The 230,686-nt window shown below is 41.0% G+C and carries 168 protein-coding genes, 2 rRNA genes and 9 pseudogenes (2 of these 179 cut by a window edge); 106 read left to right on the top strand and 73 right to left on the bottom strand.

All coding sequences use genetic code 11. The annotated features are described in order from the left end of the window. The 7 genes from C3V44_RS11170 to C3V44_RS11135 all read right to left on the bottom strand — a co-directional run. On the bottom strand, window positions 1-2,072 hold the 5' portion of the coding sequence (locus C3V44_RS11170; RefSeq protein WP_106096507.1) for a tetratricopeptide repeat protein. Its footprint begins 364 nt before the window's first position; only the first 2,072 of its 2,436 coding nucleotides appear in the window; its start codon is at window positions 2,070-2,072; its stop codon lies beyond the left edge, outside the window. Window positions 2,073-2,148: 76 nt separating this feature from the next. Continuing rightward, complete coding sequence (locus C3V44_RS11165) at window positions 2,149-2,940, bottom strand: DUF3108 domain-containing protein (RefSeq protein WP_009410094.1); 792 nt, start codon at window positions 2,938-2,940, stop codon at window positions 2,149-2,151. A gap of 710 nt (window positions 2,941-3,650) precedes the next feature. Then, a complete protein-coding gene (locus tag C3V44_RS11155; protein ID WP_106096506.1) occupies window positions 3,651-5,051 on the bottom strand; it encodes a BT_3987 domain-containing protein in 1,401 nt (466 codons plus the stop codon). A gap of 1 nt (window position 5,052) precedes the next feature. Next, window positions 5,053-6,240, bottom strand: a complete 1,188-nt coding sequence (locus tag C3V44_RS11150; RefSeq protein WP_106096505.1) for a DUF1735 and LamG domain-containing protein — start codon at window positions 6,238-6,240, stop codon at window positions 5,053-5,055. 5 nt (window positions 6,241-6,245) lie between these two features. Continuing rightward, window positions 6,246-7,142 (bottom strand): glycoside hydrolase family 18, encoded by an 897-nt coding sequence (locus C3V44_RS11145; RefSeq protein WP_106096504.1) that lies wholly within the window; start codon window positions 7,140-7,142, stop codon window positions 6,246-6,248. A 23-nt stretch (window positions 7,143-7,165) separates the two neighbouring features. Next, complete coding sequence (locus C3V44_RS11140) at window positions 7,166-8,710, bottom strand: SusD/RagB family nutrient-binding outer membrane lipoprotein (protein ID WP_106096503.1); 1,545 nt, start codon at window positions 8,708-8,710, stop codon at window positions 7,166-7,168. Between the two features lie 13 nt (window positions 8,711-8,723). Continuing rightward, window positions 8,724-11,858, bottom strand: a complete 3,135-nt coding sequence (locus tag C3V44_RS11135; RefSeq protein WP_106096502.1) for a SusC/RagA family TonB-linked outer membrane protein — start codon at window positions 11,856-11,858, stop codon at window positions 8,724-8,726. A gap of 467 nt (window positions 11,859-12,325) precedes the next feature. Here C3V44_RS11135 and pbpC point away from each other — a divergent pair. The 10 genes and pseudogenes from pbpC to C3V44_RS11075 all read left to right on the top strand — a co-directional run bounded on the left by pbpC (window position 12,326) and on the right by C3V44_RS11075 (window position 22,823). Beyond that, window positions 12,326-14,691, top strand: a pseudogene (pbpC, locus tag C3V44_RS11130) (penicillin-binding protein 1C). 606 nt (window positions 14,692-15,297) lie between these two features. Further along, complete coding sequence (locus tag C3V44_RS11120) at window positions 15,298-15,882, top strand: Crp/Fnr family transcriptional regulator (protein WP_106096501.1); 585 nt, start codon at window positions 15,298-15,300, stop codon at window positions 15,880-15,882. 66 nt (window positions 15,883-15,948) lie between these two features. After that, window positions 15,949-16,644, top strand: coding sequence for a hypothetical protein (locus C3V44_RS11115; protein WP_106096500.1), 696 nt, complete (start codon window positions 15,949-15,951; stop codon window positions 16,642-16,644). Window positions 16,645-16,851: 207 nt separating this feature from the next. Then, complete coding sequence (ruvA, locus tag C3V44_RS11105; RefSeq protein WP_106096499.1) at window positions 16,852-17,436, top strand: Holliday junction branch migration protein RuvA; 585 nt, start codon at window positions 16,852-16,854, stop codon at window positions 17,434-17,436. A 70-nt stretch (window positions 17,437-17,506) separates the two neighbouring features. Next, window positions 17,507-17,998, top strand: coding sequence for an LptE family protein (locus C3V44_RS11100; protein WP_009421919.1), 492 nt, complete (start codon window positions 17,507-17,509; stop codon window positions 17,996-17,998). Window positions 17,999-18,024: 26 nt separating this feature from the next. Then, a complete protein-coding gene (locus tag C3V44_RS11095; RefSeq protein ID WP_106096498.1) occupies window positions 18,025-18,861 on the top strand; it encodes a hypothetical protein in 837 nt (278 codons plus the stop codon). Between the two features lie 11 nt (window positions 18,862-18,872). After that, on the top strand, window positions 18,873-19,250 hold the full coding sequence (gene secG, locus C3V44_RS11090) for a preprotein translocase subunit SecG (protein WP_002673422.1): 378 nt from the start codon (window positions 18,873-18,875) through the stop codon (window positions 19,248-19,250). 204 nt (window positions 19,251-19,454) lie between these two features. Beyond that, window positions 19,455-19,733 (top strand): co-chaperone GroES, encoded by a 279-nt coding sequence (gene groES, locus C3V44_RS11085; protein ID WP_009419018.1) that lies wholly within the window; start codon window positions 19,455-19,457, stop codon window positions 19,731-19,733. Between the two features lie 24 nt (window positions 19,734-19,757). Continuing rightward, window positions 19,758-21,392, top strand: a complete 1,635-nt coding sequence (gene groL / locus C3V44_RS11080; RefSeq protein ID WP_009410083.1) for a chaperonin GroEL — start codon at window positions 19,758-19,760, stop codon at window positions 21,390-21,392. Between the two features lie 267 nt (window positions 21,393-21,659). Continuing rightward, entirely contained in the window at window positions 21,660-22,823 is a 1,164-nt protein-coding gene (locus C3V44_RS11075; protein ID WP_106096497.1) for an OmpA family protein, read from the top strand. 715 nt (window positions 22,824-23,538) lie between these two features. Here the strand turns inward: C3V44_RS11075 and C3V44_RS11070 are convergent. The 9 genes and pseudogenes from C3V44_RS11070 to C3V44_RS11030 all read right to left on the bottom strand — a co-directional run bounded on the left by C3V44_RS11070 (window position 23,539) and on the right by C3V44_RS11030 (window position 34,144). Next, the gene (locus C3V44_RS11070; RefSeq protein WP_106096496.1) at window positions 23,539-26,697 is read right to left on the bottom strand and encodes an efflux RND transporter permease subunit; all 3,159 of its coding nucleotides are present in this window, start codon (window positions 26,695-26,697) and stop codon (window positions 23,539-23,541) included. Between the two features lie 21 nt (window positions 26,698-26,718). Beyond that, complete coding sequence (locus C3V44_RS11065; RefSeq protein ID WP_106096667.1) at window positions 26,719-27,468, bottom strand: SDR family oxidoreductase; 750 nt, start codon at window positions 27,466-27,468, stop codon at window positions 26,719-26,721. Window positions 27,469-27,649: 181 nt separating this feature from the next. After that, window positions 27,650-28,084, bottom strand: a complete 435-nt coding sequence (locus tag C3V44_RS11060) for a DUF4268 domain-containing protein (RefSeq protein WP_106096495.1) — start codon at window positions 28,082-28,084, stop codon at window positions 27,650-27,652. Window positions 28,085-28,088: 4 nt separating this feature from the next. Further along, window positions 28,089-28,835 (bottom strand): hypothetical protein, encoded by a 747-nt coding sequence (locus C3V44_RS11055; RefSeq protein ID WP_106096494.1) that lies wholly within the window; start codon window positions 28,833-28,835, stop codon window positions 28,089-28,091. A 13-nt stretch (window positions 28,836-28,848) separates the two neighbouring features. Further along, window positions 28,849-30,684 (bottom strand): GNAT family N-acyltransferase, encoded by a 1,836-nt coding sequence (locus tag C3V44_RS11050; RefSeq protein WP_009410077.1) that lies wholly within the window; start codon window positions 30,682-30,684, stop codon window positions 28,849-28,851. Window positions 30,685-30,698: 14 nt separating this feature from the next. Continuing rightward, window positions 30,699-32,003 carry a sodium:proton antiporter gene (locus C3V44_RS11045; protein ID WP_106096493.1) on the bottom strand — a complete coding sequence of 435 codons (1,305 nt, stop codon included), beginning with the start codon at window positions 32,001-32,003 and terminating at the stop codon, window positions 30,699-30,701. A gap of 55 nt (window positions 32,004-32,058) precedes the next feature. Continuing rightward, a complete protein-coding gene (locus C3V44_RS11040; RefSeq protein ID WP_106096492.1) occupies window positions 32,059-32,772 on the bottom strand; it encodes a DUF4294 domain-containing protein in 714 nt (237 codons plus the stop codon). 95 nt (window positions 32,773-32,867) lie between these two features. Next, entirely contained in the window at window positions 32,868-33,353 is a 486-nt protein-coding gene (gene ribH / locus C3V44_RS11035) for a 6,7-dimethyl-8-ribityllumazine synthase (protein WP_106096491.1), read from the bottom strand. 3 nt (window positions 33,354-33,356) lie between these two features. Then, window positions 33,357-34,144: pseudogene (locus C3V44_RS11030) on the bottom strand (tol-pal system YbgF family protein). Between the two features lie 823 nt (window positions 34,145-34,967). On the opposite strand from C3V44_RS11030, the gene topA reads away from it, so the two are divergent. Next, complete coding sequence (gene topA / locus C3V44_RS11025) at window positions 34,968-37,445, top strand: type I DNA topoisomerase (protein ID WP_106096490.1); 2,478 nt, start codon at window positions 34,968-34,970, stop codon at window positions 37,443-37,445. Window positions 37,446-37,651: 206 nt separating this feature from the next. On the opposite strand, the gene rpe is transcribed toward topA, so the two are convergent. The 7 genes from rpe to C3V44_RS10990 all read right to left on the bottom strand — a co-directional run bounded on the left by rpe (window position 37,652) and on the right by C3V44_RS10990 (window position 44,922). Beyond that, window positions 37,652-38,302, bottom strand: coding sequence for a ribulose-phosphate 3-epimerase (gene rpe, locus C3V44_RS11020; protein WP_106096489.1), 651 nt, complete (start codon window positions 38,300-38,302; stop codon window positions 37,652-37,654). Between the two features lie 75 nt (window positions 38,303-38,377). Next, on the bottom strand, window positions 38,378-39,850 hold the full coding sequence (sufB, locus tag C3V44_RS11015) for a Fe-S cluster assembly protein SufB (RefSeq protein WP_106096488.1): 1,473 nt from the start codon (window positions 39,848-39,850) through the stop codon (window positions 38,378-38,380). Window positions 39,851-40,010: 160 nt separating this feature from the next. After that, complete coding sequence (locus tag C3V44_RS11010; RefSeq protein ID WP_009417578.1) at window positions 40,011-40,565, bottom strand: redoxin domain-containing protein; 555 nt, start codon at window positions 40,563-40,565, stop codon at window positions 40,011-40,013. Window positions 40,566-40,684: 119 nt separating this feature from the next. Then, window positions 40,685-41,158 carry a DinB family protein gene (locus C3V44_RS11005; protein ID WP_106096487.1) on the bottom strand — a complete coding sequence of 158 codons (474 nt, stop codon included), beginning with the start codon at window positions 41,156-41,158 and terminating at the stop codon, window positions 40,685-40,687. 4 nt (window positions 41,159-41,162) lie between these two features. Then, the gene (locus tag C3V44_RS11000) at window positions 41,163-43,451 is read right to left on the bottom strand and encodes a DUF5682 family protein (protein WP_106096486.1); all 2,289 of its coding nucleotides are present in this window, start codon (window positions 43,449-43,451) and stop codon (window positions 41,163-41,165) included. Next, window positions 43,444-44,298 carry a hypothetical protein gene (locus tag C3V44_RS10995; protein WP_106096485.1) on the bottom strand — a complete coding sequence of 285 codons (855 nt, stop codon included), beginning with the start codon at window positions 44,296-44,298 and terminating at the stop codon, window positions 43,444-43,446. Before C3V44_RS10995 ends, C3V44_RS11000 begins: the two co-directional genes overlap by 8 nt. Before the next feature lie 144 nt (window positions 44,299-44,442). After that, window positions 44,443-44,922: a Dps family protein gene (locus C3V44_RS10990; protein ID WP_106096484.1), complete on the bottom strand. Its 480-nt coding sequence runs from the start codon at window positions 44,920-44,922 to the stop codon at window positions 44,443-44,445. 904 nt (window positions 44,923-45,826) lie between these two features. Here C3V44_RS10990 and C3V44_RS12445 point away from each other — a divergent pair. From C3V44_RS12445 to tpx, 16 genes are all read left to right on the top strand, one after another. Further along, window positions 45,827-46,099: a carboxypeptidase-like regulatory domain-containing protein gene (locus C3V44_RS12445; protein WP_254425437.1), complete on the top strand. Its 273-nt coding sequence runs from the start codon at window positions 45,827-45,829 to the stop codon at window positions 46,097-46,099. Next, entirely contained in the window at window positions 46,086-48,908 is a 2,823-nt protein-coding gene (locus C3V44_RS10980) for a SusC/RagA family TonB-linked outer membrane protein (RefSeq protein ID WP_254425436.1), read from the top strand. The genes C3V44_RS12445 and C3V44_RS10980 overlap by 14 nt, the downstream gene beginning before the upstream one ends. Window positions 48,909-48,920: 12 nt before the next feature. Beyond that, on the top strand, window positions 48,921-50,798 hold the full coding sequence (locus tag C3V44_RS10975; RefSeq protein ID WP_106096483.1) for a RagB/SusD family nutrient uptake outer membrane protein: 1,878 nt from the start codon (window positions 48,921-48,923) through the stop codon (window positions 50,796-50,798). Between the two features lie 21 nt (window positions 50,799-50,819). Continuing rightward, window positions 50,820-51,299 (top strand): hypothetical protein, encoded by a 480-nt coding sequence (locus C3V44_RS10970; RefSeq protein ID WP_106096482.1) that lies wholly within the window; start codon window positions 50,820-50,822, stop codon window positions 51,297-51,299. 229 nt (window positions 51,300-51,528) lie between these two features. After that, the gene (locus C3V44_RS10965) at window positions 51,529-53,295 is read left to right on the top strand and encodes an ABC transporter ATP-binding protein (protein ID WP_106096481.1); all 1,767 of its coding nucleotides are present in this window, start codon (window positions 51,529-51,531) and stop codon (window positions 53,293-53,295) included. Window positions 53,296-53,400: 105 nt separating this feature from the next. Continuing rightward, the gene (locus tag C3V44_RS10960) at window positions 53,401-55,806 is read left to right on the top strand and encodes a DNA translocase FtsK (RefSeq protein ID WP_009421908.1); all 2,406 of its coding nucleotides are present in this window, start codon (window positions 53,401-53,403) and stop codon (window positions 55,804-55,806) included. 30 nt (window positions 55,807-55,836) lie between these two features. Beyond that, entirely contained in the window at window positions 55,837-57,030 is a 1,194-nt protein-coding gene (locus C3V44_RS10955) for an aspartate aminotransferase family protein (protein WP_106096666.1), read from the top strand. A 201-nt stretch (window positions 57,031-57,231) separates the two neighbouring features. Beyond that, window positions 57,232-58,404 (top strand): nicotinate phosphoribosyltransferase, encoded by a 1,173-nt coding sequence (gene pncB, locus C3V44_RS10950; RefSeq protein WP_002673512.1) that lies wholly within the window; start codon window positions 57,232-57,234, stop codon window positions 58,402-58,404. A 32-nt stretch (window positions 58,405-58,436) separates the two neighbouring features. Then, window positions 58,437-58,637 carry a hypothetical protein gene (locus C3V44_RS10945; RefSeq protein WP_048746587.1) on the top strand — a complete coding sequence of 67 codons (201 nt, stop codon included), beginning with the start codon at window positions 58,437-58,439 and terminating at the stop codon, window positions 58,635-58,637. A gap of 81 nt (window positions 58,638-58,718) precedes the next feature. Further along, window positions 58,719-59,264, top strand: a complete 546-nt coding sequence (locus tag C3V44_RS10940; RefSeq protein WP_053580990.1) for a Smr/MutS family protein — start codon at window positions 58,719-58,721, stop codon at window positions 59,262-59,264. After that, window positions 59,265-59,945 (top strand): ABC transporter ATP-binding protein, encoded by a 681-nt coding sequence (locus C3V44_RS10935; RefSeq protein ID WP_106096480.1) that lies wholly within the window; start codon window positions 59,265-59,267, stop codon window positions 59,943-59,945. Window positions 59,946-59,986: 41 nt separating this feature from the next. Next, window positions 59,987-60,430: a PepSY-like domain-containing protein gene (locus C3V44_RS10930; RefSeq protein WP_106096479.1), complete on the top strand. Its 444-nt coding sequence runs from the start codon at window positions 59,987-59,989 to the stop codon at window positions 60,428-60,430. A gap of 76 nt (window positions 60,431-60,506) precedes the next feature. Next, window positions 60,507-60,953: a PepSY-like domain-containing protein gene (locus C3V44_RS10925; RefSeq protein WP_106096478.1), complete on the top strand. Its 447-nt coding sequence runs from the start codon at window positions 60,507-60,509 to the stop codon at window positions 60,951-60,953. A 1-nt stretch (window position 60,954) separates the two neighbouring features. Beyond that, complete coding sequence (locus tag C3V44_RS10920) at window positions 60,955-61,389, top strand: PepSY-like domain-containing protein (RefSeq protein ID WP_106096477.1); 435 nt, start codon at window positions 60,955-60,957, stop codon at window positions 61,387-61,389. Between the two features lie 2 nt (window positions 61,390-61,391). After that, a complete protein-coding gene (locus C3V44_RS10915) occupies window positions 61,392-62,621 on the top strand; it encodes an NAD(P)/FAD-dependent oxidoreductase (RefSeq protein WP_106096476.1) in 1,230 nt (409 codons plus the stop codon). Between the two features lie 73 nt (window positions 62,622-62,694). Beyond that, window positions 62,695-63,192 (top strand): thiol peroxidase, encoded by a 498-nt coding sequence (gene tpx / locus C3V44_RS10910; RefSeq protein ID WP_002673532.1) that lies wholly within the window; start codon window positions 62,695-62,697, stop codon window positions 63,190-63,192. Window positions 63,193-63,247: 55 nt separating this feature from the next. Here tpx and recJ read toward each other — a convergent pair whose 3' ends face one another. Both recJ and C3V44_RS10900 read right to left on the bottom strand, forming a co-directional pair. Next, complete coding sequence (gene recJ / locus C3V44_RS10905; protein WP_106096475.1) at window positions 63,248-64,942, bottom strand: single-stranded-DNA-specific exonuclease RecJ; 1,695 nt, start codon at window positions 64,940-64,942, stop codon at window positions 63,248-63,250. A 93-nt stretch (window positions 64,943-65,035) separates the two neighbouring features. Beyond that, on the bottom strand, window positions 65,036-65,899 hold the full coding sequence (locus C3V44_RS10900) for an RNA polymerase sigma factor RpoD/SigA (RefSeq protein ID WP_002673542.1): 864 nt from the start codon (window positions 65,897-65,899) through the stop codon (window positions 65,036-65,038). Window positions 65,900-66,000: 101 nt separating this feature from the next. On the opposite strand from C3V44_RS10900, the gene C3V44_RS10895 reads away from it, so the two are divergent. Beyond that, window positions 66,001-66,996: a glycosyltransferase family 2 protein gene (locus tag C3V44_RS10895; protein WP_106096474.1), complete on the top strand. Its 996-nt coding sequence runs from the start codon at window positions 66,001-66,003 to the stop codon at window positions 66,994-66,996. A 211-nt stretch (window positions 66,997-67,207) separates the two neighbouring features. On the opposite strand, the gene rsgA is transcribed toward C3V44_RS10895, so the two are convergent. The 6 genes and pseudogenes from rsgA to C3V44_RS10865 form a co-directional block, all read right to left on the bottom strand. Further along, window positions 67,208-68,146, bottom strand: coding sequence for a ribosome small subunit-dependent GTPase A (gene rsgA / locus C3V44_RS10890; protein ID WP_106096473.1), 939 nt, complete (start codon window positions 68,144-68,146; stop codon window positions 67,208-67,210). 3 nt (window positions 68,147-68,149) lie between these two features. Then, on the bottom strand, window positions 68,150-68,659 hold the full coding sequence (locus tag C3V44_RS10885) for a CvpA family protein (protein WP_106096472.1): 510 nt from the start codon (window positions 68,657-68,659) through the stop codon (window positions 68,150-68,152). A gap of 24 nt (window positions 68,660-68,683) precedes the next feature. Then, complete coding sequence (locus C3V44_RS10880; RefSeq protein WP_106096471.1) at window positions 68,684-71,668, bottom strand: reprolysin-like metallopeptidase; 2,985 nt, start codon at window positions 71,666-71,668, stop codon at window positions 68,684-68,686. A gap of 50 nt (window positions 71,669-71,718) precedes the next feature. Then, window positions 71,719-74,028, bottom strand: coding sequence for a reprolysin-like metallopeptidase (locus C3V44_RS10875; protein WP_106096470.1), 2,310 nt, complete (start codon window positions 74,026-74,028; stop codon window positions 71,719-71,721). Between the two features lie 68 nt (window positions 74,029-74,096). Further along, complete coding sequence (locus C3V44_RS10870) at window positions 74,097-77,123, bottom strand: reprolysin-like metallopeptidase (protein ID WP_106096469.1); 3,027 nt, start codon at window positions 77,121-77,123, stop codon at window positions 74,097-74,099. Between the two features lie 140 nt (window positions 77,124-77,263). Continuing rightward, window positions 77,264-79,134 (bottom strand): annotated as a pseudogene (locus C3V44_RS10865) (glycoside hydrolase family 13 protein). Between the two features lie 326 nt (window positions 79,135-79,460). Between C3V44_RS10865 and yaaA the strand changes: the two are divergent. Continuing rightward, complete coding sequence (gene yaaA, locus C3V44_RS10860) at window positions 79,461-80,219, top strand: peroxide stress protein YaaA (protein WP_106096468.1); 759 nt, start codon at window positions 79,461-79,463, stop codon at window positions 80,217-80,219. Between the two features lie 65 nt (window positions 80,220-80,284). Here yaaA and C3V44_RS10855 read toward each other — a convergent pair whose 3' ends face one another. Genes C3V44_RS10855 through C3V44_RS10845 form a run of 3 tightly spaced genes read right to left on the bottom strand, consistent with a single transcriptional unit; the run spans window position 80,285 to window position 81,662 of the window. Further along, a complete protein-coding gene (locus tag C3V44_RS10855; RefSeq protein ID WP_009421892.1) occupies window positions 80,285-80,611 on the bottom strand; it encodes a hypothetical protein in 327 nt (108 codons plus the stop codon). Beyond that, entirely contained in the window at window positions 80,601-80,828 is a 228-nt protein-coding gene (locus tag C3V44_RS10850) for a hypothetical protein (protein WP_009421903.1), read from the bottom strand. Before C3V44_RS10850 ends, C3V44_RS10855 begins: the two co-directional genes overlap by 11 nt. Before the next feature lie 42 nt (window positions 80,829-80,870). Next, window positions 80,871-81,662 (bottom strand): DUF2797 domain-containing protein, encoded by a 792-nt coding sequence (locus tag C3V44_RS10845; RefSeq protein WP_106096467.1) that lies wholly within the window; start codon window positions 81,660-81,662, stop codon window positions 80,871-80,873. Window positions 81,663-82,126: 464 nt separating this feature from the next. Between C3V44_RS10845 and C3V44_RS10840 the strand changes: the two genes are divergently transcribed. After that, window positions 82,127-90,334 carry a gliding motility-associated C-terminal domain-containing protein gene (locus C3V44_RS10840; protein WP_106096466.1) on the top strand — a complete coding sequence of 2,736 codons (8,208 nt, stop codon included), beginning with the start codon at window positions 82,127-82,129 and terminating at the stop codon, window positions 90,332-90,334. 334 nt (window positions 90,335-90,668) lie between these two features. On the opposite strand, the gene C3V44_RS12075 is transcribed toward C3V44_RS10840, so the two are convergent. Beyond that, on the bottom strand, window positions 90,669-90,932 hold the full coding sequence (locus C3V44_RS12075) for a hypothetical protein (RefSeq protein WP_164996589.1): 264 nt from the start codon (window positions 90,930-90,932) through the stop codon (window positions 90,669-90,671). Here C3V44_RS12075 and C3V44_RS10835 point away from each other — a divergent pair. Then, entirely contained in the window at window positions 90,932-91,849 is a 918-nt protein-coding gene (locus tag C3V44_RS10835; protein ID WP_106096465.1) for a hypothetical protein, read from the top strand. The two genes, C3V44_RS12075 and C3V44_RS10835, sit on opposite strands and share 1 nt — an antisense overlap. Window positions 91,850-91,864: 15 nt before the next feature. Beyond that, entirely contained in the window at window positions 91,865-92,731 is an 867-nt protein-coding gene (locus C3V44_RS10830) for a bile acid:sodium symporter family protein (RefSeq protein ID WP_106096464.1), read from the top strand. A 151-nt stretch (window positions 92,732-92,882) separates the two neighbouring features. Here C3V44_RS10830 and C3V44_RS10825 read toward each other — a convergent pair whose 3' ends face one another. Both C3V44_RS10825 and dnaE read right to left on the bottom strand, forming a co-directional pair. Then, entirely contained in the window at window positions 92,883-93,806 is a 924-nt protein-coding gene (locus C3V44_RS10825) for an aspartate carbamoyltransferase catalytic subunit (protein ID WP_009410853.1), read from the bottom strand. 117 nt (window positions 93,807-93,923) lie between these two features. Continuing rightward, a pseudogene (gene dnaE / locus C3V44_RS10820) lies at window positions 93,924-98,380 on the bottom strand (DNA polymerase III subunit alpha). A 457-nt stretch (window positions 98,381-98,837) separates the two neighbouring features. On the opposite strand from dnaE, the gene C3V44_RS10815 reads away from it, so the two are divergent. Next, window positions 98,838-99,206, top strand: a complete 369-nt coding sequence (locus C3V44_RS10815) for a DUF1573 domain-containing protein (RefSeq protein WP_002673576.1) — start codon at window positions 98,838-98,840, stop codon at window positions 99,204-99,206. Between the two features lie 90 nt (window positions 99,207-99,296). Next, window positions 99,297-99,907 (top strand): annotated as a pseudogene (locus C3V44_RS10810) (hypothetical protein). An 82-nt stretch (window positions 99,908-99,989) separates the two neighbouring features. Here C3V44_RS10810 and asnS read toward each other — a convergent pair. Further along, a complete protein-coding gene (asnS, locus tag C3V44_RS10805; protein WP_106096463.1) occupies window positions 99,990-101,420 on the bottom strand; it encodes an asparagine--tRNA ligase in 1,431 nt (476 codons plus the stop codon). 375 nt (window positions 101,421-101,795) lie between these two features. Between asnS and C3V44_RS10800 the strand changes: the two genes are divergently transcribed. After that, entirely contained in the window at window positions 101,796-102,107 is a 312-nt protein-coding gene (locus C3V44_RS10800) for a hypothetical protein (protein WP_106096462.1), read from the top strand. 42 nt (window positions 102,108-102,149) lie between these two features. On the opposite strand, the gene C3V44_RS10795 is transcribed toward C3V44_RS10800, so the two are convergent. Genes C3V44_RS10795 through C3V44_RS10785 form a run of 3 tightly spaced genes read right to left on the bottom strand, consistent with a single transcriptional unit; the run spans window position 102,150 to window position 107,176 of the window. Then, on the bottom strand, window positions 102,150-103,811 hold the full coding sequence (locus C3V44_RS10795; RefSeq protein ID WP_106096461.1) for an MBOAT family protein: 1,662 nt from the start codon (window positions 103,809-103,811) through the stop codon (window positions 102,150-102,152). Window positions 103,812-103,816: 5 nt separating this feature from the next. Continuing rightward, a complete protein-coding gene (locus tag C3V44_RS10790) occupies window positions 103,817-105,280 on the bottom strand; it encodes a lipase (protein WP_106096460.1) in 1,464 nt (487 codons plus the stop codon). 3 nt (window positions 105,281-105,283) lie between these two features. After that, window positions 105,284-107,176, bottom strand: a complete 1,893-nt coding sequence (locus C3V44_RS10785) for an ABC-F family ATP-binding cassette domain-containing protein (RefSeq protein WP_106096459.1) — start codon at window positions 107,174-107,176, stop codon at window positions 105,284-105,286. 811 nt (window positions 107,177-107,987) lie between these two features. On the opposite strand from C3V44_RS10785, the gene C3V44_RS10770 reads away from it, so the two are divergent. The 3 genes from C3V44_RS10770 to xerD all read left to right on the top strand — a co-directional run bounded on the left by C3V44_RS10770 (window position 107,988) and on the right by xerD (window position 110,609). Beyond that, complete coding sequence (locus C3V44_RS10770; RefSeq protein WP_106096457.1) at window positions 107,988-108,533, top strand: DUF1599 domain-containing protein; 546 nt, start codon at window positions 107,988-107,990, stop codon at window positions 108,531-108,533. Window positions 108,534-108,545: 12 nt separating this feature from the next. Beyond that, window positions 108,546-109,628 (top strand): BT_3928 family protein, encoded by a 1,083-nt coding sequence (locus tag C3V44_RS10765; RefSeq protein ID WP_002673587.1) that lies wholly within the window; start codon window positions 108,546-108,548, stop codon window positions 109,626-109,628. Window positions 109,629-109,697: 69 nt separating this feature from the next. After that, complete coding sequence (gene xerD / locus C3V44_RS10760; protein WP_106096456.1) at window positions 109,698-110,609, top strand: site-specific tyrosine recombinase XerD; 912 nt, start codon at window positions 109,698-109,700, stop codon at window positions 110,607-110,609. A gap of 62 nt (window positions 110,610-110,671) precedes the next feature. Here the strand turns inward: xerD and C3V44_RS10755 are convergent, their stop codons facing one another. Further along, entirely contained in the window at window positions 110,672-111,049 is a 378-nt protein-coding gene (locus tag C3V44_RS10755) for a PUR family DNA/RNA-binding protein (RefSeq protein ID WP_009410371.1), read from the bottom strand. A gap of 281 nt (window positions 111,050-111,330) precedes the next feature. Next, a complete protein-coding gene (locus C3V44_RS10750) occupies window positions 111,331-114,849 on the bottom strand; it encodes an efflux RND transporter permease subunit (RefSeq protein WP_106096455.1) in 3,519 nt (1,172 codons plus the stop codon). A 1,012-nt stretch (window positions 114,850-115,861) separates the two neighbouring features. Here C3V44_RS10750 and C3V44_RS10745 point away from each other — a divergent pair. From C3V44_RS10745 to C3V44_RS10695, 11 genes and pseudogenes are all read left to right on the top strand, one after another. Beyond that, a complete protein-coding gene (locus C3V44_RS10745; protein ID WP_106096454.1) occupies window positions 115,862-117,196 on the top strand; it encodes a TolC family protein in 1,335 nt (444 codons plus the stop codon). Window positions 117,197-117,259: 63 nt separating this feature from the next. Then, on the top strand, window positions 117,260-118,489 hold the full coding sequence (locus tag C3V44_RS10740) for an efflux RND transporter periplasmic adaptor subunit (RefSeq protein WP_106096453.1): 1,230 nt from the start codon (window positions 117,260-117,262) through the stop codon (window positions 118,487-118,489). Next, window positions 118,490-119,239 (top strand): ABC transporter ATP-binding protein, encoded by a 750-nt coding sequence (locus C3V44_RS10735; protein WP_009410377.1) that lies wholly within the window; start codon window positions 118,490-118,492, stop codon window positions 119,237-119,239. 93 nt (window positions 119,240-119,332) lie between these two features. After that, a complete protein-coding gene (locus C3V44_RS10730) occupies window positions 119,333-119,857 on the top strand; it encodes a TetR/AcrR family transcriptional regulator (protein WP_106096452.1) in 525 nt (174 codons plus the stop codon). 12 nt (window positions 119,858-119,869) lie between these two features. Further along, on the top strand, window positions 119,870-120,709 hold the full coding sequence (locus C3V44_RS10725; protein ID WP_106096451.1) for a type II CAAX prenyl endopeptidase Rce1 family protein: 840 nt from the start codon (window positions 119,870-119,872) through the stop codon (window positions 120,707-120,709). A 33-nt stretch (window positions 120,710-120,742) separates the two neighbouring features. Next, window positions 120,743-121,726: an alpha/beta hydrolase gene (locus tag C3V44_RS10720; RefSeq protein ID WP_106096450.1), complete on the top strand. Its 984-nt coding sequence runs from the start codon at window positions 120,743-120,745 to the stop codon at window positions 121,724-121,726. 219 nt (window positions 121,727-121,945) lie between these two features. After that, window positions 121,946-123,165: pseudogene (locus C3V44_RS10715) on the top strand (ABC transporter permease). A 37-nt stretch (window positions 123,166-123,202) separates the two neighbouring features. Next, window positions 123,203-123,433, top strand: a complete 231-nt coding sequence (locus C3V44_RS10710; protein ID WP_106096449.1) for a succinylglutamate-semialdehyde dehydrogenase — start codon at window positions 123,203-123,205, stop codon at window positions 123,431-123,433. Further along, window positions 123,430-124,425, top strand: a complete 996-nt coding sequence (locus C3V44_RS10705) for a sensor histidine kinase (RefSeq protein WP_106096448.1) — start codon at window positions 123,430-123,432, stop codon at window positions 124,423-124,425. The genes C3V44_RS10710 and C3V44_RS10705 overlap by 4 nt, the downstream gene beginning before the upstream one ends. A 592-nt stretch (window positions 124,426-125,017) precedes the next feature. Further along, complete coding sequence (locus C3V44_RS10700) at window positions 125,018-126,013, top strand: NAD(P)H-dependent glycerol-3-phosphate dehydrogenase (protein ID WP_009419227.1); 996 nt, start codon at window positions 125,018-125,020, stop codon at window positions 126,011-126,013. Window positions 126,014-126,065: 52 nt separating this feature from the next. Continuing rightward, window positions 126,066-126,650 (top strand): riboflavin synthase, encoded by a 585-nt coding sequence (locus tag C3V44_RS10695; RefSeq protein WP_106096447.1) that lies wholly within the window; start codon window positions 126,066-126,068, stop codon window positions 126,648-126,650. Here C3V44_RS10695 and C3V44_RS10690 read toward each other — a convergent pair. Beyond that, window positions 126,637-127,377, bottom strand: coding sequence for a 1-acyl-sn-glycerol-3-phosphate acyltransferase (locus C3V44_RS10690; protein ID WP_106096446.1), 741 nt, complete (start codon window positions 127,375-127,377; stop codon window positions 126,637-126,639). The genes C3V44_RS10695 and C3V44_RS10690 overlap by 14 nt on opposite strands. A 291-nt stretch (window positions 127,378-127,668) precedes the next feature. Beyond that, complete coding sequence (locus tag C3V44_RS10685; RefSeq protein WP_009419230.1) at window positions 127,669-128,112, bottom strand: hypothetical protein; 444 nt, start codon at window positions 128,110-128,112, stop codon at window positions 127,669-127,671. A gap of 822 nt (window positions 128,113-128,934) precedes the next feature. Here C3V44_RS10685 and C3V44_RS10680 point away from each other — a divergent pair. The 6 genes from C3V44_RS10680 to rpoN all read left to right on the top strand — a co-directional run bounded on the left by C3V44_RS10680 (window position 128,935) and on the right by rpoN (window position 135,671). Beyond that, a complete protein-coding gene (locus C3V44_RS10680; RefSeq protein ID WP_009422536.1) occupies window positions 128,935-129,399 on the top strand; it encodes a DinB family protein in 465 nt (154 codons plus the stop codon). Next, window positions 129,396-130,448: a thiamine-phosphate kinase gene (thiL, locus tag C3V44_RS10675; protein WP_106096445.1), complete on the top strand. Its 1,053-nt coding sequence runs from the start codon at window positions 129,396-129,398 to the stop codon at window positions 130,446-130,448. Before C3V44_RS10680 ends, thiL begins: the two co-directional genes overlap by 4 nt. A gap of 20 nt (window positions 130,449-130,468) precedes the next feature. Then, a complete protein-coding gene (locus C3V44_RS10670; RefSeq protein ID WP_106096444.1) occupies window positions 130,469-131,878 on the top strand; it encodes an alkaline phosphatase in 1,410 nt (469 codons plus the stop codon). Window positions 131,879-131,909: 31 nt separating this feature from the next. Then, window positions 131,910-132,893, top strand: coding sequence for a cation diffusion facilitator family transporter (locus C3V44_RS10665; protein WP_106096443.1), 984 nt, complete (start codon window positions 131,910-131,912; stop codon window positions 132,891-132,893). Window positions 132,894-133,032: 139 nt separating this feature from the next. Next, a complete protein-coding gene (locus C3V44_RS10660) occupies window positions 133,033-134,172 on the top strand; it encodes a glycosyltransferase family 4 protein (RefSeq protein WP_016479801.1) in 1,140 nt (379 codons plus the stop codon). Between the two features lie 32 nt (window positions 134,173-134,204). Beyond that, window positions 134,205-135,671, top strand: coding sequence for an RNA polymerase factor sigma-54 (rpoN, locus tag C3V44_RS10655; RefSeq protein WP_106096442.1), 1,467 nt, complete (start codon window positions 134,205-134,207; stop codon window positions 135,669-135,671). A 150-nt stretch (window positions 135,672-135,821) separates the two neighbouring features. Here the strand turns inward: rpoN and C3V44_RS12525 are convergent, their stop codons facing one another. The 8 genes and pseudogenes from C3V44_RS12525 to C3V44_RS12070 all read right to left on the bottom strand — a co-directional run bounded on the left by C3V44_RS12525 (window position 135,822) and on the right by C3V44_RS12070 (window position 142,321). Next, window positions 135,822-135,953, bottom strand: coding sequence for a hypothetical protein (locus C3V44_RS12525; RefSeq protein ID WP_009410396.1), 132 nt, complete (start codon window positions 135,951-135,953; stop codon window positions 135,822-135,824). Between the two features lie 56 nt (window positions 135,954-136,009). Then, on the bottom strand, window positions 136,010-138,154 hold the full coding sequence (locus C3V44_RS10650) for a S46 family peptidase (RefSeq protein ID WP_106096441.1): 2,145 nt from the start codon (window positions 138,152-138,154) through the stop codon (window positions 136,010-136,012). A gap of 41 nt (window positions 138,155-138,195) precedes the next feature. Then, window positions 138,196-138,882 (bottom strand): TIGR00730 family Rossman fold protein, encoded by a 687-nt coding sequence (locus C3V44_RS10645; protein WP_002673636.1) that lies wholly within the window; start codon window positions 138,880-138,882, stop codon window positions 138,196-138,198. A 25-nt stretch (window positions 138,883-138,907) separates the two neighbouring features. Beyond that, window positions 138,908-139,627 (bottom strand): hypothetical protein, encoded by a 720-nt coding sequence (locus C3V44_RS10640; protein WP_106096440.1) that lies wholly within the window; start codon window positions 139,625-139,627, stop codon window positions 138,908-138,910. Between the two features lie 138 nt (window positions 139,628-139,765). Next, complete coding sequence (locus C3V44_RS10635) at window positions 139,766-140,932, bottom strand: VWA domain-containing protein (RefSeq protein ID WP_106096439.1); 1,167 nt, start codon at window positions 140,930-140,932, stop codon at window positions 139,766-139,768. Further along, window positions 140,932-141,675, bottom strand: a complete 744-nt coding sequence (locus tag C3V44_RS10630; RefSeq protein WP_009410401.1) for an outer membrane beta-barrel protein — start codon at window positions 141,673-141,675, stop codon at window positions 140,932-140,934. The genes C3V44_RS10635 and C3V44_RS10630 overlap by 1 nt, the downstream gene beginning before the upstream one ends. A 133-nt stretch (window positions 141,676-141,808) precedes the next feature. After that, window positions 141,809-141,886 (bottom strand): annotated as a pseudogene (locus C3V44_RS12440) (phosphinothricin acetyltransferase); the annotation flags it as partial. 264 nt (window positions 141,887-142,150) lie between these two features. Beyond that, entirely contained in the window at window positions 142,151-142,321 is a 171-nt protein-coding gene (locus C3V44_RS12070) for a hypothetical protein (protein WP_164996615.1), read from the bottom strand. A 265-nt stretch (window positions 142,322-142,586) separates the two neighbouring features. Between C3V44_RS12070 and C3V44_RS10620 the strand changes: the two genes are divergently transcribed. The 4 genes from C3V44_RS10620 to metF all read left to right on the top strand — a co-directional run bounded on the left by C3V44_RS10620 (window position 142,587) and on the right by metF (window position 147,625). Further along, window positions 142,587-143,564, top strand: a complete 978-nt coding sequence (locus tag C3V44_RS10620) for an alpha/beta fold hydrolase (RefSeq protein WP_106096438.1) — start codon at window positions 142,587-142,589, stop codon at window positions 143,562-143,564. A gap of 113 nt (window positions 143,565-143,677) precedes the next feature. Further along, entirely contained in the window at window positions 143,678-146,089 is a 2,412-nt protein-coding gene (gene thrA / locus C3V44_RS10615) for a bifunctional aspartate kinase/homoserine dehydrogenase I (protein WP_106096437.1), read from the top strand. A gap of 11 nt (window positions 146,090-146,100) precedes the next feature. Further along, window positions 146,101-146,694 carry a GrpB family protein gene (locus tag C3V44_RS10610; RefSeq protein ID WP_106096436.1) on the top strand — a complete coding sequence of 198 codons (594 nt, stop codon included), beginning with the start codon at window positions 146,101-146,103 and terminating at the stop codon, window positions 146,692-146,694. Continuing rightward, window positions 146,672-147,625 (top strand): methylenetetrahydrofolate reductase [NAD(P)H], encoded by a 954-nt coding sequence (metF, locus tag C3V44_RS10605; protein ID WP_009422041.1) that lies wholly within the window; start codon window positions 146,672-146,674, stop codon window positions 147,623-147,625. Before C3V44_RS10610 ends, metF begins: the two co-directional genes overlap by 23 nt. A 17-nt stretch (window positions 147,626-147,642) precedes the next feature. Here metF and yihA read toward each other — a convergent pair whose 3' ends face one another. The 7 genes and pseudogenes from yihA to C3V44_RS10570 form a co-directional block, all read right to left on the bottom strand. After that, window positions 147,643-148,245 (bottom strand): ribosome biogenesis GTP-binding protein YihA/YsxC, encoded by a 603-nt coding sequence (yihA, locus tag C3V44_RS10600; RefSeq protein ID WP_106096435.1) that lies wholly within the window; start codon window positions 148,243-148,245, stop codon window positions 147,643-147,645. After that, window positions 148,242-149,006: an alpha/beta fold hydrolase gene (locus C3V44_RS10595; RefSeq protein ID WP_106096434.1), complete on the bottom strand. Its 765-nt coding sequence runs from the start codon at window positions 149,004-149,006 to the stop codon at window positions 148,242-148,244. The genes yihA and C3V44_RS10595 overlap by 4 nt, the downstream gene beginning before the upstream one ends. 214 nt (window positions 149,007-149,220) lie before the next feature. After that, window positions 149,221-149,576: pseudogene (locus tag C3V44_RS10590) on the bottom strand (hypothetical protein). 229 nt (window positions 149,577-149,805) lie between these two features. Further along, entirely contained in the window at window positions 149,806-150,447 is a 642-nt protein-coding gene (gene pdxH / locus C3V44_RS10585) for a pyridoxamine 5'-phosphate oxidase (protein ID WP_002673663.1), read from the bottom strand. Window positions 150,448-150,606: 159 nt separating this feature from the next. Continuing rightward, complete coding sequence (locus C3V44_RS10580) at window positions 150,607-151,056, bottom strand: PIN domain-containing protein (RefSeq protein ID WP_009422040.1); 450 nt, start codon at window positions 151,054-151,056, stop codon at window positions 150,607-150,609. Further along, entirely contained in the window at window positions 151,053-151,319 is a 267-nt protein-coding gene (locus C3V44_RS10575) for a hypothetical protein (protein WP_009417540.1), read from the bottom strand. The genes C3V44_RS10580 and C3V44_RS10575 overlap by 4 nt, the downstream gene beginning before the upstream one ends. Window positions 151,320-151,452: 133 nt before the next feature. Then, window positions 151,453-153,570, bottom strand: coding sequence for a peptidylprolyl isomerase (locus C3V44_RS10570; RefSeq protein ID WP_106096433.1), 2,118 nt, complete (start codon window positions 153,568-153,570; stop codon window positions 151,453-151,455). An 821-nt stretch (window positions 153,571-154,391) separates the two neighbouring features. Here C3V44_RS10570 and C3V44_RS12600 point away from each other — a divergent pair. The 9 genes from C3V44_RS12600 (at window position 154,392) to rpoB (ending at window position 163,369) form a co-directional block, all read left to right on the top strand. Further along, window positions 154,392-154,589, top strand: a complete 198-nt coding sequence (locus tag C3V44_RS12600; protein ID WP_106096432.1) for a phosphinothricin acetyltransferase — start codon at window positions 154,392-154,394, stop codon at window positions 154,587-154,589. A 114-nt stretch (window positions 154,590-154,703) separates the two neighbouring features. Beyond that, entirely contained in the window at window positions 154,704-156,086 is a 1,383-nt protein-coding gene (locus C3V44_RS10560) for a leucine-rich repeat domain-containing protein (protein WP_106096431.1), read from the top strand. 342 nt (window positions 156,087-156,428) lie between these two features. Then, window positions 156,429-156,614 (top strand): preprotein translocase subunit SecE, encoded by a 186-nt coding sequence (gene secE / locus C3V44_RS10555; RefSeq protein WP_002673667.1) that lies wholly within the window; start codon window positions 156,429-156,431, stop codon window positions 156,612-156,614. 11 nt (window positions 156,615-156,625) lie between these two features. Next, entirely contained in the window at window positions 156,626-157,177 is a 552-nt protein-coding gene (nusG, locus tag C3V44_RS10550) for a transcription termination/antitermination protein NusG (protein ID WP_002673668.1), read from the top strand. Window positions 157,178-157,225: 48 nt separating this feature from the next. After that, entirely contained in the window at window positions 157,226-157,663 is a 438-nt protein-coding gene (gene rplK / locus C3V44_RS10545; protein ID WP_002673669.1) for a 50S ribosomal protein L11, read from the top strand. Window positions 157,664-157,675: 12 nt separating this feature from the next. Beyond that, the gene (gene rplA / locus C3V44_RS10540; protein ID WP_002673670.1) at window positions 157,676-158,365 is read left to right on the top strand and encodes a 50S ribosomal protein L1; all 690 of its coding nucleotides are present in this window, start codon (window positions 157,676-157,678) and stop codon (window positions 158,363-158,365) included. A gap of 22 nt (window positions 158,366-158,387) precedes the next feature. After that, entirely contained in the window at window positions 158,388-158,903 is a 516-nt protein-coding gene (rplJ, locus tag C3V44_RS10535) for a 50S ribosomal protein L10 (protein ID WP_002673671.1), read from the top strand. A gap of 51 nt (window positions 158,904-158,954) precedes the next feature. Continuing rightward, a complete protein-coding gene (gene rplL / locus C3V44_RS10530) occupies window positions 158,955-159,338 on the top strand; it encodes a 50S ribosomal protein L7/L12 (RefSeq protein WP_002673673.1) in 384 nt (127 codons plus the stop codon). 221 nt (window positions 159,339-159,559) lie between these two features. Then, window positions 159,560-163,369 carry a DNA-directed RNA polymerase subunit beta gene (gene rpoB / locus C3V44_RS10525; RefSeq protein ID WP_009411590.1) on the top strand — a complete coding sequence of 1,270 codons (3,810 nt, stop codon included), beginning with the start codon at window positions 159,560-159,562 and terminating at the stop codon, window positions 163,367-163,369. 114 nt (window positions 163,370-163,483) lie between these two features. Here rpoB and C3V44_RS10520 read toward each other — a convergent pair whose 3' ends face one another. From C3V44_RS10520 to C3V44_RS10505, 4 genes are read right to left on the bottom strand one after another with little or no spacing between them, the layout of a single operon-like run. Beyond that, window positions 163,484-164,083 (bottom strand): PD-(D/E)XK nuclease family protein, encoded by a 600-nt coding sequence (locus C3V44_RS10520; RefSeq protein ID WP_106096430.1) that lies wholly within the window; start codon window positions 164,081-164,083, stop codon window positions 163,484-163,486. Window positions 164,084-164,095: 12 nt separating this feature from the next. Continuing rightward, window positions 164,096-165,340, bottom strand: coding sequence for a hypothetical protein (locus tag C3V44_RS10515; RefSeq protein ID WP_129588188.1), 1,245 nt, complete (start codon window positions 165,338-165,340; stop codon window positions 164,096-164,098). A gap of 16 nt (window positions 165,341-165,356) precedes the next feature. Beyond that, entirely contained in the window at window positions 165,357-166,250 is an 894-nt protein-coding gene (locus tag C3V44_RS10510; RefSeq protein ID WP_106096428.1) for a hypothetical protein, read from the bottom strand. Window positions 166,251-166,304: 54 nt separating this feature from the next. Next, window positions 166,305-166,997 (bottom strand): DUF805 domain-containing protein, encoded by a 693-nt coding sequence (locus tag C3V44_RS10505; RefSeq protein WP_106096427.1) that lies wholly within the window; start codon window positions 166,995-166,997, stop codon window positions 166,305-166,307. 829 nt (window positions 166,998-167,826) lie between these two features. Here C3V44_RS10505 and C3V44_RS10500 point away from each other — a divergent pair. From C3V44_RS10500 to C3V44_RS10445, 9 genes and pseudogenes are all read left to right on the top strand, one after another. Further along, a complete protein-coding gene (locus C3V44_RS10500; RefSeq protein WP_016479822.1) occupies window positions 167,827-168,270 on the top strand; it encodes a DUF2262 domain-containing protein in 444 nt (147 codons plus the stop codon). Window positions 168,271-168,309: 39 nt separating this feature from the next. After that, a pseudogene (locus C3V44_RS10495) lies at window positions 168,310-168,821 on the top strand (N-acetyltransferase family protein). A 29-nt stretch (window positions 168,822-168,850) separates the two neighbouring features. Further along, entirely contained in the window at window positions 168,851-169,180 is a 330-nt protein-coding gene (locus tag C3V44_RS10490) for a hypothetical protein (RefSeq protein WP_016479824.1), read from the top strand. A gap of 6 nt (window positions 169,181-169,186) precedes the next feature. Beyond that, the gene (locus C3V44_RS10485) at window positions 169,187-169,558 is read left to right on the top strand and encodes a hypothetical protein (RefSeq protein WP_016479825.1); all 372 of its coding nucleotides are present in this window, start codon (window positions 169,187-169,189) and stop codon (window positions 169,556-169,558) included. Between the two features lie 870 nt (window positions 169,559-170,428). Beyond that, window positions 170,429-174,715: a DNA-directed RNA polymerase subunit beta' gene (gene rpoC, locus C3V44_RS10475; RefSeq protein WP_009418470.1), complete on the top strand. Its 4,287-nt coding sequence runs from the start codon at window positions 170,429-170,431 to the stop codon at window positions 174,713-174,715. 3 nt (window positions 174,716-174,718) lie between these two features. Continuing rightward, a complete protein-coding gene (locus C3V44_RS10470; protein WP_106096426.1) occupies window positions 174,719-175,030 on the top strand; it encodes a DUF3467 domain-containing protein in 312 nt (103 codons plus the stop codon). Between the two features lie 437 nt (window positions 175,031-175,467). Beyond that, complete coding sequence (locus C3V44_RS10455; protein ID WP_002673691.1) at window positions 175,468-175,800, top strand: PadR family transcriptional regulator; 333 nt, start codon at window positions 175,468-175,470, stop codon at window positions 175,798-175,800. Between the two features lie 3 nt (window positions 175,801-175,803). Continuing rightward, window positions 175,804-177,267 carry a PspC domain-containing protein gene (locus tag C3V44_RS10450; RefSeq protein WP_106096424.1) on the top strand — a complete coding sequence of 488 codons (1,464 nt, stop codon included), beginning with the start codon at window positions 175,804-175,806 and terminating at the stop codon, window positions 177,265-177,267. Window positions 177,268-177,382: 115 nt separating this feature from the next. Then, window positions 177,383-179,017 carry a S8 family peptidase gene (locus tag C3V44_RS10445; protein ID WP_106096423.1) on the top strand — a complete coding sequence of 545 codons (1,635 nt, stop codon included), beginning with the start codon at window positions 177,383-177,385 and terminating at the stop codon, window positions 179,015-179,017. A gap of 122 nt (window positions 179,018-179,139) precedes the next feature. Here C3V44_RS10445 and C3V44_RS10440 read toward each other — a convergent pair whose 3' ends face one another. Next, window positions 179,140-179,745, bottom strand: a complete 606-nt coding sequence (locus tag C3V44_RS10440) for a superoxide dismutase (RefSeq protein WP_106096422.1) — start codon at window positions 179,743-179,745, stop codon at window positions 179,140-179,142. Between the two features lie 168 nt (window positions 179,746-179,913). Here C3V44_RS10440 and C3V44_RS10435 point away from each other — a divergent pair, with 168 nt between their 5' ends. The 13 genes from C3V44_RS10435 (at window position 179,914) to C3V44_RS10375 (ending at window position 202,646) form a co-directional block, all read left to right on the top strand. Next, on the top strand, window positions 179,914-181,422 hold the full coding sequence (locus C3V44_RS10435; RefSeq protein ID WP_106096421.1) for a sulfatase-like hydrolase/transferase: 1,509 nt from the start codon (window positions 179,914-179,916) through the stop codon (window positions 181,420-181,422). Between the two features lie 415 nt (window positions 181,423-181,837). Then, entirely contained in the window at window positions 181,838-184,432 is a 2,595-nt protein-coding gene (locus C3V44_RS10430) for a DNA gyrase/topoisomerase IV subunit A (protein WP_106096420.1), read from the top strand. A 128-nt stretch (window positions 184,433-184,560) separates the two neighbouring features. Further along, window positions 184,561-186,192, top strand: a complete 1,632-nt coding sequence (locus C3V44_RS10425; RefSeq protein WP_106096419.1) for a DUF6377 domain-containing protein — start codon at window positions 184,561-184,563, stop codon at window positions 186,190-186,192. 162 nt (window positions 186,193-186,354) lie between these two features. Further along, window positions 186,355-189,324 carry a TonB-dependent receptor gene (locus tag C3V44_RS10420; protein WP_106096418.1) on the top strand — a complete coding sequence of 990 codons (2,970 nt, stop codon included), beginning with the start codon at window positions 186,355-186,357 and terminating at the stop codon, window positions 189,322-189,324. Window positions 189,325-189,337: 13 nt separating this feature from the next. Next, window positions 189,338-190,834, top strand: a complete 1,497-nt coding sequence (locus C3V44_RS10415) for a RagB/SusD family nutrient uptake outer membrane protein (protein ID WP_106096663.1) — start codon at window positions 189,338-189,340, stop codon at window positions 190,832-190,834. Then, window positions 190,834-192,339 (top strand): glycoside hydrolase family 30 beta sandwich domain-containing protein, encoded by a 1,506-nt coding sequence (locus C3V44_RS10410; RefSeq protein WP_106096417.1) that lies wholly within the window; start codon window positions 190,834-190,836, stop codon window positions 192,337-192,339. The genes C3V44_RS10415 and C3V44_RS10410 overlap by 1 nt, the downstream gene beginning before the upstream one ends. 88 nt (window positions 192,340-192,427) lie before the next feature. Continuing rightward, a complete protein-coding gene (locus C3V44_RS10405) occupies window positions 192,428-193,159 on the top strand; it encodes a GDSL-type esterase/lipase family protein (protein WP_048746305.1) in 732 nt (243 codons plus the stop codon). Between the two features lie 453 nt (window positions 193,160-193,612). Further along, a complete protein-coding gene (locus tag C3V44_RS10400; protein WP_174683117.1) occupies window positions 193,613-195,817 on the top strand; it encodes a glycoside hydrolase family 3 C-terminal domain-containing protein in 2,205 nt (734 codons plus the stop codon). Window positions 195,818-195,990: 173 nt separating this feature from the next. Further along, complete coding sequence (gene lnt, locus C3V44_RS10395) at window positions 195,991-197,589, top strand: apolipoprotein N-acyltransferase (protein WP_106096416.1); 1,599 nt, start codon at window positions 195,991-195,993, stop codon at window positions 197,587-197,589. A gap of 88 nt (window positions 197,590-197,677) precedes the next feature. Continuing rightward, on the top strand, window positions 197,678-199,066 hold the full coding sequence (locus C3V44_RS10390) for an aromatic amino acid ammonia-lyase (protein WP_106096415.1): 1,389 nt from the start codon (window positions 197,678-197,680) through the stop codon (window positions 199,064-199,066). 58 nt (window positions 199,067-199,124) lie between these two features. After that, a complete protein-coding gene (locus tag C3V44_RS10385) occupies window positions 199,125-200,279 on the top strand; it encodes a lactonase family protein (RefSeq protein ID WP_106096414.1) in 1,155 nt (384 codons plus the stop codon). Between the two features lie 41 nt (window positions 200,280-200,320). Then, window positions 200,321-200,932, top strand: coding sequence for a hypothetical protein (locus C3V44_RS10380; RefSeq protein WP_053581841.1), 612 nt, complete (start codon window positions 200,321-200,323; stop codon window positions 200,930-200,932). Window positions 200,933-200,978: 46 nt separating this feature from the next. Next, window positions 200,979-202,646, top strand: a complete 1,668-nt coding sequence (locus C3V44_RS10375) for a formate--tetrahydrofolate ligase (RefSeq protein WP_106096413.1) — start codon at window positions 200,979-200,981, stop codon at window positions 202,644-202,646. Between the two features lie 69 nt (window positions 202,647-202,715). On the opposite strand, the gene C3V44_RS10370 is transcribed toward C3V44_RS10375, so the two are convergent. Then, entirely contained in the window at window positions 202,716-205,292 is a 2,577-nt protein-coding gene (locus C3V44_RS10370; RefSeq protein WP_106096412.1) for a BamA/TamA family outer membrane protein, read from the bottom strand. A 40-nt stretch (window positions 205,293-205,332) separates the two neighbouring features. On the opposite strand from C3V44_RS10370, the gene C3V44_RS10365 reads away from it, so the two are divergent. The 7 genes from C3V44_RS10365 to C3V44_RS10330 all read left to right on the top strand — a co-directional run bounded on the left by C3V44_RS10365 (window position 205,333) and on the right by C3V44_RS10330 (window position 212,436). Continuing rightward, entirely contained in the window at window positions 205,333-206,064 is a 732-nt protein-coding gene (locus C3V44_RS10365) for an RNA methyltransferase (RefSeq protein WP_106096411.1), read from the top strand. Window positions 206,065-206,644: 580 nt separating this feature from the next. Next, the gene (locus C3V44_RS10355) at window positions 206,645-207,205 is read left to right on the top strand and encodes a nucleotide exchange factor GrpE (RefSeq protein WP_009416985.1); all 561 of its coding nucleotides are present in this window, start codon (window positions 206,645-206,647) and stop codon (window positions 207,203-207,205) included. A 10-nt stretch (window positions 207,206-207,215) separates the two neighbouring features. After that, window positions 207,216-208,337, top strand: coding sequence for a molecular chaperone DnaJ (gene dnaJ, locus C3V44_RS10350; RefSeq protein WP_002673730.1), 1,122 nt, complete (start codon window positions 207,216-207,218; stop codon window positions 208,335-208,337). A 427-nt stretch (window positions 208,338-208,764) separates the two neighbouring features. Further along, window positions 208,765-209,487, top strand: coding sequence for a nitroreductase family protein (locus C3V44_RS10345; RefSeq protein ID WP_106096410.1), 723 nt, complete (start codon window positions 208,765-208,767; stop codon window positions 209,485-209,487). Between the two features lie 51 nt (window positions 209,488-209,538). Beyond that, a complete protein-coding gene (locus C3V44_RS10340; RefSeq protein WP_106096409.1) occupies window positions 209,539-210,363 on the top strand; it encodes an alpha/beta hydrolase in 825 nt (274 codons plus the stop codon). 80 nt (window positions 210,364-210,443) lie between these two features. Further along, complete coding sequence (locus C3V44_RS10335) at window positions 210,444-211,406, top strand: type I phosphomannose isomerase catalytic subunit (protein WP_106096408.1); 963 nt, start codon at window positions 210,444-210,446, stop codon at window positions 211,404-211,406. 19 nt (window positions 211,407-211,425) lie between these two features. Next, the gene (locus C3V44_RS10330; RefSeq protein ID WP_106096407.1) at window positions 211,426-212,436 is read left to right on the top strand and encodes a 3-oxoacyl-ACP synthase III family protein; all 1,011 of its coding nucleotides are present in this window, start codon (window positions 211,426-211,428) and stop codon (window positions 212,434-212,436) included. A 121-nt stretch (window positions 212,437-212,557) separates the two neighbouring features. Here the strand turns inward: C3V44_RS10330 and holA are convergent, their stop codons facing one another. Further along, window positions 212,558-213,574, bottom strand: coding sequence for a DNA polymerase III subunit delta (gene holA, locus C3V44_RS10325; protein WP_106096406.1), 1,017 nt, complete (start codon window positions 213,572-213,574; stop codon window positions 212,558-212,560). Window positions 213,575-213,610: 36 nt separating this feature from the next. Between holA and C3V44_RS10320 the strand changes: the two genes are divergently transcribed. The 9 genes from C3V44_RS10320 to C3V44_RS10275 all read left to right on the top strand — a co-directional run bounded on the left by C3V44_RS10320 (window position 213,611) and on the right by C3V44_RS10275 (window position 225,437). Further along, complete coding sequence (locus C3V44_RS10320; protein WP_106096405.1) at window positions 213,611-214,066, top strand: type I restriction enzyme HsdR N-terminal domain-containing protein; 456 nt, start codon at window positions 213,611-213,613, stop codon at window positions 214,064-214,066. Next, window positions 214,063-215,040: a glycosyltransferase family 2 protein gene (locus C3V44_RS10315; protein ID WP_106096404.1), complete on the top strand. Its 978-nt coding sequence runs from the start codon at window positions 214,063-214,065 to the stop codon at window positions 215,038-215,040. Before C3V44_RS10320 ends, C3V44_RS10315 begins: the two co-directional genes overlap by 4 nt. Before the next feature lie 771 nt (window positions 215,041-215,811). Beyond that, complete coding sequence (locus C3V44_RS10305; RefSeq protein WP_106096660.1) at window positions 215,812-217,056, top strand: efflux RND transporter periplasmic adaptor subunit; 1,245 nt, start codon at window positions 215,812-215,814, stop codon at window positions 217,054-217,056. Between the two features lie 82 nt (window positions 217,057-217,138). Next, the gene (locus C3V44_RS10300) at window positions 217,139-217,360 is read left to right on the top strand and encodes a DUF2795 domain-containing protein (protein WP_002673751.1); all 222 of its coding nucleotides are present in this window, start codon (window positions 217,139-217,141) and stop codon (window positions 217,358-217,360) included. A 261-nt stretch (window positions 217,361-217,621) separates the two neighbouring features. Beyond that, on the top strand, window positions 217,622-220,984 hold the full coding sequence (gene secA / locus C3V44_RS10295; RefSeq protein ID WP_106096403.1) for a preprotein translocase subunit SecA: 3,363 nt from the start codon (window positions 217,622-217,624) through the stop codon (window positions 220,982-220,984). Between the two features lie 12 nt (window positions 220,985-220,996). Then, complete coding sequence (locus tag C3V44_RS10290; RefSeq protein ID WP_106096402.1) at window positions 220,997-221,539, top strand: DUF3592 domain-containing protein; 543 nt, start codon at window positions 220,997-220,999, stop codon at window positions 221,537-221,539. A 191-nt stretch (window positions 221,540-221,730) separates the two neighbouring features. Beyond that, entirely contained in the window at window positions 221,731-223,485 is a 1,755-nt protein-coding gene (locus tag C3V44_RS10285; RefSeq protein ID WP_106096401.1) for a DEAD/DEAH box helicase, read from the top strand. Beyond that, entirely contained in the window at window positions 223,485-224,087 is a 603-nt protein-coding gene (locus C3V44_RS10280; RefSeq protein WP_106096400.1) for a phosphatase PAP2 family protein, read from the top strand. Before C3V44_RS10285 ends, C3V44_RS10280 begins: the two co-directional genes overlap by 1 nt. An 81-nt stretch (window positions 224,088-224,168) precedes the next feature. Beyond that, the gene (locus tag C3V44_RS10275) at window positions 224,169-225,437 is read left to right on the top strand and encodes a DUF2851 family protein (protein WP_106096399.1); all 1,269 of its coding nucleotides are present in this window, start codon (window positions 224,169-224,171) and stop codon (window positions 225,435-225,437) included. 42 nt (window positions 225,438-225,479) lie between these two features. Here the strand turns inward: C3V44_RS10275 and C3V44_RS10270 are convergent, their stop codons facing one another. The 6 genes from C3V44_RS10270 to C3V44_RS10245 all read right to left on the bottom strand — a co-directional run. Then, window positions 225,480-225,884, bottom strand: a complete 405-nt coding sequence (locus tag C3V44_RS10270; RefSeq protein WP_106096398.1) for a pyruvate carboxyltransferase — start codon at window positions 225,882-225,884, stop codon at window positions 225,480-225,482. After that, window positions 225,881-226,513 carry an HAD family phosphatase gene (locus C3V44_RS10265; RefSeq protein WP_106096397.1) on the bottom strand — a complete coding sequence of 211 codons (633 nt, stop codon included), beginning with the start codon at window positions 226,511-226,513 and terminating at the stop codon, window positions 225,881-225,883. The genes C3V44_RS10270 and C3V44_RS10265 overlap by 4 nt, the downstream gene beginning before the upstream one ends. Next, on the bottom strand, window positions 226,513-227,577 hold the full coding sequence (locus tag C3V44_RS10260) for a Wzz/FepE/Etk N-terminal domain-containing protein (RefSeq protein WP_106096396.1): 1,065 nt from the start codon (window positions 227,575-227,577) through the stop codon (window positions 226,513-226,515). The genes C3V44_RS10265 and C3V44_RS10260 overlap by 1 nt, the downstream gene beginning before the upstream one ends. A gap of 2 nt (window positions 227,578-227,579) precedes the next feature. Continuing rightward, the gene (locus C3V44_RS10255) at window positions 227,580-230,054 is read right to left on the bottom strand and encodes an SLBB domain-containing protein (RefSeq protein ID WP_106096395.1); all 2,475 of its coding nucleotides are present in this window, start codon (window positions 230,052-230,054) and stop codon (window positions 227,580-227,582) included. Window positions 230,055-230,241: 187 nt separating this feature from the next. After that, a 5S ribosomal RNA gene (gene rrf, locus C3V44_RS10250) occupies window positions 230,242-230,352 on the bottom strand. A 171-nt stretch (window positions 230,353-230,523) separates the two neighbouring features. Then, a 23S ribosomal RNA gene (locus tag C3V44_RS10245) occupies window positions 230,524-230,686 on the bottom strand; it runs 2,682 nt beyond the window's last position.

Raw genomic sequence — 230,686 nt, 5'->3', positions numbered from 1 at the left:
TGTTCAGCTGCTTTAGCAAGCCAATGTACCCCTTTGGTTTCATTGAGGTGTTTCATAGGTGTTTTCGGAGCGTTTTGTGCTACGGCAGGTCGTGTACTTGCTCTCACAGCATATTGTTGTTTAGCTGGGGTAACATTCTTGCCTCCTCTTTGTCTGCGAAGTAATTCAGCACGTGCTTCGGCTTCAGGACTATTAGGCTCTATACTACGTGATGAGGTAACAGCAACAGTAGGCGTAGCGGTAGCAGCTGGCTTTTTAGGGGTTAGTTTAGGAGCTGGAGTTGCCGGTTGTGGCTTCACATCGGGTACCATTGTCATATAGTATTTTCCTAAGCTGAATTGAGTAGAAGCATCTCCTTTCTTAGCCACTCTCTCTGCCCAATAAACTGCTTTCTCATCGTTCTTATCTGGATTCTTTACTTCAAAATAATACTCCATCAAACGTTTTTGTGCAGTGGTATTATCTTGTTGTTTGGCTAATTTTTCATAGAGAGGAAAGGCTTTATCATTTTGTTTTCTTGTTCCCTTAGCATAGAAATAACCATCAGCTACTGCCAATATCACTTCCGGACTCTCTTTTGGGTCATTCTTTTCAACTATTTTATTAAGCCAATCAAAAGCGTATTTATTAGAAAACCGAGCTGATTTTACTGCCCACTTTCCGGCTTCTCTCATCGATTTCTTCACTCCTTTACCTTCGGCATAGCATTGTGAAAGATTGTATAACACATCGGCATACGCTTCTTCTTGTCCTTGGTAGAAGTAGTCTAACATTTCCTTTTGTGGAGTAGGTGTTTGTTTAGAAGCCTTAGTATAATATTCAAAGGCTCGTTCAAACGATTGATTGGTGTATTTCCCGTTGAAGTATAAATCACCTAATTTCTTAAGTGCTAAAAGATGATTAGCCGCAGCTGCTTTCTCGAGGTAGTCAAAGCCTTTTTTAACGTCTAACTGTCCCTCTTGCAAAAGCATATTCCCTAAGTTGTATTGCGCCGTTACATCACCTGCTTCAGCAGCTTTTTGGAAAAACTCTAAGGCTTGCGCATTTGAGGGGTGTGCTCCTATCCCCACTGCATAACATACCCCTAAGTTATTTTGCGCTTTAGGAGTAGGATTGGTATTTACTGATTTGAGTATCCAACTGAAAGCATCTTTCGGGGAAGCATTGGTGCCTATGCCATTGTAGAAGCAAAGTGCCAACTGTGCTTGTGCTGCTGCATTGCCTTTGTTAGCGGCCTGGGTATAGTAATTAATCGCTTTCTTGTAGTATTTCCCTATAAGCGGACTGTTGCCATAGAAGTAAAAGTTTCCTAATTGGTACATTGCTTCAGCATCGCCTCCTTTGGCTGCTTTTTCAAGCATTTCAATAGCTTTAGCTTCCGATTTTTCTACGCCTTTACCTTCTAAGTAAGCATCGGCAAGCATTCTTTGCGCTTCGGTATTGCCTTTATTTGCCACTTGGGTTAAACGCTCTATAGCTTCTGGGTTTGATGCATTGATTTCATACGCCCAAGAAGCTAATAGCATCTCAGCTTCTGAATTGCCGTTTTTTGAAGCTTGTTCTGCCCAATATTTAGCCTTATTCACATCTTTAGTAACTCCTTCACCTGAGTGGTACGCCTTAGCAAGGTCTAACTGCACTTCAGGGTTCTCTTTCTCAGCGTGCTTCTCTATAAGTGCGTAATACTTCTCTTTCGATTGCTCTACGCCTTTACCATCGCGGTAGCATAGTGCCAACTCACGTTGTGCTTCAGGGTTCCCCGCATCGGCTACTTTGGTGAGCCATTCCACTCCTTTTTGTGGTGATTTTGGTACGCCTTTACCGTTAAAATAGCATTGTGCCAACTGGTATTGTGCATTTAAATCGCCTGTCTCGGCTACTTTTTCAAGCCATACTACGGCTTCCTGATAAGAGCGCCTTACGCCCTTCCCTCTAAAATAAGCATCAGCTAATTCAGTTTGTGCTTGTACATCTCCCTTCTCGGCAAGTTTGATGAGTTTTTTTACATTCGCATCTTGCCCATACGATAATGTTGCAAGAAAAATAGAGACTGCTAAAAACAAGTTTTTCATAGTATATTTGTTTATTTTTGATTACTTCCGCTTTGAGGCGACAAATATACGTAAAAAAAATAAACTAACTACACAATTATTTCTTTTTTTTCAAATTTGTGTCATTTTTAAGATTATTAAAGCCATCAAGCTCAGCTACCAACGAACCTACACGCAACGAAGCTTTTAGCTTCACAGGCACTTTATTCTTGTCGTCGGTAATCCACATCGTGATGCTTTCTTCTTCCTTAAACACGCGTCCATCTTGTACTAATGGACAGAACTTTAAGGTATTAACCGTACCAAAATGTGTCTTTACTTTTTCGCGACCTAATAGTTTTAGTTTGAACTTGTATACCTCGTCATCATCAAAAATCATATCCATAGATATCTGCCCCCCTACTTTCATATTTTCGATATTAGGGTGATGACGAAGTGCGTAGAACGCTGATATTACATCTTGTAAACCTGGCTGAAAGTTTATTTCGGTAATATTGCCGTTTTCTACATTGTTTATTTTTACCTTATTGCTGGTATGATTAAAATACATTTTGAGGTATTTAGTGTATCCTCCTTCGTAAATATTTCTTATAAAAAGTCGTGGTTTGCCATCTGTTATGCCAAAATAACTCTCATAAGTATCATCTACTCTGAAAAATATACGTGCCAAACCAGTAGTGGCACCTTTACCCACTGCGTGAAACACCTTTTCGCCGTTATACATCTCTTCATTAACTGCCATTGTAGCAATGCTGGCGTTAAATACACCATATTTTACTTTAAAACGCAACCATTCTCCTCCTTTGAAAGGTAGTTCAGCAGTTTGAGCCCCTACTATAGGGCTTACTAATAACGAAAAAAAGACAATAACAATACTTAAATGTTTCATATATTAACGTGTTAATCTGTCAATAAGACAATAAATTAATGTGCCAAAGAGCAATTAACGTGCCATTTTTCAACAGCCTTGTGACTTCCATCTCATTTTTTTAGAGTTATAGTACAATAGGGTTTATTAATTTGGAAATTTAGAAATTAGAAAATTAGCAGATTTGGAAATTAGCAAATGGAGTGCGAGTTACAAGCTTGGACTATAGGAGATTAACTTTGCCAAAGGTGCGAGCCGCACAGGCAAAAACTTTGGCAAAGTGTATACCGCAAAAGAGACACATCTGAGTTATCGGAAGGAAACGGAGAAGTTCGGAAGGGGAAAGGGAGGGTTTTTGATGAAAAAAGGCTATTAGATGGGTGAGGTTAGCTTATAGAGAGCTTATAGGAAGCTTATACGAATCTTGGAAGATTGGTATAGAAAGAGTGTATAAATAGTTGAATAATAGTATAATACAGCGATACAAAAAATGTTAAAAACAGGGTTTCGAGGCGAAAGAAAGAGAATCCTAACCCCGTCTCTCCTTGGGAGAGGGGGTGTAATGACGAGTGACGAGAGACGAATGACAAAGGTAAGAGGGATTGTGACAACGCAAAAGTAATTGAAAAATTGTATTTTGTTATATTGAAGTGACGTTACATTACATAAAAAAAAGAAGAGGCTACCCCCAATGCAAGGGCAGCCTCTTCTTTTTATAAAGTAATTAAGTATTACCTGTCTTTAGGACCTTTATGGTATTTACCAGAGAAAATACATTCCTCACCGTAAAGTTTTTTAGTAGCAGCACTTAAATCTTCTGTTGTTTGTCCATTTTCTATGTTATTTCCATTGATGTTGAATATCATTACCAATCCATAACAACCTTGTAAGTTATAATCAGCGGAATAAGTTGTAGAAGAGGTAGACCAGTTAGCTTCAATAGAATACTGCCCGTACTTTTCCTTAGGAAGTCCTGCGTGAGAACCGTGTTGTTCCCAATAGTTTGCCCAGCTATAATCTAAGTAATCTTTAGCTCCTTTTCCTTGATCGTCAACATCATTAGGAGTTAGATAATGGTTGTAGTCATATAGTGTAAGGAGTTTATCAGGCATTACTTCCTTCATAGCTCGCATAAACCACAAGATGGATTCATTGTCTTTTGTAGGTTTTTGAGGAAGTTTGTTATAATTAGCATATTCCTCATCGATATCGTAGCCATCAAAACCGTATTTATCGGCATATTGTTTACATTCGCGAGCAAACTCAAGGGCTTCTTCATAGTTTTGGAAGTTGTAGTAACCTACCCCTTGATGATTAGGCAAAATATCTACTACTACTTTAATTCCTCTATCTTTTAAAGGTTTGATATACTTATCGGGGTCTTTGAGGATAGGTTGCAACTTGTCATTGAAGAACAAATAGCGTTTGCCTTTTTTGGCATCGTAGTTCATATTGGCGGCAAAAAGCACAACAATATCAAACACTGGTTTTTTGCTATCTTTAAGTATAAACTGACCCATATTGCGGATATCCCAGTCGTTAGTCTCCACATAAGCGACCATTTTCATAGGTTCTTTGCGATTGGAACAGCTATAAGCTTTAGGAGGCATAGGTTTTTTAGAGGTTTCGCTAAGAGCAGAAAATTCTCCATCTTTATGCACTTTTACCAAATGGAATACTTGTTGTCCTGCCATCTCTACTTTCAAAGGGAGTAAATAGTCACCATAATCCAAAGAAGCAAAATTTTTGATGGTGAGTTTTACTTCAGCCTCAGTAGCACCTTTGGCATAAGTAGCGCCTTCAAAAGTATAATGGGCTGAAGGCAGTAGACTGTAATCTAATGCTCCTTTGAAAATGTTGTAATCTTTTACGATTTTCTCCATAGCGCTGGTAAGCAAAGTTACCACACCTGCATCGGGAGCAGCTTTTCCTACTTTGGTTACAAAAGTGTAAGCACCGTCGGCAGAGAGGGTTGTTACTTCCTCTTGAGGGGCTGCTTTGTAATACAAGGCACTGCCTTGGCTGTTCATAGTATTGTTCCCGGGTTGAGGCAATTCTATTTTGTCTTTGTCGCAAGCGTACAGCAATGCTGCACCTATCATTATATTGGCTATGATGTATTTTGCTTTCATATTATTCAGTTATTTTTACACCTTTCTCTTCTTCGTGTAGTTGGATAGTTTGTCTACCGTTTTTACTTGCCTGACCATATAGAATAAGGTCGCGGTTGTTGCCAGAAGCGTCAGGTATTTTATTGTCTTTCACTTCGTTCATTTTCCAATAAGCGTACAAGCCACTTTCAGAAGGATTTACTTCGTACATACCGTCTTTAATTTGTTCGGCAGTACGAGCTATTTTCCATAAGCGGAGTTCACTAAAGCGCGCTACAATACCACGACTTTCGCTATAGCTTTTTCCGATATAGAAAGTACGAAGACTTCCTGGACTGTCAAACTCAGTTATTTTTTTACCGTTTACATAAACGATAGTTTTACTGCCGTCTACTACCAAAGCGATATGATACCATTGATTGGTTTTGAATTTCATATCTATTTTTTGACCATTGGCTTGCAAATAGTCAGGCTCTACACCATTATCACCAAAGCGCAATAAGGTTTTTCCTTCAGTACCCATAAAGGTAGAAATACCAGCTTCGCCTGAATCATCAGGATTACTTCTAAATTTCTGTACATTGATGAGTCCTTCCATAGTGAAGGTATAACCGATATCACTAACATTGGAAAAACCATTATCTACTGCTAAAAACTCATCACGAGTAACCGCCAAGGTGTTTTTAATTTGGCCTTTCACTTTTTCGAAGCTCACCATTAGCAGTTGAGTGTTAGGGGTAACACTCGCTCCACTCACTGAGGAGAGTCGTAAGGCAAACATATAAGCGGTATTGTCTTTCAATTCATCGGAGACGGTTACTTTGGCAGTTCCTTCGTCTGATAGTATATTACCTGCTTTGATGTTCAAGGTTTTTGTATACGAAATGTATTTAGCGGGTAACACGGTGTATTGGGTGCCGTATAGACTGTTGTATTTGGCTACTTGGCTATCGTCTAAGATAACATAAGCAGCCAAATTACTATTGTTCTCTTTGAACAATTGCACTTGGTAGGTTACACTTTTTTGAGTACCTACTTCATTCGCTTGCGCCGAAAGGGCTATTGGAGAGGAAAATTCGGCAGTTTTATTACCTTCTTTTTGGAGCAGTACTGCCGATTGTCCTCCTGCTTTAGCTCCTCCTCCTACATCTTCTTTAGGAGCACAAGCCGCAAGGGCGAGGAACATTCCTATGATTAAATTGCGTTTCATTATTTCTATTTTTGTTGTTGTACTTTGTGAATGATGCCTCTCAAGGTTTTGAAAGTAGTTTTACCCGAAAGGTTGTAGTAATCTTTTTCGATGTGGTACAGGGCTACCCCAGCGCGGTTGGAGGCTTTCCAATTAACGATATCTACTGTACGCGGATAGCGACCATTTTTGCCATCGGGGTTGAAATTGGTAGAGTCGCTATAGCCATCGTCAAGACCTTCTTCGGTGAAATCGGTTGAAGGTAAATAGCGAAGCGTTTTCCACTTTTCAGCTTGCTCAGTAAAACTGCGGAATTGCTCATTGTCCTTTTTGCGGAATATTACCCAATTAGCTTTGTCAATTGGTTTTTCCTCACTTGTTAGTCCGTACTCACCATACATATTTTCAACGGCAAAAAGCAAATTGCCTTTGTTAGCAACGATAGCCGAAAGTACGGCATCAAAAGCTGCTTTAGAGAAGTAATCGCTACTTTCTTGCGGAAACTCTACACTCACACCGTTAAAACCATTGGCTTTGGCAATAGCGAGAGCATCGTTAGCTTGTTTGGTAAGCTTGGTAGTATCGGTAGTGGTAGCTGCCGAAAAGTCGATACCGAGCAATACTTTAGTCGCTTTCTTTTGTTGTACGTCTCTCAAATCGTTTTGGAGTATTTCATCGATAGCGTTGTAGTTGTTTTTCACAACAATCACATCTAAGCTATCGGGGGTATTCATCAGGATAGCCCCTGCTTCTTTTCCCCAATTGTAGAGCATTCCCATAGTAATCGGGCGTTTGTTCAGGTCGGCTTTGTATTGGGTAAGCGCCTGAGTGTTGATTTCACGTTTAGGAGCCTCTATATCTATCGGTTCAATATCGTTACAAGCAACAGCAAGTAACGAGGCTATGAATATTAATTTTTTCATTGCGATAACATTTAAAGGTTAAGTTATTTCTTCACCCACCAAAGGTCGGTAGCACCATTATCGGCACCGCCTAAATAACCTACAGCAGCGTTGCGATTGGTAGGGTTATTAGTAGTCTCTTTAGAAGAGAAAGGCAAACGGCGCATACCACCAGTGTCTTTGCCATTTACTTGGTTTACCGAAGTAATCACCCCATTGCTGCGGTTTTCTACGGGAGCCATTAGGTTAGGATAACCCGTTCTGCGCCATTCAGCCCACGCTTCCTGTGAGTTGTAAGGGTACATCGCAATCCATTTTTGAGTGATTATCTTTGATAATTTTACTTCATTGCTAGCACTGTCATCCCATTTCACGGTAATAGCCGAAGAGAAAGTAGGGTTGTTGTAAGCACTTTGTCGAGGGTCGGTATAAGCACCACGAACACTAGTGTTGCTCAAGTAATTTCCTATGGCAACATTGTGTTGAGCGAATGATAGTTCAATACCTTTTTTGTACAAGTTTTCGGCGGTATCGCCTACAAAACCCCATCCTTTGAGTGCCATTTCAGCTTTGATGAAAGCTACTTCTGATGCGGTAATCCACACCATAGGTGACTCTTTAGTGATTTTTGGAGCTGAAAAAAGGGCTGGGTTTACAGTGATACCAGTAAGTCCACTTCTTAGCCCGATGTACTTTTGAGTTAAGCCTGCAACTTCAGTGAAATAGGCCTCGCGACGGGGATCTGAAAAGGCATTCATATAGGCTACAATATCAGCACCTGCACGTGAGTCGCCCCAACTTACTGCTACTTTGAAAGCTGCATTATCTTTAGTTTCGAGTATAGCGTTATCGGCATTTTCGGTAATCACACCATTGTTAATGGCAAATTGAGCATACGCTTTAGCGTTAGTTTCGTCTACATCGCTCATACGTATAGCCATACGTAACAACAAAGAGTTAGCATATTTCACCCATTTGGTCATATCACCTTTGTATACAAGGTCAAAATCGGCATATTGGCGGTCGGAAGCATCTACTGCTTTCAAAGTGTTGATAGCTGTTTTCAAGTCTTCTGCCATATATTTGTACAAATCCGATTGTTTGTCGTAAGGTGTTTGGGTTTTACCAGCTTCCATTTGAGAGTAGGGTAATGGTCCATAGGTATCGGTAAGCCAGTGAGTAACGGCTACACGCAACACAGTTCCCCAAGCAAAATAGTATTTGCTTATATCGCCTTTAGAATAGCTCTTTAAAGCAAAATAAGCAGGGTATAAATGCTTGGTATAAGTGTCGTCAAACACATAGTCAGTCCAGCCTGTACGTGGGTTATACACAGGGTAATCGGCTTGGAACTTAGGTTGTGAGGCATAGCCTGCATACGGAGTAGCGGGCAGGTCAAAACACATTTGGTAAGAGTTTTCCTGCTGAGGTACTACCAATTTTTGCAAGGCAACGAGTTCATTTCCTCCTTGTGGGATTCTACTGAGCTGTTCATCGGTAGCTCCGTAGGGGTTTTTGTTGAAAGTTTCAAAATCTTTAGTACAGCCTACTGCAAGTAGGGCTAATACAGGGATAATATATTTTTTCATTCTTTGCGCTTATTTAAAAGTTTGCTTTGATACTAAAACCATAGCTTCTAAGGCTTGGCAACATAAAGTAGTCTAAACCTTGAGCATAATTACCAGTAGATGAAACCGCTTCGGGGTCGAAAGGCGCTTTGCAGTAAAGCATTGCTAAGTTTCTACCTACAACAGAAAGGGTAACATCTACCTTATCATTCACGAGTTTGCGTGGCAAATGATAAGAAACGTAAGCCTCTTGCAAGCGGAAGTTGGTAGCCGAATAGGTATAGTATTGAGCTACACGTCCTTTCCCGCGTTCTTCAAAGTAACTTTGGGCAGGTACTTTGTAACCGTTGATATTTACGCCTCCTGCATTGCGAGCCTCAGCCGATTCTTTAGAAACACCGTAATGGTCTAAGGCAGCTTGGGTCATAGAGATGGCTACACCTCCTATACGTCCAGCGAACATCGCACCAAAGCCTATATTGCCAATGTTGAAATCATTGCGCCAACCTAAGTTGTATTTAGGCAATACAGAACCTAATTTCACATAATTGTCACGATTGCTATACTCTTCTACATTCACTTTGCCATTGCTATCCACAAGTAGGTTGCCATCGGCATCGCGTTTGAAATCGTTAGTAGCGTACACATCGCCTAAGGTACCTCCTGTTTTAAGGATATAACGAGCACCGCCGATACCTCCTTTTTCTAAGTAACTACGACCTTCGCGTTTTCCAGTAACAGGGTTGATATAATCTTCTACAAGCGACATAATTTTGTTTTCGTTGTAACTCATAGTGAAATAACTGTTCCAGCTGAATTTATCTTTGATTTTCAAATCATAACCCAATCCTACTTCAAGTCCGCGGTTGCGTACATCACCAGTTTGCAAGTAGATACCATCGTAACCGGTAGAAGGAGAAATCTCTGCCTTAATTGTTTGGTTGTAAGTGTTGGTTTGATAAACGGTAGCATCTAAACTTAGCGTTCCTTTAAGCCATTTAGTTGCGATACCCACTTCGTAAGAATCGGTGCGTTCTGGACGCAATTCACCGATAGGAAAATACGAAACTGCTTTCCATACTTTAGTGTCTTCGTTGAAAGTGAAAGTAGGGGTAGTGAGTTCTCTATCAAAAGGAGAGGCTACCGAACTGAAAGCTACACGCATTTTAGCAAAAGATAAGGTGTTGTACCATTTAGCTTTCGTTTCAGGTGAAAGCAAATCGGTAAGTACTCCTGAAAGTCCCACTGAGGGATAGAAGAAAGAAGATTGTGGAGAGTTTGCTAACTGTGAAGCCCAATCATTACGACCAGTGAGGGTGAGGTAGAGCCAACTGTTGTAACCTACTTCCAAACTACCAAAAATAGATTGAGTTTGTTCGGTATAACCTGATTGGTAAGGGCGAGTTTTGGCAGCACCTTGGTCGATGTTGAAAGCGTTGAATACGTTAGGAATACCGTCTTTGCGCAAAGGTCCTTTATAGCCTAATTCGTCATAACGTGTGTCTTGCAAAGAAGCCCCGATATTGGCTACTAAAGAGAAACGACCTACACCTTCCCATTCAAAATTCTTGTTGAGGTTCGTTAGAACATCTAAGTAAGTTTGTTTTTCATAACCACGAGCAATGCCAAAATAACCTGTTTTGCTCATATCCAATAGCGACAAAGTAGAAGCATAACGTTTGTCGGTGCTGGTGAAGTTGGTGTTATCGGTGCGTACACGACCTGAAATATCCCATTTTTCAGTAGGGCTCCATTGTTTGAGGTCGAGAGTAACGCCCAAAGAGAGCATATTGCGTTCGCGTTTGCTTTCGCGCAAGTTGCGATAAGCTACCCAATATGGGTTTTGCAAGGTATAATCACCTGCAAAGCTACCGTTGAAAGTACCGTCGGAACCAGCTGCAAAATCCCCCCATACTTGTTCATAGATATGATTAGTAGGGTTGTAACGTTCAAACTGACGAGCGCGTTGCAAACCGTAACCACGAGGCATCAAATAAGCACCTACTAAGGGGTTCATATATTCCCCTTGGTTAATCATATTGAGGTGGTTTTGGAGAATGTAGCTCGCTGAAGCATCAATGCGCAAACGGTCGTTAAGCAAGTGGGTAGTGTTGCGCACTGTAAAGTTGTAACGGTTGTAATGGTTGTTAGGAACCAACCCTTCAGCATTGGTAGAAGCTGCTGAAAAATAAGTTTGGTTCTTTTCAGTACCTCCAGAAAGCGCTACCGAATTGGTAAGGGTAGTGGCAGTTCTAAAGAAGTCCTTCACATCGTAACGACTGGCATCGCTAGGCAATTTAGCTCCCCAAGAAGTTACTTTGCCATCACTGCCATAACTATTTTGGAATTCTGGCAAGACAAACGGATTGCCAAACTCTGTATTGGAGGATAATTGAATGTTCATTTTACCCTCTTTACCTTTTTTAGTAGTGATAAGGATTGCACCATTGGCAGCAGCCGAACCGTAGAGCGCAGCAGCCGAAGCTCCTGTAAGTACGGTCATACTTTCAATATCATCAGGGTTGATGTCGGCAATGCTTTCAGTAGACCCTTGTGAGTGGAACTTACCACTACCTTGAGTAGAAGTGGTGGAGAGCATAGGTACGCCGTCTACCACATAAAGCGCGTTGTTGCTCTTTTCAATAGATTTAGCACCACGCATTACCACTTTGGTAGCACCCCCCACACCAGAAGAACTGCGGTTGATAGTAACCCCAGCTACTTTACCAGTGAGTGAGTTGATGAAGTTTGCATCTTTCACTTTAGTAAGCTCTTCAGCGTTTACCTGTTGTACATTGTAACTCAAAGCCTTTTGTTCACGCTTGATGCCTAACGCAGTAACCACTACTTCGCCAAGCTGTTGCGCTTCTTCTTTAAGAACGATGTTTAAAGTAAACGTTCCTTTTTTCGTATCAACCTTTTTGAGCTGAGAAGCATACCCAATAGAGCTAAATTCAAGTACTTCATTAGGAGCAACTTGGATTTCGTACTTCCCATCAAAATCGGTTGAAACACCACGCGTTGTCCCTTTGACAACTACACTCACCCCAGGGAGGGGCAGTCCATCGTTACCTGTAACAGAACCTGTTACAGATACTCTCGTTTGTGCTATTGCTACAGTGCAGCATAGCAACAAAACGAATAGCAACATTGATTCTTTTACTTTCATTTACTAAAAATTTATTTTCGACAAAGGTAGAGAGTTCTTAATAAACTGCCAAATTTTAACTAACAAATTTATTAACAATCTTAAAATTTTAACATTTCTTGTTTTATAACCTATTAATTACCAATCGAAAATATTTTTGCTAAAAAACATACTTTTTTGCAAAAAACATAAATAAAACGAAAATACAGGTGTACCTCTAAGGAATTTCTTTAATCTTTTTTAAGAGAACAACACTCTTTCCTTTTAAAAGAGAATAGTTTCTGTTTATAAATAAATGTAAAAATAAAGAAGTAAAGAGTGTTAAAAGTTTAATAACTTAGGAAGTTAACCGTTAGTGATTAGCGATTAGATAGGAGAATATCATAAGAATCGGTTCTTTCTGCTCCTCTTGACTTTCCTGGTGATTGACAACTAAAAACTTTTTCTTATATTTGCGCGATTTTCTGAAAGTTTTTTTAGTAGTCTTTATGAACACCACACTTGTTACCCGTTACTTGTCACCTCTTATCTCTTATATCCGCCACCACCCTATCAAAACAGCGATAGCAGTGCTATGCCTTGTGTGGTATGCTTTCTGTCTGCCTCGTCAGCTCTTCCCACAACCTTATGCTACGGTGTTGGAAAGCAGCGAGGGTAAATTACTTGGGGCTAAGATTGCGGACGACGGACAATGGCGTTTCCCCGAAGTAGACAGTGTGCCCTACCGCTTTAAAATGTCGGTATTGCAGTTCGAAGATGCTCATTTTTATTACCATTGGGGGGTAAATCCCATATCGGTAGCCAAGGCTCTCTATCGCAATGTGAGCAGTGGTAAAGTACAGCGCGGGGGCAGTACGCTCACCCAGCAGGTGATACGCATCGCTCGTGAGCACCAACAGCGCACTTATTTCGAAAAACTCATCGAAATGATATGGGCTACCCGATTGGAGTTCCGCTATTCTAAGGAGAGTATTCTCAAACTCTACGCCTCTCACGCGCCCTTTGGTGGCAACGTTGTGGGACTCGATATGGCAGCCTGGCGTTACTTTGGTGTCGCTCCTCATCAGCTTTCGTGGGCACAATCGGCTACGCTGGCAGTTCTCCCTAATGCACCCAGCCTTATCTTTCCTGGTAAGAACCAAGAACGTCTCTTGCAGAAACGCAATGCGTTGCTTTACAAACTCCTCCTTAAAAATATCATCGATAAAGAAACATACGATTTGGCACTTCTCGAACCTCTTCCTGCTGAACCTCACCCTATTCCACAACTCGCGCCTCACCTACTTATTTTTGCTTCTAAAACCCAAGAAGGTGAGCGCATTAGCTCTACGGTGTCGCTAAACTTGCAAGAGAAAGTAAACAGCCTTGTAGCAGGGTATTACACCCACTACTCGCAATCCGAAATCTATAATATGGCAGTTTTGGTGGTAGAAGTGAAAACACGAAAAGTGCTCGCTTACGTAGGCAATACCCCTACCGATACCGACCATCAAAAAGATGTGGATATCGTGCACGCACCTCGCAGTACGGGCAGTGTGCTCAAACCTTTTCTCTATGCAGCGATGTTGCACGAGGGAGAACTCTTGCCCACCCAGTTAGTACCCGATGTTCCTACTCAAATAGGAGGCTATTCACCTCAGAATTTTAGCAATAGTTTTGAAGGTGCTGTCTCTGCCGATATGGCTTTAGCCAAATCGCTAAACATTCCGTTTGTATGGCTCTTAAAGCAGTTTACTACCTATCGTTTCTACGATGTCTTACAACACTTGCAACTGAAAAACATCAACCGCCACCCCGACCATTATGGTCTTTCCATTATCCTCGGAGGTGCCGAGAGCAATCTGTGGGATTTGGCACAGGCGTATACCAATCTGGCTTCGGAAACGGAAGTCTTTGCGCGCACTCAGCACTATCGTACTAAGGAATTTCAGCACTTGCGTTATACCGATACTGCCCCCTTAGATTTCGGAAAAAACACTCGCGAACTACCTACACTCAGGGCGGGAGCGCTCTACAAGATGTTTAGTGCAATGAAGGAAGTGAACCGCCCTACCGATGATATAGCGTGGCGCTACTACGAGTCGTCGCGCAAGATAGCGTGGAAAACGGGTACCAGCTTTGGCAATAAAGATGCCTGGGCGATTGGTGCTACGCCTCAATATGTGGTGGCTGTGTGGGTAGGCAATGCCACAGGCGAAGGACGTCCCACCCTCACAGGGGCTACCTATGCCGCTCCGGTAATGTTCAGTATCTTCAACGCCCTCCCTCCTACTTCGTGGTTTTCAGAACCCTTAGACGACCTGCGCGAGGTATCCGTCTGTGCCAATTCTGGTTTCCTTGCCAAACCCGAATGCCCTAAGCAAACAGTACTCAGCACTCTCGCTCCTAAGGAAGTGGGGCAATGTCCTTATCATAAGCTCGTACACCTCGACCGTGACGAGCAGTACCAAGTAAACACCTCGTGTGAGTCTCCACAAAACATTGTAAACAAAGCGTGGTTCGTGTTACCTCCCGTAATGGAATGGTATTACAAACAGCAACACATTCACTACAAGCCACTTCCCCCCTACGTCCCGATTGCACACAAGGCAATCTGCAAAGGGGCTTGGATTTCGTTTACCCCAAACACCAAAGCGTACTCTACACCACTAAAACTTTTGGAGGCGAGCAACAACCCTTTACAGCGAAGGCTGCCAATCGCGAAGGCAAGGTTTTTTGGTATTTAGACGATGCTTTTCTCGGCACCACCGAAACCTTTCACGAAATGAATATCTTTGCCCCAAAAGGTAATCACACCCTACGTATCATCAACGAAAAAGGCGAAGAAAGAGCCATTACCATTATATGCCGATAACCCAATTTATTTATTTGCTAATTTGTTAATTTATCAATTTACCAATTTATATCCGTCTTTCCCTAATTGCCTGTTGTCCTACGACCTTTGGCAAAGTTAAATACATTTAACCTTCCCGTCACTAATTTCCCCTTCGAAGATAACCAGCAACAACTGGGTATGTGCACTGCGAGAGCGAAGTATATGTAAAGAGAATGTTTATACAACAATAATGACCGTCGCTTCTCCCCTATTGCCTATGGCCTAAGGCCTATCACCTATTCCTTTTTCTTTCGCCTCGAAACCCGGTTTTTAATATTTTTAGCCTTGTTGTATTATATTATGAGTCAACTACTTATATACCCTTCCTATACCAATCGTCCAAGATTCGTATAAGCTTCCTATAAGCTCTCTATAAGCTACCCCCACCCTTCTTACACCCTTTTTTCATCAAAAATCCTACCTCCCCTCTTCCGAACTTCTCCGTTTCTTTCCGAAGATTCTGTCCCTCACTCGCTAATTTGCTAATTCTCTTATTTTTTAATTTGCTAATTTGCTAATTTTCTCCTACTTTTGTCGCTCCTAATAGTTAATTTAACATCAGTATTAAAGTAATAAGCCTTGTCAATGTACGATTCTTTAAAAAAACATTTTCAGCAAGCCCTTCCTTTTACCGACGAAGAACTCAGCGCGGTAGACAGTTTTTTTGAAGAGCGCATCTTTGCTAAAAAAGCAATGCTCTTAGAAGCTCCTCAGCCTTGTAAATATCTCTTTTTTATCGTCAAAGGCTGTGTGCGTCACTTTCATACCAAAGAGGACGGCACCGAAAAGACCTGTGATATTTCGCTTGAAAATCAATGGACGACCTCCTTTATGAGTTTTAATAACGGTACCCCCTCCAATCTGTCGTTGCAAGCCTTAGACGAGACCACTGTTTATAGTATCAGTAAAGAACAGCTCTTTGCCCTTTACGCCCTGCATCACAACTTTGAGACTTTCGGCAGGTTGATGGCGGAACAAATCTTACAGCGCGCCACCGATACCGCTATGTACCTTGCTGCCGATAAACCCGAAGAGCGCTTTCAACATCTGTTGCACTCACGCCCCGAACTCTTTCAGCGAGTACCGCAGAAGTACATTGCCAATCTACTGGGTATCAGTCCCGAAAGTTTAAGCCGATTGCAAAAACGTATGCACACTAAAAAATTTTAACTTAAGTCAACGAGTGAGAAGCTCATTGCGCCGTACCTTTGCCCCAAATTTAAAAAAGAACGCGTAATGAAAACACTCAACGATTATCAAATCGCCTTAGACGATGTAATGGAATTCATCGACAACGACCTTTTACAAGCCAAACTTCCTGAAGTAGAAGCTGATTACAAGGCAAACCCTTCCTTGCTGAACAAAGTGCGCTTAGGGATTATTTATCACGAAGTAGCCTTAAATTTAGGCTTTTTTAGCAAGCAGTACAAAGGCTATGCACAAAAGAGTCTCACGATTTTATCAGAATGCGAAGCCAACCCCGAAACACCTGAGGCGTTACAGCCTTTTATCCTTTCTTACGAGGCTTCGGCAATGGCTTTGGTAGCCGGCGAAACTTTTAAGCTCTCTCTTATCGGCAAGAGTTTTAAACTCTTTGAAACGGCTATTAAAAAGTACGGAGCGGTACACTATCTTCCTGAATTTATGCGCGGTAGCGTAGCCGAGAACCTACCTTGGTTTTATTTCAGCAAGCGTGCTTTAGCCAAAATCGACTTTGAAAATATCATCCGCAAGGAGGCTCAAAATCCCGAGTACGCTTCGTGGAAGATAATGAGTTTTGTGTATTGGGCGTGGGCAAAGCAACACCCTCAGCGCAAATACCGCCCGCAAGCCCTTGCCTATCTACAAAAAGCCATAGAGCTTGACCCTCATTATTTAGCGGGACGCAAACGCTCGGAAGAACTACTTTCTCAATTCACAATTGATAATTGAGAATGAACAATCACACACTTTGCCAAAGTTAATTGCCCGTCGTGCTACGACTGCCTGTGCGACTCGCACCTTTGGCAAAGTTAATCTCTTCTAGTTCAAGCTTGTAACTAGCACCCCATTTACTAATTTTCTAATTCTCTCATTTTCTAATTTGCTAATTCTCTAATTTTTTGTACCTTTGCACTACTCAATCTTCAAATTGAACTAATGATTACACAATTACAAGGAAAACTCGTAGAAAAGAACCCTACTCACGTAGTAATCGACTGCCACGGGGTGGGCTATTTCGTAAATATCAGCTTGAATACTTATTCAGCGCTACCCGAAGGCGAAGCTATTAAACTATACACCTATTTGCAAATAAAAGAAGATGCCCATACACTCTATGGCTTCCTCACCAAAGCCGAACGCGAAGTGTTTGTATTGCTTCTTTCAGTATCGGGAGTAGGTGCTAGTACTGCTCGTACGATGCTCTCAGCACTTACGGCTACACAAGTGCGCAGTGCTATCATCAATGGCGAGGTAGCTACCATTCAAGCAGTAAAAGGTATAGGTGCTAAAACAGCCCAACGGGTAATATTAGATTTAAAAGATAAAATGCTCAAGCTCCAAGACTTTGAAGAGGTGCCTATGAACGCTGTAAGCACCCACAAAGAAGAAGCTCTTGCTGCCTTAGAAGTATTGGGCTTTATGCGCAAACAAGCCGAAAAAGTAGTCAATATCATTATCAAATCAAGCAGCGAAGAGCTTTCAGTAGAAGAAATCATCAAGCAAGCCCTCAAGCGCTTGTAAAAAATTTCATCATTCGTAATTTGTCATTCGTAATTATTTTCGTATCTTTGCCCGCTAATTGATTGGTAAAATGAAATATATCTTATATATACTCTTGGCTTTCACTGCTATAAGTTGTGGTATCTACAACTTTACAGGAGGAAGTACAGGCGATGCAAAGACTTTTCAAGTAAACTTCTTTCGCAACGATGCTCCCTTGGTAGAACCTGGACTCGACCGCGATTTTACCATCGCCTTACAAGATTTGATTAACAACCAAACCAACCTCAGCCTTACCGACCGCAATGGCGACCTTGTGTACGAAGGCGAAATCGTAGAGTTTAACATTACCCCTATGACGGCTACCGCAGGACAAACCGCTGCCCAAAACCGTGTAACCATAGGCGTAAATGTGCGCTTTACTAATCATAAAGAAGATAAAAAAGACTTTGAAAAACGCTTTTCTTTTTACTATGATTATCCTGCAGCTGCACAATTCAACTCAGTAAAAGGCGAAGCTATCCCACAGATATTCGAGCGTATCACCCAAGATATTTTCAACGCCTCATTAGCAGATTGGTAACAATTAGGTAAAGATAAAAGGTAAGATTGACAGTAAAACAATTCATAGAGATTATTAGGCATCCCTACACTATTAACGATGATCAAGTATATGAACTCGACGAGATAGTGAAGGAATATCCTTATTTCCAAGCAGCAAGGGTGTTACAACTCAAAATATTGCATTCCGAAGAAAACTACAAGTACAACAAAGCCTTAAAACTCGCTGCGGTACACGTAACCGACCGCTCAGTATTGTTCGACTTTATCAATTCTAAAAGTATTATCCCTGATTTCTCAGCCCTACGTCGTGATTTTGAACGTATTCGCAAAGCCAGAGAACGCAAGGAAGCCGAAGAAACTGAGAATACACCTCCTAAGGTAAGTTACATCGACCACGAACCGCGCTTGTATCGCCCTAATGTACCCGAATCTATTTTCGAAGAACCTATTTTCCCCGAAGATTTGGTAAATCACCAAGAGTTAGCCGATGCTTTTGAACCAAAAACAGAGGAAAGACCTAAAACTGATACTGACAATATCTCTCAATGGTTAGAAAACATCTCCGATGACCATACCGAAGTATCTTATAAAGACGACAAGGTAGCCGAGAAGTTCAAACTCATTGATAAGTTTTTGGAAAACAATCCTAAGATTGAAGCCTCCAAAGACTATGTATCCAACGTAAATTTAGCCGATGATGTAAACTCAGACCCTAAACAATTAATGACCGAAACATTGGCACAAGTATATGTAAATCAGCGCAAATTTAAGCAAGCTATACAAGCGTATGAAATATTAATTTTGAAAAATCCAGAAAAAAGTGCTTACTTTGCAGCCCAAATAGAAAATATCAAAAAACTACAACAAAATAATTTATTTTAATTTATAGAGAAATGACTACATTCAACATCTTTTTAGTGCTTATCGTGGTAGTATGTTTGCTACTCGCTTTAGTAATTATGGTACAAAACCCTAAAGGAGGTGGACTCTCTTCTACTTTCGGTGGCAATACACAAGTAGTAGGTGGTGTGAAAAAAACAGGTGATTTCCTCGAACGCAGTACTTGGACGTTTGCTACTGCTTTAGGAGTGCTTATCCTTATCGCTAACACCTTACTACAAGGCAATACCGGTGTAAATGCCGATTCTAAACTGCTCGATGGCAATACCCCTACTGCCCCTGTAGAAAACCCTCTTAACCAACAAGCACCTGCCAACAATGCTACTCAAATGCCTGCTACTCCTGCCACATCTTCTAATACAGGTAACTAAACTGACAAAAAGTCAGTTTTTACAGATTGGCATACTTTCTGAAATATCCTCTTCGATTTTTTATAAAAGGAATTAAAATACTTGAATGAAAAGGTTAGATAACATCCCCACATCCCCCTTTCGAAGGGGGCGCGGGCGATGTAATTCCCTAACACCTAATTCCTATTTTCTAAACAAAAAAAATAACTAAAAACTAAACAAATAATGGCAAAATTGAATATTAAACCTTTAGCTGATAGAGTAGTGATTGAGCCCGCAGTGGCCGAAACTACTACCGCATCAGGTATTATCATCCCTGATACTGCAAAAGAAAAACCTCAAAAAGGTACGGTTGTAGCCGTTGGAGCAGGTACTAAAGATAACCCTGTAACCCTAAAAGTAGGCGATACAGTACTCTATGGCAAATATGCCGGTACTGAACTAAAATTAGAAGGTAGAGACTACCTTATTATGCGTGAAAACGACGTATTAGCAGTTATCTAAACATAAAAACTAAAAACTAAAGAAATGGCAAAAGATATTAAATTTGATATAGACGCTCGCGAAGGTTTAAAACGTGGCGTTGATGCATTAGCAAATGCAGTAAAAGTAACATTAGGTCCTCGTGGTCGTAATGTGATTATTAGCAAATCATTTGGTTCACCACAAGTAACCAAAGACGGGGTTACCGTTGCTAAAGAAATAGAACTAGAAGACGCTCTCGAAAATATGGGCGCTCAAATGGTAAAAGAAGTAGCTTCTAAAACCAATGACCTCGCAGGCGACGGTACTACTACCGCTACTGTATTAGCACAAGCTATCGTAAAAGAAGGTCTTAAAAACGTAGCTTCTGGTGCTAACCCAATGGATTTAAAACGCGGTATTGATAAAGCCGTAGCAAAAATCGTAGAACACTTGGCTAAACAAGCTAAAGAAGTAGGCTCTTCTTCTGAAAAAATAAAACAAGTAGCCTCTATCTCTGCTAACAACGACGATACTATTGGCGAACTTATCGCTCAAGCATTCGAGAAAGTAGGTAAAGAAGGGGTTATCACCGTAGAAGAAGCAAAAGGTACAGATACTTACGTAGACGTAGTAGAAGGAATGCAGTTCGACCGCGGTTACCTCTCTCCTTACTTCGTAACCGATTCTGAAAAGATGGTTGCAGAACTCGACCACCCTTATATCTTGTTGTACGACAAGAAAATCTCTACTATGAAGGACTTGCTTCCTGTATTAGAGCCTGTAGCTCAATCTGGTAAACCTCTTTTGATTATCGCTGAAGATATCGATGGTGAAGCATTAGCTACCTTAGTAGTAAACAAATTGCGCGGTACCCTTCGCATCGCTGCTGTAAAAGCTCCTGGTTTTGGTGACCGTCGTAAAGCAATGCTCGAAGACATCGCTATCCTAACTGGTGGTACTGTAATTGCCGAAGAAAGAGGCTTTACCCTTGAAAACGCTACTATCGATATGCTTGGTACTGCCGAAAGAGTAAGTATCGACAAAGATAACACCACTATTGTAAATGGTGCTGGAAAATCTGATGATATCAAAGCGCGTGTAGCACAAATCAAAGCACAAATCGAAAACACCTCTTCTGATTATGACCGTGAAAAACTACAAGAGCGTTTAGCTAAACTCTCTGGTGGGGTAGCCGTGCTTTACATAGGTGCAGCTTCGGAAGTGGAAATGAAAGAGAAAAAAGACCGTGTAGATGATGCTCTTCACGCTACTCGTGCAGCTGTTGAAGAAGGTATCGTAGCAGGAGGTGGTATAGCGCTTATTCGTGCTAAAAATGTTTTAGGAAAACTAAAACCTCTCAATGCCGACGAAGAAACAGGTATTAAAATTATCCTCAAAGCATTGGAAGCTCCTTTGCGCACTATCGTAGAAAACGCAGGGGTTGAAGGTTCTGTAATCGTAGCTCGTGTACTCGAGGCTTCAAGAGATGCTTACGGATACAATGCTAAAACAGGTACTTATACCGATATGTTTAAAGCAGGTATCATCGACCCTAAAAAGGTAACTCGTGTAGCCCTTGAAAACGCTGCCTCAGTAGCTGGTATGATTCTCACTACCGAATGTGCTTTGGTAGACATCAAAGACGATAAAGCAGCTGCAATGCCTCCAATGGGTGGTGGTATGCCAGGAATGATGTAATTGTAAATTCATAGCATTATTATCATATTTTATTAACACGAAAATCAGGGAGAGTTTACAATGAAACTCTCCCTGATTTTTACACCCAAAAACTATATTATCTCTTTGAAATGTGAAAGAAATGCAAACAGTTTGTAAATGAAACGTTAAAAAACAGGGCTAAAATGCAAAAAGCATATATTTTATTACTAAAAATGATTGTACAAATAAAAAAAGTCGTATATTTGCCCCGAATTTTAAAAACACAAGTAATAAACATTTTTTTATATGAAAAAAACCTTATTAAGTATTGCAACTGTCGTTGCAGTGATAACAAGTGCTAACGCACAAGATATGCTAAGTAAGAGCAAATTTTTTGACAACTGGCAAGTAGGTGTTAAAGGTGGTGGATTCTCTTACACACACCAAGAAGCTTTTATTAAAAACACCCGTGCCACTTTTGGAGCTGAGATTGGTAAACAAATCTCTCCTGCTTTCCGTTTAGGCGTTGAAGGTATGGCGTATGTACGTCCAGTAGACCTTGACAATGATGTAGATGCAGGTAACTTTATAGACAAAACTAATGTAAGTTTGGTAGGTACTGTAAACTTGAGTAACCTTATCGCTGGTTACAAAGGAACTCCTCGTTTCTTCGAAGTAGAAGGTTTTGCAGGAATTGGTTGGTTCCACAGATATGTACAAGATATCGCTCCTAATTACAGAGAAAACTACAGAAGCAATAGTATGTCTGCTCAGTTTGGTTCTAACTTATTATTCAATTTAGGCGAAAGCAAAGCGTGGGGAGTTAAATTAAGTCCTGCTATTGTGTATGGCGTAGACGTTCCTACTGAAAAAAGTTCTGTAAACAGCTTAAACAGTTTGAACTCTTTCATTCAAGCTACTGTTGGTGTGGTTTACCGTTTCAAAGGAAGTAATGGTGCTCACCACTTCACTACAGCTACTCAAAATCCTGACAATAGCGCAGAATTGGGTAGACTTCGTGATGAGTTGAACAGCAAAAACAAAGAATTGTCTGACTGCCAAAGACAAGTTAATAAATTGCAAGATGACTTAGAAGCAGCTCGCAACAAGAAACCAGAAGTAGTAGAAAAAGTAGTTACTAAAAACAAGAAAACTTTGGAATCAGTAGTTACTTTCCGTGTAGCTAAAAGTACTATCGATGCATCTCAATTGCCTAACGTAGAGCGTATCGCTTCTTACCTTAACAAATATAGGAATGCTAAAGTTAGTATCAAAGGTTATGCTTCACCAGAAGGAAACTTAGAAAAGAACAAACAATTAGCTACCGCTCGTGCTGAAGCTGTTAAAAACCTTTTAGTTAAACGTTACAAAATCTCAGCTGATAGAATCCAAGCTGAAGGTAATGGTATCGGTGATATGTTCAGTGAACCAGATTGGAACCGTGTAAGTATCGCTAATATCGTAGAGTAATCAAATACCCTACAAAATAAGAACTTACAAATAAAAATTAAGGAAAAGGCTATCCTAATTAGGATAGCCTTTTTTATTTTCTATTACGTGAGTTTGACTCGAATTAAAAGAGGCAAGGTCAATGCTGAAAAAATGTTAATCTCTTTTAAAACCCTGCAATTTTTTTAAAGTTTAGAAAGTAGAACACTTGATAGTATTTCGTGATGTCAAAAACATTAAAACATTATTTATCAGTAAAATATTAGAAAAACCTTTGTTATCTTTTAATTGAAGTTTAACCGAAGGTAGAGCGAAGCTAAGGCGAACCTAAGACGAATCTAAGACGAAGGGAAGGTGTTAGAATATTGGATATCAATAGGTAAAAAGCCCTTATAACTTTACTGAAGAAAAAGTGTTAAAATAGCGTTTTTGACAAATAAAAACAATATTACTACTTTCTGAGTTCAGAATAAGAAAAACATCAGATAATTAAAAAAATCCCACAGAATTACACAGATTCCACAAATCTGCGAGGTTTATAGGGTGAATTTAGTAACTAAGGAAGTAAGATTTGTACGGATTGCGACACAAAAGAGATATCAAATTTACTAAAGTTTCTAACTTTGGCAAAGTATTGAACGCAAAAACGACGCAAAAATAATATACTAGTAATAGAAAATAAAAAGGCTGTCTGCTAAAAAGCAGACAGCCTTTTTTGTCGTAGTACAACAGGCATTTAATATTCGCCCGTAGGCTCTACAAATATCTCTTCTTTTTCTTTATGACCACTAATACTCTCTTGTATCGCTTGGAAGAATACAAAGAATACCGGAATCACAACAAGTCCGAAAAAGGTACCAATAAGCTGACCGATAGCGGCTCCCGTAGCTACTGAGCGGTTACCCTCAGCACCTACTCCTGAGGCGAATACCAATGGCATCAAACCAACGATAAAGGCAAAGGAGGTCATCAAGATAGGGCGCAAACGCGCCATTGCAGCATTGATAGCTGCCTTAGATAGGCTTTCACCCATACGACGGCGTTGCACAGCAAATTCTACAATCAAAATCGCGTTTTTAGCTAAGAGTCCCATCAGCATAATAAGGGAAATTTGGAAATAGATATTATTTTCTAATCCAAAAAGCCATTGTCCTAAATACGCTCCAAAGATACCAAAAGGCAAAGAGAAGAGCACTGATAGTGGCAATAGGTAACTCTCATACTGTGCCGAGAGAATAAAATAGGTAAACACCAAACTGAGCAAGAAGATGAGAATAGTTTGTGAACCGGCATTCTGCTCTTCACGCGTTAAGCCCGTATAGTCGATTCCATAATTATTATTGAGGGTTTGGGCAGCCACCTCTTTTACCGCTTTCAGAGCATCACCTGTACTATAGGCAGGGTTGTTCTGAGCCGAAATAGACACCGAAGTAAAGAGGTTATAACGGCTGAGCGATTGCGGACCGAAAGTACGTGTAAGAGTTACAAACTCGGTAATAGGTGCCATTGTTCCACTACCTGTTTTCACGAATAAGCTATTAAGGCTATTGAGGTCTTTACGCGCTTCGGGCAACGATTGTACCATTACACGGTATTGCTTTCCGTAAAGGGTAAAGTCAGTTGCATAGAAGCCCCCTATATAATTCTGTAAGGTCGATAGAATAGTACTCACTGTAATACCCGACTGCATAGCGCGTTCTACATTAATATCCATTTGGTATTGTGGATAGTTCACATTGAAAGACGTTTGGGCAAACTGTATCTCGGGACGTTGCATCAGGGCACCCAAGAACTCTTGTGCATTCTTGTTCACCTCACTGATATCACTTCCGGATTTATCCAAAAGTACAAACGACACCCCACCTCCTACACCAAAACCAGGCACGGAAGGCGGTTGGAAGAAAATCACATTGGCATCTTTGATATTGGCTACTGCACGAAAGGCATTGTTGATAATCGACTGAATGTCTTGACCAGGAAGTTTAGAACGCTGCTCAAAAGGTTTCAGCTTGAAAAAACCCATACCATTATTACTACCTTCGCCTGAAATCATACCGCGACCAGTAACAAAGGTAACATTTTCGACACCTGGGATATTGGAAAGACTTTCGTTTACCTCACGCATAATATTAGCTACACGTTCCATAGAGGCACCAGGAATCATCGATACATCCATCATCACAAACCCTTGGTCTTCACTGGGCACAAACCCCGATTTCATACTTTTATTAGCAAAATAGATACCACCTCCTGCCATAAGTAAGAGCACTAAGGTTACCCATTTATGACGAAGGAAGAAGGTAAAGGTTTGCCCATATTTATGCGTAGCGGCATTGAAAGCTATATTAAACTTGTGGAAGAACTTGCCGAACCACGACTTTTCTTCATATTCTTTATTGCCGTGAGGTTTGAGGAAGAGCGAACAAAGCACCGGACTGAGAGTAAGTGCATTGATAGCTGAAATCACGATGGCTACAATCAGAGTTACCCCAAACTGTTTGTAGAAGACGCCCGTAGTACCACCCATAAAGGTTACCGGTACGAACACTGCTGCCATCACAAGGGTGATAGAGATAATCGCCCCTGTAATCTCGTTCATAGCTGAAATTGTAGCAGGTTTAGCTTTCTCGTGAGTTTGTTCCATCTTGGCGTGCACAGCCTCGACGACCACAATGGCATCGTCCACCACTATACCGATAGCTAACACCAAGGCGAAGAGGGTAAGCATATTGACAGAATAGCCAAAGAGATTCAAGAAGAAGAAAGTACCCACGATAGACACTGGCACCGCAATAGCAGGAATGAGTGTAGAACGGAAGTCTTGCAAGAAGATATACACCACCAAGAACACCAATAAGAAAGCCTCCAAGAGGGTAGACACCACCTTAGAAATGGCAGCATCTAAGAAAGTGTTGGCGTTGTAGTTGATAGTATAAGTAATCCCTTCGGGCAAAGAAGGTTTCAACTCGTCTAAGAGCTTTTCGATATTTTGGATAATCTCGTGAGCATTAGAGCCTGGCGTTTGTGAGATACCCATTGCCACAGCAGGACGACCTTTGCTTTCTGAAAACCCTGTATATCCGAGCGCGTCGAGTTCTACCTTAGCTACATCTTTAAGACGGAGAATACGACCCCCATCTAACGCTTTGAGTACTATATTTTCATATTCCGATACTTGGGTGTATTTTCCCTTGTACTTAATCACATATTCATAGCTACTACCGCTGTTTTGCCCCAAAGTACCCGCAGCCGCTTCTCTACTCTGAGCGGAAATTGCAGCAGTTACCTCAGTAGGATTGAGCCCATAGGCTTGGAGTTTTTGCGGATTCAACCAAATGCGCATAGAATAGGTTTTACCTCCAAAAGCACTGGCATCCCCTACCCCACTGATACGTTTGATTGCAGGAATCACATTGATGCTCAAGTAGTTTTGCAAGAACACATCGTCTAACTCTTTATTCTCTGAAAAGAAGCTGAGGAACATCAGGTTACCAGAACTCTGTTTGCGTACCGTTACCCCCGATTGGGTTACCTCCGATGGCAAAATAGAGTTGGCACGCGATACCGCATTTTGTACGTTTACCGCCGCGATATCACCATTGGTACCCTGTTTGAAATACACAGTAATATTTGCTGAACCACTATTAGAAGCCGATGAGGTAATATAATCCATATTTTCCACCCCATTGATTTGTTCTTCCAGCGGAATCACCACCGCTTTAAGCACTGTTTCGGCGTTGGCTCCTGCATAGTTAGCCGATACCTGTACCGTTACAGGGGCGATATCAGGATATTGAGAGATAGGCAAAGAGATAATCCCCAATACCCCTAAAATTACTATTAAGATAGAGACTACCGTTGATAGTACGGGTCTGTTAATAAAGTTTTTTATCATAAGTTAGATGTTATACTTGAATTAAAATTCTTGTTTAGTAGGACGCAAAGTAATCTCATTGATAGCTACGTCCTCTGGTTGTTCAATAGCATATGCAATAGCACGGGCAACTGAATCGGCAGGAATCTCATATTCCTTATAAAAAGCCTGAATACCTGCGCTAGCTTCGGGGTCGGAGCTACCATATTTAAGTTCACTCTCCACTGCGCCTGGGTAAAGAGTAGTCACGCGAATGTTATCTTTAGCGGTTTCCATACGTAAACCTTCACTAATAGCTTTTACAGCAAACTTAGTACCACTGTACACCGTGCCACGACCTGCCGCCACCTTCAAACCCGCTACTGAGGATAAGTTGATGATATGTCCACTATGTTGCTTCTGCATCGTTGGGAGTACTGCAGCAATACCGTAGAGTACCCCTTTGATATTGATATCAATCATTTTGTCCCATTCGTCTACTTTAAGCTTTTCGAGAGGAGCCTGTGCCATCAGTCCAGCATTGTTTACCAGCACATCTATACGACCGTAAGCTTTGAGCGTTTCTTGGGCAACACGTTCCAAGTCCTCACGTTTGGTAACATCACATACAATGGCAAGCGCCTTACCGCCTTGAGAGCCGATACGTTTCACTAGCGATTCCAAGCGATCTTTACGGCGCGCAACCGCTACGACTATAGCACCATACTGCGCCAAATAAAGAGCAGTAGCTTCGCCGAGCCCGCTACTGGCTCCTGTAATAATCACGACTTTATCTTTGATGTTTTCTTTCATAATTACCAATTTATTAGATATTAAATACAGAAAAGGAAGTGCTTTTATTGTAAAAAACACTTCCTCTTTGAGGGTGTTACCTTATTCTATGCAAAGGTAAGACAAAAAAGTTATGTGAGAATGAGGTTCGATGTTAATCTTTTCTTAAAGTTTCAAAGGATAATACAGAGGTAAGTAGTGCTTATTTTTCTTCTTGTATTATGTCTTTGTACTCTGCCCAAAAGGCTTCAAACTGCAACATCGATTGATAGAGGAACTCCATCGCTGATTGCCAAGTAGCTTTGTTGTGAATAGTTACGTTTGGCAGTTCTACATACACACAGCTGATTTCTTTACCGTTGTTCAAGAGAAAGTGCTCTTCGAAAACAACGTCAGGGAGGTATTGTTCTTGCAGAATGGTTTTCAGCGACAACAATTTGTTATAGTACAAACTACGTGTTGCCTCGTCAGGGTCTTCCACAGCGAGGAGCACCCGTGCTTTACGAGTGTCGAATGAAAACTTAAAGCTGAAATCCTTTATCTTGGTATTGTAAAGCGTCCATTTCCGAGGAAAGGATTTGCCAAAGGAAATCCAGAAGTCTTCGCGTAGTTTTTTTGCTTCAGCTTTGCTGTACAAGGGGTTAAGGTGTGAATTGGATATTTGCTAAAAATGTATGACCTCTATCATCTATTTTTTTAAACAAAGTAAATTTATAGAATGTGGAGCCGTCCTTTTCAAGCACTCCAAATTCATTATTTTTTAAATCATAAGCTACGAATGTATTCAGGGTAAGAGTCGGTTTGATTTTATAACGCAATTCATTAGTCTTCTTATCATACAATTCGTATGAAAAATCCACTTTTTTAGCATATAAAAATTCTATATAGGGGTCTTCTTCTATTATTTGAGTATTGCTTTTTGTTATGGTAGTAGGTTGTGCAGGAGTAAGCGTTGCCATTGCCGTTTGAGTAGTAACAAGTGCTTTGTATTCCGACTTAAAAGTTGCTAAAGCATTCCCTTCAAAGGCATTGCGCAAGGCTTCTTGATACGACTTCTTGAACTCCTTTTCACGACTTTTACCTATCTCGGAAGTGAAAACGGTTTTATTAGCACAATCGGTGAGGATAAATTGCACCTTAGAGGTCATCATATTCGATTGGTTTTTCACATCGGCTTTCAGAGCATCGCAGGGGTTTTGGAGGAGTTCAGCAGGGACTTCGCTCTCCATATATGCTTTAAAACCTTGTTTTTCTAGTAAAAACTTCGTAAGTGCATTCAGCTGGTACTGATTATCCTCCTTTTGGAAAGTATAACGGTTAGGCACAATCACAGTTTGTGCAACAAGAGTCAGTGGTAGTAATGCTACTAAAAATAATATCTTTTTCATTGGTTTCTAATATTTATTCATATTCATTATTCTTCATTCGAGCTTCGAGTTCGGCTTGAAACTCTTCTATCACGGGTTTCATAGTGCTTTCAGGGAGGTCGGAGATGCGAATGTACATCAATCCGTCTACAGAGTTGTTGAAAAGTGGGTCGACATTGAAGGCAATGACTTTGGCGTTTTGCTTAATGTACTTTTTAATGAGCACCGGCAAACGCAAGTTACCTGGTTCGAGTTCGTCGATGAGTTTGTCGAACTTATTGAGGTCGGCTTTGGTTTCGTCGAAAATAAAATCTTTATCCTCGTCTTTGAGTTTTACTTTGAACTCTTTTTTAGGGCGTACATACTGTGCAATATAAGGGTCATAGAAGTTTGACTTCATAAACTCTATCATCAGCGATTTAGAAAAGTCAGAGAACTGGTTACTAATACTCACACTACCCAACAAATATGAGTGTTCCGGATAACGCAAAGTGGTGTGAGCAATCCCTTTCCACAGCAAAAACAGTGGCATAGGTTTCTGCTGATATTCTGAGATGATAAAGGCACGCCCCATCTCGATGGTTTTACTCATCATATCGTATAATTCGGGCTCAAAACGGAACAAATCGTGGGTATAAAAGCCTTCGATACCGTATTTAGGGAATATTTCAGCCCCTAAGCCCATACGGTAAGCTCCTACTATCTTCTTAGCTTCGTTATCCCAAAGGAAAAGATGATGATAATAGAGGTCAAACTTATCTAAGTCAGACGAAGCGTTAGTCCCCTCCCCTACTTCGCGGAAAGTGATTTCACGCAAGCGTCCTATTTCCTTCATTATATTAGGAATCTCTTGATAAGGTGCTAAGAATACCTCGTAGTTGTTGTTTTTGAGCAGTCGGTAATCTTTTTTAGTGATGTTATCAACTTCCTTCTCTATGAGGTCTTGTTTGATAGGCGCTTCTATCTGTTGAGGATTGCTACCGCTCTTGCTTGATTTCAACACGTTAGTGAGTGGTAAAAACTTCTTATCTTGCTCTAAAGCATTAGCTAATATATATGTCTTCTTACGTAAAAATTCGGTAAAATCTTCCAAATCGGTATGCTCATCTTGCATAGCTACCGAAATAGGCTTACCTATGCGTATATAAATAGTGCGTTCTTTCTGTGTAAGCAGTTCTGAGGGCAATTTAGCCGTGCGCAACGTATCACTGATGCTCGCCAAGAAGTAAAACAACTTACTGTTTTTGGCGTGAAAATAGATAGGCACAATAGGCACTTTCACTTTCTTAGCAAGTTTCATAGCTGCCTCTTCCCAAGGCTTATCCACCATCAGTTGCCCCTCTTTGGTTACCGATACTTCCCCCGCAGGGAAAAGACCTAAGGGTTTGCCCTCTTTGAGGTGTGCAATGGTATGCTTAAAACCCACCACGCTAGATTTCGCATCTTTGCGGTCTTCAAAGGGGTTTACCGGCAATACATAAGGTGCTAAAGGCTCAATACGTTGCAAGAGAAAATTCGCCATAATCTTGAAATCAGGGCGTTTTTCTAAGAGTAATTTGAGCAGCAGAATGCCATCAATTCCCCCCAGCGGGTGGTTAGAAATGGTGATAAAAGCCCCTTCTTTGGGGATATTCTTAAAATCCTCTTCGGGTATTTCGAACTTTATTTCAAACTCATCTAACAGTTTGTTGAGGAAGTCTAACCCTTCAAAGTGTTTATTTCGGTTGTAAATAGCATTGAGCTTGGAGATACGGAGCAACTTCATCAGTGCCCATCCTCCAAAAGTACCCAAGAAGCCAAGTTTATCAATATTAATCGCTTTGGCTACTTCTTTGGCACTTACCAATCCTTTATCTTTTTGCTTTCTCATTCTTCTTTAAAGTCTTATGATTGTTTCCCTCTTTGCAGTTGTTTCATTCTTTTCAAGCGTGTCATCACCTCATCGCGATACAAGGCTCTGGTAGCCACTTTGCCTACGGTAAGACCTTGTACTAAAATGGAAAACAATACTACAATATAAGTAATTTGCAACAGTGTTTCTTTAAATCCTCCTTTATCAGCAGGGATAGAAAGTACCAAGGCAATGGATACTCCCCCGCGAATACCCCCCCACACCATTGTGATGAGCGAGCCTCGCGAATAGGTAGCTACCTTGCGTAATATCGTTTTGGCAGGAATATAAATCGCCAGTGCACGCCCCAAGAGGCATACGAGAATAGCTACCCCGCCTAAAAGGAACTGCTCTGTTAGATTGTCTATCAGTAGCATCTCAAATCCTATGAATAGGAACAAGATAGCATTCATAATTTCGTCTATGATTGCCCAAAACTTTTCAAGGTAATCTTTATTCTCTGCACTGCTGGCTTTCTTGCCTACATTACCTACAAAAAGTCCTGCAATTACCATTGCCAGAGGCGAAGAAACGTGAGAAGCTTTGGTGATAAGAAAACCACCCATTACCACTGCCAAAGTGACAAGTACACTCACGTGATAGTCATCGGCTTTTTTCATCATTTGAGAGGCTACCCATCCCAAGAGCACTCCTAGTAAAATACCTCCTCCTGCTTCCAAGAGAAAGAGCTTAGTAATAGTGAAGAACGAAGGCTCAAAAGTGCTATTAGTAGCCAATTTCAGCACTACGGCAAACATTACTACCGCTACCCCATCGTTAAAAAGCGATTCACCCGTAATCTTAGTTTCAATACGTTTAGGTACTTTCACTTGTTTGAGCACTCCCAACACTACAATAGGGTCGGTTGGAGAAATAAGCGCACCAAAAAGCAGACAATAAACGTAAGGAATATGGATTTCTACCAAAGGAGCAATGTAGTACAGCAAAACTGATATAAAGAAAGCCGAAAGTACTACACTGATAGTTGCATAAGTAAAAATGGAGATTTTGTAGTTTTTAAGGTCATTGATATTGATGTGGAGAGCTCCTGCAAAGAGAAGGAAGTTCAACATTGCTCCCATCAGTATTTCAGTGAAGTCAAAGCCTTGTAAAAGCGATTCAAGACGGTGTGCAAGCCCTGTAAATACTTCACCTCCGAAAAGACGTACGCCTACCGATATCATCATAGCAATCACCATAATACCTATGGTCATAGGCAGTTTTACGTAGCGAACATTCACGTACGAAAACAAAGCTGCTAAAACGATAATTACTGAAAAAGCGTAGTATAACTCCATTAGTACTATTTTATTTTCGGCAAAGGTACAAATAATTTGCTAATTTGCAAATCTGCTAATTTGCTAATTGCTTTTGAAGTCTTTTCTGTCGTTGTTCTACAAGGTCTGAGAAGTTATATAGTAAAGCTGGGGTTTGGTATTCTAATTCTCCACTATTGATAGCCCGCAAGATAATTTCCTCTATCCAATAGTCCTCTTCTACATTCATAGGGTCATAGCCTTTTTTGAGAGAAAGGTCGTACAGCCACGCGGTTTTGTTATACCAATAAGCATTCCAACCATTGCGCAGGTCTTTTACCAATTCGTAAGCCGTTTTTCCAGTTTGGCGGTGAATGAGTTTAATGAGAATACGCCCTTGCGAGCGGGAAAGTTTTTTGAGTTCGTCGGTGAAGTGGTCTTCAATATAGCGCTGGGTGCGTTTTACGTACACCTTCTTTTGTCGCTTATTTTGCATAGTATCCATCGTATGTTCCATTGTATAGAGCCGGTCGGCAGCCATTTTGGCATACGGATACACGCGTTTCACCCTACTGCGGAGAAGCAAATAGCGCTTTTGAGCTTCTGCATCACCAAAGTAATGCTCTTTACCAAAAACACTCACCTCAGCAAGCCGAATAGTATCTCCTGAATAAAATTGCTGGTCAAAAATATAAATAGTATCACGCTTCTGCGAGAAAGAAGTAAAAGGTAAAAAGTAAAAGACAAAAACAGTGATAGCTGGGTAAGAGAATAAAAGGTAATGTTGTATAGGTGCAATGATGTATTTCATTCTGATTTTCTTTATTTATTTTTAAAATCTAACGACTTTAACAACATTTGCATTGCAAAAATTGTTCCAACCTTTTACGTTTCACTTTTCTCTTTTCACTTCCCTAACACCGCCATTTTTATTGCAGTAATAGCCGCCTCCACGCCTTTATTACCCAGCTTACCACCACTGCGGTCAAGCGACTGCTGGAAGGTATTATCAGTGAGAACGCAGAAGATAATAGGCACTTCACTTTGTTCCGCATTAAGCTGGGCAATACCTTGGGTAACACCCTGGCACACGAAATCGAAATGACGAGTCTCTCCTTGTATCACACAGCCTATTACAATAATAGCGTCTACCTCGGTAGTATCGAGCATTCGCTTGGCAGCGTGCACTAATTCAAAGCTCCCTGGCACTTCCCATAAGAGTATATTGTCATCAATAGCACCACAATCTTTAAGGGTTTCGATGGCACCATTGCGCATTCCGTAAGTTATCTGCTCATTCCACTGAGAAGTAATAATCCCAAAGCGAAGAGATTCCGCATTTGGGATTATATTTTTATCGTATTGTGATAAGTTTTTGTTTTCTGTTGCCATTAATTATTGACTAATTTTCCCTATAAGGATATCGATAGTACGTGCTTCTTCTGAAGTAGGATACTCGTCTTTGATGCGCTCGTAATATTTCAAGGCATCGTCTTTTTTACCTTGCAAAGAAGCTACTATTCCTGCTTTTTTAGGTATAACGGAGTTACAAAGTCATTCTTGCTATGTTCAAAGGCTTTGATATAATATTTCAATGCCTCAGCGTTATTTTTCTGTTGAAGGTAAGCATCACCTATATTTCCATAAGCCAAAGCTCCGAAAATATCATCAGTAGAGTCGAACTCTTTGAGGTGATTTATTGCGTTGTTATAGTCACGCAAACGCATATAAGCCATACCCATACCGTATTCAGCCAGGTTAGCAGCTTTGGTACCGCTGTAGTTTTCAGCAATTTGCTTAAATCCATATTTTCCTTTTCCACCGTTGATAGCCACTTTAAAGAGGGAATCCTGCGCTCTAGCATCAGTAGCTTCCATCGCTTCATCAAAGAACTGTTGTGCAAAGAAAAGCTCATTAGCAGCATTCTTTTCCCTAGGGGCTTTCACAAACTGTTGGTAAAGCAAATAACCCAAGCCTATCACAGCTACGGCTATGAGAGTTCCAATAATAATCTTCTGATTGCGTTTTACCCAATCTTCGGTGCGAGTAGCGCCTGCATCGAGGGCATCAAACACCTCAGCAGTAGTACTTTCTTTGTGTAATTGAGCCTGTTTTGCTTCGTCTAAATGTTCGGTATCTTTTTGTCTATTAGGTCGGTTGTTGTTCTTTTTGTAAGTTGCCATATATAATTTTCATTAAAGTTCGGCAAAAGTACAACTTTTATTTTAATTAGAAAGCAAAACACAAAAAATTATTTACTCATCAGTCATTTTTCCCATTTTATCTATTAGTTAATATACGGCGAGTTTTCTCCACATCTCCTCCGTCATTCGTCCCTTGTCATTCCTCATTTCTTCCCTTTTCCATCGCTACACTCCCTCTTTAAAGGAGTATGTTTTCGTCCCTAATTTCTTCTTTTCCGTCATACTCCCCCTAGTGCCTATGCCCTAAGATCTCACACTTCCCCATTTACTAATTTTCTAATTTACTAATTTCCTAATTATCCCTTCTCCTTTTCCGTCATACTCCCCCTAGTGCCTATGGCCTAAGGCCTAGTGCCTTTTCCCTTTCTTTCGCCTCGAAACCCCGTTTTTAACATTTTTAGCACTGTTGTATTATACTATTAATCAACTTTTTACACACCCTTTCTATACCAATCGTCCAAGATTCGTATAAGCTTCCTATAAGCTCTCTATAAGCTAACCCCACCCATCTTACAGCTCATTTTTTACCTTTTCCCTGAATCACCACTTCCGAATCTCTCCGATATCTTTCTATCTCCTTAGCTCTTTCCAATAAATCCTTTAATCTCGTCTTACTTCTGTCCGACAAGTCTGAATCGTCCGAGAACTCCATTACTGCCCGTCGTGCTACGACTGCCTGTGCGGCTCGCACCTTTGGCAAAGTTGGTTACTAGCATTATTGGCATTATTGGCATTTCCCTCATTGCTATTTTGCAATTATTTTGTACTTTTGCACCCAATAACTCAAAAAACAAACAAGCGTATGGCTAAGAATGTAGTGATTGTAGAGTCGCCCGCCAAGGCTAAAACCATTGAAAAGTTCTTAGGTAAGGACTACAAAGTAGTATCCAGCTATGGGCATATTGTCGATTTGCCCTCCAATGAACTGGGCGTAGATATCCAGCACGGTTTTAAACCTAATTACCTCATCTCTAACGACAAAAAAAATCTTGTAAAAGAACTCAAAGCACTCACGTCCAAAGCCGAAGTAGTATGGCTCGCTTCCGATGAAGACCGTGAAGGAGAAGCTATTGCGTTTCATCTTTCCGAAACACTCAAACTAAAAAAGGAAAATACCAAGCGCATCGTTTTTAACTCCATTACCAAATCGGCTATTGAAAACGCTATTAAAAACCCTCGTGGCATCGATTATAATCTGGTGAATGCTCAGCAAGCACGCCGTGTGCTCGACCGCCTCGTGGGCTATGAACTCTCTCCCGTACTGTGGAAAAAAATTAAAAGCGGACTCTCAGCAGGACGCGTACAGTCGGTAGCAGTACGCCTTATCGTAGAACGCGAACGCGAAATACAAGACTTCAAAACGCAATCCTCTTACCGAATTACTGCCGAATTTATCACCTCAGAAGGCAAAGTTGTAAAAGCCTCTTTGCCTAAGAATTTCAACACACAAGCCGAAGCTGAAAACTTCTTGCAACAGAATATCGGAGCGCATTTCAAAGTGCAATCATTAGAAACCAAACCAGCCAAGAAAATGCCTGCGCCCCCCTTCACTACTTCCACCCTCCAACAAGAAGCCGCACGCAAACTGCACTTCTCAGTAAGCAAAACAATGACGGTAGCCCAACGCCTCTACGAATCTGGTTTTATCACCTATATGCGTACCGATAGCGTGAATCTTTCACAAGAAGCGCTCAACACTGCCAAAAACGCTATCGTGCAACTCTTCGGAGCTCAGTACAGTCAAGTGCGCAAGTTCTCCACTAAAAGCAAAGGCGCACAAGAGGCGCACGAAGCCATTCGTCCTACCGATATGAGTCGCTCCTCTATCGCTACTGAACCCGACCAGAATAAGCTATACGAACTGATATGGAAACGCACCCTTGCCTCACAAATGGCAGATGCTCAAATAGAGCGCACTACCGTAAAAATAGAAGCCGATAAGCACAAAGAACACTTCGTAGCCAATGGCGAAATGGTACAGTTCGATGGCTTTTTAAAAGTGTATTTAGAAAGTACCGACGACGAGGAAGAAGAACAAGAAGGAATGCTCCCCAATCTCAAAAAAGGAGAAGCTCTTACGCATCGTTATATTACTGCTAACGAGCGTTTCACTCGTCCACTACCTCGTTATACTGAGGCTTCGCTGGTGAAAAAGTTAGAGGAACTCGGTATCGGACGCCCATCTACTTATGCTCCTACCATTTCTACGATTCAAAACCGCGGATATGTGGAACGTAGCACACTCGAAGGTGAAGTGCGCCCCTATCAGCAACTCACCCTTACAGGTAATAGTATCAAAACGCAAACTCTTAGCGAACGAGTAGGTGCCGATAAAGGCAAGCTTGTCCCCACCGATATAGGTAGTGTAGTAAACGATTTTCTCGTCTCCCATTTCGATACGATAATGGACTATAATTTCACTGCCAAAGTAGAAAATAGCTTCGACGAAATAGCCGAAGGCACTGAGAATTGGACAAAGATGCTCACACAGTTTTATAATCATTTTCACCCCGTAGTAGAAAATGTTGAAAAGCATACAGGTCGTGAAACAGGTGAACGCGTGCTGGGTACCGACCCTAAATCAGGGCGCCCTCTTAGCGTACGCTTAGGTCGTTATGGAGCTATGGCGCAAATAGGGAATCCCGATGATGCCGAAAAGCCTATTTATGCAAGTCTATTGGCAGGTATGTCTATCGAAACGATTACTTTTGAAGAAGCCCTCAAACTCTTCGAGCTTCCTCGTCAGTTAGGCATTGTCGATGGTAAGAATGTAGAAGTGAATGTAGGGCGTTTCGGACCCTATGTGCGCTACGGCGATGCTTTTATATCACTTGATAAAGGTGAAGACGTTTTCAGTGTAACTCTCGAGCGGGCTAAGCAACTCATCGGCGAGAAGAAAAAAGCTGACGCTCCTATTGCCACCTATCAAGGAGTGGAAGTTACCAAAGGTGTAGGTCGTTTTGGTCCCTTTATTAAGTGGAACAACACCTATATAAACGTTACCAAAAAGTACAATTTCGACCATCTTAGTCAGCAAGATGTAGAAGAACTTATAGAAGATAAACTCAAAAAAGAATCGGAAAAGGTAGTGAAAGAATGGGACGAAGGAGCTATCCGTATAGAGAAAGCTCGCTGGGGACGTTTTACCCTCCTCAAAGGTAAAACCAAAGTAGAACTCCCCAAAGACACCGATATAGCAACTTTCACCAAAGAACAAGCTCTTGCCCTCCTTACCGAGAAAGAGCCTAAACCTAAAAAAGCCCCTTCTAAAAAGAAATAATACAATAATAATAGGCTATCAAAAAGATAAGATTTCTTTCTTGATAGCCTATTTTGTATCATAAAATAAGTATTCTTATAATGTAAATCTGAGAAATGATTATCTCTGATTTACAACTTCATAGTCTTTTTTGCGTCACATCTCCCCCTTTGGAGGGGGCTGGGGGAGGTTTATAATCAATAAGTTATTTAATCCTTGATTGATATTTATAATACTGATTTTTTTAATTCCGCAATCGTTTGGGTAGGGTTAGTAGCATTGAAGATAAAACTGCCTGCTACTAAGGCATCAGCACCTGCCTCTACAAGTGCTTTGGCATTCTTTAAACTCACTCCACCATCTATTTCTATAAGTGCGTGTGCCCCTACTTGTTCAATAAGTGCTTTAGCTTGACGCACTTTCTTATAAGTATTTTCAATAAATGACTGTCCACCGAATCCAGGGTTCACACTCATCAGCAAGAGTACGTCTATATCTTGAATAACATCTTCTAACAAAGCGACAGGTGTATGCGGATTGAGGGCTACCCCTGCTTTCATTCCTTCTGCCTTAATAGCTTGCAAAGTGCGGTGCAGGTGTGTACACGCCTCGTAATGCACAGTAAGAATATCACTACCGAGCTTAGCAAAAGTGCTAATATAGCGGTCGGGGTCAATAATCATCAAGTGAACATCTAACGGCTTAGTAGCGTGTTTGTGAATCACTGAAAGCACGGGCATACCATAAGAGATATTAGGCACAAAAACACCGTCCATAATATCGATATGAAACCAATCGGCTTCGCTGGTGTTTACCATTCCAATAGCTTGTTGCAGGTTGCCGAAATCGGCAGCTAATAATGAAGGAGCGAGAATCATATTTTTAATGTTTAATGATTAATGTTTAGTGATTTATTTTATGAAGCAAAAGCAATTTTTAGTATACCATCGTCATTAGCCAACACTGCCCTCTAGTGAAATCTCTAAGAGTTTTTGAGCTTCAACAGCAAACTCCATTGGCAATTTGTTAAGCACTTCCTTGCCAAAGCCATTTACGATAAGTGAAATCGCTTTCTCGGTATCAATACCCCGCTGATTGCAGTAGAAAATCTGGTCTTCACCAATCTTAGAGGTAGTAGCTTCGTGTTCTATTTGAGCAGTAGGGTTTTTAGCTTCTATATAAGGAAAAGTGTGCGCTCCACAGAGGTTACCCATCAACAGGGAGTCGCATTGAGAGAAATTGCGTGCATTTTTAGCATTAGGCACTACTTTCACCAATCCACGGTAGCTATTTTGTGATTTTCCTGCCGAAATACCCTTAGAGATAATTGTAGATTTGGTGTTATTGCCTAAGTGTATCATCTTAGTACCTGTATCGGCTTGTTGGAAGTGGTTAGTAACCGCAATTGAGTAAAATTCGCCTATAGAATTATCCCCTTTGAGCACTACTGAAGGGTATTTCCAAGTAATAGCAGAGCCTGTTTCTACTTGTGTCCACGATATTTTAGCATTTTTCTCAGCCAAAGCGCGCTTGGTAACGAAGTTATATACACCGCCTTTACCGTCTTTATCACCAGGAAACCAGTTTTGAACGGTAGAATATTTAATTTCGCCATTATCCATAGCTATAAGTTCTACCACAGCAGCGTGCAATTGATTTTCGTCACGTTTGGGCGCCGTACAACCTTCGAGGTAAGAGACGTAAGCGCCTTCATCAACAATGAGGAGGGTTCGCTCAAACTGTCCTGTTCCTGCTTGATTGATACGGAAATAAGTAGAAAGCTCCATAGGGCAACGCACCCCTTTGGGTACATAGCAAAAAGACCCATCAGAAAAGACCGCTGAGTTAAGAGCTGCGTAGAAATTATCGGTTTTAGGTACGACGGTACCAAGGTACTTACGCACCAAGTCAGGGTGTTTTTGTATCGCTTCGGAGATAGAACAGAAGATAATGCCTCGTTCTGCTAATGTTTTTTGAAAAGTAGTTGCTACTGAAACTGAGTCCATTACTACGTCCATTGCTACGGCAGGTTTTTCATCTTCTACTCCCGCAAGGCGTTTTTGTTCTTCAAGAGAGATACCGAGTTTTTGGAAAGTTTCCAATAGCTGAGGGTCTACCTCATCAAGGCTGTTAAGTTTAGGTTTCTGTTTAGGAGCAGAATAATAAGCAATATCTTGAAAGTCGGGAGTTTCAAACTTGAGGTTCGCCCAATGAGGAGGCTCTTCCATCGCTTGCCACGCACGGAAAGCTTCTAAACGCCAATCGGTCATCCACTGGGGTTCGTTTTTCTTTTTAGAAAGGGCTATTACCACTTCCTCGTTGAGCCCTTTAGGAAAAGTTTCTGATTCGATATCTGTATAAAAGCCGTATTTGTATTCGCTGTTTTCTAATTCTTCTTTAAGTTCTTCTTCTGTATATTTAGCCATAATTCCTTTTAGATAAGAGGTAAGAGATAAGAGGTAAAAACTCCTCTTATTTATACCGAGATGCGATTTTACAAAGCGCAAAGATAGTACTTTAAATTGAATCTAAAATACTATCTTTATAATTATTTTGTTTGAGAGATAGAGTTTGCCTATAGTTAAGCTATTGGGTAAGACTGTCTAACAACTGATGTACTGCATCACTATTCCAGCGTGCAATGCCGTCTTTCTGAGCGCGTACATAACCGTTTTTATCTACTATGTAACCTGCAGGAATCTTATCGGGGTCAAAAGGCTTTTTAGGAGCTTCGATAATGAGGTAGGTAACTTTGAAATGAAAATTGCGCTTTTGCATCATTTCATCTACTGGCTCAGGGAGCTCATTGGTGATGATGTAAAAATCCACTTTATCCTTATAAGCATCGTAGAGTTTTTCGACTGCATAAAGGTCGGCTACACTGATTTCACGCCAAGAAGAGAAGAAGTATACAAATGATGGTTTCTTACCTTCGGTTTGGGAGTAGTTAAACTGTACATTATTGCGGTCTTTTAGTTGCCAATCGAAGTCTATTTTACGAGCTTTATCAGCGGGAATAATATCTACCGAGCCGGCAAAGACACGCTGTAGTAATATCTTACTTTCGTACCCCAAAGGAGTTACAAAGAAAGAGAGCACAAAAAGAATAAGTAGTAGGTTGAGTATGGTACGTTTTTTCATAAACTAATTTTATTGATAGCGATTGCAAAGGTAATACTTTTTTTCTAATTGGGAAACTTACTTCAATATCAGAAATCAAATAGCTTTTCGTGTTACTCATCTATTTAATTTATAATCAATTACTTTTTACTTCCTGTAATTGCACATTTTAAAGCTAATACACTTCCCAAATGTACTCCCTCGTGTGAAATATTGAAGTAAATAGCTTCTTCAATAGTATTGAGTTCGTACTCTATGCCCGTTACATAATGATTATAGTGCTTAAAAATTCCTTTTTGATAATCAGTTTCGAGCCAATTTACAGTGCTGATGAGAAGGTCTTTTAGTTCCTCTATCTCGGCAGAAGTAGGGATATGCTCATCAGGAATGGTGCCTTTGCGATAACGCTCTACAAACTCAGGGGTGAGGTAGGTAGGCAGGTCGCTATTGGCATAGCAATAATTTTGCTGGGTAACCACGCAGTGAGCGAGATTCCACAAGATATTGTTTTTAAAGCCCGCAGGAATGATTGCCAATTCTTCGGGGGTAAAGCTATTGAGCAATTTGAGTTGTCGCTCACGCAATTTTCGGTATAAAGTAAATACTTCTTTCATATATTTAAAAATCAAAATCAAAGTCGTTGAGTTCGTCTAATTTAGTATTCTCTTCTTCCGTAAGCACTTCTTGCAAGAGTTCGGCAGTAGCTTCTTTACCAGTACCCCAAAGGTCTCCTAAAAGTTCAGCAATACTGTTCTTTTGGTTGGGCTCAAAATCGGAAAAAGCACGGCGCAAGAACACTACCGAGCGCATAAACTGCTCTTCATCTAATTGGCGTACATAGTTGTCTAACTCTTGCCATATAATCGTACGCGATAACAATGCGTATCTATTTCTTCCAGAAAAGCCTTCAAACCACGAGGCTCCTAAATCGGCGGGGACACCTGCTGAAAGACGACGAGACACTTCTTTTCCACATTGTTCTTCAGTAGCTAAATTGTGCTCTAACAATATAGCAAAGGCTACCCCCGAGAGCTTGGTGTTCACATCATCGCGCCACGCAAGGTGAGTGAGTTCTTTTTGCCACGTTTCGGTATCTACCAATTCGTATTGCTGTTCGGCTATGAACTCCATAGTATTGATAGCTTCTACAATTTGCTTAGAGGCTTTGTCATCACAAGATGAAGCATCTATCAGTAATAACGAAGCACGGAGGAAAAGCTGTTGCAAGATAGGTTTCAGCGGTTCGAGATTGAACTGACGCAGGTCGCCGTACTGTATAAGCACCGAGAGCTCGTGTGCAGCAAAGGCAGTTTCAGCAAAACTATTACTATCTACCAAAAGGCGTTGCAAGGTGCTGAGCGCATTGCTAAAAATATGCGTAAGCTGACATTCGCAAGCCTGCCTAATAATTTTAGCCACCACCGAAAGGTCAGTGCTTTCGTTGAGCTGTTCTTTGAGTACAAAAGCTGTGGCTATTTCAAGCGTTTCACCTTTAAGGTTAGCTTCTACAATTTCTATTTCGACCTCAGGACTCCACTGTAACACCCATTTCTCTGCCCACGAGGCTTTATCCTGCTGTACGTGCTGTTGGGTGGCAAAGTGAATGTCCAACACTTCCAAGCGATGAAGGAATGTAGAGCGATTCAGGTCTATAAAAGCAGCTTCTTTGGTCTTTACCTTTAAGTTCTCACGCAGGTCGAGGGTGAGGTCTTGCGCTACCGCCGATTTGTAGTTGGTGAGCTTTAAGCGTTTCAGCTCTTGGTTCATATCCTCTTGTACGGGCGTCTGGCTCACCCCTTCGGGTAATGCCCCAATAGCCGTACCGATATCTACCTTATTGATAGCTTCGGCTACCACAGCAAGGTCTCCCCCACCAAAACAAGTAACCACTGCATCGTGGAGGTCTTGCAACACAGGGTAAGTACCGCCTTTCATAGCCGAAAGCACATTGGCAAGACGCACCGCTTCAATTACGCTAGCAGAAGAGGCATTTTGCCCTTGAGCACGCAAGATTTTGGCTACTTTAGTAAGATAGACAGCTGAGAGCTGATTGAGGGTGTTTTCGTGCATCGCTTGCCACATCAGTTCAAAGTAATAAGGAGCTGTATTGCCCGCTCCGTACCCCGTACGACTGCTGAGACGCAAATAGGAATAAGGCATCAGGGTGAGTTGAGAGGTAGCTTTGGGGAGCTTTTTAAGCTCGTCATCAGTCATTGCAGGTAGGCTGTTTTGGATACCTGATAAGTGGTAAGCCCCTACAATTACTACTATTTCTTCGGGTTTGAACTCGGTGCAAGCCTTAGCAATCTCACGTTTCATATATGCCTCACGAATGAGATTATACGAGAAATCGAAAGGCGCGTCTTCATATTCTTTATCTATGACCATTTGGCGCATTTCACCCGATTGTAAGGCAAGTGTGGGTGCAAAAGCATCAGGATTGAGATTGTGTTCAAAATGGCGTTCCCAATAATCTTCATAGTCGGTTTCGCCCCCCTCTTCGGCTATTTGCTTGTAGAGGGTATTGTGGTAGAGATAAAAATCTTTGGCTTTTTCGGCTTCTTCCTCAGTGCGTTGCTCCTGCTTCAATTTCAGCATATTCTCCGAAGGCAAATCGATGAAACGAAGTGTTACCTTCTTCTTCACTCCCCAACATATTGCTTGATATTCGGGAGAATAAGACGCAAATGGATAGAGCACTGTTTCGATAGGCAATTCGGTAGTATAGCCCAGCATAGCAATAGGAGGTTTTACCCCTTTTTGCGCTATTTGAGACATCAGAGGGGTAGCATCGGCAGGACCTTCGATGAGAATACACTTGGGGTTGTTTTCCTCTAAGAAGGCAATTAAATGATAGGCTGCCGAAGGCGACAGATGCCTTACACCGAAAAAGTGAATGTTATTCATAATAACTGAGGGTGCGTTCTATAATTTGTCGGGGTTCACCGTTGATGAAAGTCGTTTTGGCAATCCAATTACCTCGATTATCGTATTTATACTCGTAAGTCGCTACATTCTTCTGTTTTTGAGGTAGTTTATTTTCTGCTTGTAGTTTGATACAATCTCCTTGACTATTGTACTTTTTGGTCGTAATATTCACCAACTTATTGTCTTTGTCGTAAGTGCGATTGCGTTCGGCTAAATGCTGTTTATTGAACTTGCTTTCTACCCTTTGCAACAGATTGCCCTGAGCATCGTAGTAGCGCATCTCGACAGGGTCGCCTTGTTTGTTGTAAGTATAAGCTATGGTAGACTCTAACTGATTGGCGTGATAAGTTTCCTCTTTTAGCACTTTCCCATTGGTATCTACTTGATAGTTATAATGTGTTTTTAAGAAGCCCCCAGGTGAGTAGGTCGCATCTTTGATAAGATAGCCTTCGGGGTTGTAGACATAAAGGGTTTTATCGGAATTGTAACGGGTTTCAAACAGTTGCCCTTGCGGATTATAATAGTATTCCATACGACTGTACAACTCACCGTTTTTGAAGAAAAAACGCATTTGAGTGAGATATCCATTGGGGTTGAAATCTTTTTGAATATTGTCGAGGTTACCTATCTTGACTACTGTATCCAAATCGCGGTCGATAGCTCCTTTTACGAATGTTTTTCCTTGGGTAACTACCTCATAAGGGATACTGCGCTGACTTTTCACTTTTCCTTTGAGTCCTGAGAGTTCCCAATCGGTAGGGGCTTTGTGTTGAGCGGTGAGGATAGTGGTTGCGATGAATAGGATAGATGTGATTAGATATTTCATTAGTTATGAGTTAAAAGTTATGAGTTATCAATTAAGAGTTATGAGTTGTGCAAAGGTAGGGATTAATTATGAATTGGCAAAAAAAGAAAGAGGAATTGATTATTTTTAGTCAATTCCTCTTCCTCGTTTAATCAAAATTCAGTATTAAATTACTTCATTGAGGTAGGCTTTGAGCATCCAAACGGTTTTCTCTTGTTCGGTTACAAAGTCGCTCATTAGATTATTAGTACCTTCATCGCCTATTTCGTCAGAGAAGTCTAACAATTCTCTTTCCAAAGGTAATAAAGTGCTAATGGTATTGATTATCAGGCGTACGGTTTTATCATCGTCGAAAATGTTTTCGCCTACGGGAACAGAAGTGTGCTTTACATAGCTTTCGAGAGTGTGAAAAGGCACGCCACCGAGGGTAAGAATACGCTCAGCTATTTCGTCGACTTGTTCTTGTGCGGTATTATAAAGTTCTTCGAACTTCACGTGTAGTTCAAAGAAGCGTTTTCCTTTTACGTTCCAGTGTACACCGCGCAAGTTTTGATAATACGTTTGATAATTGGCAAGCAGTACATTTAGCAAGCCGATTTCTTTTTCTACTTTGGCTTTATCAAGCCCTAAGATATTTAAACTCATAATTTGTTATTTTAAAAATTCTACGGTGCAAAGATAGCAGTTTTTTTGCAAAGAAGAGGTACTGGATTTATAGATTTTTTTAATTTTAAAATAATGGTAATTAATAGTGGAGAATTAGAAAATGAGAAAATGAGAGAATGAGGGAATGAGGGAATGAGAGAATGAGAGAATTAGAAAATGAGAAAATTAGCAGATTAGTAAATGGAGGCGGAGAAAAACGAAAGATATCAGAAGTGAGTTAAGAGGAATTTTGATGAAAAAAGACTATGAGAAGGGTGGGGGTAGCTTATAGAGAGCTTATAGAGAGCTTATAGGAAGCTTATACGAATCTTGGACGATTGGTATAGAAAGGGTGTATAAATAGTTGATTCATAATATAATACAACAAGGCTAAAAATGTTAAAAACGGGGTTTCGAGGCGAAAGAAAGAGGAAGAGGCAATAGGCCTTAGGCCATAGGCACTAGGGGGAGTATGACGGAAAAGGGAAGGAATGACGAGGAACGAATGACGAATGACGGAGGTAATGAGGTGAAAAATATCTCCCTTTACAAATATTCCGTTCTCGCGGGGCACATATCCAGCTGTGGCTGGCTACCTTCAAAGGGGGAATATAGCGACGGGAAAGTCGAGGGTAATGTGGTGAAAACCTCGTCGATGAGGTGATGGTAAGACGAATCTAAGATGGGGGTATAGCGGCGGGAAAAAGGATTTTTGGTAGTGGTTGTTTTTAGATAAATAAGAAGAAAAGCGTTCGTATAATTGCTTATAAATGAATAATAAAGAAAGAATAGAGAAAGTTTTCGTAAAAATATTTGGTAAAAAACTTGTACGTGTTAAAAAAGTGTTATACTTTTGTAGCGTTGAAATTTTCCTGATTTAGTTAACCAAAATTTTTCTTGTTATATGAACAAATGCATTTATTGTTTGTTACTGCTTGTGCTGGTCTTCTGTACACAAGTAGGTAGGGCTCAAATAAAGGTAACCGGTGTTGTTACCGATGAGCATAAAAGTCCACTGCCTGGAGTAAGTGTACTGATAAAAGGGACTACTCACGGGGTAGCAACGGACTTTGACGGTAATTACAGCATTGATGTACCTAATAATGCTGTATTGGAGTTTAGTTCAGTAGGTTACGAAACACAGACTAAGAAAGTAGCCGTAAATGGGGGGGGGTAAATCCCTTACAATCAACACTTTACTAAAATCTCAAGTACAAGAGTTGGGCGATGTGGTGGTGGTAGGTTATACCACATCTACTAAAAGATCTCTTGTTTCTGCAGTATCTTCTGTTAAGACAGAGGAGTTAAAAGAAATTCCTGTAACTAATATCACGCAAGGATTGGCAGGGCGTTCACCAGGGTTAATAGTGAAAGGCTCGGCTGGGCTTGACAACCGCAGTACGATTTCTATTCGCGGGGGAGGTACACCATTGGTAGTAATTGATGGCATTATACGCGATTACGACGATTTTGTAAATCTGCTTCCCGAGGACATCGCATCTATTTCGGTATTGAAAGACGCTTCGGCAACGGCGGTGTATGGAGCGCGTGCTGCTAATGGTATTTTGCAAGTGACCACTATGCGTGGTAAAGAGGGAATTACTACCATTGAGTACAATCACTCTGTAACCATTTCACAACCTTCGTTTCTTCCTAAACGCTTAGATGCCTATCAGTGGGCGGTGCAAAACAATATCGCTAAACAGAACGACAATTTGCCCATTACCTATACCGATGACAAATTGCAAAAGATTTTAGACGGTAGCGACCAGCTGAATTACCCCAATACCGATTGGCAAAAACTTATCTTAAAAGAATTTGCACAGCAATATCGGCACAATTTGCAAATAACAGGAGGTAAAGAACACAACAAGTATTTGGCTTCGTTAGGTTATTTGCATAAGGGTTCACTCTACCGCAGTGGTACGCACCATATGGAGACGATTAACTTCCGTGTGAACCAAGAGTTCGACATACCCGGTACGGGACTTTCGGGTAATACTTCTATCGACGGTTATTTAAAAGAAAACGAACACCCTTATTCATCGACTGCAAGTGGCTATTACCAAGTGTTTAGCCATACCTTGGTAAACCACAATCCGCTGACTCCTGCGGTGAATAAATACGGACTTCCTTATGTAAACACTACCGATAACCCTGTAGCCGAGACTTCGAGAGATGCAGGGTATTCACGCCAAAACTACAAACATATTAACGGACAGATAGGCTTGCAATGGGCATTGCCTTGGGTAAGCGGTTTGAAAGTGAGAGGTAACTTCAACTATCGTTATATGAGCTCAGAAGATAAGTCTTGGCGTAAAGATGCTAAACAGTACGACTGGGATAGCACTACGCCCGCAGCTGTAGCCAAACCGCAACTCAACAAATCGGTTGGCAATGCATATACGTATACTTATCAAGCTTTTGCTGAGTACGTTAAGGATTTTAATAAGCACGGCATTTCAGCACTTGCGGGTTATGAAGCCTCTTATGGTTTTAACAATAACCTATGGCATAAGCGAATTAACTACAATTTTCCTATCGACCAATTTAATCCAGGACCTAAAGAAGGTATGGACGGAGGCGGTGGAGAGAGCGAAAACGGTAGAGCTGGTGTTGTGGGACAAGTGAAATACAATTATGCCAAACGCTATTTTGTGGAAGGCAGTATGCGCCACGATGCGTCAGACCTCTTTCCTAAGGATAGGCGTTGGGGTACCTTCTTCTCAGGTTCATTCGGCTGGATACTCTCGGATGAGGTGTTTATGAAAACACTTAAAGAGCGCCATATTTTCGACTTGCTTAAACTACGCGGTTCTTATGGAGAAGTGGGTTTGGACAGTGGTGTAGGGCGTTTTGCTTATTTGCCCTCTTATAACCTGAATAATACAAGCTATGTGATTGACGGCAAGTTTTATCAAGGTTTTTCGGAAGGCGATATTCCTTCGTCCGATATTACGTGGTATACCACCAAACAAACCGACATAGGTTTTGATTTTGAGTCGCTCAGCAATCGCTTGTACGGTTCGTTTGACTACTTTTTCTACAAAACTACTGGTTATCTTACCGCACCAGACCCATTGGAAGTAGGGTATACCGCCCCTCTTGGAAAGTCGTTACCTAAAGTACTCTCTAACAAAGAACACCGCCGTGCGGGTTACGAAGTGCAATTGGGTTGGAAAGACAACATAGGCGAACTGAAATACAGTATTTCGGTGAACACTACTTTCTTTGACCAATTGTGGGCTAATAACCCTGATGAGAGCTTGGAAAACCGTAAAAACCCGTATTTGCGTACCACTCAACAAGTAGGTTACTACGGTACAGGTTATCGCACCTTGGGGTATTACCAAGACGCTAACGATGTGTACAACAATCCTAAGCGCGTGAACTCACATCACTTAACAGGAGGAGACATCAAATACGAAGACTTCAACGGAGACGGTAAGATTGATGGAGCTGATTTTGCACGTATCGGTAAAAACGGTTTCCCACGAGCTAACTATGGAATCAATTTAGGAGTGAGCTATAAAGCTTTTTCGTTTAATGTGCTTTTACAAGGGGCTACACGTTTTGATATTTATTTAGGTAGTACTATTTTGGGGCAAAGTGCCAATGCGGGTACTACGCCTTTCTACGAGTTCCAATTGGATTACTGGCGCCCCGACAATACAGGAGCTAAGTTTCCACGATTAGTATCCTCGCATTCAGTAAACGGCAATAATAACGTGGCAAGTAGTGACCATTGGCTCATCAATGGGGCTTATTTGCGATTGAAAGACTTTTCAATTTCTTATGATTTGAAGAAAGCCGCTTTGAAGGACTACAAGTGGATATACGCTATGAAGCTTACCCTTAGCGGACAAAATGTATTTACTATTTCGGAAGCCACTAAGTACGGTATGGATCCTGAAATAGTGAACAGTGATTTCTTTGGATATCCTAATGAGCGAATGTTTTCATTAGGTTTAAATGTCGCACTATAAAAACAAGAGTATATGAAAAAATATATCGAATATATCAGTATAGCGGTAGTTCTAACAGGGCTCACTGCTTGTAATGAACTTGATACCAAACCATTTGAGAGTTATGACGACGAGACGGTTTGGGGCAGTAAAGAGTCGGCTGAGTCGTTTGTAATCAACTCTTATAACGGCACTATTACCAACTTTACGGGTTATGCTTATTCAGAAAGTATTACGCCTAATGGTATCCACAGCGATTTAAACAACTTAGATGCGTTTCCTGTGGAGCGATTTGATAGATTTACAGGTTCGGCACAAGGACTTGATGACTTTTTTGCCAACTTGCGCGAGTGCAATATGATTATAGAGAAAGCTCCTACTGAAGCGTTAAAAGCCGAAGGTTATTTGCTAAGAGGGGTATTATTTTTCCACCAAACACGCTGGCAAGGACGTTTTGTACCCATTTTAAGGGTGCTCAACACCAAAGACAAAGAGGCTTTTAGGACACTCTACACCAAAAATCCTACCGAGAGCTACAAATATATAATGGACGATTTGACCAAAGCCACCCAAGGAATGCCAGAGACTTCGGCACCAGGGAGAGCCAACAAGTACGCAGCTCACGCTTTTAGAAGCCGTGCTGCCTTGCAAGCCTACGCTTATACCAAAGACGCTCATTATTTAGATATCGCTATTGAATCGGCAAAAGCAGTGATTAACTCAGGCAAATACGTCCTTACTTCGGCCGAAAACTTCGGCAATATGTTTGTAGAGGCAGGCAAGTATGACAAGGAGATTATCTTAGCTCATTATCGCTTGAGCCTTAATACAACGGTAGGTAATTTTAACGAGATGATAAGAGTTGTACCGAATATCAACAATAACGAAGTGAAATTTGTAGGCGGTAAAGAATTTGCCGATGCCAAAGGACGTTCGTTTGAAGGTTGGGCAAGTTACTTCCCTACACAAGATTTAATAGACCAATATTTGGTGGTAGACCAAGCAGACCACACGGCTAAACCTTGGTATGAAACTTCACAGTTCCTCAACAATGTGGAAAACGGAGATATTTCATCGCTTACTGAAGGCGCTTTAAACACCGTGCGCCACAATGTACCTGAGGCTGCCGATTTGGGAACCAATGCCAAAGGGAATATCATCACCCGTTACGGGAAGATAAAAAGTAGTGCCACAGAGACTAACATCAGCAAGCTAATGTATCAGCACCGCGATGCCCGTTTCTATCAAACCGTTGTATACGACCAAAGCAATTGGCTAAAAGAAGAGGTGGAAACCAATATTTGCGGTAACCTATGGGCAGGAGTGCGTGAAGGGCAATCGGACTCTTGGTATACTACCGCTTCGGGGTACTACTGGCGCAAAGCTGTGGTGCAAGTTGAACCCCGCGTGTACGTAAGCAATAATACAGATTACCATTTTGTAATAGCGCGATTGGGTGAAATGTATATGAACTTGGCAGAAGCCTATTTGCTAAAAGGAGATGTGGCACAAGCGGTTACCGCTCTTAACAGAACACGCGTAACCCACGGAAACTTACCTGCTTCGACAGCAGCCACCTTAGCCGATGCTTGGAAAGATTACATACGAGAACGCCGTGTGGAAATGGCTTACGAAGGTGACCTATACTGGAGTTTCTTGCGCTGGGGACAATACGGAGGCGATGCTAATGACGGAGCTGCAGCAGGAGCAGTGATAAACGCACTTAACACCCCTGTGCACAAAATACAAATCACCAAAGACCGCAAGCAGTTTATGGTAGCCCAAATTACCCGCAACGGGGCGTGGGAACGCACTTTTACTACTAAACGCTACTTGATGCCTATCCCACAAGGTACTTTAGACCAGCGCTCGGCAAGTGGTATAAACGACGCACAAAACCCAGGTTGGTAATAACTTAAAAACGAAAGAAAAATGAAAAGATATATATTATATGCACTCTTTGCTATCTTAGCGATAGGCTTTAACAGTTGTTTGAAAAGCAATTTGGAAGAGTTGCCTGCCTTTGAAGAAAATGATGTTACCAATGTAGACAGAGTGGAATATCGGTTTATCAGCGATGAAATATCGAAGGCAAGTAACCAAAAGATTGTGAAATTCATCAATTTAACAGTGAACAAGAAGGAGATTAACAAGACCGATAAAACTGTAAGAATAGAAGTAACAGTACCTGCTGCCAATAGCGATTTCCCGACTGTGGAAAGAGATAAAGTAAGCAAAGCTAATCTCACTGTTATTCTATCGGTTTCCACCGCTGCTCGTGTATTCCCGATAGGCGATGCACCGCGATTGGGTACCCCAGGAGACTGGACAAACCCACATAAATACAAGATTGAGGCAGCTAATGGCAATACCGCTGAGTGGACAGTAGAAGTAACAAACGTTACTAAGTAACTTGGTTATTAAATTTTTATAAGGAAAATCGCTACACAGGTTGTAGCGATTTTTTTATATAGTTGTAGCACGAAAGACAATTTAATTAGCAGATTTAGAAATTAGCAAATGAGAACTGGTGGGACGAGGTAGAACTGAGGTGAGATAGAAGAAACAGGGAATAAATGACGAGTGTTAAATTTGGGGATTTGGGAATTAGTTCGTAATTTTGCCACCTTAAAAGAAAACAATGTCAGAAAAAACATCTCGCACTAAACATACTTTTCGTCAGCTGTCGCACTTTGTAAAACCTTATCGTGGGGTATTTATAGCCGTAGCTCTCTTTGCGGTGCTATCGTCTATCTTTTCGACCGCACAACCTTACTTGATAAAAGTAGCGATTGACAATTATATCACTCCCAAGGATTATGAGGGTTTAGTGCGCATTGTGTACATACTCATAGCTTTGCTATGTGCGGAAGTAACGATGCAGTTTCTGTTTTCTTATTACTCTAACTGGCTGGGACAAACGGTAATACGCGATGTACGCGAAAAGCTTTTTGCCCACTTGTTGCGCTTTAAGATGCGGTATTTTGACAAATCGTCCATAGGGGTATTGGTAACGCGTGCGGTGAACGATATGGAACGGATAGGCGAAATTTTCAGTTCGGGGCTTTTTGAGATGGCAAGCGATATACTGAAAATGTTTGTTATCACGATTGTAATGTTTGTGATTGATTGGAAATTGGCGCTTATCAGCTATGCTACGATGCCTCTGATTTTGTACTTTACGCGTTGGTTTCAACGTTCAATGAACGCTGCTTTTGTGGAGGTACGTCACCAAGTGGCAAACCTAAACGCCTTTGTACAAGAGCGCATTTCGGGTATTAAAGTATTACAACTTTTTGCGCAAGAGCGTGAAGAATTGGAGAATTTCAAAAAGATAAACGAGAAACACAAACAGGCGTGGCTGAAAACGATATGGTACAACTCTATTTTCTTTCCGATTGGCGACTTGTGTGTATCGATTACCATTGCGCTGATTGTCTGGTTTGGCGGTCGGCAAATTATAGGAGATAACGTGTACGACTTAGGGAATATCTTTCTTTTTATACAGCTTTCACAACAGTTATTCCGACCTATTAGGCATATAGCCGATAAGTTCAACACTTTGCAGATGGGCATTATCGCTTCTGACCGCGTATTTGCTATTTTGGATACTGAAACGGATACTGAAACCGGAGGTGAGAGAGAGTTGAAGGAGGTGAAAGGTAATATTAAGTTTGAAGACGTCCGTTTTGAATACGTAGCAGGGGAAGAAATCTTGCACGGCATTAGTTTTGAAGTAAAAGAAGGCGAAACCATTGCTATTGTAGGGGCAACGGGTGCAGGGAAGACCACTATCACCAATTTGCTAAACCGTTTTTACGACTTGACTTCGGGGGCGATTTACATCGATGGGGTGAACATTGAGGAGTATACTCTCAGTTCGCTACGAGAGCACATTGCTACCGTGTTGCAAGACGTATTCCTATTTGCCGATAGTATTTACAACAATATCACCTTGAAAAATCCTGCTATCACTGAAGAAGAAGTGATTGCGGCTGCTAAGAGCATAGGAGTTCACAACTTTTTGATGAGTTTGCCAGAGGGATATCATTACAACGTGAAAGAGCGTGGGGTTATGCTTTCGGCAGGACAACGCCAGCTGATAGCTTTCTTGCGCGCCTATGTACACAAACCGCAAATTCTTATTTTGGACGAGGCAACGTCTTCAGTAGATTCGCATTCGGAAAAGCTCATACAAGAGGCTACCGATAAGATGACCGAAGGGCGCACGTCCATCATCATTGCACACCGCCTTACCACCGTAAAAAAAGCTGATAGAATAATAGTATTAGACAAAGGGAAGATAGTGGAAATAGGCAATCACGAGGAGTTGTTGCAAATAGAAAACGGCTATTACCGCAACTTGTATGAGGTGCAATTTTTGGAAGAAGTGAAATACAAGGAGTGAGACTACATCTCAGAAATTAGCATAAATGAGGTTCAGAATCAAATAGATAAAAGGCAATTGAACTGACGTTACATAAAATTTAATTGAAAAAACGCTTAACTATAAATGGCTAAAAAGAAACAACCACAAGAAACACAAAAGAAGAAGAAGGATACTAATAAACCTCAACAGCGCAAATTGGCTTTTGGCGTATTTTTAGTACTGCTATCGCTGTATTTGGTATTTACCTTTTCGTCATTCTTCTTCTCGTGGCAGACTGACCAAAGTGGATGGGCAGATTTGAGCAATCGGGAAGAAATTGCTGACAATATAGGCAGTAAGATAGGAGCCTATTTGGGGCAGTTATTTGTATATAAAGGTTTTGGATTGGCAGTTATCTTTCCTGTGTGGCTTCTATTTCTCTCAGGGATGAAACTTATCCTAAATATGAAAAAGCCATTGCTAAACCGCTGGTTCTGGGGGATTCTGTTAATGGTATTCACTTCAACCGCCTTAGGATTTTTGGGAGGGAAAGCTACCATATTAGCAGGTGTTTCGGGCTATGAACTAAACCATTTTCTACAAGACTATTTGGGCAAATTGGGCACTATACTCCTTTTGGTACTTATTGTGGTACTCTATGGCATTTTCAAACTAAATCTCACTACTGAAAAGGCTGTTGCTTTCTTCCAAAATACATTCTCTAAACTGAAACGCGAAGGAGAAGAAGAACAGGAGCAAGGCGATGAGGAGGAAAACAGCTTTGAAAGCATAGAAAAAGAACCTAATTCCATAGAATTTACTACTGATGAGGGCGATTTAGACTTTATCATTCCACAAGGTGAAAACGAAAAGTTAGACCCTTTTACTCATAAAAAGGAAATTCCGCGCCTTGATGGACAAGAGGGAGGTTTGGAAATCACTAATATTCCCGAAGAGGAACAACCTGATTTTACAGTAACGCCTACTCAGCCAACAGAGGCAATAGACCCCGAGGCTCTGGCTAAGCAATTGGTAGAGAACTATGGAGAGTATGACCCAACGTTAGAACTTAGCGATTACCGTTTTCCTACACTCGACCTCTTAGACGACCCCAAAGACAGTGGTATTGTTATTAACCAAGAAGAATTGGAGGAAAACAAGAATACAATCGTACAAACGCTGAACGATTACAAAATTAAAATAGAGAAGATAAAGGCGACCATAGGTCCTACCGTTACTCTTTACGAAATTGTACCCGAAGCGGGGACACGTATTGCAAAAATCAAGAACTTAGAAGACGACATAGCCCTTTCATTGGCAGCACTTGGTATTCGTATTATTGCACCTATTCCAGGGAAAGGTACGATAGGTATTGAAGTGCCAAACAAGAAGCCTACAATGGTGTATATGCGCACAATGATTACCGCACCGCGATTCCAACACGCCGAAATGGAACTGCCTATTGCCTTCGGAAAAACAATTAGCAACGAAACTTTTGTAGCCGACCTTACCAAGATGCCTCACCTACTAATGGCGGGTGCAACCGGACAAGGTAAGTCGGTAGGGATAAATGTAGTGCTCAGTTCGCTACTCTACAAGAAGCACCCAGCCGAAGTGAAGTTTGTGTTAGTAGACCCTAAAAAGGTAGAACTCTCGATATTTGAGCGTATAGAACGTCACTTCCTCGCTAAATTGCCCGATAGTGAAGAAGCAATTATTACCGATAACAAAAAGGTGGTGAACACGCTAAACTCCCTCTGTATAGAGATGGACAACCGCTACGAACTGCTGAAAAATGCCCAAGTGCGCAACATCAAAGAGTATAATGCTAAGTTTAAAGCGCGACAGCTAAACCCTAACGAGGGACACCGCTTCTTACCTTACATCGTATTGGTGGTAGATGAGTTTGCCGACTTGATAATGACAGCAGGCAAGGAGGTAGAACTTCCTATTGCACGATTGGCACAGCTTGCCCGAGCCATTGGTATTCACTTGATTATTGCTACTCAACGCCCATCGACCAATGTGATTACTGGTATTATTAAAGCCAACTTCCCTACGCGTATTGCCTTCAAGGTAAGCTCTAAAATAGACTCTAAAATCATCTTGGACGGCTCAGGAGCAGAACAGCTCATTGGACGAGGTGATATGCTTTACTCGCAAGGAAATGAACCCGTACGTATACAATGTGCTTTTGTAGATACCCCCGAAATAAAACACATTACCGACTTTATTGGGGCACAGCGTGCTTACCCCGATGCGTACTTGCTTCCTGAGTATGTAGGACCTGAGGGAGAGGGTGTAGATTTAGACTTCGACCCCTCGGAACGTGACCCTATGTTCCGCGAAGCTGCCGAAGTGGTAGTGAATGCGCAACAAGGTTCGGCTTCCCTCTTGCAACGCAAACTGAAATTAGGTTACAACCGCGCGGGTCGCCTCATCGACCAATTAGAACACGCAGGTGTAGTAGGTCCGTTTGAAGGCAGTAAGGCAAGACAAGTGCTCATTCAAGACATTGTAAGCTTGGATAGATTATTAGACGGGCAATAGTGAAAAATGAAAAAGTTAAGAATCAAAAGTATGAATCAACAACAAGATTTTTTAAAATATCAAGCCCCCACTTCACCTTATCCGCGATTGTTGGAGGTAGAACGCGCCGAAGGTAGTTATATCTATACTACCGATGGCAAGCGTTATTTAGATTTTGTGGCAGGCGTATCGGCTTGCACTTTGGGGCATTGTCACCCTGCGGTGGTGAAGGCTATACAAGAGCAGTGCGCTACCTATATGCACGTGATGGTATACGGCGAGTACGTACAAAAGCCCGCGGTAGACTTCTGCAAACTCCTTGCTGAGCAGTTACCACCAGAGCTCAATACTACCTATTTGGTAAACTCCGGTACGGAAGCTATTGAGGGCTCGGTGAAATTAGCCAAACGCGCTACGGGAAGAACTCAACTCATCGCTGCCAAAAACGCCTACCACGGCAATACACAAGGTTCGATGAGCCTAATGGGCTATGAAGAACGCAAACGCGCTTATCGCCCGCTCATTCCCGATGTAGATTTTATAGAGTTCAACAACGAAGCCGATATCCTCAAAATCACCGAACGTACCGCAGGGGTAGTCTTGGAAAGTATCCAAGGAGGAGCAGGATTTATCGAACCCCAAAACGACTATCTTATCAAGGTAAAACGCCGTTGTGAAGAAGTAGGTGCTCTCCTTATTATCGATGAAATACAACCTGGTTTCGGACGTACCGGCAAGCTTTTTGGTTTCCAAAACTATGGCTTTACCCCCGATATTATCGCAATAGGCAAGGGTATGGCAAGCGGTATGCCGGTAGGGGCATTCGTGTCGTCGTATGAGCGTATGCAACTGTTGGCAAACAGTCCTAAAATGGGGCATATCACTACCTTTGGAGGCAACCCCGTGATAGCAGCAGCCTCGTTGGCAACTCTCAATCAGTTACTCACTACTGACCTGATGGCTCAAACCTTAGAGAAAGAAAAACTCTTCCGCAAGTATTTGCAACACCCACTCATTGAAAGCGTGAACGGTAAAGGACTGATGTTAGCAGTTATCGTTAAGACTGCCGAAATCGCCGATTTTGTAGTGAATTACTGTCAGGATAGGGGACTCATTGTGTATTGGCTCTTGTTTGAACACCGCGCCGTACGACTTTCTCCTCCACTTACTCTTACAGAAGAAGAAATAAAAGAAGGCTGTGATATTATCTTAGATGCATTGAATCAAGTAGAGAAGACATTCTAAATAATTACTATCTATATTTAATTCCTTTTTAATCGAAGCTAAAGCGAACCTAAGGCGAATCTAAACCGAAGCTAAGACGAAAAATAGGTGGAATAGAATTAGGAAGCAATCGGTTATAATTGCAATTTATTTATTATCTTTGCCCAAAATAAGTTTTTTGAACTTACTAATTATCCATTGTAAATTGTTAATTGAAAATATATGTCTGCAATCCTAAACTCATTATTAGACAACGACTTTTACAAATTCACTATGCAATGTGGCGTAGTGCAGTTATTTCCTAAAAACAAGGCACGTTACACTTTTATCAACCGTGGCAAACACGAATTCCCCGATGGCTTTGCTGAGGCTTTGAGAGAAGAGGTGAACAATATGGCAAAACTGAAACTCACCAAAGCCGAAAAGCAGTTTTTGATAGATAACTGCCCCTATTTGAGTCCGCTGTATTTAGACTTTTTGGAAGGGTATCGCTATGACCCTTCGGAAGTACATATCGAACAAAACGGTAGCGACTTGCAGGTAACTGTTGAGGGCTACTGGTATCGCACGATACTTTGGGAAGTGCCCCTACTTTCTATAATTAGCGAGCTCTTCTATAAACTCACCAAAGCGACCGCTTGGACAGACGAGCAGGTGATAGCTAATACTCGTGAAAAAGAACTGTTATACAAAGAATTAGGAGTGGTATTTGCCGAGTTTGGTACCCGTCGTCGCCATTCGTATCACGTGCACGACATCGTGATGCACACTTTAATGGAAGGCTACAACCAAACCTTTATAGGTTCTAGCAACGTGCATTTTGCGATGAAATACAAGGTAAAACCCATAGGTACTCACGCTCACGAATGGTTTATGTTCCACGCAGCTGAGTACAGCTACAAAATGGCTAATGCACTCTCTCTCGAACACTGGGTAGATGTGTATCGTGGCGACCTTGGGGTAGCTCTATCCGATACGTATACTACCGATGTGTTTTTCAAGCAATTCGACAAGAAGTTCAGCAAGTTGTTCGACGGTGTGCGTCACGATAGTGGCGACCCTATAGTCTTTGCCGAAAAGACAATAGCACACTACAAGAAGATGGGTATAGACCCACTCTCTAAATACATTATCTTCTCTGACGGACTTAACCCTAAGAAAGTACAAGCAATCACCGAAGCTTGTAAAGGTAAAATAGGTATTTCATTTGGGATAGGTACCGACCTCACTAATGATGTAGGCTTACGTCCGATGAACATAGTGATGAAGCTCACTGGGGTACTTACCAGCGATAACGAGTGGGTACCTACTGTAAAACTTTCAGATGAGCCTAACAAACACACGGGCGACCCAAGAATGATTGAACTCGCAAAAGGAATATTGGCAATTAGCTAATTAACCAATGAGCAAATTGATAAATCGAATTTATGAATTATATATTAATGATTTTAGGGATATTGGTAGCACTGTCGCGTTATCTTTTCCCAAAATACGACCAAGCGTTACTCATCATAGGCATAAGCCTACTGATGATAGGTATCTATCGCATTTCGCGCAACCTACCCTCTAAAAATGAGGAAGATTTTCAAGACCCAGCGACGAAAATAAGAAACCCAGAAGACGAATGACGTTTCGTGTCTCTAAAATGGGACAATTTACAAATTTACAAACTAACAAATTAACTGCCCGTGCGGCTCACACCTCGCACTGTGAACATAGGAGATTACATAGAAGTATTAGACGATACCATTAAAGGACACATCGTGCGCCTTACGCCTCAGCAGGTAACAGTGCTTACTACTGAGGGGTTTGAATTAACTTACCGCCCTGAGGAAATAATAGTTATTGAAGAGGAAGCGCCTTTAAAAGGTGCTTTTACGAATATAGATGAAGAGAGTTTGCGCAAAGATGTGGTGAGCAAGCGCAAGAACAAATCGCCACTCACTAAAAAAGAGCGTAATATCCCTCCAATGGAAGTAGATTTGCACATTGAGCAACTAGTCAATTCTACTAGGAATATGACCAACTACGATATGCTTACCCTACAACTCGAAACCGCTCGTCGGCAGTTAGAGTTTGCCATTGCACAGCGTATCCAGCGGGTAGTGTTTATTCACGGAGTAGGCGAAGGCGTGTTGCGCACCGAATTAGAATTCCTGTTGGGACGTTATTCTAATGTTACTTTCTACGATGCCGAATATGCCAAATACGGCATAGGCGCTACCGAAGTATATATCTATCAAAATGCCAAATAAATGATTCAAGCTACCAATATTCATAAAACTTATAAAGATTTAGAAGTACTCAAAGGCGTATCGGTGAACGTTTCCAAAGGCGAAATTGTATCGATAGTAGGAGCTTCAGGAGCAGGAAAAACTACCCTGTTACACATCTTAGGTACTTTGGACAGTCCAGATACCAATAAACCATCGTCGTTGGTGATTAATGGTACGGATATATTGTCGTTATCCTCCAAAGCCTTGGCAAAATTCCGCAATGAACATATCGGATTTATCTTTCAATTTCACCAGTTGTTGCCCGAGTTCACTGCTTTGGAGAATATCTGTATTCCTGCACTCATCAAAGGGGTAGGCAGGAAAGAAGCCGAAAAGCGCGCGATGGAGCTCTTAGACTTTTTGCACCTCACCTCGCGTGCTGACCATAAGCCTAATGCCCTTTCAGGAGGCGAACAACAACGAGTGTCGGTAGCACGTGCCCTGATGAACCACCCTTCGGTAGTATTCGCTGATGAACCCAGTGGCAACCTCGATTCTGAAAGTGCTGAAAAACTACACCAACTCTTTTTCCAACTGCGTAATGAGTTCCAGCAGACATTTGTAATTGTCACCCATAACGAAGAATTGGCTACTATGGCAGATAGAAAGCTAGTGATGGTAGACGGAAGGATAATTATTCCCAATTCTTTCCAAAATTAGGTAGTATCTTTGCCCCGTTAAACTTAAAAACAGATTAAACGATGAAAAAATTATTATCAATTATCGCCACTTTTTTATTGACTGTAATAGCAGTGCAAAATGTATCAGCTAAAGACACTCCTATTACTTTTGAACAATTACCAGCTAAGGCGCAAACTTTCGTGAAACAACACTTTAAAGTAAATGATATCGCATCGGTATGGAAAGACGACGATTTCCACGACCAAGATTACAAAGTGTATTTTAACGATGGTACTCAAATTGAATTTTATGCCAATGGAGACTGGGAAGAAGTGAAAACTCGCACTCAGGCTGTACCTGCAAAACTTATTCCTAATGGTATCGCTCAGTACGTAAAGAAAACCTACCCTCAAACGGATATCTACAAAATCCAAAAGAAACGCTATGGCTATGAGGTAGAACTCGCTAACGGACTCGATTTGGAATTCAATGCTAAAGGACAATTTTTAAGAATAGACGACTAATAAAAAGTACCAAATGAATGGTACTTTTTTTATTTTTAGCTACCTTTGTCGCCTTAAACATATCAATTATAAAAAGATGAATACATTCAAAACATTATCAACAGTAGTCCTCTCTTTACTTGCTTTTGGAGTGGCTACCGCTCAAGACGAAGGTCTCGTACCTATAAGTACTTTGCCTGCCAGTGCACAAAGTTTTATTAAGCAACATTTTTCTGCTAATAGCATCGTTTCGGTATGGCAAGATACCGAGAAAGGCAAAGTAGAGGACTACACCGTGCTCTTTGCTGATGGCACAGAAATAGAGTTTCGTGCTGATGGCAATTGGAAAGAAGTGAAATCACGCAACGGACAAGTTTCGCCCAAGATTGTTCCTACAAAAATTACTAAGTATGTGTACAAAAACTACCCTAATGTAATCGTTAAAGAAATTAAAAAAGAACGTACTAAATACGAAGTAGACCTTTCCAACGGGGTAGAACTCATTTTTAACTTAAATGGTAAATTCTTAAAAATAGACGACTAAAATGAAACGATTTTTATTACTCATTGCTGCTACACTTACCTTCAGCGTAGCCTCAGCACAAGACAAAAAAGTAACTTTTAACGACCTCCCTGCTGATGCTATCAACTTTGTGCGCGAGCATTTCTTGGTAGACCACATCGCTTCGGTATGGAAAGACACCGATTACAACGACGAAGAGTACACCGTCATCTTTCGCGATGGACTTGAAATAGAGTTTAACGGCGATGGCGATTGGAAAGAGCTTAAAGCTCGTCACGGCAAAGTGCCTGATCACGTAGTGCCCGAAAAAATATTAGCACACGTACGTGCCACTTTCCCTTTTGAATCTATCAAAGAAGTATCACGCAACCTTAGTAAAAAGAAATATGAAGCAGAACTTACCGACGATCAAGAACTTAAATTCGACGATAAGTTCAATTTTATTGGGGTAAAATAACTATGTACGACCTTCTTATTATCGGTGGAGGAGCTACTGGCTTCTTCACCGCTATTAATACTGCTGAAAAACACCCTAACTTTAAGATTGCTATCCTCGAAAAAAGCAAAGAAGTACTCCACAAAGTGCGCATTTCGGGCGGAGGACGCTGTAACCTCACCAACGCTACTTTTACTCCCCAAGAACTCGTAAAGAACTATCCTCGTGGCAGTAAGGAACTCCTCAGTCCTTTCCTCCGTTTTATGTGTGGTGATACAATGGACTGGTTTGAAGCTCACGGTGTCCCTCTCAAAACTGAAGCTGATGGTCGTGTATTTCCTATTTCTAATACTTCGGAGAGCATTGTAAATTGCTTCCTCAACGAAATAAAAAGACACCATATAGAGCTCTTCGCTGAGCAGAATGTACAAGCCTTTTCTCCTACTCCCGAAGGTTGGCAAGTAAGTACGCCCAAGCAGACCTACATTGCTCGAAATGTAGTCATTACCACCGGCAGTAATCCTAAAATGTGGCAATTGTTAGCTAATTTGGGGCATACTATCATACCACCAGTCCCCTCGTTATTTACCTTTCATACTTCCACCCAATGGACGAAAGAACTATCGGGTATTGCTGTAAATGCTTCTGTACGTTTGCTTAGCAAAGAAGGAAAATCACTAAAAATAACTGAGACTGCTCCACTACTCTTCACCCATACGGGTTTTAGCGGACCTGCGGTATTGCGCACTTCGGCTTGGGGGGCTCGTGTGCTAGCTGAATGTAACTACCAATGCTTAATGGAAGTAAATTTCACCGCTAACCTCACAGAGGCGCTTTCTTATGACGAAACGCTCTCTGTTCTCCAAGAGTTTAAACAACACAACGGACGCAAAACAATGCAAAGCTTCTCACTTTTTGAACTCCCCAAACGCTTATGGTCTGCTCTTTTAGGAAATGCAGGAATCGCCCCTGAACAAGTGTGGGCAGAACTCAACAAACCACAATTGCGTCGGCTGGCTGAAGCTCTTACCCAATATCGTTTTCCCATAGAGGGCAAAGCTACCTTCAAAGAAGAATTTGTAACAGCAGGTGGTGTAAAACTCTCTGAAATCAACTTTAAGACTTATGAGAGCAAGCTATACCCTCAGCTCTATTTAGCAGGAGAAGTACTCGATATTGATGCTATTACTGGAGGTTTTAACTTCCAAAATGCGTGGACGGGTGGTTATATCATTGCAGAAAGTATTCAATAATAATCCTATTATAAACTTAATACTTGGCACTATTTTTGTTTTATTTCCATATTATTAATAATAACTATATTTTATGGCAAATATTACGTTTCACGAACAACCAGCTCATACTGTTGGAGAACTTCCCAAAGTGGGTACTATAGCTCCTAATTTTTCAGCTGTAAGGAATGATTTAGCTGAAGTAACACTCAAAGACTTTCAAGGGAAGAAAGTTGTACTAAATATTTTTCCGAGTGTAGATACGGGGGTATGTGCAGCTTCTGTGCGCAAATTTCACGTGGAAGCTTCTAAACTCAGTAATGTAGCTATCCTTTGTGTATCTAAAGACCTTCCTTTTGCTCTTACTCGCTTTTGTGCTGCTGAAGGAATAGATAATCTCACTATGCTTTCAGACTTTAGAGGTGATTTTGCAAAGCATTACCCTATTGTCTTTACTGATACTCCCTTAAAAGGGTTATTATCACGTTGTGTAATAGTTTTAGATGAGCAAGGGAAAGTGGTTTATACAGAACAAGTAGCTGAAACCACAGACGAGCCTAACTACGTTAAAGCGTTAGAGGCTTTGAAATAGGTAGGGGAACAAATAAAAAAGAGGTTATTAGAATACTATTCCAATAACCTCTTTTTTATTTTATATCTCTTATTTGTAACTGCAAACTTACTCTGCCATTCCACTGATTTTCTTCTATTGAATATACTATGCTGAAAGGTCTGCCAGAGGTTACTATGGGGAGTTTATGTGCTAAGCCAAAGCCTACTGCGTCGTAATACGAGGTAGTACCTACTTCTTTTAAGATGAGTTTTAAGTGTTCTTCATCTTTACCGATACGTTTGGCAAAGCCGGTATCTATTACGTTTTCGGCATAGAAAAGCGGAGGGAGATTTAGAGGACCGAAAGGCTCGAACTGTTTGAGTACGTTATACAACTTTTGGGTAAGTTTGCTCAATGGCAAAGCGGTATCTATAGAGAGTTTGGGAATACGAAGCGAAGAGTCTATAGTTTGCTTTACTACTTCTTCAAAGGCATTTTTGAAAAGCGGATACTGTTCAGGGCGCAAAGTGAGTCCGGCAGCGTATTTATGACCACCAAACTGCTCCAAATACTCACTGCATTGTTCCAAAGCTTCGTAAATATCAAATCCTTGTACCGAACGCGCTGAAGCAGCATACTTATTACCACTCTTAGTAAAGACTACCGTAGGACGATAATAATGCTCTATAAGGCGAGAGGCGACAATACCTATCACCCCTTTATGCCATTCTTCATTAAACACTACCGACGTATAGTGTTCTTGCTCGCCATTTGCCTCTATTTGGTTGAGAGCTTCGGCGGCGATACTGCTGTCCAGCTCTTTCCTATGTGTATTAAGTGCGTCTATCTCCTTAGCTTTAAGTACAGCTTGTTCTTCATCAGTTTCGGTGAGGAGAGCAACAGCGTATTTGCCGTGTTCTATACGTCCTGCTGCATTCACACGAGGTGCTGCTTTGAACACTACATCGGTTATGGTAATTTTACCTTGGTGCTCACCAAAAAGCGCTTTTACGCCTGCCGATGGATTATTATTGAGCACTTCCAAACCAAAGTACGTTAAGCAACGGTTTTCGCCGTCCATTGGTACGATATCGGCAGCAGTAGCAACGGCTACTAAGTCTAAAAGAGGGATGAGTTCGCTGAACGGGCGTTGTAAATACTCGTGATAAGCTTGGGCTAATTTAAAACCTAAGCCACAACCACAGAGTTCTTTATATGGGTAAGGACAATCAGCTTGCTGGGGGTCGAGCACGGCAATAGCATCGGGCACTTGTTCCGAAGGACGGTGGTGGTCGGCAATAATAAAATCAATGGCTTTTCCTTTGGCATATTCTACTTTATCAATGGCTTTGATACCGCAGTCGAGCGCAATGATGAGGGTACAACCTTGTGCCTCGGCATAGTCTATTCCTTGAAAAGAAATACCATAGCCTTCGGTATATCGGTCAGGGACGTAGGTGTGCAATTTAGAAGTGAAGTTGCTAAGATAGCGCTCCATTAAAGAAACGGCGCTAGTACCATCGACATCGTAATCACCATAGATAAGGATTGTTTCGTTACTTTTTAAGGCTCGATCTAAACGAGCAACGGCTTCTTTCATTCCTTTCATCAGGAAAGGATTATGTAATTGTGAGAGTGTAGGACGGAAGAAATCTTTTGCTTGCTGAAAGGTAGTCACACCTCGTTGTGCTAAAAGAATCGCCAAAGGCTCACTGATGTTGAGCTCTTGTTGCAAAGTAGCAACAATGGCTTGCGGTGGTAGTGGTTTAAAGTTCCAAGTGTAGTCCATTATTTAGGTAAGAGATAAGAGGTAAGAAAAAAACTTTGCCAAAGTGTGAAACTTTGGCAAAGTGTGTGATATTATTGCTTGTGTGGCTCGCACTTAGCCTAAGTATGTTTTTAGAATTTTACTACGGGAAGTGTGTTTAAGGCGACGTATTGCTTTTTCTTTGATTTGACGTACACGTTCGCGGGTGAGGTCGAAGGTTTCACCTATTTCTTCGAGGGTCATTGCGTGCTGGTCGGAAAGACCGAAATACAAACGAACTACATCGGCTTCGCGAGGGGTAAGCGTTTCGAGCGCACGCTCTATCTCGGTGCGCAAAGAATCTAATATTAAAGCTTTATCGGGGTTAGGTGACTCGTTACTGCGAATCACGTCGTAAAGGTTAGAGTCTTCTCCTTCTACCAAAGGCGCGTCCATAGAAATGTGGCGACCTGCATTCTTCATAGATTCCTTCACATCATTTACCGACATATCAAGTTCGCGTGCAATCTCTTCGGCTGAAGGTACGCGTTCATTGGCTTGCTCGAGGTAAGCATACATCTTGTTAATTTTGTTGATAGAACCTATTTTATTCAGCGGTAAGCGCACAATACGGGATTGTTCGGCTAAGGCTTGGAGAATAGATTGGCGAATCCACCATACGGCGTAGGAAATGAATTTGAATCCACGGGTTTCGTCGAAGCGTTGTGCTGCTTTAATGAGCCCTAAGTTTCCTTCGTTGATAAGGTCGGGCAGGGTAAGCCCTTGGTTTTGGTATTGTTTAGCTACTGATACCACGAAGCGCAAATTGGCTTTGGTGAGTTTTTCTAAGGCGGCTACATCGCCTGCCTTAATGCGTTGTGCCAATTCTACCTCTTCATCAGCAGTAATCAAATCTACACGACCAATCTCTTGCAAATACTTATCAAGAGACGCGGTTTCACGGTTGGTTACCTGTTTGGTAATTTTTAGTTGTCTCATTCAGAAAAAATCCTTAATTTTGTCGATTCTTATACGCATATTATACGTATGGTATTATAGAGATGTTACAAAATCTTTTAATTTTAACATTACTTTAACAGATGAAATATAGTTTTATTATCCCTATATACAATCGCCCTGAGGAACTTGACGAACTGCTAAACAGCCTTATATCACAAACTTACGAAGATGATTTTGAAGTAGTAGTGATAGAGGACGGCTCTACTATTACTTCAGAGCAGATATGTAAAAAATACCAAAACGATTTATCGATTACTTATCTTTCTAAGCCTAATACAGGTCCGGGCGACTCGCGCAATTACGGTATGCAACGCGCTCAGCACGATTATTTTCTCATTTTAGATTCCGATTGCATTTTGCCTTCTCATTATTTGGAAGCGGTAGATGACTTCTTGCAAGCCCATTATGTAGATTGTTTTGGGGGCTCGGATACTGCTACCGATGACTTTACCGATATTCAGAAAGCTATTAACTATACGATGACTTCTTTGCTGACTACGGGGGGCATTCGCGGTAGCCAAAAGCGTATTCAGCGGTTTGAACCTCGCAGTTTTAATATGGGTTTATCGCGTAAAGCTTTTGAGGCGACGGGAGGTTTTGGGAAAATACACCCTGGTGAAGACCCTGATTTGGTGATACGCCTTTGGGAAAAGGGTTTTGATTCGGCTTTTATTCCTACCGCTTTTGTGTTTCACAAACGGCGCATTTCGTGGGCGAAATTCCGTACCCAAGTGAGCAAATTTGGACAAACGCGGGCTATCCTTAACCATTGGCACCCGCAAACGCACAAGCTGACTTTTTGGTTGCCTACTTGCTTTGCCTTGGGACTTTGTGGTGCTATACTGTTAGCCTTTTTTGGACACATCGCTCCCTTGCTTGTATACGCTTCTTATTTTATATTGATAGGGTGGGACAGTGCCCGAGAGAACCGCAGTGTGAAGATAGGATTTTTATCGGTTTGGGCACTTCTGGTACAGTTTTTTAGTTATGGTTGGGGATTTCTCAGAGCAACATTAAAAATAGCTTTCGTTAAGAAACCAATCGAAACTCTTTTCCCGCATTTATTCTTTAAATAACCCCTTTTTTAGTAGTAGGGAGCTTATAGAAAGCTTATAGGAAGCTTATACGAATCTTGGACGATTGGTATAGGATAGCTATATAAAGATTTGATTTTCAAACTGCTATAAAGGGCATTTACACAGAAATAAAACGAAAGAAAACAGACCTCCTATTGGAGGTCTGTTGTTTGTAAGAAGGAGGTGTTTTATTTTAATATTGTTTTTTGCGCTACTCTCCTTCGCCTTCTCGGTATACGCTTTCTTCGCCTTTTAGGATTTGGAGATAGCTTTTGTAGCGCGACCAAGCGATTTCATCGCGGTCTAAGGCTGCTTTTACAGCGCATTGGGGTTCATCGGTGTGGAGACAATTATTGAACTTACATTGGTGTTTGAGAGCGAAAAACTCGGGAAAATAATCGGTGAGTTCTTCTTTTTCGATTTCTACCATACCAAAGCCTTTGATACCTGGAGTATCAATAATGCGTGCCCCAAAAGGCAAATCGAACATCTCGGCAAAAGTAGTAGTGTGCTGACCTTGCTGATGTTGCTGAGAAATTTCGGCAGTTTTGAGATGTAAATTGGGAGCTATGGCATTGATGAGGGTAGACTTGCCCGCACCAGAATGCCCTGATACCACGCAGGTTTTTCCTTCCATAGTAGCTTTTACCTTATCGATATTTTTGCCCGTAGTAGCCGAAATACCTATACATTCATAACCTGCCTTGCGGTATATTGAAGCGAGGTATTTCACTTCGGAGAGCTCGTCTTCTGTATAAGTATCTACTTTGTTGAAAAGCAATACGGTTTTGATGCCGTAGGCTTCGGCAGTTACCAAAAAACGGTCGATGAAAGTAGTAGAGGTAGGTGGATTGTTGAGGGTTATTACCAAGAAAGCGAGGTTGATATTGGAAGCGATGATATGAGTTTGCTTAGAGAGGTTTACCGATTTACGAATGATGTAGTTATCGCGTTCTTTTATCTCGGTAATGACGCCTCTGTTGCTCTCTTCCAAACGAAAGAGTACGCGGTCGCCCACGGCTATGGGATTTGTGTTCTTAATGCCTTTTAGGCGGAATTTGCCTTTGATGCGACACTCGTAGAACTGCTCCGTAGCGACGTCCTTCACTGTGTACCAGCTTCCTGTAGATTTATAGACTAACCCTTCCATTTATTATTCACTTTTCTCTTCTTTTTTCTCTTTCTCGGGAAATACATTGGCGTATACTACTTGACTGATACTCTTTACGGGGTTGTACAGAAGAGATTCACTCAAAGCCGAGGCTGAGAGCCACTTTTCGGTTTGAAAGGTACGCTCTAAAAACAAGAACATCGACCCTGCAATTACAGCCACTTTGAGTAAGCCAAACAAGGCTCCTGCTAAACGGTTCAGAAGACCGAGTTCGGCAATTTTGAGCATCTGGGTAAGGACTTTAGCTAAGAGCATTACCCCCAGCATTAATACAACGAGGGTAATACCAAATGCAAAAATCTCCAAGGTTTGCTTTTCGGCAGGTAGAATCTTGTCTAACAACGAGGCAGTAAAGAACGAAAAGTGTATCGCCCCATAGATACCTATCACAATAGCTAATAGTGATGCCATTTCGATGATAACCCCTCGCATAAAGCCACGTACAGCTCCGAAAGCCAGAATTACCAGTAATAAAATATCTATTTTATTCATTCATCAATTATATTTTTAGTAGTATCATTTTACGTATAAAATTCCTTTTTTGGTTTGTTGTTGTCCTTTAAAATAGTAGGTAACCACATAAAAATAAGTACCCGCTAAGCGTTTGCTACCTACCACTCCTTTTACGTTAGGGTAGCCTCTGAAATAGTCACCATTTTGCTGATAGTGGTTATTTTCGTACACTTTTAAGCCCATTTCATCAAAAATAAGTAATGAAATAGGGCGATCTTCATCGGCATTTTCTACCTTGAAATAGTTCTCGGGGTTAGTGGTTGAGACAGCATTATATATTATAAGTGCCGCAGAGGGTGATTTGGACGGGTCGGACGGATTAGGTTGCGGTTGTGGGTTGGGTTGAGGTTGTGGTTGAGGTTGGGGCTGGGGTTGGGGTTGAGGATTTTGAGCGTTAGGGTCAATAGTGATTACTTGTTCATAACGGTTTTCGTTATGAGCGCTATCTTCTACGAACCACACGTAGCGCACTATTTTTTTACCGTCTTTGTCTTCACTGCTTTGGCTAGATACTACTTGTAAAGCCCCATCACAATTATCGGTTGCAGTGAGGTTTTCTCTTACAGGTACATCGGCGTCGCTCTTTACGGTCATACTTGGGGGGTAAGACGAGAGTACTGGTTTTTGAGTGTCTTTGAGGAAAATTTGTTGGGTATAACGGATAGGCAAAGCTCCATCGGCATAGGCTATCCAAGAGCGAGTGAGTTTGTAGGACTTACGGTCACCTTCTCTAAACTCTTCTTCATAGTCTATGTGAATGTTATCGGCACCCTCTGCTTTTACTTCAGCTTTAGCAGGGATATCGCCTCTGCATTGTACGTGTTTATCCTCAGGAAGAGGAGCTACAAAACGCAAGGTTTTAGTAGGCGCTTCTTTTTCGTAATAGATAAATTGCTGTGCTGTAGCAGAATAGTTGCATTTATCTTTTGCTACCCATTTGCGCAATAAATAGGTAGTATGGTGTTCTTCTGAGAAAGTTACCTCAGCTTTTTTATTAGCACCACAATAATGAGATTCGGCGGTAACGTTAGGTTTTTCGGGAATAGCATTCTTTTTAACAGTTATCACAGGCTCAGGCAAATTTTTAAAGGTAATGTCAGGGCTGTGCATATCCAAAGTGCCTGGGGTGTCAGTGCTCACAGCATAGGCAATATGGTCTATTACTTCTATTTTAAAGAGTCCTTCTACAAAAAGATTATAATTTTTCCACCCTTTGGCTTGTGTAGGAAAAATGACCGTAGCTTGTCCGTTGTTAGGTATTCTATCAGCTAATACATATTTGTAGGTCTTGCCGTTATCCTCAGAGAAGAGTATACGCACTTTGCTATCGTTGCCAAAAATATTTTTATCTACACTCCAATTAATGGTAACTTCTTTACCACGTTTGTATTTTCCCGCACTACTCTTGCTTACAGAAGTAATCTTGAAAGGCGTTCCCTCTACTATATTTACTTTGGTTTCATAGACATCATAGAGCGCTACGTGAGGTTTTCCGTTTTTGTAAGCTCCTATTTTACCGTCGCATACGCCTAACCAAAAGGTAAAAACTCCGGTTTCTTTTTTATCTGTGAACTTATAAGGAACAGGTTCCCATTCATTGTATCCATTTTTTCTATAGGGTTGATAGAACTCTATATGGTTGCTCTCGGTAGGACGGTTAGAAGGGAAACGCGCTTTGCCAAATTGATTAAAATCGGCTTGATGTGCCATATAGAGAAGGGGGTCGCCATCGGGGTCGGTTGCTTCTATATTGAATTGAAAGTAAGTGTTAGGGGGCAGTTTGTATTCCTTCTTTAATGTAGAACGTTGGATCACGGGGGCACGGTTAGTAGAAACTTCACCGTAAGGGATATTGTCCTGTGGCAAGCCTACCAACTGAGTACGAGCTTTATCGCTATAATAAGCATCGTGCAAATTGGTACGGTTGCGGATGGTGTATATAGACGGAAGAGAGAAATAAGTGCCATTAGGGTCGTTGATGTAACTCATAATAGAGTTCCCTCTATCGGGCTCGGTATGAGAAGAAGCTGTTGCCCCTCCTATGGTAAAAGTGTGTGCGGAGCCTAATAAGTGTCCTAATTCGTGAAGGATGATATAAAACTCGTGATTGGCGATACAGCCTCCTTTTAGCTTTCCTGTAATTTCACCCAAATGCGCCAAACCACGGTTATCACTGTATATAGAAAAGACAATACCTGCATCGTAATTCTCTTCGCCTATAAGATTATTAAAATCTGAAGTCGCTCTATTCAATACCTCTCTCACCACAGGGTGATCGTATATTTCTTTGTCTTTAGTAGTGATGATAAGACGAGGGTCATTCACCAAAGCAAATTGACAGCCAATCTCTCTACCGCATACCTCGTTGAGCCCTGCCTCTACTTTTGTCATAAATTCTTTTACCTTATTTATATCACCATAACAACGTTCCTTGTAAAAACTGTAATCGATGAGCATTGCCAAACGATAGGTTCTGAGTACATTGGTATTGTAAAGCACTCTTTTGTCGTCTGACGGAAGTGCCTCTTCGCGCAAAATTGCTCCACGTGCAGTCATTGCATTAGTAGGTACTATTTGCATAGGTAGTCTTTGGGAAGTGGGCGTTGTAGCTTGAGAACATTGCCCATCGGCGCAAGTGCCACAAGTGAAGTGTTCTTTATCGGTAGTAACTTTCAGTATCCCGTTTTCAGTGTTGATGAAATAAGAATGACCATCGTGCCATACTTCACCTGATAGGGTATTTTTATTCATTGAGAGCGTTCCTGCAAAATTGCCATTGTGATAGGCAACGAAAGTGCGGAAACCTTCTTGAGCAAGGCTATTGGGGCGTGCTTGCCAGTTGAGCGATATAGATTTTCCTTCGATAGGAACATTCCATTGTACTGAGGTGTTTGTACCAAAAAGGCGTATCACCTCAGTAGCTTTTTGTTGTGCATTTATGGTTCCTGCTACGAAGAACCAGAGTAGTAAAAGTCGTGATATTTTCATTTGTTGTTAGTTATTAGTCGTTAGTATTAGTTAACAGGTAAGAATTCCTATTATCTTACATATAGGAATCCTTTCTTTTCTTCTAAGTTACCATCTTTATAATAAATAACTATATAGAAATAAGTACCTGCAAGAGGTTTGTTACTTATAGTTTTTAGATTAGAGTAGCCCCTAAACACTTCACCGTTTTTGCCGTAATAATTGTTCTCGTATACTTTGAGTCCCATTTCATCGAAGATGAGCACCGAGATAGGGCGATCTTCGTCAGCATTTTCTATTTTAAAATAGTTCTCGGGGTTAGTGGTTGAGACAGCATTGTATATAATTGCTGTTGCATTAGGTAATATTGATGAGTCAGAAGAGTCTGACGGACTGGGTTGTGGTTGAGGGTTGGGCTGAGGGTTGGGCTGAGGTTCTGGTTCTGGCGTAGTTTCAGGTTTTGTAGAGTCTTTTTGTATCATAAAACCTCCTACGTGATAAGGCTTTGTACAAGACAATGCATAAGCCAAGCCATCAATCACTTCTATTTTGATGATGCCTTGTCCTCTTTGTTTGCCAAAATGTCCGCGAGTAGTACCTACGGATATATTGGGAAGCTCTACTTGGCAAGTGCCATTATTAGCTACTTCTTTTTTCAATACATACTTATAGGTTTTACCAGAGTCGGTTGAAAGAAGGATACGTACCTTACTATCTTTGGTAAAAATAGCCTCGTCTACCTGCCAATGAAGCAAAATTGTCTGACCTCCTTTGTAGGTCTTGTTCTGCTCCCAACTACCATTGTCGAAATTTTGTATTTCAAAAGGTTTACCTTTGACTATTTTCACTTGTACCTCTTCTACATCGTATTTCACTACGTGGTTGCTATTGTCTTTGTTATGATCGGCGGCAGCTAACCAAAAGGTGAAAGTACCTTTTTTGTAAGAATCGGCAGCTCCTATAGGTACAAAGGTATTGCGCTCACTCTCAAACCAAGTGGTTTCAAAGCATATATTACCATCAGATTTTCCTTTGTAGGTCATAAAACGAGCGTTAGATTTGGTAGAGTGAAAACGCCTATCAGCGGGGTGAGCTATATAAGTAAGCGCATCGCCTTCGGGGTCGGTAGCGTTCAGGTAGAATTGGAAATATGTTTCTTCAGGGATAGTATAGGTTTTCTTAATGTGCGTTCTATCAAGCACTGGGGGGCGGTTGTTACTCTTTACTCCATAAACAAGATTAGAGCCTGTTCCCTCTACACGCTTGCCTGCCTCTTGGGTACGTGCTTCATCGGCGTAATAAGCCATAGAGTTACCCAAGAATTTGCGTATTTCTTGCAGACTTATAAGCGAAAAGAAATCGCGAGGGTGCTCGTGACCGTAACTCATAATCGATTGACCCGAGCCAGTTTCAGTTTTGCTAGAATACTGTCCTCCGTTAGAAAATGTATGGTCTGCACCAAACATATGTCCTATTTCGTGGGCAATGGTAGAAGGCTTTATGGGGCGTGCTGCCGCATTGGCTTTTTGGTGTTGTTCATAAGCCGCATAAACCGCTGCTAAACCGTTGTAGTTCTCGCGATAATCGGTGATAATCACCGCTATATCGTATTTGTTTTTATCGTAACGTTTGTTGAGAGTGATAGTACCGTCATTCACCACATCATTAGCAGGAGTTCCTCGGCGGAACATTTCTTTTTCGGGGGTAGTGATGATAAGCGCTTCATCGTCTACTAAGGTGAAATCTACACCTACATCATTCCGATATAACTCATTCAAAAAGGTAATAGTAGCATACCAAAACGTTTTGATTTTATTTATCTCTCTATTGAAACGCTTAGAGTTGTAATAACTATAATCTACTGGTATTGCCAAGCGGTAATGTCTAAACACCCCATCAGTGTGAATGAGCGCTTTAGGATAAAGTGAATTGTAAATCTCTGGTTGCTCGATAGGAGGGTCATTCTTATCTTCATCGCTTTCGGGAAAGAAATTGCGTGCACTGAGTGCTTGTTTTCCCAAAGAACTCGCACCACAATCGTGCTCATCGGTTACTGCCTCAACAGTAAGCATTCCTTGGGGGGAAGTACCCAACACATAGGAGTTTCCTCTGTAAAACACTTCACCGCTTAACTGCTGTTTGTCAAAGCTGATGACGCCCATAAAATGGTCTTGGTAGTAGCCTACAAACGAGCGAAATTCCTTAGAAGTAGTTCGCGCTTGCCATTGTACGAGCATAGAAGGTGAGTTAGGAATAGGGGGTGCCCATTCTACAGAAGGTTTTTCAGCAAAAAGAGCTATAACACTTTGGATATTAGTTTGTGCATTGGCTACCTCTATGCTTAGGCATAGCCAAAGTAAGTAGCGTAGTATATGTTTCATTAGTTTGGCTTAAAAAAACGGCGCAAAGGTACAAAACAATTAACAAATAGCAAGCAAAATTTAACAAGTTATCTTACATATAGGAATCCCTTTTTTGTTTCTTGCTGTCCTTTGAAATAGTAGGTAACCACATAGAAATAAGTACCTGCTAAGCGTTTGCTACCTATCACTCCTCTTACATTAGGATAGCCTCTAAAATATTCACCTTTTTGTTGATAATGGTTACTTTCATATACTTTTAAGCCCATTTCATCAAAAATAAGTAAGGTAATAGGTCGGTTTTCATCTGTATTTTCTATTCTGAAATAGTTATCAGAGCCTTTTTCAGTAGAAACGGCATTGTAAATCACTACTTCTTTAACAGAAGGTACTATTGGCGGTGTAGGTGGTTGTGGTATTACTGGGGTAATGATAATGGTTTGCGTATACACTCTTTCGTTGCCACACACATCACGCGCTACCCACTTATAAACGACTTTAGAGAGCTTTCCGTTAGTGAGGGTTTCTTCTTTTGGAGACATTGTAACGGTAGGTTGTCCTGCACAAGTATCTTCTGCTGAAATACTCTGTTGTTGAGGGACAGGTGTCCCTTCTTTAATCGTGAGGTCTTGAGGTAAAGTCCCTACAAAAGTAGGTGGAGTGGTATCGGCTACGGCAATGCGCTGGGTATGGGTAAGAGTTGTGCAACCATCGGAAGCGGTAAAAGTACGCTCTAACGTGAAGTTGTTGAGGCATCGCTTGTTGAGTTCTTTATCGGCGCGAGTAATCACTACCTTAGCACAGCCTCCTTGTGTTGTAGGGGTTTGCACAGCTGGAATAGCTTTGGCACAATCAACGGTTATATTGTTAGGAAGTGTTGCCCAAGTGAGAGGTATAGGAGTTGTTTTAGGTACAATGGTAATAATTTGCTGGTGGGTAGTAACATTGCCACAAGCATCTTTAGCTTCCCACATATAGATAAGCTGAGAGACTTTCCCATTAGTTTTTACTTCTTTATGAGAAGGCGTAACAGTAGCGGTGCCACAATTATCAGTAGCGGTGAGCGTTACTTGGGTAGGGATTGTTTCACCTTCTTTAATACTCATATTTTGGGGTAAAGCCTCTACAAAAGTGGGGCGAGTTTTATCTATTACGTTAATAGTTTGAGTATAAGTAAGCGTTTGGTTACAAGTGTCGGTAGCTATAAAAATGCGTTTGAGAGTATAAGTATAGTCACAATTACCTTTGATGCGTTCTTCTTTTCGAAGAGTAACCACAGGAGTACAACCACCTGTAACTGTAGGCAATACTACCGCTGGAATAGATTGTTCACAAGAAAGGGTAAGATGATTAGGAAGTGATGCCCAAAGGAGAGGTTCGGGAAGGGCTGAATTCTTTTCAATGGTAAAACCACCGCTTTTAGGGTTGTAGTTAGTAAGGTCAAAGGCTAAACCATCGATTACTTCTACTTTTAAGACGGCTTGAGTAGTGCTGATATTAGGCAAGGTAATTTCTTTACTGCCGTTGTTATCAGTTTCTGCTACTACCATATGTTTAAACGTCTTACCTAAATCATCTGAGAGCAGGATACGCACTTTGGTGTCTTTGAAAATAGTATTATCTACGTTCCAACTAAGGGTGAGTTGAGCGCCTCCTTTGTATTCGTTTTTTGGGGTAGTCGTAATTTTGAAGGGGATACCGTCTTTTACCGTTACTTTGGTTTCAGCCAAATCGTATTGTACTATATAGTCGGCTGACGGTTGGAGTGGGGCATCGCTCACTCCCAACCAAAAGGTAAAAGTACCCGTAGTTTGTTGTGCTAAGCCACTATTGGCTATTACACTACCTGAGTCTTTGTGATACTCTGTTTTAATAGTTACAGGGTTAGCTGGAGTAGGTTTGTAGATAATGTATTGCGTTATAGGGGATTCAGCACCATTGCGCACATCGTGTTGGTTTACGGCGTATAGCAGTTCTGCACTATCGGGGTCGATAGCAGGAATATAGAATTGAAAGAAAGTACCCTTGGGAATCGTATAATGACTTTTAATCTTGCTGTGGTCTATGCGAGGAGCTTGAGTAGTGAAAGTCTTGTCGTGAGCTTTCACGGGTACTTTCGTCAATAGTTCCCGTATGCGCTGAATGCTCGACAGCGAGAAGAAATCACGCGGACTGCCATAGCTCATCACCGAAGTACCTCTGTCATACTCTGTCTTTTCACTATCGTAGGCTTCTGAGCCCTTATAGCTACCAAAAGTATGTTTACCACCGAATAAGTGTCCGATTTCGTGAGCTATGACTTCTTTGGTAAGTACTGCTACTGCATCAGCTTTGGTATTAGCCTGATAAACACCTTTAAGATAAGCCAATCCTCTTACTCCTTTTTTTAAGGAAGCGGTATATGCAAGAGAGATACCCACGTCATAACTGTTTTCTCCTATAAGTCCGTTGATAACCTTTGTTGAATGATCCTTAACGTAATCGGCATTGCGAAAGCTTGCAAAAGTCTCTTTGTTTTCGTCTTTGATGATGAGACGCTCATCGTTTACTAATTCAAAACGCACTCCCAAATCGCGTATGTACACTTCATTTAGGAAGTTTTCAGTATCTGCCCAAAACGTTTTTACTTTTTGTATGTTTTTCTCTAAGTGTTCTGTGCTGAAGGTGCTATAAGGGATATGCATCGCCAAACGGTATATTCTTAGTGTTTGTGTGTTGGCAATGGTAGGAGTGGTTTCTTCGGCTAATATTGTAGGACGTGCTGTCGAAGGGCTTGGGTGCGAATGAGGCGTATCGGTAGTGCCACATCGGAAATCTTTATTAGGCGAAAAGACCAATTGTCCTTTTTGCACATTTATCTCAAACGATGCATCTCGGTAGTGAAAACTCCCCGACACGCTCTGTCCTCCTACCGAAAGGGTCGCTACAAAATTGTCTTGGTAGTAACCCACAAAAGAGCGAATTCCCTCTGAGGCAAGAGAGGTTTTGCGCTCCTGCCACTCAATGGCAATACCCTGTTGTGCCGATACTGCTTTTAGCCATTTATCTGCCTCGCTCTGTGCTTTCCCAAAGAACACACACCCTATTAGCAATCCTATTGTAATGATGTTCTTCATAAGTTTAAATTCAGTATTTTATCCATAGCATTAGTATCATCTTTGCATCACAAACTTTTGCCAAAATTTGAACTTTGGCAAAGTTGAAAAAGTCACAGGAGAGAGGTTACTTAAAGCAATCTTGGAGCAACTATTAACCATTAATGATTCATCATTATAATAAGACTTGTCTTACCTGCTACTTCCAAAGTATCCCCTAAAACAATCTCTTTCCCCGAGATGATATCTCTCCCCCTCAAAAATCCCGCCAAACTCTCGGCAAAGCGGTTTAGGTGGAGCGTTTGGCTCTTTTCGCTGTTGTTGAGCACTACCATTACAGTCTCGGTATCGTTGTAACGGAAATAAACATACACTTCATTTTCAGGTAAGTATTGCTTGGTCTTCCCGTAGTGAATTACGGCTTTGTCCTTACGCCAATTGAAGAGTTTAGCCGTAAAATCGTAATACTCTTTCTGAGTAGCCGTACGCCCCGAAGCGCTAAAAGCGTTCTGCGTATCGCCTGCCCAGCCTCCAGGGAAATCTTGTCGTATATCTCCATCGCCCTTACTCTTGTCGCCTGCCATTGCTATCTCACTACCGTAATACAATTGCGGAATACCACGTGCCGTTGCTAGCAAGGTAATAATCATCTTATAATCCTCTATCTTAGGATATACGTGATTGATACGTGCCGTATCGTGATTTTCTGCAAAGATGAGCAGATTGTTGATGTCTTTATACAGAAAGTCGTTCGCAAAGTTGTCGTAGAGTTGCATCATCCCTTTGTCCCACGAAGGTGTGGTACGGAAAGCCTCACCTATTGCACCGAAGAGCGGGAAGTCCATTACCGTAGGCAAGTAAGTGTTATAGCTTTGTATCGCACTAATAGGGCTATCCTTTTGCCAATACGACACTTGTGCGCTTTGAGTAAGCCATACCTCGCCCATAATGTTGAAATAAGGATATTCATCAGTAATAGCTTTCGTCCATTGGGCAATGCCTGCTTTGTCGTTATACGGATAAGTATCCACACGCAAACCGTCGAGGTCGGCGTATTCTATCCACCAAATCGCGTTCTGGGTGAGGTAGTTTAGTACCAATGGGTTCGCTTGATTGAGGTCAGACAAAGAGCGTGCAAACCAACCTTTTTCGCAGTACTTTTTGTCCCATTCCGAGGCATTGCTGTCCATCTGAGTAGTTATCCTAAAAGAGCTCTGTCCATAACCAGGAAATTGGTGTAACCAGTTGTAGCAAGGCAGGTCTTTCAGCATCCAATGCTGACTGCCCCAGTGGTTGGTTACATAATCTTTGATGAGCTTCATACCGCGCTTGTGCAAAGCCGCTGAGAGCTGTCGGTACTCTTCATTCGTACCATAACGCGGGTCTATTTTGTACACATCGGTTTGGGCATAAGTGTGATAAGAATGTTGTGGTTCGTTGTCCTCACATAAGGGCGTACTCCATATAGCCGTAGCTCCTAAGGATTGTATATAATCCAAATGGTCGATAATCCCCTGAATGTCCCCCCGTGACGACCGAAAGAATCTGAGCGGTTGAGCTTATCAGTAAGTGCGGGGTGCGAATCGTTGTCGGGTTTACCATTAGCAAAGCGGTCGGGCATAATCAGGTAAATCATATCACTGCTGTCGAAACTCTTGCGGTAAGCCGAGCCCTCACGACGCGCTTTTAATTCGTAGCGAACACTGCCCACTTTCTTTTTCTTTTGCAATAGCGAAATGGTATAGTTGCCCGCTTTTTTATCTTTGGTATCGACGGTTACAAACAGATAGTTAGGGTTTTCTGTTTTCAGTATGTTTACAATAGGCAACTCGCTCTCCACATTGTACTGAGCGATGTTTTTGCCATAGAGCAATACCTGCACTTGGCTGTAGTGCATTCCTTCCCACCAAAAAGGCGGTTCTACACGCTGAATCTGAGCGTGAGTCATTCCAAAAGTAAATAATCCCATAAGGGTAATAATGTATTTCATAGTGCAAGTTACACGGATGTTTATTCGCGCAAAGATAAGCATTTCTTTTTAAATAACAATGAAAAATAGTAGTTAATTATTTTAGGTCGGACAAGTTCGACCCCACAGAACGAGAGATACAGTTGATAGTAACAACATTGTAAGTTCTATTAGTATTCTATTAATCTTTGGTTAGTCTCCACTGTAGAGCCACTGTAGAGCCACTGTAGACCCACTGTAGACCCACTGTAGACCCACTGTAGACCCACTATAAAGCCATCATAGTTTCGTTTAAAGTCTATCAAACATCTCACCCCTATTCAATTGTCAATTATCAATTGTGAATTATTAATTGTTTTGTAACTTTGCCCCGTTAATTATATATCACTATGAAAATCGTTATCTCTCCCGCCAAAACCATTAACGAAACATCAGCCCTACCTACTACCGTACACTCTTCGGCTATTTTCCCAAAGGAAATTGGCGAGGTAAGCACTGCCCTTAAAGCACTCTCTCCAAAGCAACTTATAAACCTGATGCATATCTCCCAAAAGCTCGCCGACCTGAATTGGCAACGACACCAACAGCTCTCATTGCCTTTTACCCCACAAAATGCGCGTCCGGCGCTCTTTGCTTACAATGGCGATGTGTATGAGGGACTCGATGCTTATTCACTCTCCGAAACGCAAATTGACAAGTTACAAAGGTCTTTGCGTATTCTCTCGGGGTTGTACGGACTGCTTAAACCCTTAGACCTTATCGCGCCTTATCGGTTGGAAATGAGCATCAAACTACCGGTAGGGAAGGCTACAAATCTATATGCTTTTTGGAAAGACAAAATCACTCAGGCATTGAACGACGAATTGCAAGAAGGAGAATTGTTTATCAATCTTGCCAGTGAAGAATATTTTAAAGCAATTGATACCACAAAGCTAAAAGTGCTCGTGATTACACCTATCTTCAAAGATTATAAGGAAGATACGCTGAAAGTCGTTAGTTTTTATGCGAAGAAAGCACGGGGTCGTATGGTGCGTTTTTTAGCAGAAAACGAGATTCGCTCAGTAGAAGATTTGAAAGGGTTTAACACTGATGGATATGCGTTTTCAGAAAAGTTCTCGAAAGGAAATACACTTGTTTTTATTAGATAAAAAACTTTGCCAAAGGTTCTAATTGCACGTCGTGCTACAACCTTTGGCAAAGTGTATGATATCAATCATTTTTGGGGAATATTGATAATAGTAAGTCTTCTCAATAATTTATTAGGGTCTTCTTTAGCATTTATAGCTCCTATAATCCAAATTTTTGACAATTCTTCTACAATAAGAAAATAAATACCAAAGTGAAATCTTTTGGTAAAGCAAACCCGCACTTGTTCTATTTCTTTTCTAAAAGAAAAAGGGCGACTTTTTATTTCTTGTATATAGCTATAAATCTCCTCATATACTTCAAATCCTAAATTTTCTCTTATTTTATTGTAGTAAACTACAATTTCTTCCAAGTCTATTTCGGCTTGACGATGAATCATTAGCTCAAAATCCATATCTTGCTCTCATTTTTTTATCAAATTCATCAAAAGCCCTTCCTGCTTGTTCAGGATTTTCTGTAATTTCATTAGCTCGTTTCAAAAGCACTTGCAAATACTCATTAGAAGTCTCACTATCTGAAATATTATAGTCAAAATCTATATTTTTCTCTTCTAAAAACGAAGTTAGCACTGCTTTTTGGGTTTCATCTTTTGGATATACTAATACACACATAATTATTCTTTTTTTGCAAAGGTATAAAAATTAATTGAAAAATCAGCTAATTTGTAAATTAATCACCAGTCCTTCGTTACCTCGCACATTAAAGACGGTGTTGTCGCTAAAAATAAGGTATTGCCCTTTGATGCCCATTAGTTTACCACTATAAGTAGGGGTTTGCACCAGTTGCAGAGAGCGCACTTGGGTAGGGTATTTTTCTACGGGAAAATGAATGTGCAAAGGGGTGATATCTTCGGTGATGTAAGGTTGTACTTGGTCGGGTACAAAGTCGCGCACCTCTAATTTTACTCGCAATAAATCTACGGGAGTGATTTGGTTGGTGAGCATTTTGCGCCAATTAGTTTTATCGGCTATATGAGCTTTAAGAGCGACTTCGGCAATGCCTGCCAAATAGCGATTGGGTACTTCGGCAAGTATAAGGGCTTCGTGCGCCCCTTGGTCGATCCAGCGTGTTGGAGCTTGTGATTTGCGTGTTACCCCCACTTTTACGTCGCTGGAATTGGCAAGATACACATAATGCGGTTGCAACTGCATTTGTTGCTCATAACCCAAATCGCGCTCTTCGATGTTTAAATGCGCTTTGCTAAGTTCGGGGTGCATCACCCAATCGGCGGTTTGAGGGACTTCAAAAAAGCACTCTTTGCAATAACCCTGACGGAAAATAGGCTTGTTTTCCCCACAATTCATACACTGAAAGCGCACAAATTGGAGCGTTATCTCCTTTCCGATGAGTTGGTTCATCAGCACAAAATCGCCTTCCATTGGCAAGTAATATCGTATAGGGTCTGCCCATTCGGTAAGCATTTTCTGAAGTACTCCTTGAAACATAGTTTTAACAGTGAAATGAGGGGACAAAGATACAAAAAAAAGTCGTAACACAACAAGCAAAACGATTAGCAAATAGAGCAAACACACAAAATTAAGAGTTAATGTCCGTTCAATATATAATTCTGATTTACAGTTTCTTTTTACAGTATACTTCTGTAAAATCTGTGCGAGACTTTTTGTAGCGAAGCTACCTTTTTTCCTCTCCGCTGGTGCGTTTCTTATAGCTCGTACCTACCTTTGAAAGAGAAAACAGATTACAGCAGAAACAGAAGATATAACAGTGTTATTTTTTACACAAGTAAGGAAAAGTAAAGAGTAGAAAGTGTAAAGAAAAAGAGATTTAAAAAGGATTAAAAACAGTTGTTTTTAGCTCTAAGTTTGTTAAAACTGTGTTAATTATTGTCTTAGTGTAGAGAGATGTAAAAAATCTTTACTAATTTTGCGCCCAAAATAAATCACTAACGATGTTTTTTACAGAGAAGATGAATAATTTAATAGCGAAAATGGCTTATAGGATTATTTTTGTGGTAGCATTTTTATTTGCTGTAAACCACCTGAATGCGCAAAGTACTCCCAAAGTGGGAATTACTCAATTAATAGGCTGTGGTACAGGTAATAATGTTAATAAGGCAGAGGTAGCTGTAAGTGTAGACGAAAGTCTATCGGGTTACCAATATAATTTTGGAGGAGGCTGGGTAAATACCAATAAAGCTTGGCTTACAGCAGGGAATTATACTGTTCAAGTAAAAAAAGGAACTGAGTATTATCATACGTTATCTATTACAGTACCTACTAAGGCTACTGCACCTACCTATAATTCTAAAATTATTTATAACTGTAATGGAACAGGAAATGTAACCCTTACCAACGACCAGCCTACTTATCAGCATAGTTATACTTATAAAGGAGTTACGAAAACAGACCCACATTTTTCAAATCTTACCACTGGAGTTCATAGTATTTCAGTAACTTATACAGTACCTCCTACTACCAAAGCTATTATCTTCTATGATGATTTTGGAAAGAAAACAGGAAACGTTAAATCTGTAAAAAGTCCCTATGTAAACCAAAATATTTATTTTGACCCGATGAATGGGGCAAAACAAGTAAGACCAGATGGGGCTACACGTAATAAAACTGTAGCGGATTCTTACTATGCCATTGGTAATAGAAAAGATATGATGGATGATGGAACGTGGCCTTATAGTCATTTATGGGTACTACCTAATGATAAAGATGGAGATGCTAATGGTAGGTTTCTATGGTATAATGTAGACCTTACTCAAACATCACCTGGAGAAACAAAAACGGTTTATAAACGCAAAGTAAAAGTAACTCCTGGACTTCCTATAGAGTTTTCAGCTTATGTATACAATCCTATCAATAATGCAGAACTTCCCAATGGATATAAACCTGATGTACATTTAAAAATCTTTCGTTCAGAAGCTGATTTTAAATCAAATACTCCTATGTCTTCTGGTAAAAAAACTATAGAAAAAGAGAAAGGAGGAAATCTTAACAATTGGACACATATGAGAATAACTGCTAATGCAGGAGATTCTGATAGTGAACTTATTTTTGTTATATATATGGATGGTGGCGGAAATGACCTTTGTGTAGACAATATTTTAGTAACACAAACCTCTAAGAGTTGCCCTTTTACTCAGATAGTTCCTATAACTATAGAGGCAAATCCTAATCCCCCTACTATCACTACTCAACCGGTAGCTTCTGTCGTTTATTGTAAAAATACAACTATCGCCAACGCTCTTAATATAAATGCTACCACTACTACCGGTACTCTTTCTTATAGATGGTTTGAAAATACTACAAATAGTACTACGGGTGGCAATCAGGTAGCAACTACTCAAACCTATAAACCACAAACTACAGTGGCGGGTATCAAGTATTATTATGCAGTGGTAAGTAATGGTTGTAGTGTAGCTACAAGTACCGTAGCTAAAGTAGAAGTGCTTACTCCTCCCGAAGTTACTCAAATCATAGCAACTCCTCCGGCGTTCAAGCAAGGAGAAAGTGCTTCAGTAGTATTTACAATTAAAGGTACACCTAATGCGCAAGTAACCTACAATATCAATGGTACAGGTACACAGGTGGTAACGCTCAACTCAAGTGGTACCTATACGTTGCCTTCTCGCACCGTAAACCAAACAACCATTCTCAATGTTACCAAAGTAAAATTAGGCGCTTGCGAGCAAAACTATACCGACAAGAGTGGGGGTATATTAGCGACTACTGCTAAATGTACTACTAAACCTGCTCCTCAGTTCCCTACCACTCCTCCTAACGGACGAACAGCAGTAATGAATGGCGTTACGGTAACACGTACCTATTCAAACCCCTCAGCAAATACTTTAGTATATGGCAATACTGATATGGGAACCTATTGTAGTGGTAGTACTTATCATAATTATACGATTATACATACAAACTCTACCTTTAGTCCTAAAGTGATTTATACTTTTAGCCAACCTATTACTAATGCTGAAATATGGCTAATGATAATGGGTAGTCCTTCAACTGTGAATGATAAAGTAAAACTTTCAACTAACAATGGTACACCTACTTTTACTAAAGTGTACGACTGTGCCGAAGGGAAAGGACAAGCAGGAGCTACTTTAAGTAATGGAATAGTTACTTCGCAGGATCGTATTATAACTGATGTGGCAGTGCGCGTAACCTCTAATACTCCTTTTACTGAATTAATAGTAGAAGATATCAATGGTACTAACTCTTCAGGAGTATTAGTAGAACTTTGTCCTGCTTCTATCACTCCTGCCGAGACTATTAGTATCACTACACAACCGCAAAGCCAAACTATTTGTGCTGATAAGATGGCTACTTTCACCTCTAAAGCTCAATTGAAAGATGCTACAGGTAATATTCAGTACAAATGGCAACAAAAGTCTGATAACGGAACTAATTGGACAGATATAGCTTCTTCTGAGGGAATTATCGTAAGTGGAGGAACTGCCTCTTTAACAATAGCTGGAACTACTAACTATAAATATAGAGTAGTGTATAGTTACCAGTTTGCACAAGGCATCGTGGTTACAGCTACTTCTCAAGAAGCAACGCTTACCAAATTGCCTTCTGTAACCTTACCTAATCTCATTACCGGTAGCAAAACTCTCTGCCCAACAGCAACTAACAATACAGTATCGTTTGCTAACTATGTAACTGTCCCTACGGGTACTACCTTGCTTTGGTACACTGCCCCTACAGCTACTGTTTCAAGCACTACGGCACCTGTTATCAATACTCACGTAACCACTCGCACTACCCAAACGGCTTATGTACGCGCTCTTAGCACTGCGGGCTGTACTAGTGGTATCGTAACCGTTACCTTAACAGTAGACGATACTACTGCTCCTACTTTCACAGCACCTATTCCTTTAAATATAGTGTGCAACTCAACTACGGCTACTACGGCTATCAGCAATTGGCTCGGTACAGCTACCGCCACCGATACTTGTGGTGCGATAGCTACTATTACAAATAACTATAATGCTCCTGCTGACCTTTGTACAGTACCAGGCGGTATTATTACAGTTACCTTTGTAGCCAAAGACACTTTTGGTAACACAAAAACAGGTACTTCTACTATTCATTTAGGAGTAACTCCTTTAGTAGTACAAGACGATACCTTTAACATACCTGATGGTTTAACAACTCAAACCACAATCAGTGTACTTGACAACGATAGTTTAGGAGGTACTAAACCAACGGCTGGAAATGGTGGTACGGTAACTATTACCAATGTAGTGCCTGCTACTCCTATCAACGGTGGTAATGTTCCTGTCTTGAATCCTGAAAATGGAGTGGTAACAATCCCTGCTAAAACACCTGCAGGTACTTATACCATCACTTATAAAGAGTGCGAAGCGCTTAATCCAAATAGTAACTGTAAAACAGCTACTGCGGTAATTAAGGTGGGTACACCAACCATTACGGTAGTCCCTGATCCAATGACCGTAACACCAAGCACCACCACTCAAACTATTCCAAGTATCTTAAATAACGATAAGATAGGTGGTACTGTAACACCAACGGCTGGACCTGGTGGTAATGTAACTATGACGGTTAACAACCCAAGTAATCCTGGCAACAAACCTACACTCGACCCTAATACCGGTAAGGTAACCATTCCAGGTAATACCCCAGCAGGTAATTATACCATTACCTACAGCTATTGTGAGGTCTTGAACCCTACTAACTGTACCGGTACGCAAACCTTGGTAGTAACAGTAGGGGCTGCAACTCTTACAGTAGTCGACGATACCTTTAACATACCTAACGGTTTAGCTACTCAAACTACCACCAGCGTTTTGGCTAACGATAGCCTAAACGGTCATACACCAACAGCTGGAAATGGTGGTACAGTAACCATTACCAATGTAGTACCCGCTGCTCCTATCAACGGTGGTAATGTTCCTGTCTTGAATCCAGAAAACGGAGTGGTAACAATCCCTGCTAAAACACCTGCAGGTACTTATACCATTACTTATAAAGAGTGCGAAACGCTTAATCCAAATAGTAACTGTCAGACAGCTACTGCGGTAATTAAGGTGGGTACACCAACCATTACGGTAGTCCCTGACCCAATGACCGTAACACCAAGCACCACCACTCAAACTATTCCAAGTATCTTAAATAACGATAAGATAGGTGGTACAGTAACGCCAACTGCTGGACCTGGTGGTAATGTAACTATGACAGTTAACAACCCAAGCAATCCTGGCAACAAACCCACACTCGACCCCAACACCGGTAAGGTAACCATTCCAGGTAATACTCCAGCAGGTAACTATACCATTACTTACAGCTATTGTGAGGTCTTGAACCCTACTAACTGTACCGGTACGCAAACCTTGGTGGTAACAGTAGGGGCTGCAACTCTTACAGTAGTCGACGATACCTTTAACATACCTAACGGTTTAGCTACTCAAACTACCACCAGCGTTTTGGCTAACGATAGTTTAGGTGGCAATACACCAACGGCTGGAAATGGTGGTACGGTAACCATTACCAATGTAGTACCCGCTGCTCCTATCAACGGTGGTAATGTTCCTGTCTTGAATCCAGAAAACGGAGTGGTAACAATCCCTGCCAATACACCTGCAGGTACTTATACCATCACTTATAAAGAGTGCGAAGCGCTTAATCCAAATAGTAACTGTAAAACAGCTACTGCGGTAATTAAGGTGGGTACACCAACCATTACGGTAGTCCCTGACCCAATGACCGTAACACCAAGCACCACCACTCAAACCACCCCAAGTATCTTAAACAACGATAAGATAGGTGGTACAGTAACACCAACGGCTGGACCTGGTGGTAATGTAACTATGACAGTTAACAACCCAAGCAATCCTGGCAACAAACCTACTCTCGACCCTAATACCGGAGAGGTAACCATTCCAGGTAATACCCCAGCAGGTACTTATACCATTACTTACAGCTATTGTGAGGTCTTGAACCCTACTAACTGTACCGGTACGCAAACCTTGGTGGTAACAGTAGGCGCTGCAACTCTTACTGTACAAGACGATACCTTTACAGTACCTGATGGTTTAACTACTCAAACCACAATCAGTGTACTTGACAACGATAGTTTAGGAGGCACTAAACCAACAGCTGGAAATGGTGGCACGGTAACTATTACCAATGTAGTACCTGCTACTCCTATCAACGGTGGTAATGTTCCTGTCTTGAATCCAGAAAACGGAGTGGTAACAATCCCTGCCAATACACCTGCAGGTACTTATACCATTACTTATAAAGAGTGCGAAGCGCTTAATCCAAATAGTAACTGTCAAACAGCTACTGCGGTAATTAAGGTGGGTACACCAACCATTACAGTAGTCCCTGACCCAATGACCGTAACACCAAGCACCACCACTCAAACTATCCCAAGTATCTTAAATAACGATAAGATAGGTGGTACAGTAACACCAACGGCTGGACCTGGTGGTAATGTAACTATGACGGTTAACAACCCTAATACTCCTGGTAACAAACCTACTCTCGACCCCAACACCGGTAAGGTAACCATTCCAGGTAATACTCCAGCTGGTACTTATACCATTACTTACAGCTATTGTGAGGTCTTGAACCCTACTAACTGTACTGGTACCCAAACCTTGGTAGTAACAGTAGGTGCTGCAACTCTTACTGTACAAGACGATACCTTTAATATACCTAACGGTTTAGCTACTCAAACTACTACTAGCGTTCTAGCTAACGATAGTTTAGGTGGCAATACGCCAACGGCTGGAAATGGTGGTACGGTAACTATTACCAATGTAGTACCTGCTACTCCTATCAACGGTGGTAATGTTCCTGTCTTGAATCCAGAAAACGGAGTGGTAACAATCCCTGCCAATACACCTGCAGGTACTTATACCATTACTTATAAAGAGTGCGAAGCGCTTAATCCAAATAGTAACTGTCAAACAGCTACTGCGGTAATTAAGGTGGGTACACCAACCATTACAGTAGTCCCTGACCCAATGACCGTAACACCAAGCACCACCACTCAAACTATTCCAAGTATCTTAAATAACGATAAGATAGGTGGTACAGTAACACCAACGGCTGGACCTGGTGGTAATGTAACTATGACAGTTAACAACCCAAGTAATCCTGGCAACAAACCTACACTCGACCCTAATACCGGTAAGGTAACCATTCCAGGTAATACTCCAGCTGGTACTTATACCATTACTTACAGCTATTGTGAGGTCTTGAACCCTACTAACTGTACCGGTACGCAAACCTTGGTGGTAACAGTAGGTGCTGCAACTCTTACTGTACAAGACGATACCTTTAACATACCTAACGGATTAGCTACTCAAACTACTACTAGCGTTCTGGCTAACGATAGTTTAGGTGGCAATACACCAACAGCTGGGCCTGGTGGTACGGTAACTATTACCAATGTAGTACCTGCTACTCCTATCAACGGTGGTAATGTTCCTGTCTTGAATCCAGAAAACGGAGTGGTAACAATCCCTGCTAATACACCTGCAGGTACTTATACCATCACTTATAAAGAGTGCGAAGCGCTTAATCCAAATAGTAACTGTCAGACAGCTACTGCAGTGATAAAGGTAGGTACACCAACCATTACGGTAGTCCCTGACCCAATGACCGTAACACCAAGCACTACCACTCAAACTATTCCAAGTATCTTAAACAACGATAAGATAGGTGGTACAGTAACACCAACGGCTGGACCTGGTGGTAATGTAACTATGACAGTTAACAACCCAAGTAATCCTGGCAACAAACCTACACTCGACCCTAATACCGGTAAGGTAACCATTCCAGGTAATACTCCAGCTGGTACTTATACCATTACTTACAGCTATTGTGAGGTCTTGAACCCTACTAACTGTACTGGTACTCAAACCTTGGTAGTAACAGTAGGGGCTGCAACTCTTACAGTAGTCGACGATACCTTTAACATACCTAACGGTTTAGCTACTCAAACTACCACCAGCGTTTTGGCTAACGATAGCCTAAACGGTCATACACCAACAGCTGGAAATGGTGGTACAGTAACCATTACCAATGTAGTACCCGCTGCTCCTATCAACGGTGGTAATGTTCCTGTCTTGAATCCAGAAAACGGAGTGGTAACAATCCCTGCCAATACACCTGCAGGTACTTATACCATCACTTATAAAGAGTGCGAAGCGCTTAATCCAAATAGTAACTGTAAAACAGCTACTGCGGTAATTAAGGTGGGTACACCAACCATTACGGTAGTCCCTGACCCAATGACCGTAACACCAAGCACCACCACTCAAACCACCCCAAGTATCTTAAACAACGATAAGATAGGTGGTACAGTAACACCAACGGCTGGACCTGGTGGTAATGTAACTATGACAGTTAACAACCCAAGCAATCCTGGCAACAAACCCACACTCGACCCCAACACCGGTAAGGTAACCATTCCAGGTAATACTCCAGCAGGTAACTATACCATTACTTACAGCTATTGTGAGGTCTTGAACCCTACTAACTGTACCGGTACGCAAACCTTGGTAGTAACAGTAGTGGGAACAGCAACACCTACACCTACTCCGGTAGCGGTAGACGATAGGGTTTCTACAGCGTTAAATACTCCTGTAAATATTGCCGTGTTAGCGAACGATACCCTCAACGGAGCAACCACTCCTAATGTAGTAACCCAACCTGCAAACGGTACAGTAGTTGTAGATGCCGATAATACGGTAGAATACAGACCTCACACAGGCTTTGTAGGAACCGATACTTTTGTGTACGAAATCTGTAACTCGGCAGGCTGTAGCAGTGCTACTGTAACGGTTGATATAGTGAACAAGCTCATACCTTACAACGGTATGTCAGTAAATGGCGACGGTAAAAACGACCACTTCCATATTGGTGGTATAGAAAACTATCCGAACAATGTGGTACGTATCTACAACCGTTGGGGCGTAAAAGTATTTGAGGTAAGTGGCTACGACAACGTAACCCGCGTGTTTAGAGGTATCTCCGACGGTCGTGTGACAGTAGAAGCTGCCGATAAACTCCCACAAGGTACTTACTATTATGTGATTGAATACTACGATCAGAATAATAATAAACAATCTGAAGTAGGCTGGTTATATATCAAAAAATAGTACTTTTATAATAAACTAAAAAGGGCTGTCCAGAAACTCTCTGGCAGTCCTTTTTGTTTTTAAGCCTATTTCCTCATTTTCTTTACCTTTAACTCCCCAAACTTCTATTACTCTTCTTCTCCCTACCCGACCTTACTTTTTTCTTTCCTCTCTCTTTTCCGTCATATTCCCCCCTAGTGCCTATGGCCTAAGGCCTAGTGCCTTTTCCCTTTCTTTCGCCTCGAAACCCCGTTTTTAACATTTTTAGCGCTGTTGTATTATATTATGAATCAATTATTTATATACCCTTTCTATACCAATCTTCCAAGATTCGTATAAGCTTCCTATAAGCTCTCTATAAGCTAACCCCACCCTTCTCATAGCCTTTTTTCATCAAATTTCCTCTTGACCCTCTTCCGTTCTTCTCCGTTTCCTTCCGATAGCTCAAATGTATCACTTTTGCGGTATACACTTTGCCAAAGTTAATCGCCCGTCGTGCTACGACTGCCTGTGCGGCTCGCACCTCATTTGCTAATTTTCTACCTCCGTGTGCCTCACACTTCTTATTGCTAATTAAAAAATGTTTCGTACCTTTGTCGCCATAAAAGTATATAACCAATGAAAAAAACATTATTATTAGCCATAGGTCTTACACTTATCTTTCTTTCTTGTAAAAAAGACAACAATGATGAAACCACCCTCGGCGGTGCTTTTCCTAAAACAATAGTAGAGGAAACTATTGGTAGTATAGGCACTGTTAAAACCACTGAAACCTATACGTTAAGTGGTAATAAAATTACTGCTTTTCAAAGAAAAGTAGTCGATAACGGTACCCCCACTACTGATGAAGTCTATACCATCACTTATAACGGCGAGTTGATAACTGCTATCAGTATTAAAAGCAATTCTCAAAGCAACAGAAACTATACCTATAACTTTACTTATAACGGAAATCACTTACAATCTATCATTCGTAGTGATAATGTTCAAAAAATTACTTATGAATATCTTAATAACAAAGTAGCGAGTAAAACAACGGTTGATGGAACTGAAACAAAAAAATATAGTTATACTTATGATAAAAACAAAATAACAATGATAGCTCATAGCTCGTTCGCTGGTTTTAACGACTATTATATTTATTCCCTCAATCCTGATGGTACAGTAGCTTCTCTTGAAAAAGCAACTTATGTAGGTGCAGTTCCTGACCAAAATACCAAAGGCACTTGTACTTACCGATACGATAATAAACCGAATATCTATCAGCGAGACCTCTTTAAATATTTAGCTGAAATAGAGTTGATAAGTAACTACAACTACTATGGCGATTATTACAGAGACCCTCTTATAAGAACCGCCGCTCACAATGTAGTTTCTTATACTAAAAACCTCCATAATAACACCCAAGCTGACTATAAAGATTTAGAGAATGCCACTCGTACTTTTAGCTATCAATGGAATAGCAACAATACTCCTAAGTCCGCTGAATATAAGAAAAACAACGCTCATAAAGCTACCTATACCTATACTTATTAGAAAAGCTAATCGCTGATGTTTATAGATTACCTCCTCTCGGCAGTGCTTATGCTTATCACCTTTGCGATAGGCAGTTCGTTGCGCTTCACCGATTTCGAAAACATATTCAAAAAATCAAAGCCCTTGTACTTAGGGCTTTTCTTGCAGATGGTCTTCTTGCCTATCTGTGCTTTTATCATTGCCGAGTTTTCTAATTTACCCCCTGCCGAAAAAGTAGGGCTCATCATCGTATCAATATGTCCTGGGGGTACTACCTCCAATTTCATTAGTTATCTCATCAAAGCCGATACCGCTTTGGCAGTAGCCCTTACCGCTATCAATAGCTTGCTCATACTGTTTACCATTCCGGTGTTGTCTAATTGGGCAGTAGCTGTTTTTATGGGGGGTCATACCGAAGTGTCGCTCCCTATATTTAATATGGTATGGGAAGTAGCCAAAATCATTATAATACCAGCTTTGTTGGGCTTATTCTTCAACCGATTTTTCCCTAACACCTCGCTTAAAATGCGTTTTCTTTTAAAGGTAACCAATACCATATTGTTAGGAATTGTATTCTTTATCAAGTTTTTCGGCGATGAACAATCAGGAGGAAGTGGTATTTCAGTAGATGAAATAATCCGACTCTTGCCTGCTACGCTTCTAATGCACCTCAGCGCGATGACACTTAGTTATTTTATCGCTCTGAAATCTTTTAAATTACCGGGCGTACAAGCAACGACTATCAGTATAGAAGTAGGTCTACAAAACACTGCTTTGGCAATATTGGTAGCTGGTACGCTTATGGGCAATACCGATATGACCAAACCCGCCCTTGTGTATGCTATATTCTCCTTTTTCACCACTTTTATCTTTGCCCTTATCACCATCAGAATTAGAAGATAACAACAATTAATAATTGACATTAACAATTAAAAAGCGCGATGTTTACTATTTAAACATCGCGCTTTTTTATCTTTTATTCACATACCCAGCTGTGAGCCCTCGCTGGCTTTACCTTTTATCTTTTACCTTTTATCTTTTACCTTTTACCTTATTAAATCTTGCTCGCCAACAAATAAATCACTGCCATTCGTATAGCTACCCCATTTTCTACTTGTTGTAAAATAATCGATTGGGAGCTATCAGCAACTTCGCTGGTAATTTCTACCCCTCGATTGATAGGTCCTGGGTGCATAATCACTATTTCTTTGTCAAGGCTATCCAATAGCTCTTTGGTGAGTCCGTATTGTTGTACATATTCACGGGTAGAAGGAAAATAACTGATGTCGAGTCGCTCATTTTGTATACGCAACATATTAGCCACATCACACCAGTTCAAAGCCTTGCGCAAATTGGTTTCTACCTTCACGTCCAATTTATGAATGTATTTAGGAATAAGTGTTTGAGGTCCGCATAGCATCACTTCAGCTCCTTGCTTGTGGAGTGCAAAGATGTTCGAAAGTGCCACGCGCGAGTGTAGTATATCCCCCACTATCACTACTTTTTTACCTGCTACATCTCCCAAGCGTTCGCGTATAGAATATGAGTCTAAAAGAGCTTGTGTAGGGTGTTCGTGAGCTCCATCGCCAGCGTTTACAATGGAGGCTTTCACGTGTTGTGAGAGGAAGACTCCCGCACCTGGGTTCGGGTGACGCATCACTACCATATCCACTTTCATCGAGAGGATATTGTTCACGGTATCTACTAAGGTTTCCCCTTTGGCTACCGATGATTGAGAAGCCGAAAAGTTAATCACATCGGCAGAAAGACGTTTTTCTGCCAATTCAAAGGAAAGACGAGTGCGCGTACTATTCTCGAAGAAGAGGTTGGCAATAGTAATATCGCGCAACGAAGGCACTTTTTTAATAGGACGGTTAATAACCTCCTTGAAGTGGTCAGCTGTTTCAAATATTAACTGTATATCCTTTTCGGTGATATACTTAATGCCCAACAGGTGATTAACGCTCAATGCACTCATTTCTTTTTCTTTTAAGTGGTTGTGCAAAAGTACAAAATAATTGTAAACTACGAGTTACGATTGAAGATTTTTTTAGCTGTTAGGCGTTAGCAGTCAAAATAGAAATTAACTAATTGTCTACTCCGATAATCCCAAATCCTCCATTGCCATTTCCTCGTCGTCGTGAGTATCTTCTGTCTTTTTAGCAACTATTTTCTCCATTCTGCGGTCATTGAGATGATATTTTGCAAATAGAGCGTCTAAATCATCTAAAAAAGATTTAGTAATCGCCACCTTTAGATTACCATTTTCCATATTTAGGTGAATATTTTCATTGTGATGGTGCACAACAAAGTAAATAGACTGTTTTCCTTTGTGCTTTTGTAGTAAATCTTTGTATTTTGCAATCAAATCTTGGTTAATCTCCTCTATATTCATATGCAAAGTAAGTTTTTTAGAGAGGGTTTCCATCACATCTTGCAACTGCATCATCTGTAAAAACTGTATTCGAGGTTCGCCTCTTTGGTTGGTTTCCCTATTAAGAAATCCTTCTACCACCTTAAATTTGATATACAAAAACGCCCCTGGTACCATATATTTCTGATAGTTCAAATAATCATCTCCAAAGAGTTTAAACTCGTAAGAGCCGTCGTAATCCTCAAGAGTAAAAAAGCCGTAACCTTTTCCGTTCTTAGCCGTACGATGTTGCAGGTCAGCTACCATACCCGCTACTGTAAGTTCACGGTTAATAAAAGGTTGTAAGTCTTGCAATTCCGATAGATTGATATTGCAAAAGTTTTGTAACTCGTGCTTAAAATCGTCGAGCGGGTGCCCTGAGATATAGATACCTACCACCTCCTTCTCACGGCGCAACTGCTCGAGGTTACCCCACGTTTCACATTTAGGCACAGCAGGTTCAGGGATATCTACTTCACTCTCACCACCAAACAGACTCATTTGGGCGGAGTTCTTGCTCTCTTGGTATTTAGTACCAAAGCGAATAGCTTTTTCGAGAAAGGGAACGCCGTCAGCTTCAGCGTGGAAGTATTGTGCGCGGTGTACATTAGTGAACGAATCAAAACCTCCTGCCAAAGCGATACTTTCAAAAGCTTTCTTGTTGATACTCTTATAATCTACGCGTTTTGCCAAATCGAAAATAGAGGTATAAGGACGTTCTTGGCGTTGTTCTACAATGGTATCGACAGCTGCTTTTCCTACCCCTTTCACAGCCCCCATACCGAAACGTATATCACCGTTTTTATTTACGGTAAATTTATACAACGATTCATTCACATCAGGAGGTAACACCCTGATACCCATTCGGTGACACTCTTCTAAGAAGAAAGTAATCGTTTTGATATCATTCATATTGTTAGAGAGTACCGCTGCCATATACTCGGCGGGGTAATTGGCTTTGAGGTAAGCCGTTTGGTAACCCACCCAAGCATAGCAGGTGGAGTGCGATTTATTGAATGCATAAGCGGCAAACTTCTCCCAGTCTGCCCATATCTTTTCGAGTTTTTGGGTATCGTGACCTTTTTCAGAGGCTTGGGTAATGAACTTAGGCTTCATCTTGGCTAGTACGGCTATTTGTTTCTTACCCATCGCCTTACGGAGCACGTCGGCTTCACCTTTGGTAAAACCTGCCAATTTCTGCGATAGCAACATCACCTGCTCTTGATATACGGTAATCCCATAAGTCTCCTTGAGGTATTCCTCCATATCGGGGAGGTCATACTCAATAGGCTCAATACCGTGTTTCCGCTTGATAAAGCTAGGTATATATTCCAATGGGCCTGGACGATAAAGAGCATTCATCGCGATAAGGTCGGCAAAGACCGTAGGTTTAAGCTCTCGCATATATTTCTGCATACCGGTGGACTCGTATTGGAAAATCCCGACCGTTTCACCGCGCTGGAAGAGTTCGTAAGTCTTTTTATCGTCAAGCGGAAAAGCCTCTGCATCGAGCTCTATATTATGCGTTTGTTTGATATTTTCAATAGTATCTTTGATAAGTGTGAGGGTACTGAGCCCCAAGAAGTCCATTTTCAGCAACCCTGCGCTCTCTACTACCGAGTTATCGAACTGAGTCACAAATAAGTCGGAGTCTTTGGCTAAAGCTACGGGCACAAAGTTGGTGATATCGTCGGGGGTAATAATCACCCCACAAGCGTGGATACCCGTGTTGCGCACTGAACCTTCAATAATATTTGCCTGCTGAATGGTTTGGGTACTCTCCTCCTCCCCTTCTCCTGCCAAAAGGCGTTTCAGTTCGTCTACTTTTGGCAGTTCTTCACTACGCACTTTTTCTTTGAGGGTTTTATCGTCCCAACCGAACATCTTCCCTAAAGATGACACTCCATTAGGCACTAAGCCCGCTAATCTATTTGACTCTTGTAGAGGTACATCCAGCACACGAGCCGTATCTTTGATAGCCGATTTGGCAGCCATTTTACCATAGGTGATAATCCGTGCGACCTGACTCTCGCCATACTTATCAATCACATAGTTGATGACATCTTGGCGACCAGAGTCCTCGAAGTCGATATCGATATCGGGCATAGACACACGGTCGGGGTTGAGGAAACGCTCAAAGAGGAGATCATACTTAATAGGATCCATATTGGTAATATCCAAACAGAACGCCACTGCCGAACCCGCTGCCGAACCCCTTCCAGGTCCTACTGATACGTTCATACGTCGCGCTGCTGCGATAAAGTCTTGTACAATAAGGAAGTAACCTGGGTAACCCGTTTTTTCAATAATAGAAAGCTCAAAATCCAAACGCTCCCGCACTTCATCAGTAATTTCGGGGTATTTGCGTTTAGCCCCTTCATAAGTAAGATGACGCAAATAGTTGTTTTCACCTTTCTTACCTGTGGGATCATCACTTACTTGAAATTCCTCGGGAATATCAAACTTAGGCAACAGAATATCACGCGACAATCCGTAAGGTTCTACCTTGTCGATAATTTCTTGAATATTGAGAATTGCTTCGGGTATATCCTTAAAGAGCGTCTTCATTTCGGCGGTAGTTTTGAAATAATACTCATTGTTAGGCATCCCAAAACGATAGCCACGACCGCGCCCAATAGGTGTTTTTTGTTTTTCGCCATCCTTCACACACAACAAAATATCGTGCGCATTGGCGTCTTTTTATGTAGATAGAAGGTATTGTTAGTAGCAATGAGCTTCACTCCATATTTTCTAGAGAACTCTACAAGGGTTTCGTTTACGCGATTTTCATCTTCTTGGTTGTGGCGCATCACCTCTAAATAGAAATCCTCTCCGAACTGCTCTTTCCACCACAAAAGCGCCTCTTCCGCCTGCTTAGTACCGATGTTCAGTATTTTTGAAGGTACTTCACCATTCATACCTCCAGAAAGCACTATCAAATCGCTTTTGTACTGCTCTACAATTGCTTTGTCGATACGAGGTACATAGTAAAACCCTTTGGTAGAAGCAATAGAAGCCATCTTGGTAAGATTGTGATAGCCCTGTTTGTTTTTAGCTAAAATCACCACTTGGTAGCCGTTGTCTTGTCGGCTTCTATCCAAGTGATTTTCGCAGATATTGAACTCACAACCTATAATAGGCTTGATGAGTGTTTCGGTAGGGGTTTCGCCCTTTTCTTCAGCCTCTTTGTTTTTAGCTTCCGCCTCTTTGTTATGTCCTTGTACGGCTTGCACAAAGTGGAAGGCAGCCATCATATTGCCGCTATCGGTAAGAGCCACGGCAGGCATCTTCTCTTTGGCAGTAATTTTTACGAGGTCTTTTATAGACGTAGTAGATTGTAATATAGAGTGTTGTGTATGGTTGTGCAGGTGAGCAAACACCGCATTTTCTAACAATGAAGCATCGACGTGAGGTTCGGTAGTTTGTGCAGTGCTACTGCTTTTTCGCAAGGCATCGGAAGCCTCTTTGAGGTTCACGTGCTTGAGTCCGATAAGAGCTATAGGTGAGGTGTGATGCCCTTGAAATTCTTTGATATAGTCGCTACTGAAAGTACCTTCTTGGAAGCCTTCACCACGACGTATCAATTCAAAGAAACAGCGTGTAGTTGCTTCCACGTCGGCAGTGGCATTGTGCGCCTCAGCAAAGGGTACGCCAAAGAGGAAAGAGTGCAACTCGGTGAGGGTGGGCAACTTATAACGACCTCCTTTTCCGCCAGCTATCTGACAGAGGTTGGCAGTTGCCTCAGTACAAGTATCGATTACAGGCATTTGCGTAAGCGGACTCTCCACCCCATAGCGGTAAAACTCAGCCCCCATAATATTGATATCAAAGCCGATGTTTTGTCCCACCACATATTGCGCCTTGCTAAGCGCCTCGTTGAACGCTTTGAACACCTCAGCGATAGGCACTCCTTGTGCTTCTGCTAATTGGGTAGAAATACCGTGTACTTTTTCAGCATCATAAGGCACATCGAAGCCATCGGGCTTTATCAAAAAGTCCTGATGTTCTATGAGTGCGCCCCACTGGTCGTGCAATTGCCAAGCAATCTGCACGGCACGAGGCCAGTTGTCACTATCAGTAAGGGGGGCATCCCAGCGGCGGGGTAAACCCGTGGTTTCAGTATCGAATATTAAATACATTTTTAGGTAAAGCCAGCGTTAGCTGGATATGTATGTAAGAGTTTTATTGAGATTTAAAGTGAGAGGGCAAAGATACAAAACAATTCACAATTAGCAATTAACCATTGATAATTTTAACACGACGTCAATTCCACCATCAAGTACAATTTTTTAGTTGCCTTTTAATAGAATAAGTCTTTTAGTTTTTTAAAGTTTAATACTTTTCTTAGCCTCAGATTTATCTTGGCTTCACTTGCCCGTTATATCGTATAAGGCTTGTATAAGCTAACCGTAATATCCAAATCCACCAATCTACTAATAATTTATCTGTGTGACTTACAATGTTTTCTCTTCGCTCAAACCCCTTTTTACTTTACACTATTAAATCTTAATTTTTACCTTAAAAAATACTCTTTGGCACGGTTGTTGTACTATTTATAACCGTAAAAACAAACTTATATTTTTAATTTTTTATACTATGAAAAAGTTTTTAACATTTGTATTTTTAGCATTTTTTGGTGTAATGGCTTATGCCCAAGACGCTGAGATTTCTTTTAAATCTGAAGAAATTGATTACGGTAACATCAAACAAGGTGCAGACGGTGTGCGTGTGTTCGAGTTTACTAACACTGGTAAAGCACCCCTCGTAATTACTAACGTAGCTTCTTCTTGCGGTTGTACCGTTCCTTCTTGGACAAACCAACCCGTAGCACCAGGAGCTAAAGGGAAAATTGAAGTAAAATACGATACTAATCGTGTTGGACCTATCAGCAAGACTATTACTGTTACCTCCAATGCCAAATCAAGCCCTGTAAAAGGCTTACGTATCAGAGGAAATGTTCAATAATCCATAACTATTTATATTTTAATTTACTCCTTAGTCGCCTGCGTTTCTTTCCTTTGCAGGCGACTTTTTTGGTGTTAAACTTTTGTAAAAATGCAAATGGTAAGCATATTTTCCTTATCTTTGCACCCTATAAGAAAACTAAATAATTTGACAGATATGAAATTACACACACTCACTTTGTTCGCTGGGCTATTCGTAGCTCAAGTGTCATTTGCTCAAGTAGACGAAATGGGAACTATGACCGATACCACTACTCCAGTAGTTGCTCCCGCTCCTGTTGAAGCTACTCAAGCTCAGTCTCAAGCAGAACTTAAAGCTCAAAAGAGCAGTTAAAGGCTCAACAAAAATTACAAAAAGAGCAGGAAAAGGCTGTGAAAGCTGAGCAAAAAGTTGCTAAGGAGCAAGAAAAAGCCGCTAAAGAACAACAAAAAGCTGCTGCTCGTGCTCAAAAGAACCAAGAACGCTTGTCCAAAGCTAACTCTGAGGTTTCTAAAATAGAGGCTAAAATTACCAAAGCTAAAACTGATTTAGCTAAGGAACAAAACAAGTATAATTTAAAGAAAGCCAAAGGAGCTTTGTCTCCTCAAGACGATGCTAAGTTCAAAGGAAGAATCCTCAACAAAGAACAAAAGATTAACAGCTTGAATCTCGACCTTATCAAGGCTAAAGAAAAAGTAAACAAATACCAAATGGCAACTTAGTCATTGTTTTATTTTTAAAATTACACAAGAAAACCGAGTTACTTTCGTAACTCGGTTTTTATATTTCCTGATGTAATTTACATTAAAACTCTGCGCTCTGTGGTGTGCGTGGGTAAGGTATCACATCACGGATATTGGTCATTCCAGTAGCAAAGAGTACCAAGCGCTCAAAACCTAAACCAAAGCCACTGTGTACTGCTGTACCGAACTTACGGAGGTCTAAATACCACCAAAGGGTTGCCTCGTCCATATGAAGGTCGGCTATTTTTTGTTTGAGCACATCGTAACGTTCTTCACGTTGTGAGCCTCCTACAATTTCACCTATTCCTGGGAAGAGAATATCCATCGCGCGCACCGTTTTACCGTCTTCATTTAAGCGCATATAAAACGCTTTGATATTTGCGGGATAGTCGTATAGAATTACAGGACACTCAAAGTGTTTTTCCACCAAATAGCGTTCGTGTTCGCTTTGTAAATCTACACCCCATTCGTTTACGGGGTATTGAAATTTCTTCTTTTTATTGTGATTGCTATTCTTTAAAATATCTATCGCTTCAGTGTAGCTCACCCTCTTAAACTGATTGTGAATCACAAATTCAAGTTTTTCGATGAGTGACATTGTGCTGCGCTCGTTCTGTGGTTTAGTCTTCTCTTCTTCTAAAAATCTTTTGTTCAAGAACTCAAGGTCGTCACGACATACTTCCAAGGTATATTGCAATACGTATTTAATAAAATCTTCCGCCAAATTCATATTGTCGATAAGGTCATAGAACGCCATTTCGGGCTCTATCATCCAAAACTCAGCTAAGTGACGTGAGGTATTGGAGTTTTCAGCACGGAAAGTAGGTCCAAAGGTGTAAATCTTACCAAGCGCCATCGCAAAAGTCTCACCTTCTAACTGACCTGATACGGTAAGGTTTGTCTCCCTACCGAAGAAGTCTTTCTTGTAGTCTACTTCGCCGTTTTCATTAAGTGGTGGATTTTTGGCATCTAAGGTCGTTACACGAAACATCTCTCCAGCCCCTTCGGCATCACTACCCGTGATAATAGGCGTATTCACGTAGAAAAAGCCATTGTCTTGAAAGTATTTGTGAATAGCAAAAGCTAAAGTAGAACGCACGCGCATCACCGCACTAAAAGTACTAGAGCGCACGCGTAAGTGAGCGTTTTCTCTCAAGAATTCAAGTGAGTGTTTTTTAGGTTGGATAGGGTATTCTTCAGGGTTGCTATCACCTAATATACTGATGTTACTTGCTTGTAACTCTACGTTTTGCCCTTTACCTTGACTCTCCACAAGTCGTCCTTTTACTTCAATAGCTGCTCCCGTGGTAATGCGTTTAAGCAATTCAGGGTCGGTATTTTCAAAATCTACTACTACTTGTAAATTGTCGATTGTAGAACCATCGTTCAGGGCAATAAAGCGGTTGCTGCGGAAGGTGCGCACCCAACCTTTAAGAGTGATTTCTCCTTGTATGTTTTTTCCGTCTTGTAATAATTTTTTAATAGAATACATAACGCGTCTTATTTCTTATCTAATTCTGACGGCAAAAGTAATAACTTTTCAATAAATAACAAAGGAGTTTGGCTAAATCTCTAATTGTTTTTCACTTCTTACACTGTTCTGTTATAAACTTTTCATAAGTTTCCATCGTCTTACTTTCGCCTCAGATTCGCTCATCTTTCAAACAGCCCTTAATTATTAAACTCTTCTCTTTCCTATAAAAACTTTTCAAGCCTCACTTCCCATTTGCTAATTCTAAAATCTGCTAATTACATCTACTTGCGTGGCTTGTGTCTTTTACTTATAAAAAAGTTTTTTTAACTTGCAGTATAAATTCTTTGTTGTATATTTGTGGCATTAAAATCGAGTATTTATTGTTTAATAAAGATGGAAGAATTCAAGCAAAATACCTCAAACGACTGGTCGTTTATTCACAATAGGCAATATAACGATAACAACCTAAATAACAATCCCATAGGTCTGGTGGGGTTCATAACGTCTGTAGTGGCAATATTCCTCGTATTGCTCCCTATTGTGAACCTTATCATATGGCTCACCGGATTGATATTATCTATTATCGGAATGAGCAAGAAGCCTAAAACATTAGCCGTCGCAGGGCTTATTATTTCTGGAGTAACTTTTTTGGTGCTTATAGCCATTATTGCTTGTATCGTATTCTTAGCTACTAATTCCCAATAGTTTTTCTCCCCCTTTTATCTTTTACTCCTACCTTTTACCTAACTAAAATTGGAAGTAAATAAACGGTTGAATATCGGTAGAATAAGCCTGATAGCAAATGAGCACTACTACTAAGGCTATCGCTATTTTCACAGCGTAATGGCTCTCGGCAAACACGTGTTCCACATAGTCTTTCCAATGCTGTGGTAGCCAATGGGTAATATAACCAATCAAGATAACGCCTAATGGAATATTGTTATGTCTAATCACTTCGGTAGCAGTATCCCAACTCATATTGTTCGCCACTTGTGCGAACCATAAGTTTATGCTCTCCATATCATTACCTCGGAAGAATATGCGTGTAAAGGTAATAAAAGCAAAGGTAAAGGCTATCTTCCAAGCGCGAGTGATCCACAGCTTACTTTGCTCGTACGGACTCACCTTGCGCCAATACTTATAAGCTACTACACCCAAACCGTTCAATCCACCCCATATAACAAACTTCCACGAAGCTCCGTGCCACAATCCTCCAATGAGCATCGTAAGCATAATGTTGATATTGGTAGTCAAGTAACGCTCAAAAGGTTTGTAATAAAAAGCTAGTACCGCACCTGCTATCAGCAATCCCCCTGTGATAAAAGTAAAAGCGAGGTTACCAATCGCTACTACCAATATCACTACAAAAAGCAAGGAAAACACAAAAGTTCCTAAGGTGCTATTGCGGTTACCTCCTAACGGAATGTACAAATAGTCCTTCAACCAAGTAGAAAGCGAGATGTGCCAGCGTTTCCAAAAGTCTCCACAGTTCAAAGCCTTATAAGGTGAATTGAAGTTTACAGGCAAATGGAAGCCCATCAATAGCGCTACCCCTATGGCTATATCGGTATAGCCAGAAAAATCACCGTATATTTGGAGCGAGTAACCTATCAGAGCTAATAAGTTAGAAAAGCCCGAGTGCATTTCAGGAGCATCAAATACCTTATCCAAAAAGTGCAACGCGATAAAATCAGCAAATATCATCTTCTTGATAAGTCCTTTAAGAATAAGGAATATCGCCTTATTAAACTCTTCTTTGCTAATCTCTGTTTTTTTGAGAATTTGAGGTACAAACTCTTCTGCACGTACAATAGGACCTGCTACTAACTGAGGGAAGAAACTCACATAAAAACCAAAGTCTAATATCGATTTCAGTGGTGCAACCTTTCTGCGGTAAATATCCACTGTATAGCTAATGGTCTGAAAAGTGTAGAAAGAAATACCTACGGGCAATATAATTTTATCAACTGAAAAGTATCCGTTATAGTCAAACCCATTTGCCCAATAGGCTAAATAGTTAAAGGTTTGGTGATGAGTGTGAAATAGCGCATTGTAAGTATCAGTAAAGAAATAAGCATACTTAAAATAACTAAGTACCAATAAGTTCACACAAACGCTAATAGTAACTCCTATTTTGCGTCTTCGCTCTTCTTGTTGATTATAGATATAATGCCCCAAATAAAAGTCAGTAACAGTACTAAATATCAATAACAATACAAAAAGCCCACTTGCCTTGTAATAGAAGTAAAAGCTGGCAAGCAACAAAAACAAGTTGCGCACGTGCTTACGCTTATAGATGAGCACAAACACCGCATATACTAAAGCAAAGAATATCCAAAAGTCTATCCGTACAAAAGTAAGTGGGTGAGCCGACTCAAAGGTAAAGAAGTTTTTAAAGAAATCTATCATAGCTATTATTGCACTGTGGCAAGGTCGTTAAGTAGGCATTGGTAAAACACTTCCGAAATTAGTTTAGTCCCTTGTGGCGTAAAGTGTACGTAATCCGAAACAGCCATTCCTTTTTTCACCCACGCTGTCATCGAGTTTTCTCCTCCCATTGCTTCAAAGATACTAAAATAAGCAATCCCATTTTTCAAGGCTTCTTCCTTCATCAGTTTGTTCATTTTCGGCACAAAAGGATAGGTGATGAGTTGTCCATTACGCGAAGTTGTCATATCTCCAGGACCTAAAAGCATAAACATTGCATTGGGGTTGGCTCGCTTTACCCATTTGATATTAAATATCAACGCGTTTACATACTCCTGAAGCTGTTGGTCTGTTTTCATATAGGGGATTGTATTTCCTCCGTACTGAAAGATAAATATATCGGGTTTACGGTCAGCACTCATCTGTCTGAAATGCTCGTAATTCATACGTGTAAATATACGTCCTGCTTCCCCTCGCATCGCTACGTTATCCATTCGCACTCCTGAGGACGCATCAAGAGTAATCCCATAAAAATCCGGACTTATCTTGCCTTCCAATTCCACTTTTAGCTCCTTAGGAGTAGATGCGAAATTGAGCTTATAATTATGGTATTTACCATCTGAGATAAGAGTATCTATTCTTAGAATATTCCCGTCCTGATACACACGTATCTTCACTTTTGCCATCGCATTGCCATAATGCAACCCAAAGCGTGTGTAGTTTCTTAAACGTGCATACGATTTATCCGAAGGCTTAATCGTAAAGCTGGCTTTTGCTACGGGTAAGGCAGTCGTATCAGCAGTATTGCTCACATAATTAGTAAAACGTGAGAAAGTAGAGAACAAACCATACTTATCGTGCGCTACCGTTTTGCGCTGTTTGCGGTCGAAGAAAGCGTAGCGCGTCCAGTTAGGCGAAGCAATAATGTCCACACTGTTCTGGCTGTACACTACTTTTATAGGGATAAACCCCGGTCCTCCGCCAGTATATGCCAATTGCAATCGGTTGCGCACATAGCCGGTAATACGGTCTCCTTCTATTTGCGAATCACCATAATGCACTATTTGGCAGGTAGGCTGACACAGTTTCTCTTTAAGTCTTCTGATATAATCCGTATGATTCCCCGGGTAATATATTTTCCCTTCTATATTAGTTTCCGAAGTTTGTACCGTGTCCTTAACAATAGTATCCTTTTTTGTTAAGTTTTCGGTTTTTTCGTCTACAATGGTTTTAGTATCTTTAATAAGTTCGTCTACTTTATTATTTTCCTCTTCCCCTTTAAAGAGCATTCCCAATATATCAGGGGTCGGATAACGCAACATCGCGTCACCAAACACTATACCCTCCCGCACCATTCCTTTGGCGGTGGTGTGATAACTGCTGAAAAGGGTCATTGTAAAGAGAGCTACCAGCACCCCCACAATAAAGAGTAAGATTTTTTTAGGTTGCATAACTTAACTCATTAATAATTCCCACTCGGTCATTAAATCTTCCAACTGCTGTTTTTTCTGTTCGTATTCCTTGTAAAAAACATCGTTCTGTACGTCTTGTCCCATCTGCTCATTCATCGCTTTAAGCTCGTCTTCAAGAGCGGTAATGTTCTTCTCTATCTTGTTGAGCTTATTCTGAATGGCTTTCTGCTGTTTCTGTTCCTCAAACGAGAGTTTTTCTTCTTTCTGCGGTTCTTTTTCTACCTGCACAGGAGTGCTTTTGCTCTGCTGTTCTATCTCTCTAAAATTAACGGCAGCACGTTGTTCGAGGAAGAAATCGATGTCCCCAAGATATTCTTTCAGATGTTTGTTCTTAAACTCGTATACCTTATCGGTAAGCCCTTGCAAGAAATCGCGGTCGTGCGACACAATGATGAGCGTCCCTTCAAATTGCTGTAAGGCTTGTTTGAGTACGTTCTTCGATTTGATATCCAAGTGGTTCGTAGGCTCGTCCATCACCATTACGTTAAAGTCCGAAAGGAGCATCTTTGCCAATGCCAAACGGTTGCGCTCCCCTCCCGAAAGCACTTTCACTTTTTTGTCTACCTCATCACCACGGAAGAGAAAAGCCCCAAGTATGTCGCGTATTTTAGTGCGATTGCTGTCGTTAGCTGCATTAAACATCGTATCAAGCACAGTGAGTTCTCCATCTAAGTAGTCGGCTTGGTTCTGAGCAAAGTAAGCCAACTGTACATTGTGCCCCAGCCTGATAGTTCCTTCATAGGGTATTTCGCCCACTATCATCTTGGCGAGGGTCGTTTTCCCCTGCCCATTTTGTCCCACAAAAGCTACTTTGCTGCCTCGTTCTATAAGCAAACTCACGTGGCTGAGCACCTCTTTTTCACCATAACTTTTCGATACATCGTCTATTTCCAGCACCACCTTCCCTGGCGTTACCGATACGGGGAAACGCACGTTCATCACTGCGTTGTCTTCCTCGTCTACCTCTATGCGCTCTATTTTGTCCAACTTCTTGATAAGCGACTGTGCCATTGAGGCTTTGGTAGCTTTGGCGCGGAATTTTTCGATGAGCTTTTCAGTGTGTTGTATCTTTTTTTCTTGGTTTTTTTGTGAGGCGAGTTGCAGTTCCCGCATCTCTTTTCTGAGCTCTAAAAACTGAGTGTAAGGCTTCGGGTAATCGTATATTTTGCCTACCGAAATCTCAATCGTCCGATTGGTCACATTGTCTAAAAACATTCTGTCGTGCGACACAATTACCACCGCCCCGCTATAAGTAGAGAGAAACTGTTCTAACCAAATAATCGACTCTATATCCAAGTGGTTCGTAGGCTCGTCCAATAGCAATATATCGTTGTTCTGCAACAGCAGTTTTGCCAATTCTATACGCATACGCCACCCACCCGAAAAACTATCGGTGAGCTTGTCGAAATCACTCCGCTGAAAGCCCAACCCCAATAGCACTTTCTCGGTTTCACCTTGATATTGGTATCCCCCTATAAGGTCGAAACGATGCGTATAGTCGCTGAGTTTATCAAGCAAATCGTGGTACGCCTCGCTCTCGTAATCAGTGCGGGTTTCTATCTGGTGATGAATATCGTCCAACTGACGTTCCAAAGCCTTAATCTCAGTAAATGCCTGATAGGCTTCTTCCAAAATGGTACGTCCTTTCACAAAATCAATATCCTGTTTCAGAAATCCGATGCGTACATCTTTATCGGTAGCAATGCCTCCGGTATCGGGTTTAAGTTCGCGTGAAAGCAATTTGAGCATCGTCGATTTCCCCGCTCCGTTCTTGCCAATAAGCCCCACACGGTCGCCCGCATTGAGCATAAAAGCAACGTCCTCAAAGAGGTACTCGCCCTGAAAAGAAACAGATAGGTTGTGAACGTTCAGCATATGATATTCGTTATTTCGGGCGCAAAAGTACAAAACTATAAGTAATTAGCAATAAATAATGCCTAATTATTAGGTAAAATCAGTACAACCCTTCGCAAAAAATCCCCAATCACTAAAATCAAATCTCAAAATTCACAGCATTTTTCACTGCCTTACCTTCACCCACCGCTCATTATCTCTTCATTCATCAACCTCTTTTTCTCCGCCTTTCCGTCACCACATTCCCCCTTTTCCGTCGCTACACTCCCCCTTTGAAGGGGGCTAGGGGGATGTTTCTCTCGCTTCCCCATCGCTACGCTCCCCTTTTGAAGGTAGCCAGTGACAGCTGGGTATGTGCTCCGCCAGAGCGGAGATTCTGAATAGAAAGAAGTTTTCATCATTTTTTCCGCCACCACATTCCCCTTTTTCCGTCATACTCCCCCTAGTGCCTATGGCCTAAGGCCTAGTGCCTTTTCCCTTTCTTTCGCCTCGAAACCCCGTTTTTAACATTTTTAGCGTTGTTGTATGATATTATGAATCAAACACTTATATACCCTTTCTATACCAATCGTCCAAGATTCGTATAAGCTTCCTATAAGCTCTCTATAAGCTACCCCACCCTTCTAATAGCATTTTTTCATCAAAATTCCGCTTAACTCACTTCTGATATCTTTCGTTTTTCTCCGCCTCCATTTACTAATCTGCTAATTTTCTAATTCTCTAATTCTCTCATTTCCTAATTCTCCCATTTTCTCATTTCCAAATTTCCAAATTTGTCCATTTGCTAATTACTTCGTACCTTTGCACTTTCATTACCTGTCACCTAATTAAAATGAACACTCTTAAACAATATAACACGGTTATTGAACAATGTCGTACGCTCTTTATCAACAAGATGAAAGACTATGGCTGTGCCTGGCGTATCTTGCGCCTCCCTTCTCTTACTGACCAGATTCTCATCAAAGCACAACGCATTCGAGGGTTACAAGAGAATGCCGAGCATAAAATCGATGAAGACGAGACAGCCGAGTTTATAGGCATCATCAACTATGCCCTGATGGCTCTTATTCAAATAAATAAAGGAGTGGCTACCCAACCCGACCTTAGTCTCGAAGAGGCAACGGCTCTATACGACGCCAAAGTTGCCGAAGCACGCTCCCTTATGGAAGCTAAAAACCACGATTATGGCGAGGCGTGGCGCGAAATGCGGGTAAGCTCTCTTACCGACCTTATCCTGCAAAAGCTCTTGCGTGTAAAACAAATTGAAGATAATAAAGGAAAAACATTAGTTAGTGAAGGCATTGATGCTAATTATCAAGATATGATAAACTATGCAGTGTTTGCTCTCATACATTTAAACAATCAACATAACAACTAAATAACAACTTATATGAAATATCTTATCCAGCTTTGTCGCATATTATTAGGCGTTACTTTTATCATCAGTGGAATGATAAAACTCAATGACCCTATGGGCTTTTCATTTAAATTGGAGGACTATTTTGCTCCCGATGTGCTCAATATGCCTTTTTTTGTACCATACACTTTAACTTTTGCCATTTTGGTATGTATTTTCGAAGTAGTTTTGGGGGTAACCTTATTGGTAGGCTATAAAAAGAAGCTCACTTTGTGGCTTTTGCTGGCTATGTTAGTATTCTTCGGCTTCCTTACCTTCTATTCGGCTTATTTTCACAAAGTAACTGATTGTGGTTGTTTTGGTGATGCTATCAAATTTACACCTTGGCAATCGTTTACCAAAGATATGGTACTATTAGTTTTAGCTCTCATCGTCTTTTGGGGGCAAAAATATGTACAACCCATTACCAAAGGCAATTTACCTTTATTAATTACAGTAATCTCTGTGCTTTTCTGCATAAGCTTTGTATATTACGTGTACAATCACTTACCCATAAAAGATTTTCGCCCATATAAGATAGGAACAAATATCCCCAAAGGTATGGAATTACCGCCCAATGCCGTTACTTATTATTGGACTTTCAAAGTAAACGGCAAAGAAAAAGTGATTGTAACTAAAGATGCAAGTTTCCCAAAAGTAGATGGTGAATATGTAAGCTCTACCTCTACTACCGAATTGCCTCCTATACACGATTTTTATATTCAAGATAAAGATAGAGAAACAGACTATTTGCCACAATTTATGGCAGAAGAAAAGCTCTTGATGGTAGTTTCTTATCGCCTCGACCTTGCTGACCAAGAGGCTTTTAAGGCAATCAAAACAGTAACCGATAAAGCTCTTAAAAACGGATATACCGTGATAGGTCTTACCTCACAAATGGAGAAAGCTCCTTATATTGTAAAGAAATACGAACTCAATTTCAACTTTTATTATAACGATGCTACTACCCTCAAAACAATGATACGTTCTAATCCTGGACTTATAGTGCTTTCCAAGGGTACTATCATCGATAAAAAGCATTATAACGACAGCGAAAAATTATCAATTGATAAATAACACACCTTTTACTCACATTTCCAGCTATCGCTGGTTTTACCTTTTATCTTTTATCTTTTACCTAAAAACGTGTGGCGTAAAGTAAATACCGATTATCAGAATTATTTGCGATTACAACGTGGTTTATCGCAGAATACTGTTGTGTCTTATGGGTTAGATATTGAGAAACTCATAGGGTATTTGGAAAAATACAATATCACTGAACCCCCCGATACTATTCAGGTAGATACCTTGCGCCAGTTCGTATACGAAGTCTCCAAAGAACTCAACGCACGTTCACAAGCCCGACTCATATCGGCTTTAAAAAGTTTTTTTAAGTTTATGATTTCTGAGAAAGGACGTGAAGACTTCCCTATGAGCCTTATCGACAGCCCTAAAATAGGTGTAAAACTCCCCGATACACTTTCCTTAAAAGAAATAGATGCTATGCTCGCCTCCATAGACCTCAGCACCGATGAGGGGCATCGTAATAAAGCTATTATAGAAACACTTTACGGTTGTGGGTTGCGAGTGTCGGAATTGGTTTCTCTCCGTCTATCCGACTTGTTTTTCGAAGAAGATTTCATTAGAGTAATGGGGAAGGGTAGCAAACAGCGCTTAGTGCCTATTGAAAGCTATACGCAGAAACAAATTAACAATTATATCAATAACCAGCGTAAACAATTAAAGATAACAAAAGGGCACGAAGATTACGTTTTCCTAAACAGAAGAGGAAAACAACTTACTCGCGCAATGATATTTACTATTGTAAGACAAGTAGCTGAAAACATAGGATTACAGAAGACCATTAGCCCACATACTTTCAGACATTCTTTTGCGACACACCTATTGGAGAACGGTGCGAATCTGCGTGCCATACAGATGATGTTAGGTCACGAGAATATTACTACCACAGAAATATACGTACACGTAGAGAAGTCATATTTGAGGGAAGCTTTGGTGAAATACCACCCACGCCATAAGATGAACTTTACCCAATAGCCTATTATGTCATCACTCTATTACAAACAGATGAGTGAAGTTTTTCCTTATTAGATTTTTAACTATAGGTCTTCAAAATCAAGGTCTTTGTAAACACCATTACTATTGCTTACGCCTTCCAATCGCTCATTGTAATAGTTCTTTTTAAAATCTTTTTGATGACGTTCAGAAATTACTTCCTCTCCTTTTTCATCAAAAACATAGTTAGTCATTTCGTTTAAAATATCTTTAAACATTTCAAAATCCTCTTTATACAGATAGATTTTGTGCTTTTTGTAATGAAATGAGCCATCATCGTGAGTAAACTTCTTACTTTCGGTAATAGTCAAGTAATAATCATTAGCACGCGTTGCTCTCACATCAAAAAAATAGGTGCGTCTGCCTGCTCTTAAAACTTTTGAGAATATCTCTTCATTGTCTAATATTTCTTTTTCTTCCATCGTTATGTACGTATTTTTAAATTATTCTATCGGCAAAAGTCTTCATTTTTTATAGCAAGTGCAAATATTTATAGTATGAATTTTACTTTATTTCCTTATTTTAGTATAATTTTAAGGTTTCACACTTGAAAAAGACTACTAACCATAATTTTATCAAAAGAATATCACTTAAAATTTACCAATTAACTTCACCAACACCTTCTCCTTCATCTTAGCTTCGCTTTACCTTCGTCTTAGGTTCGAATAAGCCCTATCTTTCAGCCTAATTAGGCACTACTTCCTTATCCTATTACGACTTCTCTCCCTTCAACTACTATTTCAAAATCTCCCTCTGGACGCTCTTTTACGTATTGTATTTTGCGGATTTTAGTGAGGTAACTATGCTGTGCAATGGCGCGCTTTTCGTCTTCGACGATAACGGATACTATTTCACGCTCAGGATAAGTGAGCAATAGCAAGAAATCTAACTGACCATAATCATCGGCAATATGCAAAATACGCGCTTTTTCGGGTAATGAATGCACGAGTTCGTGATAGTGTTCGCGATGCTGCCTATAATCTTGTTTTACAGCGCGCACTACGTAATTTTCCTTGTATAAATAGTTTAAAAACAGTTTCTTTTTTAGGTAATCCACTCCTTCCAATCGCTTGCGCAAGGCGAGGAATTGCTGGCGATAGAAAGCACCTATCTGTTTGGCACGCTCGCGTGGAGTATTGCCAAAACGCTCATCGTTAGAAGCTATGGGTTCACCTACTACTACCGTAATAGCACCATCATAAACAATTATATCGCCTTTGGGTTGTACTTCCGAACAACCGTGAATATACACAGGTACAAGAGGCGTTTGGAAATGTTCGGCTATCAAGAAAGCACCTTTGTGAAAACGATGTATTTGGTTGGTATCAGAGCGTTTGCCCTCTGGAAAAATCATTACAGAAATACCATTTTTCAAGTTCTTTTCGAATAAAGGCATTCCTTTTTCTATGCCTTCAGAAACAGGAAAAAAGCCCATTGACTGTATATAACGTCCAAATACTACTGAGTTATACACCCAATCATTCACCATATAACTGACGCGATGTGTGAAAAGCCCTATTGCCAAAGTATCAAGCCACGAGGTATGATTGGAAATTACAACTGAAGGAGTTGTAAGTTGTATATGGCGTGGGTTCTCTACCCTTTTGCGCACAAAAGGATTGGCATAGAGTACCGAAGAGGTAAGCCAAGTAGCTAAATGCCTGAGCCACATAGTACGTTTGGGAGTATTTTTGGCAAGTAGCCAACCTATATTGGAGAGAATAATAGACGATAATCCGTAATAGGTAATTAGCAGTATGGATTGCACTAAAAGACGCAAACTCACCGGAGAACGCCCTCTATCTGGACGACGGAAGATAAAAAACTTAAATATAGTAGGGTAAAACACAAAAGTCATTGCTAAAGCAGTGAAAATACCTATCACCGATACCGATGCAATTGACTTTAAGGCAGGGTGTTTGGCAAAAATAAGCGTTCCGATAGCTAAAAAGGTAGTAATAGATGCCAAAAGTACTGACACTTTGTACACAGGAAGTTCATTTTTATCATCGGTATAGTCTTTTTGCAACGCACAAGTCATAAAAATACTAAAATCTACTGAATGCCCTAATACCAAAGTGCAGACAATCATACTAAACACATTGAACTCTATGCCAAAAAAGTTCATTAAAGCGGACGTAACTATCCCTGTAACACCAATAGGGATAAGAGTGAGTAACACCAACTCTATCCGCTTGAAGAACAAGAGCAGTATGAGGAAAATAGCGATAGATGAATAGTTTACTAACAGCAATATATCGTCTTTGAGTTTGCCTAAAAACGTTTCACTTAGGTTCTTGCGGTCGATAACAACGGTAGGCGTGTGTTTTTCTACTGAATGAATAAAAGGGTCACGCTCGGAGGGAGTGAGTTTTACGAGATTGGCAATGGTATAAAAGCCTTCTTTTTCGGTGATAAAATCTTCTAATGGAATGGCTGAAAAGGCTTTATAAGCATCAAGATTGTTTATAACTTCAAAATCAGCTGCTATACTTTGATAGAAAGGTGCGTAGGTTTCTTCTTTAAAACCAACCTCATTCCCTTTTCCTATCAGTTGTTGTTTTAGAAATTGCTGTCTTTCGGCATTCCAAAAATCTTTCCATCGTTGCAAACGCACTTCTTGTTCCTTTTTAGGCAATACAATCCCCCCGATAGAACTGAATTGCTTGATACTATCGTGTGCTTTATAACTTTGCAACTGCTGATATAGTGTATAATTGCGCTCTAAGGCTTCCTCTAAAGAGTTGCCATAAGCAGCAGCATAAAGTGATTTGTATTCGCTATCGGTGATGTTCTCTAATTGATGTTCAGCTGCCTTATAACGTTCGTTGATATAGTTGATATTGGCAATATCACCATTGAAACGGACATTATGAAAAGTAAAACAACTCACCGCTATCAGCAGTAAGCAAGCCCCTACTCCCCACTTGTTGTGATGAAATGGATAAGCCCCTATGCGGTCTAAAAAGGTTTTGCGCACCTCGATAGTGCGATTGCCACGGTAGAAATGAGGCACGAGCACCAACGACAATATGGCTGATACCATTATGCCCACGAAAGCAAATATTCCTAAATCTTGCATCACCTCCGAATGCACAAAGAGCAAGCAGAGGAATGAAATAGCGGTAGTGATACTGCTGAGCAATATAGGCACAGTTACAGCACGGTACAACTCGGCGGTGTTTTTAGCTACCTTGTAATGTGTGAGGATATGTAGCGAATAATCGATAGTAACCCCTAAGAGTACCGCTCCTAAACTGATAGAAATTGCTGAAATACTGCCTTTGAGCACATAGAGTGTTGCCAAAGCGGAGAGCACCCCAAAAGCAGAAGGGATAAAAGCGATAAAAGGAATATAGACACTTCGATAAAAGAAGACAAGCAATAAATAAAGTGCTGATAGCGAAATGAGTACTGTGGTGAGGATATCGGTTTTGATTTGAGAGGCGTTGCTCACCGAGATAAAGGGAGCCCCAAAGAAATCTACACGCGCTTTTCCTTTATACTGGGCGTTGAGATGGTCTTGCAACTCGTCTAACCCTGCGACGAAAGCGGCATTGTGTTCGCTATCGTTGCCATCGTACTTAGGGTTGATAAAGAAGAGGATATGTTGCTCGTCGTTAGTAGTGAGGAAACCATTGGCAATCTTAAAATCGTTGCCTGTATTGAGCTCTTGAAGTTTGCGCAAACCGCGAAAAGTGAGACCAAAGGGGTCTTTACGGATAAACTGTTGTGCCACCATACCCGCAGGAGTGAGCATCGTTTTGTACTGACTCTCCACCATTGATTTGAGACTATCGGGGGCTAAACGGCGTTCTAAATAAGCGTAATCTTCATCGTTTAGAAAAAGAGGTAAGTGGTCGTTTACAAACTGCCAAGTCTCATCAATTTCTTCTTCGTTTATAATCCCCTGAATACTGGTGATATACTTCGTCATAGAAGCATTGAGTGTATCGTGCAAAGTTTCGGCAACTGCCTGCATATCGGTGAGTGTTCCGCCTTTTTTGGCTGTTACCATTACCGAGATTTTATCGGCAAAATTGAGTTGTTTGAGCACCTTGGAAGTGAGGTTCGTCTTGTCGTTTTGAGGGAGTACTTTGGTAATATCCTCTTCAAACCGCAACTGACTCAAGCCATAAATGGCAATCAGCGCCCAAGCGGTGAAGAATGAGAAGGTTGCGAGTTTATGAGTGGTGATATATTGGTAAATTCTGTTTAACATCTGCGTTTATTTATCGGACAAAAGTATAGAATAATTAGCAAATAGACAAATTTGGAAATGAGAAAATGGGAGAATGAGAGAATTAGGAAATTAGAAAATTAGGAAATTAGGAAATGAGAGAATTAGAAAATTAGGAAATGAGAGAATGGGGCGGGAGCTATAAGAAACGCCAGCGAAAAGGATTAACTTTGCCAAAGGCGCGAGTCGCACGGGCAGTGTGAGCCACACGGGCAGGGAAAAAATTAGAAAATTAGGAAATGAGAAAATTAGGAAATGTGGAAGGTTGAGGAGTTCGAAAGATAACGGAGAAGAACGGAAGAGAGCTGAGAAGAATTTTGATGAAAAAAGGCTATGAGAAGGGTGGGGGTAGCTTATAGAGAGCTTATAGGAAGCTTATACGAATCTTGGACGATTGGTATAGAAAGAGTATGTAAAAAGTTGATTCATAGAATAATACAACAGCACTAAAAATGTTAAAATCGGGGTTTCGAGGCGAAAGAAAGGGAAAAGGTACTAGGCCTTAGGCCATAGGCACTAGGGGGGAGTATGACGGAAAAGGGGGAATTAGAGACAAAACATACTCTTTTAAAGGGGGAATGTAGCGACGAAAAAGGGAAGAAATGAAGAATGACAGGGGACAAATGACGAGTGATAAATGACGAATAACAGATTTTTGAATGAGCAATACATAAAGATAAAAGGAAGATAACTTGCGATAGTTATTGAAGGAAGGAGATGTACGGGCAGTTGTTGGACGAGGCTGATGGGGCGGAGAAGGAGAACGAGATAGATAGGGTAGACTAGATGGAGTGAGCGGACAAGGTGGATAAGGCAGAGCAGTTGGACGTTTCTGACGACTAAAATTAACCCCTTATAACTAAAAATTAACTGCTAAATATTGCTTTTTGTCGATAAAATAAGGCTTTTCGTCGATTATTTTTGCGGACTCCGCCCGTATTGCAGTACCTTTGTCACAGCTAAATGACAAAAAGTTACTTAAAAACTAAAAACGATGAAAAGAACTTTGTACATATCTCTTTTGTGTCTCTGTCCTTTGTTAGCAGGGGCTCAAGCAAAACAATGGTCGCTGGCTGACTGTATCAACTATGCGGTACAGAACAATATTTCTGTAAAGAAGACGGAACTGAACCAGCAGACGGCTGAAATCAATTACAGTCAGGCGAAGAGCAACCGCTTGCCTACGGTAAGTGGCTCGGCTTCGGCAAACCAGAATTACGGTTCGGCAATCAATCAGATTTCTAACGAACGGGTGTCGCGCCGTACGTTCTCCAACAACTTTGGGGTATCGGCATCTATGCCACTCTATCAGGGCAATAAACTGAACCTACAAGTAGACCGCAGTAAGTTATTGCTCGAACAGAATGAACTGTACGTGCAAGAGGCGAAAAATAACATCACTTTGAGTGTGCTTGAAGCCTATCTGCAAGCCCTTTACAGCTATGAGGGCATAGAGGTAGCTAAGAATACGGCACGCTCTTCGGGTGAGGAATTGAAGCAAGCACAGGGTAAGTTTGCCAATGGGTCTATTGCTAAACTGAGTTTAGCTGAGATAGAAACGCGTCACGCCAACAACGAGTATGCTATTATCAAAGCAGAAAATGAATACGAAAGTAGGGTACTGACCCTCAAACAACTGTTGGAGCTTCCTCCTAATAGTGATTTCGCCATTGCGCTCGACCTTCCCGCAGATGATGAAACGGCGATTATCCCTAATAAAGATGTGGTATTTGCGGAAGCCAAACAAAAGCTTCCCAATCTAAAAATCTATCAATCACAACAAAAGATAGCTGAAAAAGATATCAAGATAGCCAGAGCGGGCTATGCCCCTACTCTATCGCTACAAGCAGGAGTAAATACAGGATATTCAAACCTCAACGATTTGAGCTATCGCACGCAGTTGGACAGCAATTTCGGTCAAACCATAGGAGCATCGCTCAATATTCCTATCTTTTCGCAGTTCAGAAATAAGAACAATGTAAAGCTGGCTAAGGTTACCCAACAGCAAGCGGTGCTCGACGAACAACAAGCGGAAAAAGACCTTTATACCAAAATAGAAACCGCTTGGCAGAATGCTACCACTCACCAAGCGCAACAAGCAGCTTCGCGCACGGCTCGTGACAATGCTAAATTGGCATACGATTTGGCAGTAAAAAAGCACGAATTCGGTGGACTTACCAATACCGAGCTTCTCGTAAGCGAAAACGCTTACCTCAACGCGGAACAAACCTATTTGCAAAATAAGTATATGCAGGCGCTGTATGTACAGTTGCTGAAGTTTTATATGGGAGTCCTCCCCCTAACCCCCTCCTTGGGAGGGGGAATGTAGCGATGCTCATCTTTCTAAAAACTAATCTATAAAATATTGTCTAACAAATAATGACTAAATACAATGAAAAAACACATCAAAAAAATTATTATTATTGCGCTATTAGCGATAGTAGCTTATGGGGTGTATCACTTCTTTATGAAGGAAAAACCTACTTTTATCGTCCTGCAAACCGATAAGGTAACCGAAGGTGACGTTACTACCGAAGTAACTGCTACTGGTAGCGTACAGCCAGTGGACGAGGTGGAAGTAGGTACCCAAGTATCGGGATTGGTAAGCAAGATTTACGTAGATTACAACAGCCAAGTGAAGAAAGGACAGCTACTGGCGGAACTCGACAAGACGAACCTACAAGAAATGGTTGTAAATGCTACTGCCAATTACCAATCGGCACTCAACGAACTGAATTACTACCGCCAGAATTACGAACGACAACAGAAAATGTACAATGCCCAAGTGATTAGCAAATCGGACTACGAGCAAGCGTTGTATCAGTTCAACAACGCAAAAACAAATGTAGCACAACGCCTTACGACCCTCAATCAGGCAAAAACCAATTTGGGGTATGCCAATATCTATTCGCCTATCAATGGGATTATCCTCAGCAAAGAGGTAGAAGAAGGGCAAACGGTAGCCGCCTCGATGAGTGCGCCTACACTTTTCAAGATAGCCAAAGACATCAAGCGTATGCAGGTGGAAGCCGATGTAGACGAAGCCGATATAGGACAAGTGAAAGTAGGGCAACGTGTGAGCTTTACCGTAGATGCTTACCCCCAAGAAGAGTTTTCGGGGAAGGTAACCCAAGTGCGTCTATCACCTACTACGACTTCGAACGTGGTGACCTACACGGTGATAGTAGAGGCTGAAAACCCCGATGAGAAGCTCAAACCTGGGCTTACCGCGACCATCGCTATCTATACCAATGAGCTGAAAGGCGTAACCATAGTGCCTGCGAAAGCGATGAATTTCACCCCAGACATCGACCTACTGATGCAATACTACGCTCAGAAAGACATTAACGCTCCAATGCCCAAAGTACAGCACAGCAAGGGTAAAAACAAATACGTATGGGTGGTAAACACCGACGGTAGTCTTGCCCAAAAAGCGATAACCATAGGCAGTAATGATGGTATCAACGTGCAAGTAGTAAGCGGACTAAGTGTTGGAGAAAAAGTAGCTACCAACTTGCAAAGCAATCGCCCTCAAGTAGCAGAAGGTGAGAAAAATAACGACGATAGCAGTAGTCCGTTTATGCCTAAACGCCCCCGTCGTGATAACTCAAAAGCCAAATAAATGAAAAAAGCAATCATCGACATACGCGATATGAAACGCGAGTTTAAGATGGGCAACGAGACAGTTCACGCCCTCAAAGGCATTAACCTCACCATTCACGAGGGTGAGTTCGTAACCATTATGGGACCGAGTGGGTCGGGTAAATCAACCTTATTGAACATATTAGGTTGTTTAGACCGTCCATCGTCAGGCGATTACATTTTGGACGGCATCTCGGTGAAAGATATGAGCAAGAACGAACTCGCAACGGTACGCAACACCAAGATAGGTTTTATCTTTCAGTCGTACAATCTTTTGGCGCGTACCTCAGCTATCGAGAATGTAGAGCTCCCTTTGATGTACAACTCTAAAATCTCGGCTAAAGAACGTCGCGAGCGCGCTATTGAAGCTCTCATCAGCGTAGGCTTGGAAAGCCGATTGAACCACTTGCCCAGTGAACTCTCGGGTGGACAACAGCAACGGGTAGCCATTGCGCGTTCCTTAGTGAACCACCCGGTGATACTCCTTGCCGATGAGGCTACCGGTAACCTTGACACTAAAACCTCTTATGAGGTAATGGAGCTTTTCCAACGCCTTAACGACCAAGGTAGTACCATAGGGTTTGTAACCCACGAGAACGACATCGCCCTTTTCAGCAAACGCACAGTTGTACTCAAAGACGGACATATCATCAGTGATAAGGAAGTAACCGATAGACTAAACGCCAAAGAACAGTTGGCACAATTACGAAATACGAATGACGCAGACTGAATCTTTTTTAATTAAAAATTTGCAGGTTTGAAAATTTGTACTACTTTTGCAAAAATAACAGGTGTTATATTACAGATGTTATAACAAAGTTTTATGCCGAAATCAACAACAATAACGCAAGAAGTAATTATAGGAACCGCCTTTGAAATGGTGCGAAAAGAAGGCTTTGCAGTCCTTTCAGCCCGAAATATTGCCAAGCAAATAGGTTGCTCCACTCAGCCCATCTATTGGTGCTATAAAAATATGGATGACCTTAAAGCCGAAATCTGCAAAAAAGCACTGTCCTTCCTGCAAAGTGTAGTGCTCAGTTACTCAAAAACAGGCAATACTCTTTTGGATTTAGGACTCGGATACGTGTGGATGGCACACACCGAGCCCGCCCTATTCAAGGCTTTTTATATGGATAATGTAACCAATGTAAAACTTACTGACATTTTTCCCGAAAGTGAGCGAGTAGTAGAAATAATGAAAAATAGCGAGGAATGCCAAAACCTATCTGATGAAGAGCTGAAGAATGACATTGCTAAAGGTTGGATGTTGGCACACGGTATCGCCTCATTGGTTGCTGTTGGTATGCTTGTTTACGACGAAGATAAAATTTTAGAAATATTAAAATAAATCTACCTTAATATGAGAACCAATAAAAAAACACTTCGGAATATAATCCTATTTAGCTTGGTAGCCATCTCTTGCGGATGGATAGGCGTTGGGGTAAACCAGTTACTTGGCGAACCTTCTAATTTAGAGTCTTTGGGATCAGGGATTTTTATTGCTTCTCCTATTGTGTGTATGATTTTGCTCTGCCTTTTGGGTGGCGATGGTTGGAAAGATTTCCCTTTAAAACCTCGTTTCAAGCAAAACACTCGCTGGTATATCTTTGCCATTGCAGTCTATCCCGTGGTTATTGGTATAACACTATTTGTTGGCAAGCTATTAGGTTGGGTAGATGTGAGTAAGTTTAGTATTACTGCCTATCTCCCTGTTTTTGCGACTGCTTTCTTACCCGTTTTTATCAAAAATATTTTAGAAGAGACGGCTTTTCGAGGCTATCTCACCGTAAAAATGGAACAACTCACCAAAAACGAATGGGTGATTTATGTAGTGGTGGCATTCGTATGCCAAATATGGCACCTGCCATACAATCTCATATTCTTAGACGATGCTTATCAGGCAACCTTTTTCCCTTATAGCAAAGTATTATTTGTTTTGGTGAGCTTTGTAGTCATTGCTGTTTGGACAATAATGTACACCGAAATTTTCTTTCTATCGCGTTCACTTTTATTGGTAGTTTTGACGCACTCAATGAAAGACGCTCTTAACCCTCTCATTTCAGAAGGATTTACTGTTATTTCACCCGATAAAACACTTTTAGTATCCCCTCTTTTTGGTCTTATTCCAACGTTGATATACTTGGCTATAGGCTTGTATTTAAGAAGAATACGCAAAAGCAAAGAGCGCCTTCAATCCTAATGAATAAATCGTATAAACTAAAATTTCAATAATATGAGTTCAAACACTGAAAACCCTGTAAATGTTGCTTCTTGGGATAAGATTTTCCCTAAAAGCGATAAAGTTGAACACAAAAAAGTATCATTCAAAAACCGCTATGGTATCACCCTTATTGGCGACTTGTATTTCCCGAAAAACAGCGAAGATAAAAAACTTGCTGCCCTTGCTATTTGCGGCGGGTTTGGAGCTGTAAAAGAACAAGCCTCAGGATTTTACGCCCAAACAATGACTGAAAGAGGCTTTGTAACCTTAGCTTTCGACCCTTCCTATACGGGAGAGAGCGGTGGAGAACCTCGCAATGTAGCATCGCCCGATATCAATACCGAAGACTTTTCGGCAGCGGTGGATTGCTTAGGAATTCAACCCTTTGTCGATAGAGAAAAAATAGGAATCATAGGTATTTGTGGTTGGGGTGGCTTTGCACTGAATGCTACAGCCATCGACACACGTATTAAGGCTGTTGCCACAATGGTAATGTACGATATGTCGCGTGTTTTTAGCAAAGGTTATTTTGATGCCAATACGCCCGAAATGCGTTTGGAAATGAAGCGTTCACTCAATGCTATCCGTTGGAAGGATGCCGAGACAGAAACCCCTACTCCAGGTTACCCTATGCCCGATACTCCATCAGATAAAGTTCCTCAATTCTTGAATGATTATATTGAGTTTTACAAAACGCCACGAGGGTTCCACGAGCGTTCAGTTTCTAATCACGTTTGGACAGCCACTACGCTGCTTTCATTTATGAATTTTCCCCTGTTAGCCTATGCGAACGAAATAGAAGTGCCAACCCTTATGATTGCAGGAGAAAATGCTCATTCGCGCTATATGAGTGAAGATGCCTATAAGTTAATTGGAAGCGAGAAAAAAGAACTGTTGATTGTTCCTAATGCACGTCACACCGATTTTTACGACAATCAAGCTGGAGTAATTCCGTTTGATAAGTTAAAAGCGTTTTTTAGTGAGAATCTTCAATAAAATAAAGTATAAAAACAAGTCGCAAGCTAATTTTACTGAAAGAGAGGGAGGTAAAAGTAAGAAGAACTTAAAATAACTTTATCCCGCTTTGTTTTTGATACATTATGAGGTCTGCTGGCAAATAGTAAAAGGCGAGTACAAAACGCGTATCATAGGAGAACCTTTCTAGTCTCACAGAATTTACTAATCTGCTAATTTTCTAATTCACTAATTAATATTATGAATATACAAAATCTTTTTAAAATAGCGTGGCGTGCCCTTTTGCTCAACAAAACAAGGGCTATGCTTACAATGCTGGGCATCATCATTGGGGTGGGCTCTGTCATTACAATGCTTGCCATTGGAGAAGGCTCTAAAAAGAGCATCAAGGAGAATATCTCTAAAATGGGTACCAATATGCTCAATATCCGTCCGGGTGCCGGTATGATGGGTGGGGTACGTATGAGTATGAGCGATATGCAATCGCTGAAAATGACGGATTACGAAGCCCTCAAAAAGAAGGTACCCTACTGAAATATGTATCGCCAGTAGTAAGTGGCAATGGACAAAGTATAGCAGGGGGCAACAACTGGCCTACCTCTATCTACGGAGTGAATACCGAATACTTGCCCATACGGGAGTGGAGTGTGGCAGAGGGAAGTATGTTTGGTGAAGATGAAATTACTAACTTTGCCAAAGTAGCCGTTATAGGACAAACAGTAGCTAAGAACCTCTTCACTAATGGCGAGAACCCTATTGGGCAAACCATACGCTTTAAGAATATCCCGTTTAAAGTGATTGGCGTACTTACCAAAAAAGGTGAGAGTAACTTTGGTCAGGATCAAGACGATGTGATTATCGCACCTTATACTACGGTACAAAAGCGTATTTTGGCACAAACTTTCTTGCAGAGTATTGTGGCTTCGGTGCTCAATGAAAGTCAGTCGGAGAATGCAGTAAACCAAGTAAAGAAAATTTTGGAGCGCACTCATAATCTTTCGGCTACACAAGAGAATGATTTCAATGTGTTTTCACAACAAGAACTCATCAGTACGTTTAGCTCTACCAGCGAGATGCTTACTGTGTTGTTGGTAGCTATTGCCAGCATTTCGCTCATCGTGGGCGGTATAGGCATTATGAACATTATGTATGTATCAGTAAAAGAGCGCACTAAGGAAATAGGCTTGCGTATGGCTATTGGAGCTAAGGGAAAGGATATTTTGGCGCAATTCCTTATCGAGTCGGTGCTTATTAGCATTACTGGGGGGGTATTAGGGGTAATTATTGGCTTATTAGCTACCGTAGGCGTATCGCTGTTCATAGGCTGGCCAGTGAGTATTACCTTGTATTCTATTGTAATATCCTTCTTAGTATGTACTATCACAGGGGTATTCTTCGGTTGGTATCCTGCCCGCAAAGCAGCCGAGTTAGAACCTATTAGCGCCCTGAGATACGAGTAGTGCGAGAGAAACAGGCAATTAGAAATAATAAAAACAGATGAATATAACTTTACCTCCTTATGCTACAACAGAAGACCTGCAAAAATGTATGGTTATTGTTAGAGAAATATTAGATAGCAAAGCCATTACTATTAATGATGAGCAGTGCCAAGCTATAGCTTTAGAAGTTATGGGTATCTCTTATGCCAAAGGAGGAGACTATTCCCCTGAAATCATCAAGAGTTTCGCAGAAAGTTATTTTAAAATAATATCAAAGTATAAAGAATGAAATTCTTAACACACATAGCCTCTTGGGCAGTGGTTTGTATTCTGCCTGCCCTTATTTTTATCTCCGAAAGCAATCACCGATTTGAGGAGGCTCTTTACCGTTCGCTCATATCATTGCCTTTTTTGATGTTTTTGTTCTACATCAGTTTCTATTGGCTTATTGATAAACTGTGGTTTAAAAAACGATATATACTTTTTATATTGGTAGCAGTGGTACTCATTTTATGTATTTCGTACAGCAAATATGAGCTTTTTTCATACTTTAATCCCCGCAAAGATGGACGCAGGATGCCTCCTTTCCACGCTTTTGTCTATTTCGATTTCTTATCGAACCTCTTGCCGGTAGTCTTTGCAATGGCAATACGCTATGCACAACGCAACTTTTCTTTGGAAATCGCTCAGAAAGAAGCCCAAGCGCACAAACTACAAGCCGACCTTACCCAATTGAAATACCAACTCCAACCGCATTTCTTTTTCAATGCACTCAACAATATCTATTCGCTTATAGAGTTTGATCCTCAAAAGGCACAACAGAGCGTGCATAGCCTTAGCAAGCTGATGCGTCACTTTATGCAAAACAGTGACCAAAAGCAGATTAGTCTTGCAGAAGAAGTAGATTTCTTGCAACAATACATCAGCTTAATGCAGTTGCGCCTGACTGATAAAACTACTGTACGGGTAGATTTCCCGAAGCAACTACCCCCACTCACCATAGCGCCTTTGCTGTTTATCAGCTTAGTGGAAAACGCCTTTAAGCACGGTGTATCGGCGACTGAGGTAACAGAATTGTCGTTTAGCTTGAGAGTGGAAGAGAATAAGGTAATATTTAGAAGTGAGAACACTATAATTCCTAAACAAGAAAGTTTGTATAACTCAGGTATTGGCATTGAAAACTTAAAGAAACGCCTAACACTTCTTTATCCTAAAAAACATCAATACAACATCGAAGAAAAAAACGGAGAATACATTGCTCAATTGACAATTGAGAATTGACAAATGTGAGGTTTTTAGACCAAAGGCAAGAAATTTTTTAAAAAAGAAGTACTTTCGATGTGAGGACAGTGTAGCTTACGCTACAGAAATCTTACAAATCAAACAAATAGGTAGCAAGCTACCTGAAAGTCTCGAACTGACCTATACTTCATAATTTCGCGCAGTTGCTCTGTGAGACGTATGACGGACTTTTAACAAACCTTAAACGGAACTACAGTGGTTTTATAGTGGGTCTACAGTGGCTCTACAGTGGCTCTACAGTGGCTCTACAATAAAGGTTAATCGAATTATAATAGAACATTGATTGAATTTATGGTGCTTCTATCTCCTCACATCACTCGTTCTAGTGTTTAAACTTGTTGGACATAAAATAAGTAACAACTTAAATCAAAGGCTCGAAATTTTCTTTAAAAAAAGAAATACACCTGGCGGTACAGAAATTGGAACAGATTTAATTGATTTTCACATAATTTATATAGCATAAGCTATATTTCCTCTTTTAGTGTGTTTGCTCTGTGGTTTTAGTAGGGACTTTTTGGTAATACAGCATTATTTTCGTATCTTTGCCCCAAAATAATAATAGCTAACAATTGTGGAAACCAAAATATCAGTTATCGGAGGAGGAAGTTGGGCAACGGCTCTGATTAAGATTTTTACCGCCAATATCGACCAAGTGTGTTGGTATATGCGCAATGAACAGGCTATTGAGCACATCAAAGCGACCAAACACAACCCTAACTACCTTAGCGATGTACATTTAAACATCAGCAAGCTACACCTCACCAACGACATCAACGAGGCGGTAGCTTTTAGCGATTATGTCGTCTTTTCTATCCCTTCAGCTTTCTTGAGTGACGAATTAGAAAAACTCACCGAACCGCTATCTAATAAAAATATATTTTCTGCTATCAAAGGTATCGAACCTAAGAGCGGACTTATAGTAGGTGAGTATTTCAACAAAATACATCACGTGCCTTATGCACAGATAGGCGTTATAGCAGGTCCTTGCCACGCCGAAGAGGTAGCCCTCGAACGTTTGTCGTACCTCACTATTGCCTGTCTCGACGAAGAAAAAGCGCGCTTTATGGCTGAAGCTATGAAACGCCATTATGTGAAGACCAAAATATCCGACGATGTGGTAGGTATTGAATACGCTGCTATGCTGAAGAACATTTATGCCCTTGCTGCGGGTATTGCACACGGATTAGGCTATGGCGATAACTTCCAAAGTGTGCTGATGAGCAACGCCATTCGCGAGATGCGACGCTACATCAAGCATATTTACAAAATCAAACGAAATATCAACAACTCCGCTTATTTAGGTGATTTACTCGTAACCGCCTATTCGCTTTTCAGTCGGAACCGTATGTTCGGCACAATGATAGGTAAAGGCTATACTGTAAAGAGTACAATGGCTGAAATGAATATGGTAGCCGAAGGCTATTACGCTACCAAAAGCGCTTACCTCATTAACAAAAATCAAGAAAAACCCAGTCGCACTCCCATACTCGATGCCGTCTACAAAGTGTTATACGAAGGCAAAAGAGCCAATGTAGCATTTGCAGAATTGACAGGAGAACTGGATTAGAAAATTAGAAAATGAGAAAATGAGGAAATGAGAAAATTTGCTAATTAACTTTATGTTCACAGGAATTATAGAAGAAATAGGTAAAATCGTACAGATAGAACGCGAAGAGGCGAATCTGCATTTATACGTAAAAAGTTCGTTTACAAATGAACTAAAAATAGACCAAAGTGTTGCCCATAATGGGGTATGCCTTACGGTAGTGGCTATCGACGGCGATGTATACCAAGTAACTGCCATTGCCGAAACCCTTGCCAAAACCCACTTAGGCAGTTTGCAAGTAGGTGATGCGGTAAACTTAGAGCGCGGTATGCTTCTCAACACCCGCTTAGACGGACATATCGTGCAAGGTCACATCGACCAAACGGGCACTTGTACTGCTATCCAAGAAGAAGCAGGTAGCACCCGCTTTACTTTTGAGTACGACCCCTCTACTGGCAATGTGGTAATTGAAAAAGGCTCTATTACTGTGAATGGTGTAAGCCTAACGGTAATAGATGCGACTTCCCATAGTTTTAGTGTAGCAGTAATCCCTTATACTTTAGCACATACCAATCTGCAATACTTACAAATAGGTAGTGTTGTAAATTTAGAATTCGATGTGATTGGTAAATATGTCGCCCGACTTATGCAACGGTAAGGCGTTGTAAAATAAGAGAACGTACTTCTTCGCGTAAGGACTCTTTATCGTCAAGGGTTTTGCCTTGGGTAGGAATAGAGCGCAATATATCTACTCGCATCGTGCCCATACTGCCGGCAAAGAAGCGGAAGGGAAAGCGTTTTTTAGTATCGTAGAATACCATTGGTACTATGGGAATTTGGCATTCTATCGCAATGCGAAAAGCACCATCTTTAAAACTATCGAGTACTATACTCTCATCATCGGGGACACCTCCTTCGGGAAAAATACAAATACTCAGGCCTTTCTTTATTCTCTCCATCGCTTGGGCATAAACCTCCTTCCTACTCTGCGGACTCTTTCTATCTACCATTATGGCAACACGTTTGTAGAAATAACCAAACAATAGCGTCTTGCTCAGTTCCTTCTTCCCTACAAATACAAACGGATTTTTACTACAGTAGAACATCAGCATTATGTCCATCATACTGTAATGATTGGCAACTAGCATATAGCTATGGCGGTCGTTAGGCACGGTATATTCCCTGTGTATTTTCGGCAAAAAGCCCATACCGTACAATATAGGCGTTGCCCATAAGTTCCGGGCTACCCAATAAAATGAGCGATACCATTCTGCCCGTGCTGTAAGAATAAACAACAAGGGCAACCACAGGAGAATAAGAATAAGTACAAGCAAGTAAAACCAGCTCTTCCACAAGAGCCAAAAGGTGTATTTCAGGAGTTTCATTTAATGTAATCTTATTATTATCCGGTAGGAGCAAATATATTACTGATTTCTAAATATATAAACCTCAACATCACCGCTTAACGCTCTCTTTTTGCAGTGTAAAAGTATCGTTAAAACAGTAATAAAGTTTTGTTAAAATCGATTTTTTCTTTGGTAATTCAAAAATTTGCCGTACCTTTGTCAGCGCAATGAGGGTGGTAGCTCATTGTAAAACTTCAAATAATAGTTTTCATAATTTAAAGTTTTGGTTGGTTAATGGAAAAGTCCGATATTATTATCGGACTTTTTTTCTTATACAGACCACCATAGCTTCCAAGGAATCATTGAGAGCAAGCACACCAGTGCAATACCGTAAAACAAGGCTATTTTTCCATACATCTTGCGCACTTCTGTCTGTTTTTTAAGTTTTACCCAGCCCACAGTAATCAGCGTTACTGCTATGATATTCATTATAGGGTGCTCCACCAATAACTGGCGCAATAAGCTGTCTTTCATCACCACTTTAGCCCCCTCACTCCACATCTGCAAACGAGGGGTAGTTACATAGACTAATAAGCCCAATAATAATTGTATATGAGAGAATACCAAAGCAAACAAACTCAAGCGGAGGTCCTTTATTCCAAAGTATTTTCTTTTGCCAAAAAATCCCATAAGCGCATTGATAACTGCTATGATAAGCACTGCCAATACTAAATAAGCACATAGTGAATGTGTCTGTTTAATTAGTTGATACATAATATTCTTTATAAATTTGCGGGCAAAAATACAAATCTTTTTGAAATTCTTTTCTTTCTTCAAAGTATTTTTTGTACCTTTGCCTTTGGATGATAGTTATGAATTATTGACGAATGAGGAAATGAGAGAATTGGAAAATGAGGAAATTAGAGAATTTGACTAATAAAACAATAATTAATTATGACAACCTTTTTTAGGAGGTGACAATCAGTTTATTGAACTTTGCCAAAGTTTGAAACTTTGGCAAAGTGCGTACCGCAAAAGCGATGTGTTAGGACTGTTAGGAGTTTTCGGAAGGAAACGGAAGATTTCAGAAGAGGGTTGGGAGAGATTTTGGTGAGAAAAGGCTGTAAGGAGGGTATGGTTAGCTTATAGAGAGCTTATAGGAAGCTTATACGAATCTTGGACGATTGGTATAGAAAGGATATATAAGTAATTGACTTATAACACGATATAACAGTGCTAAAAATGTTAAAAACGGGGGTTTCGAGGCGAAAGAAAGAGAAATAGGTAATAGGCCTTAGGCCATAGGCAATAAGGGAAAACATCCCCCTAACCCCCTTCAAAGGGGGAATGTGATGACGGAAAAGAGAAGGAATGACGAATGCTAACTTCCTTCGAAGGGGGAATGTGGCGACGGAAAATCAAAAGAAACCTACTCTCTAATTCACTTAGTTGGCAATTGCTGATAACCCTCGAAAGGAGGGATTGGCGATAATCATTATAGACGAGTTATATAATTTACAGTGAAACAATACATTAATTCCCCTACTCTCGATTGACACTAATGATAATAACTAACGACAAAAAACTAACAACTATATGACAGAACAAGTATTTGCCTTACACGTGGCAACCCGCAACAATCTTTTAACTTATTTGGAGAATGTAAGTCCTGAACAGTTAGCGCAAATCCCCACAGGATTTCACAATAACATCTGGTGGAACATCGCTCACTGCGTGGCACAACAACAAATACTCTGCTACAAACTATCAGGACTCAATTTTGTTGTACCCGAAACTTTTGTAGATACTTATAAAAAAGGTACTTATCCCGATGGACACATTCCTACCGCTGAGGAAATTCAAGAATTGCGCAGTCTGCTCATCAGCAGCCAAAAACAACTGCAAGCCGACTACGAGCGTGGGGTATTCACTAATTTTACTCCTTACACGACCAGCTATGGCTATGCGCTTACCTGCATTGAAGATGCGATACATTTCAACAATACTCACGAGGGAATGCACCTTGGAGTGGTAATTGCTTTAAACTATTTTGCTAAATGATAGAAGATAAAACGCCTCACCGTACCTCATTAGCCGATTTGGGTGAATTTGGACTTATCGACCGCCTGACGAAGGGATTTGAAATCCACAATCCTTCCACTCTTAAAGGCGTAGGCGACGATGCGGCGGTAATGGATTTTAAAAATAAAAAAACTGTCGTCTCTACCGACCTGCTTATTGAAGGTGTACATTTCGACCTTAGCTATGTACCGCTGAAGCATTTAGGATACAAGTCGGTAGTAGTGAACGTATCGGATATCTATGCGATGAACGCTACGGCTACCCAAATAACCGTATCGATAGCGGTGTCCAATCGCTTTCCGTTAGAAGCCTTAGAAGAACTCTATGCAGGCATTCACCTAGCCTGCGAGCATTATAAGGTAGACTTAGTAGGAGGCGACACGACCTCGTCTACACGCGGACTCATCATCTCGGTAACGGCGATAGGTGAAGCGGAAGCATCGGACTTAGTATATCGCAACGGAGCGCAACCTAACGACCTTGTGGTACTCACGGGCGATATAGGGGGTGCCTATATGGGTTTACAGATATTGGAACGCGAAAAGGCGGTCTTTCAGGTAAACCCAAACTCTCAACCCGATATAGAGATGTATTCTTACATTTTGGAACGCCAGCTCAAACCCGAAGCCCGCAAGGACATTCCGCCACTGTTAAAACAATTAGGCGTAAAACCTACTGCTATGATGGATGTAAGCGACGGCTTATCGTCAGAACTCTTGCACATTTGCAAACAATCGGGGGTAGGTTGTAGGTTATATGAAGACAAAATACCGCTTGACCCACAAGTAATTAGCACTTGTGAGGAGTTCAATTTAGATAGCACTACCATAGCCCTAAGTGGTGGCGAGGATTACGAACTGCTGTTTACTATTGCCCAAGCAGATTACGATAAGATAAAAGGCAATCCTAATTTTAGCGTAATAGGTTACATTACCGACAAAAGCGAAGGGGTAAACCTCATCACCCGTGCAGGACAATTTATACCGATTATAGCGAAAGGGTGGAACGCTTTAACAATTGACAATTAATAATTAAAAATTAACAAGATATGAAAAGAAGAGCATTTTTTAAACGTGGGGCTTTAGCAGCTTTAGGAGGCTTAGTACTTCCTTCATTCGATTTACAAGCGCAAACCCTTGGGGAAGCCCATAAAAACAAACGCACTAAAAATATCATCTTTATGGTGAGTGACGGTATGAGTTTCGGCACTTTGGTAATGGCTGACCTGTACCTAAAACGCAAATTCGGTCGCCCTTCCAGCTGGATAGGATTGTACGAAAGTAACCTCGCACAGCGCGCCGTAATGGATATGGCATCGGCAAGTTCGGTAGTAACCGACTCCTCAGCAGCAAGTTCGTCTTGGGGCGGTGGTGTACGTGTGAACAACGGTAGTCTTAATATAAGCCCCAATGGCAAAGAGAATATGCCTATCTTGCAAAAGTTCAAAAAAGCTGGTAAGAAAGTAGGTTGCGTTACTACTGTAATGGTAAACCACGCTACTCCAGCAGGATTCTGTACGTGGAGCAAAAGCCGTAATGCTATGGATGAGATTGCCCTCAACTACACCGAATTAGGTTTTGATGTGATGTTAGGTGGCGGTAGTAAATACTTCGACCCTGCCCATCGCAAGGACAAAAAAGACCTCTTTGCTGTTCTCAAAAAGAAAGGTTATACAGTAGCTCGCACACGCGGTGAAATGCAGAAAGCCCCTACTAATAAACCTCTCTATGGACTTTTTGCTGAGGAAGCTCTCCCCTACTCTATCGATCGCGCGCAAAGCAGTGAAGAACAAGCTAAAACACCTACTCTTGCTGAGATGACTGCTAAGGCTATCGACCAACTTAAAAGTCACCCTAACGGCTTTGTAATGCAAGTAGAAGGGGGTAAAGTAGACTGGGCTGCACACGCTAACGATATAGGGGCTTTGCTCTATGACCAAGTAGCTTTTGACGAGGCTGTGGGGGTAGCGCTAGAATTTGCAAAAGCCGATGGCAACACCCTTGTAGTCATTACTTCCGACCACGGTAATGCTAACCCTGGGCTCATCTACGGCAAAGAGTGTAATGACAATTTTGACAGATTGCAAAACTTCACCCATTCTAACGATTGGATTTTACAACAAATCAACGCTAACGACTCGGTAGCCAAAGTGCGTGAGCACGTAGCTCAATACTGCGGTGGAATGAACATCAGTGAGGAACAAGCTAAAGAACTCTTAGGTTATTACGCTAAAACCGAAAGAAAAGAAGACGGCTTGTACAACTACAAACACCTGCCTTACCGATTGTTTGCCGAAATACAAAAAGCACATACTTCGGTAGGCTGGATAAGTATGGATCACTCATCGGATTACACCGAATTGGCAATGTATGGACCAGGTAGCGAGCGACTTAAACCTTTTATGCGCAATACCGATATGCACAATTTCTTGTTGGAGGCAGCGGAGGTTAGAGTTTAGAAGTTAGAAAGTAGAAATCAGAAATTAGAGGGTGAAAAGTTTTCAGTTTCAGAAGCTCGTTACTTTTATAGGAATATTGCTCTTCATCGTGAAGTTGATAGCGTGGTACATTACCAATTCTAACGCTATCTTTTCGGACACGATGGAGAGCATCGTGAATATCATTGCCGCTTTTATGGGGCTCTATTCGCTATACCTCTGCAACAAACCTCGCGATACCGACCACCCTTATGGACACGGCAAGGTAGAGTTTGTTACCGCTGGCATTGAGGGAATGCTCATCGCTATCGCTGGGGTACTTATTCTCATCGAAGCCTTTTCATCACTCATAAAGGGAATACATCTTGATAAATTAGGCTGGGGGATTGCCCTTTTCGGGTCTACCGCCATAGTGAATTACACTATGGGGTATATTTCTTACCAAAAAGGAAAAAAAGAGAACTCGTTAGTACTGATGAGTGCGGGCAAACATCTGCAATCGGATACTTTTGCCACCTCAGCTATTGTGCTGAGTTTGGTGTTGGTACACTTCACCGGTTGGCTATGGCTCGACCCTTTAATCGCTATTGGTTTTGGTAGTTATATCATTGTGATAGGCTGGAAGATAGTGCGCAAAGCCCTCAGCGGTATTATGGACGAGCGCGACGAAGCCCTCTTTGCCGAACTCGTAAATATACTGCAAGCTAACCGCAAAACCGAATGGATAGACATTCACAATATGCGCATTCAGCAGTTTGGGGCTCACTTGCATATTGATGCCCATATCACTCTGCCTTACTATTATTCTTTAAAAGAAGCCCACCAAGAGATGGAAAAGGTGATTCATTTATTGGTAGAAAAAGTAGATAGAACGATAGAATTCAACTTTCACTTAGACTATTGCAAACCCTTTTCGTGTGAAATTTGCGCTATCGACTGTTCCTTTAGAGAAAAACCTTTTGTGCGGACTATACAGTGGGACGTGAAGAACATCGCTGGTGTAGCGAAGCATAGATATGAACCACTAAAACAATAATGCAAATTAGATACTATAAACATTGGTTCTTTGAGGTTTAATTTTGATGTACTTGACCTATTGTAAATAACTAACGGTATTCTTCTTGCTCGTTTAAAGTATATTTATTAATTTTGCACCAAAATATTGCCTTTATAATATGATAACTACTTTCTTTTCAGAAAATTTAGGGTTTACTACCATATGCGTTTTTCTACTCTCTTTGGGAGTAGCATACTTTTCTTTGCCAAGTATTATATACGTGTCAAAGTACAAAAACCTAATGGATAAACCTAATGCACGTAGTTCACATAAAGAAAAAACACCTACCTTAGGAGGTATTTCTTTCTTCGTAAGTTTAGTTTTTACTCTCTTTTTACTCCGTTTTTTCGATAATGACAATGTAGGTATTAACATCTTATCTGGTGTAGGTGTACTCTTTTTCGTTGGCTTAAAAGATGACCTTGTAGGTGTAAATCCTAGTACTAAAATTATAGGTCAAATTATAGCTACCCTGATGCTTTTTTTAGGAACTGGGCTTAAAATCACTACTCTCGATAATTTCTTAGGCATTACTGATATTCCATATTGGCTTTCTATTTTTATGAGCTGTGGTATGATGATGATGATTGTAAACTCTTACAATCTTATCGATGGTATTAACGGCTCAGCTGCAATGGTAGGTATTGTAATTTTTGGTGCTTTTGCCTATGTTTTCTACGATGCTCAACTGTACTACTACTTTCTGTTATCAATTCTATGTATAGGTTTTTTATTAGCCTTTTTACGCTATAATCTATCGGTAAGGAAACGCGTTTTTATGGGAGATACAGGCTCTATGATTGCAGGTTTTCTCATCGCAGTTCTCGCTATTAAATTCTTTGCTCTAAACACTGAAGCCTTAGAAAGTGCTATTATACACCCCACAAATAAAATATGGGTTCTTCTTGCAATTATTTTCATTCCTTTTTTTGATACTACCCGCGTGTTCACCACTCGCCTATTGCGTCACGGACAACCTTTTAAAGCCGACCGCAGTCATATCCACCACGTGATGATTGACTATATGAAACTGTCGCATTCACAAGCAAGTGTACTATTAGCACTCATCAATTTAATCGTTTGTGTGGTGATTTTATATCTCAATACTTTTTTATCTTCCCTTTATTTAGGAATTGTTTTAGGTGTTATTTTTATAGGATTGGCAGGACTTCTCTTTTACGTAAACAGAAGCTATCACATCCGTAAGAAAAAACAAAAAATAAGGCATATTGTCAAGGGGATTATAAAAAAGAAATAATTTTCGTACCTTTGCGCCCTATCTCATAAGAAATGCTCAAACAGAATTTACAACTTAAACTCTCACAAAAACTTTCACCTCAGCAAATACAGCTGATGAAACTCGTACAACTCCCCACTCTTGCTTTCGAACAGCGTGTGAAACAAGAGATGGAAGAAAACCCCGCTTTAGAATCAGGGCGCGAAGAAGATGCTCTTGATGAGTTTCACGATGAGTTCGATAACTCTGCCGATGAATATAACGATAACGATGTGATTGATATGGACGATATCAACATCGATGAATACCTCAGTGATGACGAAATACCCGATTATCGCTTGCACACCAATAACTATAGCGACGACGATGAGGATCGCGATATTCCTTTCAGCGCAGAGGTGTCGTTTCACCAATCTCTTATCAACCAATTGAACACCTTTACCCTCTCCGATGAGGATTACTTAATTGCTGAGTTCCTCGTGGGTAGCATAGATGATATAGGCTATATACGCCGCTCTATTCAAGACCTTACCGACGACTTAGCTTTTACCCAAAATATCTATACCGAAGAGGAACACGTAGAACAAATACGCCAACAGATTATATTTCAATTAGACCCTGCAGGAGTAGGTGCTGCCGACCTGCAAGAGTGCTTGCTCATACAACTGCGCCGCAAAAAACAAACACCTGCTATAGGGTTGGCAATAGAAGTGCTTACCGAAGCCTTTGAGGCGTTCACTAAAAAGCATTACACCAAACTGCAACAGCGCTTTTTGGTAACTGAAGAACAACTGAAAGAAGCGGTACAAGAGGTGGAGCGCCTAAACCCTAAACCTGGGAGTTCCTACGTGGGCAACAATGTGCATATAGAACAAATTATCCCCGACTTTACCGTAAAAGTGGTAGATAATGAGTTGGAACTCTCCCTCAACGGACGCAATGCTCCTGAACTACACGTTTCTAAGGAATATAGCACTATGCTCGATACTTATAAGAAGAGTAAGGAAAAGAGCAATTCACAAAAAGAGGCGGTGTTCTTTATCAAACAGAAGTTGGATTCTGCTAAGTGGTTTATAGATGCCATTCGCCAGCGACAACAAACGCTCCTCATCACGATGAACGCTATTATGGAGCACCAACGCGAGTACTTCCTCACAGGTGATGAGCTGAAAATAAAACCGCTTATTCTCAAAGATATTGCCGATAAGGTAGGTATGGACATCTCTACCGTGTCGCGGGTAGCGAGCAGTAAATACGTGATTACCCCTTACGGTACCAAACTCATTAAAGATTTCTTTTCGGAATCTATGAAGAACGACCAAGGGGAAGACGTTTCTACTCGTGAAATCAAGCAGATATTACAATATATTGTCGCTAAGGAAGACAAAAGTAAACCCCTCCCCGATGATGAATTGGCACAGCTCCTCAAAAAGAAAGGTTACCCCATTGCGCGCCGCACTATTGCCAAATACCGCGAACAAATGGATATACCCGTAGCGCGCCTCAGAAAAGAGCTGTAAGTGTGAGTCACACAGGCAAAATATAAAGAAACTCCAGTATAGTGACAGACTGTACTGGAGTTTTTTTTGTCGTAACACAACAAGCCATTTTACAAATTAAAAGCTTCTTTTAATTCATTATACACCTGTTTGATAATCGAAGTTGGTTGCTCAAAGATGTGGAATATACATAGCTACAATTTCTTTATTTCCTACTTTGTAATAATAGAAGCCCTTGCCTTTATCGATGAGTGCGTTTTCTTTAGATTGATATTCACCTGTATTTTTAGGGTAATTTTTCAATCTTCTTTTTCAGTAAGAGAAAGTCTTCGGCAGAGTTTTCAACTCATCATTAACCATTATTTCACTATCTTCATCTCATTTAGCAAATACCCTACTCCGGCGTATTTATCGATGATAAACAGCACATAGCGAATATCTACCATAATATTGCGACATATTTTAGGGTCGTAGTGGATATCGCTCATTGTGCCTTCCCACACGCGGTCGAAATTGAGACCGATAAGGTTACCTTGTGCGTCTATCGCAGGACTGCCCGAGTTGCCTCCCGTGGTATGATTGGTTGCTACGAAACACACAGGCATCTTGCCGTTTTTGCCGTAAATACCATAGTCTTTTTTCTCATAGAGCTCGCGCAGTTTGGCGGGCACATTAAATTCGTAGTCGTTAGGCACGTATTTCTCCATTACACCGTCTAAATAAGTCATATAATCATAGGTTATAGCATCCGAAGGTGAGTAACCCGCTACCTTGCCATAAGTAACGCGCAAAGTGCTATTGGCATCAGGGAAAATGCGGTCTTGAGGTTTCGAGAACTCCAAGATAGCCTTCATATAAGTACGCTGTAAGGCGGTAATCTCGCTATCCAACTGTCGGTAAGTAGGCACTACAGTTCCGTAGAAATGAGCGACAATTTGCTGTACAAATTGTACGCCTATGTCATTTTTGAGGTGCCTTTCAAAAACTTCATCGGGTAGGTTGAGTACTTTTTCCATTTCGGTTTTAGAAGCCAAAAACGACTCTTTATAGAGTTTGTCAGCCAGTGTGTGTATCTCAAACTGCTGTAAGTTAGGCGAGAGTAGGGTTTTAGGCATCGCCTGAGCATAATACACTACCGCTTTTTCAAATACGGCTTTATCTACATTCACATCGTAGTTTTTAAATACCGTTTCAAAGTTGTTTAAAAGGTTCTTCTTGCGGTCGTTGAACGATTGTGTTCCTTTCTCGTGCAGCGCATTTTGCAGTTGAAGGATTTTATAGCCATTTGCCAGCAAGTCGATATTGCGCTGTACCAACTCCGAAAAGAGGTCTACTGCCAAAGCATAGTTTTGTATTTGAGCGTATTTTTCAGTAAACTGAGGTAAAATATAACCATATTCAGCAGTTTTACCTGCTTTTTCTATCTCTTTTTGAAATTTCTGTTCTTGAGCGCGTTTGATAGCTACCGCATCCGATTTTTTCAAACCTTGTGTTTCACCTATCCACTTTTTCCAATAGTTGGCAACGCTGGCGTATTTAGAGGCGTATTTTATTTTTATTTCGTTACTGTTGCGCATAAAGCCGTCTTGCACTTTGAGCACCACATCGCGAATGCCTATCTTAGCAGGATTCAGTACATTCACAATTTGTTCCACTGCTACGGCAGGTAAATATTCTTCAGTACGACCTGGATAACCGAAGATCATTGTAAAATCGCCTGCTTTCACGCCTTTTAACGAGATAGGAAAGAAGTGTTTGGGGCGATAGGGCACGTTGTCTTTGGAGTAGGCTGCGGGGCGGTTATTTTTATCGGCGTATACACGGAAAAGCGAGAAGTCCCCCGTATGGCGAGGCCATACCCAATTATCGGTATCCGAACCGAATTTGCCTATAGCCGAAGGCGGTGCACCTACTAAACGCACATCTTTAAAAGTTTCTACTACAAAAAGGATATACTGATTGCCCTCGTAGAAAGCACGAACCCGATTCTCTTGCCACGCTTCTTTAGGCGAGTTTTTCACCAAAGAGGCAATATTGCGTTCTATCTGAGAGGTGCGAATGCTCTCACTACTTAGGTTTTGAGTATCGGCGAGTACTTTTTGGGTAACATCTTCAATACGTACGATAAAAGTAACTTCTAAATTCTTGTTAGGCAACTCTTCCGATAGATTTTTAGCCCAAAAACCATCGGTAAGGTAATCATTTTGCACTGAGGAATGCACTTGTATCTGTCCGTAGCCACAATGGTGATTAGTGAGCAGTAGCCCTTTATCCGAAATCATTTCGGCAGTACATCCTCCATTGAAATGAGGCACGGCGTCTTTCAAGCTCGACTTATTGACGCTATAAATATCACTCACCGACATTTTCATACCTAAGGACTTCATTTCTCTGGCATTCATACCCTCCAAAAGCGAAGGAATCCACATACCGCCTTGCTGTGCCGTTAAGGTAACAGGTAACAAGTAAAAGCTAAAAAGTAATAAAGAGATAAACTTCTTCATAGTCACTGTTTAAATTAAAGTGCAAATATAGGGAATATTTTCTAAAAATTTGGTTTTAACTGTTGTTTATTGTTGTAGAAATCTTCAATGACTTTAATCACTTCGTCTTCAGTATCTACTAAGTGAAACAAATCCAAATCCTCAGCACTAATATTATTAAATTTCTCTAATAATATCTTCTTTATCCAGTCTACAAGCCCGCTCCAATAATCTGTACCGACTAAAATAATAGGAATTTTGTCTATTTTATAAGTTTGCACGAGAGTGAGGGTTTCGAAGAGTTCATCGAGGGTACCAAAGCCCCCAGGCATTGCTACAAATGCCTTAGAATACTTTACAAACATCACCTTACGCGCAAAGAAGTAGTTGAATTTAATATTCTTATCGTGGTCGATATAAGAGTTGATTGCCTGCTCGAAAGGCAAATCAATATTCAGCCCTGCCGAAACACCTTTGTTTAGGTGCGCACCTTTGTTGCCCGCCTCCATAATACCAGGTCCTCCGCCGGTAATAATACCGAAGCCCTCATCTACTATTTTTTGGGCAATACGCACAGTGAGTTCATAATAGGGCATCTCTGGCTTAATACGTGCCGAACCAAAAATACATACACAAGGTCCTATGGAGCTCATCTGCTCATAGCCGTGTACAAATTCACCCATTATTTTAAAAATCGACCAAGAGTCGTGCGTTTTAGTTTCGTTCCAAACTTTAGAATGTTTTTTCATTGAGTTAAATGTTAAAAGTTAAGAGTTAAGGAGTATAGTTTTTCCAACCATATTCGTAATATTTTTCAGTAGGCATAAATTCGGCAGCTCCACCGTCTAAATCGCCTGCGCAAGGAATGCGGTGTAATCCCCAATTACAAGGCTTGCTTTTGCCCGTTTTGTAGCTCGTCCAAGTGCCCAGAAAGCTGTTGTTAAAATAAGCGTCGGAATCGTTATCTATATAGTCATACAAAAATCGGTTTTTGTTATCTACATACCATTTAACGAATAGCTTTCCTTTAAAAACACCCGTAGCACTCTGTTTAGGGTCTTCTTTCAGTTCATAGGTAGCAATAACAATGCCTTCTTCTTTCACTTTCCCCTTGTACTCATCGTCTACTCCATAGGAAGGTAGCGCAAAAGCATATAGTGTATCAATAGTGATGTTCCCTTCAAAAGTGCGCTCGTTCTTATCTACCATAGTGCTACCTTTCATTGTATAAGTGCGCTTTCCTTGCTTTTGTACTGTAAAGTCAATCCTCAATCGCTTCTTGTGTGCCCCTATAAAACCGAGATAAGGTATCTTTTGCATTAACAAAGGCGAGATATCTTTCTCATTGATATTTATTTTAGCTTTTATCAATGGAGATTTTCTGCCTTGTTCAGTGCTAAAAGGGGTCATCGCGTCTATAATGCCCTTCTGCGTACAAGTATTTTGTGCATAAGAGAAAATAGTGATTATATATAATAAAAAGAATAGTTTCATTATTGAAAGTTGCTACCTTTGAAAAGGCAAAGCCTTTATTTGTTTAATTTTTTATTGATTTTTGTTTAATTTCTATAGCTTTAGCTATACTCCTTTTACTTAATAGCTTTCACTAAATTTTAGGGTACAAAAGTGCTATTACACTTCCTTATCTGTGCGACTTGCACTCTCAAATTTCTTTAGGTCATTCCCTTTGAGGGCGTTCTCTACGAGTTCGGGAAGGCGGTCAGGAGTACAGGCAAAGCAGGCGATGCCGAGTTTGCTGATTTCTTTACCGAGTTTCTCATCGTAATCAGGGCGACCGCCGTCAGAAAGGGCTAAGAGCACCAATACCTTTACGCCTTCTTGGTGCATCTCGTTCAGGCGACGCAAGAGTCCAGCGCGTACACCTCCTTCATAAAGGTCAGAAATGAGAATAAACATCGTTTTGCGCGGATTCTCAATAAGTGTTTGGCAATACGCCACCGATTTATTAATATCTGTCCCTCCTCCTAACTGTACCCCAAAAAGCATATCCACAGGGTCTTCACGACAGACTTCCGTAAGGTCGGTTACTTCTGTATCAAACACTACCACGTGCGTATCAAGGGCTGGCATACTCGCAAAGATAGACCCCATTACTGACGAATATATAATCGAATCACACATCGAACCACTCTGGTCGATGTCTAAAATCACTGTCCAGTTCTTTTGGCGCTGGGTGCGTTCAAAAAAATAGAACTTTTCAGGAATAAGTCGCTTGGTAGCGGTATCGTAGTTCTTGAGGTTGCGCTGAATTGTGCGCTTCCAGTCGGTCGACGAGAAGTTGGCAATAGGCGTATGCGCTTTTTTGTTGAGCGCACCGGTAACAGCGCGGCGTAGGTCTTGCTCCATACGCTTCATAATCTCATCGACTACCTCTTTCACCAATTCGCGTGCGGTATTTTTAGATTTGGCAGGTATTTGCCCTTTGAGTGCCATCAAAGTGCCCACCATAGAGATATCGGGCTTTACGTTTTTAAGAGTTTCAGGTTCAAATAGTAGCTTGGTGAGTCCTTTGCGCTCAATAGCATCGCTTTGAATCACACTTACCACATCGGGAGGAAAGAACGAGCGCACATCGGTGAGCCACTTAGCTAAGTTGGGTGACGAACTGCCTAAGCCTGCCGAGCGTTTGCCTCCATTATTACCGTTACCTTCGGTATCGTCGTAGAGGGCAGCCAGCGTGGCGTCCATCAGCGATTGTTGCTCATTGAGCGATACCTCACCCAAAGCATTCAAATCCTGACCCAAGATGAGTCGCCAACGTGTAATTAGGTCGTCCATTATAAAATATAAAAAAGTAATCCTAATTGTAACACATTCGATTTGAGGCTCGTATCATCAGTAGTTTTAGCATCTTTCAGCAAAGGGGTAAGATTGTACTGCACATAGAAGTTCAAGGCGTTATACCCAAAGGCAATAAAAGGCTTTACCTGAAACGTATAAGCTATATCGGAGTTCTGAAAAGCTATAGAAACACCATTGGCAGTATACAAACTTCTACCGCTGAAGATATAGGCAAAACGCGCTCCTGTATACACGCGCCAAAACTTATGACTGTAAGGAGTAGAGGTGCGAAAGCGAAACTCTACGGGTATTTCTACCGAATGCGTCTCGAAGAAATTACGAGTGATGTTCCGGTCGCTGAAACGTTCTACTATCTCATAGCTCACGCCCGAAACCGTTTTGTTAGCCACCATATTGTTGTACACCAAATCGTAAGCATAGCCTATACCCACCCCAAAGCCTACATTACGCGCTTTGTTCATAGGTAGGTCGCGAATGAAACCTACGTGAATCCCCCTTGAAAGGTTGTGTTGCACCACGCTATTTGCTTTACCAGCCAAATAGTCATAAGTAAGACCAAAGTAAAATTGGTCTTCGAGGTAGTGCAGGTCTGCCTCCGTATCGGTAGCAGTAGCCGTTTGTGGGGTGCTTATCATTCCATCATCGTTATTCTCTTGAGCAAAAGTAAAGAGCGAAAAGTGAAGAGCGAAAAGCAACAGTATCCTATTTAGTTTGTTCATCTTTTTTGTTGTATATTTTGGGCAAAGATAAGAATAATTAGCAAATTAGCAAATTAACAAATTTTCTAATTCTCTAATTTCCTAAAATCCGCCCATTCTCTTTCCGTCCCTACACTCCCCTTTTGAAGGGGCTAGGGAGATGTTTGTCTCCTTTTCCAGCTTGTCCCCCTTCGGGGGTTCGGGGGCTTACCGAATAAATAACTCGCCACATTCCCCCCCTTTGAAGGTAGCCAGCGACAGCTAAGTATGTGTAAAGGGGGAGGTTCCTTTTGATTTTCCATCATACTCCCTCCTAGTGCCTATGCCCTAAGGCCTATTACCTATTCCTTTTCTTTCGCCTCGAAACCCCGTTTTTACCATTTTTTGCATCGCTGTATTATACTATGAATCAACTTTTTATATACCCTTTCTATACCAATCGTCCAAGATTCGTATAAGCTTCCTTTAAGCTCTCTATAAGCTAACCCCACCCATCTTACACCCCTTTTTCACCAAAATTCCTCTCAGCCCTCTTCTGAAATCTTCCGTTTCCTTCCGAATCCTCCACCCCCTCCTCTGACCTGTCCGATCCGTCTGAAAAAACCGACCCGTCCATTCCCCTTGTTAGTATTATTGACATTTCTGGTATTTCTAGTATTTCTGGCATTATTGGTATTCACCTAATTCTCTCATTTCCTAATTCTCTCATTTCCTCATTTACTAATTCTCTTGCCTTTCTGAATGATTAAAATAAATGTAATAAAAACTATTTGTCTATTTAGAAAATTATTTTTACTTTTGCGCCTTTCAAAATCAATATAAAAATAATAGCGTTTTAACACAGAATTATTTTCCGATTAGAGTATCTGAAAAAGAAAATAATTCTAAATATATCTAAATGCTTTTCATATAAACTATTTCGCAACGCCTTTATGTCCGATATTCTACATTACCCTCTTACTGATTTCGTTACCTCTTGTGAGGTGCGTATTCCCGCTCTTAGGGTGTATTATCAAGTGTTTGGAAAAGCCTTAGGCACAGCTCCGGTAGTGGTAGTAAATCACGCTTTTACAGGCAATTCACAAGTTACGGGTGAAAACGGCTGGTGGAAAGAAGCCATCGGTGAAGGAAAATTGATAGATACCCTCAAATACACGGTAGTAGCTTTTAATATCCCTGGCAATGGTTTTGGAGCACGCGAAGAAGATATGATTCCTAACTATGAACATTGGGCGGGTATAGATATAGCGCGTATTTTCAACAAAGGACTCACCGAGCATTTAGGACTTAAAGAAGTATTTGCCCTTGTAGGGTGCTCGTTAGGTGGCGGTATTGCTTGGGAAATGGCTGCCCTCGCTCCTACCCTTTTCAAAGAATTGGTAATCGTAGCTGCCGATTGGAAAGCAACCGACTGGATTATAGGCAACTGCCTCTTACAAGAGCAGATACTCAAAAACTCTACACACCCCTTGCACGATGCACGTCTCCACGCGATGTTGTGTTACCGTACGCCTCAATCGTTGAAACTGAAGTTTGAGCGCACCACCAACATTCCGTTGCAGTTATACAATGTAGAAACGTGGCTTTTACACCACGGCGACAAGCTGCACAAGCGCTTCTCACTCTCCGCCTACAAACTGATGAACCAATTGGTAAAAACGATAGATATTTCAAAAGAACGCGGTAGTTTTGCCGAAGCAGTAGCGCCTATCACCGCACACATTACCATCGTAAGCACCGATTCTGATTTGTATTTCGTTCCTCAAGAGAACCGCGATACCGTAACCGAACTCCGTGAAATGGGCAAACCTGTAGATTATTACGAAATCCACTCTGTACACGGTCACGATGCTTTCCTGATAGAACACAAACAGTTAGAACAGTATTTAAAGAAAGTGTTTGTTAGGTAAGAGATAAGAAAAGCATCACTACACTTTGCCAAAGTTTTTCTGCCTGTGTGGCTCACTCCTTTGGCAAAGTTGAAAATTAATTATGAATTGTTAATTGTCAATTGTCAATTATTATGAAGATATTAAAATTTGGTGGAAAATCACTTGCCAATGACGGTATTGAAAAGGTGATTGATATTATCATTACTTCACATAAAGAACCTCTATCGGTAGTAGTTTCAGCGCGAGGCAACACTACCGATGAATTAGAGGCTTTGCTCGAAAAAGCAAGTAAAGGCGAAGATTATACTGCCGACTTTCAACAACTGAAAGACGAACAGCAGTATAACTCTCGTGTATCGTTTGAGCCCGAATTTCAGTTGCTCGAAAAACTCCTCGAAGGCGTTTCGCTACTGAAAGACTACAGCCCTAAGACCAAAGATTTGGTATTGGCACAAGGCGAACTGATGTCGGCTAAGCTTGTGGTAGCACTACTTCAGCACAAAGGCTTGGAAAGTACTTTTGTGGATAGCCGTGAAATCTTCAAAACTGATGCTGTGGTAGGCAATGCGCAAATCATCAACTCAATATCCGAAAAACTCACCCGCGACCGCTTTGCAACCATTCCTCCTAATTGTGTGGCAGTGGTTACGGGCTTTATCGCTTCCACCGAAAAAGGCGACACTACTACCTTAGGGCGCAATGGCAGTAACTACTCAGCAGCGCTTTTGGCTAACTACCTCAACGCTTCCGAACTGCAAAACTACACCCACGTCGACGGTATCTTCACTGCCAATCCTGAGTTAGTACCCGAAGCCAAAATTATACGTCATCTTTCTTACGAAGAAGCCAATGAGTTGGCTAACTTTGGAGCTTCTATACTCCACGCTAAAACCATTATCCCACTCATTGAAAAAGGCATTCCGTTGCGTATCAAAAACACTTTCAACAGTGAGGACGCCGGCACACTCATTCACCAAGAAAGCGTGCAAGAGGGCATCAAATCGATTTCGGTAATTAAAGACAATGCCCTTATCGTGATGGAAGGTCGCGGACTCTTGGGCAAGGTGGGTGTAGATGCGCGTATTTTTAAAGCGCTCGCACAAAAAGGTATCAGTGTGAGTATCATCTCGCAAGGGTCATCGGAGCGCGGGGTAGGCTTGGTAGTAGCTTCTAAAGATGCTAAACTTGCCAAAGCTGCTATAGACGAAGAATTCTCACACGATTTCTACACCAATGATGTAAGCAGTGTGAGCATCGTAGAAGATGTAGCTGTAATTTCTATCGTAGGACAACCACTTGCTACTTTCCACCACCCTTATAACGCACTGATACGCAACCAAATCGTTCCTTTGCTCATCAACAATGCCGTAACGGGCAAAAACGTGAGTTTGGTACTCAAAACCAAAAAACTCCACAAGGCATTGAACGTAATTCACGGTGAAATCTTTGGGGTTTCACGCCGTATCAACTTGGTAATCTTTGGTAAAGGTACCGTAGGGGCTACCCTCATCGACCAAGTGATTGCCGCACACGACAATATACTCCACCGCAAGAATATCAGTTTGCGTATCGTTGCTATCGCCAATTCACAACAGCTACTCACCAATGCAAAAGGAATTGGCAGTCATTGGCGCTCTGCCTTCGGTAAAGAAGCCGTTCCTTATAGCTTCGACACCCTGCAAGCCTTTGTAGATAAACATCACTTAGAGAACCTCATCGCCGTAGATGTAACCGCCAGCAAAACCTTTGTAGACAACTATATTCCACTTATCAAGAGCGGTTACGACCTAGTTTCAGCTAATAAAATAGCGAATACTATTTCGTTTGACTTCTACCAAGAGCTACGTAAAACCCTCAAACAACACCAAAAAACTTATCTCTACGAAACCAATGTAGGGGCAGGCTTACCACTGATAGACACTATTCGCCTTTTGCATCATTCGGGCGAGAACATCACCCGTATCAAGGGGATATTCTCAGGAACGCTCAGCTATCTGTTCAACACCTTTTCAGCAGAAAACAAGCCGTTTAGCGAGGTGCTCCAGCACGCTATCAACAGTGGTTATACCGAACCCGATCCTCGTGAAGATCTTTGTGGTAATGATGTAGGGCGCAAACTGCTCATCTTAGCCCGCGAACTCGATTTAGGTAATGAGTTCAGCGATGTGAAGATACAAAACCTTATCCCCGAACATTTGAGAGAAGGCTCTGTGGAAGACTTTTTGCAACGTTTAGACGAGTTCAATGTGCCTTATCAGCAAATCAAAGAAGCACAAGCCCCCGACCACGTACTGCGTTATGTAGGTGACCTTCACGGCGACTTAGCTTCTACCGAAACGGTACAGTTAGACGTATCGCTAGTATCGGTTCCGCGCAACAGTGCCCTGGGTCAGGTAAAAGGAGCTGACTCTATATTTGAAATTTACACCGAATCTTACGGCGATAACCCTATCGTAATACAAGGAGCAGGTGCAGGCGCTTCGGTAACCGCACGCGGGGTATTTGGCGATATTTTAAGATTAGCAGAAAAAAGTAGGTTTTAGGGGTTAGCACTATGAATCAAGAAGAAAATCCTTTGTTAAAAATGTCGTTGCAGGAATTGTGGCAACTGTTCCCTATCAATCTTACGCAGCACAACCCATTGTGGAAAGAATGGTATGAGGAAGAACGCAGTTTCCTTTTAAAAAAATTGCCCTCTAACGAAATAATACGGCTAAGCCATATAGGCAGTACTGCTGTGGAAGGGATACAAGCCAAACCTATTGTTGATATATTATTAGAAGTGAAGAAAGACAGTTCATTTCAGAAGATAAAAGAAGTCATTTTACAATCAGGTTATCTATGTATGAATGAAACAAACGATAGGATTTCTTTTAATAAAGGCTATACTATTAATGGTTTTGCAGAACGTGTATTTCATCTGCACTTGCGTTATGAAGGCAATAATGACGAACTATATTTTCGCGATGAACTGCAAGCACACCCATCGGTAGCCAAAGACTATGAAACGCTTAAATTATCACTTTGGAAACCTTTTGAGCACGACCGAGATGCTTATACCGCTCACAAAACAGACTTTGTGAAACAATATACACTGATAGCAAAAGAAGAATTTAAAGGAAAATATGAAAATAACAGACCATATTAAGAATGCCAAAGGAAAAACGCTCTTCTCCTTTGAAGTAGTACCTCCTAAAAAGGGAAATAATATTGAAGAACTATACCGAAACATAGACCCCCTAATGGAGTTCAATCCTCCGTTTATAGATGTAACTACCTCACGCGAGGAGTATTATTACATTGAACACCCTAATGGGTTATTGGAAAAGAAAGTAACCCGTATGCGCCCTGGTACGGTGGGTATTTGTGCAGCTATTCAGCATAAATACAAGGTGGACACAGTGCCTCACGTGCTTTGTGGTGGTTTTTCAAAAGAAGAAACTGAGTACCTTTTGGTAGATTGCCTCTACTTGGGTATTGACAACGTAATGGCTTTGCGCGGTGATGCGATGAAAGAACAACGCTACTTTCAGCCTACTGAGGGTGGACATACCTACGCTACCGAGTTGGTCACTCAAATCAGCAATTTGAACAAGGGGATTTACCTCAACGGCATTGCTGCCGACCATAAGGCTAATTTCTGTATAGGGGTAGCAGGTTACCCTGAAAAACATATTGAAGCCCCCTCGCTCACCTCGGACTTGGCACGCCTTAAAGAAAAGGTAGATGCCGGTGCCGACTATGTGGTAACACAAATGTTTTTTGACAATCAGAAGTATTTTGAGTTTGTAGAGAAAGCCAAAGAAGCAGGCATCAATGTACCTATCATACCAGGGATTAAACCTATTGCTATTAAAAAGCACCTCAACCTACTGTCACAAGCCTTTAAAATAGATTTCCCCGAAGAGCTCATCAAAGCAGTGGAATCCTGCAAGAACAACAACGAGGTAAAACAAGTAGGTATAGAGTGGGCTATTCAGCAGAGCAAAGAGCTCAAAGCCACTGGGGTACCTGTTTTGCACTACTATTCAATGGGAAAATCGGATAATATAGTGAAAGTAATATCAGAAGTATTCTAACAATTGACAATTGATAATTAACAATTGTCAATTGATTTATTGATTTGTTCAATGTAATGGGTAAGTTCTTCTTTGCCGGTTTTGTTTTCGGCTGAAGTGATAAAGTAAGGTGGAAATTCTTCCCAATTTTCGAGGAGTACTTGTTGATAAGCAGCTATATTGCGCTCAATAGCTAAAGGTTTGAGTTTATCGGCTTTGGTAAAGACAATAGCAAACGGAATCCCGTGTTCACCTAACCATTGCATAAACTCTACATCTATCTTCTGAGGTTCGTGGCGCACATCTACTAATACAAATGCACATACCAATTGTTGTCGTTCCTCAAAATATTTAGTAATAAATTGCTGAAATACCTTTTTAGTTTCTTTAGATACTCTTGCATAACCATAACCAGGGAGATCTACTAAAAACCAACTATTGTCTATTTTGAAGTGATTGATGAGTTGGGTTTTTCCTGGACGACCCGAAGTTTTAGCCAAATTCTTGTGATTAGTAAGCATATTGATGAGCGACGATTTCCCTACGTTGGAACGCCCTATAAAAGCATACTCAGGTAAGTTTTCCTTGGGGCACTTACTCACCTGAGAGTTACTCATCACAAATTCAGCTTTTTTTATCATCTTACCTCCTTATTTTCAAGCCACTTATTTAAAATCTCGTTGAACTGTTGAGGGTGCTCCATCATTGGGGCGTGACCACATTTGTCTATCCAATGCAGTTCGGAATTAGGCAATAGTTCGTGGAATTCTTCAGCGACTTTAGGAGGGGTTACATTGTCATTCTTACCCCAGATGAGGCAAGTAGGGGTCTCCATTTTAGGCAAATCTTTTGCCATATTGTTGCGGATAGCACTTTTGGCAAGTGCCAAAGTTTTGATAAGTTTAGAGCGGTCAGAGATATTAGCAAATACCTCATCTACAATTTCTTTAGTAGCTACGGCAGGGTCGTAGAACACTTCTTCGCATTTCTTTTTGATGAAATCATAATCACCACGACGTGGATAGCCATCGCTCATTGCTTTCTCGTACAATCCAGAACTACCTGTAAGCACTAATCCGAGTACGTTTTTAGGGTGCATTTTAGCATAGAGCAAACCTACGTGTCCACCAAGCGAATTGCCAAGCAGGATTACTTTTTCAAACTTCTTGTGTTTGATAAATTTCTGTATATATTTAGCCAATGTTTTCACTGAAGTTGTGAGCAAAGGCATAGAGAAGAGAGGCAGTTCGGGGACTACCACTTTATATTTGCGGGAAAAAAAAGAAACTACTTCTTCAAAGTTACTAAGCCCCCCCATTAATCCGTGTAAGATAATGATAGGAGTGCCCTCACCTTTTTCGATGTATGAAAATTTACCTTCTTTTTTTACTTCTACTGTCATCGGTTTTTATCAAAAAGTTTTTTTGAGCTACAAAGGTAATATTTTTATTTCTATTTACGTGCAGGAAAGTGAAAATATTTTTTACTCTCTCTTCTTATTATTAACGCAAATAGTTATTTATTAAGCAAATACAATAAAATATCACATCGTACAACAATGTTTTTTCCAATGTGAAAAATAAGAAATAGTTACAAATTAGCAAATTAACCAAAGGTTATTGTAACTTATGTATGAGTTCTTGTAAATGAGTATTTCTTCTGAAAGAATATTCTTTGCTACTACAATTGAGGTATTTTATAATATCAGCGGTTTTCTGGAGGGTAGCTTTATCATCGAAAAAAACAATAGTTCTGAGATGATTTCTAAGGTATCTTCACTATTTTTATAGGCTAAAAGTATTGTTTCAGTAGGAGTATTGATGAAATAAGTAAGTGTGTGTGGAGTATATTTTTCGGCTAAGTAGTCCAAATATTTGAGTTGCTCTTCTTTTGCGGGCTTTTTGCTTAATAGTGCGGTGAGCTCTTCAAAGAAAAGGTCTATTTGCCGTTTGAGGTAATCTTTCTCTATCATAGGATTTAGGTGTTAGTTTTTAGTCTTTAACTTTTAAAAAGGAGACGTTAATAACTACTAATTTTATGTTGTATTATTATGGTGCGAGCTACAAGCTCGCACCAGCGGAGAGAACATTCATAAATAATCGACAATTCAACTTTGCCAAAATTTGAAACTTTGGCAAAGTATGCGACTCTTTCACATTGCTACCCTTCATAAATAAAAAAATTAGTATATTGGCTAATTATCACGGTGCTAATCGCTCTAATTTCCAATCGTAGTCTTCAGTAAGGGTGTAACGCAGACGGTCGTGTAGACGATTAGGGCGTCCTTGCCAAAATTCAAGGCTTTGTGGTCGGACTAAGAAACCTCCCCAATGCTCAGGACGAGGTACTTCTTTGCCTTCGTATTGTTTTTCTAATGCGTGCAGGTGCTCTTCGAGGTATTCTCTTGAAGGGATTACTTCGCTTTGTGGCGATACTATTGCCCCTAACTGACTACCCAAAGGGCGTGACTCAAAATAACCGTCGGAGGTATTGGCAGGGACTTTTTCAGCAATACCTTTGATGATGATTTGCCTTTCGAGAGAAGGCCAGAAGAAAGATAAACACAAGTGAGGATTGGCGAGAATGGCTTTTCCTTTTTCGCTGTTGTAATTGGTGTAGAAAATAAAGCCTTCGTAAGTGTACTGTTTAAGGAGTACTACGCGGGTCTTTGGGTAACCATCGAGCCCTATGGTACTTACTGACATTGCATTGGCTTCGTCTACACTGTTGCTCTCATCGGCTTCGTAGAACCAAGTTTGAAAGAGCTGCATAGGATTCTCAGGAGCATCGCTTTCTAAAAGAGCACGCTTGTTGTACGTTTTTCGGTAGTTGCTTAAATCCATTTGTTTAGGTAAAAGATAAAAAGTAAAAGGTAAAAAATTGGTGATACAAAGATAAAAAATAATTAACAAACTTGAAAATTAGAATGGGCACGAGCTACAAGCTCGCGCCAGCTGAACTACAAGCTCGCGCCAGCTGAGGAAAATAGGAAATGAGGATAGTTAGTCAGTTGTTTTTTTATAACGTTTGGCTTTAAGGTCTTTAGTCGTTACACATATATCATAGCCCATTTCTTTTAGTCCTTTAATTAGTTCAAAGTCACAAGTCCATATCTTGTGTCCTTTTTCAAAATGAAGAGCTATAAAAGGATAGTCATCAGGATCGACAAACTTAGCTATTTCTTCTGCTTTATCTAAATATTGTTGGGGAATATCATCTACTTTAAAAAAAGTAATGTTCTGAATAAATTCTTCCAAAAGAATACTCGCTTGCTTTTTAGAAAGATTATTATTCTTCATAATTTTAGGCAAGTGTTCTTCTATTTCTTCTAAAAGGTAATCAGGAGCTATAAACTGAATGTTTTTCTTTTTATCTTTTAAAATATTAGCAATTACTCCATTGGGTTTATAAAAACAACTATAGATAATATTAGTATCTGAAATAACTATCATATTGCTTGTTTCTCTTTCTTTTTAGCGAGATCTTCTCTCCAACGTCTGGCTATATTTCTATTTGACTCTTTACTCATAGCCATTATTTCTTCGCGGTATTTGATAGGTATACCGTATTCATCTTCTTCTAAATCATCGTTGTAAGAGATAATTTCGTCAACCTCTTTGCTCATAGAAACTTTTGTAAAGTCAAGTTTCTTGGCATATTCTACAAAAGCTAAAGCTTGAGGATTGTTGTCCGTAATGGTAATTATGTAGGGCATAATCTTCTTTTTTTGGCAAAAGTAAAAAATAATTAACAAATTAGCAAATTTGAAAAATTACTGAATGGAAGAAAACAGGAGTTAAAGACATACATCTTTAACTCCTGTTTTCTATTTTCCTAATTTCTATTTATTAATAGAAAGCACTTAGGTTTTCTTTAATGGTGGCAGTGCTTTCTAATGATTTGAGAATACCTTGAGCAGCACGGTCGGTGCGGAGTTTCTCAACAGTTTCAGCATAGGTTTTGTAGTTGCCCAATGCAGGAGCTACAGTAGCTGAGGTAAGTTGGATTACGTATACCGCATTTTCGCCGTCGATAGGTTTAGAAAGCTGACCTTGTTTGAGTCCGAAGGCTGCACCTACTACTTTAGGTTCACGTCCTTCGCCTATGATAGTTGGGTTTTTCATTATGAGGTTGGCAGCGCTTTTCACTTCGGTTTTGTTAGCTGAAGCGATAGCTTCGAGGCTATTGCCTTTGGCTTTCTCTTTTAAGATAGCGGCTTTTTTCTCGCGAATGAGAATTGGTTTTACCATAGGAGTAGCCTCTTGTACTGAGCTAATACCTTCTTCGCCTTGTTTTACCAATTGGGCTACAATATAGTTACCACCACTGGTGAATTTCTTGATATCACCTATTTTAGTGTCCTTTTGGAACAACCATTGTACGATAGAACGGTTAGAGCCCAATCCTATAATTTGGTCGTCGTTCTTATGTAGGTTATCGGCACGGAGCACTGAAAGTTCACTCTTTTTAGCGATATTAGCAAACTCTTTGGGATTTTGAGCTGCCTTCATTTCGAAGTTAGTTACCTTAGAGAAAAGAGAGTTGATAGTCGCTTCGGAAGGGTCTACTTTACGGCTGATAGTAGCGATGTTCACTGCTTCGGCTTTATCAGTTACTTTTACTACGTGGAAACCAAAATCGGTTTCTACTAACCCAATAGTACCTACAGCATTGTTGAAAGCAAATTCTTCAAAAGGTTTTACCATAGCGCCTTTGGAGAAGAACCCGAGGTCGCCTGCACTGTAAACAGCTCCTGGTTCTTCGGAATTTTCACGAGCGAGTTGCGCAAAATCAGCACCTGCTGCTTTGGCTTGAGCTAAAAGCTCTTCGGCTTTTGCCTTAGCTTCTTCCTTAGTACGGGTAGTATTAGGCGTAGCTGCCTGACTGCCGGCGTAGGCTATAAGAATATGGCTTGCTTTCACAGCACCGCCTGGTTGTTTGGCAATCATACGGCTGAGTTTGAGACTTCCGTCTTCTTCATAAGGACCGAACACTTTGCCTACCGGAAGGTTAAAAAGAGTATCGGCGTAAGAAGAACGAAGATTGTCTTTATTTACAAAAGTGCTATCGTAAGGCACATCGGAATGACGGTCTACGAAATCTTTGATGTTTTTTGTTTTAGCAAAGCCTGCAATAGTATCGTTTTTATTGGTTTTGCTGTTAAACACTACTTCGGGTTGCAAGAGCTTGAGTAGGCTTTCTTTTTCGGTTTCAATATCGGTTTGCGATGGTTTTTCGCTCACTACTATATATTGGATATTGCGATAAGCCTCTTGTTTAAATTGTTTTTCGTGTTTCTTGATATAATCTTGTATCTCGCTATCGGTTACCTTTACGCTTTTATCATCGATAGAGCTGTATTGCAACGCTACATAGCTGATATCGGCGAGGTCTTTTTCCTGATGGTATTCCATTTCGGCTTCGGTATTGGTAACGCCGAGACCTGCGCGGATAAGGCTGAAATACATTCGCTGTTTAGCATCTTCGATAATAGCATCTTCTTGCATTTTCCACTGAGCATAGGCTTGTGGATTGGTGTTTTTGAGGGTAGCCAAATAGTTGGTGAATTTATTTGCGTCGAACACTCCGTACTCATTCACAAACTGAGGGTTTTGAGCGAGCGGTGTTTTAGCAAGAATTGCTAAAATCTGGTCTTTTTCTACACTGAGACCTAATTTTTCGATTTGTTGGTTGAGTAGGATTTGTTGGACGTTTTGTTCCCAGACGTATTTAGCGGCTTCGATGCTAGATACTTGTCCGTTAGCTTGACGGGTAGCATTTTCGACTTGCTGACGGAATGCATCGATAGGTACCTCTTCGCCATTTACGCTACCTATTTCGTTGGGCGTATGGTTGCTAAAGCGCCCTTTACCTATGAAGTCGGAGATAATGAAAGCGAAGAGGGCGAGCCCAATAATCGCAATAAGGAATACGGTTTTACTTCTAATCTTTTCGAGTACTGCCATTGTTTATAAATCGTTTATAAAAGTATAAATTGTGAATCAGGTTGGATTAAGGAATGTTTAAATGTTTCATTAAAAGCCCCCGTTCCCCGAAGGGGGACAAGCTACAAAGTACAACTCTCAATAAAACAATATGCCATTTTTTAACCCTTGATTCATATATAAAATTGTTTGGTGTTATTAATCAAACGGCAAAAGTAATGCTTTTTGTGGAAATGCAAAAATAATTCTGAAAATTATTTAAGTAAAAGGTAAAAGGTAAAAGGTAAAAGGCTGTTGATTAAATGGTTAGTGGTTAGTGGTTAATTGATAAATTAGAAAATTTGGGAATTAGAAAATTAGAAAATGAGGTGCGAGTTACAAGATTGAACCAAAGGAGATTAACTTTGCCAAAGGTGCGAGCCGCACAGGCAGTCGTAGCAAGACAGGCTTTTAACTTTGCTAAAGTTTCAAACTTTGGCAAAGTGTATACCCCTAAAAATGAGACATCTGAGCTTTCGGAAGGGAGCGAAAAAGTTCGGAAGTAGGTCGGGAGGGATTTTGGTGAAAAAAGGGTGTAAGGAGGGTGGGGTTAGCTTATAGAGAGCTTATAGGAAGCTTATACGAATCTTGGACGATTGGTATAGGAAGGGTGTATAAGTAGTTGACTCATAGTATAATACAGCGATGCGAAAAATGGCAAAAAGAGGATTTCGAGGCGAAAGAAAGAGGAAGAGGCAATAGTCCTTAGTCCATAGGCACTAGGAGATAACATCCCCCTTTACACATACTCCGCTCTCGCGGGGCACATACCCAGCTATTGCTGGCTACCTCAATGAGGGGGAATGTGGCGAGTCATTTATTCGGTAAGCCCCCGAACCCCCAAAGAGGGACAAGCTGGAAAAAGTGACAAACCTCACCCTTCTCACATACTCCGCTCTCGCGGGGCACATACGCAGCTATTGCTGGCTACCTCAGAGAGGGAAAAGGTAGTGACGGAAAAGGGAAGAAATGACGAGGGAGGAATGACGAAGGTTATGTGAGAGCAGAGCGTGACTGGTAATTTAATTAGCCTATTTGAAAATTAGAGAATTAGGAGATGTGTTTGTGAGTTCTGCTAAAAATATGTACTTTTGCCCCCTAAAAACATCAGAATAATGACTACCGCTATCTACAAACACTTCTTTTTGGGGTTTCTCTTTTTAAGTCAGTTTATCTTTGCACAAAAGGGATTGGAGGCGCTTATCATCAGTGATGGGGTACTGCTGAAATGCGACAACAGTAAGTTGCCCCGCGATGGAAGCATCGAACTGCCTCGCACTGTAAACAGAATTGTCAAAGAAGCCTTTAAAGATTGTCTTCCACTGAAATCTATCAGCATTGCGGGAACGGTAACTACTATTGAAGAGGGGGCTTTCTCGGGCTGTACTAACCTTACGAAAGTGGAAATATTGCCTAATTCGGTAACCTATATAGGAGCTCGTGCTTTTGCGAATTGTACTAAACTGTTGATAATATATCTGCCTAATTCGGTTACTAATATAGGGGAAGAAGCGTTTAGAGGATGTTCTTCACTGAAAAAGATAGAGATTCCGGAAAATGTGAGTGAGTTGGGCAATCGGGCTTTTATGGATTGTTCGAGCTTGCAACAGGTGAATTTTCTCGGGGAAAAACTATCGGTGATTTCTTCACAACTCTTCTACCAATGCAAGCAGTTACAAAAGGTGGTGCTCCCTGAAAGCGTGAAAAATATAAGAAGTAGTGCTTTTGCGTACTGCGAAAACCTCTCTTCGGTAACATTTCCTAAGCAATTGGAGAGTATAGGTGATGATGCTTTTGAGTATTGCAGACGATTGATAAGCATTGATATCCCTGATAGTGTAGTGTTTTTAGGGGCAAGTGCTTTCAACAGTTGTAGCAGTTTGATGAAGGTGAAACTGCCTTACGGGTTGCGCCATATCCTAAACGATACTTTTTTGGACTGTACGAGTCTTACTGCTGCTGTGATTCCGGATACGGTAGAGAAAATCAATATACAAGCTTTTAAGAATTGTAGTTCGCTAGTGCGGGTGCAGATGCCTTTGGCTCTTACCAATATTTATTACGCAGCTTTCTACGGCTGTAAGAGTTTGCAATACATTGATTTGCCTGATGAGGTAAAATATATAGGAGGTCTTGCTTTTGGTGAATGCCAGAATATACAAACGGTAGAACTACCGAAAGCGGTAACCGTAATTGCTTCGAAGGTATTTTACAACTGCACGAACCTCGCAGAGGTAAAACTATCAAAGTTTACGACTTCAATAGGGGTGCAGGCGTTTTACGGTTGCGCGAATTTAAAAGAGCTGAATTTGCCGAACACCATAGAAAAGATAGATTTAGGAGCCTTTGAGAATAGTGGACTTATGGAATTACACAGTAAAGCTACAACACCTCCTATTATAAATAAAATAGGCTACCGCGGTAAAGTGGTAGTGCCACATAGGTCACTAAGTTTATACAGAGAAGCGGTAGGGTGGAAAGATTGTGCTTTGGAATAGTGGGAGGGAAAGGTAAAAGGTAAAAAAGGTAAAAGGTAAAAAAGGTAAAAGGTAAAAGAGGTAAAAGATAAAAGGTAAAAGATAAAAGGTAAAAGATAAAAGGTAAAAGATAAGAGATAAAAGGTAAAAGGTAAAGCCAGCGAGGGCTCACAGCTGGGTATGTGAGTAAAAGGTAATGAGGTGGACGGGAATGGTAAAAGGTAAAAGAATGAGGTAGGGAAGAATAAATATTAAAAAAAATAATGTGAAAAGTTTGGCGGATTGAAAAATTCGCCGTACTTTTGCCACCCAAAAGCGCACATAAATAGGCGTAATATTACTCACTTATAACACTAATAAGTTATGATTCAATACATTAAAGAGTCTTATGAAGAGCTAACGAACCACGTTACGTGGCCTACTATTTCGGACGCACAGAGAGAAATGGTGGTAGTAGTGGTGTTTTCCATCTTATTTTCATTAGTAATTTGGGGAATGGATTCTTCTTTTGAATACCTTATAGGTAAGTATTTTGAATTTATGAAATAAAAACAGCGAGGATGTCTGGATTAATAGAAAAAAAATGGTATGTAATTAAAACCGTTACCGGTCAGGAGAACAAAATAAAGAACTACATAGAGAACGAGACCTCACGATTGGGGTATGCGGACTATGTGGAAGAAGTATTAGTGCCTACTGAAAAGGTGGTTCAGGTGCGCAATGGCAAGAAGACCACTAAGGATAGGGTTCATATGCCCGGTTATGTAATGGTAAAAGTTCACTTAGCAGGTGAGGTAGTGCATATCATCAAGTCTATCCCAGGAGTAGTAGGTTTTTTGAGTGAAACCAAAGGAGGTGACCCACTACCCTTGCGCAAAGCTGATGTAAGCCGTATGCTCGGTCAGGTAGATGAATTGGCTGAGACGGTAGAGACGGTAGCGATTCCGTTTGAAGTAGGTGAAATGGTGAAACTTATAGATGGACCTTTCAATGGCTTTAATGCTACCATAGAGCGCGTGAATGAAGAGAAGCGCAAACTTGAAGTGATGGTAAAAATCTTTGGACGCAAAACGCCATTAGAGCTAAGCTACACTCAAGTAGAGAAATTGTAACAAAGTCCTCATAAAAGAGGCATTTAAATAAATTATTAATTATAAACAATGGCAAAAGAAGTTAGTAAAGTAGTTAAACTACAAGCTCGGGGAGGTCAAGCGAATCCTTCGCCACCAATTGGACCCGCATTAGGTGCTGCCGGTGTTAATATTATGGAGTTCTGCAAGCAGTTCAACGCACGTACGCAGGACAAACAAGGGAAAGTACTTCCTGTGGTTATCACCGTTTACAAAGACAAGTCATTCGACTTTGTTATCAAGACTGCGCCTGCTGCTGTTCAGCTATTGGAAGCCGCTAAGGTTAAAGGAGGTTCCGGAGAGCCAAACCGTAAGAAAGTAGCAAGTATCACTTGGGAACAAGTGAGAGCAATTGCAGAAGACAAAATGCCGGATTTGAGTGCATTTACAATTGAATCTGCAATGAGTATGGTTGCTGGTACGGCACGTTCAATGGGTATTACAGTAACTGGAGAAAAACCTTTTTAATCGCAAAGCAATATGGCAAAATTAACAAAGAAACACAAAGAAGCTCTTGCAAAAGTTGATAGAAACAAACTCTATTCATTAAAAGAGGCTTCAGCATTACTCAAAGAAATCACTTACACTAAATTTGATGCTTCTGTGGACATTGCAGTGCGTTTAGGGGTAGACCCACGTAAAGCAAACCAAATGGTGCGAGGCGTAGTTACGCTTCCTCACGGAACAGGTAAAGACGTGCGAGTGCTTGCCTTAGTAACTCCAGAGAAAGAAGCAGAAGCTAAAGCTGCTGGAGCTGATTATGTAGGGCTTGATGAATATCTACAAAAGATAAAAGATGGCTGGACAGATGTAGACGTAATCGTTACTATGCCAGCAGTAATGGGTAAGTTAGGTCCTTTAGGACGTGTATTGGGTCCTCGAGGCTTGATGCCAAACCCTAAAACTGGTACCGTTACTATGGAAATCGGGAAAGCTGTACAAGAAGTAAAGTCTGGTAAAATCGACTTCCGTGTAGACAAAACAGGTATCGTTCACGCCTCTATCGGTAAAATATCCTTCACTGCCGATAAGATTGTAGACAACGCCAATGAGTTAATTCAAACATTAATAAAGATGAAACCTACTGCCGCTAAGGGTGCGTATATGAAATCGATTTATCTTTCATCTACTATGAGCCCAAGTATTGCAGTAGATACTAAAACAGTTTAATTTGTAGTTAAAAACCGAAATTATGACAAGAGAAGAAAAATCATTAGTAATAGATAATTTAACTGCACAGTTAGCTGAGAGTAATGTTATTTATGTAACAGATTTAACTGGTTTGAATGCTCAGGACACAAGCGCATTGCGTCGTGCTTGTTTCAAAGCAAATATCAAATTGGCAGTTGTAAAGAACACTTTGCTTGCCAAAGCAATGGAAGTTTCAGAAAAAGAGTTTGGTGAATTGCCAACTATTCTTAAAGGAAATACCTCATTGATGTATGCTGAAGTAGGGAACGCTCCTGCTAAGCTCATTAAAGAGTTCCGTAAGAAATCAGAGAAACCTATCTTGAAAGGGGCATATGTAGATGCAGCTGTATTTATCGGCGACAATCAATTAGACGCCTTATCAGCTCTCAAATCTAAGAACGAAGTTATTGGTGAAATCATTGGCTTGCTCCAATCACCTGCCAAGAACGTTGTTTCAGCTCTTAAATCAGGAGGAGGTAAATTGGCTGGTATCATCAAGACCTTATCTGAAAAATAAAACTAAACGCACAAAATTATTTTTAAACAATTAAACAAAAACGATAGAAAAATGGCAGATTTAAAAAAATTCGCAGAACAATTAGTAAACTTAACCGTTAAAGAAGTAAACGAGCTTGCACAAATCTTGAAAGATGAGTACGGCATTGAGCCAGCAGCTGCAGCAGTAGCAGTAGCCGCTGGAGGTGCAGTAGCCGGAGGTGCAGCAGAAGCTGGTGCTGAAAAAACAGAATTTGATGTATTCTTGAAATCAGCAGGTGCTAACAAATTAGCGGTTGTTAAATTAGTAAAAGACTTAACTGGTCTTGGACTAAAAGAAGCTAAAGAAGTAGTAGACGGCGCTCCTTCAAAAGTAAAAGAAGGTGTTTCTAAAGAAGAAGCTGAAGGGCTTAAAAAATCTTTAGAAGAAGCTGGTGCAGAAGTAGAATTGAAATAATTTTACTTATAAACCCTATAAGGTTTAGGTCTTTTTCAGTAGGAATTAGACCTAAACCATTTTGTAATTTAAGGCAACAATACAACAACGATATTATGGCAAGAGATTTGTGCCATATCAACTTTAAAAAAGTTTAGGACTTTGACAAAGTCTTAACTATGATAAACTCACGACTAACGACTTACTACTAACGATTAAACAATAATATTAAAGTAAAGAAAATGCTTACGAATCAAACCGCAAGAGTGAATTTTGCTTCCGTGAAACACGTTCCTGAATATCCTGACTTCTTGGATATTCAAATCAAATCGTTTCAAGAGTTCTTTCAGATGGAGACCAAATCGGAAGACCGAGTGCACGAGGGATTGTATCATACCTTTAAAGAGAACTTTCCTATATCGGACACTCGCAACCAATTCGTATTAGAGTTTCTCGACTATTTCGTAGACCCTCCTCGCTACACTATCCAAGAATGTATAGAACGCGGTCTTACCTATAGTGTGCCTCTGAAAGCCCGATTAAAGCTTTATTGTACTGACCCCGAGCACGAAGATTTTGAAACTATCGTACAAGACGTTTATTTGGGCACAATCCCTTATATGACGGCAAGCGGAACATTCGTTATCAACGGAGCTGAGCGTGTAGTAGTATCGCAGTTACACCGTTCACCAGGGGTATTCTTCGGTCAGTCGTTTCACGCTAATGGTACTAAACTCTACTCTGCACGTATTATTCCTTTCAAAGGTTCGTGGATTGAGTTTGCTACCGATATCAACAACGTGATGTACGCCTATATCGACCGTAAGAAGAAACTTCCTGTAACAACACTCTTCCGTGCGATTGGGTTTGAACGCGATAAAGATATATTGGAAATATTCGACCTTGCAGAAGAAATAAAGGTTTCTAAAACAGGGCTTAAAAAATACATCGGTCGTCGTTTGGCTGCCCGTGTGCTCAACACTTGGCACGAAGACTTCGTAGACGAAGATACCGGAGAGGTAGTATCTATCGAGCGTAATGAGATTATCCTCGACCGCGATACTGTACTCGATGAAGATAACATTCAAGAAATCTTAGAGGCTGATGTAAAGACCATTCTTCTTCACAAAGAAGATAGTCAGGCTACCGACTATACCATTATCCACAATACTTTACAAAAAGACCCTACAAACTCTGAGAAAGAAGCAGTGGAACACATTTACCGACAGTTGCGTAATGCTGAACCACCCGATGAGGAAACTGCTCGCGGTATTATCGACAAGCTATTCTTCTCAGACCAACGTTACAACTTGGGAGACGTAGGGCGTTACCGTATCAACAAAAAATTGGGATTGGATACCCCTATGGAAAAGCAAGTGCTTACCAAAGAGGATATCATCACCATCGTGAAATACTTGATTGAGCTCATCAACTCTAAAGCAGAGGTAGATGATATCGACCACTTGTCTAACCGCCGTGTGCGTACGGTAGGAGAGCAATTGGCAGCTCAGTTTGGCGTAGGTCTTTCTCGTATGTCGCGCACTATTCGTGAACGTATGAACGTACGTGACAACGAGGTATTTACTCCTATCGATTTAATCAATGCGAAGACCCTTTCGTCTGTGATTAACTCGTTCTTTGGTACGAACCAATTATCTCAGTTTATGGATCAAACGAATCCATTGGCTGAGATTACCCACAAACGCCGTTTGTCCGCCTTAGGACCTGGAGGTTTGTCGCGTGAGCGTGCGGGTTTCGAGGTGCGAGACGTACACTATACTCACTACGGACGCTTGTGTCCTATTGAAACCCCAGAAGGACCAAATATTGGTTTGATATCTTCGTTGGCGGTATTCTCGAAGGTAAACGGTATGGGCTTTATAGAAACGCCTTACCACAAAGTTACTAATGGGAAGGTAGACCTTAAAGATATGACCTACCTCACTGCCGAAGACGAAGAAGGACTCAAAATTGGTATGGCTAATATCGCATTAGACGATAAAGCTAATATCATTGAGGAAAAAGTGGTTGTAAAAGAAGATGGTGACTTCCCTGTAATTGAACCTAACGAAGTACAATATATAGACGTCGCGCCTAACCAAATCGCTTCTATTTCGGCTTCCCTTATTCCGTTCTTGGAACACGACGACGCGAACCGTGCGTTGATGGGCTCGAATATGATGCGTCAGGCAGTACCTTTGTTAAGACCTGAAGCGCCTATCGTAGGAACAGGTTTGGAACGCCGTGTAGCTTCAGATGCCCGTGTGCTTATGAATGCAGAGGGTGATGGTACAGTTGATTATGTAGATGCTGATAAAATCATTATCACTTATGACCGTACTGATGAACAAAAATTAGTGAGCTTTGATGCTGATGAAACAGTATATAACCTTATCAAATTCCAAAAAACAAACCAAGGCACTTGTATCAACCTAAAACCGATAGTTGAAAAAGGTGAGAGAGTGAAAAAAGGTCAGGTGTTGTGTGAAGGTTATGCTACTGAAAACGGAGAGTTAGCACTCGGTCGTAATATGAAGGTAGCGTTTATGCCTTGGAAAGGTTATAACTTTGAGGACGCGATTGTGATTTCGGAACGCGCTGTACGTGAGGATTTATTCACTTCTATCCATATTGATGAATACGCTTTGGAAGTGCGTGATACTAAATTGGGAGCCGAAGAACTTACCAATGATATCCCTAACGTATCGGAAGATGCGACCAAAGATTTGGACGAATACGGTATGATTCGCATTGGAGCAGAAGTACGCCCAGGGGATATTCTTATCGGTAAGATTACTCCTAAAGGAGAATCAGACCCTACCCCTGAAGAGAAACTCCTCCGTGCTATCTTTGGTGATAAAGCAGGTGATGTGAAAGACGCTTCTCTAAAAGCTTCACCTTCACTTTACGGGGTGGTTATCGACAAGAAATTGTTCTCACGTGCGGTAAAAGACAAACGCAAACGCAGTAAAGATAAAGAAGATGTAGCACAATTAGAAGCTGATTACAACGCTAAGTTTGAAGCTCTTCGCTCTAAATTATTGGAAAAACTATACAGTTTGGTAGCTGAAAAGACTTCGGAAGGAGTAGTAAACGACCTCGGTGAAGAAATTGTGCCTAAAGGTAAGAAATATACTAAAAAAGTGCTTGAAGGCATTGAGGATTATGCTCATCTTACTTCTGCAGGTTGGACTGACGATAAGCACATCAACGGTCTTATAGACGACCTTTTGCATAACTATCGCATTCGTGAAAATGACCTGCAAGGAGGATTACGTCGCGATAAATTTACCATTGCTGTGGGTGACGAATTGCCTGCAGGTATCCTCAAATTAGCTAAGATTTATGTGGCTAAGAAACGTAAGTTAAAAGTAGGGGATAAGATGGCAGGTCGCCACGGTAACAAGGGTATCGTAGCACGTATCGTTCGCGATGAGGATATGCCATTCCTTGAAGACGGAACTCCGGTAGACATCGTGTTGAACCCTCTTGGGGTACCTTCACGTATGAACATCGGTCAGATATACGAAACTGTATTGGGTTGGGCAGGACAAAAGCTCGGCAAGAAGTTTGCAACTCCTATCTTCGATGGAGCATCGCTTGAGCAAATTAATGAGCTTACCGATGAAGCAGGCGTACCACGTTTCGGTCATACTTACCTATACGATGGTGGTACTGGTGAACGTTTCGACCAAAAAGCAACTGTAGGTGTGATTTATATGATTAAGCTCGGACATATGATTGACGATAAGATGCACGCTCGTTCTATCGGTCCGTACTCACTTATCACCCAACAGCCATTGGGAGGTAAAGCCCAATTTGGTGGACAGCGTTTTGGAGAGATGGAGGTATGGGCATTGGAGGCTTATGGAGCATCTAGTACCTTACGCGAAATCTTAACTGTAAAATCTGACGACGTAGTAGGTCGTGCCAAAACTTACGAAGCGATTGTAAAAGGTGAGACAATGCCAGAACCAGGCTTGCCAGAATCTTTCAACGTATTGATGCACGAGCTTAAAGGTCTTGGATTGGATATCAGACTTGAAGAATAATGATTAATGGTTAATGATTAATTGTTGAAATTATAATAAAATTCCAAACTATTGAATATTCAGTAGTTTGGAATTTTTGTTTTTATATAGGAGGTTAAGGAAAAGGGAAGATGATTATCCCCAAGTGCTTAGCCAAAATTCATCAAAAAGGGTATTACCTGTCCAATCCCATTCTTTTTCCTTTTTTGCTGAGTTAAGTACCTCATCCATAGTATAAGCCCTATAACTTGCTGAGATGCATTCCTTTTCTTCCCAATCGCTTAGTTCACTTTTACAAGAAAAAAATACATATTCACGGTTGAATTCTGTGTCTTTATAGTATCGCTCAAAAGTTTCCTTATAGTTTTGCAATTGGTTGTTGTGAATAGAGGTATAAACCTTATTCTCAAGAAGGAGTGCGTACTTTTCTTCCTTTTGTGTTTCGTTGTTAAACAAGTAAAACTCTGCACAGAGGTCTATACTTTTCCATTGTAACCAAGTTTTTACTTGCTTAATTTCGTACTTACTTAGTTTTTCAGCATCACCAAAAAGCAGTACAGAAGTTATACTTTTGCAGTATTCCTCCATTTTAGGATTATGATAATCTCTTTCTCTATTAGTAATGCAACGAAGTGTCCAAGATAAGAAGAAGTCTACCAAACTTTCTTTTCTGCCTGTATTTTTTTCATCGTGCATAAAGAACGATTTTGTTTCGTCCATTCTGTCTTTTTCCATTTTGTATAGTTTTTAAAAATATTCTTCTCTCAAGCCCTTTTTTATTTTTTCATTGTCTAGTGTAAAAGTATATTCTTCTGGGAAATACTCTGAAAGTTCTAATTCTGAGGTACTGAACTGTAGTTCAGAAAGGAGAGGGTATTCTTCTTTTATGTCTAAATCATACTCGCTTTTAATTATAAATTTAGGTGTATTTTCTCCTCCTATTTTAGCAACGTTCTTAATATCTATTGGTAATAGATAAGCATCTTTTAAAATCCATCTCTTTATATCATTAGAGAAAAATATTTTCGATGTATCATAATAAATGTATTTTGCTGACATTTGATCATTATAATAAGAAGTATAGTCTTCTATTTCTTCTTTCAATTGAATAGCTTCTTCTTTTCCTATTTTAAGATTACTTTCTACTGAAATAGTATCTTCGGTATAATCATTATAGCCTCTATAATCATCATTAGCAGTTAGAATGCGATGTAGTTCTTCTTCTGTTTTATAACTGTATATAGGAATACTTCTACCTATAGTAATTGGATAAATCTCTTCGTCGGCATTATACTTACCTAAATTAATATAGAATCTCAATTCACGAAGTATTGAAACAACTATATCTGAACTAATTTCTTGAATTTTTTCTTTTCCATTGTTTTGTAGTCTTTCCTTAAACTCATTGGTTGTTTCAAATTCTCCTTTTTGTGCCCATTTTAAGAAGTTATCTTTAATTCTTGCTTTTATTTTTGCTATATCTGAAGTGTTTCTTAAAGATTCTTGCTCTTTTCTAATTCTTGCTTCCTCTTCTTCAAGCCTCTTTGTTTCTCGTTCCTGTTCTTCTTTAAGGCGTTTTTCTTGTAGTTCCTGTTCTCTTTTAGTCTTAGCTAATTTTTCTTGCTCTTCTCGTTTTTGCTGTTGAATTATTTGTCGCTGTTTCTCTTCTTTTTCTTTTTTGAGTTCAGCAGGAGTTTTGAGTTTTTCAGCGGCTTTCATTTCGTCTGCTATTTTAGTGATAAGTGCGTATGCTTGTATTGAACCGTGTTTTTTGCTATAAGTAGCGAGTTTTTGGTTAAACATTCCTCTAAGCATAGCTTCACCGAAGTCTTTATCTTTTCTTAGCCGATTAATTTCAGAAAGAGGAATACCTACCTGCTGTAAGTATTTATTCTCTATGGCTTCTACTTTTTTCTGATAAGCTGTTTTTTGTTGTGCAAAAGTAGGAACTACCAATAACAATAGTAGCCCTATTAAAAACATTCTTTTCATTGTATTTTGAATTTTGTTAATAATATTCTATGGTTCTTATGGTAACAGATTTAGGGGTAGCATCTTGGAAGTAAATTCTTTTTACCCAATTTCCTTTGCTATCTGATTCATAACGAGAATAAGATACTTCAATCCACTTATCTTCAAGTTTTGTAGTAGTATTTCGTTTTCCTATAAGATTACCCTTACTGTCATATTCTGAATATTCTATTCTCTCTCCTACTTTTATATCAGGAATAGGGTCGCTACTATACTCATCACTTATGATAGGAGTTCTATGCTCTATCAATTGATTATTTTCATTATACTTAAAGAACTCATTAAATTTTTTATCATCAGCTCCGAGAACAATTAGATTACCTTTCTCATCATACTGATAATTTTTCTCAGAAAAAACGAGATACTCACCTGCTATGTTCTCTTCTGTCCTGATTAATTGTCCCTTTGAGTTATATTTATAAATTATTTCATCTCTTGTACTACCATTAGGCAAAATTATTTTCTTCTTACTTTTATGCCCCTCATTATCATATTCATAAATATAAGACATTCTTTTATCCTTAGGACGGTGATCTGTGTAGTATTCCTCATACTCTTCTCTTACAAGTCTATCTCCTTCGTAAATATAAGTAGTTTTAGTATTCAAAAACCTATTGGGTAATGGCTCTGAAGTAGCTATTTCTGTAACATTTCCTTTTTTATTGAACAAGATTTTTTTTGTACCTTCATAGCTAAGTTCTTCCCCTGCTACAATTCTTCCTGACTCTTCTACTGCCTTATAAGTAGCATACTCAATGGATTTTACATTCCCTTTTAGTTCATATTTTTGCAAATCTTCAGTCTGCTTGTCAGATTGCCCACAAGCTATCTGTAATAGTAAACTAATTAATAATATGATTCTATTCCTCATTTTGTTGTTTTTTTGAGGAAGTAGATTGTATGCTTTACAACCTACTTCGTTGGTTTATATAATTTTAGCTAATAATTCTTGTGCTTTTTTATTATTGTTGTTGCTACTTTTGGTAAGCCATTCGATAGCTTTCTCTTGGTTTTTATCAACAAAGATACCTTCTAAGTAGCAAAATCCTAAATTATATTGAGCTCTTGCTTCTCCTTGAGCAGCAGCTTTTTCCCACCAAAAAAAAGCATTCTCATAAGATTGAGGGTTAGATCTCCCTTCAAAGAAACGGAATCCCATTTCAAATTGAGCTTCAGCATCTCCATTTTCTGCTTTTTCTAAAACTTTGCTTCCTCCGAAAATATCTACTTGTGCTTTTTCCATATTTTCCAAGTATTTAGCAGCTTCATCTTGTTTAGTGGCTATGGCTGATTTTCTTAAGGTTTTACCCCATTTGTTATCTGTGAATTCTCCATCTGCCCCCAATAGATAGAATTCATAAAAAGGTATCAACATATACCAACCTGATTTACCACAATCGTGACATCTTTTTACTCCTTGTGTTAAGTTAAAAAATATCAACGGAACAAAAGCTAATACATAAACTAAAAAAGCTGTGTTTACATTCTCAAAAGACTCAAAAATATGGTCTATAAGGTAAGCTCTCAGAATGATGTAATATGCCAAACTGATTAAAAAAGTAATGACGTATTCTTTTCTACTAATACGTCCTTTAAATGAAAATGGTGCTTTAAACATAGTATAATAATTTTATTTGGTTACCTACTCTCTTCAGGCTTTTCGGTTTCCGCCTTGTTGTTTATATAAGGACAAAAAAACGCGGTGCATTCCTTGTTTACCCATTACAGAAGCCCGACCAAAGGCTCACTACAAAGTAAAAAGGAATGCCCACGTAACCGCAGGCACTTCCACTTCACTTTCCTGTAGTGTAAAGAAAAATTGGTCGTATTTCTGTAAAGGAAAATGTAAAGCGAAACGCTAATATTGTTTATGTCTTTAAATGGCTATTTAACCGCAGTTAAATAGTGTTTAAATTGTTCTCGGTTGTCTAATTTTGGTGCATAGTTACGACAATTTTTTGTACTATGCAAGTTTTTAACATTTATTTTTTTACAGATGAGTTGTAAAAAATTAGAAATCAAATAGCAGAAGATAGAGCAATGAGGGTGTGAGCACTAATATTTTTCGAACTTTATCGCGAGTGATAAGTATTGCTATAAATATAACTTTTTCTAACATAAGAGCTACAATTTTAATCCTTTTAAGGCGTCTAATAGTATTTCTACTCTTTGTTTGCAACTCTCGAAGAAAGCTTCACTCTTTACAATTTAGCGCCCTCCCGTAGCATCCAAAAGTTCGTTGTTCTTTTGGGTGATAGTAGCGACTTGCTGTAATAGATTTTTTAGTTCTTTCATTATTATTCTTTTGGGCTACAAAATTAAGAAATTAAATAAGAATCAAAATTACTTTTTATCTTATAAAAGTATATTTATACGTTTTATTGTTATATCATTAAAAAAAATCTTATCTTTGCTCTCATTATCAATGATTATTTGTTATATTGAATATGAATTTTATCACTGAAAACCAAATAGAGTATCAAGCATTCTTTACCTTTTGGCATAAAAAAGAAGCTGAAATTGTAGTCCGTTTTGATGCTGAACGCCACTTTACAGAAGGAGAAAAGCAAGAAGTATTTCAGCAAGTAGCAACCAAAATACAGTGGTTGGAACAGCACAAGGAAGCTGTTTTAGAGTTTCTCCTCAAAAATGAAGAGGTAAGAGAACTTTTTGAAGAAGCCCAAGAAGAACGGGAAGAAGAAGGCGAGCAAGCAGTTTCTGATGAGCAGTTTTGTGAGGCGGTATATTTGCACAATCTGTATTGTGAAGTAGGCAAAGAAATAGCCTGCACTTTTGATATAGATACCGCCCCTGACTACTTTCTTGGTCATTTGGTGAATATAAAACTTGATGATAGCTATCATCTTAGCTTAGAAACTATTAGCGGATAATAATAATACTGAATTGTAACTTAATGTAATATAACAATTATGAATATATGTCCTGCCATCACAACTGATATAGCCTTATTACAGGCTATTGGCAAGCAAACTTTCTACGAAACCTTTGCTGAGACTAATACTCCAGAGGATATGGAGCAATATCTCACTACGAGTTTTGGAACAGCCAAAATACAGCAAGAACTATCGAATCCAGATTCTCTTTTCTTCTTTGTTGAAGAAGAAAACAAGGTGATAGGCTATTTGAAGCTTAATTTTTCCTCTGCTCAAACAGAACCACAAGACCCTAATGCAATGGAAATAGAACGTATCTATGTGTTGAAGGAATTTCACGGCAGTGGGGTAGGTCAAGCGCTTTATCAAAAAGCTATTGAAGTAGCTAAAGAGCGAAGAGTACCCTATGTATGGCTGGGGTATGGGAGAAGAACAAAAGAGCCTTACGTTTTTACCAAAAAAATGGATTTGTAGCTTTTGATACCCACACCTTCGTCTTAGGTTCTGATGCTCAAACCGATATATTAATGAAACTGTCGATGTTTTGAAATATCCCCCCCTTACTTTAAAAAATACAATGATTAGTTATACGCAAAAAGAACACGGCTGGGCAACGGTAACTATTAGCAATGGCACTGCCGAAATAGCCTTTGTAGCCTCTCACTTGCACGATAGTAGGCAAGATTTGATACGCTCGGTAGCAACCTTACAAAAGTACAAAGAAGCAACCGTTGTTTTTCAAGACGAACCCGATGGTTATGTACTTCATTTAGAGCGCGAGGACAAGCATTGCTATTATACCCTTCATTCCTTTAAAGGTTATGACCCAACAGCTCTTTGCGAGTTGGTTTTAGAAGGAAACATCAGTTTTGCAAGTTATAAAAACGATATAGCAAAGATTAAATAACACTATATGGAAATTACACAAGCCCTTAAAACAGAAATTTACCACACCCTTACCGACTTTTTAGAAGCCTATAAAGCTGAAGATGCCCAAGTATTAGCTGAAAAGTTTGATATTTCGGGAGAATTTTTAGAAGAAATCTATGAAATGTTTGACTTTGTAGAAGATAAAAGCGTATTGCACCTCTTTCCTATAGAAGAAATGGATAAAAAAGAAGGTGGAGGGGTGAATTTAAAGGTGTATAACTTCAATAATGATGATACCGCTGTGGGAATAGAAGCTCACTTGTGGGATGATCAAGAATATTTTGCCGTCATCAAAGGATATTACAACCTTAGTGACCAATTTCCTAAGTTTGTATTTCACTATTTTAGTGTTTAATATGCATTGTCCACTTTGCCAAAGGTCGTAGCACGACAGGCAGAGAAAATTAGGAAATGAGAAAATGAGATAAATGCCAATAAAACCAAATAATACCAATAATATCAGAAATAATCAACTTTGGCAAAGTTTGAGATGAAAAAGCGATGCGTTGGGCAATGGTTGGAGAATTCGGAAGGAAACGAAGATTTTCAGAAGGAGACTAAGGGGCTTTTTAATGAAAAAAGGGTGTAAGGAGGGTGGGGTTAGCTTATAGAGAGCTTATAGGAAGCTTATACGAATCTTGGACGATTGGTATAGGAAGGGCATATAAGTGATTGACTCATAGTATAATACAGCGATGCAAAAAATGGTAAAAACGGGGTTTCGAGGCGAAAGAAAGAGGAATCCTCACCCCGTCCCTCTCCCAAGGAGAGGGGGATATAGCGACGGAAAGGAGAAGAAATAATTAAAAAATTAGCAAATTAGAAAATTAGTAAATGGGAAAGTGTGAGGTCTTAGGGCATAGGCACTAGGGGAAAGTATGATAAAAAAAGGAACAAGTGACGAGAGACTAAGGACGAATGATGAAGGTAATACGGAGGAAATTTCAACTTTGAGAAAGGGCATAGCACGACAAGCAAATTAGAACCTTTGGCAAAAATAGTAGCAGGACAGGCGAGTAGAAACTTTGAAAGTGTAAAAGTTTAAGACTTCGATAAATTTTATGCTACTAACTATCAACCTCTTAAAATATTCTTCTAAAAATATTACGAAAAAATAATTGCTATTTTAAAAAATAGTTGTACTTTTGCACGATATTTTGTAAATAGGCTTCGTGGGGAGACCTCTATGAAGCCCGATAAATTTATTATATTCACCATAAATAATATGGCAAGAGAAAAAAATACAGCTGTTCCTAAATTTGATAAGATTTCGATTGGTTTGGCCTCTCCTGAATCTATCTTAGCCGTTTCACGCGGTGAGGTTACTAAACCTGAAACTATCAACTATCGTACTCACAAACCTGAACGCGACGGGTTGTTTTGTGAGCGTATTTTTGGTCCTGTAAAGGACTATGAATGTGCTTGTGGTAAATACAAACGCATTCGTTATAAAGGCATCGTCTGCGACCGTTGTGGCGTGGAAGTAACCGAGAAAAAAGTACGCCGCGAAAGAGTAGGACATATCAACCTTGTGGTGCCTATCGCTCACATTTGGTATTTCCGCTCATTACCTAACAAAATAGGTTATTTGTTAGGGCTTCCTTCGAAAAAGTTGGATATGATTATCTACTACGAGCGCTATGTAGTTATCCAACCAGGTATTGCCAAAGGACCAGAAGGTGAAGATTTACAATACTTAGACTTCCTTTCAGAAGAAGAATATCTCGCTATTACTGAGAGTCTTCCTGCTGATAACCAATATTTAGAAGATACTGACCCTAATAAGTTTATCGCTAAAATGGGGGCTGAGTGTCTTCTTGAACTCTTAGAACGTTTGGATTTAGACGCACTTTCTTACGACTTGCGTCACAAAGCTAATAACGAAAGTTCTAAACAACGCAAAACTGAAGCTCTTAAACGCTTACAAGTGGTAGAGGCGTTCCGCGAATCTCAAAGAAACCGCGAGAACAAGCCTGAATGGATGATAATGAAGGTGATTCCTGTGATTCCGCCTGAATTGCGCCCGTTGGTACCACTTGATGGGGGACGTTTTGCGACTTCCGACCTTAACGATCTTTACAGACGTGTAATTATTCGCAATAACCGTCTAAAACGCTTGATGGAAATCAAAGCGCCTGATGTGATTTTGCGCAATGAGAAACGTATGCTTCAAGAGTCGGTAGATTCACTTTTCGACAACACACGTAAATCATCAGCTGTAAAAACAGAGTCTAATCGTCCGCTTAAATCACTTTCTGACTCATTGAAAGGTAAGCAAGGGCGCTTCCGTCAGAACCTCCTCGGTAAACGTGTAGACTATTCAGCACGTTCGGTAATTGTGGTAGGTCCTGAACTCAAAATGTACGAATGTGGTTTGCCAAAGAATATGGCAGCCGAACTCTATAAGCCGTTTGTAATACGTAAGCTCATCGAGCGCGGTATTGTGAAAACGGTGAAATCAGCTAAGAAAATCATTGACAAGAAAGAGCCCGTAGTATGGGATATTTTGGAGAATGTAATTAAAGGTCACCCTGTACTACTGAACCGTGCTCCTACTTTGCACCGTTTGGGTATTCAGGCATTCCAACCTAAGCTCATCGAAGGGAAAGCAATACAGTTGCACCCACTTGTGTGTACAGCGTTCAACGCCGACTTCGACGGTGACCAAATGGCGGTGCACTTGCCATTAGGTCCTGAGGCTATCTTAGAGGCACAACTCTTGATGTTGGCTTCACACAATATCCTTAACCCTGCGAATGGTTCGCCTATTACCGTACCTTCACAAGATATGGTCTTGGGGCTTTACTACATTACCAAAGGTCGTAAGTCTACCCCTGAATATCCTATTAAAGGGGAAGGCTCAGTTTTTTATTCAGCAGAAGAAGTGAATATCGCTTATAACGAAGGAAAGCTCAGCTTAAACGCTTTTATTAAAGTGAAAGTGCGTGACCTCGACGAAAATGGCAATGTGTATTACCCCGTAGTAGAAACTACTACTGGACGTGTGCTCTTCAATGAGCTTGTGCCTTTGGAAGTAGGCTACATCAATGAGGTACTTACCAAAAAGTCATTGCGTGATATCATCGGTCGTATCCTCAAAGCTACTAGCATTCCTGTAACGGGAGACTTCCTTGACAAAATCAAGAATATGGGATACCGTTTTGCCTTTAAAGGCGGATTGTCGTTCAGTTTAGGGGATATCATCATTCCGCAAGAAAAAGCTGATATGATAGCCGAAGCCAACGGACTCGTAGATGGTATTATGATGAACTATAATATGGGGCTCATTACCAATAACGAACGTTATAATCAGGTGATTGACGTGTGGACATCTACCAATGCTCAGCTTACTGAATTGGCGATGAAACGCATCAGCACAGACCAGCAAGGGTTCAACTCAGTATATATGATGCTCGACTCGGGAGCGCGTGGTTCTAAGGAGCAAATTCGTCAGCTTACCGGTATGCGTGGTTTGATGGCAAAACCTAAGAAATCGAGCGTAGGGGGTGGTGAAATCATCGAGAACCCTATCTTGTCGAACTTTAAAGAAGGACTATCTATCCTCGAATACTTTATTTCTACCCACGGTGCCCGTAAAGGTCTTGCCGATACTGCTTTGAAAACAGCCGATGCGGGTTACTTAACTCGTCGTTTGGTAGACGTATCACAAGACGTGATTATTAATACAGAAGACTGTGGTACCTTGCGTGGGGTAGAAGTACGTGCCCTCAAAAAGAACGAGGAAGTAGTAGAAACTCTTGGCGAGCGCGTTTTAGGACGTGTATCGCTCCACGATGTATACAATCCTCTCACCGAAGAACTTATTGTGGGTGCTGGTGAAGAAATTACTGAAAAAATAGTAGATAAAATAGAAGCCGCTCCTATCGATATGATAGAAGTACGCTCGGCACTTACCTGTGAAGCAAAACACGGTATTTGTGCAAAATGTTACGGTCGAAACCTTTCTACCGGACGTATGGTACAGAAAGGGGAAGCCGTAGGAGTAGTAGCTGCCCAGTCTATCGGTGAACCAGGTACCCAGCTTACCTTGCGTACCTTCCACGCAGGTGGGGTTGCGGGTAACGTATCAGAAGAAAATAAAACTGAAGCCCGTTTTGACGGTGTACTAGAAATAGAAGACTTACGGGTAGTTCGTGGTAAAGACAACGAACAAAACCCTGTGGACGTAGTAGTGCGTTCATCTGAGCTCCGCGTGCTTGACCCTACTACCAAAATGGTACTTCAAACACACGATATTCCTTATGGAGCGCACATCTTTGTAAAAGACAAAGAAGAAGTGAAAAAAGGAACTTTACTCTTCCAATGGGATCCCTATAATGCGGTAATCATCTCGGAATACTCTGGTAAAATCGCTTATGAAGATATCGAACAGGGAGTTACTTACCAAGTGGAAATAGACGAGCAAACAGGCTTCCAAGAAAAAGTGATTGTAGAATCGCGTAACAAGAAGCTGATTCCTACCTTGCTCATCACTGATAAGAATGGCGAAACGCTTCGCTCTTACAACTTGCCTGTGGGTGCTCACATTATGGTGGACAACAACAGCAAGATTGAAGAAGGTAAGGTGCTTGTGAAAATACCGCGTAGCTCTGCCAAAGCTGGGGATATTACAGGAGGTCTTCCTCGTGTTACTGAGCTCTTCGAAGCACGTAACCCATCGAACCCTGCTATCGTATCCGAAATTGACGGAGTGGTATCGTTCGGTAAAATTAAACGTGGTAATAAAGAGGTAATCGTTACCTCACGCTCGGGCGAAGAACGCAAATACTTGGTGAAATTATCGAGCCAAATCTTGGTACAAGAAAACGACTTTGTACGTGCAGGTAAACCACTTTCCGACGGCTCTGTAACACCTGATGATATCTTGCGTATTAAAGGACCATCGGCAGTACAGCAGTATTTAGTAAACGAAGTACAAGAGGTATATCGCTTGCAAGGGGTGAAAATTAACGATAAACACTTTGAGGTTATCGTCCGCCAGATGATGCGTAAAGTGGAAATCCAAGACCCAGGTGATACTCTTTACCTCGAAGGTCAGTTAGTTCACAAAGACGATTTTATCGAGGAAAACGACCGCTTGTTTGGTAAGAAAGTAGTAGAAGACGCCGGAGACTCCGAAAACTTAAAAGCCGGACAAATAGTGAGCCTGCGTGAATTGCGCGATGAGAACTCACTACTCAAACGCTCCGATAAGAACTTGGTAATCGCTCGCGATGTGATTCCTGCTACTGCTATGCCAGTGCTACAAGGTATCACTCGTGCATCGTTGCAAACCAAATCGTTTATCTCAGCAGCTTCTTTCCAAGAAACTACGAAGGTATTAAACGAAGCAGCGGTAAGTGGTAAAGTAGACTTCCTCGACGGCTTGAAAGAAAATGTAATCGTAGGTCACCGTATCCCTGCAGGTACCGGACTCAAAGAATACGAGAAAATCATCGTAGGTTCTAAAGCCGATTTAGAACCCGTGGTAGAAAAGAAAAAATCGAGATAGACAATGGACGAAGTAGAAGAAAAAGAAGGACAGTTGAGCATTGAGCTCGACGACAAGATTGCCAAGGGAGTATACTCTAACTTAGCAATTATCAACCACTCGTCTACCGAGTTTGTAGTCGATTTTGTAAGCGTAATGCCAGGGATGCCCAAAGGGAAGGTGCGCAGTCGCATTATCCTTACCCCTGAGCACGCCAAACGCCTGCTATTTGCCTTAGATGATAATATCCAGAAGTTTGAACAAGCCAATGGCACTATTACCAATAGCGACGACCGTCACGCCATACCTCTCTTTGGTGTAACCGGACAAGCTTAATTTAATTACAAATAATCATAACTTTGCCAAAGATGTTAACCGCCTGTGTGGTTCACACCTTTGGCATTTTTTTATTACACTTCCTTCAAAAACCAATTCCTTTTTTAGCTTTTTACCTTTTATCCCCCTACTAAACTTACTTTTAATGTCGTTTTTCTTCGCCCTCTATTCCTCTCATACATAGTGCATTATACACCCTTCCTATACCAATCGTCCAAGATTCGTATAAGCTTCCTATAAGCTCTCTATAAGCTCCCCATACCCAAAATACATCTCTACCACCAAAAAAATATATCTTTTTCTTACCTTTTCTTTCTATCAATAAATCAGTGACTTAAGCACTTCTATTACAAAAATATTGATTATTTTTGGTACTATGTATTGCATAATACTTATTTTTGTCGTATCTTTGCCCCGAATTTAAAAACATCAAAACTATGGAAGAATTTAATGTCGAAAAAACAAGAACACAGATGCGCAAAGGCATCTTAGAAATGTGTATTCTTTCCATTATTGACAAAAACAAAGAAGCTTACGTTTCCGACCTGATTGAGGCGCTCAAAACAGCCGATATGATAGTGGTCGAAGGAACGTTATACCCTTTGCTTACCCGATTGAAAAACAGCGGGCTACTTACCTATCAATGGAAAGAATCTACTTCAGGACCTCCTCGTAAATACTACATACTAACCGAATCAGGCAGACGCTTCCTAAACGAAACCGTAAAAGCCTGGCGTGATTTACAAACAATGATTGATAAAATTATTTAAATTATGGACAAAGTAAAAAACATTAGTTTGGGTGGTTTTTCTTTTATCATCGAAGAAACCGCCTACAATGCCCTCAATAACTATCTCAATGAGGTGCGTAATCATTTGAACCAAAATACCGATAGAGAAGAAATTCTCTACGATGTAGAGCAGCGTATGGCTGAACTACTCAAAGTTCGTCTTAAAGAGCGCGAAGTAGTAATCGGTCAAGACGTACAATATCTTATAGAAGTATTAGGTCGCCCCGAACAATACGTCGAGGGTGAAGAAACCCCTCCTACTGAAACCAAATTTACCTTTTCTTCTTTGAAAGGGCGAAAGCTATACCGCGATATCGATGATAAGAAAATCGGTGGCGTACTCTCAGGCATAGCCCATTACCTTCAATACGACGTTGCTTGGGTACGCATCTTCTTTCTATTGGTCTTACTGGTGAATATCTTCATTCTTCACTTTTTTACCTCCGCTCTGTTGCTTTTGTATATTGCGTTTTGGGCTGTGGTTCCCCCTGCACGCACAGTCGCTCAGAAGTTAGAAATGAAAGGTGAAGCCGTAACCATCGATACCCTTTCTAACTTCTCTTTTACGGGCAAAGAAACCCTAAAACCTCAAAGGAATGGCTTCCCTGTCTTACTAAAAGTAATACTCTACTTTATCGCAATTCTATTACTATTGCCATTGTTTATATCCTTAGTAGCCGTAGTGCTCTCCTTATTTGGTATAACTGTATTCGGAAGCATTAGTCTGCTTGCCCTTAACGATTTTCTCCCCTTTATAGTGACGGCAACTTGGCAACGCTCTTTGTTGTACCTCTCGTTGATATTATTGTTTTTGCTACCTGTTTCGGTGGTGGTATTACTCAGTTTAAAACTCTTTATTAAGAGTTTTCGCACTCCTAAAATTTGGGTAATAGCCAATGTGTTGGCACTTGTGATAGGACTCATCGGGTTGCTAACCGTAGGAGGAACATTGGGCAAGGAGTTTATAACAAAAACACATGTGGAAGAAAAAATACCCCTCACCACCCCTTCTGATACCTTAGTGGCGGAAAAGATACGTAAAGAATACGGCTTCAATTCCCCTATAATACCCATCAATACCGATACCCTAATGGTAAAAGATTGTTCTTTTTTCATAGATACCCTTCCGCAAGGCGCAGTCCCCTATTTGCAATATATCAGAACGGCTCGTGGGAGCAATACTGTGGAAGCTAAAAAAAATGCCCAAAGTCCCATCTACCCGCTCACTATCAAAGGGAATCACATTAGCTTTCCTTATTATTACCAAATTGCCAAAGGAAATGTATATCGGGGGCAAGAGGTAAAAATAAAACTTTTTGTACCTATTGGCACTTACGTCCGCACCCTTAATGAGACCTTTTTTTCTCAAAAAGGAAGAAGATGGTTAAACGAAAACGGCCTTTACAAGGTAAGCAAAGACAGTATTTACGAGGTAACGGCAAAATAATACAAAAATAAAAAATGTTAATTATTCATTGGTTATTAATATTTTTCGTACTTTTGCACGGTTTTTGTTATAAGATGAAAATCTATAGAATTTAAATACGTAATTAACTAATAGAATGAAAAAATCATTTATCTGGGTTGCCTTAGCAACTTTCCTATTTGTGGGCTGTCGGGCTACTAAAGTTAGTGCCGATATGGACAAAGCTCCCGCAACATCTTCAGCTCAGAAAACTTACAATGATGCTACCCTCAAAGGTTGGCCTCACGAAGGTTTTAAACAAAACTTCCCTGGGCTGAACTTGCAAGAAGCCTATGCCCTACTCAAAGGTCTTACCCCTAAAAAAGTAATTGTAGGAGTGGTAGATTCCGGTGTGGATATCAACCACGAAGACCTTAAAAACGTAGTGTGGGTAAACACTAAAGAAATTCCTGACAACGGAATTGACGACGACAAAAACGGTTATGTAGACGACGTACACGGCTGGAACTTCCTCGGTAATATAGCGCAAGAAAATACCGAGATGACTCGTATTTACAAAACTAAGGATAAGAAAAATCCTGATTATGCCAATGCTAAAAAAGAATTCGATAAAGAAACTGCTGAAACTAAAAAACGCAAAGGCTATTATGAGCAACTTATCCAAATAACTGAGTTTGCCGATAACAACTTGCGTAAAATCACAGGTAAAGAAGTGTATACCGCCAAAGACATCGATGCTGCTACAAAAGGCAAAACTTTCGATGCTCCCACTACCGAGATGATTCAGTTTATGAAACAGCTATTAGCAGATGTCTCTAATTCTGGTGATATCAAAAAAGAACTCAACGACGCTATCGAGTATTTCGATACAAAACTGAAATATCACCTCAACCCCGATTTTTCACCTCGTAAAACTATCTTAAAAGATAATGAAAACGACTTTACCAAAAAGTATTACGGCAATAATAACGTAATAGGCCCCAATACCAAAGATGCCTTACACGGCACACACGTGGCAGGTATCATTGGTGCTGAACGCAATAACGGAATCGGTATGAATGGGGTTGCTGATAATGTGCTTATTATGGCAGTACGTGCTGTCCCCGATGGTGATGAGTACGACAAAGATGTCGCTCTTGCTTTGCGCTATGCAGTAGATAACGGAGCCAAAGTGATAAACACCAGCTTTGGTAAAGCTTTCTCTCCTCACAAAGAATGGGTGTATGACGCTATCAAATACGCAGCTTCTAAAGATGTTCTTATCGTAAACGCTGCGGGTAACGACTCTCAAGATATCGACGTGAAAGATACTTATCCTAACGACGAAGTAAACAAGAAAGAAATCTCCGATAACTTCCTTACCGTAGGGGCTTTGAACTATGAATATAACAAGAATTTAGTAGCCTCTTTCTCAAACTATGGTAAACGCAATGTCGATGTATTTGCCCCTGGGGTAAAAATCTATTCTACCACTCCTGAGAATAAATACGAGTTCTTGCAAGGAACCTCAATGGCTTCTCCTGAAGTAGCCGGAGTTGCAGCCTTGTTGCGTTCTTACTTCCCAAGTCTCAGTGCAGCCGAAGTGAAGAAAATTATTATGGAGTCTGGTGTAAAAGTAGATATGAAAGTATTCGTAGGTGAAGATGATGATGAAGGTAAAAAACGCAAAGAAATGAACTTCGCCGACCTTTCTACTACAGGTACTATTGTAAATGCTAAAAATGCAGTAATCTTAGCCGCTAAAATTACTAAAACAAAACTTAGCAAATAGAAATTTATATAATACAATGAAAAAAGCCGTATGAGAAATTCTCACACGGCTTTTTTCATATTTGCTTGTTATTCATAAGTCATTAGCATTTTAAATGCCTGTCGTGCTACGACTGCTACGACTTATTTATGAGCGTTGTAAAGCTCGGCAACTTTCGCCCAATTAATCACGTTAAAAAATGCCTCAATATAGTCAGGACGACGGTTCTGATAGTGCAAGTAATAAGCGTGTTCCCACACATCTAATCCCAAGATAGGAAAACCTCCGCAACCAGTGTTAGGCATTAGCGGGTTATCTTGGTTTGCAGTAGAGCAAATCTCAAGTTTACCTCCTTTGTGTACACAAAGCCACGCCCAACCAGAGCCAAAACGAGTAGCCGCAGCCTTGCTAAAAACTTCTTTGAAAGCTTCAAAACTTCCAAAAGCCTCTTCAATTGCCTTAGCCAATTCTCCCGTAGGTTTACCTCCGCCATTAGGGCTCATCACTTCCCAGAAAAGATTGTGATTGTAAAAACCGCCAGCGTTATTGCGAAGAGCAGCATTGTTCATATCAAGTGAGGTAAGAATTTCCTCAATAGTTTTGCCTTCTACCCCTGCTGGAGCCAAAGCCGTATTCAGGTTCGTAGTATAAGCGTTGTGGTGCTTAGTATGATGTATTTCCATTGTACGCGCATCGATGTAAGGTTCAAGCGCATTGTAAGCATACGGTAATTTAGGTAATGTAAACATAGTATTTTCTTTTTAAATTTTTAGCAAAAGTACTATAAAAGTTAATTGGTTGAGATACTTTAATGATAGATTTTCTTTATATAGGTATAATTATATTTTGGAAAGTATAATTATTTTCGTACTTTTGCAAGGTATTTTTCTTTTACAAAAACCCGCTACCCTATAATTATGAAACATTGTATCTTTTTTCTCCTTTATAGCTTTATTTTGGCTACTTATGCCCAAAAACCTAACGTCATCATCATTGTAGCCGATGATTTAGGCTATGGCGACCTAAGTTGCTATGGCGAAAAGACAATTCATACTCCGCAGGTAGCCTCACTCGCCAAACAAGGAATGGTCTTTACGAACGTACATTCCACCGCTGCCACTTGCACACCTTCGCGCTATTCACTCTTCACGGGCTTGTACAATTGGCGACGCAATGACACCGGTATTGCTCCTGGTGATGCTGCTATGGTCATTCGTCCTGAGCAAACCACCATTGCCGATGTGTTCAAAGCAGCAGGCTATACTACTGGCGCTATTGGCAAATGGCACTTGGGCTTAGGAGGCGAACGCGGTAAACAGGATTGGAACGGCTTTATCACTCCTGGACCTTCCGATATAGGCTTCGAATATTCCTGCATAATGGCTGCCACAGCCGACCGTGTACCTTGCGTGTGGATAGAAAACCAATGCGTAGCCAATTACGACCCCTCAGCACCCATCGAAGTGAGTTATAGCCTGCCTTTTGAAGGTGAACCTACGGGTAAGAACAACCCCGAACTGCTCACTAAACTCAAACCTTCCTTACACCACGGTCACGACCAAGCCATAGTGAACGGCATTTCGCGTATCGGCTATATGAAAGGAGGTGGCAAAGCGCTCTGGACGGACGAATATCTCGCCGATACCATTGTAGCCAAAACGGTAAAATACATCGAAAATCACAAATCACAACCTTTCTTTCTCTATGTGGGTACTAATGATATACACGTACCTCGCTACCCCAATCCGCGTTTTGTAGGCAAAAGTGGTATGGGTTACCGCGGTGATGCAATTCTCCAATTCGACTGGACAGTGGGTGAAATCGTAAAAGCCCTCAAAGCTAATAAGCTATACGATAATACGCTCATCATTATCACCAGCGACAACGGTCCTGTGATAGACGATGGTTATCAAGATCAAGCCGAAGAGCTCTTAGGCAGACATCGTCCGTGGGGAGCTTTTCACAACCACGGAGGCAAGTACAGCAATTACGAAGCGGGTACGCGTGTGCCCTTTATCGTACGCTATCCTAAGATAGTGAAAAAAGGTACTTCCGACGCTTTGCTTTCACATATCGACCTCTTTGCCTCTTTAAGTAAATTTATTGGTGCTGAGATACCCGCAGGAGCAGCCACCGATAGCGAAGATTACCTCAAAGCTTTCTTAGGCAAGGACAAGAAAGGTCGCCCTTATGTAATAGCCTCTGGGGGAGCGCTCTCCATCACCGATGGTCGTTGGAAATATGTAGTCCCCAGCGACAACCCCTCTTATCAACCCCTCACTCGCACACATCTGGGCAACTATCCTGAGCCCCGATTGTACGACCTCAAAGAAGACATAATGGAGCTCTACAATGTAGCAAAAGACCATCCCGAAGAGCTCACCAGACTCAAAACAATGCTCGACAATATTAAAAACAGAAAATAGTGCTTTAACAATCAATAATAAAATTCGCTCCAAAAAAGGTAGATACTTTTTTGGAGCGATGTAATATCAATACTTTTTCTTTTATTCTCCCTTCTATTTCCGCTTTTCTTTCGTTTATTCTTCATCTGCCCGTGTAGCTCGCTCCGTCTTTTGTTCGTTCTTTAGTCATTGTAGACCCACTGTAGACCCACTGTAGACCCACTGAAGCCCCACTCATCGTTCGCCTTACCTTCGCCTTTCCGTCGCTACATACTTTGCCAAAGTTGAAATCCCCTTCGCATTACCTTCGTCATTCGTCATTCATCATTCGTCATTCATCATTCGTCATCTCTTTCTTTTACTTTTTACATAAATCCCATTTTTTGTCATTTGCTAATTATTTTCTATTTTTGCACTTTAAACAACATCTGTTCCGATGGAAGACAATACACATCAAAACACTACTCCACAAGGAGATAGCATCATTAAAGTCACAGGTATGTACCAAGATTGGTTCTTGGATTATGCTTCGTACGTAATCCTCGAACGGGCTGTACCAGCAATCGAAGATGGCTTTAAGCCCGTACAACGCCGTATTATGCACTCGCTTAAAGAATTAGACGATGGTCGCTACAACAAGGTGGCTAACGTCGTGGGGAATACAATGCAGTATCACCCTCACGGCGATGCGAGTATAGGCGATGCTATTGTACAAATCGGTCAGAAGGACTTGCTCATCGATACGCAAGGTAACTGGGGAAATATCCTCACAGGTGACGATGCGGCAGCTCCTCGTTATATCGAAGCTCGCCTTTCTAAGTTTGCCCTCGATGTGGTGTTTAGCCCTAAGGTAACCGAATGGCAATCCAGCTATGATGGTCGTAAGAAAGAGCCTATCAGCTTGCCGGTGAAGTTCCCGCTCCTCTTGGCACAAGGTACCGAGGGGATAGCTGTGGGTCTTTCTACCAAGATATTGCCTCACAACTTCATCGAGCTTATTGAGGCTTCCATTGCTTACCTCAAAAATAAACCTTTTGAGTTATACCCCGATTTCCCTACTGCGGGTATTATGGACGTAAGTGGCTATAACGATGGGGCAAGAGGCGGACGTGTGCGGGTGCGTGCTAAGATTTCACAACTCGACAAGAGTACGCTTTGCATCACCGAAATTCCGTTTACTACCACCACTACCTCGCTCATCGACTCTATACTGAAAGCCAACGAAAAAGGCAAGATAAAAATCAAAAAGGTAGACGATAACACAGCTGCCAATGTAGAGATATTGGTGCACTTGCCCAACGGCACGTCGCCCGATAAGACTATCGATGCACTCTACGCCTTCACTGCCTGCGAAACGGCTATTTCGCCCATTACCTGTGTGATTGAGGACAACAAACCGCATTTTCTCACCGTTTCAGAAGTGTTGCGCCGCAGTACCGACCGCACAGTAAGTCTGCTCAAACAAGAGCTCGAAATTGAACTTTCTGAACTCGAAATGCAATGGCACAGTGCCTCGCTCGAAAAGATTTTCATCAGAGAAGAGATGTATATCGACTTCAAGAACTACACCGATAAAGAGAGTTTGTACGAGTACTTGTACCAGCGTTTTGAACCTTTCAAAAAAGATTTGATCCGTGAGATTACCGATGACGATTTGGCGAAACTCACCCAAATACCAATGATTCGTATCACCCGCTTCGACTCTTATAAGGCTGATGAAAATATTCTCAAAATTGAAGCTGATATCGAGGAAGTGAAAAACCACCTCGCAAATCTTATCGACTATGCGATTTCCCATTTCGAACGACTCAAAAAGACTTATGGTAAGGGGCGCGAACGGAAAACCGAAATGCGCGTATTCGATACCATCGAGGCGACCAAAGTAGTGGTGCGCAATACCAAACTCTATGTGAACAGAGCTGAAGGTTTTGTAGGTACAGGCTTGCGCAAAGATGAGTATGTAGGTGATTGCAGTGATATCGACGATGTGATTGTATTTACCGAAAGCGGTGCGATGTACGTTACCAAAGTATCCGATAAACAATATATAGAGAAAAACATCATACACGTAGCGGTCTTTAAGAAAGACGATAAGCGCACCGTGTACAATATGATTTATAAGGACGGACAAACAGGCTTCTCCTATATCAAGCGCTTCAACGTTACGGGTATTACCCGCGATAAGAAGTACGAGCTCATTCCTCAACACAAAGAGTCGCGTGTGCTCTATTTTACTGCCAACCCTAATGGTGAAGCCGAAGTAGTAACCGTGAACTTGCGTCAGTTAGGCACTTTGCGCAAACTGCGATGGGATATCGATTTTGCCGATACCCTCATCAAAGGGCGTGGCGTGAAAGGAAACCTCGTAAGCAAATATGCTATCAAGCGCATCGAGCTAAAAGAAAAAGGCGTATCAACCCTCAAACCGCGCAAGATATGGTTCGACGATATTGTAAAACGCCTCAACACCGAAGAGCGCGGTACGCTACTGGGGGCTTTCAAAGGCGATGACCGTATGCTTCTCATTACCAAAGAGGGCGTCGTGAAGACCATTATCCCCGAATTGAGTCTGCATTTCGAGAACAATATCGCCGTAATGGAGAAATGGGTGCCCGAGAAACCTATTTCGGTGATTTACTACGATGGCGAGAAAGAACGCGTGTTTGTAAAACGCTTTGTGGTAGAGAACGAAAACCGTGAAGAGTTAGTCATTACCGAACATCCTAAATCGCAATTGCTCTTTGTCTCTGCCGATTGGCGACCTATGGCTGAGGTAGTCTTCACCAAAGAAAAAGGCAAGGAGAAAGAGAACCTCATTGTGAATTTAGAAGAGTTCATCAGTGTAAAAGGCATCAAAGCCTTGGGCAACCAGCTTACCACCGACAAGGTGAAAACTGTCAACACCCTTGAATCTCTCCCCTACGAAGAACCCCAAGAAGAGGAACCCGTAGAAGACCTCGGCGATGAAGAAATTGTCCCTCCTCCCTCTGAAAATGATAGTGACGGCACCCAAACAGAATTAGAATTCTGAGATAACGATGAATAATTAAGTCGCTTTTGCGTCGCTACACTTTGCCAAAGTTTTTAATTGCTCGTCGTGCTACGACCTTTGGCAAAGTTGATTGAGCAGTATGTCCGAAGTTTTAAAAAACAAACCTTATGAAAAACTATATTACACTCTTTATCATATTGTTGTTGGGAAGGAATGTAGCGGTGGCACAAGAGAGCAAAGAAGCTGTACTCCACCGGCTCAACCAAACCATTGAGCAGAGTGCTACTTATATACAAGCCAAAGAACAGCGTATTACTTCTTTGAAAAAGGCTCTTAAAATAGCCTCTCAACCAACAGAAAAATACGACCTGCACAAACAATTGTATTCCGAATACCGAAAATTTAAAGCAGACTCGGCAGTAGCCTATTTGCTGAAAAACGAACAAATAGCAATAGCTTTAAACGATGCTGAAAAGCAAGACGAAACCCATATCCTACTCTCTAAACTCTACTCGGTAAAAGGAATGTACATAGAAGCGTTGCAACTGCTAAAAGCTATCGATAAACACCGATTACCAAAGGAATCTCTGTGTGAATATTACGATTCGTGTTATGCCTTGTGCAGTCATTATGGGCAAAGCATCAATAATAGCGCTTATTTGAGTGCCTCCAACCGCTACCGCGATTCCTTACTATTGTGCATAGACAAACAGTTGCTTACTTTTAAAGTAAACAGTGCTATCGATGAGTTCTTTACAGGAGACAAGAACCGCGCTATGCAACAGTTTCAGCAACTATTGCCACAAACTACCGAAGAGGAACCTGAACGTGCTATAATAGCTTATTATTTAGGACTTGTAGAACGAGAAAAAGGAAATGACGACCTTCAAGAATACTATTTTGCCCTTTCTGCTATCGCCGACATCAAAAATGCAATCAAAGATAACGCTTCCTTGCAGAGCTTAGCGCTTACTTACTACAAACGAGGGAATATAAGCAAAGCCTATCAGTTTATCAAAATGGCTATCGATGATGCTGCCTTCTGCAATGTGCGACACCGCGCCGAAGAAGGTGCCTCTTTCTATTCCATCATCAACACCGCCTATCAAGAGAAAGAAGCCAAACAAAAGAAAGAATTACAATTGTATCTGGTACTCATCAGTGTGTTATCAGTAGCCCTGATTATCGCTTTGGTATATGTGTACAAACAAGTAAAGCGATTGATAAAGATACGTAAAGAACTCTCTTACAGTAATCAGCAACTCGAAAAGCTCAATACTGACCTACAACTGATGAACCAAACCCTCGAAGAGGCAAACCTCAATCTCGAAGAGGCGAATCTCATCAAAGAAGAATATATTGCCCATTTCTTCAACCTCTGTTCTGCTTATATCGATAAGATTGAAAACTACCGAAAACTACTCTACAAAAAGGCTTCTAAACATCAGTTTGACGACCTTACCAAGGTGCTAAAATCTACCTCCGTAGTAGAACAAGAATTAGAGGCACTCTACAAGAATTTCGATACTATCTTCCTCAATATATACCCGCATTTTGTAACCCACTTCAACGCTCTTTTAGAAGAAGGCGAACAAATCTTACCCAAAAAAGGCGAACTACTAAATACCGAATTGCGTATCTTTGCCCTCATTCGTTTAGGCATCACCGATAGTAATAAGATAGCCGAATTCTTGCGCTATTCTCTTCGCACAGTGTACAACTATCGCACCAAAGTACGGAATAAAGCGAAAGGAGAACGCGATACTTTCGAAGAAAAAGTGAAGAAAATACGTAATTAATAGGTGAAATTTCAGTACTTTTTTAAGCTTTTTTCACAATTCAATTAGCTAATATTCAATTCGATATTTTTTGAAAGCAGTACTTTTCTAATACCCGATTGCACACAAGTGTTTTTTTGCTGTACTTTTGGAGCGACTAAACAAACGTAATGTTTTTATTTTATGAAAGTACTCAAAGAACATTTAATGCTAATGATGGTACTGTTAGTAGGCTTTGTAGGTTTTGCCCAAGCACAATACAGCAGAGTAACAGGTACCGTAACCGATGACAAAGGAGCACCTCTTCCTGGTGTTTCTGTAGTAATAAAAGGTACTACCAAAGGCGTAGCTACTGATTTCGACGGTAAGTATACACTTACTGAAGTAGCTCGAGGAGCTGTTTTAGAGTTTTCTTCTGTAGGCTACAAAACCCTCGATTTAAAAGTAACAAGTGAACAGCTCAATGTCAAACTTTCTGAAGTTGCCCAAGACCTCGATGAGATAGTAGTAGTGGGCTATGGTACTCAAAAACGTGGTGATGTAACCACTGCTATCACCTCAGTAAAGACCCAAGACCTCGACCAACGTCCTGTAACCTCAGCTGCACAAGCCATTCAAGGGCGTGCTGCGGGTATCCAAGTAGTACAACCTAGTGGTGCTCCAGGTGCAGGCTTGGCAGTGCGCATTCGCGGGAATACCTCTATCAGCGCTTCTAACGACCCTCTATATGTAGTAGATGGTATCCCTGTGCAAGACATCAGTGGGATTGCCCCTACCGATATTGAGAGTATGCAAGTGCTCAAAGACGCTTCCTCAGCAGCTATCTACGGTTCACGTGCTGCTAATGGCGTAGTGCTTATCACTACCAAACACGGAAAACGTAACGAGCCTAAAGTATCTGTTAATACTTATGTGGGTATCTCGCAAGTAGCCAAACGCATAGAATCCTTAAATACGGCTCAATACAAGGAACTGATGGACGAAACAGGTGCTGTTACTCTTCCTTCAGGGCTTACCGATAAAACCGATTGGTTCGACGAGACCTTCCGCAAGAGTATTATCCGCAATACACAGCTTTCTTTCTCAAATGCAACTGAAAATACCAAGTATTACATTTCAGCAGGGAACTCTAAAGATGAAGGGGTTATTCGCTCTTCTTTCTTCGAGCGTTATAATGTGCGCCTCAACTTAGAAACCAAAATGCGCAAATGGCTCACTTTTGAAACCAATCTATCCTATTCCGATTACTCGTCTAATGGTATTATTACCGGTACGGGCTCTAACCGTGCAGGGGTAGTGCTTTCGGTAATCAATACTCCTAAATACGCCCCTATATGGAGCGATAAACCCGGTGAGGAAGGTTGGTATTACTACAATTTCTATGGAGCAAACCTCACTCACCCTGTAGAGAATATCTCTCGTAATGCCGACAATACCTCTAAGAGCAATCGCTTGGTAGGAAGCGTATCGGCTATCGTAACTTTCTTGCCGAGCTTGAAGTTCAAATCTACAGTAGGTATCGACCGTTTAGGACGCACTCAAACTCATTGGACTGACCCTAAACTCACCGAATATGGACGTAAGATCTTCGGTACTGCCGACGATATTCGTACTAACAACACCGTGATGACTTACGACAATTTGCTTACCTTCGATAAGAGTTTCGGCAAACACAACCTTTCTGCTTTGGCAGGTACTTCAGGAACGGTATCTAAATGGAACGAAAGCTATTTGTATGCCTCTCACTTCCTTACACCCGACATCAAAACCCTCAACGCTGCCAATAAAATAGAACAAGGTAGTGGTTCGAGTGCTGCCGAATGGGCGATTATGTCGTATTTAGGTCGTATTTCTTATAACTACGATAGCAAATACCTTCTCACAGCTAATTTCCGTGCCGATGGTTCTTCAAAATTGGCACCTGGAAAACGCTGGGGGTACTTCCCTTCTGTATCCGTCGGTTGGCGTATCTCACAAGAAAACTTCTTGAAGAATGTAGAATGGCTTAGCGAACTCAAATTGCGCGGTGGCTGGGGACAAACAGGTAACCAAGCTGGTATATCCGATTATGGCTACTTACAACGCTTTTCTATCACTCGTCAAAACTGGTGGGAGGCAGGCAAAGGTGATGCAATGGTAACTTTGCGCCCTAATTCATTCTCTAACCCTAACCTCACTTGGGAAACCACCACTCAAAGCAATATAGGGCTTGACCTTTCGCTTTTCAAAAATCGTATCTCTTTAGCGGTAGACGCTTACCTTAAAAAGACTACCGATTTATTGATGGATGTGCCTCTTCCTGCTACTTCACCAGTACCTTCTATCTATCGCAATGAGGGCGAAATGACCAATAAAGGGTTAGAGTTCTCTGTGGATAGCCGTAACCTTACAGGTAATTTTGAATGGAATACAAACTTCAATATCTCGTTCAACCGCAATGAGCTAACTAAACTTACCCTTCAAAAAGTATATTACTACGCCAGCACTTCCGAAGCTATTACTGAACAAGTGGTGCGTATTACCGAAGGGCAGCCTTTGGGCAAGTTCTGGGGATTTATAAGTGAAGGAGTAGACCCTCAAACAGGTAATATCAAATACAAAGACCTTAATGGTGATGGTAAAATCTCAGTGTCCGATAAAACTTATATAGGCGACCCTAATCCCGATTTCACCTTTGGGCTTACCAATGACTTCACTTATAAGAACTTTACTTTAAGTGTTTTCTTTCAAGGTTCTTATGGTAATGATATCTACAACGCTTCTCGTATAGAAACTGAAGGTATGTACGATGGTAAAAACCAATCAACAGCAGTACTCAATCGTTGGAGAAAACCTGGTGACATTACCGACATTCCTCGTGCTGTAAGAAGTACCGATAACATCAAAGCCTCTTCGCGATGGGTAGAAGATGGTTCGTATTTGCGTCTCAAAACACTTACTCTGGCTTATAACCTTTCTAATGAGGAATTGTTGAGATATGGTATTCGCAAGATACAATCTTATTTCACCGCTCAAAACCTTTGGACACTCACTAACTACAAAGGATTTGACCCCGAAGTAAACCAAGGGCTTTCAGGTCCTACGATGGGTATCGATTGGGGTACTTATCCTCAAACCAAAACTTTTATCTTTGGCTTAAACATTGATTTTTAATACCTATACAAAAATGAAAAGATATATATACCTTGCACTCTCGTTAGTAGCACTAACGGCGTGCAGTTTAGATAAAGACCCTATTTCGGAGTTCAACGAGAAAAACACAACTGCCGAGGGCAAAAGCTCTTCTGCCATAGAAACCAAAGCACAAATGCAAACCCGCTACGAGGCTATCTATGCTTTCGTACGAGGTAGCGCGCAAGAGTTCTGGACGTTAGACTTTCTACAAAATACCGAAACTCGTGCCGATAACGCTTATGCAGGTACTTCTGGCGTCGAGATTACTTCTATAGAACAGAACAGCCAAGATGCATCTAACGGGAATATCAAACGTGATTGGCAAAAATACTTAGAAGGTATCAACTTAGCCAACGTAGTAATTGCCAATGTAGATAAAGTGCCCGATGCCTCGCTTACAACAACTGAACGCAAACAGTGGAAAGCCGAAGCTAAAATACTCAAAGCGTGGCTTTTATTTGATATGGTGCGCTTTTGGGGAGCAGTACCTATTCCTCCTATCGAAGTCCCTGAAATATCATCTGAAAATGTAGAAGAAACCTACAAATTGCTCTTCCCTGAACGCTCTTCAGTTGCCGAGGTGTACAACATCATTCGCACCAACCTCGAAGAGGCTCTCGTCGATGCTCCTGCTGTGAAGGCTAATGATAAGTTCTTCTTTAGTCGCGCGGTTGCCAATGCACTCTTAGCTCACGTATATGCCGAGAAACCTATACGCGACTACAACAAAACCATTCAGTATTGCGCAGCCGTAGAAGCCGATGGCTTTTCTCTCTTGCCTAATTACGCCGATTTATTTCAAATCAACGATGCTAAAACCGATGTAAAAGTGCGTAATTCTGCTGAGTCTATCTTCGAGATTACCTACTCTCAAGGCGGACAAACGTGGTTACCAGGTCTCTTCGGCTTAAACTACACCAACCCCAATAGCACTTACGACTGGGCAAAATGGGTAACCCCTTCACGCGACCTCATCGCTGCTTTCGATGCCGAAGGTGATACCGTGCGCAAAGATCAAGCTATCGTTTGGGGGCAACCTTCTTGGAAAAATTATTACCCTTCTGAACACTATCCTTTTATGTACAAAATACGTTCAGGAGGCAGTAGTATCATTAAGTTGCGTTTAGCCGATATCCTCTTGCTCAAAGCTGAAGCTTATGCCGCTTTAGGTCAAACTGCCGAGGCGGCTGCCTTAGTAAATCAAGTCCGTGCAAGGGTAGGACTTGCTGCTATTTCCACCTCTCTTTCACAAGAACAAATGAAAGAAGCCGTGCTTAAAGAACGTCGTTTAGAGCTGGCTTTCGAAGGTTTCCGTTGGTTCGATTTGGTGCGTAACGATAAAGCCATTGAAACAATGAACTCTCTCAACGCAAGAGATACTGGTAGACTAAAACAAACCTACCCGCTCAACGAGAACACAGTGCTTTATCCTATCCCACAAACTGAATTAGAAAACAATAAAAAACTCACCCAAAACCCTGGTTACTAATGAAATTATTCCCATCTTTTTTACTTGTAATACTCTGGAGCATCGCTTCTTGTAGCTGTCAGAAAAAATCCAACACAGGGGAGGAACCTACTCCTCCTCCTGTTGTTGAGCCATCGGTAGGTAAAGTGAGCGTATTGCTGACTACAGCCAATCGCCAAAAAGAACTTTACAAAGAGCAAACCGACCTAAAGCTCATCAAAAATCCTAACGCATCTTATAGTATCACCCTAAAACCCGCTGAAAAATTCCAAACTATCTATGGCTTCGGGGCTGCCATTACAGGTTCTACCTGCTATAACTTGATGCAGATGTCCCCCGCCGATAGAAAAAATTTCCTCATTCAAACCTTCTCTGAAACTGAAGGTTTTGGACAGAATTTCGTGCGTATATCCATCGGCTGTTCCGACTTTTCTCTAAGTGAATACACCCTTTGCGATACCAAGGGAATAGAGCATTTTGCCCTCACCAAAGAGGAAACGCAATACGTGATTCCTATACTCAAAGAGATTCTCGCTATCAACCCCAAAGTGCAAATCATAGGCTCTCCTTGGACACCTCCACGCTGGATGAAAGTTAATAATCTTACCGATTTGCAACCTCATAACCATTGGACAAGCGGTCAGCTGAACCCTGCTCACTATCAGGATTATGCGCTCTATTTCGCCAAATGGTTGCAAGCGATGAAAGACAATGGATTGAACGTCAAAGCCATCACTATACAAAACGAACCCCTCAACAGGGGCAACTCGGCTTCTATGTATATGGGATGGGACGAGCAGCTCGCCTTTATCAAAAACGCCTTAGGGAAAACTCTGCGCGACAAAGGTTTCACTGAGGTTAAAATCTACCTCTTCGACCATAATTACAACTACGATAATAAGCCTTCACAACAGCAATACCCCTTGCATATCTATAAAGATGCCGATGCCTCTCAGTACGTTGCGGGGGCTGCTTACCATAACTATGGGGGAAATCCTAACGAATTGAGCAACATTCATAACCAATACCCCAATAAAGAACTCATCTTTACAGAAAGCTCTATAGGTACTTGGAACGATGGTCGCAACCTCGAACGCCGTCTCACCGAAGATATGCAAGAGCTAGGTATCAAAACTCTCAATAATCATTGCAAGGCGGTGATGGTGTGGAATTTGATGCTCGACGAGCAGGGAGCTCCCAATCGTGAAGGCGGTTGCAAAACTTGTTTTGGTGCGGTTGATATCCAAACATCCGATTATAAAACGATGCAACGCAATTCGCACTACTATGTGATAAGTCATCTTTCGGCAGTCATCAAGCAAGGTGCGACCCGTATAGGCGTTGAGAAAACCACTGATGACAACGTGCAATGTACTGCATTCGAGAACCCCGATGGCTCTTTGGCTTGTGTGTTGTTGAATAAAAAGAAAGAAGCAACCTATCTGACCCTAAACACCGGCAAGTACTATTTCTCTTATGAAGTACCCGCTAACAGCGTGGTATCCTTTTTGATACCTAAAATATAAACAGAAATTGTAAACTTTGCCAAAGCTCGTAGCACGAGAGGCTATAATAACTTTGGCAAAGTTGAACATCAATAAATTAATTAAGCAAATGAAAAGAATATTACTGTTGTTATTCCTATTAGTAACAACCTTTGCGAGTGCGCAAACCGCAACCCCTACAACCCTTATCAAAACCGTTATTCCATTTGAACAACGCGACGAAACTTCTTGGATTACCCGTTATCAAGGCGATATCAATCGTTATCAGAAGGAGAATAAACGCTTAAAAGACCTCTCTTGCGACGTACTCTTTCTGGGGAGTTCATCTATCAATCTGTGGGATACTATCTATGAAGATTTCGCCCCACTGAAACTCATTCGTCGTTCCTACGGAGGGGCTACTTTGCGCGATATGATTTACAATTACAACACTATCGCCAAAGGCTATACCCCTAAGAGCATTTTGCTATACGTGGAAAACGATTTGGGCAATCATAAGGAAGGTGTAAATGCCGTGAAGTGCTTTGATCTTTTCCGTATATTTATCGACAAACTCAAAAAAGATTATCCTAATACGCCTCTGATTGTGGTATCGCTAAAACCCTCACAACACAAAGCCGACCAGCTGAAAGACCAGCTATTGGTAAACGCTCTTTTAGAGGAAAATGCCACAGCACAAGGCTATACTTATATTGATATCACCAAAGTAATGTACGATGAAGCGGGTAACCTCCGCACTGATATCTTTAAAGAAGACAACCTACATATGAATGCCGAAGGTTATAAGCTCTGGACAGCCATTCTCAAACCGCTTCTTATTAAAAAAGTGAGAGGAGAATAGATTAGCAAGTTAACAGATTAACAGATTGTAAATGAAGAGTGAGACATATATAGGAGATATAGAACTTTTAGACTGCTGAAAAAATGTTAAAGTATGCTAAAAGGACAAGAAAAAGACAAACTTTTTTAGGAGGTACTCATTTTTCACCTTAAATAACTAAAATACTAATAATCATTTTATTACATTACTTTTTATGTTTTACTTTTCAGCCACTTTGGACGAACCTAAAGCGAACCTAAGGCGAAGGTAAGGCGAAGCTAAACCGAAGATAAGGCGTTACTAAACTGAAAATCAATTGGCTAAAAAGAGGTATGAAAATCTGAAGAAAATATGTTAAAAATTAGTTTTTGACGAAAAAAACGCAAAAATATTATCTCTGAAAGAAAATGAAATTTGTTTTATTAAGAGGTAGTATTTCTATTTGCTCAATTCTAAGAACACTAACAACTAAAAATGACTAATATGAAAAATATAAAAACTTTACTGCTTTGCTGTGTCGTAGGTACGCTCTCAGCCCAGCAAACGCCTGTTTATTTAGACGCTTCGCAACCCATTGAGAAACGTATAGACGATGCCCTCTCGCGAATGACCTTAGAGGAAAAAGTAGCTATGTGCCACGCTCAATCTAAGTTCAGTGCCCCTGGCGTATCCCGCTTGGGTATTCCCGAAAATTGGATGACCGATGGTCCTCACGGCATACGCCCGGAAGTACTCTGGGACGAGTGGAATCAAGCAGGATGGACAAATGATAAATGTACCGCTTTCCCCGCTCTCACTTGCCTTGCTGCCACGTGGAATCCCGCTCTCAGCAAAGCCTACGGAAAAGCCATAGGTGAAGAAGCCCGCTATCGCAACAAAAACGTACTCTTAGGTCCTGGGGTGAACATTTACCGCATTCCTCTCAACGGTCGCAATTTCGAGTATATGGGTGAAGACCCTTATTTAGCTTCCAAAATGGTCGTGCCTTATGTGCAAGGCGTGCAAGCCAATGGTGTGGCTGCCTGTGTGAAGCACTATGCGCTTAACAATCAAGAAATCAACCGCCATACCGTGAATGTAAAGGTAGACGACCGCGCCTTGTATGAGATTTACCTCCCCGCTTTCAAAGCCGCTGTGCAAGAGGGAAAAGCGTGGAGCATAATGGGGTCTTATAACAAATACAAAGACCAATGGGCTTGCCAAAACCAATACCTATTACAAGATATCCTGCGTAAAGAATGGGGCTTCGACGGTGCCGTAGTATCCGATTGGGGTGGAGTGAACAACACCGATGGTGCTGCTCTCCACGGATTGGATATGGAATTTGGTACTTGGACTGACGGAATGGCTGAAAACCGCTCGAATGCTTACGACCATTACTTCCTTGCGCAACCTTTTCTCGAAAAACTGAAATCGGGGGAAATAAAGGAAGAAGTTGTAAATGAAAAGGTGCGCAATATCCTCCGACTTATATTCCGCACCAATATGGCAGCCAATCGACCCTTTGGGGCATTCGCCTCACCAGAACACTTTGCCGTCGCTCGCAAGATAGGACAAGAAGGCATCGTACTACTCAAAAACGATAAAAATGTATTGCCTATCGATGTTAAAAAGGTAAAAACCATAGCCGTTATAGGTGAGAATGCTATCAAAATGATGACCGTAGGTGGAGGAAGTTCCTCACTTAAAGCTGTTCACGAGATACTCCCCTTAGACGGAATCAAAAACCGTGTGGGCAATACAGCCAAAGTGCTCTATGCACGTGGCTATGCTAGCGACGATTACAAAGACCAAGACGGGCTTGCTGCTAACGACATCACCGATAAACGTCCTGCACAGGAACTCCTTGCCGAAGCTGTAAAAACCGCTAAACAAGCTGATGTAGTTATCTTTATAGGCGGACTCAACAAACACGATGGTCAGGATTGTGAGGGTAACGACCGCAAACAATACGGCTTACCTTACGGACAAGATGCTGTGATTGAAGCTTTGGCAAAAGCCAATAAAAACTTGGCAGTAGTGCTCATCTCGGGTAATGCAATGGCGATGCCTTGGGTGAAAAGTGTACCCGCTATTGTACAAGATTGGTATTTAGGCTCCGAAGCAGGTAATTCCCTCGCCGATGTACTCTTCGGAGATGTAAACCCTTCGGGCAAATTGCCTTTCACTTTCCCAGTACGTTTGGAGGACAATGCAGCCATAGCCTTAGGTGAATACCCAGGTGATAAAGATGTTACCTACCACGAAGGCATTTTGGTAGGCTACCGCTACGCCGATACCAAAGGGATAAAACCGCTATTTCCTTTCGGTCACGGACTCTCCTATACTACTTTTAAATACGGCAAACTCACCGCCGACAAGAAAACCACCAACGGCGATATCAGCTTCTCGGTAACGGTACAGAACACCGGTAAACGTGATGGCGCTGAAGTAGTACAACTCTATTTGCACGACGAAGAAGCCTCAGTATTACGTCCGTACAAAGAGCTCAAAGGATTTGAGAAAGTATTCTTGAAGGCAGGAGAAACCAAAACCGTAACCTTCCATATCACCAAGCAAGACCTCTCTTTCTTCGACCCTAACCAACACGCTTGGGTAGCCGAAAAAGGAACTTTTAAAGCGTTAGTAGGCACCTCTTCAGGCGATATTAAAAGCACCGTAGATTTCATCTTAGAGTAGATTTTTTACTTTTCATATGAGAAAAGCTTGAAGTCCACAAGACTTCAAGCTTTTTTGCTTAAAGGAGCTTGAGACATTTTGCCAAAGTTGGATTGGCGACAACATTTTTTCATCATTTATCATTTATCATTCGCAATTGTTTTTTATCTTTGCCACATTATTAAGTGTCTATAATGAAGAAAAACATACTCCTCGCCCTGCTTTCAGGGGCTTTACTCGCCTGTGCGTGGGTAACTTACGGCATTACTGCCCTTATATTCATTGCCTTAGTACCTCTCTTACTAATGGAAGCGCACATTAGACGTGATTACCAGCATACCAAACGCAAGGTGTTTGCACTCTCTTATTTGGCTTTTCTCACTTGGAATATCCCCACCACCTGGTGGATATGGTACTCTACCCAAATAGGAGCAATTTTTGCTATTTTGGCAAACACTCTCTTGATGACGCTCACTTTCTTCCTCTACCATATCGTAGCAAAACGTATGAACCGCAAAGTGTCGCTCGTTTTCTTAGTAGCGATATGGCTCTCTTTTGAGAAATTCCACCTCACGTGGGACGTTTCTTGGCCTTGGCTCAATTTGGGCAACGTCTTTTCCGAACAAGTTACGTGGATACAGTGGTACGAATATACGGGCTCTTTCGGAGGCTCACTATGGGTATGGCTTGTGAATATCGTACTTTTTATAGGCTTAACTGATTATCTTTCTACTAAAAACCGTAAAGCATTTGCCCGAAAAGTGGGGGTGGCAATGCTCTTTTTTGCTATTCCTGTGGTGATTTCGTATTTCCAGTATATCAATTATAGCGAAGCAGGCAAAAAGACAATCAATGCTATTGTTTTACAACCTAATATCGATCCTTATCAAGAAAAATACGCACTTTCCAATCAAGAAGTAGGTAGGCTCTTGGTACAACTTGCCGCTGAAAATATAGACGACCAAGTGAATTTTATCATCACTCCCGAAACGGTTTTTGCTGAGAACATTAAGTTACAAGATTTACCTGTTTCGTGGGAAGTATCTATTTTGCGTACTTTACTCAGTCACTATCCTAATGTAAACTGGATAGCAGGAGCTTCTATGATTGAGTTTGTAAGAGACAAAGCCCAGACAACCTCACAAAGCAACTACTTACCCGACTATGGTTTTTGGTACAACGATTACAATTCAGCTTTCTTGCTCAATCGCAATGCCGAAGTACCACTATATCACAAGAGCAAACTGGTGGTAGCAGTAGAAAATTTCCCTTATCAGCAGGTGCTAAAACCTATTTTAGGCGAAACCCTTATCAACCTTGGCGGTACAGTAGCCTTGAAAACTACCCAGCCTGAACGCACTGCCTTTGCAGGAGTAGACACTGAGGGCAAGGCAGCACCTATCATTTGTTATGAGACTATCTATGGTGAGTTTGTAACGGGCTATATTAAGAAAGGGGCTAACTTCTTGGCTATCCTTACCAACGATGCGTGGTGGCGCGATACGCAGGGTTACAAACAGCTACTCAGTTACACCCGCTTGCGTGCGATTGAAACCCGTCGCAGTGTAGCCCGCAGTGCTAATACAGGCGTTTCGGCTTTTATCAATGGTAGGGGGGAGATACTCAAAACCCTTCCTTACGGCACCCGAGGTAGTTTGAAAGGTACCATCGCCTTAAACGACGAACTCACATTTTACGTTCAAATGGGCGACTACATCGCTCGCATTGCGTATTTCTTGGCGTTTTTTGTTTTCTTGTATGCGGTATTGAGGAAACGCGAAAAAAGGTCGTAGCACGACGGGCAATTAAAAATTTTGGCAAAGTTGAATACCTCTATTTGCATCACTTTTCTAACGACTAAAAAACTAACGAGTAAATCGTATGGAACACTACATTTCAAACGAAGTCCTTCTGCTTGAGCAACTAACCGCTATTATAGAAGGCGATACACAACTGAAACTCTCAGAAGAAGCTGTAATTAATATCGAAACTTGTCACCGTTTTCTCAGTGATTATCTCCAAAAAGACCCCAAAGCTCTGAACAAGCTCTCGGTAGATTCTATGTCACTCTTGCGCCATTATGCTTGTGGCATAGGAGAGCGCATTCCTAACGAGATTGTCAAGCTGATGCTTTTCCTAAAAATACAATCCTTCTCCTACGGCTATAGTGGGGTGCGATTAGTTTTGGTGCAACGTCTCATCGACTTTTATAATCACGGGGTCTTCCCTGTAGTTTATTCCAAAGATATCCCCGATGAACGCATTGCCTTAGCACACCTTGCCTTGCCTCTGTTCGGTGAAGGCGAAGTGTGCATACAGCACAAAGTCTATTCGGCTCAAGAGTTAGAAGGCAAATACGGTTGGCAACCTCTATCGTCAGAAGGATGCGAAGCCGATGCCCTGCTGAATGGTACCCAGCTCACCACCGCTTATGGCATCTACAATCTTAGCAAATCGCTGAAACTTATTCAGTGGGCTGATTTTGTAGCATCGGTTTCCACACAAGTATTTGGAGGCAACCTCTCGGCATTCTCGGAAGCAATGCAAGTGGTACGTCCGCACAAAGGACTTGTAGAAACGGCAGAACATCTTCGTATGCTTCTGAAAGACAGTGTCCTCTCCGAGCACCCACAAGCCTTCTCGTCTATGCCCGAAGCCTTTTGCTCTATTCCTCAAATACACGGAGCCGTCCGAGAGTCGATTGCGGCTATTCGTAAGGTAATTAAAACCGAGATGAACTCAGTTACCGATAACCCTATTCTCTTCCCCGAAACTCAAGAAGTTATCTTCGGAGGTAATTCACATACTCTGCCTCTCTCATTAGCAATGGACTTTTTGGCGATTACCCTCACCAGCTTGGGCAATATCAGCGAGCGACGCGTGTTCTACTTGCTTTCTAATATCGGTAAAGAGATAGAAACTGAAATAGATTACCCCATTTTTCAACGAATTATTGAAGGAATATTGAACGAAAACCGTCGCCTTTCCACTCCTGCGAGCATTGAGAGTCCAATTTTATTTGAAAAAACAATAGACATTAAAGGAATGGGTGGTAGTTCGGCTATTAAATGCGAGCAAGTAGTGAAGAATATAGAAGAAATATTGGCTATTGAACTCATTTTGGCTACTTCACTGTGGAAAAAGAAACAATTTGAGCATCATTCAGCTTTATTTAAGGAATATCTCTCTTTTATGGCAGAAGAGGAAGTAACTACCCTCAAGAAGCAAATAGAGCACACAATAAGGTTTTTTGAGATGAACAATGAATAATTGATAATTAATTCATATCTTTGGGGCAAAATTGTTCAATTTTTAATTATTAAAAGTTATGCTGAAATTACAAACTGTTCTTTCTTTGGTATTATCGATGTTTGCCTTTCATATATTTGCACAAGGCGAAAAACCTAATAACTTGACGATGTTTGTAGGCACTTATACCGAAGGAGGCAATTCTAAAGGTATTTATACCTATCGTTTTAATCAGGAGAATGGAACTTTCGAACTGCTGAGCAGTGCTACTGCTGCCAATCCTTCTTTCTTGACGTTATCGCCCGATGGAAAACATCTGTACGCAGTAAGCGAATATAACGACGGGCGACAAGGAGCTTATTCGTTTGATTTGAGTCAAGATAAAGCGCATTTAAGTTATCCCATTTTTCAATCCACCGTCCCTAAGGAGAATTCTAAGGAAGAACCGAAACAGGCGGGTGCTGACCCTTGTCATATTGTTACTGACGGTAACTATGTAATTACGGCTAATTATACAGGGGGCGACATCAGTGTTTTCCCGCTGGATGCAAAAGGTAAATTAAAAGCAGAGACACAACATATTGCTTTTGTAGGAAAGACACCTAAGCGCGTGGCACATATCCACTGCATTATTCCCACCCCTGATAAAAAGTATATATTAGCAACTGATTTGGGCAACGACCGCGTGTATCGCTTTCGTTACAACAAGAAAGCACGTAAAAACGCTGAGGTACTCACCGCTCAGCGAGTAGCTTATGAGGTGAGCGACGGACAAGGACCTCGTCATCTTACGTTTAGTAAAGATGGACGTTTTGCTTATTTGATAGGCGAATTGGGCGGAGAGTGTGTAGTGCTGGGCTATCACAAGGGTAAACTGAAAGAAGTGCAACGCTTAATGGCTGATGAAGGCGGCGGACGAGGCAGTGCCGATATACACATCAGTCCGGATGGGCGTTTTTTATATACCTCACACAGATTAAAGAAAGACGGCATTGCTATCTTTGCTATCGACCCTGAGAAGGGTACTCTCACGAAAGTAGGATACCAATTCACAGGTATTCACCCTCGCAATTTTGCGATTACTCCCAATGGTAAATTTCTTTTAGTAGCTTGCCGAGATGATAATAAGATACAAGTGTTTCGGCGTGACGAAGCAACTGGTAAGCTCACCGATACGTCGCTTAATATCAGTGTAGATAAACCTACTTGTGTGGCGTTTGCAAAATTGAACTAAAATCAGTACTTTTGTCACACAAAATTAAACAAACCAAAAAAATGAAATCTTTAAAAGATAAAGTCAAAGACTTTATAATGTATTTATTTGACAGTGTAAAACAAAACAAGATAATTTCTAAAGACTACCTTATTGCAGAACTTACACCAGATGCTATGGTGGTGTTACAATCAATATCAGATATTCAGTTTAGGTATAACATAGCTTATGTATCTGTTAACCCTTCAGAACTAAAACATATTTTTGATAGACATTATGGTGAAAATGAAAAGGCACCACAACAAGGGAAGCCTCTTACAGATACAGATATTGCTCTTATGGTAGATGTTTTGGATAAACCTGATAAACTTATTTCATTAGGGTATATAGAAAAACATCAAGCTGAAACTTATTTGTTTTTGAAAAAGAATGAAGATAATACAGTTGTAATTATCGAAGTATTTGGTAGTAAAAATAATAAATTACGGCTAAAAAGTATGTATAATAGCGTTAAGTCAGAAGAAAAAATAATAGAAGATGAGTTAAAATCCTTACTCAACACGCCCGATAACGCTTCTGGGTTATTAGCCCAGCGAGTCTATGACTTTAACTCATCTCCGGGTACAAAAGTACAACATCTTTTGCAATTTACCAAAGAATTGCCAATAAAATAAGTTCTATTCCACAAAATTATTAATTATTCTCAATTGTTCATTGTTTATGACCGACTTAGAAATCGCCCAAAAGGCACAGATGCTCCCTATCAGAGAGGTAGCTAAAAAATTAAACATCAGTGAGGGTGACCTCGATCCTTATGGAAAATACAAGGCGAAATTACCATTGCACCTCATCAATACTGAGAAGATGAAAAACAGTAAGTTGGTGCTCGTTACGGCTATTACCCCTACCCCTGCTGGTGAGGGCAAGACCACGGTGAGCATTGGTCTGACGGAAGGGCTTAACAAAATAGGCAAAAAAGCGATTGCCGTATTGCGTGAACCGTCGTTAGGGCCTGTTTTTGGTATCAAAGGAGGGGCAGCAGGTGGAGGATACTCACAAGTGGTACCTATGGAGGAGATCAACTTGCATTTTACAGGCGACTTTTCGGCTATTGAGAAGGCTAACAACCTATTGGCGGCTGTCATTGATAATAATATCCAGAGCAAAACCCACTCTATAGGCATCGACCCTCGCACCGTAGTTTGGAAACGCGTAATGGATATGAACGACCGTGCACTACGCCATATAGTGGTAGGTTTAGGCGGTGCTACTCACGGAGTACCTCGCGAAGACGGTTTTAACATCACTCCTGCTTCTGAGATTATGGCAATACTATGTCTTGCCGAAAGTTTTTCTGACCTAAAAAGGCGCATTGGTAACATCTATGTAGGCAAGAAATTTGACGGCACCCCTGTATTTGCCCGCGACTTGAAGGTGGTAGGGGCAATGGCGCTTTTGCTCAAAGAAGCCATCAAGCCTAACCTTGTGCAAACGCTTGAAAACAATCCTGCTATCTTGCACGGAGGCCCGTTTGCTAGCATTGCACAAGGCACGAACACTGTATTGGCTACCAAAATGGGACTATCGTTGGGTGACTACGTGATTACCGAAGCAGGTTTTGGCGCTGACCTTGGGGCTGAGAAATTCCTCAATATCAAATGTACTTCAGCAGGATTAGCTCCCGATGCAGTGGTGATTGTAGCAACGATTCGCGCCTTGCGTCATCACGGAGGGGCTAAAAAAGAAGAGTACAATACTCCTTCCTTGCAAAAAGTGAAACTCGGTATTGCTAATTTGGAAAAACACATTGAGAATGTGCAACTTTTTGGTCTCAAAGCAGTAGTAGCGATTAACTATTTCCCTAACGATAGTGAAGAAGAGATAGCCTATGTAAAAGAAGTATGTGCTCAAAAAGGGGTAGAAGCGATTGTAAGTAAAGGGTTTAGTGAAGGAGGTAAAGGTACCGAGGAACTTGCTCGCGCTGTCGTGGCTATAGCCCAAAGTGGTGAGAGTCATTTTAGTCCGCTATACAGCAATGAAGCGAGTATAGAAGAAAAAATAACAGCAGTAGCTACTAAGATTTACGGAGCGAGCAAAGTGAATTACAACAGCAAAGCCGTAAGTCAGTTGAAGCAAATCAAAACATTAGGCTTTGATAAAATGCCTATTTGTATAGTGAAGACACCTAAATCGCTTAGTGATGACGAGAAGAAACTCGCTCGTCCTACCGATTTTGAGGTAACCGTGCGAGAGTTTGAGTTTGCCTCAGGGGCGGGCTTTGTAATCCCAATCTTAGGCGATACTGTGCGTATGCCGGGACTCCCCAGTGTGCCTGCCGCCGAAGGTATGGATATAGATGACGAGGGAGTTATCACGGGACTCTCTTAATAGGTAAAAGATAAAAGGTAAAAGGTAAAAGAAAGAGATGACGCGTCATATCCTGAAATAGGTTTACACTTAAAACGGATAGTTGATACCGAAGTTGAACACGGTTTCTTTAATTCTGAATTTCTTTATCCATCGGTTGCTCATTTCTTGGGCAGGGTCATATGTAGGTATACCCATATCGAGGCGAATTACAAAGAAGTTGAAGTCGTAACGCAACCCAAATCCGGTACTTAACCCCACATCTTTTAATGAAGAAAGGTCTTTAAACTTATATTCATCAAAACGAGTATTATCGGCTACGTTCCAGATATTTCCCACATCGGTGAAGAGGGCACCTTTGAGTGCCCCTAAGATAGGGAAACGATATTCGAGATTGAGCGTAATCTTCATATTGGCTTCGTTGTAATCTAAAATTGAACCACTTGAACCAGGTCCTAAACGATAGGCTTTAAAACCACGGTTATCGGTAGTACCTCCGGCAAAGTAGCTTTGTGAAAACGGAATATTATCGGAGTTACCATAAGGGATAGCTATCCCTAAGAAGGAACGGAATGCTAATGAACTCTGTTTGGCTATGGGGAAGTGCTTGATAAAATCGACTTCAGCTTTGGCATATTGAGCGTATTCTACCCCAAAAATCTTATTCTTAGTACTCCCTTCGGTATTGACCACTTTGTAAGTAGCTGTCAAAGCATTGAGCAAACTCCCCGCTCCTTCTATCTTGAAACGCAATTGTGAGAAATTGCGTTCAAAAAACTGTGATTTGCTATTGATGATATAAGTAAAACTACTTGATACAATAAAGTCATTATTTGTAATACGACGATAGCGTTCAGAAATAGCATATATAGGCAAAATATCTTCACCTTGAACTACCAAATTCCTTTCGAATACATCATTTATAAAGTTAAAAGTCCCCTCAGTAGGGGTAAGATTGCCTTTGTCGTCTACATATCGGCTACCTAAACTGTATTTTTTGGCAATATCGTTCAGCCTTTCATAAGTACTTTGGTAAATATTGAAGAAATTACCTGGGTTGATATTGTTTACGTATTGTACGTTTATCAAATCGAAAATGACTTTGTTCTTCTGCTTACGCGGATTCCATACATAGCGCAACAAACCCGAAGTGGTACGTTTGTCGAGCCCTATATTTGTTTGGTAGCTCATACCCGTTTGCAAGATAGTTTGTGGGGTCATATAATAAGGGATGAGCTTGCGCGTATTCAGCGGGAAAACGATAGAAGGAAAGATGAAACGTATATCGCCACTGACTTCTGAGGTATTGAAAAAGCGTGTATCTTTAAGCGTAGGTTGCGAGGCAAAAGTACCTTGCAAGTTCAGTTCTAAGGTTTCTGCTCCACGAAAGACATTGCGTGCTGCAAACGATGTTCCTACCCCAAAACCTATCGCCTCAATCTCAGAACGCTTTACCTCATTGGTAAGTCGCAATGAAAACTTATCTAAGGACGAAAGGTAGATATTCGCATCGAGTTTGTTTTGCAAGGTGTCATTGGTAGCGTATTTGAAGTCCATATTTGGGTAGCGGAAGACGCGTAGGTTGTTGAACTGTCGGTAGGTATTTCCGCGCTCTAAATCGGAGTAGATTTGTCCTTTTTTGAGGCTTGTAGCGTGATACAACACCCGTGGACGATAACGCAACTTGTCCTTGTAATAAATAATCATATTGCGATACTCCAAAGAATCTAAAGAGCTCTTATCTACCTTGTTGTCGTAATCGGTATATAGACGTACTTTATTGATGTAGTGCATCTTATACTTCCTGGCGGTAATTACATCACCATCGCGTTCTATAAGGTCGCCTATATCAGTAGTTACTTGCAGTTTGTTGTCTTTTTGAGTTGTAACCGTATCGCGCTCGATTTGGAAGTTGATGGAGCTTTGCTGAAAGGTATAAAAACCGTTGTTGCGAAAGAGCTCGTAGAGGCGTGAACGTTCATTGCTAAAATCGGTAAGCTGGTAAGGGGCTCCTGATTTTAAAAACGTTTTTGCCTTGTTTTGTTGGTAAACTGAATCTATTTCAGGAGAAGTGATATGGGTCTTTAAGCTATCGATATAATAGCGCTCGCCGGTAGTGATATAATAGCCCACTTTGGCTTGTTGTTTTTCTTCATTAGGGAGAATGAAGATGCTATCAGTTACTTTGTTATTGAAATAGCCTATACTTCTGAAATAAGCTCCCAACTGCTTGGTGGATTTGTGTACGCGTGCTGTATCTAAAACCGATGGGGCTTCGCCTATCTTCTGCAACTGGTGATCGATGCCTGAAACGAAAAACGACTTCTGTAAGCGACCTACTTGTTTTTTAGAGAGAAAACCATCTAAAAACCTATGCCAACGAGGGTGTGTATCGAGCCATTGGACAAAATCCTTTTCGGCATTAGGGTTTCCTAAATTATAGATATATAGACTGATAGGCATTCCTAAAACATACGAATTGGGCTTTTGTAATACAAAATTGTTTATCTTTGCATCGTCGGTCTTAGTACCATTCACATATACGAGGTTTTCACGGAGCAAATGGCGGTCGTTAGGGACACGCTTGGTAGCATCGCACGAAAAGAGAGCAATGGCTAACACGAATAACAGACTGATAACGCTTAGTTGGGAAAGAGATTTTCTCACAAGTTTTTGTTTTTAGGGCTCAAAAATACACAATTATTTTATGCTTAGCAAAAATCAAGTAAAATTAATTCAGAAATTACAACAGAAGAAATACCGCAATGAGCTGAATCTCTTTATAGTAGAGGGTAAAAAGAGCATTGTGGAATTTCTGCAAGCGGGTTACCGTTTAGAGTTACTTATCGCTACCGAAGTGTTTGCCACAGCGCTGAACGGTCAGCCTATTACCTTAGTGAGCAAAGAGGAACTGCGGAAGGTGAGTAGCCTCAAAAATCCCGATGAGGGCTTGGCGATTTTCCACCAACGCCAACATAAGGGCATCTTGCAAGAGGGTGTAATCCTCGCCTTAGACAATGTGCAAGACCCTGGTAATTTGGGTACGCTTATCCGCCTCTGCGATTGGTTTGGTATCGAAACGCTTATCTGCAATAGCCAAACGGTGGATTGCTACAACCCGAAAGTAGTGCAAGCCACTATGGGTTCTCTCACAAGGGTTGCCGTGCATTACGTGGATTTAGCAGGTTTCTTGGCAACTTGTACACTACCTTTATACGCAATGGATTTGGACGGTGAGAACCTCTACACTACCGAATTTCCCGAAGATTGTGTGCTAATCTTAGGCAACGAAGCTAACGGTATTAGCCTCGAAGTACGCGCCTTGGCTGATGGCATTATCACCATTCCGCGTTTTGGCAAACTGCAACAGACGGAAAGTTTAAATGTGGCAATGGCGGGAGCGATAGTGGTGAGCCAGGTAAGAAAATTGGATAATTAGAAAATGAGAGAATTAGAAAATGGGGTAAATGCCAATAATGCCAATAATGCCAATAATACCAGAAAAACCAGAAATGCCAATAATGCCAAGGGAAATGGACGGGTCGGTCTTTTCTGACGGGTCGGACAGGTCAGAGAAGGGGTTGGAGGATTCGGAAGGAAACGGAAGATTTCAGAAGAGAGTTGAGAGTAATTTTGAAGAAAAAGGGGTGTAAGATGGGTGGGGTTAGCTTATAGAGAGCTTATAGGAAGCTTATACGAATCTTGGACGATTGGTATAGAAAGGGTATGTAAGTTATTGATTAATACTATGATAGAACAACGCTAAAAATGTTAAAAACAGGGTTTCGAGGCGAAAGAAAGAGGAATAGGCACTAGGCCTTAGACCATAGGCACTAGGAGGGAGTGTGGCGGGGAAGCGAAAGAAATCTCCCCCTTTACACATACCCAGCTATCGCTGGCTACCTTCAAAAGGGGAATGAGGAGAGGCTCATTGGGGGGCTTCTGTCAAATTGTCACCTTTTTAGTCTTTGGCAAATTATTTGCTACCTACTAACGAAATAAACTAAAAATGAATCATTATGATTACCGAAGATATTAAAAACGATGACTTAGAACTTGAACAAGAGGCAACTGATAACACTCCTTCGGAAGAAGTTGAAGAACCTACTTCTGTTGAAGAGCCCGAAGAGCCCGTTAAAGAAACTTCAGAAGACCTTCTTGCAAAAGAGAAGGACAAGTTTTTGCGTTTGTTTGCTGAGTTCGAAAACTATAAGAAGCGCACTGCGAAGGAACGTGCAGAGCTCTTTAAAACTGCTGGACAAGACATTTTGTCAGCCTTGTTACCTATAATAGACGATTTTGACCGTGCTTTGGTAGAATTGGCTAAATCGGCTGATGAACATACTCTTAAAGGGGTGGAACTCATCTATAATAAACTAATAAACACTCTCAAATCAAAAGGATTAGAGAAAATAGAAGTTGCCCCTAACGACACTTTTGACAGTGAACATCACGATGCAGTTACCCAAATTCCTGCTCCTACTCCTGAAGACAAAGGCAAAATTGTAGATGTTGTGCAAACAGGCTACAAATTAGGCGATAAAGTAATACGTTTCCCCAAAGTAGTAGTAGCACAATAAGGAGGAAGGAATGAAGAAAGATTACTACGAAATATTAGAAGTACAGAGAACGGCTACCGCTGCTGAAATAAAAAAAGCATATCGGAAGCAAGCCTTGAAATATCACCCAGACAAGAACCCTGGTGACAAACAAGCTGAAGAGAACTTTAAATTGGCTGCCGAAGCCTATGAAGTGCTCAGCGATGATAACAAACGCGCCCAGTACGACCGCTTTGGTCACGCTGCCTTTGAAGGAGGTATGGGAGGCGGAGGCTTCTCGATGGACGATATATTCAGTCAGTTTGGAGATATTTTTGGTGGGCATTTCTCGGGCTTTAGTGGTTTTAGTGGTTTCGGAGGAGGAAGCGGTCAGCAACAAGTGTACGTAAAAGGAGAAAACTTGCGTATACGGGTGAAAGTTACGCTTGAAGATATTGTAAAAGGCACTGAGAAGAAAGTAAAAGTACGCCGTAAGGTAAAAGCTGAAGATACTACCTATAAAACTTGTCCTACTTGTCACGGACGTGGACAGGTAGTACGCCAAATGAATACGATGCTAGGCGTAATGCAAACGGCTACCACTTGTACTGCTTGTGGAGGCTCGGGCGAAGTGATTGACAAACGTGGTGCTGACAGCGATTCGCAAGGATTAAAAACCATAGAAGAGACTATCCCTATCACAATTCCTGCAGGAGTGATAGATGGTATTCAGTTAAAGATAAACAACAAGGGTAATGAAGCACCTACGAAGAATGGTGTAGCGGGTGATTTGCTTGTGCTCATCGAAGAACAAGAACACGAAACCTTAAAACGCGAAGGCGACAACTTGCATTACGACCTTTATATTAGTTTTCCTGAAGCAGTTTTAGGTGCTTCTAAAGAGATTGAAACGGTTACAGGAAAGGTGCGCATTAAACTAGACGAGGGAATACAGTCAGGGAAGATATTGCGCTTGCGTGGTAAAGGTGTACCTAACTTGCAAGGACGGGGTGCCGGTGACCTTATCATTCACGTGAATGTATGGACGCCTAAAAAGCTCACCGACAAGCAAAAAGCCTTCTTTAAGGAAATGCAAGAAGACGAGAACTTTGCTCCTAAACCCGACAAGAACGAGAAATCGTTTTTTGAGAAAGTAAAAGAAATGTTTTCATAGGTTATTATTTTACTTAATAAACAAAGAGAGACTACCAAGAAGGTGGTCTCTTTTTTGTTAGGTAAAAGGTGGAAACCTGAGTTAGAGGAATGAGGCTGTGCCTCAGAAATTAAACAAAATTTAAGCAAAATCAAGGCTGTGCCTAGTGAAATGGGGAGGCGTTTGGTTGCGTACTTTCGGAGAATATCGGAGGAGTTGAGAAAAGGAGGTAAAAGAGAAAAGGCAAAGACAGTAATAGATAGTATGTATGTGAAATGATATGAAAGAAATATTACTATTGTTTATATTGAGGAAAAGTTGTACTTTTGTATTTTAGTAATAGAGTCAAATTGGGCAGGGTGAACGATTCAGAAGGGTTTGTCTTTGGCGAACTAATTATGTGAGCGAATTGCCTTTCGCCCTTACGATGACTAAAAACTAACGAACTATGTTAAAAGATATATTGAACTTTAGGAGAGCGGTGCGTTATTATGCGCCTACACCCATAAGTGAGGAGAAGGTGCGCGAATGTCTTAAACTCGCCACATTGGCACCTACCAGCTCTAATATGCAGTTGTACGAGCTATACCACATTACTGATAAGGCTTTGTTAGAGAAATTAGCACACGCCTGCCTCGACCAGCGTACGGCTACCACGGCACAACAAATGGTGGTATTCGTTACTCGTCAAGACAAACACCGCACCCACGCTCGTGCTATCTTGGAGTTTGAACGTGGCAATGTACAGCGGAACAGTCCGCCCGAAAGGCAAGCCAAGCGTATTAAGGATAAAGAGGGGTATTACAGTAAGCTGATGCCTTTTGTGTATAGTAGATTTTTTGGGCTACTAGGGCTCTTCCGCAAAGCGTTTGGGGTGGTTACCAGTTGGTTTCGACCTATGATGCAACAGCTCTCGGAAGGCGATATTCGCGTAAGTGTACACAAAAGCTGTGGACTCGTAGCGCAGACCTTTATGCTGGCAATGGCAGAGGAGGGTTACGATACGTGTCCGTTAGAGGGTTACGATAGCAGACGCATTAAGAAGTTGTTACACTTGCCTTGCGGAGCAGAAGTGAATATGGTGATTACTTGTGGACTTCGTGAACAGCGCGGTATCTGGGGCGAAAGGTTTAGATTGCCGTTTGAGGAAGTGTACAGACATAATGATTAATGGTTAATGAATAATGATTAGATACTAATAACTGTTTAATAATTCAAATATATGAAACTTAGGAACATAATTTTTACTTTTTTAGTTACTATTAACTTGGTAAATGCCAAAACAGAGCCTGTAACTATTCAGGGAGCTGTAGGAACACTTCGCGGAGTGGTAACCACTCCTGATACTGTGAAAAAGTCTCAGAAAATCCCTACTGTGATTATCTTTCACGCACTGACTAGCAATAAAGACAAAAAGCTATATGCTACTTTGGCAGATAGCTTAGCGGCACACGGTATTGCCTCAGTACGCTTTGACTTTAACGCACACGGCGAAAGTGAAGGAGATTTTAAGAAAATGTCGTTAGATAATGAGTTAGAAGATGCACGGCGCATAATGGCATTTACTAAAAGACTCCCTTTCGTAGGTAAGATAGGCTTGATAGGACACTCGCAAGGAGGGGCTATAGCGATGCTTTTGAGTGCAGAATTAGGGAAGAAAAACGTTAAAGCATTAGGCTTGTTAGCACCTGCTTCTACAATTCACGACATACTATCACAAGGGGTACTATTCGATGCCACTTTCGACCCATTGAATGTACCTGAGGAGCTTTCCTTTTTTGGAGGGAAGGTAACTGTGGGGAAGGACTATATCCTCTCAGCACAACGGTGCAAACTCATTCAGAAAGCGAGAGCATATAAAGGCAATGTATTGGTAATTCACGGTACGGGCGATAGAATGCTCTCTTATACTTACAGTGAAAATCTGCCTTATTTCTATAAACATTGTAAAGTAAGTCTCATTGAAAAGGGAGACCATTTGTTTACGTCGAAAGAAGCGCAAGCAGCAGAGATGATGACACAATTTATGCTGAAAAACTTAAAATGATTAGTAAATGTGCTAACAACTGATTGGCTAATTAAAAAAATATTCGTATCTTTGCACTTTAACTAACAACCTTAATAAAAATGTATCCAATAAAATTTAAACCTATCCTCAAAGAACGCCTTTGGGGAGGTACTAAACTAAAAACATTATTCAACAAACCTATTGAAAGCGATATTACAGGCGAAAGCTGGGAAGTATCAGGCGTACCTGGCGATATCTCGGTAGTAGCCAATGGTCAGTACGAAGGTAAAAGTCTGCAAGAACTCATCAATTTATACCCTAATGAACTATTAGGCAAACACGTGCACGAGCGTTTTGGTCACGATTTCCCTATCCTTATTAAGTTTATAGATGCACGCGAAGACCTCTCTATACAAGTGCACCCCAATGATAAATTGGCAAAAGAACGCCACAACTCTTTTGGTAAAACCGAAATGTGGTATGTGCTTCACGCCGATGCAGGAGCTGAACTGATTGTAGGCTTCAACAAAACAGTAACCAAAGAGGAGTATCAACAGCATCTCAATAGTGGTACTCTCACCGATATTCTCAACTACGAAAAAGTAAAAGATGGCGATACTTTCTTTATCAACACGGGTAAAGTGCACGCCATAGGTAAGGGAATTATCATTGCCGAAATACAACAAACCAGCGACATCACCTACCGTGTGTACGATTTCAACCGTCGCGATAAAAATGGTAACCTGCGCGAACTCCACACTGAACTCGCTCTCGATGCTATCGACTACGAGAAAAAAGACGACTTTAAAGTGGCTTATACCAAAGACTCTAACACGGTAAACAAAGTGGTGAATTGTCCTTATTTTATTACCAATTTGCTACCGCTTACCGCCGATTATGAAAAACAACTTTCACAAGACGATTCTTTCCATATCTATATGTGCGTAAAAGGCAAAGGAACCATCGGTGATGGTACTACCGAATTACCTATCAAACAAGGTGAAACAGTGCTTTTACCTGCTTCTTGCCACAAATTAGAGGTAAAAACCAAAGGAATGGATTTATTGGAAGTATATATTTAGACAACTAAAAACTAAAAATATGTTATATCGTTCAAGAATTAAGGGATTAGGATTTTACGTCCCTAAAAACGTAGTTACTAACGACGACCTATCCAAACTAATGGATACCAGCGATGAATGGATTCAAGAGCGCACCGGTATTCAGCAGCGTCATCACGCACTAAGAGGTAGTGACACTACTACCTCAATGGGTGTAAAAGCAAGTTTGAAAGCTATTGAAGCCACTAAAATCAATAAAGAAGAAATAGACTTTATTGTATTTGCAACCCTCAGTCCCGACTTCTATTTCCCTGGTTGTGGGGTATTGGTACAAAAAGAATTGGGTTTGCCTACTGTGGGAGCTCTTGATATTCGCAACCAATGTTCGGGCTTTATTTATGCCCTTTCAGTAGCCGACCAGTATATCAAAACGGGTATGTACAAAAATATCCTTGTGATAGGTGCTGAAACCCAATCGCCCGCACTGGATATGACCACTCGCGGTCGCAATATGGCAGTGCTCTTTGGCGATGGTGCAGGCGCTGCTATTGTCTCTCGTTCTGATGACCCCGAGCGCGGTATTCTCTCCACTCACTTGCATAGCCAAGGTGAATATGCCGAACAATTAGCAATGATTACCCCAGGGGTAGGTACCAAATGGGTAACCGAATTATTGGCAGAAAACGACCCTGATGATGTGAGTTATTACCCTAATATGAACGGTCAGTTTGTATTTAAAAATGCTGTGGTTCGCTTTGCGGAAGTGATAGAAGAGGGATTGAAAAGCAATGGTCTTTCTCACAAAGATATTAATATGTTGATTCCTCACCAAGCTAATTTGCGTATCTCACAGTTTGTACAACACCAATTCAAACTCACCGATGAACAAATATTCAACAATATAATGAAGTACGGTAACACTACCGCAGCTTCTATACCTATCGCCCTTACCGAAGCAGTTCAACAAGGCAAAATCAAGGACGGAGATCTCGTAGTACTTGCTGCCTTTGGTAGTGGCTTTACTTGGGCAAGTGCTATCATCCGTTGGTAGACTATAGCGTGGCAGGCAGTCACAGTGTGACATAGAATAAAAAGGCTGTTGAACAGATAAGTTTGTTCGACAGCCTTTTTTATATGTACAAATTACTGGTGTACGCCACAGTAACGATTTATCATTGAGTACTAAGCATTATAATAAGTTCTTTGCGGAGGTCAGCTTCTGTGAGGTTATTAGTAGCACCTAATCCTTTGCTTTTTAGGTCTATTTCGCGCAAGGTAGCTATGATAGCGCTTACGCGCTTCATTGGGTAATGTTGAGCGCCTGAACGAAGGTCTTTGATACCAAAGATAGGTACTTTTAGGGTCGCCATTACATTCTTTTCACTTTGGTCGGTAAGACCGTGAAAGCCTAAGAGTTGTTGGAAATAACCGTAAAGCACCGTGAGTGTCATCACCAAAGGGTTGTCCTTAGGATTATCGGCAAAGTGTTTCAAGATACGCGTTATCTTGTACATATCGTGAACTGCAATAGCACTCTTGAGTTCATAATTATTAAACTCCTTGCTAATCCCTATATTCTTCTCTATAATATCAGGCGTTACTTCTGTATTTTCGGGGACGATGAGCGCCAATTTGTTTACCTCGTTTTGTATCCTACTCAGGTCGGTACCCAAGAAATCTACTAACATCTGTATTGCTTTAGGCTGAATGCTGAGATGTTTCTTCTTCAACACATCAGGTAACCACGTAGCTATCTGATTCTCGTAGAGTTTTTTGCTTTCCAAGAGCACGCAATCCTTATTCTTTTGCAAGGTTTTCAACAATTTCTTGCGAGCGTCTAACTTCTCGTATTTGTAACAGAACACCAATACAGTCGTAGGCGTAGGGTTCTCTACATAAGGCACGAGTTGGTCGATAGTGCTTTTGAGGTTTTGCGCCTCTTTTACGATAATCACTTGATGGTCGCTCATCATCGGGAACCGACGTGCATAGTCGATAATAGTCGGCACACTCACATCTTGACCATAGAGCACTATCTGGTCAAATCCCTTTTGATCTTCTTGTAATACGTGGTCTTCAATGTAATCAGAAACGATATCTATGAAATAAGGTTCTTCCCCCATCAGGAAGTAGATAGGGGCTATAATTCCTTTTTTTATGTTAGCTACAATAGTTTTTACTTCATTCATAGTGCAAAAATACAAAAAATATTCTACTTTTGCAGTATGGAAGCTCTAAATTTCAAAAACTACTCTTTTCGCCTGAAAAAAGCTGACGATAAGCTGTGGATATTCGACCTCATTCGTCGCAAGTACGTGGTACTACAACCCGAAGAATGGGTGCGCCAACACGTAATACATTTCCTCATAGAAGAAAAAGGTTATCCAAAATCGCTTATCAATGTCGAGAAAAAGCTCTCTGTAAACGGACTCACTAAGCGTTACGACGTGGTAGTCTATTCCAAAAAAGGAGTAGTGCTCTTGGTAGTGGAATGCAAAGCGCCTAGCGTGACTATCACCCAACAAACATTCGACCAGATTGCACGCTATAACCTCAGCCTCAATGCCCAATACCTAATGGTCACTAACGGCATTACTCATTATTATTGCCAAACAGACTATAACCAATACAAATATATATTCTTAGCAGACCTTCCTCATTATAACGACCTCACACTATGACTCTCGCCATCGTAATACTCAACTGGAACGGCAAAACACTTTTGCAACAATTCCTCCCCTCGGTAGTACAATATACTTCCGAAGGGCAAATCTATGTGATTGACAATGCTTCCACCGACGATTCCATCGCTTTTCTACGCTCACACTTCCCCGAAGTAACTATCCTAGAAAACCCTACTAATAGTGGGTATGCAGGGGGGTATAATCACGCTTTACAACACATTGAAGCTGATATCTACTGTCTGCTCAACTCCGATGTACGAGTAACCGAAGGCTGGCTCACTCCCATCTTACGCACTTTTGAAGACGAACGCATTGCCGTAGTACAACCCAAGATAAAAGATGAAAAACGCCCCTCTTATTTCGAGTACGCAGGAGCAGCTGGGGGCTTTATCGACAAGTACGGGTTCCCGTATTGCAGAGGGAGAGTATTTGAGCGCGTAGAAGAAGATAAAGGTCAGTACAACACCCCTTCCCCCTCCCCTATCTTCTGGGCATCGGGGGCGTGTTTTTTTATTCGCGCAGAAATATTTCACCTATTAGGTGGCTTCGACGAAGATTTCTTCGCACATCAAGAAGAAGTCGACTTGTGTTGGCGGGTACATCACCTCGGCAAGCAGGTAGTGTATTGCGCCGAGAGTACCGTTTATCACGTGGGAGGGGCAACACTCACGGCTACCAACCCTAAGAAAACCTACCTCAACTTCCGTAACAGTCTTTTTATGTTACTGAAAAACCTCCCTTCCAAAAGCCTTTACACTACGCTCTTTCTCCGTATGGTGTTGGACGGTATTGCAGGAGTGCGTTTCCTTTTGCAGGGCAAACCCTGCTTTTTGTGGGCGATTGTGAAGGCACATCTTCATTTCTATAAAAGATTTCACTTCTTTAAAAAGAAGCGCCCTTCTCAGCTTATCACTGATTATTACCAAAAGAAATCCATTGTGTGGGAACACTTTGTTGTAGGCGATAGATAAATAGATGTCTGCTTGATATATAACTATTATCTTTTCTGTCACACTTCCCCCCTAGTGTCTACGGCCTAAGGCCTATTACCTATTCCTCTTTCTTTCGCCTCGAAACCCCGTTTTTAACATTTTTGACGTTGTTATATTACGTTATAAATCAATTACTTATATACCCTTTCTATACCAATCGTCCAAGATTCGTATAAGCTTCCTATAAGCTCTCTATAAGCTAACCCCACCCTACTTACACCCTTTTTTTATCAAAATCTCTCCCTCTCCTCTTCCGAACCTTTCCGTTTCCTTCCGAATAGTCCTAACAGTCCTAAAACATCACTTTTTCATCTCAAACTTTGGCAAAGTTTAAAACTTTGCCAAAGTTGAATAAACTGACAATATTCTCTTATTTCCTCATTCTCCTCTACGCTTCCCCATTTGCTAATTTTTTCTCGCCTGCCGTGCTACGGCTGCCTGTGCGGCTCGCACCTTTGCCAAAGTTAATTATCCGTCGATTTTTTGTCACTACATTCCCTCCTTGAGGCGGGCTAGGGGAATGTTACCCTCTTTTGAAGATAGCCAGCAACAGCTGGGTATGTGCACCGCGAGAGCGGAGTATGTGAAAGGGGAGATGTTCATACAACAATAATGACCGTCGCTCCCCCCTAATGCCTATGGCCTATGGCCTAAGGCCTCACTCCTCCCCATTTCCAAATTTTCTCATTTTCAAATTTGCTAATTTACTAATTGTTTTATACTTTTGCACCTGAAAACAACTTCACTATTATGAAAAGAAAAACCGTTCTCATTATTTTAGCCGTTATATTGCTAATTATCATTTTGATTATTGGTAAAAAAGCAGGTTGGTTTGGCGAAGAAAATTCTGCCATAAACGTCGAAACTCAAAAAGTAATTCCTACAACAATCATCCAAAAAGTGTCGGCTACAGGAAAAATACAACCCGAATTAGAAATCAAGCTATCGTCGGAAGTATCAGGCGAAATTATAGAACTCCCTGTAAAAGAAGGGCAAATGGTAAAAAAAGGCGACCTTTTGGTGCGCATCAACCCCGATATTTACCAATCGGTAGTAAAGCGTAGTGCTGCAAGTTTAGAAACCGTACGCGCCAGCTTACAACAGTCCAGCGCTACCCTCAAAGAAGCCGAAGAGAGCTATAAGCGCAACAAAGTGTTGTTCGATAAGGGCGTAATCTCAAAATCCGATTGGGATAAAGCTGTTTCAGCCTACGAGGTAGCCAAAGCCTCTCGCGAGTCAGCTCGTTTTAATGTACAGAGTGCAATGGCAAGTGTTTCCGAAGCCCAAGACAACCTCAAAAAAACAATTATTTATTCACCTACCGATGGCACCATTTCTAAGCTCAGCGTAGAGTTGGGCGAGCGCGTAGTAGGTACGATGCAAATGACGGGTACCGAGATTATGCGTGTGGCAAATCTTCATAATATGGAAGTAGAAGTAGATGTAAATGAGAACGATATCGTAAAAATAAGTGTAGGCGACTCGGTGAATGTCGAAGTAGATGCTTACCTAAAACGCGTGTTCAAAGGTACCGTTACCAATATCGCCAATACCGCCAATACCACCACTAGCGCAGACCAAGTAACGAACTTCAAAGTCAAGATACACATCGAAGAAGCATCGTATAAAGACCTCTCAGAAAGCAAACCGGTTGGCTATTCGCCCTTCCGTCCAGGTATGACCGCAACGGTAGATATTATCACCCAAACCAAAAAAGACGCAGTTGCAGTACCTATCAGTGCCATTATTGTAAAAAAGAAATCTGAAATCGACCCTAAAACCCCTAAGGAAGAAGCCGACAAAAAGCAGGAAGCGGTGTTTGTACTCAAAGACGGTAAAGCCGAACTCCGTGCGGTAACTACCGGTATTCAAGATAATGTGAATATCGAAATCCTTTCAGGTGTAGCCAAAGACGAGACTATTATCACCGGACCTTACAGCGCTGTAAGTAAAACTCTAAAAAATGGCGATTCCGTTCAAACAACCAACAAATAAAACTCACTTTTTTTCTCATTTTGTTTGCCCAATAAATAAAATATATTACTTTTGCGCAAAATTTATAAAATTCTATTAGTTTATGTATTGGACGTTAGAACTTGCATCTTATTTAAGTGATGCTCCTTGGCCTGCTACTAAAGACGAGCTTATCGATTATGCTATCCGTACAGGCGCTCCTATGGAAGTGGTGGAAAACCTTCAAGAAATAGAAGACGAAGGTGATATGTATGAATCTATCGACGAAATCTGGCCTGATTACCCGTCGGAGGAAGATTACCTATGGAATGAAGATGAATATTAAAAACAAAAATAAAAAGTCTCTCTGAGGAGACTTTTTTTAATTTGCAAATCAGCAAATCAGCAAAGTAGCAGATTAGCAAATGAATATAGTGACAAATTGTCAGTTTTCACCTTTTGGTATATTTATTGACAAATTTACGGTATGAACTTTGCCAAAGTTACTAATTGCCTGTCGTGCTACGACTAACTGCTTGTCGTGCTACGACTCGTGCTACGACCTTTGGCAAAGTTAATCATTAATCATTAATCATTAATCATTATAATGAGCATTATCAATTCCCTTATTAAAATTTTCGTTGGCGACAAAGCCAAAAACGACCTAAAAGCAATCCAACCTATCGTTGAGAAAATAAAAACTTACGCCTCTCAGTTAGAAAATATCTCTAATGATGAGTTGCGCGCAAAAACTATTGAGTTCAAACAAAGAATAAAAGACGCTCGCGCCGAGTTCGATAATAAAATAGCCGAACTCGAAGCCCAAGCAAACGCTACCGACGATATCGACGCTAAAGAAGACCTCTATACCGAAATAGATAAACTCAACGGCGAAGCCTATCAAGTCTCCGAAAAAGTATTAAACGAAATTCTTCCCGAAGCCTTCGCAACAATGAAGGAAACTACCCGTCGTTTTGCTAATAACGAAACAATTACCGTAACAGCTACCGAACACGACCGCGAACTATCGGCTACCCACGATTATGTAACGATTGAGGGTGATAAAGCCGTGTGGAAAAACCACTGGGACGCCGCTGGTAAAGATGTTACTTGGGATATGGTACACTACGATGTACAGCTCATTGGAGGTATTGCCCTTCACCAAGGTAAAATTGCCGAAATGCAAACAGGGGAAGGTAAAACTCTTGTGGCTACCTTGCCAGTCTACCTCAATGCCCTAACGGGAAATGGAGTACACTTGGTAACCGTGAACGACTATTTGGCACGCCGAGATAGTGCCTGGATGGGACCTTTATTTGAGTTCCACGGTTTGCGTGTGGATTGTATCGACAACCACCAACCTAACTCCGAAGCCCGTCGCCGTGCTTACAATGCCGATATTACCTACGGAACTAACAACGAATTTGGTTTCGACTACCTCCGCGACAATATGGCGCACACCCCCGAAGATTTGGTGCAACGCGCTCACAACTATGCCATTGTCGATGAGGTCGACTCTGTATTGATAGACGATGCTCGTACACCGCTCATCATCTCAGGCCCTACCCCTAAAGGCGAATTGCACGAGTTCAACGAACTGAAACCTTTAGTAGAAAATTTGGTAAACAAACAGCGTACTTACCTCACCAAAGTATTAGCCGATGCCCGCAAACTCATTGCCGAAGGAGATACCAAAGAAGGGGGATTCCAACTCTTGCGCGTGTATCGTGGTTTGCCTAAAAACAAAGCGCTCATCAAATTCCTCAGCGAAGAAGGGGTAAAACAACTGCTCCAAAAAACTGAAAATTACTATATGCAGGATAACAATCGCGAAATGCCAAAGGTAGATGCCGAATTGTACTTCGTGATTGATGAGAAAAACAACCAAATCGAGCTTACCGATAAAGGGTTTGCTGATATTGCCTACGATGGTGATAAAGATTTCTTCGTTTTACCTGATATTGGGGTAGAAATTGCTAATATCGAGAACCAAGGTCTTCCTATTGAAGAAGAAGCTAAACTAAAAGATAAGTTATTCCAAGATTTTAGCGTAAAAAGCGAACGCATTCACACCCTTAACCAATTGCTCAAAGCCTACACCCTTTTTGAAAAAGATGTAGAGTATGTAGTAATTGATAACAAAGTGCTCATCGTCGATGAACAAACAGGTCGTATTATGGACGGTCGTCGTTATTCCGATGGTTTGCACCAAGCGATTGAAGCTAAAGAGAATGTGAAAATTGAGGCTGCTACCCAAACCTACGCGACTATTACCTTGCAAAACTACTTCCGTATGTATAGCAAGTTAGCGGGTATGACGGGTACTGCTATCACCGAAGCAGGTGAGTTCTGGGAAATCTATAAACTTGATGTAATGGAAATCCCTACGAACCGTCCTATTGCTCGTAAAGACCACAACGACCTTATCTATAAAACCAAACGCGAGAAATACAACGCCGTAATCGATGAGGTAGTAAAACTTTCCGAAGCTGGTCGCCCTGTATTGATTGGTACTACTTCTGTGGAAGTATCTGAACTCCTCAGCCGTATGCTTACAATGCGCAAGGTGAAACACAATGTGTTGAATGCGAAATTGCATAAAAAAGAAGCTGAAATCGTAGCCGAAGCCGGACATAGTGGTGTGGTAACCATCGCAACCAATATGGCAGGACGTGGTACCGATATCAAGTTAACCCCCGAAGTAAAAGCTGCAGGAGGTTTGGCAATTATAGGTACCGAACGCCACGACTCTCGTCGTGTCGATCGTCAGTTGCGCGGTCGTTCTGGTCGTCAAGGTGACCCTGGTAGCTCACTCTTCTTCGTTTCTCTTGAAGATAATCTAATGCGCCTCTTCGGTTCTGAACGTATCGCCCGATTAATGGATAGCTTAGGTCATAAAGAAGGTGATGTAATTCAGCACTCTATGATGACCAAACGCATCGAGGCAGCTCAGAAAAAGGTAGAAGAAAACAACTTCGGTATGCGTAAACGTCTATTAGAGTACGACGACGTGATGAACGCACAACGTAAGCAAATTTATAAACGCCGTCGCCACGCTCTTGAAGGTGAACGCCTAAAAGTGGATTTGGCAAATATGATATTCGATACTTGTGAGAATATAGTAGAAAACAACAAAGGTGGTAATAACTACAAGAATTTCACTTTCGAGCTCATCAAATATTTCTCACTGAAAACACAAATTTCAGAAGCCGAATTTGCCAAACAATCGCCAAACGACCTTACTTTCACCTTGTATCACGAAGCGCTCAAACACTATCAGGAAAAAGCTGAACGCAGTGCCGCTCAAGCCTTCCCAGTGATCAAAGAGGTATACGAAAATCCTAATAATACTTACGAGCGCATCGTCGTGCCTTTCACCGATGGTGAAAAGATACTCAACATCGTAACCGACCTCAAAGAGGCATACGAAACCCAAGGTAAGAAACTCGTAAGCGATTTCGAGAAGAATATTACGCTTGGCATCATCGACGAAGAGTGGAAAACGCACCTCCGCCGTATGGACGAGCTTAAACAATCAGTGCAATTAGCGGTACACGAACAGAAAGACCCGCTACTCATCTATAAGTTTGAAGCCTATCAGTTGTTCAAAGCTATGGTTGATAAGGTAAACAAAGAGATTATCTCTTTCTTGTTCAAAGCCGAATTGCCTACTCAAAATCCACCCGTACAGGAAGCCCACGCGCCACAACGCACTCGTGAGCACTACCAAACCAATAAGGAAGAAGCCCTCAACAGCGATGAGATGGCACAACGCGCCCGTGAAGTAGGGCAACAAGCCTCACAGCGCCGTTCGGTAGTAGAGACCATCGTACGCGAACAACCTAAAATTGGTCGTAACGACAAGGTAGTAATCCAAAACATCCGCACCGGTGAACGCAAAGAGCTCAAGTTCAAACAAGCTGACCCTCTAATAAACAGCGGAGAATGGATTTTAGTATCCAATAAATAGATCACTAAGGTAATGGACAACCAAATGAACAACCAAATAGGAATGTTGCTAAGCTCTGGCATATTCTTTCTGTTTGCGCTTGTATTCTTGGTCACTGCTGAGATTAACAAAAGAATTACCGAAAAGAACAAAAAACTATATCAAGGGAAAGCACAAGGAGAAGTATTAGAAATTGTCAAATCAGGCACTCAAGGTGTAGGAGGTATTGGTTTTAATAATAGGACTTATGTAGTCTATAAGTATACTGTAGGAGAAAATACTTATATTGTAAAACCTCTTGTTCTAAACTCAAACGCCCCTATAAACTTGAAATATGCTAATTCAGCTCATACTTTTTGTGTAACCTATTTTGGGGCTCATAGTGGTAGCCGTCAAACCAATTATCGAGCAGGCGAGAGTATTACAGTAGCTTATTTGCCCGAAACTCCCAGTGAACACCAGATAGTAGATGATAAAGATAAAACGTTTTTTTATAAGGGGTTTCGCATAGCAGGATTCGCAATAATGTCCATTGCAGTAATTTTCTTGATTGTTTCCTTTTTCATAAAAAAATAAGCAGAAACACAATATAAATTATTTATTATATCATACTTTGCCAAAGTTTCCAGCCGTATGGCTCGCACCTTTGGCAAAGTTTTTTCTTCTTAATTGTCAATTATCAATTGTCAATTGAAAATATTGTTGTACCTTTGCACTTTAGAATACATTAGCAAATTGGCAAATTTGCTAATTTACAAATTGTATTAATGAATTTATTTGAACAATTAGGTCTTAATGAACCTATCCTCAAAGCCATCAGCGATATGGGCTTTGAAACTCCTTCTGAAATTCAGCAAAAAGCCATCCCTACTCTTTTGGCAAATGGTGCTGATATGGTAGCTTTAGCCCAAACGGGTACTGGTAAAACAGCCGCTTTTGGCTTTCCTCTCCTCCAACTTATCGATACTGATAGCCGTGTAACTCAAGGTCTTATCCTTTCACCTACACGCGAACTTTGCTTGCAAATCGCTTCCGAGCTCCGCAATTATGCTAAGTACCTCCCTAAGGTGAACGTAGTGGCGGTATATGGCGGTGCAAGTATTGAGGAACAAGCGCGTAGCCTCAAAAAAGGCGCACAAATTATCGTGGCTACTCCTGGGCGTATGCAAGATATGATACGCCGTAACTTCGTAGATATCAGTCATATCAACTATTGTGTGCTCGACGAAGCCGACGAAATGCTCAATATGGGCTTCTATGAAGATATTACCGCTATTCTGTCGCATACCCCTCAAGAAAAAAGTACTTGGCTCTTTTCGGCTACTATGCCTAACGAGGTGGCTAAGATAGCGCGCAAGTTTATGCGTAAGCCTATCGAAATAACCGTAGGAACTCGCAATCAGGCTACTAACACCGTGCAACACGAGTATTATATAGTGAGCGGTCGCCATAGATACCAAGCCCTAAAACGCCTCGCCGATGCTAACCCCGATATCTTCTCGGTAGTGTTTTGCCGCACCAAACGCGATACACAAGCAGTAGCCGAAAAACTCATTGAAGACGGTTACAACGCTGCTGCCCTTCACGGCGATTTGAGTCAGAATCAACGTGATTTGGTGATGAAATCTTTCCGCGCACGCCAAATACAAATGCTTGTCGCTACCGATGTCGCTGCCCGCGGTATTGATGTAGACGATATCACTCACGTAATTCACTACCAATTGCCCGACGAAATAGAAACCTATAACCACCGCAGTGGACGTACAGGTCGTGCTGGTAAATCGGGAATTTCGATGGTAATTTTGCCAAAAAGTGAGGTGAAGAAAATCAAAACTATCGAAAAGATGATAGGGCAACCTTTTGAGCAGAAACAATTGCCATCGGGTATGGAAATCTGTGAGATACAACTCTATCACTTGGCTAACAACCTCAAAAATACAGAAGTAAACCCTGCCATCGACGATTATTTGCCGGCTATCTATAAAGAACTGCAAGAAGTAAATCGTGAAGAGCTTATCAAAAAAATATTCTCAGTAGAGTTTACGCGTTTCTTCAATTATTATAAAAATGCCGAAAACTTATCGGTAGAGAACGAGCGCGAAAGCCGCAGTGGGGGTAATAGCGATGAAGTGCGCTATTTCATCAACATAGGTGAACGCGATGGCTACGACTGGAAATCTCTCAAAGATTTCCTCAAAGCAACCCTTAATTTAGGTCGTGATGATGTTTTCAAAGTAGATGTAAAGAACAGTTTCTCTTTCTTCAATACCGATGCTGACCTCTCCGATTTGGTAATGAATACCTTCAACGACTTCCAATTGGACGGTCGTTTCATCAATGTAGAACTCTCTACCAAAGGAGCTGGCAGAGACCGTGGCGGACGCAAACGCGGAAATGATGACGGTAGAAGACACGGCAACGATGAGGGTAGAAGTCGCAAAAAAGGACAAAGAGAAAGTCGCAAACAAAAGACTGCTGAAGCCCTCCAACAGGCTTTTAAAAAGAAGAAAAAACGTAAATAATGTTAGAATACCTTATAGAAACAGATAAGCAACTGCTCTGTTCCCTCAATAGTTGGGGGACACCCGAAGCCGATAGCCTTTGGTTAGTAATCACCAATGAACTCTCGTCTATCCCCCTCTATGCTTTTTTGTTATACTTGTGTTTCAAGTATTTTCATTGGAAAAGAGTGTTGCTCATCTTGGTATTCATCGCCCTTCTCATCACCACTACCGACCAACTGGCGAACGTTTTCAAATACGGATTCCAGCGCTTGCGCCCTTGTCACGATGAGAGTCTTATAGGCCAAATGCGAATGGTGATTTGTGGTGGTAAGTATGGGTTCTTTTCAGCACACGCCGCCAATACAATGGCAATAGCCGTGTTTTTTAGTTACTTGCTTAGAAAAAATGCCCGATATATCGTCACTCTATTGCTCTGTTGGTCGGTGATTGTGAGTTATAGCCGTATTTATTTAGGCGTGCATTTCCCAGGTGATGTATTGGTAGGTTGGATTTTCGGTACACTTTTAGCTACCCTTTATTATTTGCTCTTTCTATTTGTGGAAAAGAAATTAAAAAGCCCCCAAACCCCCGAAGGGGGACAATTCTCAAAAGCCACCTAAACTTGTTACCTATTACTCACATATCCAGCTCTGAGTTCTCGTTGGCTTTACCTCTTACCTCTTATCTCTTACCTAAACAAAATGAAAGAAGATTTCTTACACTACCTATGGAAATACAAAAAAGTACCTCTCAACACTGTACTTACTACGGGAGAGCGCTTGCAAATTCTCTCATTTGGTGAGTATAATTCTCTTTCAGGTCCCGATTTCCAAAGTGCCCAACTGCTTATAGGTGAGCAGCAATGGGCAGGTAATGTAGAAATGCATCTCAAATCATCGTATTGGTATGTGCACGGTCACGAAAGTGATCCCGCTTATCACAATGTGATTCTGCACGTAGTTTGGGAACACGATATAGAAGTATTCGATACTAACAACCAGCCTATTCCTACTTTAGAACTCCGAGGTCTTATTTCTCCCGAACTCTTAGAGCGATACAATACGACTGTAGCCTCACACTACCAGTTTATTCCTTGTGAAAAAGAATATACCACCGTACCTGCCATTACTTTGCTTTCGTGGAATGAGCGTCTGTTAGTAGAACGTTTAGAAGAAAAAGCCACTGCTGTAAACCAGTTGTGGAAAGCTGCCAATTTCGATTGGGAGAAAGTACTTTTTTGTATGCTTCTCAAATCTTTTGGAGGCACTGTAAACGGCGAAGCCTTCCTACAATTGGGCAAACATCTCGATTTTAGTATTATTCGCAAAGAGCGTTCACACCCCTTACATTTAGAAGCACTACTATTGGGGCAAGCAGGCTTACTCTCCGAAGAAACTGAACTCTCCTACCTACGTGAACTCTTGCAAAATTATCACTACCTACAACAGAAATACAACCTCTCTACACCCGTAATAAAAATACATTTCACCGGTTTGCGTCCGCAAGGGTTCCCTACTATCCGGCTCTCGCAACTCGCACAGCTATACGAACTAAATGAAGGTTTGTTTTCACAAATTCTTGAAGTGAATGATTTCAAAAGTATCCAAAAACTCTTCGCCGTAGCAGTCTCCGCTTTTTGGGAAACCCACTATACCTTTACCAAGACTTCTAAAAAAGTAAAAAAGCCTATTAGTGCGAGTCTCATCACACTTATTTGGATAAATGTATTCATTCCACTCAAATATGCCTATTACGAAAGTTTAGGCAAGGATGTGAGCGAATCTCTCATCGAAGAACTCAAAACAATGACTGCTGAGAGCAACAGCATTATCACTCAATACCAACAATTAGGAGTCTCTGTTGCCACTGCTTTCGATACCCAAGTACTTCTACAACAGTACAAACACTATTGCCAATCCAAACGCTGTTTAGATTGTGCTATAGGGATTTCGATTTTAGGGAGGAAGTGAAAAAATTGATAAAAGCTATTAAACTTACTCTCATATCCAGCTTTACTTGTTGTTATCTGTTACCTGATGTAGCGCTTCGTTATAAGCACTCTCAAAAGCGAGTAGGTTCATACCCGTAGAGAGGTGTTGGGCTTGGAAGAAGGTGAGGAGTTTCTCAGTAGGAAGATAGCCGCCATAACCTTTGATAGCACTGTAAAAACGGGTAGTGCCGGCTTGGTAGGCAGTAGCCAAACTGCTAATAGTAATACCTTGTTTTTCAATAGCAGGTAGTTCGTCGTCTAAAAGCAGTATTTTAGTTTGGGTATTTGAAAAATCTAAATGATTAACTAAAGGGTGTACTTCTGCTTTGAGGGCAAGACCATAAAAACCAACAGTCAATAAAGATTGTAAATAATCCTCATTGGCTATCGTTACACATTCTATGAGTTGTATGTTAGTGTTTGTCATAAAAGTTCTTGCATTGAATGGATAAGTAGGTCGGCTTGACTTAAATCTTGTCCGCCAGAAAGAGGATTTTTAAAGCCTATACACTGCATATTAGCACTTTTGGCAGCTTTCACGCCATTGGTACTGTCCTCTATGACTGTAAATTGTGTTGCTGGCAAGTGGTACCATTGGGCTACCTTTAGGAATATCTCAGGATTAGGTTTGCTGTATTGCACATCATCGCCACTCATTATCACTTCAAAATAGTGTGCTATATTTGTTTGCTGAGTAAAAATATCGATAAGTTTGCGTCCAGAAGAAGAAGCTAATGATAAGTGTTTTCCTTCATTCTTAAACTTCTCTAACACTTCTTTTACGTGAGGCACTAAAGGTACTTTCATTTCGGGTAATCGTTTGAAAAAGTAATCGCGGTGAAACTGCATTAGCTCCTCTACACTTTCTGTTCGCTGGGCATCGCGTTTTACCTTTTCCCACATTGGGAAAGCCGACATTCCCGTGAGAGTTTGTATATACGCCTTGTCAAACGGAATACCTTTCAGCTGAAAAGTCTCATAAATAATCTCTTGGTGCATTGGTTCACTGTCTAATAGCACCCCATCCATATCAAAGATAATATAGTTGTTAGTCATTAGTCGTTAGATTTGAGTTGCCGTCTAAAGTCTTTTAGAAAAACATTACCTATTCCTATAATGAGTCCTACAAACGTCCAAATGGCAATAATCATCATTCGTTTAGGTTTAGAACGTTCGTTAGGTACACTCACAGGCTCAATAATGGTAAATATTGGTTGGTCTTCCTTCATCTTAATACGTTTGGTTTCAAGTTGCTTAGCTAATTCAGTATATACATTAAAAGCTAAGTTATACTCAGCTTGCAGTTGTTGCAAACGCGTTTGAGGCAAGTTGCTAAAAAGGTCACGATTGCGGTCTTGGAAACCTGCCACAGCGTATTGCTTTGCCTTAAAATCTTTTTCAGCTTCGATAAAACGTTGTTGTACAAAGTCGAACTCTTCTTTTGCTTTTTGCAATTTAAACTCAGTTACTGTTTCTTGCAATAACTGTTGTGCACTTTGCAACATTTGTGCCGCAGGAAGTGCTTCGGGCATTGCATACGATAGCGTAATATAACCCTCTTTTTCATTTAAATTCAACTTGATATTATTATCGATACTATTAAGGATAGCTCTCTCCTCTCTACTAATACTCGTAATATGAGTGGTGTCTTGTATCTTAATAGACGGTTCAGAAGGATTTGAACGGAAAATACTTATCACACTGCTCCAAATGCTCGGTTTTGCATAGCTTTTACAATATTGCTCATAGGTAATTGGATTAGGAATATCTGAAAATGTAAGCTTCGTCTGTGCTAATTTCTTTTTAAACGGAACACTTTCAATAATCTTGGAGTAGGTAGTAAGTGGAATAGCATCTGCATTGTTCCCTCCTAAATTAATCCCTGCCATAGCAGCAAGTCCTCCCAATCCTCCTGTCGATTTGCTATCAGTTGCTTGCGGTACCATAATAGTGGTAGCGGTGTATTCTTTAGCCGAAAATAAGGCTACTAATACCCCTATAACCATAAATATCAACGTAAATACAGCGATTGATTTCTTAGCTCTCCAAAGCTTATTAATAAGCTGTAGCAAATCAATTTCATCTTCTTCTCTTATCGTATTGTGATGATTATTTTCCATAGTTATTTTTTAAAAGCACTGTAAATTAACACCCCCATAGTAGTAATAGCCGAAATGATACCCACCGTTTCTCCGGTTGTAAGACGTTGTTTTTCGGGTTTTGAAGGTACTATAATAATAGCCCCAGGCTCTATTTTGGGATAGTTTTTAAAGAATAGAGAGGTGCGTGTTGCCTTTATATCTCCATTGGCATACATCACATAAATAGCACTCCTCTTCGCCCTGCTGGCAAAGCCTCCTGCACTACTTACATACTGATGTATAGAAGCTCCTTTTTCATAACGCACTAATGAAGGTGCTAATACTTCTCCTCTAATTTCCACAGTTTGTTTTTCTGAAGGGACTAATAACATATCTCCGTCATTGAGCAAAAGGTCATATTTGCTGTGTTTTCGGTTTAATATCTTTTTTACATCAAGCCCTATGCGATACTCATTACTTTTTTTAGCTACTCTTCTCAGTGTTTTATTCGAAGTGCTACTGCTCGTGTCATTCTCAATCTCAATGAGCTCTTTTAAGAAATCTTCTTGCTGAATATCTCCTTCATCTGTCTTCTTTCTCACAAGCGTAAGTCCTTCTTTATAAGCAAAGGGAGTAAAACCGCCCACACGCTCTAATAAATCCGAAACACGTTCGTCTTTAGATTGAATACTATAAACACCTGGGTAGAGCACTTCTCCCATTACCGTTACAGTTTGCATAGGAGTAAATCCTTTGATATAACGTACCGATACTACATCGTTAGGTTGCAAGGTAAGCCGTTCTCCTTGGGGCTCTAACTGGTGATTAGACGATACTTTAAAGGCTTGACTTAGTTTCTGAAAATTACCATCGTTAGTTTCTCTAAATACCTCAATCATAGAAGGGTCTGCACCATTAGCCAAACCTCCTGCCAACGAAATCACGTCTTCCACCGTCATATTCTCCATAAAAGGTAATTCTTTAGGCTTATTTACAGCTCCTTCTACCTTTACAAAGCGTTTGTACTGAAGAGAATCTCTGTAGAAAATATGAATACTATCATTGTCTTTTAGTGGAATATCATTTTTCTTTTCTATGAGGTCTTTTACCGAAAAACTAAGTGTTTGGTAATCTACACGGTTTTCAGTGCGGAAGATAAGACCTCTATTCAAGGAAGCATCTTTTCTCACACCGTTAGCTCTGTTGAGTAAGTCGTAAGCCGTCATCCCCTCTTTAAACTCGTATACCCCAGGCTGATATACCGCTCCACCTATACTGAGCCTATTATGGTATTCATCAGTAATAGCGTGTACATTTAAGCGGTCACCATTTTGCATTTTTACTTTTGAAATATCAGTAAAAGGAATCTCTTTTACTTCTCGTTTAGCATCTTTAATCCGCTCCAACACCAAAGTATTAGTAAAAGCATCAGAGGTAAAACCTCCAAAGAAGGTGATAAGGTTCGCCAGCGTCTCATTGTCTAAAGTCTCATAAAAACCACGTCGTTTTACTTTCCCGTCCACCCATACGCGGTTTTTATATGGGGGTACAATAATCACATCTTGGTCTTTAAGACCTATATTGCCTTTTTCTGAGCCATTTATTAGGAAATTATACACGTCAAAAGTAGCAACTTTTTTACCTCCACGAAAGATGTTTATTTCCCTAAACGAACCGCTTTCCGAAGGGCCTCCACAAGCATATAATGCGTTAAGCACTGTTGAAAGCGAACTAAGCGAATAAGTTCCAGGAACTGCCACTTCGCCTATGATATTCACCTTTACTGTACGCACCTGACTGATAGTTACCCCTGTATAAATTTTCGCATAGCTACCCTCAGGAGCCGAAATACCAGAATATATGCGCTTGAGCTGTGAATTAATCTTAGCCTTCACTTCACTGAACGAAAGTCCTCCCACGTGAATGCGCCCGATACCATTTAGGAATATATTCCCCTCAGCATCTACTTTTTGCTTAAAAGAACCTTCTGTCGCCCCCCAAACTTCCACGAGTAGTTCATCACCAGGACCTACTTGATAGTTGTCGGGAGTTGCCATATTGAGGTTAGGAGTAAAAGATATTTTAGGATTCTTGAAGAAACTCATTCCAAATATAGAATCCTTTTTCTGTTTAGTAGTGATAGAATCTTTGTTTTCTTTACCGGTATAACCAAAAATATCATCACCTTCAGCCGGACGCCTACCTGTTTTTGTGTTCTCTTTAAGTTTGTTTTTAATATCAGAAGAAGTGCTGAGTTGCATAATGCGCTGCCTGAGCTTCATTACTTGCGTTTCTTGCATACCACGACTGCGAGCCAAAGCAACGAATTGGTCTAATGAATAACCTTGTGCTTGAGCGCGATCCCAATAATTTTTAATCTGTGCATCACTCAAGTTATCCACATTCACAGTAGTGATATCCACATTGTTATAGGTAGCATTAGGAGAGGTCACCTGTGCTACTGCTTGAGAGATAACTAAAAGTAAGTATATAATAAGTAATTTAATCTTCAACATTATTGCATAATTGATTTTGGGGCAAAGATACAAAACTATTAGCAATTAGCAATCAAGATATTGTTTTTTTAGTCCGCTCTTTTTAATTCTCCTACTTTCTCTCCAAATCGTCCTTCCCCTTCCAAGCAGTCCTACAACTTCAAACAATAAAAAAGAGCAATTCTTTATCAGAATTGCTCTTTTTATAAGAAGGCGGCGACATACTCTCCCACAACAAGTGTAGTACCATCTGCGCTAAAAGGTTTAACTGCTCTGTTCGGAATGGTAAGAGGTGAGACCTTTGACTATAACCACCTTAAATCTTTAGACCTTAGGTTGTGCGAATCAGAACTAATGCCTGGTGCCTGTGGCCTAATGCCTTGATATTTTAACATATAGGGATAAAAAACATATTTTCTCAATTGACAATTGATAATTAATAATTAACAATTGTTGTGACTAACATAACATTTTTATAAAAAGAATGCTGCGCGAAAAGTCTACGGGTGATTAGTATTACTCGGCTATGATGTTACCACCTTTACACCTGTAACCTATCAACGTGGTCATCTCCCACGACCCTTAAAAGAAATCTCATCTTGTGGCGGGTTTCGTACTTATATGCCTTCAGCACTTATCCCATCCGCACTTAG

It is taken from the genome of Capnocytophaga sp. oral taxon 864 (assembly GCF_002998835.1).
Lineage (GTDB): Bacteria > Bacteroidota > Bacteroidia > Flavobacteriales > Flavobacteriaceae > Capnocytophaga > Capnocytophaga ochracea.
This window is presented reverse-complemented; position numbering and strand designations above follow the sequence as displayed.

What these genes read in the sequence shown, in the direction of transcription:
- C3V44_RS11165 (WP_009410094.1), bottom strand. Translation starts at nt 2,940, where the DNA reads ATGAAACATTTAAGTATTGTTATTGTCTTTTTTTCGTTATTAGTAAGC.
- C3V44_RS11155 (WP_106096506.1), bottom strand. Translation starts at nt 5,051, where the DNA reads ATGAAAGCAAAATACATCATAGCCAATATAATGATAGGTGCAGCATTG.
- C3V44_RS11150 (WP_106096505.1), bottom strand. Translation starts at nt 6,240, where the DNA reads ATGAAACGCAATTTAATCATAGGAATGTTCCTCGCCCTTGCGGCTTGT.
- C3V44_RS11145 (WP_106096504.1), bottom strand. Translation starts at nt 7,142, where the DNA reads ATGAAAAAATTAATATTCATAGCCTCGTTACTTGCTGTTGCTTGTAAC.
- C3V44_RS11140 (WP_106096503.1), bottom strand. Translation starts at nt 8,710, where the DNA reads ATGAAAAAATATATTATCCCTGTATTAGCCCTACTTGCAGTAGGCTGT.
- C3V44_RS11135 (WP_106096502.1), bottom strand. Translation starts at nt 11,858, where the DNA reads ATGAAAGTAAAAGAATCAATGTTGCTATTCGTTTTGTTGCTATGCTGC.
- C3V44_RS11120 (WP_106096501.1), top strand. Translation starts at nt 15,298, where the DNA reads ATGTACGATTCTTTAAAAAAACATTTTCAGCAAGCCCTTCCTTTTACC.
- C3V44_RS11115 (WP_106096500.1), top strand. Translation starts at nt 15,949, where the DNA reads ATGAAAACACTCAACGATTATCAAATCGCCTTAGACGATGTAATGGAA.
- ruvA (WP_106096499.1), top strand. Translation starts at nt 16,852, where the DNA reads ATGATTACACAATTACAAGGAAAACTCGTAGAAAAGAACCCTACTCAC.
- C3V44_RS11100 (WP_009421919.1), top strand. Translation starts at nt 17,507, where the DNA reads ATGAAATATATCTTATATATACTCTTGGCTTTCACTGCTATAAGTTGT.
- secG (WP_002673422.1), top strand. Translation starts at nt 18,873, where the DNA reads ATGACTACATTCAACATCTTTTTAGTGCTTATCGTGGTAGTATGTTTG.
- groES (WP_009419018.1), top strand. Translation starts at nt 19,455, where the DNA reads ATGGCAAAATTGAATATTAAACCTTTAGCTGATAGAGTAGTGATTGAG.
- groL (WP_009410083.1), top strand. Translation starts at nt 19,758, where the DNA reads ATGGCAAAAGATATTAAATTTGATATAGACGCTCGCGAAGGTTTAAAA.
- C3V44_RS11075 (WP_106096497.1), top strand. Translation starts at nt 21,660, where the DNA reads ATGAAAAAAACCTTATTAAGTATTGCAACTGTCGTTGCAGTGATAACA.
- C3V44_RS11070 (WP_106096496.1), bottom strand. Translation starts at nt 26,697, where the DNA reads ATGATAAAAAACTTTATTAACAGACCCGTACTATCAACGGTAGTCTCT.
- C3V44_RS11065 (WP_106096667.1), bottom strand. Translation starts at nt 27,468, where the DNA reads ATGAAAGAAAACATCAAAGATAAAGTCGTGATTATTACAGGAGCCAGT.
- C3V44_RS11055 (WP_106096494.1), bottom strand. Translation starts at nt 28,835, where the DNA reads ATGAAAAAGATATTATTTTTAGTAGCATTACTACCACTGACTCTTGTT.
- C3V44_RS11050 (WP_009410077.1), bottom strand. Translation starts at nt 30,684, where the DNA reads ATGAGAAAGCAAAAAGATAAAGGATTGGTAAGTGCCAAAGAAGTAGCC.
- C3V44_RS11045 (WP_106096493.1), bottom strand. Translation starts at nt 32,003, where the DNA reads ATGGAGTTATACTACGCTTTTTCAGTAATTATCGTTTTAGCAGCTTTG.
- C3V44_RS11040 (WP_106096492.1), bottom strand. Translation starts at nt 32,772, where the DNA reads ATGAAATACATCATTGCACCTATACAACATTACCTTTTATTCTCTTAC.
- ribH (WP_106096491.1), bottom strand. Translation starts at nt 33,353, where the DNA reads ATGGCAACAGAAAACAAAAACTTATCACAATACGATAAAAATATAATC.
- topA (WP_106096490.1), top strand. Translation starts at nt 34,968, where the DNA reads ATGGCTAAGAATGTAGTGATTGTAGAGTCGCCCGCCAAGGCTAAAACC.
- rpe (WP_106096489.1), bottom strand. Translation starts at nt 38,302, where the DNA reads ATGATTCTCGCTCCTTCATTATTAGCTGCCGATTTCGGCAACCTGCAA.
- sufB (WP_106096488.1), bottom strand. Translation starts at nt 39,850, where the DNA reads ATGGCTAAATATACAGAAGAAGAACTTAAAGAAGAATTAGAAAACAGC.
- C3V44_RS11010 (WP_009417578.1), bottom strand. Translation starts at nt 40,565, where the DNA reads ATGAAAAAACGTACCATACTCAACCTACTACTTATTCTTTTTGTGCTC.
- C3V44_RS11005 (WP_106096487.1), bottom strand. Translation starts at nt 41,158, where the DNA reads ATGAAAGAAGTATTTACTTTATACCGAAAATTGCGTGAGCGACAACTC.
- C3V44_RS11000 (WP_106096486.1), bottom strand. Translation starts at nt 43,451, where the DNA reads ATGAATAACATTCACTTTTTCGGTGTAAGGCATCTGTCGCCTTCGGCA.
- C3V44_RS10995 (WP_106096485.1), bottom strand. Translation starts at nt 44,298, where the DNA reads ATGAAATATCTAATCACATCTATCCTATTCATCGCAACCACTATCCTC.
- C3V44_RS10990 (WP_106096484.1), bottom strand. Translation starts at nt 44,922, where the DNA reads ATGAGTTTAAATATCTTAGGGCTTGATAAAGCCAAAGTAGAAAAAGAA.
- C3V44_RS12445 (WP_254425437.1), top strand. Translation starts at nt 45,827, where the DNA reads ATGAACAAATGCATTTATTGTTTGTTACTGCTTGTGCTGGTCTTCTGT.
- C3V44_RS10980 (WP_254425436.1), top strand. Translation starts at nt 46,086, where the DNA reads ATGGGGGGGGGTAAATCCCTTACAATCAACACTTTACTAAAATCTCAA.
- C3V44_RS10975 (WP_106096483.1), top strand. Translation starts at nt 48,921, where the DNA reads ATGAAAAAATATATCGAATATATCAGTATAGCGGTAGTTCTAACAGGG.
- C3V44_RS10970 (WP_106096482.1), top strand. Translation starts at nt 50,820, where the DNA reads ATGAAAAGATATATATTATATGCACTCTTTGCTATCTTAGCGATAGGC.
- C3V44_RS10965 (WP_106096481.1), top strand. Translation starts at nt 51,529, where the DNA reads ATGTCAGAAAAAACATCTCGCACTAAACATACTTTTCGTCAGCTGTCG.
- C3V44_RS10960 (WP_009421908.1), top strand. Translation starts at nt 53,401, where the DNA reads ATGGCTAAAAAGAAACAACCACAAGAAACACAAAAGAAGAAGAAGGAT.
- C3V44_RS10955 (WP_106096666.1), top strand. Translation starts at nt 55,837, where the DNA reads ATGAATCAACAACAAGATTTTTTAAAATATCAAGCCCCCACTTCACCT.
- pncB (WP_002673512.1), top strand. Translation starts at nt 57,232, where the DNA reads ATGTCTGCAATCCTAAACTCATTATTAGACAACGACTTTTACAAATTC.
- C3V44_RS10945 (WP_048746587.1), top strand. Translation starts at nt 58,437, where the DNA reads ATGAATTATATATTAATGATTTTAGGGATATTGGTAGCACTGTCGCGT.
- C3V44_RS10935 (WP_106096480.1), top strand. Translation starts at nt 59,265, where the DNA reads ATGATTCAAGCTACCAATATTCATAAAACTTATAAAGATTTAGAAGTA.
- C3V44_RS10930 (WP_106096479.1), top strand. Translation starts at nt 59,987, where the DNA reads ATGAAAAAATTATTATCAATTATCGCCACTTTTTTATTGACTGTAATA.
- C3V44_RS10925 (WP_106096478.1), top strand. Translation starts at nt 60,507, where the DNA reads ATGAATACATTCAAAACATTATCAACAGTAGTCCTCTCTTTACTTGCT.
- C3V44_RS10920 (WP_106096477.1), top strand. Translation starts at nt 60,955, where the DNA reads ATGAAACGATTTTTATTACTCATTGCTGCTACACTTACCTTCAGCGTA.
- C3V44_RS10915 (WP_106096476.1), top strand. Translation starts at nt 61,392, where the DNA reads ATGTACGACCTTCTTATTATCGGTGGAGGAGCTACTGGCTTCTTCACC.
- tpx (WP_002673532.1), top strand. Translation starts at nt 62,695, where the DNA reads ATGGCAAATATTACGTTTCACGAACAACCAGCTCATACTGTTGGAGAA.
- recJ (WP_106096475.1), bottom strand. Translation starts at nt 64,942, where the DNA reads ATGGACTACACTTGGAACTTTAAACCACTACCACCGCAAGCCATTGTT.
- C3V44_RS10900 (WP_002673542.1), bottom strand. Translation starts at nt 65,899, where the DNA reads ATGAGACAACTAAAAATTACCAAACAGGTAACCAACCGTGAAACCGCG.
- C3V44_RS10895 (WP_106096474.1), top strand. Translation starts at nt 66,001, where the DNA reads ATGAAATATAGTTTTATTATCCCTATATACAATCGCCCTGAGGAACTT.
- rsgA (WP_106096473.1), bottom strand. Translation starts at nt 68,146, where the DNA reads ATGGAAGGGTTAGTCTATAAATCTACAGGAAGCTGGTACACAGTGAAG.
- C3V44_RS10885 (WP_106096472.1), bottom strand. Translation starts at nt 68,659, where the DNA reads ATGAATAAAATAGATATTTTATTACTGGTAATTCTGGCTTTCGGAGCT.
- C3V44_RS10880 (WP_106096471.1), bottom strand. Translation starts at nt 71,668, where the DNA reads ATGAAAATATCACGACTTTTACTACTCTGGTTCTTCGTAGCAGGAACC.
- C3V44_RS10875 (WP_106096470.1), bottom strand. Translation starts at nt 74,028, where the DNA reads ATGAAACATATACTACGCTACTTACTTTGGCTATGCCTAAGCATAGAG.
- C3V44_RS10870 (WP_106096469.1), bottom strand. Translation starts at nt 77,123, where the DNA reads ATGAAGAACATCATTACAATAGGATTGCTAATAGGGTGTGTGTTCTTT.
- yaaA (WP_106096468.1), top strand. Translation starts at nt 79,461, where the DNA reads ATGAAAATCGTTATCTCTCCCGCCAAAACCATTAACGAAACATCAGCC.
- C3V44_RS10855 (WP_009421892.1), bottom strand. Translation starts at nt 80,611, where the DNA reads ATGGATTTTGAGCTAATGATTCATCGTCAAGCCGAAATAGACTTGGAA.
- C3V44_RS10850 (WP_009421903.1), bottom strand. Translation starts at nt 80,828, where the DNA reads ATGTGTGTATTAGTATATCCAAAAGATGAAACCCAAAAAGCAGTGCTA.
- C3V44_RS10845 (WP_106096467.1), bottom strand. Translation starts at nt 81,662, where the DNA reads ATGTTTCAAGGAGTACTTCAGAAAATGCTTACCGAATGGGCAGACCCT.
- C3V44_RS10840 (WP_106096466.1), top strand. Translation starts at nt 82,127, where the DNA reads ATGTTTTTTACAGAGAAGATGAATAATTTAATAGCGAAAATGGCTTAT.
- C3V44_RS10835 (WP_106096465.1), top strand. Translation starts at nt 90,932, where the DNA reads ATGAAAAAAACATTATTATTAGCCATAGGTCTTACACTTATCTTTCTT.
- C3V44_RS10830 (WP_106096464.1), top strand. Translation starts at nt 91,865, where the DNA reads ATGTTTATAGATTACCTCCTCTCGGCAGTGCTTATGCTTATCACCTTT.
- C3V44_RS10825 (WP_009410853.1), bottom strand. Translation starts at nt 93,806, where the DNA reads ATGAGTGCATTGAGCGTTAATCACCTGTTGGGCATTAAGTATATCACC.
- C3V44_RS10815 (WP_002673576.1), top strand. Translation starts at nt 98,838, where the DNA reads ATGAAAAAGTTTTTAACATTTGTATTTTTAGCATTTTTTGGTGTAATG.
- asnS (WP_106096463.1), bottom strand. Translation starts at nt 101,420, where the DNA reads ATGTATTCTATTAAAAAATTATTACAAGACGGAAAAAACATACAAGGA.
- C3V44_RS10800 (WP_106096462.1), top strand. Translation starts at nt 101,796, where the DNA reads ATGGAAGAATTCAAGCAAAATACCTCAAACGACTGGTCGTTTATTCAC.
- C3V44_RS10795 (WP_106096461.1), bottom strand. Translation starts at nt 103,811, where the DNA reads ATGATAGATTTCTTTAAAAACTTCTTTACCTTTGAGTCGGCTCACCCA.
- C3V44_RS10790 (WP_106096460.1), bottom strand. Translation starts at nt 105,280, where the DNA reads ATGCAACCTAAAAAAATCTTACTCTTTATTGTGGGGGTGCTGGTAGCT.
- C3V44_RS10785 (WP_106096459.1), bottom strand. Translation starts at nt 107,176, where the DNA reads ATGCTGAACGTTCACAACCTATCTGTTTCTTTTCAGGGCGAGTACCTC.
- C3V44_RS10770 (WP_106096457.1), top strand. Translation starts at nt 107,988, where the DNA reads ATGAACACTCTTAAACAATATAACACGGTTATTGAACAATGTCGTACG.
- C3V44_RS10765 (WP_002673587.1), top strand. Translation starts at nt 108,546, where the DNA reads ATGAAATATCTTATCCAGCTTTGTCGCATATTATTAGGCGTTACTTTT.
- C3V44_RS10755 (WP_009410371.1), bottom strand. Translation starts at nt 111,049, where the DNA reads ATGGAAGAAAAAGAAATATTAGACAATGAAGAGATATTCTCAAAAGTT.
- C3V44_RS10750 (WP_106096455.1), bottom strand. Translation starts at nt 114,849, where the DNA reads ATGTTAAACAGAATTTACCAATATATCACCACTCATAAACTCGCAACC.
- C3V44_RS10745 (WP_106096454.1), top strand. Translation starts at nt 115,862, where the DNA reads ATGAAAAGAACTTTGTACATATCTCTTTTGTGTCTCTGTCCTTTGTTA.
- C3V44_RS10740 (WP_106096453.1), top strand. Translation starts at nt 117,260, where the DNA reads ATGAAAAAACACATCAAAAAAATTATTATTATTGCGCTATTAGCGATA.
- C3V44_RS10735 (WP_009410377.1), top strand. Translation starts at nt 118,490, where the DNA reads ATGAAAAAAGCAATCATCGACATACGCGATATGAAACGCGAGTTTAAG.
- C3V44_RS10730 (WP_106096452.1), top strand. Translation starts at nt 119,333, where the DNA reads ATGCCGAAATCAACAACAATAACGCAAGAAGTAATTATAGGAACCGCC.
- C3V44_RS10725 (WP_106096451.1), top strand. Translation starts at nt 119,870, where the DNA reads ATGAGAACCAATAAAAAAACACTTCGGAATATAATCCTATTTAGCTTG.
- C3V44_RS10720 (WP_106096450.1), top strand. Translation starts at nt 120,743, where the DNA reads ATGAGTTCAAACACTGAAAACCCTGTAAATGTTGCTTCTTGGGATAAG.
- C3V44_RS10710 (WP_106096449.1), top strand. Translation starts at nt 123,203, where the DNA reads ATGAATATAACTTTACCTCCTTATGCTACAACAGAAGACCTGCAAAAA.
- C3V44_RS10705 (WP_106096448.1), top strand. Translation starts at nt 123,430, where the DNA reads ATGAAATTCTTAACACACATAGCCTCTTGGGCAGTGGTTTGTATTCTG.
- C3V44_RS10695 (WP_106096447.1), top strand. Translation starts at nt 126,066, where the DNA reads ATGTTCACAGGAATTATAGAAGAAATAGGTAAAATCGTACAGATAGAA.
- C3V44_RS10690 (WP_106096446.1), bottom strand. Translation starts at nt 127,377, where the DNA reads ATGAAACTCCTGAAATACACCTTTTGGCTCTTGTGGAAGAGCTGGTTT.
- C3V44_RS10685 (WP_009419230.1), bottom strand. Translation starts at nt 128,112, where the DNA reads ATGTATCAACTAATTAAACAGACACATTCACTATGTGCTTATTTAGTA.
- C3V44_RS10680 (WP_009422536.1), top strand. Translation starts at nt 128,935, where the DNA reads ATGACAGAACAAGTATTTGCCTTACACGTGGCAACCCGCAACAATCTT.
- thiL (WP_106096445.1), top strand. Translation starts at nt 129,396, where the DNA reads ATGATAGAAGATAAAACGCCTCACCGTACCTCATTAGCCGATTTGGGT.
- C3V44_RS10670 (WP_106096444.1), top strand. Translation starts at nt 130,469, where the DNA reads ATGAAAAGAAGAGCATTTTTTAAACGTGGGGCTTTAGCAGCTTTAGGA.
- C3V44_RS10660 (WP_016479801.1), top strand. Translation starts at nt 133,033, where the DNA reads ATGATAACTACTTTCTTTTCAGAAAATTTAGGGTTTACTACCATATGC.
- rpoN (WP_106096442.1), top strand. Translation starts at nt 134,205, where the DNA reads ATGCTCAAACAGAATTTACAACTTAAACTCTCACAAAAACTTTCACCT.
- C3V44_RS10650 (WP_106096441.1), bottom strand. Translation starts at nt 138,154, where the DNA reads ATGAAGAAGTTTATCTCTTTATTACTTTTTAGCTTTTACTTGTTACCT.
- C3V44_RS10645 (WP_002673636.1), bottom strand. Translation starts at nt 138,882, where the DNA reads ATGAAAAAACATTCTAAAGTTTGGAACGAAACTAAAACGCACGACTCT.
- C3V44_RS10640 (WP_106096440.1), bottom strand. Translation starts at nt 139,627, where the DNA reads ATGAAACTATTCTTTTTATTATATATAATCACTATTTTCTCTTATGCA.
- C3V44_RS10635 (WP_106096439.1), bottom strand. Translation starts at nt 140,932, where the DNA reads ATGGACGACCTAATTACACGTTGGCGACTCATCTTGGGTCAGGATTTG.
- C3V44_RS10630 (WP_009410401.1), bottom strand. Translation starts at nt 141,675, where the DNA reads ATGAACAAACTAAATAGGATACTGTTGCTTTTCGCTCTTCACTTTTCG.
- C3V44_RS12070 (WP_164996615.1), bottom strand. Translation starts at nt 142,321, where the DNA reads ATGCCAGAAATACTAGAAATACCAGAAATGTCAATAATACTAACAAGG.
- C3V44_RS10620 (WP_106096438.1), top strand. Translation starts at nt 142,587, where the DNA reads ATGTCCGATATTCTACATTACCCTCTTACTGATTTCGTTACCTCTTGT.
- thrA (WP_106096437.1), top strand. Translation starts at nt 143,678, where the DNA reads ATGAAGATATTAAAATTTGGTGGAAAATCACTTGCCAATGACGGTATT.
- C3V44_RS10610 (WP_106096436.1), top strand. Translation starts at nt 146,101, where the DNA reads ATGAATCAAGAAGAAAATCCTTTGTTAAAAATGTCGTTGCAGGAATTG.
- metF (WP_009422041.1), top strand. Translation starts at nt 146,672, where the DNA reads ATGAAAATAACAGACCATATTAAGAATGCCAAAGGAAAAACGCTCTTC.
- yihA (WP_106096435.1), bottom strand. Translation starts at nt 148,245, where the DNA reads ATGATAAAAAAAGCTGAATTTGTGATGAGTAACTCTCAGGTGAGTAAG.
- C3V44_RS10595 (WP_106096434.1), bottom strand. Translation starts at nt 149,006, where the DNA reads ATGACAGTAGAAGTAAAAAAAGAAGGTAAATTTTCATACATCGAAAAA.
- pdxH (WP_002673663.1), bottom strand. Translation starts at nt 150,447, where the DNA reads ATGGATTTAAGCAACTACCGAAAAACGTACAACAAGCGTGCTCTTTTA.
- C3V44_RS10580 (WP_009422040.1), bottom strand. Translation starts at nt 151,056, where the DNA reads ATGATAGTTATTTCAGATACTAATATTATCTATAGTTGTTTTTATAAA.
- C3V44_RS10575 (WP_009417540.1), bottom strand. Translation starts at nt 151,319, where the DNA reads ATGCCCTACATAATTACCATTACGGACAACAATCCTCAAGCTTTAGCT.
- C3V44_RS10570 (WP_106096433.1), bottom strand. Translation starts at nt 153,570, where the DNA reads ATGGCAGTACTCGAAAAGATTAGAAGTAAAACCGTATTCCTTATTGCG.
- C3V44_RS12600 (WP_106096432.1), top strand. Translation starts at nt 154,392, where the DNA reads ATGTGGCGAGTCATTTATTCGGTAAGCCCCCGAACCCCCAAAGAGGGA.
- C3V44_RS10560 (WP_106096431.1), top strand. Translation starts at nt 154,704, where the DNA reads ATGACTACCGCTATCTACAAACACTTCTTTTTGGGGTTTCTCTTTTTA.
- secE (WP_002673667.1), top strand. Translation starts at nt 156,429, where the DNA reads ATGATTCAATACATTAAAGAGTCTTATGAAGAGCTAACGAACCACGTT.
- nusG (WP_002673668.1), top strand. Translation starts at nt 156,626, where the DNA reads ATGTCTGGATTAATAGAAAAAAAATGGTATGTAATTAAAACCGTTACC.
- rplK (WP_002673669.1), top strand. Translation starts at nt 157,226, where the DNA reads ATGGCAAAAGAAGTTAGTAAAGTAGTTAAACTACAAGCTCGGGGAGGT.
- rplA (WP_002673670.1), top strand. Translation starts at nt 157,676, where the DNA reads ATGGCAAAATTAACAAAGAAACACAAAGAAGCTCTTGCAAAAGTTGAT.
- rplJ (WP_002673671.1), top strand. Translation starts at nt 158,388, where the DNA reads ATGACAAGAGAAGAAAAATCATTAGTAATAGATAATTTAACTGCACAG.
- rplL (WP_002673673.1), top strand. Translation starts at nt 158,955, where the DNA reads ATGGCAGATTTAAAAAAATTCGCAGAACAATTAGTAAACTTAACCGTT.
- rpoB (WP_009411590.1), top strand. Translation starts at nt 159,560, where the DNA reads ATGCTTACGAATCAAACCGCAAGAGTGAATTTTGCTTCCGTGAAACAC.
- C3V44_RS10520 (WP_106096430.1), bottom strand. Translation starts at nt 164,083, where the DNA reads ATGGAAAAAGACAGAATGGACGAAACAAAATCGTTCTTTATGCACGAT.
- C3V44_RS10515 (WP_129588188.1), bottom strand. Translation starts at nt 165,340, where the DNA reads ATGAAAAGAATGTTTTTAATAGGGCTACTATTGTTATTGGTAGTTCCT.
- C3V44_RS10510 (WP_106096428.1), bottom strand. Translation starts at nt 166,250, where the DNA reads ATGAGGAATAGAATCATATTATTAATTAGTTTACTATTACAGATAGCT.
- C3V44_RS10505 (WP_106096427.1), bottom strand. Translation starts at nt 166,997, where the DNA reads ATGTTTAAAGCACCATTTTCATTTAAAGGACGTATTAGTAGAAAAGAA.
- C3V44_RS10500 (WP_016479822.1), top strand. Translation starts at nt 167,827, where the DNA reads ATGAATTTTATCACTGAAAACCAAATAGAGTATCAAGCATTCTTTACC.
- C3V44_RS10490 (WP_016479824.1), top strand. Translation starts at nt 168,851, where the DNA reads ATGATTAGTTATACGCAAAAAGAACACGGCTGGGCAACGGTAACTATT.
- C3V44_RS10485 (WP_016479825.1), top strand. Translation starts at nt 169,187, where the DNA reads ATGGAAATTACACAAGCCCTTAAAACAGAAATTTACCACACCCTTACC.
- rpoC (WP_009418470.1), top strand. Translation starts at nt 170,429, where the DNA reads ATGGCAAGAGAAAAAAATACAGCTGTTCCTAAATTTGATAAGATTTCG.
- C3V44_RS10470 (WP_106096426.1), top strand. Translation starts at nt 174,719, where the DNA reads ATGGACGAAGTAGAAGAAAAAGAAGGACAGTTGAGCATTGAGCTCGAC.
- C3V44_RS10455 (WP_002673691.1), top strand. Translation starts at nt 175,468, where the DNA reads ATGGAAGAATTTAATGTCGAAAAAACAAGAACACAGATGCGCAAAGGC.
- C3V44_RS10450 (WP_106096424.1), top strand. Translation starts at nt 175,804, where the DNA reads ATGGACAAAGTAAAAAACATTAGTTTGGGTGGTTTTTCTTTTATCATC.
- C3V44_RS10445 (WP_106096423.1), top strand. Translation starts at nt 177,383, where the DNA reads ATGAAAAAATCATTTATCTGGGTTGCCTTAGCAACTTTCCTATTTGTG.
- C3V44_RS10440 (WP_106096422.1), bottom strand. Translation starts at nt 179,745, where the DNA reads ATGTTTACATTACCTAAATTACCGTATGCTTACAATGCGCTTGAACCT.
- C3V44_RS10435 (WP_106096421.1), top strand. Translation starts at nt 179,914, where the DNA reads ATGAAACATTGTATCTTTTTTCTCCTTTATAGCTTTATTTTGGCTACT.
- C3V44_RS10430 (WP_106096420.1), top strand. Translation starts at nt 181,838, where the DNA reads ATGGAAGACAATACACATCAAAACACTACTCCACAAGGAGATAGCATC.
- C3V44_RS10425 (WP_106096419.1), top strand. Translation starts at nt 184,561, where the DNA reads ATGAAAAACTATATTACACTCTTTATCATATTGTTGTTGGGAAGGAAT.
- C3V44_RS10420 (WP_106096418.1), top strand. Translation starts at nt 186,355, where the DNA reads ATGAAAGTACTCAAAGAACATTTAATGCTAATGATGGTACTGTTAGTA.
- C3V44_RS10415 (WP_106096663.1), top strand. Translation starts at nt 189,338, where the DNA reads ATGAAAAGATATATATACCTTGCACTCTCGTTAGTAGCACTAACGGCG.
- C3V44_RS10410 (WP_106096417.1), top strand. Translation starts at nt 190,834, where the DNA reads ATGAAATTATTCCCATCTTTTTTACTTGTAATACTCTGGAGCATCGCT.
- C3V44_RS10405 (WP_048746305.1), top strand. Translation starts at nt 192,428, where the DNA reads ATGAAAAGAATATTACTGTTGTTATTCCTATTAGTAACAACCTTTGCG.
- C3V44_RS10400 (WP_174683117.1), top strand. Translation starts at nt 193,613, where the DNA reads ATGACTAATATGAAAAATATAAAAACTTTACTGCTTTGCTGTGTCGTA.
- lnt (WP_106096416.1), top strand. Translation starts at nt 195,991, where the DNA reads ATGAAGAAAAACATACTCCTCGCCCTGCTTTCAGGGGCTTTACTCGCC.
- C3V44_RS10390 (WP_106096415.1), top strand. Translation starts at nt 197,678, where the DNA reads ATGGAACACTACATTTCAAACGAAGTCCTTCTGCTTGAGCAACTAACC.
- C3V44_RS10385 (WP_106096414.1), top strand. Translation starts at nt 199,125, where the DNA reads ATGCTGAAATTACAAACTGTTCTTTCTTTGGTATTATCGATGTTTGCC.
- C3V44_RS10380 (WP_053581841.1), top strand. Translation starts at nt 200,321, where the DNA reads ATGAAATCTTTAAAAGATAAAGTCAAAGACTTTATAATGTATTTATTT.
- C3V44_RS10375 (WP_106096413.1), top strand. Translation starts at nt 200,979, where the DNA reads ATGACCGACTTAGAAATCGCCCAAAAGGCACAGATGCTCCCTATCAGA.
- C3V44_RS10365 (WP_106096411.1), top strand. Translation starts at nt 205,333, where the DNA reads ATGCTTAGCAAAAATCAAGTAAAATTAATTCAGAAATTACAACAGAAG.
- C3V44_RS10355 (WP_009416985.1), top strand. Translation starts at nt 206,645, where the DNA reads ATGATTACCGAAGATATTAAAAACGATGACTTAGAACTTGAACAAGAG.
- dnaJ (WP_002673730.1), top strand. Translation starts at nt 207,216, where the DNA reads ATGAAGAAAGATTACTACGAAATATTAGAAGTACAGAGAACGGCTACC.
- C3V44_RS10345 (WP_106096410.1), top strand. Translation starts at nt 208,765, where the DNA reads ATGTTAAAAGATATATTGAACTTTAGGAGAGCGGTGCGTTATTATGCG.
- C3V44_RS10340 (WP_106096409.1), top strand. Translation starts at nt 209,539, where the DNA reads ATGAAACTTAGGAACATAATTTTTACTTTTTTAGTTACTATTAACTTG.
- C3V44_RS10335 (WP_106096408.1), top strand. Translation starts at nt 210,444, where the DNA reads ATGTATCCAATAAAATTTAAACCTATCCTCAAAGAACGCCTTTGGGGA.
- C3V44_RS10330 (WP_106096407.1), top strand. Translation starts at nt 211,426, where the DNA reads ATGTTATATCGTTCAAGAATTAAGGGATTAGGATTTTACGTCCCTAAA.
- holA (WP_106096406.1), bottom strand. Translation starts at nt 213,574, where the DNA reads ATGAATGAAGTAAAAACTATTGTAGCTAACATAAAAAAAGGAATTATA.
- C3V44_RS10320 (WP_106096405.1), top strand. Translation starts at nt 213,611, where the DNA reads ATGGAAGCTCTAAATTTCAAAAACTACTCTTTTCGCCTGAAAAAAGCT.
- C3V44_RS10315 (WP_106096404.1), top strand. Translation starts at nt 214,063, where the DNA reads ATGACTCTCGCCATCGTAATACTCAACTGGAACGGCAAAACACTTTTG.
- C3V44_RS10305 (WP_106096660.1), top strand. Translation starts at nt 215,812, where the DNA reads ATGAAAAGAAAAACCGTTCTCATTATTTTAGCCGTTATATTGCTAATT.
- C3V44_RS10300 (WP_002673751.1), top strand. Translation starts at nt 217,139, where the DNA reads ATGTATTGGACGTTAGAACTTGCATCTTATTTAAGTGATGCTCCTTGG.
- secA (WP_106096403.1), top strand. Translation starts at nt 217,622, where the DNA reads ATGAGCATTATCAATTCCCTTATTAAAATTTTCGTTGGCGACAAAGCC.
- C3V44_RS10290 (WP_106096402.1), top strand. Translation starts at nt 220,997, where the DNA reads ATGGACAACCAAATGAACAACCAAATAGGAATGTTGCTAAGCTCTGGC.
- C3V44_RS10285 (WP_106096401.1), top strand. Translation starts at nt 221,731, where the DNA reads ATGAATTTATTTGAACAATTAGGTCTTAATGAACCTATCCTCAAAGCC.
- C3V44_RS10280 (WP_106096400.1), top strand. Translation starts at nt 223,485, where the DNA reads ATGTTAGAATACCTTATAGAAACAGATAAGCAACTGCTCTGTTCCCTC.
- C3V44_RS10275 (WP_106096399.1), top strand. Translation starts at nt 224,169, where the DNA reads ATGAAAGAAGATTTCTTACACTACCTATGGAAATACAAAAAAGTACCT.
- C3V44_RS10270 (WP_106096398.1), bottom strand. Translation starts at nt 225,884, where the DNA reads ATGACAAACACTAACATACAACTCATAGAATGTGTAACGATAGCCAAT.
- C3V44_RS10265 (WP_106096397.1), bottom strand. Translation starts at nt 226,513, where the DNA reads ATGACTAACAACTATATTATCTTTGATATGGATGGGGTGCTATTAGAC.
- C3V44_RS10260 (WP_106096396.1), bottom strand. Translation starts at nt 227,577, where the DNA reads ATGGAAAATAATCATCACAATACGATAAGAGAAGAAGATGAAATTGAT.
- C3V44_RS10255 (WP_106096395.1), bottom strand. Translation starts at nt 230,054, where the DNA reads ATGTTGAAGATTAAATTACTTATTATATACTTACTTTTAGTTATCTCT.